This window comes from Pseudomonas spartinae (assembly GCF_965197125.1).
GTDB lineage: Bacteria > Pseudomonadota > Gammaproteobacteria > Pseudomonadales > Pseudomonadaceae > Aquipseudomonas > Aquipseudomonas composti_A.
Genome location: NZ_CBDAMB010000004.1, coordinates 1 through 226129, shown reverse-complemented (window position 1 = coordinate 226129; position 226129 = coordinate 1). Strand labels below are relative to the sequence as shown.

Here is a 226129-nt window from a genome sequence, read left to right as displayed (position 1 = left end):
TTCGTCATCGTCGGCGGCATGACCGGCACCGGCAAGACCGAAGTGGTGGCGCGCCTGGCCAACAGCATCGACCTGGAAGGGCACGCCAATCATCGGGGGTCGAGCTTCGGCAAGCGCGCCACCAGTCAGCCCTCGCAGATCGATTTCGAGAACCGCCTGGCGGTGGACTTACTCAAGCGCCGCGCCCGCGGCCAGCAGCAGTTCGTACTGGAGGATGAGAGCCGCCTGATTGGCACCTGCTCGTTGCCCTTGCCGCTGCACCTGGGGATGCAGCAGTACCCGATGGTCTGGCTCGAAGACAGCTTCGAGGGGCGCGTGGAGCGTATCCTCGGTGATTACGTGATCGACCTGGCGGCCGAGTTTCTTGCCGTGCATGGTCAGGAGCAGGGCTTCGAGCGCTTCGCCGGACGCCTGCTGCAGAGTCTGGACAACATCCAGCGGCGCCTGGGCGGCGAGCGTCATGCACGCCTGCGCGGCCTGATGCAGGAAGCGCTGGACGTGCAGCGCAGCACCGGCTTGGTGGAACTGCATCGGGGCTGGATCGAAGGTCTGCTGCGCGAGTATTACGACCCGATGTACGCCTACCAGCGCGACAGCAAGGCTTCGCGAGTGGAGTTCAGTGGCGATGCCGAGGCGCTCGTCGCCTATCTGACCGAGCGCTCATCGAGCCGCTGAAGCGGTACGCCGATTACCTTCAACCGCGTTTTGACAACGGAGTTTGAGATGAGCACTTCACTGCCCGCCCTGGCCTTCGCTGGCATCGGCCTGATGGGGCTGCCGATGACCCGCCGCCTGCTCGCTGCCGGTTACCCGCTGACCCTCTGGAACCGCACGCCGGATAAATGCGCACCGTTGCTGGAGCAGGGCGCGCACCGGGTGGAGAACCCCGCCGAGCTGTGTCGCGATGCCAATGTGGTGATGCTCTGCCTGGCCAATACCGAAGTGGTGCGTGAGGTAGTGTTCGGCCCGGGCGGGATCGTCGAAGGCGCACGGCCGGGGCAACTGTTGGTGGACTTCTCCAGCCTGGAGCCGGCTGCCACGCGTGAGATGGCCGCTGAGCTGGAAGCGCGCAGCGGCATGCGCTGGGTGGATGCGCCGGTATCCGGAGGTACGCCGGGGGCCGAGGCCGGTACGCTGGCGATCATGGCCGGTGGTCGTGAAGAAGATGTGGAGCGCGTGCGCCCGATTCTCGCGCACCTGGGCCAGCGCCTGACGCGCATGGGCGAGGTGGGTGCGGGGCAGGTGACCAAGGTGTGCAACCAGATGATCGTTGCCTGCAACGCCCTGGTGATCGCCGAAGTGGTGGCGCTGGCCGAGCTCGCCGGGGTCGATGCCAGCCTGATCGCCCCGGCACTGGCCGGTGGTTTCGCCGATTCCAAGCCGCTGCAGATTCTGGCGCCACAGATGGCGGCCAGTCAGTTCGAGCCGATCAAATGGCATGTGCGCACACTGCTCAAGGACCTCGATACGGCGGTGAAGCTGTCGCATCAGCAGGGCAGCGCCACGCCCATGAGCGGGCTGGCTGCGCAGTTGATGCGTCTGCACGGCAGCCAGGGCAACCTGCAGCGCGACCCGGCCACGCTGGTGGAAATGCTGCGGGAGCAATGCCCATGAAGATTGCCGCCAATCTGTCCATGTTGTTCACCGAGTTGCCCCTGCGCGAGCGCGTGCTGGCGGCGATGAGCGCGGGTTTCGATGGCGTGGAAATTCAGTTCCCTTACGAGTTGCCGGCGCTCGCCCTGAAGGAAGTGCTGGAGTTGACCGCGCTGCCGCTGGTGTTGATCAACGTACCGGCGGGCGATCTGATGACCGGCGGCCCCGGCCTGGCCAGCGTGCCGGCACGACAGGCTGCGTTCGACGCTGCATTGCAGGAGGCGCTGACCTACGCCGCCATGGTCCGCCCGGCGTGCGTCAACGTGCTGCCCGGCCGCCTGGCCGAAGGCGTGAGCCGCGAGCAGGCGCTGGATTGTCTGGCCGCCAACCTGCGCAAGAGTGCCGAAGCCTTCGCCACGTTGGGCATTGGTGTGCTGGTGGAGGCGATCAACCCCATCGACATGCCGGGTTTCCTGATCAATACGCCACAGGATCTGGATGCGCTGCTGCGCGCCGTGGATCACCCGAATCTGGCCGCGCAGTACGACCTCTACCATATGGCGCGCCAGGGGCTGGATGTGGCGGCCGGCATGCGCCTGCTGGCCGGGCGCATCGGCCATGTGCAGTTCGCCGATGTGCCGGGGCGTGGTGCGCCGGGTACGGGGGAACTGGCGTTCCCGGCGCTGCTCGGCGCGTTGCGTGACAGCGGTTACAGCGGCTGGCTGGGCGCCGAGTACAAGCCAGGTGAGATGGGCACGCAGGCGAGTCTGGGCTGGTTGCAGGCGTTCAGGGCTTGAGTGCGAGGTGCCTGGGTCGCGGCTGAAGCCGCTCCTACAGAGCAGCATGGCTGCTGTGGGAGGCGCTTCAGCGGCGAGGCGAAGGCTCAGAACCTGGCCGCCACCCGTTCCAGCGGCCGGTAATGCGGAGGGAAGCGGGCCAGGATTTCTTCCAGCGGTACCGGCTTGCTGAACAGATAGCCCTGGACTTGATCACAGTCGCGCTGCTGCAGAAAGGCCAGCTGCTCGACCGTTTCCACGCCTTCGGCGACGACCTTCAGATGCAGGGCATGGGCCATGGCGATGATGGCGTGGACGATCTCGCGGTCCTGGCTGGAGTGGGCCACGTCCTGGATAAAGGAGCGGTCGACCTTCAGCGTGTCCAGCGGTAAGCGGCGCAGGTAGGCGAGCGAGGAATAGCCGGTGCCAAAGTCATCGATGGACAGGCTGACGCCCAGCGCGCGGATATTCTCCAGCAGGCCGATGGCGCGGTTGATATTGCTCAGCAGCGCGCTTTCGGTCACCTCCAGCTCCAGGCAATGAGCGGGGCAACGGGTCGAGTTCAACAGCTGTTCGATACGCCCGGGCAACTGGTCGTTGGCCAGGTTCAGCGCCGAGCAGTTGACCGCGATCTTCAACCCCGGGTAGCCCATGTGATCCAGTCTGTTGAGGTCGAGGCAGGCACGGCGCAGCACCCAGTTGTCGAGCAGGTCGATGAAACCGTTGGCTTCGGCGATGGCGATGAAGCGTTCGGGGGTGAGCAGGCCATGCTGCGGATGAGACCAGCGCACCAGAGCCTCGAGCTTGCTCAGGGCACCGCTGCGCAGATCGATGATCGGCTGGTAGTAGAGGATCAGGCCATTGTCCTGCTGCAGGGCCTGGCGCAAGTCTTCTTCCAGCTGCAGCTCGAGCGAGGCTTTCTGCTTCAGGTGCGGGTTGAAGAAATGCACCACGTTGCGCCCGCTGCCCTTGGACTGGTACAGCGCCAGATCGGCGTGCTTGAGCAGTTCGTCGGCGCTGTTGCCGTCCTGCGGAAACAGGCTGATGCCGACGCTGGTGGTCATCACGATCTTGCGGCCGGCCAGGCCAATCGGCTCCTTCATGTGCTCCAGCATGCGTGCGGCCAGGGCGCGCGGGTCGGCATTGACGTCGAGGCTGGCGACCACGCAGAACTCGTCGCCCCCGAAGCGCGCGATGATGTCGCGTTCGCGCAGTGCGCTGCGGATGCGCTGCGCCACCACGCGCAGCAACTCGTCGCCGGCATCGTGGCCGAGGCTGTCGTTGATGCGCTTGAAGTGATCGATATCGAGAAACATCACCGCCAGGCTGCGGCCGGTGATCGCGTGTTCCTCCAGGGCGGCGGCGAATACCCGGTTGAAGCCGCGGCGGTTGAGCAGCTCGGTCAGTGGGTCGAAATGCGCCACTTGTTCCAGCGACGCCTTGGCTTGATCGAGCTGCACCAGCAACGTGTTGACCCGCTGCAGGTCGCGCTCCTGGTCGTCCAGTTTGCGTCCGATCCAGGCCGCCGCCAGGCTCAGGCTGAGAATCAGCAAGGTGATGGAAGCGACGATCAGCACCAGTTGCACGCTGTTGTCGGCGCTACGCAGCTGCAGCGGCGTCCCTGGCGCCACCATCAGGTGGAGCGCAGCCATGCCGGTGTAGTGCATCGAGGCGATGGCAGCGCCCATCACCAGCGCCGCGGAATATTTCATCCAGCGCTGGCGCTGCAGTGATCCGTGGCGCACGTAGCGATTGAGCAGCAGGGCGGCGAAGCTGGCGCTGATGGCGATGACGATGGACAGGGTGAACAGGCCGCCGTGGTAGTAGGCCTGGGCATCGGAGCGGATCGCCGCCATGCCGCTGTAATGCATGGCGCTGATGCCCAGGCCGATGATGATCGCCGCCAGTAGCTGGCGGCTCAGGCCGGGACGCGGCATGGCCATGTAGTAAAGGGCGAGCAGGGCGGCTGCCAGGGCCACCAGTAACGACAGCACTGTGGTGGCGAGGTCGTAACGGATGGCGACCGGCGCCTGGAATGCCAGCATGCCGATGAAGTGCATGGACCAGATGGCGCCGGCCAGACACAAGCCCCCGAGCAGGCCCCAGACCAGGCGCATGCCGCGTCTTTGCACCTGATCGAGGTGTCTGGCGATGGTCAGGGTACTGAGGCTGCCGACGCTGGCGAGGGCGTATGACAGCGCCACGAGCCAGGGGTCGTGTTCGCAATTGAGCAGCATCTGGCCGTGCTCGGGCAGGTCTGCGAGAAAGCGGATCGATAGTCCGTCCATAGTCACCCCGCTTGGTGGCAGCTGGCGTGCTCTGTTCAGTCAAGCACAGGCACTTTTGTTCCACCTATTTTCCGTAGTCGTTGAGTGAGATCACCCGAGTCTTGCCGATGCGATGGCGGTAGATCTCGCGCAGGTACTTGATCGCCTGCTTGACGCTTTCGCGCGACAGGCGGATGTCGTTGATCGAGACGAACTTCTCGGCGTCGTGAATCAGCTCGCGGTACTTCTTCTCATACATGGGTTTGATCGCGTACCAATTGGTATCGAGGATCTTCGCCGGGTCTTCGTACTCGTTGAGCATGGCGTCGAGTTGCGCCTCGTTGAACCGCTCGGAGACGATGAAGTCGAGCATGGCGTCGTCCAGGCTGTCGTCGAAACGGTACTGGTCACGCGCGAAGCAACGCTTGATGTAGGCGACGATCAGGGTCAGGAAGTCGTCCGACAGGCACGGGCTCTTGACGATCAGCGTAGTCAGCGACAGGTTCGCCGAGGCGCCGATCACCAGTGCATAGCGCTTGAGCGTGGTGTTGGGGAAGAGGTTGTTGAGGTGGGTCTTGAGGCGGTTCAGGTCCATGTAGGACAGCTTGTAGTCCTTGGGCAGCGAGACGATCGACACCACCGAGGAGCAGTTCTTGAAGAAGTGCAGGTCGCTCAGCTGGGAGGCGTCGTAGCCGCTGGCCTTGTACTGCTCCAGCGCCTGGCGATAGCGCTTGGATTCGATCGGCAGCAGGCTGATGCCTTCGATGGCCTGGGTCACCTTGTTGAAATGCGGCAGGTCGATGGAGCGGAAGAACAGATCGTCGATGTTCAGTCGTGGCGGGTGCTGCTCCTTGTCCAGCACGCGGAATTTTTCCGACAGTTGGGCCGCCTGCTCGGGCACCACGGATTCGGCGTAGGCCACGGCCACCGGGCCGGCCAGGCTCATGAACAGGTCGTTGGCATCCAGGCGGATGGTCTCGCCGATGTCGATGCCGGCGCGGCGGAAGTAGTTCTGGTCGTAGTCGCTGGTTACCGCCTGGGCGGTGAGGATGTTGAAGATCTGCTGCGAGATGTACTGGTTGGCGTGGCGCTCCATGGCGGTCACGTCGATGTTGTGGATGCTGCCGTCACCGCTTTCCTCGGCGTAGCGCATGATGTCGTTGGAAATCAGCATCATGGCGTTCCACGGGCGGATACGGCGCATCACGCTTTCGGCGCTGCTTTGCTCGTTGTCGAAGTTGTAGGAGAAGTCCCATTCCTCGGCCAGGTACTTGCACAGCAGGCGCCCGGCGTTGATGTGCAGGGCCTCGGACATCTCGCTGCGCTGGTCGGAGATGTTCGGCAGGATGCAGATGCCGCTGGTGAAGATCGGCTCGAAGACGAAGCCACGATCACGTTCGGCGTCGTCTTCCTCCGGCGCCTTGCTGTCGAAGGTCTTGCTCATGTAGGCGAACTGCTGCGCCAGGCCGAACTCCGAGGCCATGCCCGAGCCTGTGCCACCGCCAGCGCTGAAGATATAGAAGTACAGCCGCGACTGGTTGGCCTTGATGCCACATGAGTCGATCAGGTAGCTGTGGATGAATTTCCAGTCTTCGTTGGAGAACCGCTGGGTGTCCTTGTTGAGGATGATCTTGGCCAGGTACTGGCCGAGGATCGGCGCGTTGCCGGCGCCACCGGCGTGCACCTCGGACAGGTCCATGATCTTCATCTTGCTGTAGTCGTCGAGAAAGCCGCTGATCTCGCCCTTGCGCGAAAAACGGATACGCCCGGCGATGTCCTTGTCCAGGTCGCCCAGCATCACCAGCGGCTCAATCAGAAACACTGGCTTGCTGCTCTTGCTCGGCGCGCGCAGCAGGTTGCTGCGAATCCAGCGGCTGGGACGCGAGGCCTGCTCGATGGTGGCGCTGGCTTCGCTGTGAAACTCTTCCAGATAGAACTGCCGAGCGTTGTAGACCAAGGAAGCGACATCCAGGGCGATGTTCGAGCCGCAGCGGCCAAGGCCGATCAGGCATACCGAGGGAAATTGCTGGATACGGCTCGACTCGCCCTCGTCGAGCGGTTCGCCCAGCGGGAAGACCATGTTGCGCAGGCCATCGAGGTTATCGAGGATGCGCTCGATATCGCGCTCGGTGAAATACAGATACTGCTCACCGGTTTCGCTCAACGCCGGCAGCGCGGGCGGCGCCAGTAGGTTGTCGGCGATATCCGCCAGGGTGGCTTCCTTGGTGGGGGGTACGGCGTCTTTTTTTGTTTTCATCAGTGACAATCCGGCGAGTCCGTGGGGTATTGGCCATTGGCCATGAATTGACCAGTCCCATTGGTTCTAGCACGGAAAAAAGCACTTTGCGTTCTTCGGTCTAATATTGACGCCGGTTTGCCGTCACCTCATCGGTCTGCATCAATCAAACCAATGGTCGCAGCGCGTCATTCCGCGCTCGGTAGGCGCCACCGCAGTAAGCCGCACGCGGACAAAAAAAGGAGGGCTTGTCGTGCAGCCTACCCAGCAAGCCGCGAATGCCTGGGCATTCTCTTCCTGCTTGTTCTGGCCAAGCTGTTCAACTTCTTCGACCGCAGCATTGCGGCGAGCATCACCGAGGCGATTAGCCGGAGGTGGAGCCTGAGCGACCTGTAGCCCGGTCTGATCGGTGCGGCCGTCACCATCGGCCATGGCCTGGCCGGCGCACCCTGGGCAGTGTGAAGCCGTAGGGTGCGTCGCTTTTTACATCCACCAGAGCGGTGGATCGGTAAAGCGTGACCGCCCCTACGGCGCTCGGTTGGTGCGCTCAGGGCACCAGCAGGATCTTGCCGTCACGTTCGCCGCTGGCGGCGGCTGCTACGGCGTCCTTGATGTGTTCCAGGTCATAGGTAGCAGCGACGCGGGTCTTCAGCTTGCCACTGGCGATCAGTTGCACCAGCTCGCCGAACACCTTCATCTGCTGCGCCGGGCTGGCTTGCTGGAACCACTTGGCCAGCCAGAAACCGCGCAGGGTCACGTCACGGAACACGAACGAGGAGGGCGAAACCTGGCAGGACTGGCCGCTCATCATGCCGTAGTTGACCAGCACGCCGCCGTTGGCCAGGGCTGCTGCCAGGTTGTCGGTGCTGACGCCGCCGACCGCATCGATGCCCAGACGAACTTCGGCGCCGCCAGTGGCTGCGCGCACACGCTTGGCCAGGTCCGGGCCGTCGACCAGCACCAGGTCACCGCCTTCGGCCTCGACGCCCGCGATGGCCGAATCACGGCGTACCACGTTGATGGTCTTGAAACCGCGCAGCTTGGCGAGCTGGATCAGGTAGCTGCCGACCCCAGAGTTGGCGGCGTTCTGGATCACCCAGTCGCCCGGCTTGAGGTCGACGAACTCGCTGAGCAGCAGCGAGGCGGTGGGTGGGTTGACGGTGAGCATGGCCAGCTGCAGCGGGTCGGCGTCCGGCAGCGGGATGAGTTTCTCCGCCGGGGCATTCAGAGCCGTGACCCAGGTACCGCAGCCGACCGGCAGTAGCACGGTCTGGCCGACCTTGAAGTTGCTCACGCCTTCACCGAGCGCCTCGACCTTGCCCACACCTTCGTTGCCGCCCACGGCGGGCAGCGGCGGCAGCATGCCGTAGGCGCCGGTCAGGGTCAGCACGTCGGACGGGTTGATCGGCGCAGCCAGTACCTTGACCCGCACTTGCCCGGCAGCGGGCTCCGGCAGTTGCAGTGGCACCGCGCTGATCACGTCCTGCGGCACCGGGCCGCGTTGCTGGTATTCGGCTTTGAGCATGGTCTTGGTCTCCTGAAGGCAGGCGCAAAATGCGTGCAGCCAGTCTAGCCTCGATAAGGCAAAGCGGAATGAATCGGCCGGCATCCACTGTGGTTATGAAGGTGGCCTGGCGTCTATGCTCTGGCGGGACCGACAGTGGGGGAGATGATGTTCAGAGCGTGGCTGGTGTTGATGTTGTCGTGCCTGAGTGCGACGGCTGCGGCGCAGGTGCTGCACGTCGGCTTCGGTACGCACAAGCCGCCTTATGTGTTCGAGGGGGAGCCGCGTGGCCTGGAATATGAGCTGGTGGAGCGCGCCGCGCATAATGCCGGCTTCGAGCTGACCGCCTATTACGCGCCCATGGAACGTCTGCACCTGATGCTGCGTCGCGGCGAGATAGATGCCATCACCACCACTAACGAAAGTAGTGGCGTGCCGGCGTTCTACTCGGACGTCTACATCCATTATCAGAACATGGCGGTGGCGCTGGCCAAGCGCGGTTATCACATCGAACGAATCGCCGATCTCGGCAATTACTCCATCAGCACCTTTCAGCGTGCAAGGTGGTTGATGGGGCCGGAGTTCGAGCGCATGGCCAAGAACAATCCGCGCTACCGCGAGGAGGCATCGCAGATCAATCGCAACCGCCTGCTCTACAGCGGGCGCATCGATATCGTGGTGGGCGACAAGCGCATCATCCGCTACCTGGATCGTGATGTTGCCGACCAGGTTGACGTGACCCAGCCCTTGGCCTGGTTCGATATTTTTCCGCCCACGCTTTACCGCGTCGGCTTTCGTCTTGACGAACAACGCCGGCGTTTCAACGAAGGGCTGCGCCTGTTGCGTGAGTCCGGCGAATACCAGCGCATCGAGCAGCGTTACCAGATGGACTGAAACCTGAGGAAACTTTTGCAAGGCTGCCACGGCTGAGGGGCTGTTGCACTATGGCCGCTTGTCTGACGCCTGGAGACGCCACGATGCCGCGCCTGAAACCCCTCGCTGCCCTCGGTCTGGTCGCTTTGTTCGGTTACCAGCAAAGCCTCGCCGAAGACCGGCAGCTGAGCTCCGAGCTGGGGCCGCTGAACGTTCACACCGTCGCCGAAGGTCTGGCCAACCCCTGGGCGGTCGCCTTCCTGCCGGACGGGCAGGGCTATCTGGTCAGCGAGCGGCCGGGAGCGTTGCGCCGGGTCAGTGCAGAGGGTGAGGTGTCCGCGCCGCTGCGTGGCGTGCCCGAGGTCTTCGCCGTCGGTCAGGGCGGTTTGCTTGACGTGGTGCTGTCGCCTGATTTCGCCGAGGACCGTCTGGTCTATCTGTCCTACGCCGAGCAGGGCGACGGCGCGGCAGGTACGGCTGTCGGGCGCGGCAAGCTGTCGGCCGATGCCACGGCGCTGGAGGGTTTCGAGGTGATCTTCCGCCAGCAACCGAAACTGTCCAGTGGCACGCACTTCGGTTCGCGCCTGGTGTTCGACCGCGATGGCCACCTGTTCATCGCCCTGGGCGACAACAACAATCGTCCCACCGCGCAGGACCTCGACAAGCTGCAGGGCAAGCTGGTGCGCATCTTCCCGGACGGGCGCATCCCCGAGGACAACCCCTTCGTCAGCCGTGACGGCGCGCGTGCGGAAATCTGGTCCTATGGCCATCGCAACCAGCAGGGCGCGGCGCTCAACCCCTGGAGTGGCCGCCTGTGGACCCATGAGCATGGTCCGCGCGGTGGCGACGAAATCAACATTCCCGAGGCCGGCAAGAACTACGGTTGGCCACTGGCGACCCACGGCATCAACTATTCGATGCTGGCGATTCCCGAGGCCAAGGGCAAAACCGTGGAAGGCACCGAGGCGCCTCATCATGTCTGGGAAAAATCACCGGCCATCAGCGGCATGGCTTTTTACGATGCCGAGCGTTTCCCGGCCTGGCAGCACAACCTGTTCATCGGTGCGCTCTCCGGTCAGGCACTGATTCGCCTGCAGCTCGACGGCGACAGGATCACCCATGAGGAACGCTTGCTGGAATCGCTGAAGGTGCGGGTACGCGACGTGCGGCAGGGACCGGATGGCTATGTCTACGTGCTGACGGATGCGCCGAAAGGGCAGTTGCTGCGCCTGGGGCTGGCGAGCGAGTAAAGGGTGCCTCTAAAAACGTAGGCGAGGCAGTCAGCGCAAGGCGAAAACGGGCGAAAAAGCGCAGTTTACGAGTTGTAAATGAGCATTTTGATCGGACTCGCGCACGAGCCTGTTTTTAACGCAGCGATGACAACGCAGGTAGTTTTAAGAGGTGCCCTGAGCGGGGAGGGGCTGGGTGCGCGATGCACACCCGAAGCGATCACTTCTTGCTGATGGTGATCTGGCGAGTACCGCCGTAAGTCTGGCCGCTGACGCCTTTGGCGATCTGCTGGATTTCGCCGCCACCCTGCAGGAAGGCAGCAATCTGCGCCTCGATGGACTCGCGGGTTTCCACGGCAGGGGCGGGTTTGCTGACTTTGCTGGAGGAAGACTTCACGCGCAGGGTGGCCATGACCTTGATCTCTTTCAGAAGGGCGGCCGGCCATTATGCCTCAATTCGCCTATTTCTGCTCGCTTAATCGCCCGGATACATACCATAACGCTGCGCATGGAGGGCTTTTCGCTGCAATTTATGGCTTGTTTCCCAGGTACTTATGCCGCCATTCGACCGGCCGTCGCTTCGCCACGCTGCCAGCCCGGTCGCGGATTAACTCGGGTAGAATGGCCGGCTGTTTTGGTGAGGTGAAACGCGATGGCCTTGATTGGGCGGATGAATTCTTTGCAGGTGGTCAAGCACACCGATTTCGGTCTGTATCTGGACGGTGGTGCGGATGGCGAAATCCTCCTGCCCAAGCGCTACATCCCCAAGGACACGCCGAGCGAAGTCGAAGACTGGCTCAACGTGTTTCTCTACCTCGACAGCGAAGACAAGCTGATCGCCACCACGCTGAAACCGAAGATCCAGCTGGGTGAGTTCGCCAGCCTCAAGGTGGTGGACATCAACCGTGTCGGCCTGTTCTTCGACTGGGGCCTGCCCAAGGACCTGCTGCTGCCGCATTCCGAAGAGAAGCGCCCGCTGCAGATCGGCGACTATTGCGTGATCTACCTCTATCTGGACAAGCGCACCCGTCGCCTCACCGCCACTGCGCGCCTGGACCGCTACCTGGACAAGGTGCCGGCCAACTATCAGGTCGGCCAGGAAGTCGATCTGCTGGTGGTCGAGCGTACCGATCTCGGCTTCAAGGCCATCATCGACGGCAAGCACTGGGGCCTGATCCACAAGAACGAGCTGTTCAAGTTCATCCGCAGTGGCATGCGCGAGAAGGGCTACATCAAGGAGCTGCGCGCCGATGGCAAGATCAGCCTGAGCCTGCAGCCCATCGGCCAAGAAGCTGCCAGTGGCCTGGCCGAGCAGATCATCGAGCGCTTGCGGGCGCAGGGCGGCATGCTGGCGCTGGGCGACAAGAGCTCGCCAGAGCTGATCGCCGAGCAGTTCCGGGTCAGCAAGGGCAACTTCAAGAAGGCCATCGGTGGTCTCTACAAGCAGGGCCTGATTCGCATCCACGACGACCGCATCGAACTGCTCGACAACTGATGTTGCCGTGACTTGAGCGCGAGCGCGGCAACTCGCATAATGCCGTCGTTTCCCGCCGGTGTAGCTCAGTCGGTAGAGCAGCGCACTCGTAACGCGAAGGTCGTAGGTTCGATTCCTATCTCCGGCACCATTTCCAGCAAAGGGTCAGCTTCGGCTGACCCTTTGTCGTTTCAGCGCTGAAAATTCCCTCGCGCTGTTGTCAAAGCCGGGGTGATGATGGTTTCGGGTTTCAGGCGTTCGACGTCTGCCCGGGCTCAGATGGGAGGTGCTCATGTTCATTCGTTCGCTGGTGTTGATCCTGGCTGCGACGTTGGCCGGTGCTGCGTTCGCCGACCAGCCGCAGACCATTCGCGTCATTCCCAAGAGCTACGTCAGCCCAGGGGCCAGCGGTAGCGTCTCGGGTTCGTCGAGCTATGAGCAGCACAACCTCTATGGCGGGCAGCGTCTGCCGCAGGGCAGCGTGCGCCAGGAAAGCAATTATGGCAGCTACTCCAGCGAAAGCCGTGGTGGCATCCGGCAGAGCACCGAATATCCAGGTGGGCTGATCATCGAGCGCCAGCCTGGCAGCGGCAGTTATCAACAACAGCGCAGCCGCTGACGCCTCAATGGCTGGCGGTGGTCTTGCTCTGGCCGCTCGGGGCTTCGGCGATCACCGCGCGGTTGCGTCCCTCGCTCTTGGCTCGATACAGGCATTCATCGGCGCGCTGCAGCCAGCTTTCCCAGTGCTCGCCACCGTGCAGGATGGCGCCGCCGATGGAGACGGTCACCGCGCCGCCCGGGCTCTGCAGTTCGTTGGCGACGCGGCTCAGCAGGTTCTGCGCAGCGGCGCGCAGCCCCTCGACCTCGGTATTGGGCAGTAGCAGCAGGAACTCCTCGCCGCCGAAGCGAAACAGCTGGTCTTCCTTGCGTGAGCAGCGCTTGATCAGCTCGACGAACGCCACCAGCACCTGGTCGCCGACATGGTGGCCGAAACGGTCGTTGATCTGCTTGAAATGGTCCAGGTCCATCACCAGCAGGCCGTAGCTGTCGCTGTGGCGGCGATGGCTGGCCATGGCGATTTTCAGCTCTTCGTTCATCGCCCGGCGATTGTGCGCGCCGGTCAGCGGGTCATGAATGGCCAGCAGTTGCAGCTGGTCGCGCTGGGTACGGGTGCGGAAGGCGAAGATGAAGCTGAGCACGCTGGCCATCATGCAGGTGACCAGGAACGACACCATCTGGTAGTGGCTTTCGAACACGCTGCCGGGCACCAGCAGGGCATGGCTGACCAGACTGACCAACACCAGTGAGGTGGCCAGCAGGGCCTTGCCGGGTGTGACCATGAAGAAATTGAAGAGGATCAGTGGGTAGATCCAGAACAGGCCATTGACCCCCAGGTTGATGGCGATCAGCGTGGCACTGACGGAGAACACGGCGGCCAGGTAGATGCCGGGTTTGACCGTGTCACGGGTTATCCAGGCGTAGAGCACGGCGGCCAGCGTGGAGAAGACGATGACGGTGTCGGCGATGCCGACCAGGTAGTTGCCAGTGAGCAAACGGTAGACGGCGTAAGGAGAGATGCCAAGGACGCCGAACAGCCCCATCAGGGTGATGATCGATAGCTGGAAATCCTTGCGCAAGCGCTTCAGCAAACGAGCGGTCTGGGTGGCCATAGCGTTTCTTTTCGTCGTTATGGACCTAGCATGCAGAGCTTTGACCGCTAATGGCAAGGGGCATTCCTGAGCAAAGTGCCAGTGTTTTGGCCCAGGCCGAGAGGCTGCTCAGTGGGCGCGCAGCGAGAGTAACGACTTGCTGCGTTGGTAGCGGGCCAGCCGTTCGGCCAGTTCTGCCGGCAGGGGGTGGCCAACCTCGAAGCCTTGGCGCTGGTAAAAGCTTTGCAGATCAGGATGGCAGAACAGCCAGATCGCCTCGGGATGCTGCGCCAGAGCGTGATCGAGCAGGGTCGCGGCCAGCCCCTGGCGGCGCAGCGCGGTAGCGACGAACAGGCCGGTGAGCCACTGCCCACCGGCGACTGCCCGCAGGCTGAGTGCTGCGACGATTTCCCCCACCTGTTCGGCGACCCAGATCTCGTCGCCCGCTTGGCTGCGCATCGGTGAGCGTTGGCTACGGTAGAACTTGTCGACCAGTGGGCGCAGCAGCGGCGGAAGGGGGCGGTAATACAGTGGGGTCATCGGTACGGAAGCAGCGGGGCGGTGGATCATTTAAGCAGAAGCCGGCCGCCAGGGTGCGCGTGCGCACCCTGGCGGCGATTCAGGCTGGGGCCAGGCGGCGTCGCTCGGCGCGTATTTCCGGCAGATCACTGCGGCGCAGATAGACGCGCAACGGCTCGCTGAGATTGACCCGGTCATCGATGCGCTGTTCCTGCAGCCAGGCCAGGCGCTGGCGATCCAGGCGCATCAGCTCGCCTTCGTCGGCGTGCCAGACGTATTCGCAGGTGGGGGTGATGGTGTCGGCCGGCACATCGAGGCCGAAGCTGTCTTCGGAGAAGCGCAGCAGGTACTGCTCGGTCTTGGCGTTGTAGCCGACGAAGCCTTGCAACTGGTCGGCTGCCTGGCAGATCTGGGCGGACGTGATACTCATGGCAAACCTCGTTTCCTATGGGGTTTGCAGGCAAGGCGAATGGTTCTGGTTATCGGCGCAGCCTAATCGCTGGGGCTGTCACCTGCGTTGCCGTGGATCAAGAAACCGTTGGAGGTCGTGTTGACGTCGCTCGCGACGGCCCTAAAGGGTGGCCGCCAGAGCCGGCAGCACCTGATCGCGCAGCAGGGGCGCCAGGTCATCGGGCAGCGGCTCGGTGGTGTCGAGCCAGCGCAGTTCTTCCAGCTCGGCGGCGGGCTGAACGGCGTGGGGCAGGGTGGCGCGGAAGATGTCAGCGTGCACCCAGGTGTCGGCCTCGTTGGCGGCGGGCGCCTGGAACTGGCCGACAGGTTGCAGCGCGGCGGCAGGCAGTTGCAGCTCCAGCTCTTCCAGCAGTTCACGTTCGAGCGCCGACAGTGCGTCTTCGCCTGCTTCGCGCTTGCCGCCAGGCAGCATGAAGAAACGGGTGTGGCGCTTGCGCACCAGCAGCAGGCGGCCACGTTCGTCGAACAGGCAGGCTGCGGCTATGTGGAGAGTGGTTTTCATGAGGTCAGCGTCGGGCGCCCGAGCCGGGCGCCCGACGAATATCAGCCGGCGAGGCCGACGTAGACGTTCTGTACGTCGTCGTGACCGTCGATGGCTTCGAGGAAGGCCTCGACTTCTTCCATCTGCTCCGGTGTCAGGCTGCTTACCGGGTTCTTCGGGCGGTAACCGAGCTTGGCCGAGTTGACGGTGAAGCCCTGCTCCGGCAGCGCCTTGCACACGGCGTCGAGGTCGGTCGGGTCGGTGATGAACAGGGTCGAACCTTCGTCATCGGGCACGAAGTCCTGGGCACCGGCTTCGATGGCCGCCAGTTCCGGGTCGGAGTCATCTTCGGTGGTGGCTTCGATCAGGCCGACGTGGTCGAAGTCCCAGCTCACCGAACCGGAGGCACCGAGCTGGCCCTTGCGGAACAGCACGCGAATTTCGGCGACGGTGCGGTTGACGTTGTCGGTCAGGCACTCGACGATCACCGGCACCTGGTGCGGGGCGAATCCTTCGTACTGGGTGCGCTCGTAGTTGATCACCTCACCGGACAGACCGGCGCCTTTCTTGATGGCGCGCTCCAGGGTGTCCTTGGGCATCGAGGCTTTCTTGGCCTGATGCACGGCCAGGCGCAGCTTGGGGTTCATGTCCGGGTCGGCGCCGTTACGCGCGGCGAGCATGATTTCCTTCACCAGCTTGCCGAAGATCTTGCCTCGGGCATTGGCGGCGGCTTCTTTGGGTTTGGCTTTCCACTGGGCGCCCATCTGGGGTCTCCTGGCCGATAGGTGATACGGCGTCAGCGCAGGTTGCGGCGTGACGATCGGATAGGCTGCGGATTCTAGTGCCTTGCGCGCTCAACGGCACCTGCAATTTCCGTCGACGGGAGGTAGAACCCGGCACAGGAGGGCTGTGCCGGGGCAAAGCGCAGGTCAGGCGAGGGGAGAATGACTGCCCAACAGGGTGGTATGGCCCTGTTTCTTCGATCGCTTGGCTTCGCGTTTTTCATGCGCGGTCTTCTGCGGCTTCTTCTTGCTTTCCTTGTGTGAATCTTGGCTCTTGCTCATGGTGGTTACTCCGGAAAATGGATCATGGACTGGACGTATACGTACTGGTCACTACCACCTCCTCGGCCACCGGGCCGTCTGCAAAGCGCATGCGCTGTATGAAGCATAGTCGCTGGAGAGTAACAGGTTGTGGCCAAGCGCCGGTCGATATTTGGGTGGCTTGTTCAGCGGTCGAGGCGGCTGTCGAGGTGGGCGCCGTGCTGGCCTCGCGACAGTTGCTTCCAGGCCTTCGATGCCATCACTGCCTACAACCTGTGCGCTCGGAGCCACGGCAGCGGCGCGCGAGCTGCTTGATCTCTGACGACGCTTGCCTGACTTGGCCGGGCGCAGGAACATGGCGGCCCTGCGCATTCGTCAGAAGGAGTTGCTCATGTCGCGTTGGGCGCTGATCACCGGGTTGATGCTGGTCACGGGGATTGCCCAGGCAGCCGCCGAACAGGTGCCGTTGTACCGGGAAATCAAGGATTGGGTGGTGGCCTGCGACAACCAGCGCGGTTGCCAGGCGCTGAGCGCCCGTGACGGTTTCGAATACACCCCTTTGGCTTTGCACCTGCAGCGTGACGCTGGTGCGCAGGCGCCGGTGAAGCTGTATGTGCGTGATGTCGAGCAGCGGGGTTTCGCGCCGCTGTTGCTCGACGGCAAAGCGCTGGCGAACGCCAAGGCCTTGCACCGGTTGCAACAGAACGACGAGACGCTGCTGCTGGCCGAGGGCGCCGATGCGCAGGCGCTGTTGGCCGAGTTGCGCAATGGCGAGCAGTTAAGCATGCCGGCGGAGCGCGAATCCGACGCTGTGGTGTCGCTCAGTGGGCTTTCCGCCGCCTTGCTGCTGATGGATGCCGTCCAGGGCCGGGTCGCTACCCGCAGTGCGTTGTACCGCCCGGGGCCGCGGCCGGACAGCGAGGTGCCGTCTGCAGCGCCGGCAGCGCATCTGCCTGCCTATCCGGGTACCACGCCGCTGTCGGAGGCCGAGAGTCGGAGCATTGCTGAGGCCGTGATGGCGCAGACGCGTGACGCCTGGATCGAGGAAGAAATGGACGACGAGCCGGAGGCCGAGGCCTTCGCCCTCAACGAGCGCGAGGCGCTGGTGATCATTCGTACCTGGTGCGCGGCCTACAACTGCGATTTCGCGGTGTATCGCGTGGATCGTCAGCGGCCACATGCGCAGCGGGATCTGCAGCTCGATCCGCTACCGTTGGGGCATGGCGGATTGTCCGGATGGGTGAGTTACAGCCCCGATACCGGTGAGCTGGCCTATCTGTACAAGGGGCGCGGAATTGCCGACTGCGGCGAGACCGGCAGTTGGCGCTTCGACGGTGAGCGTTTTCGACTGGCCTCGTTCAGCTTCATGGGGCGCTGTGCCGGCGGCAACCCCGGCGAGTGGCCGCAGCTGTGGCGCGTAGCCGAGCCTTGAGCGAGAGCACGGGTCAGAGGTAGCGCCAGATCAGCTGGATGCCTGCCAGCAGAATGCCCAGCCGGGCGATGCGGTAGAACCACAGGTGGTTGACCCGTGACTGCAGCCACAGGCCGCTCCATACACCCAGCGGCACGATGGGCGCGAGCATCAGGCTGAGCAGCAGGTTTTCCTGGGTGAACTGGCCCAGAGCCGCGTAGGGAAACAGCTTCGCGGCATTGGTCAGCAGGAAGAACAGGTTGATCGTGGCGACGAAGCGGACCTTGTCCAGTTGCTGTGGCATCAGGTGCATCATCACCGGCGGGCCGCCGGCGTGGGCGACGAAACTGGTGAATCCGGCCAGGCTCGACAGCAGCGTGCCACGGCCCTTGTGCAGCGGTCGCGGCGCCTGGTTGCCAATCACCAGCCCAAGCCCGATGAAGACGATGGCGATCCCCCCGATCAGCAGGCCGATGGCGCGTTCGTCGAACAAACCGAAAGTCAGCGAGCCGATGGCAATGCCGATCACCGCGCCGGGCAGCATGACCTTGAGGTTGGCGCTATCCCATTTGCCCCAGTAGGCCTTCAGGCCCACCACATCGGCCAGGCAGAGAATCGGCAGCATCACCGCCACTGCCTGTTTCGGTGAGGTGGCCAGTGCCAGCAGCGGCACAGCGATGCCACCCAGGGCGCCACCGAAGCCGCCCTTGGACAGTCCGGTGAGAAACACCGCCGGCAGGGCGAACAGGAGAAAGTCGTGCAGGGTCATGAATGTGCAGTAACGATGCAGAGGCGCGCAGGTTAGCAGTCGCTTACTGCTGTGTGGCTTTTTTCCTCGGCGTCTGTGTCTGTCTGCTGCCGCGCGAGGCTGCTCTAATGCCCGCTCACTCAATGCGAGGCTCGTGCTCATGTCACCCAAGGATCTGCTGCTGGCACTGCTGGTGATCGTCGTCTGGGGGCTGAACTTCGTGGTCATCAAGATCGGCCTGCACGGCATGCCGCCGCTGCTGATGGGCGCGCTGCGCTTCATGCTCGCGGCGTTCCCGGCGATCCTCTTCGTGCGTCGGCCACAAGTGCCGCTGCGCTGGATGCTGGCCTATGGCATGACCATTTCCCTGGGGCAGTTCGCCTTTCTCTTCTATGCCATGTACGTCGGCATGCCGGCCGGCCTGGCTTCGCTGGTGCTGCAGTCGCAGGCCTTCTTCACCCTGTTCTTCGCCGCGCTGTTTCTCGGCGAACGGCTGCGAGGCAGCAACCTGTTCGGCCTGCTGGTGGCGGCCAGCGGTCTTGTACTGATCGGTTTGCAGGGCGGGCAGGCGATGACCCTGGCCGGTTTCGCCCTGACCATCGCCGCCGCGTCGATGTGGGCGCTGGGCAATGTGGTCACGCGCAAGCTGGGCAAGGTCAACCTGGTTGGCCTGGTGGTCTGGGGCAGCCTGATCCCGCCGCTACCGTTCCTGGCATTGTCGCTATGGCTGGAGGGGCCGGAGTTGATCAGCCACTCGCTGCGCACGCTCAGCCTGGACTCGCTGCTGGTGCTGGCCTACCTGGCATTCGGCGCGACCATTCTCGGTTACGGGCTATGGAGCCGCCTGTTGTCGCGCTACCCGGCCAGCCAGGTGGCACCGTTCTCGCTGCTGGTGCCGGTGGTGGGCATCAGTTCTTCGGCGCTTCTGTTGGGCGAGCGCCTTGGTGCATTGCAGATGGTCGGCGCCGCGCTGGTCATGGCCGGGTTGTTGATCAACGTCTGGGGCGGGCGTTTGCTCGATAGTTGGCGGCAGCGCGCGGCGACGCTGCCGTAAGGGCTGTTCAGTCCTGCGTTTTTTTTCCGGTAGGCGTTCGAGGATCTGATCCAGGCGTTGCTGGATGCGTTGGTCGATCTTCTCGTGCAGGCGCATGATTTCCAGTTCGGCGCGCAGGTTCACCTCGAAGTCCAGACTCGCGGCCAGGCGATCCTTCGCCGCCTGGCGGTTCTGGCTCATCATGATGATCGGCGCCTGGATCGCGGCCAGGGTCGACAGCATCAGGTTGAGAAAGATGTACGGGTAGGGGTCGAAGGCCATGCCGAAGTGCGACAGCACGTCGGTGTTGATCAGCATCCAGCCGAGCATGATCAGCCCGAAGCTGATGATGAAGGTCCAGGAGCCGCCGACTGCGGCGACCTTGTCCGAGAGCCGCTCACCGAAGCTCGACTGTTGGTCCGAAACATCGGCCACGTCGCGACTGATAGGGCGGCGCTGGCGGATCTGTTCGAGCACATGGCTTTCTTCCGGCTCGAGTTCGTGAATGGCTTTGCCAAGCAGGTGCTGGGCGAGTTGTTGCAGTGGGTGTGCGGTGTTGTTGCTCATCGTGGCCATTTATCCGAGGCAGAGACGTTGAGGCGATGCTGAACCGCTTCAGACCGCTTGTCATCTCCGATGTTCGCTATCAGCCTCGGTGCTTTCCATGCGGTTGCGGCCCTTACTCTTGGCCCGATACAGCGCCTGATCGGCTGCTTCGATCAATGCCAGCGCCAGTACCGAGCTGTCTTGCTGGTCAGGCGTGAGATTGGCCACGCCGGCGCTGACGGTGACGCGTGCGAAAGGGCTCGCTTCATGAGCCAGGTGGCGCTGCTCCAACGCCTGCATGAAGCCCAGTGCCACGGCCTCGGCACCTTCGCCCGTGGTGTTCGGCAGGATCACCGCCAGTTCCTCGCCGCCATAGCGCGCGGCCAGATCGCCTGGTCGGCGCACGCACTGCTTGAGCAGCGCCGCCACCGTGCGCAGGCAGTCATCGCCGGCGACATGGCCGTAGCGGTCGTTGTAGCGCTTGAACAGATCGATATCGAACAGCAGCAGTGACAGTGACGAGCCCCGGCGCTGCGCTCGGCGGATCTCCACTTCCAGGGTCTGGTCGAAACTGCGGCGGTTGGCCAGGCCGGTCAGGCTGTCCTGCGAGGCGAGCACTTCCAGTCGCGAGTTGGCGTCGAGCAGCTCTTCCTGAGCAAGCAACAACTGGCGCTCGGTGCGCGAGCGGCGGCGGATATCGACGATAAGGCTCTGGCCGATGCCCCCGACGGCGATCAGCAACAGCAGAATCAGGCCAGTGAACAGCTGGGCATCGTGGCGCCAGGGAGCGAGGGCATCCTCGCGGCTGAGCGCGACGATGGTGATCAGCGGCAGGCGATCGTTGCGACGAAAGGCGTAGACACGCTTGACCCCGTCGATGCGTGAGGTCTGTTCGGAGGTCGCTTCGTGATGGTCGCGCAGCAGTTGCAGGACGGGCGAGTCGGACCAGTCCATGCCGACATCCTGCTCACGGAAGGGTTGGCGAAACAGCAGCTTGGCGTCGCCGGTGGACAGGCTCATGGAGCCGTGCTCGCCGAGGTCCAGACTGCCGAAGAAACTCAGAAAATGCTCGACATCCAATGTCACCGCAACCACGCCAGCGAAATGCCCGTCACTGTCGTTCAGCCGCCGGCTTACCGTGAAGACCCAGTCTCCGGTGATACGGCTTTTGATGGTGGGGCCAATGTACGTGTCGGTAGAGGGATCGGCGCGGTGATGAAGGAAAAAGGCGCGATCAGCGGCGTTGGGGCTTTGCTCGGGAGGCCGGGGCGATGACAGCAGGCGATTGCCCTGTGGGTCATAGATGATGATTGCATTGGCCAGGCCGAGCACTGCTCTCTGCTTCTGCAGCAAGGCCCGCAGGCGCTCTGGTTGCTGCATCGCCAGGCCGTTCTGCAGACGATCGCTCAGCTCGATCAGTACCAGTTCGGATTGCCGGATGACCCCTTCCGTGTAGTTGTCCAGTGCCTGGACCAGGTTGAGGTTGGCGACGTTCAGTTCATGCAACGCGCGCTCACGAGAGAACCAGACCTGCCAGGCGGTGAGCAACGCCAGCGACAGGCAAATGAATACCAGCAGAATGGAGGTGAGCCGAATACCGCGTTTCATGGCTGAAACCCAGAGCCCTACTGCAGGAGTATCGAAAAAAGGCTTGGGACAAGAAGGGCCGCGCTGGCGGCCCTTCCATCATCGGCCATCAGTCCTGACGGCTGGTGACTTCCAGCAGGTGGTAGCCGAACTGGGTCTTGACCGGACCTTGCACCACGCCGACCGGCGCACTGAAGACCACGGTGTCGAATTCCTTGACCATCTGGCCCGGGCCGAACGAACCGAGGTCGCCGCCGCTGCGGCCGGACGGGCAGGAGGAATTGTCTTTGGCCAACTGGGCGAAGTCGGCACCGCCTTCGATGGCGGCTTTCAGTTCGTTGCACTTGTCTTCGCTGGCAACCAGGATGTGGCGGGCGGTGGCGCGGGCCATGGGAGTACCTCCTTTAAGTGAAGGTGCAGAGCCTAGCGCAATCGCTTCGACAAGCAAACGGTAGGCCGTTCGTCCATCTGTCAGGAGTCGTTTCTGTACCTGGCTTGTCCCAACTTCTGTAGGCGGGCATTTGCCCTGAACTCAGGCCTGACTGAGGAGACTTGCAGATGAACACTCTGAGCATCGACGGTTGGCGCAAAGCCGATGACGACAGCAAATCCATTCCCATCGGTACCCTGCGCTTCCATGTCAGCGAGGCCGAGCACCTGCGCCTTGAGCAGGCCGAGGAGGAGCTTCAGCGCAGTGGAATCCGCGACATGATGATCGACGCCGACACGCAGGCGCTGGAGTTGGTCATGCCGGACGGCTTCGGGGCGCTCAGCGAATGCAAGTGGCGCGTGTACATCGGCGGTGAACAAGCACGTGGCCAGTTTCATCTGCTCGGTTACAGCGCCGAAGATGGCTGCCTGATCTACAGCAACGCGGTCATGGTCGATCAACTGGGTTGAGCGTGGCAGGCAACACCTTGCCTCGGGGTGGCAAGTCCATGCCGCAGCGGTGTGAGCAAAGCCCGTCATCACTGGTCTGCAGCGGCTGGCCCGGAATCTGCTTTGCATGAGGCAAACGGACTTCACGGAGGCTCCATGACCAGCATCAACAACAGCATGCCTGCCATGCTCAGCTACTACGGCAGTCAGCTCAACAATCGGTCGGCGTCGAACAGTGCGGGAGCAGAAGGGCAGGCCGGTCAGGATCCGATTGCCGATCTGCGTCGTTTTGCCCAGCAGGTGGTGGCGCGCAGCGAAGGCGGGCTGTTGCGCGCCATGAATGGCGGTGCATCGGGCTCCAGTCAAGCCGTGCAGCGCAATGCTGACAGCCAGCCAGCGCAACCTTCGGTGATTCAGTTGCCTGACGTGATGCAGCTCGATCGCGACGATGCCGCCAAACTGCTGGCGCAGGTGCAGAAGATGGTGGATGCCGGCATGGATGGCAGCGTCGTGATCGCCGGCCATAACGGTGATAAGCAGACCGACTCGCTGGAAACCTACCGCCAGTGGCTGCAGGAGAAGGGCGGGCTCAGCGTTTACGCCTGACTCATGCCCGTTCAGCCCAGGGCCGGTTGCATGTTCTCACGGCTGATCACCCGGTTGCGCCCGGCGCGTTTCGCCGCATAGGTGCGTCTGTCCGCTGCCAGCATCAGCTCGTCCAGTGATTGCCCGTCCACCCCGAAACAGGCGACGCCAGCGCTCAAGGTCATCTGCAGTGGGCTGTCATCCACGCTCAGCGGCTGCGCAGCCAGGCGCTCGCGCAGGCTCTCGGCAATGTCGCGAGCCTGCCACGCCGTGCTGCCCGGCAGCAGCACAGCGAACTCCTCGCCGCCCAGGCGACAGAACAGATCATTGATGCGCAGGCGCTGTGCCAGCACCTTGGCGAAGTGAGCCAGGGCACGATCGCCGACGTCGTGACCGAAACGGTCGTTGATCTGCTTGAAGTGATCGATGTCGATGAACACCAGCGCCAGAGGCTTGCCACTGCGCAGCGTGTGGGCGCGTTCGCGCTCGAACACCTCGGCCAGCTTCAGCCGGTTCGGCAGCCCGGTCAGGGCATCGGTGGTGGCCTGCTCGGTCAGGTGCTTCTCGTTGAGCAGACGGCTGCGTTCATAGATATGGGCGAAGATCATCACCGCCAGACTGGACAGGCCGAGATTGGCGACGATCTCCACGTTTGCCAGGAGTTCGTCGGAGGAAAACCGTCGGCTGAACACGAACAGGCCGATGCCGACGAACAGAATCGAGCCGTACATTCCCAGGCGCAGCCCCAGCAGCAGATAGCAGATGATCGGAATTGTCTGTATCCAGGCGAACACCGCGAAGGTTGTGGTGGTCTGAGCCAGCGCCACAATCATGATGCTGAAGAACGGCAGCAGGTAAATCGCGGTCAATAGCTGCAGGTTGCGCGTTCTATCGATGATGTTCAGTAGATACAGCGACACACCGGCGTAGGCGATTTCCAGACCGGCCAACAGCCAGTTGTCGTGCAGCAGATTGACCACCGAGAAGAACAAACCGCCGCTCAAGGTGATCCATAGCAATGCCTTGAGGACCTGGCGGCGATGTTGTTCGGTCTTTGCGAGGTAACCGGGCATCAATGTTCTCGAGCTGGAAGAGCGAGTGCGCAAGTTGTGTGATGACGATAGATGGCGTCATGCAGGAACCCTGCCGTTCGTCCGCGATGCCAGTGTGCGCGGACGTTCGACGGGACTAGGAAGCCGGCGGTGATCTTGCGCCGGGTAATGCGTCAGAATCACGACGTTAGTTGGGAGAGGGCTGTATGACAACAACAATGAGCAACTGGGGATGGCCGCGCTGCCTGATGGCGCTGCTGTTGCTGGGCGTCTGGGGGGCGGCGCAGGCTGCCGAGGATCAGGCACTGATCGAAACGATCAACGCCTATCGCGCGGAGGTGCAGCGCTGTGGCGTGCAGGCCTCCGAGCCACTGCCGCCGCTGAGCAACGACCCGCGCCTGATACTGCCCGCCAATGGCACCGGTGATCTGCAGGACTCGCTGAGCGCCGCCGGTTATCCGCTGGTCAACGTACAGGCCATCACGCTCTCCGGGCCGCGCAATGCCCAGGCTGCGATGCAGGCACTGAGCGAGAGCTTCTGCCGCGTGCTGCTCGATCCGCAGTTCATCGACATAGGCGTCAGTCAGCATGATCGCGACTGGCGCATCGTACTGGCTCGTCCGCTGCTCAGTGGGCGTCTGCAAACCTGGCAGACCGAGGGGGAAAGTCTGCTGCTGCTGATCAACTCGGCCCGCGCCGAGGCGCGCCAATGTGGGGATCAGCGCTTTGCTGCCACTGCGCCACTGGTATGGAACGACGAGCTGGGCAGCGCCGCCGAGAGCCACAGCCGGGCCATGGCCAACGGCAACTTCTTCGCTCACCAGGGGCCTGATGGCCTGACGCCGGGTGACCGGGCCGAACTGGCGGGCTACAGCGGCACCAAGGTGGGGGAGAACATCGCCGCCGCGCTGGATACCACTGCCAAGGTGGTCGAGGGCTGGCTGGCCAGCTCCGGGCACTGCGCCAACATCATGAACCCGGAGTTCAGCGAGCTAGGCGCCGCCTATGCCAACGATCCGCAGAGCGATGCGGGGATCTACTGGACGGCGCTGTTTGGCGGGCAGTGAGCACTCGCCTCAGGCGACGCCGAACACCTTCGCCAGGTGCTGCTCGTAGCGCGCCACGTCGTGCTCGATGTTCGGCACTTTCATCACGTCATTGCAGATGAAGGTGGGCAGGCCGGTCATGCCGAGAAATTCGTTGGCCTTGTGGAACGGGAAGTACACCGCGTCCACGCCCTTGCCTTCGAAGAAGTCGCTCGGATCTTCGAAGGCCTGCAGCGGGGCGTTCCAGGTCAGTGACAGCATGTACTGCTTGCCCTGAATCAGCCCGCCACTGCCGTACTTCTGCGATGCATCGGAGCGGGTGCGGCCGTCGTTGGCGTAAAGGCTGCCGTGGCCGACGGTGAATACCTCGTCGAGGTACTTCTTTACCGTCCAGGGGGCGCCCATCCACCAGCCGGGCATCTGATAGATCACCACGTCTGCCCAGAGGACCTTCTGCACTTCTTCTTCAGCGTCGTAGCCACCGTCGATGAAGGTGGTCTTGACGTCGCAGCCGGCTCGGTCGAGGAAGGCCAGTGCCGCGTCATGCAAGGTGGTGTTGTATTGGCCGTGAGAGTGGGCGAAGGCTTTGCCGCCGTTGATCAGGAGGATCTTTTTCATCGGGGTTCTCCAGAAAATGTGGCGGCAGGTTATCGGGCCCTGCGCGGGCGAAACACCCCGGAACGGTCAAATCATTATTGACTTAAAGTCATGAAAGTCGCGCTGAATGCTGCGTTAAGGTGAGGCCTCTTCCCCCGCTGAGGAACCTGCCCATGCACGGCTTCATCCTTCATGCCCACACCAAGCCCGAGCGGGCCGAGGCCTTCGAGCAACTGTTTCGCGCCTATGTCGAACCCAGCCGCGCCGAGCCTGGCTGCATCGAATACCACATGCTGCGCGACGCGCAGGACCCGACGCTGTTCATCTTCTACGAGGTGTGGGCATCACCGGCGGCGCTGGCCGAGCACACGGCGCTGCCGCATATGCGCGACTTCCATGACAAGCGCATGGATTACCTGCGCCGTGATTTCGAGATTCGCCAGATCGAGATGCTCAGCCCGGCCCCATGAATGGGCGCCGCTAACAACGTAGGCGACGACTGCAAGGATGCAGGAGGTAGAGCGAAGCAGGAAGCCCGAGCCGAGGCAGCCAACGCAATACCGGTGGCGGCCCCGCAATAACAGGCGAAAAACGCTCGGAGTCGCGTTCGACTTTACGTGTTGTAAATGAGCATTTTGATCGGGCTCGCGCATGAGCCTGTTTTTGCCGCCGCGTTGGCAACGCAGGTAGTTTTTGGTGCCCTGAATGCTGCGGCCGCTCAACCCTGCTCGGGAACGGCCGGCGCCGGTCTGTGTCGGCTGACCTGCTTGCTGGCCATGCCCATCAGGCGTTGAAAGGTCGGGCAGTCCAGGTGGTTGTCGGCTGGGCACAGCGCCGCATGGCGCAGCCCGTCGCGAATGGCGGACAGACGACGGATGGTCTGATCCAGCTGCTCGGCCTTGTGCTGAAGGCGCTCACGGTCGATGGCGGGGTCACCTTCGGCGGTCAGCATCTCGGCGATGTCATCCAGTGAGAAGCCCGCCGTGCGTCCGAGTGCGATCAGCGACAGGCGCTGCAACACCGACTCGGCGAAGACCCGCTTCAAACCATTGCGGCCAATGGAGCGGATCAGCCCTTTCTCTTCGTAGTAACGCAGGGTCGAGGCCGGTAGACCCGACCAGCGCGCGACCTTGCTGATATCCAGCTCTTTCATCCTTGACCTCAAGTCGACTTTAGCTGGCAGCCTTGTGTTGCAGGCATTTCAGCAATATTGGATGGAGGTGGTCATGGTAGTCGAAATCATTGTGCTGGGTATCGGCGCGACACTGCTCATGGATCTGTGGGCGCTGCTGAGGCGACGCTGGTTCGCTATCGCCGCGCTGGACTATGGCTGGGTCGGGCGCTGGCTGGGGCATATGCGCCATGGCCAGTTCCGCCATGCGGCGATTGCCAAGGCGCCGCCGCTGCGCGGCGAGCGTCTGCTGGGGTGGGGCTTTCACTACCTGACCGGGCTGCTGTTCGCCGCTGCCTTCTTGGCCTGGGTCGGTCAGGCCTGGCTGCAGCGTCCGGCGTTGCTGCCTGCGCTGGCCTTCGGAGTGCTCACGATGGCCGCGCCGCTGCTGCTGATGCAGCCGGCGTTCGGCATGGGCATCGCCGCCAGGCTTGCGCCCAAGCCCTGGCTGGTGCGCCAGCGCGCGCTGTTGACGCACCTGGTGTTCGGCCTGGGCCTGTACCTGAGTGGAGCGGTACTGGCCTGGCTGGATTGACGCCGTACTCAGCCCTCGACCGGAATGCTGAACACCACCGCCGCCAGGCCGATCAGGCCGAGCAGGCTGAAGCCGGTGATCTGCAGGTTGCGTCGGGCGCTGGCCGGCGCCTGGGCGGCTCGCGCGGCGGCCAGCAGCGCTTGCATGCCGTAGTACAGGGCGAAGGCGCGCGAGGCTTGGCTGATGATTTCGAAGACATCGAACAGCCAGGTCAGCAGCAGGCCGATGAGGGTCAGCAGCACATAGCCGTGGCGGGCGCGCAGGCGTTGGCCACTGAGTTCGTTGATCAGCCCACCCGAGGCGCTGGTGTCGGCGACGGCAGCGCTGAACTGGGCACTGAGAGCGGCGGCGATCAGCAGCGGCGGCAGTACCACGGCGACCACGCCCATCAGGTCGATGATCGCGGTCTCGTCGAGGGTCATCTTCTGCTGGTGGAAGCTCAGCGTCAGCAGGGCAGCGTAGAGCAGGTAGATGGCGCTGGCGAGCCACTGCGCGTGGCGCATCGAACGCACGCGCATGGCGGCGTCGTAGTGCTGGCCGAGGTAACGCGAGGTCTCGAAACCCTGCACGGTGACGATCAGGCCCAGCAGCAGCTGCAACGCCAGCGTGCCCTGTGCACTGGCCGGGCTGTAGGTCAGTGAGCTGGCCAGATCCTGATACGCGGTATGCACGGCGAGGCCGGCGAGCAGGCTGGCGATGATTGCCAGTTTCAGGCTCACCGAGAATTTTTCCAGGCGCTCCATCACGCTGAACCCACGCAGGTAACCGGCGGCCAGGATCAGCAGGTAGATCACCGTGGTGATGACCTTGGGCAGCGTGCCGCCACGCACATCGACGATGCGCGCGGCAAAGGCACCGAAGAGGTTGAGGTAATAAGCCACCGAGATGAAATAGGCGAACGCCAGTACCCAGGATGACAGGCGCTCGCCCGCATTCTGCAGCGCCGTGCCGCGCCCTTGTGGCTGGTCGCCCAGGTAGCGGATGTTGAAGCGCATGGCGCTGCCGAAGGCGTAGCCCAGGGCGCACAGGGCGAGCATGGCCAGTGGCGCCCAACTGCCGAAGTTGACCAGCATCACCGGGCCGAGGATGAGAAAGCCGCTGCCGATGATCGAAGCCAGCGGGGTCACGGTGGCGCGCCACATCGGTGCCTTGGCGACGCGTGGCCAGAACAGCAGGGCCGCTACCAGCAGCAGCGTCAGCACGATCATCGCGGTCACTCGCGGACCTCCGGTGGTCAAGGGTTCGAGGGCGCCCATTCAGGCGCCATGCACCCGCCGCCAAAAGCATGCGGGCGCGGGCGGTGAATCAGTGCGAATAGCCGCTGGGCTTGCGAATGGTCTTGAGCAGGTCGTCCGGGCTGATCTGGCCGACCACCTGGGTCACCGCGCTGCCCGGCTGCGGCAGGTCGAGGATGTGGCCCTTCATCTTGCCGATCACGTGCATCTCGCACGGCTTGCAGTCGAACTTCAGGGTCAGCACTTCATCACCGTGCACCAGCTGCATCGGCGCAACCTTGGTCTTCACGCCGGTCACGCCCTTGGCCTGTTTCGGGCACAGGTTGAAGGAGAAGCGCAGGCAGTGCTTGGTGATCATCACCGGCACTTCGCCTTCTTCTTCGTGCGCCTCGTAGGCCGCGTCGATCAACTGCACGCCATGGCGATGGTAGAAGTCGCGGGCCTTCTGGTTGTAGACGTTGTAGAGGAAGCTCAGGTGCGATTCCGGGTATACCGGCGCCGGGGCGCTCTCGGCCTTGCGGCTGCCGCGCGGGTGGGCGGCGACACGGGCTGCGGTCAGCGCTTCGATGGCGTCGCGGCGCAGCGCCTTGAGCTGCGAGTTGGGCACGAACAGCGCTTGCGGCGCGTCGAGGCTGACGCTTTGAGCGTGGTAGATGGTGGTGCCGAGCTGGGTCAGCAGGTCGCGCAGGCCATCGAGTGCCTGCTCCGGCTTGTTGGCCACGCCGAACGGGCCGGGCAGGGCGACTTCGACGCTGATGCCTTCCTCGCTGGTGGCGGTGAGCTTGAGGGCTTCTTCACGCAGCTCGGCCAGCCAGCTGACGCCGATGCGGCGTTCGGCGCTGGTGCGTTGCAGCGCCTGCTGCCAGTTGTGGTCGAGGTTGCGCGACAGCGGATGGTTCGGGCGCAGGCGGAAGAGCCCTTCGGGCATCTCGTTGGGCTCGACGCGGTAGCGGTAGCGCTTCTCGCCATCTTCGTCGAACTCGCCTTTGAGTTCGGCGATGTTGGCGCGAAAACCCGCCACCTCGCGCTTGACCAGCACGTTGAGGCCGTCGCCGTTGGACAGCGGCTCATGGGTGACGGCGATCAGGTCGCGCTTGTTCACTTTCTCGACAACGCCAACAGCGAGCCCGGTGAACGTTGGCGAGTCGAAGGCGCCGATGTCCACCTTGCGCTCGGTGACGAAGTAGTCGGTGCTGCCGCGGTGGAAGGTCTTGTCCGGGTCGGGCACGAAGAAGTGCGCGGTGCGGCCGCTGGAGGCGCGAGCCAGGTCCGGGCGATCTTCGAGGATGGCGTCGAGCTCGCGGCGGTAGTGGGCGGTGATGTTCTTTACGTAGGCCACATCCTTGTAGCGGCCCTCGATCTTGAACGAGCGCACGCCGGCCTCGACCAGGGCGCGCAGGTTGGCGCTCTGGTTGTTGTCCTTCATCGACAGCAGATGTTTCTCGTAGGCGATCACGCCGCCTTTCTCATCCTTGAGGGTGTAGGGCAGGCGGCAGGCCTGCGAGCAGTCGCCACGGTTGGCGCTGCGCCCGGTCTGCGCGTGGGAAATGTTGCACTGGCCGGAGAAGGCCACGCACAGCGCACCGTGGATGAAGAACTCGATGGCCGCATCGGTTTCATCGGCGATGGCGCGGATTTCCTGCAGGTTCAGCTCGCGCGCCAGCACCAGCTGGGAGAAGCCGGCCTGGTCGAGAAACTTGGCGCGGGCCAGGGTGCGAATGTCGGTCTGGGTGCTGGCATGCAGCTCGATGGGCGGAATATCCAGCTCCATCACCCCCATGTCTTGCACGATCAGCGCATCCACGCCTGCGTCGTAGAGCTGATGGATCAGCGCGCGCGCCGGCTCCAGCTCGTCGTCATGCAAGATGGTGTTGATGGTGGTGAACACCCGCGCGTGGTAGCGCCGGGCGAATTCCACCAGCCTGGCGATCTCGCTCACCTCGTTGCAGGCATTGTGCCGCGCGCCGAAGCTCGGGCCGCCGATGTAGATGGCGTCGGCGCCATGCAGGATGGCCTCGCGGGCGATCTCGACATCGCGGGCAGGGCTGAGCAGTTCCAGATGGTGTTTGGGCAGGGACATGGTGGTTTCTTTTATCAGGCTGGGCACGGGCAAGCTGCGCATTGTAGCGGGCCTGGGGGCACGGGGCATCCGTGATATGCCGGACGGCGGCTCGGGCTGTTTGCAGCGCCTCATCTGTGGGACAGTAGCGCCCTTTTTCAGGGGAGGTGTGGCGATGGATAACAGAGGGTTGGAGAAGCTTGATCAGTGGCTGCTCAAGTACGGCAACGATGACTCGATCCTGTCCGCCAGCGAGCTGGATGGCTACTTCGCCGCCATCGTCTCCGCCCCGCGCCAGGTCGCCCCGGCCGTCTGGTACTCGGCGATCTGGGCCGACCAGCCGCCGCAGTGGCCGAGCGACAAGGATGGCGAGCGCTTCATGAAGCTGGCTATCGAGCTGATGAGCGAAGCCACCTACATGCTCAGCGAGGAGCCGGACGACTACGAGGCAATCTTCCTCGCCGACGGCAACGGCAAGGGTGAGAAGCTGATCGTCTCCGAGTGGTGCGCGGGTTACCTGCGCGGTGCCGCGGTGGCCGGCTGGCTGGAGGCAGCGTTGCCCGAGTCAGTGGCAGCAGCCCGGGCGCTGATCACCCTGCACGGTGATGAGAGCGGCAGCGCGACGCTCAAGGCCATGTCCGACGCCGAGTACGATGCCAGCACGGCACTGCTCGAACCGGCGGCTGTCGAGCTTTACCAATACTGGCAACAGAACCTGGAGCCGGTGCTGCCGGTACGTCGTGACGATGCCAAGGTGGGGCGTAACGACCCGTGCAGTTGCGGCAGTGGCAAGAAGTACAAGCAGTGCTGCATGCGCTGACAGCATCTTCGCCGGTACCGGCCGGCTGAGGGTCGCTACCTCAGTCGGCCGGCTGCGTCAGTTCAAGCCATTGGGGCCGCTGCTCAGCCAAGCAACTCGGCAAACGCCTTGTCCGCCTCCAGCACGGCTGGCAAGGCTTCGAACAGCGTGGCCAGGTCGACCTCCTCGAACAATGGGCCTTCCAGGCTCTGCTGCGCCTGTTCGCTGACACCATCGAGTTCGATGGTTTCCGCAATGATCACCGACTGCGCCATCAGCCTTGCGTAATGACCGTCGCTGGGCGCCTGGCTTGGGCGCGCCTGGTAGGCGATGGCATGCTGGATCAGCGCTGGCAGTTGCCAGCGGCGTGCCAGTTCGGCGCCCACTTCCGGGTAGCCGAAACCCAGTTGCAGGGTTTCCTCGGCGGCCTGTGCCGCGGCCTCGCGCTTCGGATGGCGGTTCATGCGCCGGGCAAAATCCGGTGCGCCAGTCTGGATCAGCAGCTCGCCGATGTTATGCATCATGCCGCAGGTGAAGGCGGCGTCCGTGTCCAGCTTCAGTTGCTTGGCCAGGCTGCGGGCGATGCTGGCCACCCGGAAGCTGTGAATCCAGAAGCCCTTGAGGTCGAAGCCGGTATCGACCTTGAATGCGCCCGTCATCGCCGAAGCCAGCACCAGCGTGCGCAGGGTGTTGAATCCCAGGCGCATGGCTGCGTCCTCGACGCTTACGGCTTCACGCGCGCCGCGAAAACGGGGCGAGTTGGCCAGGCGCAGTACCTTGGCGGCGATAACCGGGTCGCGCTCGATGTTGCGTGCCACGCTTTCCAGGCTGGAGGAGGGGTTGTCGAACTGCTGGATCAGCTCCTGCGCGACCTTCGGAATGCTCGGCAGTGTGTGAATCTGGGCAAAGAGACTGTCAATATCCATGTTGGCTCCGATAGCTACGGGCGCGGCGCTCGCGCCCGGTGAGAAAGTGCTCTTTGAGCATAGTCGCGCCTGCGGTCGCAGCCAGTCTCGCAGCCGCTTGTTAGAGCCTTTTTCGTCGTGCTACCGGCTTAGAACAGGCACACCAGAGCACCAGCCGGGAAGGGGGCTGGTGCTTGTAGCTATAGCCTTACTGGCGTGGCGCCGCGCTGGTCTCTGCAGCGGCGGACCACACCCGGTAGCGCACCTCGATATCCTTCGGTGCGTAGATCACCAGCGGCAACTTGCTGTTGTAGCGCACCAGTTGCGGCTCACCGCCGACGCGCACGAACGCCGGTTTGCGGCTGCCATCCGGGCAGGCCATCAGGGTACTCATGGCCGGGCCGACCTGGCTCAGTTCGTAGTAGTTATAGCCCCAGCCTTCCACGGTTTTTTCCTGCCACTGGCCGCCCAGGCGTTGCTGATTGCAGTCCACTTCCAGAGTCTTGCCGGCGATGATCTCCACCTTGTGCTCGGCTTCGTTGGCCTGTGCCGGCAGCTCGATCACGTGGCGGCTGTAGCCGTCGGCAGCGGCAGGGTAGGGCTTGAGCGCCTCGGGCGTGGCAGCGCAGGCGGCCAGCGGCAGGGCGCAGACGAGGGAGAGCAGCGGCAGTTTGAGTCGGTTCATGAGGGTTCCTTGCTGAAAGACCTTGTGGGTCGTCCGTTGTTGGGAAGCCGCCGGATCGGCAGCGCAGCACAGACCTTTGTGGATAGGCCAAGTTCCTGTGCCTTTCAAGCCGTCTCAACGCGCCTCGGCCGAGGGGGCCAACTCGGCGGGAAGGGCGTGCTGAAGATAGTCTGCGAACAGACGTACCTTGGGGGTCAGCTCGTAGCGATTGCGCACGCAGAGGTAGTAATCCAGCGGTGCGCTGGTCGCACGACTGCTTGCGGGGGTGGCTGATGAGAACAACTCGACCAGTTCGCCGCGGGCCAGGTACGGGTCGGCGACGAAGGACGCCAGGCGGGTGATGCCGCCGCCTGACGCAGCGCACTGTGCCAAGGCATCGATATCGTTGCTGCTCATGGCCACTCTGACCTGGGCATCGAAATGCTCGTCATCGCGAACGAAGCCCCAGCGCAGAAAGCGGCCATCGGTTGCGAAACGGAACAGCAGGCAATCATGATCGCGCAATTGCTCGGGCTCGCTCGGGCGACCGGCGCGCTGCAGGTAGGCCGGGGCAGCACAGAAGCGAGTTTGCGCGGTGGCGATACGCCGGGCAACCAGGCCGCTGCGCAACTGCTGCTCGATGTAGATGCTGACGTCGACACCTTCCTGAATGTGGTCGACGGAGCTGTCGGTGGTCAGCAGCTCGCAGCGTATACGCGGGTAGCGCGCCATGAAACCGGGGATCAGTGGTGCCAGCACGTGGCGGCCGAAGGCCGCGCTGGCGGCGATGCGCAACTGGCCGCGCGGTTCATCCTGCAGGTCGGCGACGTCGGCGCGGGCCAGTTCCAGTTCCTGAAGCACCGCTTGCACGCGCTCGAAGTACAGCGCGCCAGCGTCGGTAAGCGCTAGGCTGCGGGTGGTGCGGGTGAGCAGGCGGGTACCCAGATTTTGTTCCAGGCGGGCGATGTTCTGGCTCGCCGCAGCGGCGCTGATACCCAGCAGGCGCGCTCCGGCGGCGATGCTGCCGCTTTCCACCGCTTTGACGAAGCTCTCAAGGCCGCGAAGGGTGTCCGTGCTTTTGCTTTGCAATGCTGGCCTCGGTCGTAAGTTGAGCTTGATACTCAACTTACCTTCCGGCCTCTACCGGAGCAATCGTCCTGGTCGCTAAAGTGCTGGCACATTCAATGATCAGGAAATCAGAACATGTCCGATCTCGACTCAACGCCGCTGCCTGCGCGTAGCTGGAAGCTGCCTGCCCGAGCCATGCCGGTGGCTTTCGCTTTCTTCATGTCGGGCATCATGGCGATGCTCATGTCGCTGGTGATCACCGCTGCAAACCGAGGGTTCAGTGACGGTTACCTGCAAGCGGTACTGAGTGCCTACAGCCTGGCCATGCCGGTGGCTTTCTGCTGCGTGATGCTGGTGCGGCCGGTCGTGATCAAGCTGGTGAGTCTGACCGTGCACGCTCCGTGAAAAACTGCGCAGTCTTTCACGGGCGAGGGAGGGCGGCCTGCTTTTGCGCTAATCAAGCACGCTCAGGCCAGTCGGCGGGGGCCGTGCGTGACACCCACCGATGCAAGGGAATCAGGCGAAGACGAAGTACTTGCGCACGGTCTCGACCACTTCCCAGGTACCTTTCATGCCAGGTTCGACCACGAAGATGTCACCGGCTTTCAGGTGAATTGGCTCCATGCCGTCCGGAGTGATGATGCAATAGCCTTCCTGGAAGTGGCAGTACTCCCACTTCACGTACTCCACGCGCCATTTGCCGGGCGTGCAGATCCAGGTACCCATGATCTTGCTGCCATCATCGGAGGTGTAGGCGTTGAGGTTGACGGTATGCGGGTCACCTTCGATGCGTTCCCATTTGCAGGCATCGACGACGGGCATCGGCTGGGTGTCGCGCAGAACGGTGATCGGTTTGTTGGCCATGTCTGGCTCCCGGTGCAAAAAAAGGGCCTTCACCATAGGCGCCGGACGCATGGAGAGATTGTCTGGAGTCGACCTCTGGCTAGTCGTTTGCGCTGTCGCCTGCGACATTTTTACGCCCAAAGGACGAGAGAAGCGGAGCGACTTTGCCTCTACTCTTGAGACGGAGAACCGTTCGAGAAGAGAGGCGCTTATGGGTTTTTTCCGTCGTGAACGCTTCACTCAATCGCTGCAGGGGGCAACCGCGCAGATCAGTTGTCGCGGCGGCGAACTTGCCGCTGAGCTGGCGGCAGTGCGCATGCGGCCGAGCTTCATCACTGGCTACGTTTCACCGCACCTGGATCTCGAACGCATCGCCCGGCAGATTCACGAGCGCTTTCCCGGTGTCACGCTGAGCTTGAGCAGCAGCGCTGGCGAACTGTGTGGCAGCGAAGGGCGGCTCTACTGTGACGCCACTGGGCAGTGGGATCGCCTGGTGCTGGCGCTGTTCGACAGCCGTGTTTTGCTCAGTGCGGAGCTGGTCAGCGTGCCGCTGGAGAGCCAGGACATTCGGGCTGGTGGCGCGCGCATGTCGCTGCGTGAGCGCATCGCCAAGCTGACTCGATCGCTGCAGGCGTTGCAGGTGAAGACGCCTATCGATGCCCGCGACACCCTGGCTTATGTGTTGTTCGACGGTTTGTCGGCCTCCGAGTCGTTCTTCATGGAAGCGCTCTATGAGTCAGGGCGTTTTCCCTGCCTGTTCGTCGGTGGCTCGGCCGGTGGCAAGGGCGACTTTCGCCAGACCTTCCTGCATGACGGCCAGCGTCGCTACGAGAACCATGCCCTGGTGGTGTTTCTCAAGAGCGCACCCGGCGTTCGCTTTGGCGTGTTCAAAAGCCAGAACTTCGAGCCGACTTCGATCAGCCTCAGTGTGCTCACCGCCTCGCTCGAGGAGCGCAGCATCCGTCAGGTGATCGACGCGCGCGGCAATATTCTGAGTATGGTCGCCGCCTTGTGCGCCGAATTGCAGTGCCAGCCGCAGGAGCTGGAGGGCAAGCTAGCCAGTTACTCGTTCGCCATTCGCGTCGGCAGCGAGCTGTTCGTGCGTTCCATCGCGCGCATCGACCTGCAGCAGGAGATCGTTCACCTGTTCTGTGACGTGGCGCCGGGCGAGGAACTGGTATTGGTCAGGCGCACGCCATTGGTCGAGGGCACTCGGCGTGATTTCGAACGCTTTCTGCAGGGCAAGGGGGGAACGCCCCTGCTCGGCCTACTCAACGACTGCATCCTGCGCCGGCTCAACAACGCGGCGGAGCTGGGGAAGATGGGGTCGGTGTTCGGCCGGGTGCCGGTCATCGGCTTTTCCACCTTCGGCGAGATTCTCGGCCTCAACCTCAACCAGACACTGACCGCGATCTTCTTCTTCCAGGTCCCGCCGGGCGCGGCGTTCAGTGACGATTACATCGACCGCTTTCCCATCCACTACGGCGAGTTCAAGGCCTTCTTCCTGCGTCGGCAAATCAAGAAGCTCGCCGGGCTCAGCCAGGTGGTGGTCAGTCAGATCAACGCCTTCAAACGGCATGACTACGACAGCTGCATCGACAGCCACGGCCTCGACGAGCACATTCGTCCGGTTTTCGAGGGGCTGGCCGATCTTGGTCAGGTGTTGCGTGCGGCCGAGGCGCGGCAGCGCGAGATTGGCGAGCAGTTACACTTGCATGCCCATGAATTGCACCAGAGCATGGATGCGCTGGGCGATAACATCACTCGCCAGGGCGATGTCACCGAGCAGGCCGAGGCGGTGGTACGCAGCCTGGGCGAGCAGGGCACATCGGTGGTACGCAGTGCCGACGAGCTGGCGCGATCCAGTCTACGCATCCAGTCCATCGTTCAGGTGATCCAGCAGATTGCCGGGCAGACCAACCTGCTGGCGCTCAATGCCGCCATCGAGGCGGCGCGTGCCGGGGAAATGGGTCGTGGCTTCGCGGTGGTGGCCGACGAGGTGCGCAACCTGGCGCAGATCACTCACAAGAACGCCGCCGAGATCGGTACCGACGTCGATCAACTGTCCCAGGCCATCAGCGTGGTGTCCGGACATATCCAGCAGCAGGTCAGCGAGGTCTCCACGCTGGGGGGGATGATCGATTCGTTGCGTGATTCCGCCGAACTGACCGAGCAGACCTCGCTGCGCACCCGCGAGCTGGCCGACACTCTGACCGGGCTGACGGGTAACGTCGGCTGACTGCGTGCGGCGGCGCATGTGCCGCCGCAGCGCTGCTCACAGTTTGGTGGCGAAGCTCTCCACCGCTGCGACCACACGCCGCGCGCCGTCCTGGATCTCGTCGATTACCTGGCCGGCCTGGCCCGACAGCTCGAGGCCCAGCTCGGCCTGGGTCTTGCCGCGGTCGATGATCTGCACGGCGCGTTCGGCCAGTTGCTGGTTCTGACCAACGACCGAGGTGATTTCCTCGGTGGCCGCGCTGGTACGCGAAGCCAGTTGACGGACCTCGTCGGCCACCACCGCGAAGCCACGGCCCTGATCGCCCGCTCGCGCCGCCTCGATGGCGGCATTGAGTGCCAGCAGATTGGTCTGGTCGGCGATGCTGCTGATGTTCTTGACGATCGAGCCGATCAGCTGCGACTGCTTGTCCAGCGCTTCGATGCCTTGCGCGGCCTCCTGCATGCGTGAGGCCAGCTCGGTCATGGCGTCGAGCATCTGCTGCACCACCGAGGCGCCATTGCGCGCGCTTTCGTCGGTGCCCTTGGAGGTCTCGAAGGCGATGCCGGCGGCCTGGGCCACGGCCTCTTCGCGCTGCACCTGGTCGGTGATCACCGTGGCGAACTTGACCACTTTGTACAGCCTGTCATGGGCGTCGGTAATCGGGTTGTAGGACGCCTCCAGCCACACGTCGCGGCCGTGGCTATCGATACGACGAAAGCGGTTGACGACGAACTCGCCACGGCGCAGCTGCTCCCAGAACCGCTGGTATTCGGGGGCGTTGTACTCGCTCGGGTCGCAGAAGATGCGGTGATGCTTGCCCAGGATCTGCGCCAGGCTGTAGCCCATGGCATCGAGAAAGCGCTGATTGGCGGTCAGCACCTCGCCATTCAGATTGAACTCGATAACCGCAGTGGAACGCTGCAGGGCCTTGATCAGGTTTTCATGCTCGCGCGACGTTTCGATGGTGCGGGTCAGGTCGCTGGCATGGATCGAGAAGAAGCGAATGCGCCCGCTGCTGTCGTGCACCGGCTGCAGGATCGAGCGCAGCCAGGCCTCTTCGCCATTGCCGCGCAGCAGGCGGATCACCCCGGAGAGGTGCTCGCCACGTTCCAGGGCCTGGCGCACGCGGTGATGGAAGTCGAGATTGTGCACATGTTCGGGTATCAGCTGCAGCACGTGCTGGCCTTGCAGGCGATCTGCCGTATAGCCCATCTCCTTGAGGAAATTGTCGTTGGCGCGCTCGATGCGACCTTGCGGGTCGAGCATCAGCACCAGCATTTCCTCTTCCAGGCTGGTGCAAACCTGCGTCACGGAAGAGAAATCATCACGCAATGCCTGCAACTCTTGCTTCAGTCGTCCATTGAACATGAGGGCCATCTCGCTGAAAGTTGACGCCATTGTTTCGGCTGCAAGTGCCAGGAGTTTAGCCGGGACATGGCATGCGTACAGGCCCGTGCAGAAACCAGCAGGGCTGCGCTGCTTTCTCTATCGGCGCGCAGCTGCGCTTGGGCTATGATGCGCGCCCCTCGACACCCTGGCGGGTCATCATGTCCGGCAACGCCCTCTATACCGACCTGTCGGGCTACTACGATCTGATGTGTGCAGACATCGACTACGCCGCGCAGAGTCACTGCGTGCATCGCCTGCAGCAATTGTTCGGTAACGGCGGCAAACGCCACCTCGATCTGGCCTGTGGCACCGGCCCGCATGTGCGCCATTTCCTCGATGCTGGCTATGCCAGCCGTGGCCTGGACATCAACCAGCCAATGCTCGACCGCGCCGCCCTGCGCTGCCCCGAGGCACGCTTCTCGCGGCAGGACATGTGTGGCTTTGAGGTCGACGAGCCGCTGGACTTGATCACCTGCTTTCTCTACTCAATTCACTACAGCGCCAGCATCGAACGTCTGAAAGCGTGCATCGCCAGCGTGCATGACGCTCTGGCGCCGGGCGGGGTGTTCTGCTTCAACGCCGTGGACAAGCAGCGCATCGACAACGCCTCGTTCGTTTCCCACAGCGCGCGGCATGCCGAGGGGCAGTTGCGCTTCAGCTCCGGCTGGTACTACTGCGGTGAGGGTGAGCAACAGGCGCTGCGTTTGCGCATCGAGCGTACTCAGGGCGAGCAGACCGAGGTCTGGCACGACGAGCACCCGATGGTGGCGGTGAGCTTCGCCGAACTGCAGGCGCTGCTGGCGCCGTACTTCGAGGTGCAGGTGCTGGAGCACGACTATCAGCGCCTGAGTCAGTGGGATAGCACGTCCGGCAATGCGCTGTTCGCCTGCAGCAAGCGCTGAGCCGCAGGCTGGATAACTATTCTCATTTGTTAAAGCGTCAATCCTGCTTATCATTGCGCCACTTTTGCCGGGGGAGGCTGGAGTGATGCAAGAGCTGTCGCTGGCAGCCAATCCATTGACCGAGTTGCTGGACGCTCTGGTCAGGCAGTTTCAGGGGCTTTTCGACCTCAACGGGCGCATCGGCCTGCTCTTCATCCTGCTTTCCTACAGCGTGGCCTACCTGCTTTATCGCCAGCGCCGCGTGGGCAGTGGTTGCACATCGTTCTGGCAGTTCATCGGTGGACGACAGGTGCTGTTGCATCCGTCGGCGCTGCTCGACTACCGCTACTACTTCGTGCGCGCACTGCTGCGTGTGGTGCTGATCGTTCCGGTGATCGGCCTGGTCGACCCCCATGTGCTGCATTCGGCCGACTACATGGCCTTCTTCACCCGGCTCTGGGGCGCCCGGCCGCAGCTGGGAGAGAACCTCGGCCTGAGTCTGCTCTATGGCCTCGGCGTGTTCCTGATCAACGACTTCGCCAGCTACTGGACACATCGCGCCTTTCACTCGCGCTGGTTGTGGGAGTTTCACAAGGTTCACCACGTCGCGCCCGTGCTGGTGCCGCTGACGGCCAGCCGCGTGCATGTCGTGGAAAAGCTCGCAGACAGTCTGCTCACCCTGGTACTGCTTGGCGCCTACTCCGGGGCTTTCTGGTATCTGTGCGGGGGGGAGGTCAGCCGCTATACCTTGTTCGGCGTCACCTATCTGGTATTCATCTTCAACTGCCTGGCGGCCAACCTGCGCCATACGCACATCTGGCTTTCCTTCGGGCCCAGGTTGGAGCACCTGCTCAACAGCCCGGCGCAGCATCAGATTCATCACAGCGATGCCCCGCACCATTTCCACAGGAACTTCGGCACCAACCTGTCGATCTGGGACTGGATGTTCGGCACGCTCTACACCACCACGCACACACCGGAGCGCCTCAGCTTCGGCACGGCCGAGCGCGATGCGCATCGCTACCAGAGCCTTTACAGCCTGATCGTGCAGCCCTTCATCGACACCGCCCGCAAGCTGCTGGAAAGCACCGACAACCGAGGCCTGCGCCGCAGGGTGTAGCGCGTGGCGGTGCGCCCCTCCACGGCGCGGGTGGCCGTCACGCCGGCTCCTCGACGCGCTCGGTTTGCAATAAACGCTGCAGCTCGGCCACCAGTGCATCGACCTTGTTCAAACCCCGTGCGACCGATTCGGCGAGCAGCTCGCCGCCGACTTCCTGCCCCTCGATGGCGATCTGGTGCACGCGGGTGAGGCCGATGAAGCCGAGCGCGGTGATCAGGTTCGGCTCCAGATGGTTCATGTGCGCCATCTCGCCGCCCGCATCGAAACCAATGCCACCGCGTGCGGTGAGAATCACCACATCACGCGGCCGGTCGGCCAGCATGGGGACATAGGGATCGAGCGGGTTGCTCTCGTCCAACTCCACCGTACGGCCAGGGCGCACTACCTGGTCGATCCACGCCTTGAGCGCTGCCGGCATGCCGAAGTTGTACAGCGGTGTGCCGATCACCAGCACGTCGGCGGCAATCAACTCATCGACCAGGCGATCGCTTTCGGCCAGTGTGTCGCGCATCCAGGCCTCGCGCTTCGGCTCGGCAGTGAAGGACGAGGCGATCCAGTCATGGCTGATGATCGACGGCGGGTTCTGGCCGATGTCGCGGTAGGTGATGAGGTCCTGCGGGCGGCGCGCCTGCCACTGGCTGACGAAGCGATGGCTGAGGTTACGGCTGTGCGAGCCGTGCTGAACCTTGCCGGCGAGGCCGGGGCGGGCGCTGGCATCGAGGTGCAGAATATGGGTCATGGCGAGTCTCCTGATTGAATTTGAATTCATCTGTGATTGGCAGCAGAATCAGGCTAAGTTCGCCAATGGCTGGCGACAAACGAGCAATTTTTTTCGTAACGGATGAGGAAAGTTCAGCTATGAGCCGGCGCAGGCTACCTCCGCTTTCCGCTTTGCGTGCCTTCGAGGCGGCGGCTCGCCACGAAAGCGCCAAGCAGGCCGCGGAAGAACTCTCGGTCACCGCCACAGCGATCAGCCACCAGATTCGCGCGCTGGAAGATGCCCTCGGCGTCCCGCTGTTCGTGCGCAAGCCGCGCCAGCTGGAGCTGACCATGGCCGGGCGCGAGTTGCAGCAGGTGCTGGAAAGCGCCTTCGACAGCATCGGCGCTGCGGTCGAACGGCTCAGCGCCGCACCGCGCCGGCGAGCCGTCACCCTCAGCACCACGCCCGCGGTGGCGGTACGCTGGTTGCTGTCCTGGGTCTGCCTGCTGCGCGACTCCCACCCGGATATCGACCTGCGCATTCATGCCTCGCACGAGCCGGTGGCGCTCGATGGTGTCACCGCCGATATCGCCATTCGCTATGGCGACGGCCGCTGGCCCGGGCTGGTGGCGGAAAAACTCTTCGACAACACCTTCATCCCCGCCTGCAGCCCTCTGCTGAACCTGCACGACGCCGCAGAGCTGCCCGGGCATTCGCTGATCCACTTTCGTAACCAGGCGGCGATTTCCTCGCCTATCGATTGGGCCATCTGGCAGAAGAAGGCCCAGGTGCCGGGGCTGGACGTCGCTGCCGGACTGGTGTTCTCCGACGAGACCCACGCCGTTTCGGCTGCCGTCGGCGCCCAGGGGGTGGCGCTGATGAGCCGGCAGCTGATCGAGGACGAGCTACGCGAGGGCAGGCTGGTGCAGCCCTTCGGCCCGGAGCTGGAGGGCAAGCCGTTCTTTCTGGTGTACCCGGAAAGCCGCCGCAATGACCCGAGCATTCAGGCGGTGAGGGAATGGATCCTGACGGTGCCGGGTGGCTTGTGTTCGATCTGACGACCAGTCATCCAGGGCCTGGCGGGTTGAGCCTGAGCCCTGCATCGGCCCGCCTGAGCGCTCAATAATAAATATCCTCTGCGGCATGCTTTCTCTGTCGCATCAAGGCAAAGAACGACAAGCCCAGGAGCAGGAGAATCGCTGTCGAGCAGCCCAGGAAGACCTTGGCGTCCGCGCCGCTGGCTTGGTAAGTGGCTTGGGTCATCTTTATCGACGGTGACCAGGTGGAGTGGATCAAGGGAATCTTGTCGTCGATGGCGTACGTAGCAGGGTTGTACTGGGTGTTCTGCGTGTAGGTATCGGTGAAGGATATGCCGTCCGCCTCATAGCGGTAGGTGATGATGTTCAGGGCGGGGTTGGGCGTGTTCTGTATCTCGGTGATGCGGGCTTGGGTCTGCTGATTGCCGAGCTGCATGAACAGGGCGGTGGCGCCGTGGTTGCTCATGAGGGCGAGAATGGCGAGGGGGATGATCGCTATCAACGACAGTGTGGATAGCGTGGTGAGGAAGTCTCTTTTTTCTTCCCGTGGGTAATACATACGCGGCATCCGTTGGTTCAGGGTGAAGTGCGCCAGGTGTGGCGGCGCGATTATCAATCAGTGGCCTGATGCGGCAGGTGTCCCGGCGTCGGGCCGCCGGTAATAGGCATCCCACAGCTTGTTGCGGAATTTGTTGGTCGGGTCGACGCGCCGTTTCAGCGCGAAGAAGGCCTCGGCACCGGGGTAGGCGGCGAGAAACTGCTCACGGCTTGCGTGGATTTGATACGGCAGGTAGTAGCTGCCCTGGTGAGCGATGGCCAGGTCGATCAGCTGCCGTGTCCAGTCGGCTACGGCGGCGCGTTCGCTGGGTGAGACGCCCTGTCGGTAGTAGAGCACCAGCGCGAAGGTGTCTTCGCGAGCCCAGGCCAGCAGCGTGCCCGGGTCGGCCTTGGCATGGCGAATGGAGATATTGGCGACCTTGACCTTGTGCGCCTTGAGCACATCCTTCATGCCCGCGACGAAGTGTTCCAGCTGCGCTTCGGGAACGAAATACTCCTGCAGCACGTAGCTGTAGTCGGGGCCGGAAATGGGCTGCAGCTCACGTACATCGAGGCTGGCCTCATGGTTGCGCCACTGCACCTGCGGTCGCTTGAGCAGCAGCGGGTCGACCAGGTTTTCGCGCACCTTCGCGCCGCCCTTGCTGCTGGCCACCGCCAGCGCTGCGCGCATGGCCTTGTAGTCACGGTCCAGTGGTACCAGGCGCTCGGTGATGGTCAGCGGTGCGTCCGTGCGCAGGTAGGACACGGCGCGAACGCTGTCGTAATCGTCGGTGTAGAGAATGCCGTTGTGCATCACCATGTCCGGGTTGCCGCTGACCTGACTGGCGAAGAACTGCGCATAGTCACTGAGCGGCATGAGTTGCGTCTGGCGCACCAGCTTGCTGTTCTCCACCAGTGGCAGGGAGGCTTCGACGATCACGCCCAGGCCGCCATAGCCGCCGATGGCGCCATGGAACAGCTCGCTGTTGTGCGTCGGGCTGGCGTCCACCACCTGGCCGTCGGCCAACACCAGGCGCAACGAGCGCACGCCGAGCACCAACGGCCCCTGGCCGACGTAACGGCCATGGGCATTGACGCTGAGGGCACCGCCAACGGTGAAATTGGCGTAGGACTGCATGATTTGCGGCGACAGGCCGTGTGGGTCGATGTACTCCAGCACTTCGCGCCAGGTGATGCCGGCCTGCACGCGAATCTCCCGGCGCTGCGCGGAGAACGCCAGCACCTTGTTGAATTGGCGCATGTCCAGTTGCAGGGCCTGCTCGGTAGCGGTCTGCCCACCCATGCTGTAGCGCCCGCCGCCAATGGCGATGGGCCCGGCGTGCTCGCGCACCGCTGCGACGATCTGCTCGAGCTCGGTAGGCGCCAGCACCTGCGACACCGCAATGGGGTTCATGCCGCTGACGTCGTTGACGATTTCCACGGCGTGCGCGGCCTGGCACAGCAGCAGGATCAGAAGGGGGAGGATACGCATCGGACTTCCTTGTTCGCAGTAGTGAAACGGCGATTCCTTGCCTTGCCGGTACGGCCAGGCCGGCGCCATCGGGCGAGCGCCGCCGTGCATTGTTCCTCAGTTGCTGATGCGAGTGCCAATTGAAATATCGATGCTGCCGCAAACGCCAGTTTGTGGCTTATGGGTGAGCCATCGCCGCCACGCGTCCGCCCCGGGCATGTAGGCAGATCTTGCAGCTACCCGGTGGCTCGTGCTCGCAGCAGCCGCCAGCCGCGACTCAGGCCGGCAACGGCTGGCGCACGCGCAAGGTGACGCCGGCATGCACTGCCAGTGTGGCGATCACCAGGGCGCCACCGTAGAGCGTGGCGTTGGCCGGCGTTTCCTGCAGGAAGTACCAGACCCAGAGCGTGCCCAGCACGCTTTCCAGCAGGTAGAACAGCGCAACCTCGGCGGAAGGCAGATAGCGGGTCGCGTTGTTGATCAGCAAGGTGGCCAGCGGCATCTGCACCAGACCCATGATGGCCAGCGCCCAGTAGCTCGAGGCGCCCAGGGTGAAGGGCTGCGCGTTGGGCCAGGCAATCAGCGCCGCCGCCAGCCCACCCAGTGCGATCAGCGGCATGCGCTCCAGGGACGGGTGACGGCGCAACAGCGTCAGGTTGGCGCCGACCGCCGCCGAGGACAGCAGGGCATAGCCGTTACCGGCCAGGTCGGTCGTGTTAAACGCGCCGGCGAACACCAGCATGATGCCCAGCGCCGCCACGCCAATCGCCAGCCAGGTGCGCAGCGCCACCTGCTCGCCGAGAAAGAAGCGGGTGAACAGCGCCGCGAACAGCGGCGCCGTGCAAAGAATGACCACCACGTTGGCGACCTGGGTATGGATCACCGCCAGCACGAAGAAGATCGAGATCAGCGCCAGCAGCAGGGCCGAGCAGGCACTGAGCAACGGTTGCGCGCGGACGCTGGCACGGCTCCTGGCCGACAGCGAGAACACGCCCAGGGCCAGGAACATCAGCAAGCCACGCCAGAACACGATATTCCAGCCATCGGCCTGCGCCAGGCGTACCAGCAGACCATCGAAGCTGAGAATCACGATGCCGCTGGTGACGAGTAGCAAACCGCGTGCTGAATCTTTCATCCGTGTGTCCTCGACGTGCCGCTGGCGGGCATCCTGTTGCTGCTGGAGGGAGGCTGCCTCGAAATGGTGCACAGCCAGACGCTGTGTCGATGATGGACGTGGTTTTTGCTGCAGACCTGCCCAGAAGCGCCCCGAGTGCTGCGGTTCGCGACCTGCTACTTGCCGGGCTGGACGACGATGCCGCGTTTCTTGTTGTACGCGTGCCACTGCGCCAACAGCCAGCCTCCCTGACCGGTGAAGCGCTCGGCCGAACGCGTGCAGGCGCTGATCCGCTCCAGCCGAAAGTGGCGAAAGTCGTTACGCAGGTCGCACCAGGCGGCCAATACCTGAAAGCCGTCGAAATACCCCAGTGCTATGGGGCGCAGTGTGCGCTGGGTCAGCGATCCCGCTTCATCCGTGTAATCGATCAGCACCTTGCATTCATCGCTGATGGCTTCACGCAGGGCGCGTGCCGTGGCGCCGTCATCGCTCGTGGAAGGGGCGGGCCCGGCGAACAGCGGCGTTTTCTCCAATTGTGCTTGGGCCTCGGCGCCAAGCACCGCGCGCAGCTTGCCCTGCACGTTCTGCGCTGCCAGGCGCAGCGCCGGGTCCGTCCTGCGCTCGACCCAGCGCAGGCCGAGCAGCAACGCCGCCAGCTCTTCCTGGGTGAACATCAGCGTTGGCAGCAGATAACCCGGCTTCAGCAGGTAGCCGATGCCCGGCTCGCCCTGAATATCCGCGCCCTGGCCCTGCAAGGTGGCAATGTCCCGGTACAGCGTGCGCAGGCTCACGCCCAGCTCACCGGCGAGCGTCTGGCCGCTGACGGGCAGGCGGTGGTTGCGCAGGATCTGCAGCAGCTTCAGCAATCGTTCGGTGCGTGTCATTGCACCATGCTGACAGGAACTGTCAGTAGGGTCGACTAACGTGAGCCTTCCAATCTCAGGAGGTCCACGATGAACCGTCCCAATCTGTTAATCCTCTACGTTGCCGACCCACTGCGCAGCAGCGCCTTCTATCGGCAACTGCTGCAACAGGCGCCCACCAGCGAGTTTCCCAGCTTCGTGTCCTTTGCGCTGAGCGACCAGCTGCACCTGGGGCTGTGGTCGGAGCAGGCGGACAATTTCCAGTCATCCGGCAATGGCCACCGCAGCGAGTTCGGTTACCAGGTCGAGCGTGAGGCCGATGTCGAAATGCTCTACGAGCGTTGGCAGGCGTTGGGCGTCGAGATTGAGCAACCCCTGGCCCGTGCGGTGTTCGGGCCGACCTTCGTCGCGCTCGACCCGGACGGCCACCGGCTGCGCGTGTGCATGCGCGATGCCAGCTGATCGCCGCTGCTGATGGCGCTTGGCGCCTGATGGAGCCCCACGCCCGGCGTGGGGCATCGCCTCAATGCAGCGCGCGTGAAGGCAGGCGCTCGTCGACCAGTTGTTGCGCCTGCAGGGCAAGCGCATCGAGATGTGCATCGCGCTGTTTTTCCGCCTGCTGCATGGCGCGCTGGCCGTGCTGCTTGAGCAGGTAGGCGTGGATCTGCCTGACCTCGGTGGAGGCGAACACCGGCGCCAGGTCCGCCACGGCCACCATGCCGCTGGAGCGATAGTCGCGGCTATTCATCAGCACCTGCGCGCCTTGAGCGGCCAGCACCTGCAGGCCCAGCGCCTCGAACAGCAGCACCTTGTCTGCCGCACAGGCCAGTTCCAGATGCGGCCGATGTGCCAGCACGCGCTGCAGCAGCGCGCGACCGATGCCCTGACGGCGGTGTGCGGCATCTACCGCCAGATAGGCAAGGGTGCAGGCGGCAGCATCATCGGGGCTGGGCAGGTACAGGGCAAAACCCATTACGCGGGCCGGGTCTTCATCGTCCAGTGCCAGCAGCAACTGCACCGGGCCTTCGGCCTCGCCGTTCATGCTCTGCAGGTGCAGATGCACCTCGTAGCCGATCACGTACTGGTACAGCTGAAACAATGGGTTGCTCGGCTGCAGTGGCACCACGCTGACGTCACCGAAGTAGTCCACCACCATCTGCAGTACCTGACTCTTCAGGGACTCGGGCGGCGGGCTGCTGAGGTGGGAGAGGGTAAACATCGGCAGGTGGGCTCCGCTGGGCAAGTGGGCCTGGATTGTAACCCGTGTGCCGCCTTGCTCGGGCGTCGCGATTGCCAGCGTTCGCCTCGGGTAATATGGCGGCGCACCGAACGCCACCCCGGAAGAGCCCTATGCCATCGCCGAAACGAAAATACTCAGGCATCGAGCGCGAGCTGATTCGCAGCCTGACCACTGCCTGCGAAACCGCAAAAAGCGAAATCGTCGGTTTCCAGTGGCTGACCCATGAGGTGGACTACGAACAGTTTCCGCAGAGCCTGGTGGTGACCTGGATGTTCGATAGCGAGGCGCACAAGGCCGGTTCGGACAAGGCGAGGATGCTGGCGCTGACCCAGGCGGCCTTCGATGACGTGGGCATCAGCGTTACCCGTATCGCCGAACACGTGGCGTTCGCCGTCGAGCAACCGGCAAGGGGCAAGCGTGGCCAAGGACATTGAGAACCCCTGCGTGTCGCTGTGTCAGCTCAACAGCGAGCTGTGCGTCAGCTGTGGGCGCACGCGCGAGGAAATCCGCAAATGGCGGGGCATGAAACGGCCGGAGAAAATGGCGACCGTGCAGCGGGCGGCAGCGCGAATGAAGGCGATAGCCAAGAAGAAGAGCAAGGGCTAGCGAGCGCGTGACCGTTCCCGCGCAGTGCGGAGGAACGATCACGCGTCGGTCAGTTGTTCAGGTAGCGGGCGGCCACCTGATTGATGAAGCCTTCCTTGCGCATCTGATCCAGAGCGCTTTGCAGTTTCTGCACGACTTCATCCGGGGTTTCCTTGTTCATCGCCAGGTAGAGCTGCGTGCTGCTGATGGCAAAGGCCACTTCCAGCTTGCCGATACCGGCCTTGCCGGCCTCGTAGTTGCCTGCCGGGTTGGTGGTCGCCCACAGGTCAAATTCACCGGCTTGCAGCTTGGCTGGCGCGTTGCTCAAGACGTTCTTCACGGTAAAGTTTCGCTGGGTCAGATACTGGCTGACACTGGTGCCGGCGACCGAACCAACACGGTACGTGCGGGCGTCGTCGAGGCTGTTCAGCGTGATCGGGTTGCCGGGTATCTTCAGCAGCACCAGCTGGATTTCACTCAACGGCCCGACCCACTTGAAGCGCGACTCGCGATCTGCCGAGCGGCTGAGCGAGTACACGGCAAAGTCGGGCTGCTTTTCGGCCATCTCCTGCAGGCGGCTCCAGGGGAACCGCAGCGTCATTTGGTACGGCACCTCGGCCCGCTTGAACATCTCGACCACCACCTCCTTGTCGATCCCTTCGATACCGTCTTCGCGTTCGAAGTTCTTGGCATTGGTCGACATGCTGAATGGCGGATAATTCTGCGTCAGGATCTGAACCACATTGGCCGCCTGGGCGGTGCCCGCGAACAGGGGCAGTAGTGCGATTGCTACGCGGCGGATCGTCTTGTTAAGCATGGGCAGTTCCTTGTGACCTTGGTTGTCGTGACGCGAACGTTCTGCGGTTCGCTGTCCAATTTGATGCGTGAGGTTGAAGTCGGCCGAACGGATTGCGCGCCATGCCTTCTTCACGCGCAGTCGGGTTCGATGGGCGGCAGGCATGCAGCGGTCACGCAACAGAACTCATCAGAGCAACCTTCACTCGACCGAGGCGGGCGCCGGCTGGGCGGGCATTGTTAGGTAAACGCGAGCGGGTAGCAGCTGTTGGATGAATGCCATGAGGTTTGCATCACACCTTCCAGCTCGGTAATCGTCAATGGAGTGACTAATTGGTCATCGATGGCGGCCATGGGCGTGATTGTGAGCCAGAGTCTGAAGCGGTTGTCCGGGCTACTCGCCAGGATGAACTGTTGCTACGTGACGGGGTTCACCTGCAAGTTCGGGTGCTGGAGTAGATTTGTGGGGGACTCCTCAGGGGCTGTCCCCGATTGCGCTACGATTGCGCTATCAAAAGGTGCCTAGCAACCCTGTTAGGCTTGGCGACCATTAAACGACAAGGGACTTGACGATGAGTACATTGAAACTGGCTAGCGTATCGCTTCTCGCTGTGGCGAGCTTCGGCTGCGCCTCCACTGGCCAGCAGATCGATACCAGAGGGCTGACGCTGGTGGAGGAAAACCACGCCACGGTCGAGCATGGGGCTCAGCGATACATACTCGATAGTTTTATCGTGCCGTTTCAGCAGCCGTACTACATCCGCGTTCAGCGTGAGGCACCTGGCCCGTTATCAAGCGCGGAAGCAGTCAGCATAGCCGAGGCCTACATCGAACCGAGGGGCTGTACACAGCCACTGGTTCGCCGTCCGGACCTAGATCGCGTCAATGGTGATAAAACCCAGTGGCTGATCGGTATCGAGTGCTAATCCTATATCCATATTTGGTTTCGTAGCTCGTAGGGGGGATGGCACTTTTTTCATCTCCCGTCAGCGGTTATCCGGGCTACTTGCTACGTGACGAGTTTAACTGTCGGGCGCTGGGGTAAATGTGTGGGAGTTCTTCAGAACCCTTATCACCAGTCGGATCGCGACAAAATACTGGGAAGTTTTAAACAAGGGAATTGGAGAAAGTTGAGTGGGAGCAAAAAAAGCCGCTGCAAAACCAACGATTTTGGCTAGCGTCAATCGCCGGTTGGCAGCACGCCTGATTGATTGCGCAATCGCTGTGCTGATCTTTTTGACCGTCAAATTCGGCGCCGGAGCATTGTCTGCCGTCGTGCCTGCAATCACCCCTAAAACGGTTCTTCTCTTGGCATGTTTTTCTGGCTTTACTTATTTCTTGCTGGCGGATGCGTTGCCCAACGGCCAAAGCCTGGGCAAGCGCCTGTTAAGCATCGCCACGGTCGACCAAAAGACGCTCAAGGGCTGCAGCGTTTCGCAGTCTTTTACCCGAAATTCAGGCGTACTGATGATTGTCGATTGGGTGTGGATTTTCATGGAGTCACGTACACGTTTGGGCGACATGTTCGCCAAGACGATCGTGATCCAGACTGGAAATCTGACGAGCGTTCGCGGCATTACTGATATTTATAGCAATGGCAAATCCAGGGGCTGACACTGGCTAGACTCTGTAGGAGCAGTCGTCGAGCGAAGACCAGGCAAGGCGAAATTGCTCGAAGAAGCGCAGTTTAAGTGCTGCAAAATCGCGGGCACCTGAGTGAAGGTACCATATGGAACCTGGCTTTCTGGAATGGTGAGACGGTGATCTGGCCTGAGGCCGAGATGCTCAAAGGCACCAGTCAACTTGCCCGCCTCGGCGTGCCGCAGCGTACTGAGCTGATCACGCTGGAGCGGGTGAAGGCGCTTTCCGGTGCCGCCGTGATGAATTCATGGACACCGGGGCGGGGATTCCGGTCACTGCCATTGCCGCTCATACGCTCGCTGAGGCAAGGCCGTTCATCGAGTTGCTGCACAAGGCCCATGAGGCTGAGCCGGCCGAGTTTCCGTGAGAATGGTTCGAGAAGGCCAGTAGGGTGGATGACGCTGTGTTCATCCACCACCGGGCGCCTTGCCGGGTAACTCACTCACCATAATCAGCGTCGGCCCGCTCCGGCGCTCCACACCAATCTGCTGCATAAATGCCGGTCGCCACCGCCCGGTGGAAGCTTGAATAGGGCCAATCCATCAACTTTTCCACATGGCCGTGTTTGCGCGGGTTGTAGTGGATGTAGTCAAAGTGGCGCTGGTAATCATACTCGTCCCGAATCAGATGCTCCCAGTAGCGCCTTTGCCAGATACCGAGCTCGCGCCTGTTCTGTTGGTTGGCGTTCAGCACTTCGGTGGCGGGCAGGCGTTTGCTGAAGGCGAACTTGATGACCTTCCAGCGCAGGGTGAAATCGGCGTCGCCAGGCGGGAGTGTCCACAGGCAATGCATGTGCTCGGGCAGCGCCACCCAGGCATCGATATGGAAGGGATGGCGAGCTTTGGTGGCGCGTACCGTATCGCGCAGCAAGTCGATTTCACGGATCAGCAGATCGCTGGTGCGATCGCGCAGGTTTACGGTGAAAAAGTAAGTGGCGCCAAGAACGCGGGCGCGCCGATAGTTGGGCATGGCGGCTCATCCCTGAGCGGTGGTGATGCCATGAACCAGGGTGGACAAGCTTCGCGTTGTCCACCCTACGGGCGCGAAACCTGCGTTCTGACCGTAGGGTGGATGACGCTTTTTCATCCACCGTCAGCGGTTGTCCGGGCAACTCGCTCGCTTGTCGTAAAGGCGAAATCAGTGGTATTGAGCAACGAGGATAATAAATCTGTCCCCTTTTCGCATGGGGGGTGAGAAATTAGTAACCAGATGCCGGGCTTTTCAACGTGGTTGAGTGTCTTTAGATTTCAGTGCTAGCCGTTTTTATTTTTGAGTGAATTATGATTAATCAACTGCAGCAAAAATATCAGCTTTCGATGTTGGCGTTACTCGGTGCAGTTGCTGTGTTGGGTGTTTTGCCCTTTGTGGTTATCCGGTATCAGGAAGGTGACTTCATTGCAATGCTCATTGATGTGCTGCTGATTGTTGGGCTCATAAGTATTGTTGCTTGCGCGTACTATTTCAAAAAAATTCGAATTGTTAGTGCAATAGCTGCCGTATTTATTAACGCTGGCGCAGTGATCGTTGCTATTAATAATGGGGTGGATGGTGTTTTGTGGGTTTACCCCGTATGCGCCAGTACGTTTATTCTCGTAAGGCCTGTTGAAGCCCTGTTTATAAATGCAGCCGCCGGTGCAGTGGTGGTGGCTTTGGCTGATGTATTTAATATTGTCTCGCTGAATTCTTTTATTATCACAGGCGTGATGTTGTCAATGAGTGCCTACGTGTATGCCCGTCATAGTTTGAAGCAGTTTGATTTGCTGGAAACCCTGAATACTGTTGACCCTTTGACGGGTGCCTTTAATCGACGGTCGTTGCGCTCAGGTATGGCGGCGGCATTATCCAGTGCGGAACGTAATGGCACTCAACAGTTATTGGCTATTGTGGATATCGATCACTTTAAGGTGGTGAATGATAATTATGGTCATGCTGTTGGTGATCAAGTCTTGAGGGATTTTTCCGCCATTACTATGGCCAATATCCGCAAATATGATCAATTTTACCGGTTCGGCGGGGAGGAGTTTGTCCTGCTCATTCCTGAGGTCAGCCTTCAGCAGCAACAGGCCTGTATCAACAACCTTAGAGAGGCCATCAAAAACAACCTGAAAACACCCGATGGTAAGGAAGTAACGGTGTCATTTGGCGTGGCACCTTGGCTGCCGGGAATGACTGCTGATATCTGGCTGAAGCGTGCGGATGAAGCGCTTTATTCAGCCAAGGCGCGTGGACGTGACTGCGCGGTGTTCAGTGCCGATTCTGCTGCAATCGGTTAACGCGGTTTTGGCTGTCAGATGATTGAATGAGTAGGGTGGATGACGCTCTTTTCATCCACCGTCAGCGGTTGTCCGGGCTACTTACCAAGTCGTGCAATCACATCCTCTGATGACATGACCTCAGCATATTCAGCGCCCAGTATGGCCAGGGTTAGCTCGTATACGGTCGAGGCTTCCCAGCGGGTTCCACCTGGCCCTGCTACAGGCACGGCGGTCGTGGCATCAGAAGGGAGGATGATGCTGTATCCGAGCGCTTTGCCTGCGCGGATGGTGGCATCCATGCTGTTGTGAATCACAACGCCCGTCAGCACGATGCGGTTTGCATTCATTCCCTTCAGCGTGGCATCCAGTTGGGTACCTATGAACGCGCAGTTTTCATGCTTGATGATGACGGCCTCGCCCTCTATCGGCGCGACTTCCTTTTTGATGCCATTCCAGGGGCCGTGAAGGTAGTAGCTGGAGGTGGGTGTCTTTTCATCGTGTTTTACGTGAAGGACCGGCCAGCCGTTTGATCGCCAGAATTGCAGGAGGCGTTGGATGACGGCCAGGTAACCGGGGTGACTTTTGTCATTCCAGACGGGCTGATCGATGGCGTCCTGGACGTCGAGAATGATCAAGGGGATTGGGCTGGGCATGTCCGGCATTTGGTGTCGTCTCCTTACGATGAAAGCGCAGTGTGCTGCAGTGTTTTTCTATCAACAACCATGGCAGCTCGATAGCTCCAACGTTTCGGCAGGCGTAGGGTGGATGATGCTTTTTTCATCCACCATTGCGATGGTAGTCGGCTCACTTCCCTTTGGCGTGAACTCGCCTCTTCTACGTTGTTGCCGATACCGGTTCCGCTCTTACAGCGGCTCACTTTTGGCAAACGCCCCAAAAGTAAGCAAAAGGTCTTGCCCCTACCATCCGGCCCGACTTCGTCGGGTTCCCTCGTTCCATCGTTGCTCCAGGGGCCCGCCGCGAAGGGCCGTCCCTGGCCCATCGCGGCTCTCGCGGCATCCATGCCGCTCAACCCCTTACACAACAATTCCACTCGGCCTCCTGACGGGGCGTTTGGCGTCGCTTGTGAGATTGGTGCCCCAAAACTAAGGAGCTAGAGCATCGCGGCATTGCCGCGATGCTCTAGCTCTGCTTTTTCTTTTGATTTACCCACATCGTCAGACCAGGCGACTCGGTCTCTGAATCCCGTCAGGAGGCCGAGTGGAGGTGCTGTGGAGAGGGGCGTTTGGCATGGATGACAAACGAGGAGTGATGGGCCAGGGATGGCCCTTCGCGACGCCCCTCGGAACAGCGCCGGAGCGAGGGGCGTTGAGCGCAGCGAAACCCGGATGCCGGGCGCGCTTTCTCTTTGGTTACTTTCTGCGCGAGTAAAGAGAAACGGAGCGAAGCGGAGTAACAGCCGCAGGATGGCCCGAAGGGCGAGCGAAGCGAGTCAAGTGACTCGCCGTAAGGGCGAAAAGGGGTATGGGTGGCGCCGGTAAATCGTGGTCTGTCCCCGATTGTTCGATTGTTCCCGCACGATGAGGCAGAGCCTGATCAATATCTCAAATTTCGAGAATCCCAGTTTTTCGAATCGGAGCGTCTGGGGATAAAACTTGCGATAACATCATTTTTGCCGGGAATGGTATTTCCTTTTTACCAAACCATCCACGTCGCTTGGGTTCAAGGAGGGAAAGGTAAGAGAACCATATACCAATCCTTTTGCAGACCAGCCCCCATTCTTCGGCATATTGATCCTGCACCCGTCCGCCTGCTGGCAGCGAATCCTCATAAATAAAAACAACTTTTTGAAGATCCTCAATAAATTGCTCTGTTTGTTCGGGGCTTTGCAGAGTGAGGATAGAGTTTATTTGATCTTGCCCAATTTTAATGCCTGTTGCTTTTTGGATGCGGTTCAAATCATTCGCACTGTATAACATGGCGCTCTCAAAATGCTAGATTAAAAAGGTCTATTAATATACAGATTGGGATAGCAGTGGCAGAAAGTTTATTTAGTATGTATGCGACATACCAGATGGGGCTAATAGCTTTAATGTGGTGGCTGATACCTGCAAGCGTAAAGCTAAGAATTAGCAGCCCAAAGAATATTCCGATGGCATAGAGTGTATACATAAATCTCCCTGTTGTGCGGCATCCTGCCATTATTGATTATGTCGGCCCTGCCCTGAATTTCCCACCATTTTTGCCTTCCAGAGCTTGGCAACCAAGGGTACGGATGCAGAGCCTCCGTACCCTTGCCCGCCCCGATCAAAATCTGATGGGGTCTAATGCTTGACTAAAATGGCCATCCCTGCACCATCGCGGCTCTCGCGGCATCCATGCCGCTCAACCCCTTACACAACGATTCCACTCGGCCTCCTGATGGGGCGTTTGGCATCGTCTGGCAGATTGATGTTCTAGCACCAAACAAAACGAGAGCATCGCGGCGTTAGCCGCGATGCTCTCGTTGTGCCTTTGCTTTTGCTCCGTCTTCCACAAAATGTTCAAACACCGCGGTCCCCGAATCCCGTCAGGAGGCCGAGTGGAGGTGCTGTGGAGAGGGGCGTTTGGCATGGATGCCAAACGAGGAGCGATGGGCCAAGGATGGCCCACCGTGACGACCCTCGGAACAGTGCCGGAGCGAGGGGAGTTTCGCGCAGCGAAACCCGGATGCCGGGCGCGCTTTCTCTTTGGTTACTTTCTCTTTCGCGCGAGCAAAGAGAAAGTGACTCGCCGTAAGGGCGAAACCAGTAGAAGAGGGTGACGAAGAAAATAAATGTGTCAGCTCTTTTGCTTTAAAGAGTTACGTTCCCACGCGGAGCGTGGGAACGATCAATCATATATCAGCTGATATGGGTTATCACGTCATCAATAGCTGATAAACACTCATCCACTCTTTCAGCATTGACCTTTACCTGTGTCCCATGTACTGCGTGATAGCCTTGAGTAAGCTTCGATAGGGGAATGCCTAAGTGGGCTGCGACTACCCCAGCTGTGTTGAAGTCTCGTAAGGCTACAGAGTATTGGTTTCTAAAGTCATGAATGTTTGATGCGGGAGTTTTTCTACTTGTGAAATAGCTCGGGTGCGTGAGGTATGCTGAGAATAATGTGTCGGCAGTGGCATCTGATAAAGCCATAAATGCCGTTGCGGCACCATCGTATTGAGTTAGTCTGTTTCCAACTATCGTGTGGATTTGCGGGATAGTCATTCCGTGGCGTTGTGCTTGGGCTGCATATGTCCATGATCCATATATTGGATGCGGAGGGGTTTGTCCATGCAGGAGAATAAACATTGCATTTGTTGCAACCCTTGAAGAGTCATCCGCGTTTACAGGAGTAATCAGTCGGTCGGCAGCAGAAATAGCTAGCTCTGTGTAAATTGAAAAGCTTGGGTTTGTATCAATGAAGACTATTAAATCTTTTTTGCTTGTTGAGGCTAGGTTGTTGATTAGCTCGCGGAATATTGTGTGTACCCACTTCCACGGTTGAACTGCTGGTGTAAGCGCTGGTGCTGCTGCCGCGCCAGTTATTGCTGGAGCCATTGGCTCGAGGTTTCCGTCGCCGCATAGGAGGAATATATTGTTTGGGGTGGATTTGTTGAATGTATTTACATTTACAATAAAGTTACTTGGCTGGGGTAGAGGGGCGCCGGAGCCTCGGGAAATGACCTCGCTGAGATATCCCACCACTGTCTGTGGAGTTGTCTGGCTACAAAGGTTTAGTACATTGTTCTCGCCAGTTATTCCCCCGCCAAGGAGAATCATGCTGGAGTTTGATTGAGGGCAAAGGTCAATCACTAATACATCTTTTTCTGGGTTTTGTTCGGCGTATCTTGTCGCTAAGTGGAATGTGATAGTGCTTTTGCCAACGCCGCCTTTGTTGTTCCAGATTGCATAGCTAGAGATGAGTGGCATTATCTAACTCTCTAAAATGAAAAGCCCCGCACAATGCGGGGCTTCAAGTTTCTACTCGCTGCCCCAAACATCCATTTCAGGTAAAGCGCTCTTAGTCTCTTTGATGAGTCACCGGAATCAATCCCAGCTCAACGCCCCACCAGTCTGATACTCGATCACGCGGGTCTCGAAGAAGTTCTTCTCCTTCTTCAGGTCCATGATCTCGCTCATCCACGGGAAGGGGTTGGTGGTGCCTGGGTACTCTTCCTTCAGGCCGATCTGAGTCAGACGACGGTTGGCGATGAATTTGAGGTAGTCCTCCATCATCGCGGCGTTCATGCCCAGTACGCCGCGTGGCATGGTGTCACGCGCGTATTCGATCTCCAGCTGGGTGCCCTGCAGGATCATCTGGGTCGCTTCGTCCTTCATCTGGGCATCCCACAGGTGCGGGTTCTCGATCTTGATCTGGTTGATCACGTCGATGCCGAAGTTCAGGTGCATGGATTCGTCACGCAGGATGTACTGGAACTGCTCGGCAGTGCCGGTCATCTTGTTGCGGCGGCCCATGGAGAGAATCTGGGTGAAGCCGCAGTAGAAGAAGATGCCTTCCAGTACGCAGTAGTAGGCGATCAGGTTGCGCAGGAACTGGCGGTCGGTTTCCGGGGTGCCGGTTTCGAACTTGGGATCGGAGATCGAGCGGGTGTACTTCAGGCCCCAGGAGGCCTTCTTCGCGACGCTCGGGATCTCGTGGTACATGTTGAAGATCTCGCCTTCATCCATGCCCAGCGACTCGATGCAGTACTGGTAGGCGTGGGTGTGGATCGCTTCCTCGAAGGCCTGGCGCAGAATGTACTGGCGGCACTCGGGGTTGGTGATCAGGCGGTACACGGCCAGTACCAGGTTGTTGGCAACCAGGCTGTCGGCAGTGGAGAAGAAGCCGAGGTTGCGCATGACGATGCGGCGCTCGTCTTCGGAGAGACCATCGGTGCTCTTCCACAGCGCGATGTCGGCGTTCATGTTCACTTCCTGCGGCATCCAGTGGTTGGCGCAACCATCCAGATACTTCTGCCAGGCCCAGTCGTACTTGAAGGGTACGAGCTGGTTGAGGTCGGCTCGGGCGTTGATCATCTGCTTGTCGCCGACCTGTACGCGCGCGGAGGCGCCTTCGAGGTCGTCCAGGCCTTCCTGGATGTCGAGGTCGTTCAGGGCTTTCTTGGCGCGGGCGACGGCGTCGGAGTCGTTGGCGTCGACAGCGCGGGCCTGCTCGACCGAGCCGGCAGCTTCGCTGTCGAGCTTGTCGAAGTTGGTGCCGGCGCTCTGTGCGTTGGCATTGCTTGCGGCGGCTGCTTCTGCGCCGTCTTCCTTGTCGAATTCATCCCAGCTCAGCATGGCTTGGCTCCTGCGTGAGGGCCGGCGGAGAATGCCGGCCTGTATGGATATACAGATAATTTGAATTATGTTCCGTTGCGTGATGCGCGCAAGGGTAAACGGGTACCACTGGTCAGCAGGCGGTGGATTGCTGGCTGACTCTTTGCCGCTCGACCCGGAGGAGGAGGGGCGGGAATTGGTGGGCAGTGGCAAGGCTCGGTAGGAGCGGATTTGTCCGCGAGCTTCGCGGCTGAAGCCGCTCCTACGAAAAGCCTTGCCCTCTCCCTAGTTTGATCAGTGTGTTGCTCTAGCTTTTCTTCCAACCTTCGAGCGTGTAGCTGAGCGAGTGAGCGCTAGGCGCCTGGTAGGTCGGAGCCCCTGAGCGTACTTCAGTACGTGATGGGGGCCGGCCTACCAGGCAACGACGCGGGCGCCGCTCAGATCCACGCGCCAGCCTTACTGACAAGCTTCGCAGTCGGGTTCGTCGATGGCGCAGGCTTTTGGCACGGGCGCCGGGGCCGGGGCGGCCTGCTGGGCAGGGGCCTGAGCCTTGGCCGAGAAGCCGTCGTCACCACCCGCGGAAACTGCGTTGAGCTTGCCGGTGTTGATGGTGGATTTCTCGGTGCTGGTGGCGGCCAGGGCACGGAGGTAGTAGGTGGTTTTCAGGCCACGGTACCAGGCCATGCGGTAGGTCACGTCCAGCTTCTTGCCCGAGGCGCCGGCGATGTACAGGTTCAGCGACTGAGCCTGGTCGATCCACTTCTGGCGACGGCTGGCAGCGTCGACGATCCACTTGGTTTCCACTTCGAACGCGGTGGCGTACAGGTCTTTCAGGTCCTGCGGGATGCGCTCGATCTGCTGCACGGAGCCGTCGTAGTACTTCAGGTCGTTGACCATGACCGGGTCCCACAGACCGCGGTTTTTCAGGTCGCGTACCAGGTAGGGGTTGATCACGGTGAATTCGCCGGAGAGGTTCGATTTCACGTACAGGTTCTGGTAGGTCGGCTCGATGGACTGCGACACGCCAATGATGTTGGAGATGGTCGCGGTCGGCGCGATGGCCATGATGTTCGAGTTACGAATACCTTTCTTCACGCGCTCGCGGATCGGTGCCCAGTCCAGCGACTCGGACAGGTCGACGTCGATGTACTTCTGGCCACGGGATTCGATCAGGATCTGCTGCGAGTCCAGCGGCAGGATGCCCTTGCTCCACAGCGAGCCTTCGAAGGTGCTGTAGCTGCCACGCTCTTCGGCCAGGTCACAGGAAGCCTGGATGGCGTAGTAGCTGATGGCTTCCATCGACTTGTCGGCGAAGTCGATGGCGGCATCGGAACCGTAGGCGATGTGCTGCAGGTACAGGGCGTCCTGGAAGCCCATCAGGCCGAGGCCGACCGGACGGTGCTTGAAGTTGGAGTTACGTGCCTGGTCGACGCTGTAGTAGTTGATGTCGATAACGTTATCGAGCATGCGTACAGCGGTCTTCACGGTACGGCCGAGTTTCTCGATGTCCAGCTTGCCGTCGGTGATGTGGTTGACCAGGTTGACCGAGCCCAGGTTGCAGACGGCGATCTCGTCCTTGTTGGTGTTCAGGGTGATCTCGGTGCACAGGTTGGAGCTGTGCACGACGCCGACGTGCTGCTGCGGGCTGCGCAGGTTGCACGGGTCCTTGAAGGTCAGCCACGGGTGGCCGGTCTCGAACAGCATCGAGAGCATCTTGCGCCACAGGTCTTTGGCCTGAATGGTCTTGTACAGCTTGATCTTGCCGTACTCGATCAGGGCTTCGTAGTACTCGTAGCGCTCTTCGAAGGCCTTGCCGGTCAGGTCGTGCAGGTCCGGCACTTCGCTCGGGGAGAACAGGGTCCACTTGCCGTCTTCGAAGACGCGCTTCATGAACAGGTCGGGGATCCAGTTGGCGGTGTTCATGTCGTGGGTACGACGACGGTCGTCACCGGTGTTCTTGCGCAGCTCGAGGAATTCCTCGATGTCCATGTGCCAGGTTTCCAGGTAGGCGCACACGGCGCCCTTGCGCTTGCCGCCCTGGTTGACCGCCACGGCGGTGTCGTTGACCACTTTCAGGAAGGGCACGACGCCCTGGGATTTGCCGTTGGTGCCCTTGATGTAGGAGCCCAGCGCGCGCACCGGGGTCCAGTCGTTGCCCAGACCGCCAGCGAATTTGCTCAGCATGGCGTTGTCGTGGATGGCGCCGTAGATGCCCGACAGGTCGTCCGGTACGGTGGTCAGGTAGCACGAGGACAGCTGCGGACGCAGGGTGCCGGCGTTGAACAGGGTCGGGGTCGACGCCATGTAGTCGAACGAAGACAGCAGGTTGTAGAACTCGATGGCGCGGTCTTCGCGGTTGTTCGGCTCTTCGATGGCCAGGCCCATGGCCACGCGCATGAAGAACACCTGCGGCAGTTCGAAGCGGATGCCGTCCTTGTGGATGAAGTAGCGGTCGTACAGGGTCTGCAGGCCGAGGTAGGTGAACTGCTGGTCACGCTCGTGGTTCAGCGCCTTGCCCAGCTTCTCCAGGTCGTACTCTTTGAGTTTCGGATCGAGCAGCTCGAACTGCGAGCCGGCTTCGACGTAGGCCGGCAGGGCCTTGGCGTACAGCTCGGCCATCTCGTGGTGAGTGGCGCTGGTGGTGATGTTGAGGAAGCTCAGGGCCTCGGCGCGGATGTTGTCCATCAGCAGGCGGGCGGTGACGTAGCTGTAGTTCGGCTCACGCTCGACCAGGGTACGGGCGGTCATCACCAGGGCGGTGTTGACGTCCTTCTCGGCTACGCCGTCGTACAGGTTCTTCAGGGTTTCGCGCTCGATCAGCGAACCGTCGACTTCGGCCAGGCCTTCGCAGGCTTCGCGGATGATGGTCTGCAGGCGGCCCATGTCCAGCGGCTGCATTTCACCGCCAGCGGTGGTGATGCGGATGCTCGGGTGCGGCTGGGCGATGTCGTTGCCGGCATTGGCGCTCTTGCGCTTGTTGGCCTGGGCTTCGCGGTAGATCACGTAGTCACGGGCGACCTTCTGCTCGCCGGCACGCATCAGGGCCAGTTCGACCTGATCCTGGATTTCTTCGATGTGGATAGTGCCGCCGGAGGGCATGCGACGCTTGAAGGTGGCAGTGACCTGCTCGGTCAGGCGCGCGACGGTGTCATGGATACGCGACGAAGCGGCAGCGGTGCCACCTTCTACTGCGAGGAAGGCCTTGGTGATGGCGACGGTGATCTTGTCATCGGTGTAGGGGACGACAGTGCCGTTGCGCTTGATCACGCGCAGCTGGCCAGGCGCGGTGGCAGCCAGATCCTGGGAGGATTCAGCGGCCTGCGGCGCCACGGCCTGCGGGTTCTCGCGAGTAGTGTCGGTATGCATGGAGATCTCCGTGTTCTGTAATTTTCTGGTTGGACGTCACGATTGGAAACCGTGCCTTGTCCGCCGTTCATTCCATTAACAACTAAACCGCACGCAGCAGCGGGGCCGGGTACGGGTGTCGCAAGAGCGGGCAGGGTAAGCACGACTTCAAGTGCCGTCCTGGCGCATAAGTCACAGCGGGGCATTACCACACCCCGCCTACTACATATAGTGGTCGACTGGCGGATAAGACCGCTGTCTGACCGGCTCACGCGCAGCGTCGAGCGCTGCTGCGTGGCTGTAACCCAGGCCAGGCCTGGGTTAGGGCGAAACACTGGGCCGGAACATCTGGAAAACCCACTGAAAAGGGCTTGCGCGATTCGTTATTTTTGTGTCCGGTTTCCTACGGCAACCCAATATCTGGTGGGTGGCGCGCGATGGGGATACAAGATAGTGCGCTGTTTGAGGCATTGCAAGGCGCGAGGAAAGGAACTGCCTGTGGATAAGCTGTGAGTGCCTTGTGGGTGTGAACGGCGTAGCCCGCGTGTTCTCTGGCTCTGTCTGTTGATGACCGTTCGTCGTCCTTGGCGAGAGGATTTCCACGAGTTGGCGAAGCTGTTCGGCGTCGCACAGACTACCACTATATATAGTGGCCTTGGCATGTGCTGTGCTTGACGAAGCGACCAGGCTTTGGCATGGGTTTGCCGCTCGCGCCGAGACGCGCTCAGCCCCTAGAATGGCCTCTGTGTTGGCGGCGCTTGCCGGTATGCCAAGGGGAGAGGGTGTGGAACAAGAAGCGTGGCAGATTCTGATCGTCGAGGATGACCAGCGCCTGGCGCAGTTGACCCGCGAGTATCTGGAAGGCAACGGCTTGCGCGTGGCCATCGAGGCCGATGGCGGCAGTGCGGCGGCGCGGATTCTGGCCGAGCAGCCGGACCTGGTGATTCTCGACCTGATGCTGCCGGGTGAAGACGGCCTGAGCATCTGTCGCAAGGTGCGCAGTGGCTACAAGGGGCCGATCCTCATGCTCACCGCGCGCACCGACGACATGGACCAGGTGCTCGGCCTGGAGATGGGCGCCGATGACTATGTGTGCAAGCCGGTTCGCCCGCGCGTGCTGCTGGCGCGCATTCGTGCGCTGCTGCGCCGTCATGAGGGCGGCGAAGGCGAGCGCGACGAAGGTCAGCCGCGGCGCCTGCAGTTCGGCGTGCTGGCCATCGACAGCGCCATGCGCGAGGCCTGGCTGGGCGAGCAGGGCATCGAGCTGACCAGCGCCGAGTTCGACCTGTTGTGGCTGCTGGCGGTCAACGCCGGGCGCATCCTCTCGCGCGAGGAGATCTTCAACTCGTTGCGTGGCATCGAATACGACGGCCAGGACCGCTCCATCGATGTGCGCATTTCACGCATCCGTCCGAAGATCGGCGACGACCCGATGCATCCACGGTTGATCAAGACGGTGCGCAGCAAGGGCTATCTGTTCGTCGCCGAGGCCGCCGAAGCGCTGCCGTTCGGCGATACGCCTCCACTGCTGCGCGACTGATCGGGCGATCATGAACTCGATCTTCCTGCGCATCTATGGCGGCATGCTCGCCGCGCTGGTGCTGGTGGCGCTGCTGGGCGTCGGCACCCTGCATCTGGTCAACGAGGTACGTGGCGACCAGTACCGCGAAGGCCTGGCGCGCGGCACCTTTCGCCTGATGGCGGACAACCTGCTGCCGATGAACGCAGTGGAGCGCAAGCGCGCCCTGGTGGTGTGGTCGCGCCTGCTCGGTATTCCGCTGGAGTTGCAGGCGCTGAGCGAGGTGGCGCTGGAGAGCAGCGAGCGCAACCACCTGCAGCGCGGTCATGTGCTGGTGCAGCAGACCGGCCCGCACTCGGCCAAGGTCTACGGCCTGCTCGACGGCAAGCAGCCGCTGCTGCTGACCGGCGAGATCCAGCAGATCAGCGAGCAGCTGGCGCGGGCCACCAACTACCTGCTGATCGACGAGCTGATGCGTTATCCGGTGGCCGAGCAGCCGCAGCGCCTGGCCGAGCTGAAGGCGGCCAAGCAGTTCGGCTTCGACCTGCAGCTGGTGCGTCTGCAGGACGCCACCATCGACCTCGACCAGCGCCGGCGCATCGACGAGGGCGATACGGTGATGGCGCTGGGCAAGGGGGGCGATTCCATCTATGTGTTCTCCGGCATCGTCGATACGCCCTGGGTCCTGGAGATCGGCCCGCTGTACCAGATGAACCCCTATCCGCCGCAGCTGCTGGTGTTGATCGGTGCGTTGGGGCTGAGCCTGATCGGCCTGATCGTCTACCTGCTGGTGCGCTCGCTGGAGCAGCGCCTGCGCGGGCTGGAGAGCGCCGCCACGCATATCGCCAGTGGCCGTCTGGATGCTCGCGTGCCGACCCGTGGCGCCGATTCGGTGGGGCGCCTGGCCAGTGCCTTCAACGCCATGGCCGAGCACCTGCAGACATCCCTGAGCACGCAGCGCGAGCTGGTGCGCGCGGTGTCCCACGAGCTACGCACGCCAGTGGCGCGGCTGCGCTTTGGCCTGGAGATGATCGCCGACGCGCCGAGTGAAGCGGCCCGGCGCAAGTACATGGATGGCATGGACAGCGATATCCAGGACCTCGACAAGCTGGTCGACGAGATGCTCACCTACGCGCGCCTGGAACAGGGCTCGCCGGCGCTGAATTTCCAGCAGGTGGAGCTCAAGGCATTGATCGATCAGGTGATCGACGAGTTGGCGCCGCTGAGCAACAAGGTACGCGTGGAAGCCGGTGCGGTGCTCAGCGTGCAGGCCGAGGGCGCCTGCTGGGTCGAGGCCGAGCCGCGCTATCTGCACCGGGCGCTGCAGAATCTGGTGAGCAATGCCATGCGCTATGCCGAAGGCAAGGTGCTGATCAGCTGCCAGGTCGGCTACAGGCGTTGTCGCATCGATGTCGAGGACGACGGACCAGGCGTGCCGGAAGAAGCCTGGGAGCGCCTGTTCAGCCCCTTCCTGCGTCTCGACGACAGCCGCACTCGGGCCTCGGGTGGGCACGGTCTCGGTTTGTCCATCGTGCGGCGCATCATCTATTGGCACGGCGGCCGGGCGCAGATCGGTCGCAGTGACAGCCTCGGTGGGGCGCGCTTCAGCCTGGTGTGGCCGCGGCAGCAGGGGGAGTAAGGCGTCTGCGGCTTTGTGCACCGCTGCGGAGCTTGTCCACCCGGCACCGTGGGAGGCGCTTTAGCGGCGAAAGGCTCGCGGCGGGAGTGTCCAATGGAGTATGGCGGGGCGGCCAGACGTGCAGGGTGGAGCGCGCTTCGCCTGCGCGGCCCGACCGATCCATCGTGGTTGCCTGGGTGGTGGATGAGAAAAGCGTCATCCTCCCTACGTAGCGCACTGTGCAGACCGGGTTATTCACCTATGGCCGTCCCATGCTCACGCCGCCACGGCCACCAGGCTCAGCACCTTGTTATCGAACAGGGCGAACTGGCCATCCAGCTCGGCGCCCGCGCGCCACTCCGGGCGCAGGTCGATCAGCAGGCGCAAACGCGCGTTGTGGTGGTCGATCTCCAGCAGCTCGGCATCATGGAAATAGAAGCGCGTCAGGGTCAGCGGGTAGAGCGCCTTGAACAGGCTTTCCTTGAGCGAAAAGGTCAGGCTGATGCGCGTGGCGCGAGTCTCGTCGTCCAGGCCCTGCAAGCGCTGCAGTTCGGCTGGAGTGAGGATTTCGCCCTGCAGGCGCTGGGCGCGCTCGGCCGGCAGCAGGCGCTCGACGTCCAGGCCAAGGGCACGCCATTGCTCGCGTTTGGCAACCAGGGCAGCGGCCCAGTTGTCGCCGTGGGTGATGGAGCCGACCACGCCGAGCGGCCACTGCGGCGCGCGGTCTGCGCCGACGGCCGGCACGCCGGGTTGGCCAGTCACGCGGCGCAGCGCTTCGCGGGCGCACAGGCGTCCAGCCAGGTATTCGGCCTGACGCTTGGCCACGCCGCGCACCGGTGCGATGGCGCAACGGGCGAAGTCGTCCTCGGCGAGCAGGCCGGGGTCGAAGCGGGTGCTGATCAGCTGCGCGCCGGCAAGCGCGTTGGGCAACGGGTTGTGCGTGTCGAGAGGGCTGCAGCAGGCGGGGTGGTGAGCGTTCATGGGCGCGATTGTGCCGCGCGACGGACTATGCAGTCATCCGCCGTTTACATTTCTTTGCAGGCAGTTAACAAAGCTAAACGGACGCCGTGCCTGGCCTTTGTCAGACTGTGTCGGCATTCCCCAAGGAATGCAGGTGAGGTTGTAGTCGGTGCGAGGGCACTGACGTTTTCTCCGAGTTCGAGAACGGTAGCCCGATTGGGCTGCCGTTTTTTTTGCGCTGCGTTCAGCGACGCGCGCGTTGTAGGACGCGCTGCAGTGGCGAGGGCTGTGCCGGTGCCGTCGCGGCTAAAGCCCCTCCCACAGGTGGCGTATCGCATTTGTCCTGTGGCTTGGGTGGGGGATTTGCGGTTTCGCAGTGCCGGATTCTGAAGGTGCACGCGGTTGTGGGAGGCGCTTTAGCGGCGAGCTTTGTGCAGTTGTCGTCGCGGCTAAAGACTCTCCCACGAAGGGGCGAACCGCCAAGGCGTTCGCATTTGTCCTGTGGCTTTCGTGGGGGTATTTGCAGTCAAATGCCTGTGCGGGCAAAAACCGACTCCCGCGAGGACCATGGACGATGACCCAACAATCGCAATTCGCCCTGCTCGGCAAGAAGCGCTTCCTGCCGTTTTTCGTGACGCAATTGCTCGGCGCCTTCAACGACAACATCTTCAAGCAGTCGCTGATTCTCGCCATCTTGTTCAAGCTCAACACGGGCGTCGACCGCGACTTGCTGGTCAATCTCTGCGCCTTGCTGTTCATCCTGCCGTTCTTTCTGTTCTCCGCCCTCGGCGGGCAGTTTGGCGAGAAGTTCGCCAAGGATTCGCTGATCCGCAAGATCAAGCTCGCCGAGATCGGCATCATGTTCGCTGGCGCTACCGGGGTTTTGCTGGACAACCTGCCGCTGATGCTCGCCGTGCTGTTCGCCATGGGTACGCAGTCGGCGCTGTTCGGCCCGGTGAAGTATTCGATCCTGCCGCAGCACCTGAAGGAAGAAGAGCTGGTGGGCGGCAACGCGCTGGTGGAAATGGGCACCTTCCTGGCGATTCTGGCCGGCACCATCGGCGCCGGTGTGATGATGGCCAGCAGCGGTTATGCGTCCCTCGTCGCTGGCTCGGTGGTCGGTGTGGCGCTGCTCGGCTACCTGGCCAGTCAGGGCATTCCCAAGGCGGCAGCGGCGATGCCGGAGCTGCCGCTGGACTGGAACATCTTCCGTCAGTCCTGGGTGATCATGAAGCTCGGCCTAGGCCAGCGCCCGGCGGTGTCGCGCTCGCTGGTGGGTAATTCCTGGTTCTGGTTTCTCGGCGCGATCTACCTGACGCAGATTCCGGCGTACGCCAAGGAATGGCTGTACGGCGATGAAAGCGTGGTGACGTTGATTCTTACCGTGTTCTCGCTGGGTATCGGCCTGGGTTCGATGCTCTGCGAGCGCATGAGCGGGCACAAGGTGGAGATCGGCCTGGTGCCGTTCGGCTCCATCGGCCTGACCCTGTTCGGCATCCTGCTCTGGTGGTTCTCTGGTGGGTTTCCCGAGGGCACCACGCCGCATGACTGGCTGGCGCTGCTGGGCCATGGCCAGGCCTGGTGGATTCTTGGCTGTATTCTCGGTATCGGCCTGTTCGGCGGCTTCTACATCGTGCCGCTGTATGCGCTGATCCAGTCGCGCACCGCCGAGCATGAGCGGGCGCGGGTGATCGCGGCCAACAACATCCTCAATGCGCTGTTCATGGTGGTGTCGGCCATCGTCGCGATCCTGTTCCTCAGCGTCGCCGGGCTATCGATTCCGCAGCTGTTTCTGGTGGTGTCGCTGATGAACATCGCGGTCAACAGCTACATCTTCAAGATCGTCCCCGAGTTCAGCATGCGTTTTCTCATCTGGCTGCTGGGGCATTCGATGTACCGCGTCGAGCACAAGGGCCTGGATGCCATTCCCGAGGAAGGGCCGGCCGTGCTGGTGTGCAACCATGTGTCGTTCGTCGATGCGTTGCTGATCGGCGGCGCCATTCGCCGGCCGGTGCGCTTCGTCATGTACTACAAGATCTACGATCTGCCGGTGCTCAACTTCGTCTTTCGTACCGCCGGCACCGTGCCGATCGCGGGGCGCAGCGAAGACCTGCTGATCTACGACGCTGCCTTCAAGAAGATCGCCGAGTACCTGCGTAACGGCGAGCTGGTGTGCATCTTCCCCGAGGGCAAGTTGACCGTCGATGGCGAGATCGACGAGTTCAGGTCTGGGGTCGAGCGTATCCTCGAAGAGAACCCGGTACCGGTGATTCCCATGGCGTTGCAGGGTTTGTGGGGCAGCTTCTTCAGCCGCGATCCGCACAAGGGCCTGTTCAGGCGCTTGTGGTCGCGGGTGTGCCTGGTGGCGGGAGCGCCAGTCGCACCGGAGCAGGCCAAGCGCGAAGCGCTGCAGGCGCGGGTGGCGGCCTTGCGTGGGGATTGGCGATAGCGAACGGTCGTGTGGGAGGGGCTTTCGGCTCGGGCATCCTGCTTCGCTCTACCTCCTGCATCCCTGCAATCGCAGCCGCGATTCGCCGCTAAAGCGCCTCCCACGAGGGTGGAATCCGGCTTTCTCAATGGCTCAGCTTGAGCCCGATCAAGCCGCAGACGATCAGCGCCACGCTGGCCAGGCGCAGTAGCGCCATCGACTCGCCGAACAGGATGATGCCGGCGATCACCGTGCCCACCGCGCCGACGCCGGTCCAGATAGCGTAGGCGGTGCCCAGTGGCAGTTCCTTCATGGCCAGGCCGAGCAGGCCAAGGCTGACCAGCATGGCGCAGACGGTCAGCGCCGTTGGCAGTGGTCGGCTGAAGCCGTCGGTGTATTTCAGGCCAATGGCCCAGCCGACCTCGAACAGGCCGGCGAGAAACAGAATGATCCAGGACATATCCACTTCCAGCAGTTGAAGGGGCCGTCCCCGGATGAGCCACCCTGGAGTCAGGGTGTGGAGGTCGTCCTCGCGCGCACCGTTATTGTGCATATTGGCGCGTCCAGGGCAAGGCGCCCTGGATTGGTGCGAGGTGTCGGGTCAGTCTGCGCTTTGCTTCGCGTTCTGCCCCATGCGGCGGTAAAGGGTCGCCAGCAGCGGGCCGGACAGGTTGTGCCAGACGCTGAACAGTGCGCTGGGGACCGCCGCCAGCGGGCTGAAGTGGGCACTGGCCAGCGCGGCGCCGAGGCCGGAGTTCTGCATGCCGACTTCGATCGACAGCGTCTTGCGTTGCGCCAGCGACATGCCGAACAGGCGCCCGGCCAGATAGCCCAGACCCAGGCCGATGCCGTTGTGCAGGATCACCACGGCCATGATCAGCAGGCCGGATTCGGCGATCTTGCCCTGGCTGGCGGCGACCACGGCGGCGACGATGGCGACGATGCTGACCACGGAAATCAGCGGCAGCACCTCGACCGCGGTCTTCACGCGTTCACCCAGCAGGCGCTGGGCGATCAGGCCCAGGGCGATGGGCAGCAGTACCATCTTGAGGATGGAGACGAACATGGCGCTGAACGACACCGGCAGCCATTCCGAAGCCAGCATCCAGATCAGTGCCGGGGTCACCAGCGGGGCGAGCAGGGTGCTGACGGCGGTGATCGAGACCGACAGTGCCAGGTCGCCACGGGCGAACCAGGTGATCACGTTCGACGCGGTGCCGCCCGGGCAGCAGCCCACCAGAATCACGCCCACGGCGATTTGCGGCGGCAGGGCGAAAGCCTGGCACAGCAGCCAGGCGGTGCAGGGCATGATGATGAACTGGGCCAGTACGCCGATCAGCACCGCTATCGGGCGACGCGCCACTTCCTGGAAGTCCGCACCCTTGAGGGTCAGGCCCATGCCGAACATGATCAGCCCGAGCAGCGGGACGATCCAGGCGGTCAGCGGCAGGAACCAGCTGGGTTGGAAGAAGGCCATGACGGCGAACAGCAACACCCAGATGGCAAAGGTGTTGCCGATGAAACGGCTGAGGGCGATCAGTGCTTGCATGAAGTCTGTTCCGGCAGGTTCGCAAAACCGCCAAGCCTAGCAGAAGCGACCGCAGCCCGGCCCTCCATGTGGCGCTCTTGCGCAAGGTGTGCATGAGGCCTTGTGCCCCAGACACTCGCCGCCGAAGCGCCTCCTGTGGCCTATTCGGTTGACGCTGTTCGGCTGCGTCAGCGCCATGAAATCAGCCAGCAGGCTGAGCCTTACAGTGGCTCTTCGTCCGCCGGGTAGCGGCTGGCGCTGAGGCTTTCCTTGATCTTGCGCAGGTGCGGCTGGAAATCCACGCCGCGGCGCAGGGTGACGCCGGTGGCGAGTACGTCGAGCACGGTGAGCTGAATGATGCGCGAGGTCATCGGCATGTAGATGTCGGTGTCTTCCGGCAGGGGAATGTCCAGGCTCAGGGTGCTGGCCTTGGCCAGTGGCGAGCCGGCAGCGGTGAGGCCGAGTACCGAGGCGCCGTTCTCACGGGCCAGGCGCGCCACTTCCACCAGTTCGCGGGTGCGCCCGGTGTAGGAAATGATCACGAACAGGTCGCCGGTGTGCGCCACCGAGGCGATCATGCGCTGCATCAGCACGTCGGAATGGGCCGAGACGGCGAGGTTGAAGCGAAAGAACTTGTGCTGCGCGTCCAGCGCCACCGATGCCGAGGCGCCGAGGCCGAAGAAGTGGATCTGCCTGGCCTGGATCAGCAGGTCGACGGCACGGCTGACGTGTTGCGGATCGAGGCTCTGGCAGGCGCTGTCCAGCGAGGCGATGGTGCTGCCGAAGATCTTGCGCGTGTAGGCCTCGGGGCCGTCGTCGGCCGATACCGCGCGGCTGACATAGGCGGCGCCGCTGGCCAGGCTCTGCGCCAGTTGCATTTTCAGTTCCGGGTAGCCGTTGGCGCCGAACGAGCGGCAGAAGCGGTTGACCGTCGGCTCGCTGACGGCGGCGGCCTGGGCCAACGCAGCGATGCTGAAACGAGTGGCCTGCTGCGGATCGTGCAGGATCACTTCGGCGACCTTGCGTTCGGCCTTGTTCAGGTCGTCCAGGCGGCTCTGGATCTGTTCCAGCAGGTTGCGCACGCGGTCCATAGGGGCTCCTAACAGGCGTTTGAACGGGCCCGGCGACAGGCGATGGGCGGTAAAACAACCGGCCTATCCTACTGATGCCGCCTCCGGCCCACCACTGACTTATCAAGCAAGGCAAAAAATGTTGTTGCTATCACAACATTTTTTCTTGATAAAAGCAGTATCACCCGGTATTTCTAGTGCATCTTGATAAAAGAACAATCTCATGCCCGTGATGAAGCTTGAATCCTGCACCTTTGCCTTGTTCGGCGCGCTGGGCGATCTGGCGTTGCGCAAGTTGTTTCCCGCGCTTTACCAGCTCGATCGTGCCGGTTTATTGCACGATGGCACGCGCGTCCTGGCCCTGGCGCGTGACGGCGGCGAGCCAAGCGCCCACTTGGCTGCCATCGAACAGGCGTTGCGCCTGTACGTGCCGGCCAAGGAGCTGACGGAAACCGACATGGCGCGGTTTCTGGCACGCCTGAGCTACCTGGCCATGGACTTCCTCAAGGCCGATGACTATTCGGTGTTGCTCGAGCAGGTCAGCCCGCAGGATCAGTTGATCGCCTACTTCGCCACGCCCGCTTCGGTATATGGCGGCATCTGCGCCAACCTGGCCGCGGTGGGGCTGGCCGAGGGCACGCGGGTGGTGCTGGAGAAGCCGATCGGCCATGACCTGAGCTCCTCGCGTGCGGTCAACGACGCCGTGGCTCAGGTGTTTCCGGAGAACCGCGTTTATCGCATCGACCATTACCTGGGCAAGGAGACGGTGCAGAATCTCATTGCCCTGCGCTTTGCCAACAGCCTGTTCGAAACCCAGTGGAACCAGAACCACATCTCCCACGTGGAAATCACCGTGGCCGAGAAGGTCGGTATCGAGGGCCGTTGGGGCTACTTCGATCAGGCCGGGCAGCTGCGCGACATGATCCAGAACCACTTGTTGCAGTTGCTCTGCCTGATCGCCATGGATCCGCCCAGCGACCTGTCCGCCGACAGCATCCGTGACGAGAAGGTCAAGGTGCTCAAGGCGCTGGAACCGATCAGCGTCGAGCAGCTCGGCCAGCGCGTGGTACGCGGCCAGTACGTCGCCGGCAGCAGCGATGGGCGGCCGGTGCCCGGGTATCTGGAGGAGGAGAACTCCAACACCCAGAGCGATACCGAAACCTTCGTCGCCCTGCGCGCCGACATCCGCAACTGGCGCTGGGCGGGCGTGCCGTTCTACCTGCGGACCGGCAAGCGCATGCCGCAGAAGCTGTCGCAGATCGTCATTCACTTCAAGGCGCCGCCGCACTACATCTTCGCCCCGGAGCAGCGCCAGTTGATTGGCAACAAGCTGATCATCCGCCTGCAGCCGGACGAAGGCATCGCCCTGCAGGTGTTGACCAAGGATCAGGGCCTGGACAAGGGCATGCAGTTGCGCAGCGGCCCGCTGCAGCTGAGTTTCTCCGACACTTACCGCAGTGCGCGGATCCCCGACGCCTACGAACGTCTGCTGCTGGAAGTGATGCGCGGCAACCAGAACCTGTTCGTGCGCAAGGACGAGATCGAATACGCCTGGCAGTGGTGCGATCAGTTGATCGACGGCTGGCAGCGCCTCGGCGAAGCGCCGAAACCTTATACCGCCGGCAGCTGGGGTCCCATGGCCTCGGTCGCGTTGATCACCCGGGACGGCAGGAGCTGGTATGGCGATCTCTGAACTGAAACTGCCGCAAGGCGTGCAGGCCTGTTCGCACGACGATGCCGGGCAGCTGGCCCAGGCATTGGCGGTACGCGTGGCCGATGCGCTGCGTCAGGCCATCGCCAGTCGCGGTCGGGCCACCTTGGTGGTCTCTGGCGGACGTAGCCCGGTGCCGTTCTTCGACGCGTTGGCGCAGCAGGAGCTGCCCTGGGCGCAGGTGTGCGTCAGCCTGGCCGACGAGCGCTGGGTGCCGGTCAATCATGCCGGTAGCAACGAGGCGCTGGTGCGTCGTCATCTGCTCCGGGGGCCGGCTGCCGAAGCCCGCTTTCTAGGTCTCTACCAGGTCGCTGGCAACCTCGAGCAAGCGGCCGAGCTGGCCGACGCTGCGGTTGCCGAGCTGGCGCCTGTCGACGTGCTGGTGCTGGGCATGGGCGACGATGGCCACACGGCCTCGCTGTTCCCGCACAGCCCCAATCTGCTCGAGGCACTGCAGCCGGACTGCGCGCGCCGGGTGTTGCCGATGCTCGCCCCGAGCGAGCCAGCACAACGCCTGACCCTGACCCTGCCGGTGTTGGCCAGCGCACGTCTGCCGCTGCTGGCGATCCAGGGCCAGGCGAAACTGAACACCCTGAGCGCAGCACTGCAGCCGGGCGAGGTCGCCCAGATGCCGATCCGTGCGTTCCTCAATTCTCCTCTTGAAATCCACTGGTGCCCCTGACATGACCAGCCTCGACCAAGACCAGCGTGCGCGCATGGCCGACAAAATCGCCGAGATCGACCGCATCTGCGCTCAGGCGCGGATCATGCCGGTGATCACCATCGCCCGTGAGGCGGATATCCTGCCGCTGGCCGACGCCCTGGCCGCCGGTGGCCTGCGGGTGCTGGAAGTGACCCTGCGCTCGGAGCATGGCCTGGAGGCGATTCGCCGCCTGCGCGCCGAGCGTCCCGAGCTCTGCGTTGGCGCCGGTACCGTGCTGGATCAGGACATGCTTGCCGCGGCAACCGCTGCCGGTGCGCAGTTCATCGTCACGCCAGGCAGCACGCGTGAGCTGCTGCTGGCGGCGCTGGACAACCCTCTGCCCATGCTGCCAGGCGTGAGCAGTGCGTCGGATCTGATGATCGGCTACGCCCTCGGCTATCGCCGCTTCAAGCTGTTTCCGGCGGAGGTCTGCGGTGGTGTCGCGGCGCTCAAGGCGCTGTCCGGGCCTTTCGGGGGCGTGCGTTTTTGCCCAACCGGCGGCATCACTCCGGACAACCTGCAACGCTACATGGCACAGCCCAACGTGATGTGCGTGGGCGGCACCTGGATGTTCCAGCGCGAGTGGGTGGCCAACAGCGATTGGGCGCGGATCCAGCAATGCAGCGCCGAGGCTCTGCAGCTGTTGGCCTGAATAGTTTGAACGGCGTCGCAGAATGGCCGCTGCGACGCCACAGCACTGCGTATGGGTTTAAATTCTGTGTCGTAGCGGCCGCCCTGTTCGTCAGCTACTCCCTGTGCTGGCTTCAACAAAAACAATTCTCCAGCGAAACCTGAAACACCCGCAGTTGGAGAATTGTTATGAATACCTGGTTCGCTAACATCCGCGTGACCCATAAGCTGGCGCTAGGCTTCGGTATGGTGCTGGCCCTGACCTTGATCCTCGCAAGCGTTGCCTGGACCAGCATGGGCAGCCTTATCCAGCGCAGCAATTGGACTGCCGACATCAATCACCTTAGCAATCTGCTGACTGAGCTGCGTGTCGACCGTCTGCGTTACATGCTGGATAACGGTGACGAGAAGATGGCCGAGGTGGTGCAGAAATCGCTGAACAGCTACAGCGACGCGCATGCCGACGTACGCAGTCGCTTTCGCAGTGCCGAGAACGTTCGCCTGCTGAAGCAGCAGGCCGAGCAGATCGAGCTGTACCGGCAGTCCTTCAAGCGCATGGACGAGGGCTATCGCACCGCACGTGCTGCCCGCGAGCAAATGGGCAGCCTGGCGAAGCAGGCATTTGCCGAGCTTGAAAACCTGTACAAGGTCGTGCAGCAGATTCCGCAGGACGACGAGCGTCGTTTCCAGCGTTACCAGGCCGTGCGCGATGTGCGTGAACACATGCAGTTGACCCGTTATGAAGTGCGCGGCTTTACGGCCAATCCCAACGCCACTACCGAACAGGCGATGCGCACCCAGGTCGAGCGTGGCGTGCAGAGCATCGACGCGCTGGCGGCGGCCTTCGCCGGCGAGCAGGCCGGCGCCATCAGCGCTGTGCGCGCTGGTCTCGATGCCTATCAGGTGCAAGTGCAGCGCTTCAGTCAGGCCAACGACAATATCGTCGCCGCTCGTGCTGAAATGACCCAGGAAGGCTACCAGATCGTCAAGGATAACAAGGCGCTGGTACAGCTCCAGATCGACCGTCGTGACGAAGAAACCGCCACTGCGCGCAGTCTGCAGATCATCACCACGTTGCTGGCGCTGTTGTTCGGTGTGCTGGCTGCCTGGATCATCACTCGACAGATCACGCGTCCGCTGCAGGAAACCCTGGGCGCAGTCCAGCGCATCGCTGAGGGCGATCTGACCGCTACCGTGCAGGTCGAGCGTCGCGATGAGATGGGCCAGCTGCAGCAGGGTATCCAGTACATGGCCAGTACCCTGCGCGAGCTGATCTCAGGCATTCGTGACAGCGTGACGCAGATCGCCAGTGCTGCCGAGGAGTTGTCGGCGGTTACCGAGCAGACCAGCGCCGGTGCCAACAGCCAGAAGAGCGAGACCGATCAGGTTGCCACTGCCATGCACGAGATGTCGGCCACGGTGCAGGAAGTCGCGCGCAATGCGGAGCAGGCTTCGCAGGCCGCCAACCAGGCCGATGGTCAGGCACGCATGGGAGATCAGGTGGTTGCCGAGGTGATTGCGCAGATCGAGCGCCTGGCCGCCGAGGTCAGCCGTTCCAGCGAGGCGATGAATGGCCTGCAGCAGGAAAGCGACAAGATCGGCAGCGTCATGGACGTGATCAAGTCGGTGGCCGAGCAGACCAATCTGCTGGCGCTCAACGCTGCCATCGAAGCGGCGCGTGCCGGTGAGGCTGGGCGCGGTTTTGCCGTGGTCGCCGATGAAGTCCGCGGTCTGGCCCAGCGCACGCAGAAGTCCACGGAAGAGATCGAAGCCTTGATCGCCGGGCTGCAGAGCGGCACCCAGCAGGTCGCTGCGGTGATGCGCAACAGTCGCGATCTGACCGACAGCAGCGTCGAGCTGACGCGCAAGGCTGGTGACTCGCTGGGCAGCATCACCCAGGCGGTGTCCAGCATTCAGTCGATGAACCAGCAGATCGCCGCCGCAGCGGAAGAGCAGAGCGCCGTGGCCGAGGAAATCAGCCGTAGCATTCTCAGTGTGCGTGACGTTTCCGAACAGACCGCCACCGCCAGCGACGAAACGGCCAAATCCTCGGCCGAGCTGGCGCGCCTGGGCGGTCAGCTGCAAGCAATGGTCAGCCGCTTCCGCGTTTGATTGGGGGGCGGCACAGGTGCGCATGGTGCACCCTGCGGGAATTGCGCCGTTCAACCCCTAGGGTGCGCTGCGCGCACCGCCGACTATCCTGAATCTGCCGGCATGGATTCAGGAGACAGGGAATGTCCAATTACCGCCGCGCCCGTGAAGCGGGCGCCTGCCATTTCTTTACGTTGGTAAGCCACCAGCGCCTCTGCGTATTGACCGATGCGCCATTGCGCGCAGCCTTGCGCCGCGCCATCGAACGAGTCCGTTTACACCGTCCCTTCATCATCGAGGGGTGGGTACTGCTGCCCGATCATCTGCATTGTGTCTGGCGTCTGCCTGAGGGGGATGCAGATTTTGGCTCACGCTGGTCGATGATCAAGCGCCTGACTTCTCAGGCCTTGCCGGGGTTCGGTTCGATCAGTTTGAGCCGCAGTTTGCGTCGTGAGTCAGATCTGTGGCAGCGGCGCTTGTGGGAACAGCGTATTCGCGACGAAGAGGATTACCGTCGGCATATGGATTACCTGCATTTCAATCCGGTGAAGCATGGCTTGGTCGATTGCGTGGCAGATTGGCCGTGGTCCAGCTTTCATCGCTTGGTGAAGGAGGGCATGTATCCCGCAGATTGGGGCAGCGATACCAAGGTGAATGACGGTGAGTACGGCGAATGACGCGGTGCGCGCAGCACGCGCCAACTTTTTTCAGCCGGTCTGTCGATTCTTTCTTCGCCCATTCGACTACTGCACAGAACCCCGCCCTGGGTTCACTGTCAGCCGTAGGGAGACACCCTGCGCGCGACTTCGACTCGAACAAGGAGAAAGGCGATGCGTTTCATGGTGATTGTCAAGGCGACCGCGTATTCCGAAGCCGGTGCGATGCCCAGCGAAGAGTTGCTGACGGCCATGGGCCGTTACAACGAGGAGCTGGCTGCAGCGGGCGTGATCCAGGCGGCAGAAGGCTTGCACCCCAGCTCCAGGGGTGCGCGGGTGAGATTTTCCGGTGCGCAGCGCACGGTGATCGATGGCCCCTTCATGGAGACCAAGGAGCTGGTAGCCGGCTTCTGGATCTTTCAGTGCGAGTCGCTGCAGGCCTGCATCGAGTGGGTCAAGCGTTGCCCCAACCCCATGCCTGGCGAGTCCGATATCGAGATTCGGCAGATTTTCGAGGCCGAGGATTTCGGCGCCGAGTTCACCCCCGAGTTGCGCGAGCAGGAAGAACGTATTCGCGCGCGCATGAGCAGTGAAAATCAAGGAGAGTAATGATGAAGATACATGCCTACCTGATGTTCGACGGCCAGTGCGAGGAGGCCTTCAACCACTACGCCGAGGTCTTCGGCGGGAAGCTGGAGATGATGCGCTACGCTGACAGCCCCGAGGATATGGAGGTTCCGGCCGAGTACCAGCAGCGTGTCATGCACGTTTGCCTGACCGTCGGCGAACAGGTGCTGATGGCCTCCGATAATTTGCCGCAGTACCCCTATGAGGGCATCAAGGGCTGTTCCGTTTCCCTGCAGGTGGACAACGTGCCTGAGGCCGAGCGCCTGTATGAGGCATTGTCGGTTGGCGGTTCGGTGCAGATGGAGCTGCAGGCAACCTTCTGGGCGACCCGCTTCGCCATGCTCACCGACCGTTTCGGTGTGTCCTGGATGATCAACTGCGTGGTCGATAGCCAGGAGGGTTGACGGCGGCAGGGTGCAATCCGGGAAAGTGGGATTGCACCCTGCGCGGCATTGCGCGTTAGCCGCGATCAAGCGAGAAGCTCGCCGCTAAAGCGCCTCCCACAAGGCGCAGCCTCCGCGTGTGAGCGCTGCTAGGCTCCGTACGAAAAGTCGTCGAGCGAAGGTCAGGCAAGGCGAAATCGCTCGAAGAAGCGCAGTTTACGTGCTGTAAATGAGCATTCTGAGAGTGATTTCAACGCAGCATCACCGAGCGCAGGCACTTTTCGTACAAAGCCTAGCTCGCCAGCGTCAGCGGCGTGGGTTCGTGCTGCACCTGCACGCCTGCGAGAAACTCCTCGCCCCAGCGGCGGATGTCGTTGTAGCAGACGATATCGAACAGCTCGCGCAGGCGCGCCTGCGCCTCGCTCTTGGGCAGGTTCAGGGCCAGGTAGCAGGTCTGCGCCAGGTCAGCCGGGTCATGCGGGTTGGTTAGCAGCGCACCCTTGAGCTCGGCGGCGGCGCCGGCGAATTCCGATAGCACCAGCACACCACGTCCACCGAGCAGGCCTTGCGCTGCGACGAACTCCTTGGCCACCAGGTTGAGGCCGTCGCGCAGTGGGGTGATCCACATGACGTCGGCCATGGCGTACCAGGCGCTGACCTCCTCGAACGGCAAACTGCGGAAGAAGAACTGCAGCGGCGTCCAGCCGATGCGGGCGAAGCGGCCGTTGATGCGGCCGACCGCCTGTTCGATCTGGGTCTGCAGCTCGTCGTAGATGGTCATTTCCTTGGCCGCCGGCACGCACACGGTGACCAGGGTGACCTTGCCGATCAGCTCGGGGTTGTCCGCGAGCAGGCGCTCGTAGGCATTGAGCTTTTCCAGGATGCCCTTGGTGTAGTCGAGGCGCTCCACCGAGAGAATCAGCTTCACGCCCTTCATTTCCTCGCGCAGTTGCGCCATCAGTTCCTTGATCTTCGGCGCTTCCAGGGCGTTGCGTACGCGCTCGATGTCCAGGCCGACCGGATGGGCGCCGAGTTTGACCTGGCGGGTGCCGGTATCCAGCGCGGTGGTCATGCGCTCCAGACCCACGGCGCAGCCATAGGTGATGAAGCGCGGTGCGCAGTTCTGCCGTTCCAGGGTTTTCAGCGGGAACACGCCACGGGCGACGTCGACGAAGTTCTCCACCTGGCGTGGGATATGGAAGCCGATGTAGTCGCACTGCAGCAGGCTGCCGACGATCTGTCGGCGCCACGGCAGCACGTTGAACACGTCCGCCGAGGGGAAGTAGGTATGGTGGAAGAAGGCGATGCGCAGGTCCGGGCGCAGCTCGCGCAGGTAGGCCGGCACCATCCACAGGTTGTAGTCGTGCAGCCAGACGATGGCGCCTTCGGCGGCTTCCAGTGCGGTGCGTTCGGCGAAGGCGCGGTTGACCTTGCAGAACACCTGCCAGTCGTCCTCGTTGAAGGTGGCGCGTTCCCAGAAGGTGTGCAGCGTCGGCCAGAAGGCTTCCTTGGAAAAGCGCTTGTAGAAGATGTCGACTTCTTCCTTGCTCAGCTTGACCCGCGCGGCGGTGAGCTTGGGATAGCGTTCGGCGTCCACCGTGGTGTGGCTGTCGAACGGCTCGTCGTCATTCTCATGCACCGCCCAGGCAACCCAGGACCCGGGGCGGCCATCGCCGAAGAAGCTGAGCAGGGTGGGAATGATGCCGTTGGGCGAGGTCGGGCGACGACGCTGCAGCTTGCCGGCGGCATTGCGGTATTCCTCATAGGGCAGGCGGTGATAGACCATCACCAGCTCGGCCTTGCCCGGTTGTGCGGCCTGGCGGCGTTCGGCGGCGATACCGTGTTCACCGAGAAAACCGAAATGGGCGAAGGCCTCGAGAATGCCGCCGCAACCCGGGCGCTCGGCGTGCAGGGTGCGCGAGTGGCTGCGCGTGGCTTCCAGCAGGGCGGTTTCCGACTGGCCGACGCACACGCCGTGGAAGCTGGAACTGAGCATGGACAGGTCATTGAGCGTATCGCCAGCGGCCAGCACCTGGTCGTGGCTCAGCTCCAGCCAGTCGGCCAGGGCCTGCAGGCTGCTGCCTTTGTTCACGCCCTTGGGCAAAAAATCCAGGTACAGCTCGGCGGAGTAGAGCAGGTCGCAACCCAGCTCGTCAGCGATCTGGCGCAGTTGTGGATTGCCCGCCTGTTCGGGCGTGCAGAAGTAGGAGCAGCGGCGCGCCTGCGGCACGTCCTGGCGCTCCAGGCCGAATGGCTCGACGGCCCCGGCGACCTGGGTCTCACCGGGCCAGCGGGTATCGACCAGGCTCTGCAATTGCTGGATCGGTTGCAGGCTATCGCCATGCACCAGGGTCGCGCCGACGTCGGCGATGATGTAGTCCGGCTGCGGCAGCGTCGGGTCCGCCAGTAGTGGCAGCACGGCCTCCAGGCTGCGCCCGGTGACATAGGCGAGCTTGATCTCCGGGTGCGCGGCGATGGTCTGATAGAGGCTCAGACGATCTTCGGGATTGCCAGCGAGAAAGGTTCCATCCAGGTCGGTAGCTAATAGCATCGTTGTTTCTCCAGAAGTGGCCGGTACGGTTCTGCTCGATTGTGAGCGGCCGACGGGCCGGGTTTCTGGCTGCTTGGGGTAGGCTCAAGGCCTTGCCGAAACAGCCTTTAAGAACCTGTCCCGAGACTGCTGCGCGTATGCCGTGCTGCGTTGTAGCCGAGCTCAGAATGCTCATTTACAACTCGTAAAGTCGAACGCGACTCCGATCGCTTCTTCGCTCGACTTCGCTTTGCCTGGCTCTAGCTCGCGAGTCTTTGAACAGGTTCTATGACTTCAGGACTGAGTTGTCTCCTCCGTCGAATCATGGGGTGGTGCATCGGGCATCAGCTCAAGCACGGTAGGGCTGGTGCGCAGCATCGGTACGAAGTGCGCAGCGTCGCCAGTCACCAGGTCGCTGACGTGGCGCAGCCGGTAAAGGGTATAGGCAGCCAGCAGACCGAGGGTGCAGGCGAAATACAGCGGCAATGCACCGGCGCCCAGCTGTTCCATCAGTACGCCGGCCAGCAGCGGCCCGCATACCGAACCGATACCGTTGACCATCAGCAGGCTGGCGGAGCCGGAAAGAATCTCGTCGCTGCGTAGCTGGTCGATCAGTTGTGCCACGGCGATGGGGTAGATGGCGAAGGCCAGGCCGCCCCAGATGAAGATCGCGCCGAGTAGCAGCGGCCCGGCTGGCAACAGGCTCATGACCAGTGCCAGGACCACGGCCAGGACCACGACCCAGAACAGCACCTGGCGGCGGTCGTGGCGGTCGGAGTAGATGCCGATGGGCCACTGCAGCAGGGCGCCGCCGAGAATGGTCGCGGTCATCAGCAGACCGACGCCGGGCGTATCGAAGCCGGCCAGGCTGGCGTAGACCGGCGCCATGCCCCAGAAGGCGCCGAGCGCCAGGCCGGACAGGCCTGCAGCGACGATGGCCAGCGGCGCGATACCCCACAGCTGGCGCAGGTTGCTCGGCAGCGTTTCCGGCAGGCTCGGCTGTGTCTGCCGGGTGAGAGTGATGGGCATCAGTGCGGCGCTGATCAGGATGGCAGCGATGGCGAACAGGGTGAACTGCACCGGATCAGCCAGGTGCAGCAGTTGTTGGGCCAGTGCCAATGCACCGAGGTTGACTGCCATGTACACGGCAAAAATCTGGCCGCGTTTCTCATTGGGCGCCTGGGCGTTGAGCCAGCTCTCGATGACCATGTACAGCGTCACCAGGGCCAGGCCGTAGAGCACGCGCAAACCCAGCCAGACCCACGGGTCGATCAGCAGCAGGTGGAGCAGGGCGGCGATTGCGGCCAGCGCTGCGCAACAGGCGAACGCGCGAATGTGCCCGATGCGTCTGACCAGCGGAGTCGCCAGCCAGGTGCCGAGAAGGAACCCGACGAAGTACCCGGACATGATCAGTCCGAGCATCGTGGTGGAGTAGCCTTCGGCGACGCCACGCAGGGTCAGTAGGGTGTTGAGCAGGCCATTGCCGAGCAGGAGTAACGCGACCCCGCTCAGCAATGAGCTGATGGGGGCAATCAGGGACCACATGCGAACTACCCTAGGGAACTGTGCCCCTGATAGCAAGCATGAAGCACGCCATGGATTTCGTTATGCATTAGTAAGTTATTGATTTTTAATGATTATTTTTGCTGATAAACGGTCGTGCAATTTTTTCGAGGCAAAACTCGCCCCATCATGGGGCTTGGCTTGCGACCTGCAGGGGCATCAGCGGCTGGTCTGCGCCTTGCAACGTACGATTGATGCGCGCGATGAAGTCGTTGATTTCTTCACGTTCGCGACGCTCGCTCAGATGTCGTTCGGCGGTATCTCGCACGCTGCGCGCATGGCGCAGCAGGTCGGCGCGTTGCTGGGGGCTGGCGGGGCGGTGCAGCAGGTTCTTGAAGGCTTGCAGCAGGCTGACCAGGACGCTGAGGTCTGCTGCACCGTAGGCGCGTATCGGCCCCAATAGTTGCAGCAGCAACTGGTCCAACGACAGTTCCCGATAGCACAGCCTTGGCGGCTCGTCGGGCAGGCTGGCGAAGTCGCGTTCGGGCAGCGCCAGGCGTCTGCTCAGCAGCACGCTGAGTAGATCCACCGTCTTGATTGCCGTGCCCGGATCGTTGATACCGGGGCTCAGCGCCTTCACCGCGATCTCCGACATCTGCCGGCAGCCGAAGAAGTAATGGCTGCTGGCGTACTCTTCGATGAAGAAGTCGAAGCAGTCGAGCAGTTGCTGGCAGGTGGCCTCGTCCAGCGGGCGTTCCAGGCGAAACAGCGGGTGCCCCTCGCTGACGAAGAAACCGCGGTGGGCGAGTACGGTCATCCGTACCTGGTGGCGCTGCAGCAGCACGTTGACCTCGTTGACGTTGAGTTCCTTGAAGTAGCCGTTGCGCTGCGCGTTGACCGTGACCCAGTCGCTGTCGTCCGGCCACTGTGGCTCGGCGTCGTACGAGGCCGCGCCAAGGCTGCAGGCGTCGAGCTTCTCCAGGCTGGCGCCGTAGAGGTTGCTGAGGATGTGTTCGACCTGAATCGACTGCGAGATCGAGCGGATGAAGTGCACGAACAAGCCCAGGCAGGTGATGCCCAGCACCAGGGTGATCAGCACGCCCAGGCTCGGTACGCGGTCGCTGTCGCCCTGTTCGATGGTGGTGATCAGCAGTAGCGCGTAGAGGATGCTGCCGAGGTAGATGCCCAGGGTCTTCTGGTGGCCCTTGCTGCTGATCAGCCCCGGAATCACCCGCGGCGAAAGCGAGGCCGCGGCGTTGTTGAGCACCACCATGACCATCGAGAAGCTGAACACCATCAGCGACAGAATGCCGGCCACCAGGGTGCCGAGAATCAGCCTGGCATTGTCGGCGTTGCGCACCAGGCCAAGGTCGAACTGCTTTTTGAGCGACATTATCCAGGGCTGGTATTCCGCGGCCATGGTCAGCAGGCAGAGCACGAAGAAGCCGATGGCGATCAGCGTCGGGTAGAACGCCAGGCTGTGAATGATGCGCTGGTAGGCGCGAAACAGGATGTTGCTGGGTACGGCCATTGGCGAGTCCGTCGTGAATGGCGATGACCGCACTATAGCGCTGAAGATGGCAGGCGGCAGGTCTTAAAGACCTTCGCCTGCTGCCTCAGTTCACGTACACCCGAGCGATGGCGCTGGCCAGTTGATCCAGCCTGCCGGCATCCAGCCCGGCGACGTTGGCGCGACCACTGCCGACCATGTACACGCTGAATTCCTCGCGCAGGCGTTGCACCTGCAGCGGCGACAGACCGGTGTAAGAGAACATGCCGCGCTGCTCGGCGATGTGCGCGAAGCGCTCGCCCAAGCCGTGTGGGGCCAGTGCGTCGACCAGGCCGCGACGCAGGCTGGCAACCCGCAGGCGCATGCTTTCCAGTTCCTCCTGCCACAGGCGGTTGAGGTCGTCGTCGGCGAGGATCTGCGCGACTACCGCAGCGCCGTGGGCAGGTGGCGTCGACCACAGGTTGCGGGCGATGGATGCCAGTTGGCTGCGGATGTCGACGAGCTTCCCGGCTTCGCCAGCGCAGACGATCAGGGCACCGGTGCGCTCGCGATACAGGCCGAAGTTCTTCGAGCAGGAACTGGTGATCAGCAGTTCGGGCAGCTCGGCGGCGAACAGACGTACCGCCCAGGCATCCTCTTCCAGACCGTCACCGAAGCCCTGGTAGGCAAAGTCGATCAGCGGCAGCAGTTCGCGTGCCTTGACCACTTCCAGCACGCGTTTCCAGTCATGCGGGGCGAGGTCGAAGCCGGTCGGGTTGTGGCAGCAGGCATGCAGCAAGACCACGTCGCCCTTGGGCAGGTGGGCCAGGGTGGCGATCATGGCCTCCACGTCGAGACGGTTGTCGCTGCCGACATAGGGGTAGTGACCGACCTTGAGCCCGGCCTCGGCGAACAGGGTTTCATGGATCGGCCAGGTCGGATCGCTCAGCCAGATGCCACGCCCTGGCAGACAGTGGTGGATGAAATCGCCAGCCAGGCGCAGAGCGCCGGTGCCGCCCGGCGTTTGCGTCGCGCCGGCGCGCTGCTCGGCGAGCAATGCCGAGTCCGCACCCAGCACCAGCTGGCTCAAGAGCGTGCCGAACGCGGCGTCGCCATGGCCGCCGATGTAGGTCTTGCTCTGTTCGATGTCGATCAGGCGCTGCTCGGCCAGTTTCACTGCACGGGGAATCGGTGTCAGGCCCTGGGCGTCCTTGTAGACGCCAACGCCGAGGTCGAGGCGTGCCGGGTTGCTGTCGAGGCGATAGGCCTCCATCAGGCTGAGGATGGGGTCGCCCGGCACGCGGGCGACCTTGGCGAAATGGCTCACTTGCGGCCCTCGGCGCGGGCGGCCAGTACATCGGTACGCGCAGCCATGATGAAGTCATTACGGTGCAGGCCGCGCATTTCGTGGCTCCACCAGGTGACGGTGACCTTACCCCATTCGGTGAGCAGGGCCGGGTGGTGGCCGACTTCCTCGGCGATGGCGCCAACGGCGTTGGTGAAAGCCAGGGCATGGCGGAAGTTCTTGAACAGGTACACGCGCTCCAGCTCCATGTGGTCGCCGCGTACCTCGATATTCCAGTCGGGGATCTCGCGGATCAGCTCGGCCAGTTCCTCATCGGACACTTTCGGCGCATCGGCGCGGCAGGCTTCGCATTGGGCTTGGGCAAGGCTCATGGGGTTCTCCTGTTTTTTGGCCCGGATGAAAACCGGGTCGATGTCTGCGAGCCGCTCCGGACTTGATCCGGGCTACTCGCTCGTGTGTGGCAGCCGCGCCCAGGCAGCGAAGCGAGAGGGCAGCGGCAGCCGTGGGCAAGAGCGCGTCACGGTCTACGCGGCTTTCGGTGGAAACTTCGGCGCGTGCAGGCCTAACTGCATGGCCTGCTGCACCAGCGCCATGATGTCTTGCTGAGCCAACTCGAACAGGCGCTTGAGCTGCGGCAGAACGAAGTACACCGGCTGCAGGATATCGATGCGATAGGGCGTGCGCATCGCCTCCAGTGGATCGAAGGTTTGATGCTCGGGCATATCGGACAGCGCGTAGAGCGTTTCCTTCGGCGAAGAGAGGATACCGCCACCATAGATGCGCCGGCCTGCTGGAGTGTCAAGCAGGCCGAACTCGATGGTCAGCCAGTACAGGCGCGCCAGATAGACGCGCTGCTCTTTGGTGGCCTTGAGGCCGAGCTTGCCGTAGGTGTGGGTGAATTCGGCAAACCAGGGATTGGTCAGCATGGGGCAATGGCCGAATATCTCATGGAAGATATCCGGCTCCTGCAGGTAGTCCAGTTCTTCGGGCGTGCGAATGAAGGTGGCGACGGGAAACTGCTTGCTGGCCAGCAGCTCGAAGAAGGTCTGGAAGGGAATCAGCGCCGGTACCCGCGCCACCCGCCACCCGGTAGCGGTTTCGAGCACGCGATTGATTTCACTTAGCTGCGGGATACGCTCGAGTGGCAGGCCGAGCTGCTCGATGCCATCCAGATATTCCTGGCAGGCGCGGTTCTGGATCACCTCCAGTTGGCGAGTGATCAGGGTGTTCCACACCCGATGCTCGCGTTCCGGGTAATGGATAAAGCCACTCTCGTCCGGTTCCCGGGCTAGGTACTGCGTGCTCTTCATCGTTGCCTCCTGCTGGGGCTGTTGTTCTTGTTGAGTTCCAGCATGGTGCCGGCGACGCCTGTGGGCCAGAGGTCGGCAGTGCAGGAGGACGGTGTGATGCGAGTAGTTCGTAACTATTTCTTTACTCTTTTGCCCAGTGTCCGGCTGATGTGGGTTCGTTTTCGATTGCCTGTAAACTTTTCATTACGATATTTTCTGGCGACAGTGATTTCGGCTTTACTTGCGCTGCCTGATTCCTGCCTGTGCTCCATGTGCGTATCGAGGGTCGTGGTGCCAGCTGATTGACTGGATTGTCATATGTCATTTCTGGACTGGTTTGATGTTGGGTTCGCTACGCGAAAAGCCCCAACCCCTAATTACAACTTCAAACTTTTCGTGACGTTTTGCCGAGGCTTCAGCCACTTAACTGGGTTGTTGATTTGCATGGCGAACGCATGTCAGTGAAAAAAGCCAGTTCAGTACGTCGATATATCTCATGTAGTACGGCGCCGCCGCTGAGGGAATAACGGATGTGACTCGCGCTATGAGTGATTGCCTGATTGCGGGGGATGATAACGGTTGGATAAATGAAGTGAGCTTTCGATTGCAGTTCAAGTTGCCTGGTAATTGCCTGGGCCGATCTTAATATATTGAGTTTTCTTGGAATTAGCAGCGGGGGAAATAAAGTAACCACCTGGCGCCGTACGAGTAGCCTTACAGGTGCTCTCGAAATTTCAGCGAAACGATGCCCTGTTCTGTAAGTATATTTTTACGTCATGAAAAGTTTACAGGCTGACCGTGTGGATAATTACGGGTAGATCAGTTTTTAATTGCGCCGCACATGTGTAACAAAATGTTTCTCGATAGTGGTCAATTAATCCGTAAGCAAATTGCTACACCCTGACATGACGTCCCGTGAGGCCTGCCCGTGGGGCGATGGTGACCCTACAGGATCGAGGTGGGGCGCTGCGTTTTGGGTGCATTATTTCAATCAAGAACGCCTGAAACATGGCGTCATTGACTTGTCGGTCACGGATGCCCTGGGCTATAAAAATTCCAATTCCTGCAGGAGGGGGCAGGGATTCGAACCTTTCGCGAATCTTTCATTCTGTATTGTGACGTTTTATTGACGTATTCGCCGCTTTCACGGATGAGAATGATCGTGTTTATGTTTATATTTCTGGAGTACAGGGCATGGAAACGAAGGTACTGACGGCGGCGGGTTTCAATGTTTATACGGAGATGTATTGGTGCGGAGAGCAGGCCAAGACGGTATTGCTCATCAATGGCGCTCTGTCCACGACGGGATCTTTCGGGCAAACAGTAAAGTACTTGCAGCCTCATTTTAATCTTGTGTTGTTCGATCTTCCCTTTGCCGGGAAGTCACGTGAGCACAATGCGCTCGGGCGTGTGGTCAGCAAGGAAGATGAAGTTCGTATTATTCTGGATCTTATCGAACGTTTTCAGGTCAATTTTTTATTGTCGGTATCCTGGGGTGGGGTATCGGCCATGTTGGCGCTTGCTGAATCTCCACCAAGCGTCGAGCGGGCGATCATCAGTTCGTTTTCCCCGGTCATCAATGAAGCGATGCGGGACTATCTCGACAAGGGGCAGGCTTACCTGGCGACCCGGGACAAGAGAAAGATCGGCAGCCTGCTCAATGATACGGTGGGCAAATACTTGCCGCGCCTGTTCAAACTCTACAACTTCAAGCACTTGATCAGTCTGGCCGAGCACGAATACCGGCAGATCGAGTTCCATATTGCCCAGGTCCGTGAACTCAGTGCCAAAAATTATGTGGAGCGCTTTGCCCAGATAAAAATCCCGGTATTGTTCGTCAATGGTGAGCGGGACGAATACACCACGGCAGCGGATGCGCGGCAGTTCGCCCACTATGTCGCGGACAGCCATTTCACGGTGGTCCAGGGGGCAGGGCATTTTCTCGATCTGGAGAGCAAATCGGCCTGGCTTGCATCGCGTGAGTCGGCGCTGTCTTTCTTCGGTGCCGAGGTCGCTACGCGGGTGTTTCCGGAGCTGTCACCGTCGTTGGTGTGATTTGCAGAGGGCGTGACAGGGGATGGGGGTTGGATTGGATGCCGTTGCGCGCTGGACGCTGTTGCGCTTCGCTGCGACCTGCTGGTTGGTGGTTCTGGTGTTGGGGTGTTCCGTGGAGTCGGCGCCTGACAAGAGCGCGGTGCGCGTCGTGGCGCAGCGGGTCGAGCGGATGCCTGGTCTGGCGCAAACCGTCCTGACCGGCGATCTTCAGGCCCGCTTCGTCAGTGAGCTCGCCTTTCCCAGTGCGGGGAAGGTGACGCAGTTGTCGGTCGACGTCGGCGACAGGGTCGTTGCCGGGCAACGCCTTGGGCGCCTGGATCCACTGGAGTTACGTACGACTCTGGAACTCAGCGAAGCGCAAGTGCAGGCCCAGCAGGCGCGGCTGGAACTGGCGCGTGCGGATCATGCGCGCCAGGCCCGGTTGCTGCCGCAGGGGTACACCAATCGCAACGAATACGAGCGAGCACAGGCAGCGCTCAAAGGCGCCGAGGCCGAGTTGATGTCGGCAATGGCGCGCCGCCAGATAGCCGTGGACGCCGTAGCGGATGCCGATCTGCTGGCTCTGGCCGATGGCGTGGTAGTTGCGCGCCGGGTGACCGCAGGCGAGGTGGTCCAGGCCGGGCAGGTGGTGCTGTCGATGGCGCATGACGAAGCGCCTGAAGCGGTTTTCGACTGGTATGAAGCACTGCCTGCAGGGCTGCAGGTCGGAAGCATCGTCCATCTGCATGCGCTGAGCGAGCCTGAGCACGAGATCAGTGGACGGGTAAGAGAGATCGCGCCCCGCGTGGCGGCCGGCTCGGGCACCGTGCGCCTGCGTGTCAGCCTGCCGGCCGAGGCTGAGCAATGGCCGTTGGGAAGCGTGGTGGTGGCGCGTTTGGCCGAGCCGCAGGGCGAGGTCACAGTGCTGCCCTGGTCGGCCCTGAGTCGTGATCAGGGGAGGCCGGCCGTTTGGCGCATCGACGCCCGGCAGCATGTCAGCCTGGTTCCGGTCGAGGTCTCGCGCTACGAAACGGGAAGGGTGCTGGTGGCGGCGGGTTTGCAGGACGGCGACCTGATCGTGGCCCAGGGTGGCCAGTTGCTCTATCCCGGTCAGCGGGTCGAGGTGGCTGCCGTCCAGGCCGCGGCAGATGCAGGGCTGCAGCCATGAGGTGGATGCAGGGGGCTCTGGTGCTGCTTTGTGTCCTGCTGATGGCCTGTGGTGAACAGGCCCCGTCTGCGCAGATCGAGCGTCCCGTCCTGTTCGATGAAATCGCTCCGTCATCAGGTTCGGCCGGGACACGCTTCACCGGTACCGTTCAGCCGCGTTATCAGCTGGTTGCCGCGTTCCGCCAGAGCGGTCGTTTGCTCAGCAGGCAGGTCGAGGTCGGGCAGCGAGTCAGCAAGGGGCAACTGCTGGCGAGCCTGGAAAGCAGCGATCAGCAGAGCGAGGTACGTAACCGCCAGGGCGAGTTGGCTCGTGCCGAGGTGCTATGGCGTAACGCTCGCGACGAGCTGGTGCGCTACCAGGGCTTGCATGACCAGGGGGTTGGTAGCCTGGCCAGGCTCGAGCAGTTGTCCAGCGAGGTGCGGGTGCGTGCGGCGACCTTGCGCCAGGCGCGCACCGCCTTGAACCGTGCGCAGGAGCACTTGCGGCAGACGCAGGTGCTGGCCGATACCGATGGCGTGGTCACGGCATGGCATGCCGAGGTCGGGCAGGTCCTGGCCAGTGGTGCAGCCGTGCTCAGTCTGGCCCGGCTGGACAGTCTGGAAGTGTGGGTCGATCTGCCCGCACTGGGTGTGAGCGAGCTGGCGGCGCAGAACGGGCCGCCCCGTATCTGGGTCGCGTCGATGAGCGAGCCGGACGTCGGCAGTTGGGCGCATGTGCGGCAGATCGACCCGGAGCTGGATGCCGTTACCCGCGTGCAGCGGGTCAGGCTGGCGGTGGAGCGGCTGCCGGCAGAGGTGCACCTGGGTTCGTTGGTCAGCGTGGAGCTTGCCAGGCAGTCCGCGATAGCCGAGCCGGTTCTGTCTGCTTCGGCGTTGTGGACCTTGGCTGGGCAGCACTACGTCTGGCGGATCGACAGGCAGAGTTCGCAGGTGCAGGCCGTCGAGGTCGAGGTAGTCGATCGCAGTGGATCGCGGGTGCGCGTGCGGGGAGGCTTGCAGCCCGGTGATCGGGTGGTCAGCGCGGGTGTGGCGCGCTTGAGCGAAGGACAGCGGGTCAGGCTCGAGGAGCGTAGTGGTTCATGAGGGAAGGATTCAATCTGTCTGGCTGGGCACTGCGTCATCGCACACTGGTCTGGTACGCCATGCTGGTCACCTTGCTGATGGGCACTTTCGCCTACCTGCAACTGGGGCGCGAAGAGGATCCCGCGTTCGCCATCAAGACCATGGTGATCCAGGCGCGCTGGCCCGGTGCGACGCTGGATGAAACCCTGCAGCAGGTCACCGACCGCCTGGAGAAGAAACTCGAGGAAATCGACGCCCTGGACTACGTGCGCAGCTACACCCTGGCTGGCGAGACCACGCTGTTCGTCTTTCTCAAGAGTGAGACGCCAGCGCGGGCGATCCCGGATGCCTGGTACGCGGTGCGCAAGAAGATGCAGGACATCCGCGGCGAATTGCCCAGCGGCGTGCAGGGGCCGGCCTTCAACGACGAGTTCGGCGATGTCTTCGGCAACATCTATGCCCTGACCGGCGAAGGTTTCTCGCCGCGGCAGTTGCGCGACTACGCCGAGCGCCTGCGCCTGGGGCTCAAGGGCGTGCCCGGCCTGGGCAAGGTAGAGCTGCTCGGCAGTCAGCCCGAGGTCATCTATCTGGACTTTTCCATTCGCCGTCTGGCGGCCCTGGGCATCGACCTGCGCCAGGTGATCCAGAGCCTGCAGGCGCAGAATGCGGTCACTCCGGCGGGCCTCATCGACGGCGAGCAGGAGCGTATCGCGGTGCAGGCCAGTGGCGCCTTCGCCAGCGAGGAGGATCTCGCGGCCGTCAGCCTGCGCTTCGGTGATCGCCTGCTGCGCTTGAGTGATCTGGCGCGCATCGAGCGCGGTTATGCGCAACCGCCGAGTTCTCTGTTTCGCTATGACGGTGAAGCGGCGCTCGGTCTGGCCGTGGCCATGCAGGCCGGAGGTAACATCCAGGATTTCGGCGCGGCCTTGCAGCACCGCATCGACGCGCTGACCGCCGACCTGCCGCTGGGCCTGGATGTGCATCTGGTATCCAGCCAGGCCCAGGTGGTGGACAAGGCCATCGGCACCTTCACCAAGGCGCTGTTCGAGGCCGTGCTGATCGTGCTGGTGGTCAGTTTCATCAGCCTCGGCCTGCGTGCCGGTCTGGTGGTGGCCTGTTCCATCCCGCTGGTGCTGGCCATGGTCTTTCTGTTCATGTCCTACAGCGGCATCACCTTGCAGCGCATTTCCCTCGGCGCCTTGATCATCGCCCTGGGGCTGCTGGTGGATGACGCCATGATCACCGTGGAGATGATGATCAAGCGCATCGAGCTGGGCGATTCCCTGCCCAAGGCCGCGACGCATGCCTACACCTCGACGGCCTTTCCCATGCTCACTGGCACCCTGGTGACGGTGGCCGGTTTCGTGCCCATCGGCCTCAACTCCAGTTCCGCCGGGGAGTATGTGTTCACCATGTTCGCGGTGATTGCCGTGGCGTTGTTGCTGTCCTGGCTGGTGGCGGTGGTGTTCGCGCCCTTGCTGGGTGTCTACCTGCTGCGGCGCCCGACTCAGACACACGGCAGCAGCCGCTGGCAGCGACTGTTTTCCGCCTGGTTGGCACTGGCGCTGCGTCATCGCAACTGGACGGTGGGCCTGACTCTGCTGGCCTTCGCCCTGTCGTTGGCGGCGACCCCGCTGCTGCAGCGGCAATTCTTCCCCGACTCGGATCGACCGGAGATCCTGGTGGACTTCCACCTGCCGCAGCAGGGTTCGATCAACGCCACGCGCGCGGTGATGGATCGCTTCGAGCAGGCGCTGCGCGACGACCCGGACGTGCTGCGCTGGAGCTCCTACGTTGGCAAGGGTGCCGTGCGCTTCTACCTGCCGCTGGATCAACAGCTGAGCAACCCCTTCTATGGTCAGGTGGTCATCGTCAGCCAGGGTGGCGCGGCGCGTGATCGCCTGCTCGCGCGCTTGCGCGAACGCCTGCACCAGGACTTCGTCGGCATCGGTTTCAACGTGCAGCCGCTGAACATGGGGCCGCCGGTGGGCTGGCCGATCCAGTACCGGGTCAGTGGCCCGGATATCCAGCAGGTACGGGCTCAGGCCATGCGCCTGGCGGCGATCGTCGATGCCCATCCGCACATCGGCCAGGTGGTGTACGACTGGAACGAACCCGCCAAGGTGTTGCGCATCGACATCGAGCAGGACAAGGCGCGCCAGTTCGGTCTTTCCTCCCAGGACACTGCACAGATCCTGCACAGCGTGGTGTCCGGCTCGAGCATCACGCAGATCCGCGATGGCATTCATCTGGTCGACGTGGTGGCGCGGGCGCAGGCTGCCGAACGGCAGTCACCGGAGCTGATCGGTAGCTTGCAGATACCTTCTGCTCGTACAGGTGAATCGATTCCGCTGCTGGCATTCGCTAGTATCGGTTATGAGCAGGAACAGCCCCTGGTATGGCGCCGTGACCGCTTGCCGACCATCACCCTGAAAGCGAACATCGTCGGCACCCTGCAGCCCGATGCGCTGGTCGCCGGGTTGCAGCCGGCGCTCGATGATTTCGCCGCGCAGTTGCCGGTGGGCTACAAGGTGGCGGTGGGCGGCGCGGTGGAGGCCAGTGCGCGTTCGCAGCAACCCATCCTGCGTGTGGTGCCCTGGATGCTGTTTCTTATGGTGACCCTGTTGATGATTCAGTTGCAGAGCGTGAAACAGGTCTTGCTGGTGCTGAGCGTGGCGCCCCTGGGACTGATCGGCGTGGTGGGAGCCCTGTTGGTGACCGACTCGCCGCTGGGGTTCGTCGCCATTCTCGGAGTGCTGGCGTTGATCGGTATCATCGTGCGTAACTCGGTGATCCTGGTCAGCCAGGTGGAGTCTTTCCGTCAGCAGGGGTTCGCGTTGCAGGCTGCTGTGGTGCATGCCACCGAACATCGCTGCCGGCCGATCCTGCTGACCGCTGCGGCATCCGGTCTGGCGATGATCCCGATTGCCCGCGAGGCGTTCTGGGGGCCGATGGCTTACGCGATGATCGGTGGCATTGCCGTGGCCACGGTGTTGACGCTGATATTCCTGCCTGCCCTTTATCTGCTCTGTCATGCAGATGACGCGGGGCAGGGTGGAACGGTCGATGAGGTGCCTGCAACCAATGACGCATGAGCGTGCACAAAATGGTCATGGGTGTTGCGCCTGCGGGCGTGACACTCTCTCACACAAGGATAAAAGACCATTGAGAGTTGTTGATTTACGAGTGACTTCCCGTGCCGTGCTTGCGAGATATCAGCAGGAGGCCTGCCATGCGTATTAAGGTGCATTGTCAGAACCGTGTCGGCATCTTGCGTGACATGCTCAACCTGCTGGTCGACTACGGCATCAATGTCGCCCGCGGTGAAGTGGGGGGCGAACAGGGCAATGCCATCTACCTGCACTGCCCGAACCTGATCAATCTGCAGTTCCAGTCGCTGCGGCCGAAGTTCGAGGACATTCCCGGCGTTTTCGGCATCAAGCGCGTCGGCCTGATGCCCAGCGAGCGGCGCCACCTGGAACTCAATGCCCTGCTCGGCGCGCTGGACTTTCCGGTGCTGTCGATCGATATGGGCGGCTCCATCGTCGCCGCCAACCGCAGCGCTGCGCAGTTGCTCGGCGTGCGCGTGGACGAAGTGCCGGGCATTGCGCTGTCGCGTTACGCCGAGGACTTCGACCTGCCCGAGCTGGTGCGCGCCAACAAGGCCCGCATCAATGGCCTGCGCGTGCAGATCAAGGGCGATGTGTTCCTCGCCGATATCGCACCCTTGCAAAGTGAGCACGACGAGAGTGAAGCGCTGGCCGGTGCGGTGCTGACCCTGCACCGTGCCGACCGTGTTGGCGAGCGCATCTATCACGTGCGCAAGCAGGAACTGCGAGGCTTCGACTCGATCTTCCAGAGCTCGAAAGTGATGGCGGCCGTGGTGCGTGAGGCGCGGCGTATGGCGCCACTGGACGCGCCGCTGTTGATCGAAGGCGAGACCGGCACCGGCAAGGAGTTGCTGGCGCGTGCCTGCCACCTGGCCAGCCCGCGCGGGCAGTCGCCGTTCATGGCGCTCAACTGTGCCGGTTTGCCCGAGTCGATGGCCGAGACCGAGCTGTTCGGTTACGGCGCCGGTGCCTTCGAAGGCGCACGCCCGGAAGGCAAGCTCGGTCTGCTGGAGCTGACGGCTGGCGGCACCTTGTTCCTCGATGGCGTCGGCGAGATGAGCCCGCGTCTGCAAGCCAAGTTGCTGCGCTTTCTGCAGGACGGCTGTTTCCGCCGAGTGGGCAGCGATGAGGAGGTGTACCTGGATGTGCGGGTGATCTGTGCGACCCAGGTCGACCTGTCAGAACTCTGCGCCCGTGGCGAGTTTCGCCAGGATCTCTACCACCGCCTCAACGTGCTCAGTCTGCATATTCCGCCGCTTCGCGAATGTCTCGATGGCCTGGCGCCTCTGGTCGAGCACTTTCTCGATTCCGCCAGTCGGCAGATCGGCTGCAGCCTGCCCAGGCTGGCGCCGCAGGCCTTCGAGCGCATGGCCCACTACCACTGGCCGGGCAACGTGCGGCAGCTGGAGAACGTGCTGTTCCAGGCCGTATCGCTGTGCGATGGCGGGATGGTGAAGGCCGAGCATATCCGCCTGCCGGACTACGGTGCGCCGCAGCCTTTGGGCGAGTTTTCGGTGGAGGGCAACCTCGACGATATTCTCGGCCGTTTCGAGAAGGCGGTGCTGGAGCGCCTGTATCACGAGCACCCCAGTAGCCGTCAGCTGGGCAAGCGGCTCGGGGTTTCGCACACCACCATCGCCAACAAGTTGCGCCAGCATGGCCTGGGCAAGGAATAGCCGCGGCCTACGACCTTGGTGCAATAGGCAGGGCAGGCACCTGCGGCGACACTGAAGCCGTCCCGATCATCCTGCGTGATTTGGGTGCAAGCGTTTCCGCATTCCTCTTGGGGAATGCCTTGAATGGGCGGGCGACCAAATTGGTCGCCCTTTTTTTTGCCCGCGAATTCGTCTGGCGCTACACACCCTGGTTCAGTCGCTCGATCAGCGCGCGCACGCTGCCCGGTAGCGCATCCAGCTCACGCACCAGCATGCTGCGTTCGCGCAGCGCCCAGGTTTCGTCCAGTTGCAGGATCGCCAACTGCATGGTGCGGCTGTGCCGGCGTGCGGCCGATTCGGGGATGATGCCGATGCCGACGCCGCCTTCGATCATCCGGCAGATCGCCTCGAAGCTCGATACCTGAATGCGCAGCGCCAGGTTGCCGCCGAGCTGTTCCACCTGCTCGCGCAAGAAGCTCAGCAGGGTACTGCCCTCGTGCAGACCGATGTGCTGGTAGGCGAGGGTGTCGGCGAGGCTCACCGAGTGTCGCTGCGCCAGGGCGTGGCCCAGCGGAACGGCCAGTACCAGGCGGTCGGTGCTGAAGTGCAGCACCTGCAGGCCGGGCGCCTGCACCGGGCCGGCGATGATGCCCAGATCCGCCGCGCCATCGAGCACGCCGCGGACGATGTCGCGGCTCAGCCGTTCCTGCAGGTCGACGGTAACGCCAGGGCGTTCGGCGAGAAAACCGGCCAGTACTTCAGGGAGGAATTCGGTCACCGCCGTGGTGTTGGCGAAGATGCGGATGTGTCCGGCGGCGTCGGTGCCGTATTCGGTGAACTCGCTCTTCAGGTAATCCACCTGGCGCATGATCAGCCGCGCGTGCTGCAGCAGGCGCTGGCCGGCAGGGGTAAGCTCGACGCCACGGCTGTCGCGGTACAGCAGGCGGCTGCCAAGCTGGCTTTCCAGTGCCTTGATTCGCGCGCTGGCGGCAGCCGGGGAAAGAAACGCCTTGCGCGCGCCCTGGGTCAGGCTGGGCGACTCGGCGATATGGATGAACAGGCGCAGGTCGGCAAGATCGAAATGCATGGGTTCCTCTGCTTCTGTGGGAGGGGCTTTAGCCGCGACGCCCTGGCTTCCCCGGAAAACATCGCGGCTAAAGCCCCTCCCACATAGAAATATGGCGTTCAGCTTAACCGAACGCTGGTTTAAATAAATGCGGATTCTCTGAACGCGGTCGGCGTCGCATGCTCCAGCTCACACAAGAACCGAGCTGGAACCTGCCCATGAGTGATTCTGCTTTTTCCGCCTGGATCGGTCGTCGCGAAGACGTGCACGACCAACTCAGCCGCAATCTGGTCAAGCGCATCGCCGCCACCCTTGGCGAAGCCACGCCAGCCCATGGCGAGGCACTGCCGCCGCTGTGGCACTGGGCGTTCTTTCAGGAGCCGGTCGCCGAGATCGGTCTGGGCGAGGACGGCCATCCGGCGCGCGGTGGCTTCCTGCCGCCGGCGGATAACCGCAACCGCATGTGGGCCGGTGGCCGTATCGAATTCATCCAGCCCTTGCGCGTGGGTGGCGAAGCCAGCCGGGTATCGACCATCAAGCACATCGAGGAAAAGCACGGGCGCAGCGGTGCACTGCTGTTCGTCACGGTGCAGCACGACTACCTGCAGGACGGTGAGCTGGCCATCCGCGAGGAGCAGGACATCGTTTACCGCGAGCCGAGCCCGCCCAAGGCCAGCAGTGGCGAGCCGCTGGTCGCCGGCGATTGGCGTGAGGCGGTCACGCCGTCCAGCACCCTGCTGTTTCGCTACAGCGCGGTGACCTTCAACGGCCACCGCATCCACTACGACTGGCCCTACGTCACCGAAACCGAGGGCTACAGCGGCCTGGTGGTACATGGCCCGCTGATCGCCACCCTGAGCTTGCGTGCCTTCTGCCGCGCCAACCCGCAGGCGCGTTTGCGCCACTTCGCCTATCGCGGCCTGCGTCCGCTGATTGCGCCAAGGCCCTTCGAGGTGGGCGGGCGCATCAGCGGCGAGGGCCAGGCCGAACTCTGGGCGGGCAACGAGGCCGGCCTGGCGCAGCGCGCCGAAGTGCAATTCGACTGATTGTCCGTAGCCCGGATGCAATCCGGGAAATCGCCCCGGATTGCATCCGGGCTACGCGTTATCGAGGAACTGTGATGAACCCCAACAGCAACGAAGAACTCAATGCGATCCGCGAAGGCGTGCGCGCCCTGTGTGCGGAATTTCCCGCCGAATACTGGCGCAAGATCGATGAAGAGAAGGGCTTCCCCGAAGCCTTCGTCAGCGCCATGACCGAAGCCGGCTGGCTGTCGGCGATGATCCCGGAAGAATACGGCGGTTCGGGCCTGGGCCTGGCCGAGGCGTCACTGATCCTCGAAGAGGTCAATCATTGCGGCGGCAACTCCGGCACCATCCACGGGCAGATGTACAACATGTTTACCCTGCTGCGTAACGGCAGCGAGGAGCAGAAGCGCTACTACCTGCCCAAACTCGCCAGCGGCGAACTGCGCCTGCAGTCGATGGGCGTCACCGAACCCACCACCGGCACCGACACCACCAAGATCAAGACCACCGCCGTGCGCCAGGGCGACAAGTACGTGATCAATGGGCAGAAGGTGTGGATCTCGCGTGTGCAGCACTCGGATCTGATGATCCTGCTGGCGCGTACCACGCCGCTGGCCGAGGTGCAGCGCAAGTCCGAGGGCATGTCGATCTTCCTGGTCGACCTGCGCGAGGCCATCGGCAACGGCCTGACCGTGCAGCCGATCGCCAACATGGTCAACCACGAGACCAACGAGCTGTTCTTCGACAACCTGGAAATTCCCGCCAGCAGCCTGATCGGCGAGGAGGGCAAGGGCTTTCGCTACATCCTCGACGGTCTCAACGCCGAGCGCACGCTGATCGCCGCCGAGTGCATCGGTGATGGGCGCTGGTTCATCGAAAAATCCGCGCAATACGCCCGTGACCGCGTGGTGTTCGGCCGGCCCATCGGGCAGAACCAGGGCGTGCAGTTTCCCATTGCCGAGGCGCATATCGAGATCGAGGCCGCCGACCTGATGCGCTGGCGCGCCTGCGAAGAATACGACGCCGGGCGCAACGCCGGAGCAGCGGCCAACATGGCCAAGTACCTGGCGGCCAAGGCCAGCTGGGAGGCGGCCAACGCCTGCCTGCAGACCCACGGCGGCTTCGGTTTCGCCAACGAATACGACGTCGAGCGCAAGTTCCGCGAAACCCGCCTGTACCAGGTGGCGCCGATCTCCACCAACCTGATCCTGAGCTACGTGGCCGAGCATCTGCTCGAACTGCCACGCAGTTTCTGAGGAACCGACCATGAGCACGGACACCCAGAAGCTCGCGGCCTTCCTCGCCGAGCTGCGTTACGACGACCTGCCCGAGCACGTGCTCGATCGCACCGAAGACCTGCTGCTCGACTGGCTGGGCTCGGCGCTGGCCAGCGAGGGCGCGCGGCCGATCCCGCTGTTCGAAGCCTATGCACAGAAGATGGGCCCAGCCGATGGCCCGGCGCGCATCCTGGTCAACGGCCGGGGCACCTCGGCCTACTTCGCCGCACTGGTCAATGCCGCCTCCTCACACCTGGTGGAGCAGGACGACCTGCACAACAGCTCGGTGCTGCATCCGGCCACTGTGGTCTTCCCCGCAGCCCTGGCTGCGGCGCAGGATCTCGGCAAGTCCGGTCGCGAGCTGCTGCTGGCCTCGGTGGCCGGCTACGAGGCGGGCATTCGCATCGGCGAATTCCTGGGGCGCTCGCATTACCGCATCTTCCACACCACGGCCACCGTCGGCACCCTGGCCGCTGCGGTTGCGGTGGGCAAGCTGCTGGACTTCGACCAGCGACAGTTCATCCATCTGCTCGGCAATGCCGGCACCCAGGCGGCGGGGTTGTGGGAATTTCTGCGTGATGCGGCCGACTCCAAGCAACTGCACACCGCCAAGGCCGCCGCCGATGGCCTGCTGGCCGCTTACCTCACAGAGCAGGGCCTGACCGGCGCGCAGAACATTCTCGAAGGCGAGCAGGGTATGGCCGCCGGCATGTCGCGCGATGCCGAGCCGAGCAAGCTGTCCGATCGCCTCGGACGGCGCTGGGCGCTGGCGGAAACCTCGTTCAAGTTCCACGCCTCCTGCCGTCACACCCATCCGGCGGCTGACGCGCTGCTCGATCTGATGTGGCGCGAGGGGCTGCGCCACGGCGATATCGCCCAGGTCATCGCCCGTGTGCATCAGGGCGCCATTGATGTGCTCGGTCGCGTGAAGGTGCCGCAGACCGTGCACCAGGCTAAGTTCTCCATGGGCACCGTGCTCGGTCTGATCGCCGTGCATGGCAAGGCTGGGCTCAGCGAATTCACCAACCAGGCACTGCAGGACCCGGCCGTGGCTGCCTTTCGCGACAAGGTGCAGATGCGCCTGGACCCGGAGGTGGATGTGGCCTACCCGCAGCGCTGGCTGGGCCGTGTCGAGGTGATCACCGGCGATGGCCGCACCTTGCGTGGCGCCATCGACGAGCCCAAGGGCGACCCCGGCAACAGCCTCTGCCGCGCCGAACTCGAGGACAAGTTCCGCCGCCTGCTGGCCTTCGCCGGCAAGCGCAGCAGTGATGAGGCCGGCATCTTGATCGAGCGAGTCTGGCGCCTGCGCCAGACCGATGATCTGAGCAACCTGGCCTGACGGCTCGCTTCGACTTTGCGGTGGATCGATGAAGCGCGGACTACGCGTCCCGATCCACCCTACGGATCAGGGATCTGCATATGAACAACGTACAACAACCCCGGCCATTGGACGGTATCACCGTGGTCAGCCTGGAACACGCCATCGCCGCGCCGTTCTGCACCCGCCAGCTCGCCGACCTCGGTGCGCGGGTGATCAAGGTGGAGCGCCCCGGCAGCGGTGATTTTGCCCGTGGCTACGACGAGCGCGTCAGCGGACTGGCTTCGCATTTCGTATGGACCAACCGCTCCAAGGAAAGCCTGACCCTCGACCTCAAGCAGGACGATGCGATGCAGGTGCTTGGCAGTCTGCTGGCCAAGGCCGACGTACTGGTGCAGAACCTGGCACCGGGTGCCTCCGCGCGCATGGGCCTGTCCTTCGAGGCGCTGCACGAGCGTTTTCCCCAGTTGATCGTCTGCGACATCTCCGGCTATGGCGAAGGTGGCCCCTACGAGCAGAAGAAGGCCTACGACCTGTTGATCCAGAGCGAGGGCGGCTTTCTCTCCGTTACCGGCGGTGAGGGCGAGGAGCAGATGGCCAAGGCCGGTTGCTCCATCGCCGATATCGCAGCCGGTATGTACGCCTACACCGGCGTGCTGTCGGCGCTGATGCTGCGCGGCAGGACTGGCGTCGGCAGCCGCGTCGACGTGTCGATGCTGGAGAGCCTGGTGGAGTGGATGGGCTACCCGCTGTACTACGCCTACGACGGTGCCACGCCGCCGTCGCGCGCCGGTGCCGCGCACTCGACCATCTATCCCTACGGCCCGTTCCCGGCCGGCGACGGCGGCACGGTGATGCTCGGCCTGCAAAACGAGCGCGAATGGCAGGCGTTCTGCGCCAAGGTGCTGGGGCAGCCGGAGCTGGCCAGCGACGAGCGCTTTGCCGCCAACTTCAAGCGCTCGGCCAACCGCGCTGAGCTGCGCGCGCTGATCGTCGAGGCGTTCTCGCGCATGAGCACGGCGCAGGTCATCGAGCGCCTGGAGCTGGCGCAGATCGCCAATGCCCAGGTCAACGACATGGCCGGTGTCTGGGCCCACCCGCAACTGCAAGCGCGCCAGCGCTGGCGCCAGGTCGACAGCCCCAGCGGCAGCTTGCCGGCGCTGCTGCCGCCGGGGCGCAACAGCGCCTTCGAGCCGCGCATGGACGCCATCCCCGCATTGGGCCAGCACACCGACACGCTGCTCGCCGAACTGGGTTATGCCGCCGGCGACATCCTGCGCCTGCATCAACAGGGGGCGGTATGAGTTCGACCGTAGCCCGGCAGTCGCCGCGTAGGGTGGACGACGCTCTTTTCGTCCACCGCATGCCTGCCAACCGCGCAGAGGTTCGAGCATGAACAAACCCATCATTCGTAGTGCGCTATTCGTGCCGGCCAGTCGCCCGGAGCGTATCCCCAAGGCGCTTGCCGTCGGCGCCGACGCGGTCATCGTCGACCTCGAAGATGCCGTGCAGGAGAGCCTCAAGCTGGAGGCCCGGGCCAATCTCGATGCCTTTTTAACGGCCAACCCGCAGGCGCGTCTGCTGGTGCGGATCAATGCCCCCGAGCATGCCGGGCATGGCGCCGATATCGAACTCTGCGCCCGCCATGCCGGTGTCGTCGGCGTGCTGCTGCCCAAGGTGGAGAGCGCCGCCCAGGTGGCACGCGTCGCCGCTTGCGGCAAGCCGGTGTGGCCGATCATCGAGAGTGCGGCGGGGTTGCTGGCACTGGCGGAAATCGCCCGCGCTGATGGCGTCGAGCGACTGTCGTTCGGCGCCCTCGACCTGGGCCTGGACCTCGGTTTGAGCAGCGGCAGCGCGGCGGCCGAACGCATCCTCGACCAGGCCCGTTACGCCTTGTTGCTGCATTCGCGCACGGTCGGCCTGGCGGCGCCGCTGGATAGCGTGTTTCCAGCCATCGAAGACCGCGACGGTCTGGCTCGTACCACGCGCGATGCGCGTGACATGGGCTTCGACGGTTTGCTCTGCATCCATCCCAGTCAGGTCGAGATCGTTCACCGCGCACTGTGCCCGGCGGACGAGGAACTGGCCTGGGCACGACGGGTGATGGCCGCTGCCAGCAGTGGTGCCGGCGTATTCGTGGTGGACGGCCAGATGGTCGACGCCCCGGTGCTGGGCCGTGCCCGTCGCTTGCTGCAACGGGCCGGCGAGAGCCCAGCCTGAACACCGGCCGGCGGCACGGCGTCGCCGGTCATTTCGTCCCACGTACCGACCAACAACAACAATGAGGTAACGTCATGTTCAAACTCACCGCCAAGGCGCTCGCTTGCGCCGCCATGCTTTCCTGTGCCGGCCTGGTGCAGGCTGCCGATGAGCCGATCATCATCAAGTTCGCCCATGTGGTGGCAGACAACACGCCCAAGGGGCAGGGCGCTCTGCTGTTCAAGAAGCTGGCCGAGGAGCGCCTGCCTGGGCGGGTCAAGGTCGATGTTTACCCCAACTCTTCGCTGTTCGGCGATGGCAAGGAAATGGAGGCGCTGCTGCTCGGTGAGGTGCAGATGCTGGCGCCGTCGCTGGCCAAGTTCGAGCAGTACGCCAAGCCCGTGCAGCTGTTCGACCTGCCGTTTCTGTTCGATGACATGGCCGCGGTCGATCGCTTCCAGGCCAGCCCCGAGGGGCGTGCGCTGCTGACGTCCATGGAGGACAAGAACATCACCGGCCTGGCCTACTGGCACAACGGCCTGAAGGTGATGTCGGCCAACAAGCCGCTGCGTGATCCGGCTGATGCCCGTGGCCTGAAGTTCCGCGTGCAAGCCTCGGCGGTGCTGGAGGAGCAGTTCAAGGCGGTGCGTGCCAACCCGCGCAAGATGAGCTTCGCCGAGGTCTATCAGGGCCTGCAGACCGGCGTGGTCAACGGCACCGAGAACACCTGGTCGAACTACTACAGCCAGAAGGTGCATGAGGTGCAGAAGTACATGACCGAGTCCGATCATGGCCTGATCGACTACATGGTGATCACCAACACCCAGTTCTGGAACGGCCTGCCGGATGACGTGCGCAGCGAGCTGGAACAGGTCATGGCCGAGGTCTCCGTCGAGGTGAACAAGCAGGCTGACGCGCTCAACCGTACGGCCAAGCAGGACATCGCCAAGGCTGGCACCACCGAGATCATCGAGCTGACCCCGCAGCAACGCGCTGAGTGGCGTGAAGCGATGCGCCCGGTGTGGAAGAAGTTCGAGAAGGAGATCGGTGCCGAGCTGATTCAGGCAGCGGAGAAATCCAACCAGGGTTGAGTTTCGCCCTGAAATGAAAACGCCCGGCTCATGCCGGGCGTTTGCGTTTGGCAGCTTCGCTGCAGGCGCCGGTTCCCTGGAGTCTGCCCAGCGCAGGCCGGAAGCCCTTCGCAGGCTGGGGGCATTGAACTCGTTCAGCGCCTGAGAGTCAGTCTTCTGTGCGCTGAATATTTCAAATTATGTCGGATGTCGATAACAAGTATTACCAAATGTAATTGGGCTGATCGCTGCCTAGGCAGTAACCTACATGGCAATCACTGCCTGGGCAGGTAATTTTTCATGCCACATTTCGACCGCGAACACTTCTCCCTGCAACATTCACCGGGCCATCTCATTGCCCTGATCAACCAGCTCAAGGACCGCATCCTGGAGCGCCATCTGGTGAACCATGACATCACGGCCGCGCAGTTCAAGGTGGTGCTGCTTGTCAGCCAGAACCGTGCTGATACGCCAGCCGATCTGGTGCGTCTGCTCAACCTCGACAGTGGTGCGATGACGCGCATGCTCGATCGCCTGGAGCAGAAGGGCCTGCTGACCCGCGAGCGCAGCCATGCGGACCGCCGTCAGGTGCACCTGCGGCTGACCGAGGCCGGCGATGCCCTGGGCGTTCTGGTGCCGCGGATCGCGGCGGACGCCATCAATGAGCTGACTGGCTGCCTGACGCGCGCCGAGCTCGACGAATTCCAGCGCTTGACGAAAAAAATGCTGATGGCGGCCGACGCCTTGCCGCAGTTGCCCGGAGAATGATGAGCACCATGCCGTTGCGTACCCCCTTATCCCTGATGTTCAGCGCGCTGCTGCTGGCCGCCTGTGCTTCACCGCAAGGCCTGCACACGCAAGGCCAGGCCCTGGACAGTGCCAGTCTGCAAGGGCCGACCTTCAGCGACAAGCTGTCGCCGGCGACTTGGCCAGCGCATGACTGGTGGAACAGTCTGGGTGATCCACAACTGGACGGGCTGATCGCCGCAGCCCTGCGCAGCAACCCGGATCTGCAGGTCGCCGATGCCCGCGCTCGCCAGGCCAACGCTGCGGTGCTGGCGGCCGATGCCCAGCGTCAGCCGACCCTGGACATCGAGGCCGGGGTGACCCGTTCACGCGCCGCGCGGGTCGATGACCCCAGCGGCCAGGGCCGCCGCTATGGCACCCTGCGCAGCCTGTCGTTGCAAGGCGGTTATCACTTCGATCTGTGGGGCGGCGACCGGGCTGCCTGGGAAGCGGCCCTGGGTCGGGCTCGCGCCAGTGAGGTGGATCGCCAGGGCGCGCGCCTGACCCTGGCCGCCGAGGTGACCCGTGCCTACAACGATCTGGGCCTGGCCTACGCCACCCAGGACCTGGCCGAGCAGGACCTCAAGCGCACGCGTGACATGCTCGTGCTGGCCCGCAGTCGGGTCGAGGCCGGACTCGACAGCGACTACCAGTTGCAGCAGACCCAGAGTCTTGAGGCCGCTGCCGAAGCCAGCCTGACCGCCGCGACCCGGCAGGTCGACAGCGCCCGCATTCGCCTGGCCGTGATACTCGGTCAGGGGCCTGATGGCGGGGCCAGGCTGCCGCGTCCGCAGCTGATCGCGCCGAGCGCGGTGAGCCTGCCGAGCCATGTGCCGGCCGAGCTGATCGGCCGTCGTCCCGACCTGGTCGCGGCGCGCTGGCGCGTCGAAGCAGCCAGCCGCGACATCGAGGCCAGCAAGGCGGATTTCTATCCCAACCTCAACCTGAGTCTGGCCGTTGGCAGCAAGTCGCTGCTCGGTGATGCCATGTTCGGCGGCGCCAGTCGCTTCTTCAGCATCGGCCCGGCGCTGAGCCTGCCGATCTTCGATGGTGGCGCCCGCCGCGCCGCCCTGGCCGGGCGTAACGCCGACTACGACGTGGCCGTGGCGCAATACAACCAGACCCTGCTCGGTGCCTTGGGCGATATCGGCGATGGCATCAGCCGTATCCACTCCCTGGAGCAGCAGATCGACCAGCAACAACGGGCGCGTGACATCGCCCGCAGTTCCTACGACATCGCCATGCAGCGCTATGCCGATGGCATCGGCAACCACCTCGATGCCCTCAGCGTCGAGCAGCAGTTGCTGCAGAGCGAACGACAACTGGCCAGCTTGCAGGCCGAGCGTATCGACGCTTCGGTGCTGCTGATGCAGGCCCTGGGTGGTGGCTTCGAGGCCGCCGCTCCGTTATCCACTTCCGCACGCTGAGCACTCGCCATGACTGACTCTCAAGCCTCTCCCGCTGCCGCCAATTCCAGCAAGCGCAAACGCCTGCTGCTTGGCCTCGGCGCCATCGTCGTGCTCTGCAGTGCGGCGATCTTCGCCTACCACGAGCTGTACGGCCGTTTCTACGAGGAAACCGACGACGCCTACGTCGGCGGCAATCTGGTGCAGATCACGCCACGTATCACCGGCACCGTCATCCGCATCGCCGTGGATGACGGTGATTACGTCGAAGCCGGTCAGCCTCTGGTCTGGCTGGATCCGGCCGACACCCAGGTGGCCTTGCAGAGCGCTGAGGCCAACCTGGCGCGCACGGTGCGCCAGGTGCGTGGGTTGTACAGCAACGTCGACAGCTACAAGGCACAAGTGGCTTCGCGCAAGATCGACGTGCAGCGCGCCCAGGCCGATTACCAGCGGCGGGTCGCCCTGGCCAGCAAGGGAGCGATTTCCCGTGAGGAGCTGGCCCACGCCCGCGACACCCTCAACAGCGCGCAGAGCGCACTGATCTCCGCCCAGCAGCAACTGGACACCAATCAGGCCTTGGTCGACGACACGGTGATCGCCTCCCACCCGGAGGTGAAAAGCGCGGCTGCGCAACTGCGTCAGGCCTTTCTCAATAACGCGCGCAGCACCTTGGTGGCGCCCGTCAGTGGTTACGTGGCGCAGCGTTCGGTGCAGGTGGGCAGCCGCATCCAGCCGGGCGCCGCGCTGATGGCCGTGGTGCCGTTGCATGACCTCTGGATCGACGCCAACTTCAAGGAAACCCAGTTGCGCGACATGCGCATTGGCCAGCCGGTGACCGTCGAGGCCGATCTGTACGGCGACGATGTGATCTACCAGGGCCATGTCGAGAGCCTGGGCGTGGGCACCGGCAGCGCCTTCTCGCTGCTGCCGGCGCAGAACGCCAGCGGCAACTGGATCAAGATCGTGCAGCGCCTGCCGGTGCGTATCCAGCTGGATGAAGAGGCCTTGGACAAGCATCCGCTGCGTATCGGCCTGTCGACCTCGGTAACCGTCGACCTGCATGACCAGAGCGGCCCGCAGCTGTCGACGCAGATGCCCAAGCAGGCGCGCTTCAGCACGGCGGTCTATGACGAGCCGATGGCCGAAGCCGACGCCTTGATCGAGCGCATCATCCACGCCAATGGGCCGCAGGCGTCGGCGGCCGAGCCGGCGCGGCAGAACTGAGATGAGCGACGCCAATTTCCGCCCGGCCAGCATGTTGCTGGCCACCATCGGCATTTCCCTGGCGACCTTCATGCAGGTGCTCGACACCACCATCGCCAACGTCGCGCTGCCGACCATTTCCGGCAACCTGGGGGTCAGTTCGGAGCAGGGCACCTGGGTGATCACCTCGTTCGCCGTGTGCAATGCCATCGCCTTGCCGCTCACCGGCTGGCTGGCCCGGCGCTTCGGTGAGGTGAAGCTGTTTCTCGCCGCGGTGGTGCTGTTCGTGATCAGCTCGTTCCTCTGCGGCATCGCCCGCTCGATGCCCGAGCTGGTGGTGTTTCGTGCGCTGCAGGGGCTGGTGGCCGGACCGCTGTATCCCATGGCGCAGACCCTGCTGCTGGCGATCTTTCCCAGTGCCAAGCGCGGCATGGCCCTGGCCTTGCTGGCGATGGTGACGGTGGTGGCGCCGATCATCGGGCCGATTGCCGGTGGCTGGATCACCGACAGCTACAGCTGGCCGTGGATTTTCTTCATCAACGTGCCCATCGGCATTCTCGCCACCCTGGTGGTCTGGACGCAGATGCGCAACCGCCCGGAAAGCACCGAGCACCAGCCCATCGATTACATCGGGCTGATGCTGCTGGTGTTGGGTGTCGGCGTGCTGCAGGTGGTGCTCGACAAGGGCAACGACCTGGACTGGTTCGAGTCCACCTTCATCCAGATCGGCACCACCATCTCGGTGGTTTCGCTGGTGGCTCTGGTGATCTGGGAACTGACCGACAAACACCCGATCATCAACCTGCGCCTGTTCATGTACCGCAACTTCACCTTCGGCACCTTGGCGCTGGTGCTGGGCTATTCCGGCTTCTTCGGCATCAACCTGCTGCTGCCGCAGTGGCTGCAGACCCAGCTTGGCTACACGCCGATCTGGGCCGGGCTGGCAGCGGCGCCCATCGGCATCCTGCCGCTGTTCCTGTCGCCGCTGGTGGGCAAGTACGCGCACAAGTTCGACCTGCGCCTGCTGGCCGGCGGCTCGTTCCTGGTGATTGGCGCTTCGTGTTTCATGCGCGCCTCGTTCAATACCGAGGTGGATTACCGGCATATCGCCGAGGTGCAGGTGTTCATGGGCCTGGGGGTCGCGCTGTTCTTCATGCCGACCACCAGCATCCTGCTCTCCAGCCTGCCGCCCAAGGACATCGCCGACGGCTCCGGCCTCGCCACCTTCCTGCGCGTGCTGGGCGGCAGCTTCGCCTCGTCGTTGACCACCTGGATCTGGCATCGCCGGGAGATCTACCACCACGCGCAGTTGACCGAGCACATCACGCCTTACGACCCGGCCACGCACCAGTATCTGGAGCAGCTCGGCGGCGCCTCGCAGTCGGCCTATGCGCAGATCGACCGACTGGTGCAAAGCCAGGCCTACATGCTCTCGACCGTGGATTACTTCACCCTGCTGGGCTGGCTGTTCTTTGGCCTGATCCTGATCATCTGGCTGGCCAAGCCGCCGTTCTCGGCCAAGGGCGCGGAGGCGGGCGGCGGGCATTGAGCCGCCGCGCGCAGAGCTCGTGATGACCCTGGCCTGGCCGGGGTCATGCGCTGGCAAGCTGGGTTAGGATCACGCGCTGGCTTCGCTCATCCATTTGGGCTTCGGGTAACGGCGATCCGCTTTGCCCGCCTTGAGGATGGCGCCCGGCACGTCGTGGCCGATCAGGCCGGGCAGGGTGGCGGCGGCTTCGAGCAGGGCATCGAGGTTGACCCCGGTATCCAGGCCCATGCGCTGGAACATGTGCACCAGATCCTCGGTGCAGATATTGCCGCTGGCGCCCGGTGCGTAGGGGCAGCCACCGAGGCCGCCGAGTGAGGCGTCGAAGCGGTCGATGCCCGCGTTCAGCGCCGCCAGGGCATTGGCCAGGCCCATGCCACGGGTATTGTGGAAATGCGCGGTGAACACCGCCTCGGGCCAGCGCTGCAGGGCTTCGTGGCAGATACGCTCGACCTGCGCCGGGTCGGCCATGCCGGTGGTGTCGCACAGGGTCACGCCCTGCACGCCGATCTCCAGCAGGCGCTCGGTCAGTTCATATACGCGGGCTTCGCGCACTTCGCCTTCGAACGGGCAGCCGAAGGTGGTCGACAGCGAGGCGTTGATGAACACACCGCTGCCACGCGTCACTTCGATGATCTCGGCGAACTGCGCCAGCGACTGCTCCGGGGTCATGCGCAGGTTGGCCAGGCCGTGGGTGTCGCTGGCGGACATCACCAGGTTGATCTCGTCCACCTCGCACGACAGCGCGCGTTCGCAGCCTTTCACGTTGGGCACCAGCACGGTGTATTCCACGCCTGCCACGCGGGTGATACCGCGCATCACTTCTTCGGCATCGCGCAGGTTGGGAATGGCTTTGGGCGAGGTGAAGGAGGTGACTTCGATCTTGGCCAGGCCGGTGTGGGACAGGCGGTCGATCAGGGCGATCTTGTCTTCGGTGGGCACGAAGCTGGCTTCGATCTGGAAGCCGTCGCGGGTGGCGACGTCCTGGATATAGAGACGTTTGCTCATGAGGGGAGTCCTGTTGTTCTTGCGAGCCGTAACAGCGGTGGACAAGCTTCGCGTTGGCTACGCGCCCCGGTCCACCCTACACGGATCTACGTATTTCAGTTGCGTAGGGCGGATGACGCTTTATCCATCCACCGCTGGCCACGGTTCAGATGATTCCGCGCTCGCGCAGACCGGCGACCTGTTCGGCGCTCAGGCCAAGCCCGGCGAGGATGTCGTCGTTGTGCTCGCCCAGCTGCGGGCCGCCGGTGCCGATGCGGCCCGGTGTGCGGCTGAGTTTGGGCAGCACGCCCGGCACCTTGAGCGGGCCGACGCTGGTCTGCACCTGCTCGATCATCTGCCGCGCCAGGTAGTGCGGGTCCTGCACGATATCGGCGGCGGTGTAGGGGTAGCCGGCCGGTACGCGCGCGCCCTTGAGCGCTTCGATCACCTCATCGCGGCCGCGCTGGGCAGTCCATTCGGCGATGGCGCCGTCGATCAGCTCGGCGTGCTGGCTGCGTCCGTCGTTCTGCGCCAGGCGAGGGTCGTTGCCCAGATCGTCACGGCCGATCAGGTTCATCAGACGCTTGTAGATGCTGTCGCCATTGCCGGCGATCAGCACGTAGCTGCCGTCGTTGCAGGGGTAGGAATTGGATGGGGTGATGCCGGGCAGGGCGCTGCCGGCCGGTTCGCGGACGTAGCCAAAGGCATCGTATTCGGGGATCAGGCTCTCCATCATGGCGAACACCGACTCGTACAGCGCCACGTCGATTTCCTGGCCTTCGCCGCTGCGCGCACGCTCCTGCAGGGCCAGCAGCACGCCGATCACGCCGTACAGCGACGACAGCGAATCACCGATACTGATACCGACGCGCACCGGCGCCTGGCCGGGGTAGCCGGAGAGATGGCGCAGGCCGCCCATGGCTTCGCCGATCACGCCGAAACCGGGCAGGTCGCGGTAGGGGCCGGTCTGCCCGTAGCCGGAGATGCGCAACATGATCAGCCGCGGGTTGATCGCCTTCAGTGCGTCATAACCCAGACCCCAACCTTCCAGCGTACCGGGGCGGAAGTTCTCCACCAGCACGTCGGCTTCACTCACCAGCTTGCGCACGATGTCCTGCGCTTCGGCCTGCTTCAGGTCGAGGGTCAGCGAGCGTTTGTTGCGCGATTGCACGTGCCACCAGAGCGAGGTGCCGTCCTTGATCTTGCGCCATTTGCGCAGCGGGTCGCCGACGCCCGGCGGCTCGATCTTGATCACGTCGGCGCCGAATTCGCCGAGCAGTTTGCTGGCGAAGGGACCGGCGATGAGCTGGCCCATCTCGATCACCTTGAGCCCCTGCAGGGCCATGTTGCTGTTGTTGCTCTGATTCATGGCTGCACCTGATTTGCCTGTGCGTTTCTCGTGGTGCGCAGAATGGCGCAGCGCAGCGGTGGCGACAATTGCCCAATGGCCAAGCTAGGCTTCGCGTATCGCGAAGTGGCATGCTGTAAATCGGCTTTCTGGCAGCTTCGCTTCGCCAGGCACGAAATGGAGACCCTCATGCGCCGTATCGATTTCGTCACCCTCAAGCTGTTCGTCGCCATCGCCGACGAGCGCAGCCTGACCCGCGCTGCCGAGCGCGAGCACCTGGCCCTGGCGGCGGTGAGCAAGCGCGTCAGCGACCTGGAAAGCCAGCTGGGTATTGCGCTGCTCTATCGTCAGCCCAAGGGTGTCGAGCTGACGCCGGCCGGCCACGCGCTGCTGCACCATGCGCGCAACATGATGGACAACCTCGAGCAGCTCAACGCCGACCTCAGCGAGTTCAGTGAGGGGGTGAAAGGCCATGTGCGCATCCATGCCAACACCTCGGCGGTGATCGAGTTTCTGCCCGAGGACCTGGCCAGCTTCAGTCGCCTGCACCCGCAGGTGAAGATCGATCTGGAGGAGCGGGTCAGCAGCGAAACCATTCGCGCGGTGCGCGAGGGCCTGACTGATATCGGCATCTTCGCTGGCCACGTGCCGGCCGAGGATCTGCAGGTGTTCACCTACCACCACGACCAGTTGGTGCTGGTCACCCCGCGTGAGCATCCGCTGGCCGAGCGCGACGGCCTGTTCCTGCGCGAGGCAGTGGGTTTCGATTTCATCGGCCTGCAGCAGGACGCCTCGTTACATGGCCTGTTGCAGCACTCGGCGCAGAGCCAGGGCGTGAGTTTGCGCCTGCGTATTCAGGTGCGCAGCTTCGAAGCCATCTGCCGGATGATCCACACCGGCATGGGCGTCGGTGTGCTGCCGGACCTGGCGGTGCGCACCTACCTGCCGGCGCTGGATGTGCGGGTGATTCCGCTGCACGACCCCTGGGCCCGGCGCGAGCTCAAGGTGGCGGTGCGCAATCAGGACAACCTTTCGCTGACCGCGAAGCAGATGCTCGATCACCTGCGCAGTAGCCCATCGATAGAGGATATTTCAGCGCTGCCTTCGTGAATGCCGAAGGCTCGCTTGTCCAAATGTGAATTTCAGCTCGGGGGATGGGCGCAGTACAGTCCGGGCCAATCGAAGGGGTTTCTCCCTCGACGCTCAGACAAAAACAACAGGAGCTATCCATGAAGTTCTCATTCGTCCGCCGTGGCCTGGCCGGCGTGCTCGCGGGTTGTGCGCTGCTTGGCGCACTCTCGGCACACGCAGCCGATCCGATCTTGATCAAGTTCTCCCACATCACCGCCGACAGCACGCCGAAAGGGCAGGGCGCGCTACTGTTCCAGAAACTGGTGGACGAGCGCCTGGCCGGCAAGGTCAAGGTGGAGGTCTATGCCAACTCCTCGCTCTATGGCGATGGCAAGGAAATGGAAGCGCTGCTGCTCAACGAAGTGCAGATGCTGGCGCCGGCACCGTCGAAGCTGGAGCAGTACACCAAGCAGCTGCAGCTGTTCGACATGATGTTCCTGTTCGATGACGTGGCCGCTGCGCAGCGATTCCAGTCTTCGGACAAGGGCAAGGCGCTGCTCAAGTCGATGGAAAGCAAGGGCATCACCGGGCTGGCCTACTGGCTCAACGGCATGCGCCAGTTCACCGCCAACAAACCCCTGATCGAACCGGCCGACGCCCGTGGCCTGAAGTTCCGCGTGCAGCCATCCGACCTGCAGGCTGCGCAATACAGCGCCCTGCGTGCAGTGCCGCGCAAGATGAGTTTCGCCGAGATCTACCAGGGCCTGCAGACCGGCGTGGTCAATGCTCAGGACAACCCCTGGTCGAACATCTACTCGCAGAAGTACTTCGAGGTGCAGAAGTACATGACCGAGTCCAACCATGCCATCGGCAACTACCTGCTGATCACCAACACCCAGTTCTGGAACGGCCTGCCGGCGGACATTCGCAGCGAGCTGGAAAAGATCGTCGACGAGGTCACCGTCGAGGTGAACAAGCAGGCCGAAGCGCTCAATGCCCAGGCCCGGCAGGGCATCGTCGACACCGGCAAGAGCGAGATCATCACCCTGACGTCCGAGCAGCGTGCCGCCTGGCGTGACGCCGTGCGTCCGGCCTGGAAGAAGTTCGAGGCCGAGATCGGTGCCGATGTGATCGAAGCCGCGCAAGCCGCCAACCAGCAATGAGCCCATGACCGCCCCGGGCCCACGCACCTGGGGCGGTCTTTCATTCGCCGTCGCCTAAGACAGCGTTTGCCAATCACGAATATCGCGCCGTTCCAGGCTCGGTTAGATTCGCCCGACGCCTGACAATCACAAGAACATACGCGGAGATGCCATGAACGCCTTGCGGCGCGTCTGGGAGCACTTCGAGGAAGGCTTCATCGCCTTTCTCCTGGCAGCCATGACGCTGATCACGTTCGTCTACGTGATCCTCAACAACTTCTACACCCTGTTCTACTGGCTGGGTGACCATCTCGGCGGTAACGAGTTTCTGCTCGGTATCGGCGACTTCATTCTCGACCTTGCCCAGGCCATGACCTGGAGCAACGCGCTGACCAAGGCCCTGTTCGGCTGGCTGATCTTCTTCGGCCTGGCCTATGGCGTGCGCACCGCCGGCCACATCGGCGTCGACGCCCTGGTCAAGCTCGCCCCACGCGGCATTCAACGCATCATCGGCGTCATCGCCTGCCTGTGCTGCCTGGGCTACGCCGGCCTGATCGCCGTCGGCAGCTTCGACTGGGTACATACCCTGTTCGTCGCCGGTATCGGTGCCGAGGACCTCGGCCACTACGGCATCCAGCAATGGCATATCGGCATGATCGTGCCGTTCGGCTACGCCATGGTGTTCATCCGCTTCACGGAAATCCTCGTGCGTATCCTGCGCAACGAGCAGACCGGCCTGGGCCTGGCGGACGAAGCCGCCGATGCGCTGAAGATCAATGAGCACGAGGAGCCCAAGCAATGACCGTTCTGTTCCTCTTCCTGCTGTTGTTCCTGCTGATGTTCATCGGCGTGCCGATCGCCGCGTCGCTCGGCCTGGCCGGTTCGATCACCATCATGCTGTTCAGCCCCGACTCGGTGCGCTCACTGGCGATCAAGCTGTTCGAGACCTCCGAGCACTACACCCTGCTGGCGATTCCGTTCTTCCTGCTGTCGGGCGCCTTCATGACCACCGGCGGCGTGGCGCGTCGCCTGATCGACTTCGCCAACGCCTGCGTCGGCCACATCCGTGGCGGCCTGGCCATCGGTGCAGTACTGGCGTGCATGCTGTTCGCCGCGCTGTCCGGCTCCTCGCCGGCCACCGTGGCGGCAGTGGGCTCCATCGCCATCGCCGGCATGGTGCGTTCCGGTTATCCGCAGGCGTTCGGCGCCGGCATCGTGTGTAACGCCGGTACCCTGGGCATCCTGATTCCGCCGTCGATCGTGATGGTGGTGTACGCCGCTGCCACCGAGCAGTCGGTGGGCAAGCTGTTCATGGCCGGCGTGGTACCGGGCCTGCTGCTCGGCCTGGTGCTGATGGTGGCGATCTACATCGTCGCGCGCATCAAGAAGCTGCCGGCGCTGCCGCGCGCCAGCTTCCGCGAGTGGCTGCGTTCCGCCCGTGAAGCGTTCTGGGGCCTGCTGCTGATGGTGATCATCCTCGGCGGCATCTACACCGGCATGTTCACCCCGACCGAGGCTGCGGCCGTGGCCGCCGTGTATGCCGGCTTCGTCGCCCTGTTCGTGTACAAGGACCTGAAGATCCGCGAGTGCCCGAAGGTGCTGCTGGAGTCCGGCAAGCTGACCATCATGCTGATGTTCATCATCGCCAACGCCATGCTCTTCGCCCACGTGCTGACCACCGAGCAGATCCCGCAGCAGATCACCGCCTGGGTGGTGGAGCTGGGCCTGCAGCCGTGGCAGTTCCTGCTGGTGGTGAACATCGTGCTGCTGATCGCCGGTGCCTTCATGGAGCCGTCGGCGATCATCCTGATCCTGGCGCCGATCCTGTTCCCGATCGCCATGCAGCTGGGCATCGACCCGATCCACCTGGGCATCATCATGGTGGTGAACATGGAGATCGGCCTGATCACGCCACCGGTGGGGCTGAACCTGTTCGTCACCTCGGCGGTGACCGGCATGCCGCTGACGGCGGTGATCCGCGCGGCGCTGCCGTGGCTGATGATGCTGATCAGCTTCCTCATGGTGATCACCTACATCCCGGCCGTGTCCATGGCCCTGCCGAACTGGCTGGGGATGAACTAGGGCAGCTGTCGATACCGCGTCTACCTCTGCGCCCGGCCTTGTGCCGGGCTTTTTTTCGTCATGTCGACGTATCCATGACGCTGTCGAATTGGCTCGGCATGCGCCAGGCAGGGCCTCAAGACCATGGTCTTAGAGCGGTAAGACCATGGTCGAATGGCCTCACGAAGGGTCGGGGGATACAAAAGACACCATACAAAAACAACTCCCCGTCGAGGTGATTTCATGAGTGCTGCGTCTCTTTACCCTGTGCGTCCCGAAGTGGCCGCGCGGACCCTCACTGACGAGGCCACCTACAAGGCCATGTACCAACAGTCCGTGGTCAACCCCGAGGGTTTCTGGCGCGAGCAGGGCAAGCGGATCGACTGGATCAAGCCCTACAACAAGGTCAAGCAGACCACATTCGACGATCACCACGTCGACATCAAGTGGTTCGCCGACGGCACCCTGAACGTCTCCTACAACTGTCTCGACCGTCACCTGGCAGAGCGCGGCGACCAGATCGCGATCATCTGGGAAGGCGACGACCCGTCCGAGCACAGGGAAATCACCTACCGCGAGCTGCACGAGCAAGTGTGCAAGTTCGCCAACGCCCTGCGCGGCCAGGACGTGCACCGCGGCGACGTGGTAACCATCTACATGCCGATGATCCCGGAAGCCGTGGTGGCCATGCTGGCCTGTGCGCGCATTGGCGCGATCCACTCGGTGGTGTTCGGCGGTTTCTCGCCCGAGGCCCTGGCCGGGCGCATCATCGACTGCCAGTCCAAGGTGGTGATCACCGCTGACGAAGGGCTGCGTGGCGGCAAGAAAGTACCGCTCAAGGCCAACGTCGACGACGCCCTGACCAACCCCGAGACTCGCAGCATCCAGAAGGTCATCGTGGTGCAGCGCACCGGTTCCGAAATCAAGTGGAACCAGCATCGTGACATCTGGTACGAAGACCTGATGAAGGTCGCCGGCAGCGTCTGCGCACCCAAGGAAATGGGCGCCGAAGAAGCGCTGTTCATCCTCTACACCTCCGGCTCGACCGGCAAGCCCAAGGGTGTGCTGCACACCACCGGCGGCTACCTGGTATACGCCTCGCTGACCCATGAGCGCGTGTTCGACTACCGTCCGGGCGAAGTCTTCTGGTGCACTGCCGACATTGGCTGGGTCACCGGTCACACCTATCTGGTCTACGGGCCGCTGGCCAACGGCGCCACTACCGTGATGTTCGAAGGCGTGCCGAACTATCCGGACGTTTCGCGCGTCGCCAAGATCGTCGACAAGCACAAGGTCAACATCCTCTACACCGCGCCGACTGCCATTCGCGCCATGATGGCCGAGGGCAAGGCCGCGGTCGAAGGCGCCGATGGTTCCAGCCTGCGTCTGCTCGGTTCGGTCGGTGAACCGATCAATCCGGAAGCCTGGCAGTGGTACTACGAGAACGTCGGTCAGAGCCGTTGCCCGATCGTCGACACCTGGTGGCAGACCGAAACCGGTGCCTGCCTGATGACCCCGCTGCCGGGTGCTCATGGCCTCAAGCCGGGCTCCGCCGCGCGTCCCTTCTTCGGCGTACAGCCGGCGCTGGTGGACAACCTGGGCAACATCATCGAAGGCGCTGCCGAAGGCAATCTGGTGATCATCGACTCCTGGCCGGGTCAGGCGCGTACCTTGTACGGCGACCACGACCGCTTCGTCGACACCTACTTCAAGACCTTCCGTGGCATGTACTTCACCGGTGACGGTGCGCGCCGTGACGAAGACGGTTACTGGTGGATCACCGGCCGCGTCGACGACGTGCTCAACGTCTCCGGCCACCGTATGGGTACCGCCGAGATCGAGAGCGCCATGGTCGCCCACTCGAAAGTGGCCGAGGCTGCAGTGGTCGGTGTACCGCACGACATCAAAGGGCAGGGCATCTACGTCTACGTCACCCTGAATGCTGGCGAGGAAGCTTCCGAGCAACTGCGCCAGGAGCTGCGCAACTGGGTGCGCAAGGAGATCGGCCCGATCGCCACACCGGACGTTATTCAGTGGGCTCCGGGCCTGCCGAAGACCCGCTCGGGCAAGATCATGCGCCGTATCCTGCGCAAGATCGCTACCGCCGAATACGATTCTCTCGGCGACATATCCACGCTGGCCGATCCTGGCGTGGTGCAGCACCTCATCGACACGCATCGGCAGATGCAAGCCGCCTGCGCCTGACCTGGCAACGGCACCAAGAAACCCCGCCCGGCTACTCGCTGGGCGGGGTTTTCTTTTTCCTGGATGTCGGGCTTGCGCGTGAGCGTGGTAAACCTGAGGCGCTGTGCGTGGCGCGCGGTCATCGGTGGGCGGTCTTTCCGCGCATCAGCTTGCGCTATCGAGTCGGTGAGCTGGGTCCGCGCGTGAAAAACATGACGCTCTCTTGCTTTTGACTAGTCTGGAAACTGTGGCTTCCCGCACGTGGCGATGGAGAAGGATATGCAGCTCGACCCACATGGACTCAGCAACTTTCCCCAACCCTTTCGCGCGCTGGGGTGCGCCGAGTGCCGCGATCTCAAGGCGTTGGGGTTCGACTTCACCATGGCCTTCCAGTTGATTCTCGATGTCCAGCAACAGCACCCGTTCGCGTACGAGGCACTGGTGCGTGGCACCAATGGCGAGTCGGCGCAGCAGGTGCTGGAACGGGTCGACGACAGCAATCGCTATCGCTTCGACCAGGCCTGTCGGGTCAAGGCCATCGAGCAGGCGGCCGGCCTGGGGCTGCTCGAGATCCCCGACTGCCTGCTCAGCATCAACTTCCTGCCCAATGCGGTGTATCGCGCGGAAACCTGCATCCGTGCCACGCTGGAGGCGGCCAGGCGTTTCGAGTTTCCGCGCGAGCGCTTGATGTTCGAGGTCACCGAAGGTGAGCAGATTCACGATGCCGAGCACCTCAAAAGCATCTTCGCCGAGTATGGGCGGCAGGGATTTACCACCGCCATCGACGACTTCGGCGCCGGCTATTCGGGCCTCAATCTGCTGGCCACCTTCCAGCCGCACATCCTCAAGCTGGACATGGCCCTGACCCGTGGCATCGATCAGGACGTGGTGCGCCAGGCCATCGTTGTCGGCATCGTGCTGGTGGCACAGCGCCTGGGCATTCGCATCATTGCCGAAGGCATCGAAACCGCGGGTGAGCGTGACGCCCTGCTCGAGATGGGCATCCGTTACATGCAGGGCTACTTCTTCGCCAGGCCGCAGATCGACCGGCTGTGCTTACCCTGATGCACAAACGAAAACGCCCCGATGCTGCATCAGGGCGTTTGGCTGGCGATTGGACGCTCAGAGTGCGCCAAACACCTTCTTCGCCAGGCTGGTAGCGGCAGCGGCCGGATTCTGGCGGATGCTGGCTTCCTGCTTGGCAATCATCTCGAACAGGCCATCGAGCGCCTGCTCGGTGACATAGCCTTCCACCGTACTGCTCTTGGCATCGACCACGCCGAAGCTGGCGGCCTGGCCGGCGAAGGCGTTGTACTGCTGGGCCAGGCCGACCTGGTCGGTGGCCTGCTTGACGATGGGCAGGAACTTGGCGCGAATCTGTTCGCGGCTGGTCTTGTTCAGGTACTGGGTGGCCGAGTCCTGTGGGCCGCTGAGGATCGACTTGGCATCGGCCACGGTCATCTTCTTCACCGCATCGACCAGCAGCGCCTGGGCTTGTGGCACGGCGGCTTCGGCAGCCTTGTTCATGCTCGCTTCGAGCTGGTCGACCTGGGCGCCCATGCCCATCATCTTCATGGTCTTGGCGGCCTTGCCGAGCTTGCCCGGCAGTTCGATGCGTACCTCCGGGTTATTGCTGAAGCCGCCGGGGGCACTCAGTTGCTTGACGGCTACCTGGGCGCCCTGGACCAGCGCATCTTTCAGGCCGCCGCTGGCGTCCTGCTGGCTCAGATCGGCGAGGGAGAGGGCGAAGACGTTGGCCGAAAGCAGCAGGCCAGCAGCGAACGTGGTGAGGCGCAACATAGTGTTCTTCCTTGCATCGGGGTTGTAGGGCAATAGGGTCAGCTTAACGGAGTCTGCGGCACTGGCAAGCCAGCCGATGGGCGTGGATGGGCAGCACGCGCGGCTATGGCTATGATCAGTGCCATGAATTCACCGCTTCCCCTCCGAAATCCCTGCCCTCCGGGTGCCTGCGACTGTCAGCGCGATGAGCTGCTGGAGGTGCCGGGCGCCGACACGCGTGTGCTGCTGCTGACGCGCAACGAGGAACAGCGCCTGCTTGAGCGCCTGGAAAGTTTGCAAAGCCTGGAGGACCTGCAGCGCATGCAGCAGCGCCTGCTCGAGCAACTGGGCATTCGCCTGCACATCGAACCGAGTCACGGCGAGGTGCGCAGCATGCGTGGTATCCACATGCACTTCGATGCGCATCCGGGGCTGTGTCGCAAGACCCGGCAAAGCATACCGGCAGCGATCCGCCGGGCCATGGAGAGGCGGCCGGAAATCGCCTGGCGCCTGCTCGACTCCAACGATCTGTTCAGCGGTTTGTAGCGGACCCTCACCAGGGCAGCGGCTGGCCGTCATAGGCATGGAAGCTGCCGCTGTGCGCGGGGCCGAGGCTGTCGATCACCTGCAGCATCTGCGCGGCGGCGAGCTCTGCCGGGCGCGCGGCGGCAGCGCCACGAAAGGGCTGTGACAGCTTTGATATGACCGTGCCGGGATGCAGGGCGAGCAGGCGCGCCTTGGGCTTGCTGCGCGCCAGCTCGATGGCGGCGGTCTTGATCAGCATGTTCAGCGCCGCTTTGGAGGCGCGGTAGGCATACCAGCCACCCAGGCGGTTGTCGCCGATGCTGCCGACCTTGGCCGAGAGCATGGCCATGGCGCCCTGTTTGTCGAGCAGCGGCAGGAAGTGGCGCAGCACCAGGGCGGGGCCCAGTGCGTTGACCTGGAACACCGCCTGCAGCGCCTCGGCATCGATGGCCGCCAGGCTTTTCTCCGGTGCGATGCCGTTGCGATGCAATAACCCGGCAGCATGCAGGATGAGCTGATACGGACTGTCCCCGGCCAGCGCGGCAGCCGCAGTGGCGATGCTGGTGGGATCTTCGAGATCGAGCGCCGGCGAGCTGCTGCGGCTCAGCTCGCGCACACCGGCGCAGTTCGGGTCGGCCCGCAACTGTTGGCAGAAAGCCTGGCCGATGCTGCCGCTGGCACCGATGACCAGCGCCTTGTAGCCGCTGCCCAGGCTGGTCAGGCTGGTCAGGCTCATGGTTGAGCGGCGCCCCGGCGGAAGAACAGCGTCACCTGGCCCAGTTCGATGCCGAACTTGCTCATGCTCGAACGGTTGATCAGGGTGTCGTCGTCCATCAGGTACATCCAGTCATCGAAGTAGACGACATAGGTGCTGTCATCGACCGGCAGGTTGAGGTGATAACGCCAGCGCAGGGCGTTGCCGGCCAGTTCGCCGATGGCCTCGCCGACCACGTCGTCGGCGGTGCCGATCCAGCGTCCGGAGCCATCCGGCGTCAGCGTCCAGACCCGGCGTTGGCGCGTGCCGTCGCTGTACAGGAAGCGCTCGTCGAGGATCAGTTTCTCGCCGTCACGGCGGCTCTGGATGTCGACGTGAAAACGTTTGATCACTTCACCGGAGCGATCCTGGAACATGCCCCAGGCCTGCACCGGCCCGGCGAAGAAGGTGGGCAGGTCGAGTGCCGGTTTTTCGCTGGCGTAGCGCTCGACCGGTACCTGGCCGCAGCTGATCAGCAGCAGGCTGGTCAGCACAATCAACAGGGTTTTCATGGAATACCTCATGGGTTGAGGCCCAACAGCGCTGCGCGCAGTTTCGGGCTGCGGGTCTGCGGGGCGAGCCAGATGGAGAAGAACGCGCGGGCGAACTGCGGATCGTCGATGACATGTTGCAGCTTGCCGTCGACGTAGAAGCGGCAGCCTTGGTCCGGCAGGAAGACCCCGGTGATGCGCGTGCCATCCTTGACGTCGACGAAGGCCTGGCGCATCTGCTGTGTCCATTCGTCCTGCTGCTCGTTGTCGAGGGGCCCGCCATTGATACGGCGGATTTCATCCAGACTGGTGTCGACCAGGGTCTCCCGGCTGATGCTGCGCCGGTAGGTCAGCTCAAGGGCGAAGGGCTGGGTAAAGTCCACGCGCGCGACCGGGCTCCACAGCTTGGCGTTGTAGACCGAGAAACCGAACCAGCTGAAATCACCGCTGCCGATCAGGCTGGCCTGGGGCAACTGCTCACGCCATTGGCCCTGGCTGTTGGCGTGCGCGAGGCTGCAGGCCAGTGCAAGCGTGAGCAGCAGCGTCGAGCAGAGACGCGAGGTCATGCTGATCATGATCCCTCCTTGTGCAGTTGCGAGCCGCTGCAGCCAGACGCTGGCCACAGATCATGAATAAAAAAATCCGACAACCCAAAGAAGGGGAGAAGTGGGTTGTCGGATTGCGCAGCTTTTCAGTGCCGCCGCAATCAGGCGGCGAACTTCTCGCCAGCGAAGGCCGTCACCCGTACCAAGCCCTGGCCGTTCTTCGAGGGCCGCGCTGCCGAGGCTGGCAGCACTACGCAGGCCTCGGGTAATCGTTCGAACACGACGCGCATATCACGTAGCGCAGCAGGCTAGGACGGCATGTGGGCTTACCTTAAATTGTACAAAATTTATTTGTGTATAGTTTTTGTATAGCTGTTTGGGCCGTTTTGCAAGCCCTTTCATGCGCACTGGTGCAAGGGTGCCGAGGCACACCGCCGGTTGTGCAGGTGGTATGGGGTTTCGCGGCTGGTCGCTGCCGACGAGGCAGGTGTCAGCTGGCCCTGCCAGGCGTCAGGCGCCGGCACCAATGCGCTGCAGCCAGTGCTCGGCTTGGCTGTGGCCGGATTAAACCTGCTGGGAAACTTGCATTCGGCCAGCCAGCTTCAAGAATGAAGGGATCGGATAAGGATTCCACCATGCCATCACTTTCGACCTTCGGCAGGCGTGTGCGCAAACTCTGGCATGGCTCGGACCTGGCCCTGGTCGGCCAGCGTCGCGAGCGCCGGATGCGTATGCTGTCGAGCGGGGTGATGGTGGTAATTGGCTTGTCGTGGGGGCTGTTCTTTTCTTCACGGGACTATTGGGCCATCGTCGTCATGGATGTGGCGATCGTGCTCAGTGGCATCGCGGTTTTTGCGCTGACCCTGCGCGATCAGGCGCGCAGCGCCAATCTGATTCTGTTCAGCACGCTGATGCTGGTCGTCGTCGCCTCGACCCTGCTGCTCGACCCGCCAACCGTCGCAGCGCCGCGCGCCACTCATCTGTATCTGCTGCCGATAGCCGTGGGGGCCTTGATGGCCTTTCGTGACGAGCCCTTGTGGCTGCGTTACGGTATTTCGATATTCGCCTTGCTGCTCTTCGTCGCCCTGGCCGCCTCCAACTGGCGACCAACCGACCTCTATGCGTTGCCCGACGACGTGCGCATCGCCGGATCCTGGGTTCAGGGCCTGGTCGCCATGGCGCTGTTCTTCTTCTTGCTACACATCCTGCAGAGCGACACCGCCGAGCGCTCCGAGCTGGATCGCGACTTGCGGGCCGCCGTGCGTGAGCGGCAGTTCGTGCTGTATTACCAGCCACAGCTCGACGGCGATAACCGGGTGATCGGTGCCGAACTGCTGATCCGCTGGCAGCATCCGCAGCGTGGGCTGCTGGCGCCGGGCGAGTTCATCGAGCATGCCGAGAGCACCGGGCTGATCATCCCCATCGGTCAGTGGGTGCTGGAGCAGGCAGCCGTGCAGTTGCGGCGGTGGCAGGATGAGCCGTCGTTTCGCGATCTGGACCTGGCGGTGAACATCAGCCAGAAGCAGTTCTCGCAGAGCAGCTTCGTCGCTGAAGTGCTCGGTTTGATCGAGCGTTACGGCGTCGAGGCGCCGCACCTGGAACTGGAGCTGACCGAGACACTGATCGTCCACGACATGGAGGACCTCACGCGCAAGATGGCGGCGCTGGTCGAGCGCGGCGTGCGTTTTTCACTCGATGACTTCGGTACCGGTTTTTCCTCGTTCAGCCATCTCAAGCGCTTGCCATTGAGCAAGCTGAAGATCGACCGCTCGTTCATCTGCGATGTGCTCACTGATGCCAATAGCGAAACCATCGTGCGTACGATGATCGCCCTCGGCCAGAGCATGGGTATGACGGTGGTCGCCGAGGGCGTGGAAACCGAGGCGCAGCGCTGCTTTCTGGCGGCCAATGGCTGCCGTCAGTTCCAGGGCTATCTGCTTGGTCGACCGATGCCGGTGACGGATTTCTGCACCTTCGTGCAGCGTCAGAACGCCTGATTCGGTGTTCCGTCCATCTCCCATCGCCCGCTCCGAGTGAACTTGAGGCAATGGCCCAATGTCTGTCTGCTGTCGGCTCGTACCGGCAGGAATGGATGGCTAATTGCCGCTAGGGTGGCGTCTTCGTCGCGGATCCTGCCTGGATCATGATTCAGTACGCGTTCCTGCGTGCGGCCGGCATCGCTCATCCCGTTCTCCGGGTTCGTCTGACTGCCACGTGAAGATCGCCCCATGTTTTTATCTCGTCATGCTCCATTCCAACCCCGCATTCTCGGCGCCTGCCTGCTGCTTGGCGGACTGCTCGGCGGTGCTCAGCCGCTGCTGGCTGAAGAGGCCGCCAGTAACCAGCGTTGGGTCAGCGATAGCCTCAATACCTACGTGCGCAGCGGCCCCACCGATGGTTACCGCATCGTCGGCACCCTGGTATCCGGGGAGAAGGTAGAGCTGTTGCGCACCCAGGGTGACTACAGCCAGGTTCGCAGTGAAAGCGGCTCCACGGTGTGGATTCCCAGCCGTGATCTGCAATCGGTGCCCGGCCAGGCCGAGCGGCTGCCGCAACTGGAACAGAAAGTCGCTGATCTTACCGCTGAGCTCAAGGGCATCGATGATGCCTGGAAGGCGCGCGTGCAGGGCATGCAGGAAACCCTCGACACGCGCAAGAAGCTCATCGACGAGCTGCAGGCAGCGCGCAGCGCGCTGGACGCCGAACTGACCAGCACCCGCTCGCAACTGCGCGACGCTCAGGCGCAATTGGGTAACGAACAGCAGCAGGCGCTGATGCGCTACATGGCGTATGGCGGCAGCATCGCCGGTGCTGGTCTGCTGCTTGGTCTGATCCTGCCGACCATGCTGCGGGTACGTCGCAAGCGCAACGACCAGTGGGTCTGAGCCTTCAGAATTCGCGCTGGCCCAGGTAGGCGCAGCGCCCGTCGCAGCGAGCGGGGCAGGCGCAGCCGCGGATGCTGCGCCCGGTGTCGCGTTCGACCCGGCGCGCCACTTCGGGGTCGTCGGCGAACGGCAGCATGGTCGCCTCGTCGAGATCGCGCTGGCTGCCACGGCCAAGGCTCAGTTGCACACCGAGAAAGAACACCGCCACGGCCATCATCCACCAGGCTTCAGCCGGCATGGGTGAGCTCTCCGTTGGCCTGCGTCACTGCGGCCTTGCTGCGCAGGGTCAGCCAGGTGTTGAACGCCATCAGCAACATGCCGGCGAGGAAACACAGGCCGCCGACCAGGCGCACCACGTAGCCGGGGTGACTGGCCTCCAGCGCTTCGACGAAGGAGTAGGTGAGCGTGCCGTCCTCGTTCACCGCGCGCCACATCAGGCCCTGGGTGATGCCGTTGACCCACATCGAGGCGATGTACAGCACGGTGCCGATGGTCGCCAGCCAGAAGTGCGCGTTGATCAGGCCGATGCTGTGCATCTGCTCGCGGTCGAACACCTTGGGGATCAGATGGTAGAGCGAGCCGAAGGTGATCATCGCCACCCAGCCCAGCGCGCCGGCATGCACGTGGCCGATGGTCCAGTCGGTGTAATGCGACAGGGCGTTGACCGTCTTGATCGCCATCATCGGCCCCTCGAAGGTGCTCATGCCGTAGAACGCTAGCGACACCACCAGAAAGCGCAGGATCGGATCGGTGCGCAGCAGGTGCCAGGCGCCGGAGAGGGTCATCATGCCGTTGACCATGCCGCCCCAGCTCGGCGCCAGAAGGATGATCGACATCACCATACCCAGGCTCTGCGCCCAATCGGGCAGGGCGGTGTAATGCAGGTGGTGCGGGCCGGCCCAGATGTACAGGGTGATCAGCGCCCAGAAGTGGACGATGGACAGACGGTAGGAATAGACCGGGCGGTTCACCTGCTTGGGCACGAAGTAATACATCATCCCCAGGAAACCGGTGGTGAGGAAGAAGCCCACCGCGTTGTGCCCGTACCACCATTGCACCATGGCATCGGTGGCGCCGGAGTAGATCGAGTAGGACTTGAACCAGCTCACCGGCACCGACAGGTGGTTGACGATGTGCAGCATGGCGATGACCACGATGAAGGCGCCGAAGAACCAGTTGCCGACGTATATGTGACGGGTTTTGCGCTGTGTCAGCGTGGTGAAGAAGACGATGCCGTAGGCGACCCAGACGATGGCCATCCACAGTGCGCCGGTGAATTCGATCTCGGCGTATTCCTTGGTGGTGGTCAGGCCCATGGGCAGGGTCACCAGCATGATCAGGATGGTCGCCTGCCAGCCCCAGAAGGTGAAGGCGGCCAGGGTGTCGGAGAACAGTCGGGTCTGGCAGGTGCGCTGCAACGCGTAGTAGCTGGCGGCGAACTGCGCGCTGCCGGCGAAACCGAAGATCACCAGGCTGGTGTGCAGGGGGCGCAGGCGGCCGAAGCTGAGCCAGGGGGTGTCGAAGTTGAGTGCCGGCCAGACCAGCTGAGCGGCGATCAGCACGCCGGTGCACATGCCCACCACGCCCCAGAAAATGGTCATCAGGGTGAACTGGCGGACGACCTTGTAGTTGTAGGCCGGATGGGAAGCAGCAGATTGCATCGCGGTAACCTTCCATACAGTGATTGCGGGCGCAGCCGCGTGAATGGCGAAACTTTAGGGAGGCTGGGCAAAACAAAACAGACTCAGAAACTGTTGTCTGATGCATATCAGATGGATCGGGTCGGTGCGCGCGCCAGGTCCGGCGCGCGCGTTCAGGGCTCAGGCCTGGGCGGTCAGGTGGCGGGCGATACCCTTTTTCAGTGGCAGCAGGCCCTGCGCTACGCGCAGGCCGGCGCCGCGTAGCAGGCGCGCGGGTAGCTGGTCGTTGGTGTACAGCTCCACCAGCAGGTTGGTGGCCTGGTACAGCGGCCAGGTGGCCACACGTAGCTGGCGTTCGTAGCGGGCCAGCACTGCCGGCGCACCGATGTCCTGGTGTTTGCCATGGGCCGCGAGCAGGGCGTCGCTCAATAGCTGTACGCCGATCAGACCGAAGTTGAAACCGTGCGCCGTGACCGGATGCATGCCCACGGCGGCGTCGCCGAGCAGGGCGCAGCGGCTGCCGACCATGCGCCGCGCATAGGCGCCCACCAGCGGGTAGGCGTGGCGGCTGCTGACCAGCTGCATGGCGCCCAGACGGCGGTCGAAACGTTGCTCCATTTCGCGGGCGAAGCTGGCTTCGTCGAGGTTCTGCAAACGCTCGATCTCGCGCGGTGGCAGGGTCAGCACGGTGGACGACTGGCGCCCATTGAGCGGCAGCAGGGCGAGGGTCTGACCGTAGCCGAACCACTCCCAGGCCACCTGCTGGTGCTCCAGTTCATGCTGCATGCGGCACACCAGCATGCTCTTGCCGAAGTCCTTGAGCTGCGCGCCGATGCCGAGCTGGCGACGGGTTTCCGAGAAGCGGCTGTCGGCGGCGACCAAGAGGCGCGGTTGCAGCACCTGGCCGTCCTTGAGCAGCAGCTTCACCTCGTTGTCACTGCTCTGGATGGCGCTCACGCTGGTTGCGCACAGCAGTTGCACGTCGGCGCAGTCGCTGACGGCCTGGTAGGCGGCGCGGCGAATGGTCTGGTTGGCCACCAGGTGGCCGAGGCGTTCGGCGCCGGCCTGCTCGGCGCGGATCTTCAGGGCGAACAGCGACGGGCCGTTGAATACCTGAGCATCGCGCAGTACGGCGATGTCCTCGGCAGGCAGGCGTGCCCAGAGTCCCAGGCGTTCGAGCAGCGCCTGCGAGCCGTGAGTGAGGGCGATTTCGCGGCCGTCGAAGGCCGGTTCGGCCAACGCCTGTTCGGCCTGGCGTTCCAACACGAGGATGGACAGGTCGTGCCCGGACAGGGCGCGCGCCAGGCACAGGCCCGCGGGGCCGGCGCCGACGATGACGACATCGGGTGACATGCTGCTCTCCTTGCGAACTCGGAAAGGCCCAAGTCTAGGCGGCAGCATGGTCACGGATATTGTCCGGGGTCATGCTCAGGTGCAGATGCGGTCTGCGGGCGATCCTGTGTCCGCCATGTCGCGGCTGTGGCAGTGGCCACGATGACTCGCCGGATATTGTTGTTATTACTACTTTGAGCGGGTTGATAGCGGGATTTTTCGGGTTTACTGTGGTGCGCGTTGTCTGAACTACAAAAATAATTCGGGTTTGGAGTCGATAGCCATGCACCCTCATTCTTCTGCGGCCGCCATCGCGCGAAGCGCCCCGCGTGTGGAGGCTCTCGCGTGAAACTGGCACTGGTCGGCGATATCGGTGGTACCAATGCACGCTTCGCCCTGTGGCGTGACGAGCAGCTGGAGGCGGTGCAGGTTATGGCGACCGCTGATTTTCCTGGGCCCGAGCAGGCCATCGCCGCCTATCTGCGTGCCCAGGGCCTGTCTGCGGATGCCATTGGTTCGGTGTGCCTGGCCTGCGCCGGACCGGTCAGCGGCAATCTGTTTCGCTTCACCAACAACCACTGGCGTATCGATCGTGCGGCGTTCTGCCAAGCGTTGCAGATCGACCGCTTGCTGATGATCAACGACTTCTCCGCCATGGCCCTGGGCATGACCCGTGTCGCCGAGCATGAGCGCCTGCAGGTGTGCCCCGGCGAGCCGCAGGCCGAGCGTCCGGCTCTGGTGATCGGCGCTGGCACCGGTCTCGGTGTCGGTACGCTGCTGGCGCAAGCAGATGGCAGCTGGCTGGTGCTGCCGGGCGAGGGTGGCCACGTCGACCTGCCCATCGGCAGCCCACGCGAGGCCGAACTCTGGCAGGTGCTGTACCGACAGCTGGGCCACGTGCGCGCCGAGGACGTACTCAGCGGCAATGGTTTGCTGGTGCTCTATCGGGCCATCTGCGAACTGGACGGTCAGCCGCCGCAGCATACGACGCCAGCGGCCATCAGCGCCGCCGGCCTGGCGGGCGAGCCTGTCGCCGGCGAAGTGCTGGAGCAGTTCAGTCGCTGGCTCGGCCGTGTGGCCGGCAACAACGTGCTGACCCTGGGCGCGCGCGGTGGCGTGTATATCGTTGGCGGCGTGGTACCGCGTTTTGCCGAGCGCTTTCTCGCCAGCGGTTTTGCCAAGAGTTTCAGCGACAAGGGTTGCATGAGCGATTACCTTCACGGCATCCCGGTGTGGCTGGTGACCGCCGAGTACCCCGGCCTGACCGGTGCCGGTGTGGCCTTGCAACAGGCGTCGGAGCGCAGCCAGGATGCAATCCGGCAAAGCTGTTGATAGAACCCCGGATGGCACCCGGACTGTAGAGCCATAACAAGAAAGGTGGCGGACCATGAGCCAGCCCGGCAAATCGATTCTGCTGGTCGATGACGACCAGGAAATTCGCGAACTGCTCGATACCTACCTGAGCCGCGTCGGCTTTCAGGTGCGTGCCGTGGCCGACGGCGCCGCGTTTCGCCAGAGCCTGTGTGCGGCCTCGGCCGACCTGGTGATTCTCGATGTGATGCTGCCCGACGAGGATGGCTTCAGCCTGTGCCGCTGGGTGCGCGAACACCAGCGTTTCGCCCAGGTGCCGATCATCATGCTTACCGCCAGTTCCGACGAGGCCGACCGCGTGATTGGCCTGGAGCTGGGCGCGGACGATTACCTCGGCAAGCCGTTCAGCCCGCGCGAGCTGCTGGCGCGGATCAAGGCCTTGCTGCGCCGGGCGCAGTTCACCCAGGAACGAGGTGGAGAGGTGCTGGCCTTCGAGGACTGGCGCCTGGACATGGTCAGCCACCGCCTGTTCCACCGCGACGGCGAGGAGGTGATTCTGTCCGGCGCCGACTTCGCTCTGCTCAAGCTGTTTCTCGATCACCCGCAGCAGATTCTCGACCGCGACACCATCGGCAACGCTACCCGTGGCCGCGAGGTCATGCCGCTGGAGCGCATCGTCGACATGGCCGTCAGCCGCTTGCGTCAGCGCCTGCGCGATACCGACAAACCGCCGCGCCTGATTCGTACCGTACGTGGCAGCGGCTATCAGCTGGCGGCCACGGTCAGTTTGCAGGCAAGCGATGGGCGCTGAGCTGCGGCGCTGGCTGCCGCGCTCGCTGCTCGGGCGCATGCTGCTGCTGACCCTGCTGGCGATCCTCGCTGCGCAGACCCTGTCCAGCGTGATCTGGCTGTCGCAGTTGCGCGCCACCCAGCTCGAAGGGTTGGTCACCACTGCGCGCAGCCTGGCGCATTCGATGTCGGCCAGCGTGCGTTACTTCCGTTCGCTGCCGGTGGCGTATCGGCCGCTGGTGCTCGACCAACTGCGCAGCATGGGCGGCACGCGTTTCGTGGTCAGCCTCAATGATCGCCCGTTGCAGATGAAGGTGTTGCCGGACACGCCGCGCAAACAGGCGGTGACCGAGGCGGTGGCCGAAGTGCTGCATCAGTCGCTGGGCAATGCCGCCGACATCTCGGTGACCTTCGTCAGCCCGAGTGATCTGCGCATCTTCAATGGCGGCCTGAAGCTCGACGAGCTGCCGCGCTCCTGGGCGCATTACGCACTGACCCTGGAGCCGGTCAATCCACCGGTGCTGGTGACGCAGATCCAGCTGGCGCCGGGGGAGTGGCTGTACATCGCCTCGTTGCTGCCCGAGCCCTATACCAGTCTGGAAGAGCCCGTCCTGCCGACCCAGCAGCTGTGGTTCATCCTCCTGACCACGGCCTTCCTGCTGCTGTTCATCGGTTTGCTGGTGCACCTGCAGAGCCGCCCGCTCAAGCGTCTGGCGCGCACCGCGCGGCATATGTCGCTGGGCGCCGAGGTGGAGCCGGTGGCCGAAGCCGGTGGCCGCGAGGTGGTCGAGGTGGCTCGCGCCTTCAATGCCATGCGTGAGCGCATCAGCCGCTACCTGACCGAACGCAGCCAGCTGTTCAGCGCCATTTCCCATGACCTGCGCACGCCCATCACGCGCCTGCGCCTGCGCGTCGAACTGCTCGACGACGAGAGCCTGCAGACCAAGTTCGGCCGCGACCTGGACGACCTTGAGCTGCTGGTCAAAGGCGCGCTGCAATGCGTGAAGGACACCGACATCCACGAGAACATCGAACCGGTGGATCTCAATCACCTGCTGCATTGCCTGGTCGAGCCCTACCTAGCGCCGTCGGGCAACGGCAGCGTGACCCTCGATGGGCAGGCCTGCGCGCCGTATCCGGGCAAGCCGCTGGCGCTGCGGCGCTGCATCGGCAACCTGATCGACAACGCCCTGAAGTACGGCTGCAATGCCCACTTGCACATCGAGGACGATGGCGCGGCTTTCGTCCTGCATGTCGACGACGAAGGCCCCGGCGTACCGGAGCAGCGTCTGGAGCAGGTGTTCGAGCCGCATTTTCGCCTGGCCGGTCAGCAGCAGGGCTACGGCCTGGGCCTGGGTATCGCGCGCAACATCGCTCACAGCCATGGTGGCGAAGTTAGCCTGCGCAACCTGCGCGAGGGCGGTTTGCGCGTCACCCTGCGCCTGCCGCGCACGCCGGACTGAATGTCACCGAGCGGTGACAAAGGCAAACTCGTTCGTTACCTGGCGGTAATGAGGCGCTCGTTAGAATCCGGGTGGCATCCCGACTGTCTCGAAGCGCGCTTTTCTGCAGGATGGCTGAAGCGACATACCCCCGGCGTTATCGGGCGCGGATGCAGGGTGGATGGCGCTCTTTTCATCCACCACGGGGTATTCGCGCAAGGAATGAATGTCAGCGTCGTCCCCCCCTCTCAGCGCTACCTGCGTGCCGCTGTTCGAAGCCGGCCCACCCGTCTACAGGGAACAAGAACAATGAGTAGACCCGCATTGAATCCAGACAGCTGGCTGCGCCGGCCCGCCCACCTTTCCTGGCTGGCTGACGAAGGCCTGCGCCTGTTGCCCTTTGCACGCGGCGCCAAGGTCGCGCAGGGTTTCGCCGCGCTCGATGCACAGGGGCGCTTGCCCGACGGCGCGATTGCCGAGCTGATCCACACCACGCGCATGACCCACTGTTTCGCCCTGGCGCATATCCAGGGTATTGCCGGCCATGGCGGGCTGGTCGACCATGGCCTGGCCGCACTGCGCGGGGCATTGTGGGACGAAGAGCACGGCGGTTGGTTCGCCGATGCGACGCGCAGTGGCGGCAAGTCCGCTTACCTGCATGCCTTCGTCGCCCTGGCGGCCAGCTCCGCCCGGGTCGCCGGTCGGCCCGATGCGCAAGCGCTGCTCGACGATGCTATCGGGGTCATCGAGAGGCACTTCTGGAGCGAGGAGGAGGGCGCCCTGCGCGAGAGCTTCAATCGCGACTGGCGTGACGAGGAGGCCTATCGTGGCGCCAACAGCAACATGCATGGCGTGGAAGCCTTTCTCGCCCTGGCCGATGTCACTGGCAATGTGCTCTGGCTGCAGCGCGCGCTGCGTATCGCCGAACGCCTGATCCATCGGCACGCCGCCGCGTGCGGCCACGTCGTGATCGAGCACTTCGATGCGCACTGGCAGGCACAGCCTGAGTACAACGCCGACCGCCGCGCCGATCCCTTCCGCCCCTATGGCAGTACGCCCGGCCACGCCTTCGAATGGGCGCGCCTGCTGCTGCATCTGGAAGCGGCGCTGACCCAGGCCGGGCTCGCCGCGCCCGACTGGCTGCTGGTCGATGCCAAGGGCCTGTTCGCCAGCGCCTGCCGGCATGCCTGGCAGGCCGATTGCGCGCCGGGGCTGGTCTACAGCCTCGACTGGAACCAGCAACCGGTGGTGCGCGCCCGCCTGCACTGGGTGCATGCCGAGGCCGTCGCCGCCGCTGCGGCGCTGCTGCAACGAAGCGGCGAGGCGATCTACGAGCAGTGGTATCGGCAGTTCTGGGACTTCACCGCCACGCATTTCATCGACCTGAATGGCGGCAGCTGGCACCACGAACTCGATGAAAACAACCGGCCGGCCGCCCGGATCTGGGCCGGCAAACCCGACCTCTATCACGCCTATCAGGCACTGCTGCTGCCGCCTCTGGCGCTGGCGCCGAGCCTGGCCACGGCGCTCGCCGCGGATGTAACGAGGCGGTGACATTCATGCATCCTTTCGTTACCCGAGCCGGCAACGACCCTGATTACACTCCTTGTCAACGCAAGCGCCACGACTTGCCTGATAACAACAAGAAAGGTACTCCGATGAACGCTATTACTCGCCTCGCCACCGCCGTTTCCCTCGCCTCGCTGTTCCCCTTCACCGCGCTGGCCGCCGACTCCAAAGGTACGGTGGAAGTGGTGCACTGGTGGACGTCAGGCGGTGAGGCCGCCGCGGTGAAGGTCCTGCGTGACCTGGTCGAGAAGGATGGTTTCACCTGGAAGGATGGCGCGGTGGCCGGTGGCGCCGGTTCTGCCGCCATGACCGTACTGAAGACCCGTGTGGTATCCGGCAACCCGCCAGGTGCGGCGCAGATCAAGGGCCCCGATCTGCAGGAGTGGGGCGCACTGGATTTGCTCGCGCCATTGGACGAGGTGGCCCAGGCCAACGACTGGGATGGCCTGCTGTCGAAAACCGTTGCCAAGACCATGCAGTACGACGGGCACTACGTCGCCGTGCCGGTGAACATCCACCGGGTCAACTGGCTGTGGATCAACCCGCAGGTGTTCGCCAAGGCCGGCATCGACAAGGCGCCGACCACCCTCGACGAACTCTACGCAGCCGGTGACAAGCTCAAGGCCGCCGGCTTCATCGCCCTGGCCCACGGCGGCCAGCCCTGGCAGGACAGCACCGTGTTCGAAGGCCTGGTGCTGAGCATCATGGGCGCCGATGGCTTCCACAAGGCGTTCGTCGAGAACGACGAGGCGACCCTGACCAGCCCGCAGATGACTGAAGTGTTCACGGCGCTGAAGAAGCTCTCCACCTACATGGACGACAACCGCGCCGGACGTGACTGGAACCTGGCCACCGCGCAGGTCATCGACGGCAAGGCCGGCATGCAGATCATGGGCGACTGGGCCAAGAGCGAATGGACGGCCGCCGGCAAGGTCGCGGGCAAGGACTACCAGTGCGTGCCGATGCCGGGTACCGCCGGCAGCTACACCTACAACATCGACTCGATGGCCATGTTCAAACTCAAGGACCCAGGCGACATCGCCGCCCAGCACGCCCTGGCGCGGATCGCCCTGGAGCCCGAGTTCCAGTACGTGTTCAACCAGAACAAGGGCTCTATCCCGGTGCGCGCCGACCTGGATATGAGCCAGTTCGACAGCTGCGCCCAGGCCTCGATGAAGGATTTCCAGGAGGCCGACAAGAACGGCAAGCTGGAACCGAGCATGGCCCATAGCATGGCCACCAACCTCGCCGTGCAGGGCGCCATCTTCGATGTGGTGACCAACTTCATGAGCGAGAAGAACGCCGACCCGAGCAAGGCCGGCGCGCAGATCTACGCGGCGATCAAAGCCGCCCAGTAGCGCCACGGGCCGGCGCTGCCGGCCCCATTCCCACGCACCGCCTCGCACGACAGGGCTCTGGCCCCGTCAGGGCGGCGCTCGGCCCGGATTTCCCTTCGCCAACTGGTAATGCCCGATGAGTGTCACCACGGTAATGACCAAGACCTCACCCCTCGACGTGCTGCAACGCTGGCTGCCCAAGTTGGTGCTGGCGCCGAGCATGTTGGTGGTGCTGGTCGGTTTCTACGGCTACATCCTCTGGACGCTGGTGCTGTCGTTCAGCAACTCCAGCTTCATGCCCAGCTACAAGTGGGTCGGCCTGCAGCAGTACATGCGCCTGATGGACAACGACCGTTGGTGGGTGGCGAGCCAGAACCTGCTGGTGTTCGGTGGCCTGTTCATCGGCATCAGCCTGCTGATCGGCGTGTTCCTCGCCGTGCTGCTGGACCAGCGCATCCGCCGCGAGGGTTTCATCCGCACCATCTACCTGTACCCCATGGCGCTGTCGATGATCGTCACCGGCACCGCCTGGAAGTGGCTGCTCAATCCCGGCCTGGGCCTGGACAAGATGCTGCGCGACTGGGGCTGGGAAGGCTTTCGTCTCGACTGGCTGGTGGACCAGGACCGGGTCATCTACTGCCTGGTGATCGCAGCGGTGTGGCAGGCCTCGGGCTTCGTCATGGCGCTGTTTTTGGCCGGCCTGCGCAGCGTCGACCAGTCGATCATCCGCGCTGCCCAGGTGGATGGGGCAGGGCTGCCGACCATCTACCTGCGCATCGTCCTGCCGAGCCTGCGCCCGGTGTTCTTCAGCGCGGTGATGATCCTCGCGCATATCGCCATCAAGAGCTTCGACCTGGTGGCGGCGATGACCGCCGGTGGCCCCGGCTACGCCTCCGACCTGCCGGCGATGTTCATGTACTCCTTCACCTTCAGCCGCGGCCAGATGGGTGTCGGTTCGGCCAGCGCGATGCTGATGCTGGCCGCGATCCTCACCCTGCTGGTGCCTTACCTCTATTCGGAACTGCGAGGCAAACGTCATGACTAGAGCGTTCAGTCCGAGCCGCCTGGCCATCCACGCCACCTTGCTGTTCGCCGCCGCGCTGTACCTGGTGCCGCTGGTGGTGATGCTGCTGACCAGCGTCAAGACGCCCGATGACATCCGCACCGGCAACCTGTTGTCCTGGCCCGACACCTTCACCCTGGTGGGTTGGGTCAAGGCCTGGAGCGTGGTCGACGGCTATTTCTGGAACTCGGTGAAGATCGCCGTTCCCGGCGTGCTGATCTCGACCGCGATCGGCGCGCTGAACGGCTATGTGCTGTCGATGTGGCGCTTCCGTGGTTCGCAGCTGTTCTTTGGCCTGTTGTTGTTCGGCTGCTTCCTGCCGTTCCAGACCGTGCTGCTGCCGGCATCGTTCACCCTCGGCAAGCTGGGCCTGGCCAACACCACCGCCGGCCTGGTGCTGGTCCATGTGGTCTATGGCATCGCCTTCACCACGCTGTTCTTTCGCAACTACTACGTCACCGTGCCCGACGCCCTGGTGCGTGCGGCGCGGCTCGATGGCGCCGGCTTCTTCACCATCTTCGGGCGCATTCTGCTGCCCATGTCGGTGCCGATCATCATGGTCTGCCTGATCTGGCAGTTCACCCAGATCTGGAACGACTTCCTCTTCGGCGTGGTGTTCGCCAGTGGCGACGCACAGCCGATTACCGTGGCTCTGAACAACCTGGTCAACACCAGCACCGGCGCCAAGGAATACAACGTCGACATGGCCGCCGCGATGATCGCCGGGCTACCGACCCTGCTGGTCTACATCGTGGCTGGAAAGTACTTCCTGCGTGGCCTCACGGCCGGCGCGGTGAAAGGCTGAACGCTACTGCGCTTGCATCGTGGAGAAATGAAATGGCAACGCTCGAACTGCGCAACGTCAACAAGTCCTATGGCAGCGGCCTGGCGGACACGCTGAAGAACATCGAGCTGTCGATCGATTCCGGCGAGTTCCTGATCCTGGTCGGCCCGTCCGGCTGCGGCAAATCCACCCTGATGAACTGCATCGCCGGGCTGGAGAACATCAGCGGTGGCGCGATCCTGGTGGATGGCGCCGACATCAGCGGCATGAGCCCGAAGGATCGCGACATCGCCATGGTGTTCCAGTCCTACGCGCTGTACCCGACCATGAATGTGCGCGACAACATCGCCTTCGGCCTGAAGATGCGCAAGATGGCCCCGGCTGCCATCGATGAGGAAGTGGCGCGGGTGGCCAAGTTGCTGCAGATCGAGCACCTGCTGCAGCGCAAACCCGGCCAGTTGTCCGGCGGCCAGCAGCAACGCGTGGCCATGGGCCGGGCGCTGGCACGGCGGCCGAAGATCTACCTGTTCGACGAGCCGCTGTCGAACCTCGACGCCAAGCTGCGCGTGGAGATGCGCACCGAAATCAAGCTGATGCACCAGCGCCTGAAGACCACCACGGTGTACGTCACCCACGACCAGATCGAAGCCATGACCCTGGGCGACAAGGTGGCGGTGATGAAGGACGGCATCATTCAGCAGTTCGGCACGCCGCAGCAGATCTACAACGACCCGGCCAACCTGTTCGTGGCCAGTTTCATCGGTTCGCCACCGATGAACTTCATCCCCGTGCGCCTGCAACGTCGCGACGGCCAGTGCTGGGCCGCGCTCAACTCCTCGCTTGGCGTCGCCGGCACGGCGCGCTGCGAACTGCCGCTGGGCGAGCTGGAGGCGGGCATGGAGAACCGCGAGGTGATCCTCGGCATTCGTCCCGAACAGATCCAGCTGGCTGCCGACGACGCTGCCGAGGTGCCGAGCATCTGCGCCGAAGTGGAGGTCACCGAGCCCACCGGGCCGGACACCCTGGTGTTCGTCAATCTCAACCAGACCAAGGTCTGCTGCCGCCTGGCGCCGGACCTGGTGCCGCAGGTCGGCGCCAGCCTGGCACTGCGCTTCGAACCGAGCCGTGCGCTGCTGTTCGATGCCCAGAGCGGCGAGCGCCTGCTGGCAAAAAAGCGCCCGGCCACTGACAGCAAGGTGGCCCAGTTCAAGCTCGGTTAGCCGCGTAGCCCAGGTGCAATCGGGGAACTGCCCAACCAACCTCCCCAGATTGCATCCGGGCTACGCGGAGCACCCAGTCACCTAGGGTGCGCCGTGTGCACCAAGGACACGAAAAACCGTCGCTGCGGCGGTGATCCGCAGCATCGCTCAATAACAACAATCAGGAGCAACGATGAAGACCACACAGCAAACCCTCACCTGTTCGCTCGGCGTCCCCTGCTTGCTGGCGCTGGCCTTGGCCACGCCGCAGGTGCAGGCCGTCGAGTTCAGCGGTTATGTGCGCAGCGGCATTGGTGGTGCGGACACCGGCGGCACCCAGCAATGCTTCCAGTTGCCGGGGGCGCAATCGAAGTATCGCCTGGGTAACGAGTGCGAGCAGTACATCGAGCTGGACCTGCGCCAGGATCTGTTGCGTCTGGACGACGGCTCGGTGGTCAGCGTCGAGGGCATGGCGCAGCTATACAACCAGTACGGCCACACGCCCAAGTTCACCGGCGACTACGGCTTCGCGCGGATGAACCAGATGTACGCGGAGTGGAGCAACATGCCCGCCCTCAATGGCGGATCGCTGTGGGCCGGTCGGCGCTTCTACAAGCGTAACGACATCCACATCTCCGACTTCTATTACTGGAACCAGAGCGCCACCGGTTTTGGCATCGACGAGATGAAGATCGGCGACCTCAAGTACAGCTACGTGTTCTCGCGCAAGGACAACTACGACCAGGAACCCTATATCAACCGCCACGATTTCAACGTCGGCGGCTTCCAGGTCAATCCCGGTGGCGAGCTGGAAGTCGGCGTCAGCTATATCGACAAGCCAGACAGCACTGACAGCCACAGTGGCTGGGCGGTGACCGCGCAGCACAAGCAGCAGGACTTCCTCGGCGGGGTCAATACCGTCGCCCTGCAATACGGCCGCGGCCCCGGTACCGCGTTGGGTTATACCGGCGACCCGACCCTCGACAGCAGCAACAGCAGCTGGCGCCTTGTAGAGTTCTTCGACTTCCAGATGACCCCGCGTCTCGGTGGCCAGGTGCAGCTGGTCTACCAGAAGGACAAGCGCCCCGATGGTGCGGATCAGAACTGGCTGTCCGTCGGTGGCCGCACCAGCTATGCCTTCACCGAGCAGTTCAAGCTGGTCGGTGAGCTTGGCCGCGATCAGGTCGAAGCGCCCGGTGGTACGCGCAAGCTGACCAAGTTCACCATTGCACCGACCTGGTCGCCCGCTGGCCCAGGCTTCTGGGAACGCCCGGAAATCCGCCTGTACTACACCTACGCCAGCTGGAACAAGGCGGCGCAGCGGGCCGCCAACCTGTTGGCCGACGGCTCGGCATTGTCCGAGAACGGCGCCTTCGGTAGCGCACGCAACGGCTCCAACTTCGGCGTGCAGGTGGAGTACTGGTGGAAGTAGGGCGCTCGTAGACTGTGCCCGCTACAAATCAGTCGGTGCGCACGGCGCACCCTACGTTAGGTGGCGCAGGTCATCCGTAGGGTGCGCGGTGCGCACCAGGACCGTAGCCCGGATGCAATCCGGGGATTCATGCAGCGGCCCCGGATTTCATCCGGGCTACAACAGCCTGTAGGGTGCACCGTCGCACCAGGCGTCAGAGCAGCCCAGCCACCAGACGTCCGAGCACTTCCATGGCCTGTTCGCTGCGCGGGCTCCAGGGGTAGCCGTAGTTCAGCCGCGCGCAGTGACGAAAGCCCTGGCTGGCGGAGAAGATCGGCCCTGGCGCCAGGCTGATGCCCTGGGCCAGTGCTAGGCGCAGCAGTTGTAGTGAGTCCAGGCGCTCGGGGAATTCGAACCAGAGGAAGTAGCCGCCCGCTGGCCGCGTGACCCGCGTGCTGGCGGGAAAGTGCCGGGCTGCCGAGGCGAGCATGGCGCTCTGCTGCATTTCCAGGGCGTGGCGCAGCTTGCGCAGGTGGCGGTCGTAGCCGCCGTGCTGCAGGTAGTCGGCCAGCGCCGCCTGGGCTGGCACCGAGGGCGAGATGGTGGTCATCAGCTTGAGCCGGGCGATCTGCTCGGCATAACGCCCGCCGGCCACCCAGCCGATGCGATAACCCGGTGCCAGGCTCTTGGAGAAGGAGCTGCAATGCATCACCAGCCCTTCGCGGTCGAAGCTTTTCACCGGCTTGGGCGGGTGGCTGCCGAAGTACAGCTCGGCGTACACGTCGTCCTCGATCAGCGGCACCTGATGCTCCACCAGTAGTTCGTACAGCGCCTGCTTCTTGGCTTCGCTCATGCTCGCGCCCAGCGGGTTCTGCAGGCTGCTCATAAACCAGCAGGCCTTGATCGGCAGTTGCTCGAGGCTCTGTGACAGGGCGTTCAGGTCGATGCCTTCGCGCGGGTGCACGGGGATTTCCACCGCCTTGAGCTGCAGCCGTTCCAGTACCTGCAGGCAGGCGTAGAAGGTCGGTGACTCGATGGCCACCAGGTCGCCCGGCTGGGTCACACACTGCAGGCAGAGGTTGAGCGCCTCCATGGCGCCGTTGCTGATCACCAGCTCTTCCATCGGCAGCATCACGCCGCTGACCATGTAGCGCAGGGCGATCTGCCGACGCAGGTCGGCGTTGCCGGCGGTCATGTCGGCGATGATCTCGTGCGGCGAGAGCATGCGCAGGGCGTGCGCCATGCTCTTGGCCAGGCGCGGCAGAGGGAACAGGTCGGGGCTGGGGAAGGCCGAGCCGAAGGCGACGGTGTGCGGATCCTTCAGCGAGGCGAGTACCGAGAACACCAGCTCGCTGACACCGACATCGGTGGTCTGCGCGGCGTGGGCGGTCAGCTCCGGTTCGTGCAGCGGACGTTTGGCATGCTCGCGAACGAAGTAGCCGGAACGTGCGCGTGCCTGGATCAGGCCGCGATCTTCCAGCAGGTAGTAGGCCTGGAACACCGTGGACGGGCTGACCCCGTAGGTGCGACTGGCATGACGCACCGACGGCACCTTCTCACCGGGGCCGAGCACGCCGGTGCGAATCAGCTCGGCGATCTCGTCGGCAAATTTCTCGTAGCGTTTCATCCTGTCCTGGTTCACCGAGGCAAAGGGTACGGGCGAACACTTTACGGGGTGAGCGGCAGACATGGCAGTGCCTCATGAGTGGAAGGGCAGACATCGGATGTAGGAGCGGATTCATCCGCGATGAATGCGGCGCAGCGGTTTCGCGGCTGAAGCGGAATGACGCCCAGCCGCTCCTTGGGTGTTGGCAACCGTAGCCCGGATGCAATCCGGGGACGTATCTCGAGCCGCCCCGGATTGCATCCGGGCTACGACGCAGATGCCCATTCGCCGTGGGGTGGGGCTCCTACACGGATATCTGTAGGAGCCCCGCCTCGGGGCGAAGCGCTAGCGCAGCGGCGCCAGGAAAGTGCTCCTGGTGCTGACGCGGCTGTCCGCATCGGCCTGGTCACGCACCTCGAAACGCAGGGTCTGCGGGCCGGCGGCGTTATGCGAGGCGGTCAGGGCGACGCTTACCGGCAGGTCGCGAATTTCCCCCGGAGCCAGGTTCAGCGTGCGCGGGCCGTGCAGTTCGAAGTCTCCGGGCTCGACCAGCGCGATGGCGTAGCTGCGCGGCTGCTGGGTCTTGTTGATGATCTTCAGGCTGTAGATGTTCTCGATCTGGCCCACGGCGTTCTCGCGGAACAGGCCACGGTCACGGGTCACGTCCAGGGAAATCAGCGGGCGCTCGGCCAGGGCCCAGACGAAGGCGCCGATCATCACCGCCAGCATCGCCGCATAGCCGATCAGGCGCGGGCGCAGCCAGTGGGTCTTGCCGCCAGCCAGCTCGTGTTCGGAGCTGTAGCGCACCAGGCCACGGTCATAGCCGAGCTTGTCCATGATGCTGTCACAGGCATCGACGCAGGCGCCGCAGCCGATGCATTCCAGTTGCAGGCCGTCGCGGATGTCGATGCCGGTGGGGCAGACCTGCACGCAGACCGTGCAGTCGATGCAGTCGCCCAGTCCCTCAGCCTTGTAGTCGGCATCCTTGCGCCGCGGGCCACGGGTCTCGCCACGTGCGGCGTCGTAGGAGATGACCAGCGTATCGCTGTCGAACATCACGCTCTGGAAGCGCGAGTAGGGGCACATGTCGCGGCACACTTTCTCGCGCAGCCAGCCGGCGTTGATGTAGGTGGCGGCGGTGAACGACAGCACCCAGAACGCGGTGGTCGCGCCCATCTCCAGGGTCAGCAGGTCGCTGGCCAGCTGGCGCACCGGGGTGAAGTAGCCGATGAAGGCCATCGCCGTGATCAGACTCACCGCCAGCCACAGGCCGTGCTTGGCGCTGCGCCGCAGCAGCTTGTTCAGCGACCAGGGCGCGGCGTCGAGCTTGATGCGCTGGCCACGGTCACCTTCGGTGATCTGCTCCACGCGCATGAACACCCAGGTCCACACGCTCTGTGGGCAGGCGTAGCCGCACCAGACGCGGCCAGCCAGCACGGTGATGAAGAACAGGCCGAAGGCGGCGATGATCAGAATCGCCGAGAGCAGGATGAAATCCTGCGGCCAGAAGGTCGCGCCAAAGATGTGGAACTGGCGGTTGTCCAGGTCCCAGAGCACGGCCTGGCGACCATTCCAGTCGATCCAGGCGGTGCCGAAGAACAGCAGGAACAGCAGGCCGGCACCGAGCAGACGCAGGTTGCGAAAACGTCCGGTGAAACTGCGCGTGTGAATCGGGCCGCCGGCCTGGGCCGGTGTCAGGCGAATGGGTTTGGCGGGGTCGATGGTCTCGACGCTGCGCACGGGGATCAGATCAGTCATGGCGTTGCCCTCATCAGGCGTTTATTCAGGCTGGCGCCATGATCCGAGGGCAACTGATCGCAAAACAGACTCAGGTTTTCGATAAAAAAGCGGATCAGATTAGCCGGAAGGGCGTCAGGAAAAGCTGCGGGCAGCGCTGCAGGTCTCGCAGTGCCTGGCGTCGAGAGTTATCCATCCGAGCAGCACAGTGATCGCCCTGCGACATCGCGCCGCGCCAATCAGCGCCGGATGGCGAGCACTGCCTGATTGCTCTGATCCGGTTTTTTAGAGCTTTTCTGGCGCTGTTTTCGGTGCACGCCTGGCAGGCATAGTCGACGCCCCGTGATCAGGAGGCCTGCCGGCATGTACCAATACGACGAATATGACCGCGCGCTGGTGCGCGAGCGCGTCGCCCAGTTCCGCGACCAGGTACAGCGGCGCCTGGCCGATGAACTGAGCGAAGAAGAGTTTCTGCCGCTGCGCCTGCAGAACGGCCTGTACCTGCAAAAACATGCCTACATGCTGCGTGTGGCCATCCCCTACGGCACGCTGTCGGCCGGGCAGATGCGTGCGCTGGCGCATATTGCCCGCGAGTACGACCGCGGTTACGGGCACTTCACCACGCGGCAGAACATCCAGTTCAACTGGGTCGAACTGGAGCGCGTGCCGGACATCCTCGACTGGCTGGCCGAGCACGACATGCATGCCATCCAGACCTCGGGCAACTGCGTGCGCAACATCACCACCGAAGCCTTTGCCGGCGTCGCCGCCGACGAATACCTCGACCCACGGCCGCTGGCCGAGATCCTGCGCCAGTGGTCGACGGTCAACCCGGAATTCCTCTTCCTGCCGCGCAAGTTCAAGATCGCCCTGTGCGCTGCCGAGCAGGACCGCGCGGCGGTGCAGGTACACGATATTGGCCTGCAACTGTACCGCGACGAGTCTGGCGAGCTGCGCCTGCGCGTACTGGTCGGCGGCGGCCTGGGGCGCACGCCGATCATCGCCCAGACCCTGCGCGAGGGATTGCACTGGCAGGACTGCCTGTCCTACGTCGAGGCCATCCTGCGCGTGTACAACCGCCATGGCCGGCGCGACAACAAGTACAAGGCGCGCATCAAGATCCTGGTCAAGGCGTTGGGTATCGAGGCCTTTGCCGCCGAGGTGGAACGCGAGTGGCAGCCGATCAAGGACGGCCCGGCGCAACTGACCGAGGACGAATACCAGCGCGTCGCCGCGTCCTTCAGGCGGCCGGCCTACGCCGAGCTGGCGCAGACCGATCTGGAATTCGGCAGCCAGCTTTCACGTGACGATGGCTTCGCCCGCTGGGTCGCGCGCAACGTCATGGCGCATCAGGTGCCGGGCTACGTCAGCGTGGTGCTGTCGACCAAACCCGGCATCAGCGCAGCGCCCGGCGACGTCACCGCCGAGCAGATGGAGGCGCTGGCCGACTGGAGCGAGCGCTATGGGTTCGGCGAGATTCGCGTCGCCCACGAACAGAACCTGGTGCTACCCGATGTGCGCAAGAGCGATCTCCATGCGCTGTGGCGGGAGGCCCAGGCGGCCGGGCTGGGTACGGCCAATGCCGGCCTGCTCACCGATATCATCGCCTGCCCGGGGGGCGACTTCTGCGCCCTGGCCAACGCCAAGTCGATCCCCATCGCCCAGGCCATCCAGCAGCGTTTCGACGACCTCGACTACCTGCACGACCTGGGCGAGCTGAGCCTGAACATCTCCGGCTGCATGAACGCCTGCGGTCATCACCATATCGGCAACATCGGCATTCTCGGCGTCGACAAGAACGGTAGCGAGTGGTACCAGCTCACCCTCGGCGGCAGCCAGGGCCAGCAGGCGGCGCTGGGCAAGGTGATCGGCCCGTCCTTCGCCGCCGAGCAGGTGCCCGAGGTGATCGAGCGCATCGTGCACACCTATGTCGGCTATCGCGAGCTGGGCGAAGGTTTTCTCGACACCTTCCAGCGTATTGGCCTGGAGCCGTTCAAAGAGCGCGTCTACAGCCGCGAGGAGGTGGCATGAACAACCTGATTCGCCTGATCGAAGGCCAGGCCTGCATCGTCGACGACGACCCCTGGCAGCTGCACCCTGCTGACGGCGATGCGCCGCTGATCCTGCCGCTGGCCGCCTGGCAAGAACGGCAGCCCGCCGAGGTGCTGCAGGGCAGGGCGGTGAGCGCCGACGGCCTGCTGCTGCAGGTCGATGACGAACCCGAAGCGCTGCAGCCGTTGCTCGCCGTTCTGCCGCTGATCGCCATCTATTTCCCCAGCTTTCGCGATGGCCGTGGCTACAGCCAGGCCTACCTGCTGCGCACCCGCCTGGGTTGGCGCGGCGAGTTGCGCGCCGTCGGCGATGTGCTGCGCGACCAGCTGGCGCACATGCGTCAGTGCGGCTTCGATGCCTTCGCCGTGCGTGCCGACAAATCGCTGGAGGATGCGATCAAGGGCCTGCAAGGGCTCAGTGTGTTGTATGGTCGCTCGGTTATCGAGCCGCGTCCGTTGTTTCGTCGAGGGCGCCACAAGGAGGAATCGAGATCATGATGGTGCGTGGCCTGTTCTGGCTGGTATTGCTGCAGTTGTTCGGCGTGGCCCTCAACCATTGGCTGTTGCCGATGCTGCCGGCTTCGATCATTGGCCTGCTGCTGCTTTCGGTCTGGCTGATGTGGCGTGGCGCCGTGCCTGAGCCGCTGCAACAGGCTGCCGGTGGCTTGCTGCCGTATTTGCCGTTGCTGCTCGCGGTGCCTGCGTCGGGGATCATGACCAGCAGCGACCTGTTGCTTGGCGAACTGCCGGTGATCGTCACGGCGCTGGTGCTGTCGTTGCTGGTGACCGTGCCGTTCTGCGGCTGGCTGCTGCAAACGCTGATCCGCCGTCAGGAGCGCAAGCAATGACGCTGCTGACGCACCACCCGCTGTTCGCCATCGCCCTGACGCTGGCCGCCTTTCTGATCGCCTCCTGGCTCTACCGCCGTAGTGGCTGGCTGGTGCTGCAGCCCGTGCTGGTCTCGGTGACGCTGATCGTCGCTACCTTGCTGCTGTGCGGGGTCGATTACGCCAGCTACCGCGCTGGCGCCGAGCCGGTCGCCTGGCTGCTCGGGCCTGCCACCGTGGCCCTGGCGGTGCCGTTGCAGCACAACATCAAGCGCATCCGCCAACTGTTCTGGCCGGTGATGATCACCCTCAGCGCTGGCGGTGTGCTGTCGGTGACGCTGACCCTGAGCATCGGCTGGCTGATGGGCGCCGACTGGAGCGTGGTGATGAGCCTGGCGCCGAAATTCGTGACCATGCCGATTGCCATGCCGGTGGCCGAGCAGATTGGCGGTGTGGCCTCGCTGGCGGCAGTGATGGTCATGCTCACCGGGGTGATTGGCACGGCCATGGGGCCGCTGCTGCTGCGCTGGGCGGGCGTCGATCACCCGGCTGCCCGTGGCTTGAGCTACGGCATCAACGCCCATGCCATCGGCACCGCACATGCTTTGCAGGAAGGTGAGGAGTGCGGCGCCTTCGCCGCCCTGGCGATGAGCCTGCTGGGGATCGGCACGGCCCTGTTGTTGCCACTGCTGCTGGCCTGAATCGGGCGGAATCCCGCCACCTGAAAGTCCTCAGCTGCCGGGTGGTGGCGACATCTCGCCACCACCTGAGCAGTTCGACGCCGTTGGGCGCCAGTAAACACTACTGAATCCTTTCAGCGGCACGCATATTGCTCCTGCCGGCAACGCGATTGGAATACGCCCGCCAAGAGGCCTGGAACCCCCTTCCTGTCGCCACGCTGCAGATCTGCGGCTATCGCCCATGTGCGGCCCAAACGGCCGCTACCCGAAACCTTGCCTGCACGGCCGTTGTCGTCGTGCGACGAACTGGACTGTCCCATGAAAAGAATCCTGCTGACGCTGCTTTGTCTCAGCGTGATCGGTTGCTCCAAGACCCGCGAGCCCGAGAAAACCGTCGACGTGCTGCTGATCGGCGCTGGCGTGATGAGCGCCACCCTCGGCACCTACCTCCACGAGCTGCAGCCGGACTGGAGCATCGAAATCTACGAGCGCCTCGACCGCGTTGCCGGCGAGAGCTCCAACGGCTGGAACAATGCCGGCACCGGCCACTCGGCCTTCTGCGAGCTGAACTACACGCCGGAAACCGCCGACGGTGGCATCGATATCAGCAAGGCCATCGCGATCAACGAGTCGTTCGAGATCTCCAAGCAGTTCTGGGCCACCCAGGTCGAGCGCCAAGTGCTGAGCAAGCCCAAGAGCTTCATCAACATCACCCCGCACATGAGCTTCGTCTGGGGCGACGACAACGTCGAATACCTGCGCAAGCGCCACGCTGCGATGCAGCACAGCAACCTGTTCCGCGGTATGGAGTTCACCGAGGATCACGCGCAGATCGCCCAGTGGGTGCCACTGGTCATGCAAGGTCGTGACCCGCAGCAGAAGGTCGCGGCGACGCGCATGGCCATCGGTACCGACGTCAACTTCGGCGAGATCACCCGTCAGCTGGTCGACTCGCTGATCGGCAAGGAGCAGGCCAGCCTGCATCTGGAGCACGAAGTCCGCGACCTGCAGCGCAACGCTGACGGCACCTGGCGGGTGACCGTGGCCGACCTGGCCAAGGACGGCGCCGAGCAGAGCATCAACGCGCGCTTCGTCTTCATCGGCGCCGGTGGTGGCGCGCTCAAGCTGCTGCAGAAGTCCGGCATCGAAGAAGCCGAGGGCTATGCCGGCTTCCCGGTCGGTGGCCAGTTCCTGATGACCAGCAACCCGGATATCGTTGCCCAGCACCTGGCCAAGGTCTATGGCAAGGCCTCGGTCGGTTCGCCGCCCATGTCCGTACCGCATTTGGACACCCGCGTGATCGACGGTGAGAACGTGCTGCTGTTCGGCCCGTTCGCCACCTTCTCCACCAAGTTCCTCAAGAACGGCTCGCTGCTCGACATGTTCAGCAGCATGACCACCGACAACTTCATGCCGATGGTCAACGCCGGCTTGGACAACTGGTCGCTGAGCACTTACCTGATGGGCCAGCTGATGCTGAGCCAGGAAGACCGCATGGCCTCGCTGCGCGAATACTTCCCGGACGCGCAGGACGCCGACTGGTCGCTAATTACCGCCGGTCAGCGCGTGCAGATCATCAAGAAGGATGCCGAGAAGGGCGGTGTGCTGCAGTTCGGTACCGAGGTGGTGACCTCTGCCGACGGTAGCCTCAGCGCGCTGTTGGGCGCCTCGCCGGGTGCTTCCACTGCCGCGCCGATCATGCTGCACCTGATCGAGAAGGTGTTCGCCGACAAGGTCGCCACCCCCGAGTGGCAAGCGCGCCTGAAGGACATCATCCCGTCCTACGGGCAGAAGCTCAACGACGACCTGGCGCTGACCAACCGCATTCGCCAATGGAGCAGCGAGCGCCTCGAGCTGCAGCACATCGAGGTAGCGCCGGACGTGGAAATGGCCGCCGAGCCCGAGCCGGCTGCCGTGACGCTGTAAGGCGTTTCGCGCTGTAAAAGAAACCCGCCCTGCGTGATGCGCAGGGCGGGTTTTTTATTGGGCGGCCGTTCGTATTTCGTGGCGAACAGTCCCCGGATGAAATCCGGGGACTGTTCGCATCGATGGCCAGACTGATCGCGGCTGAAGCCGCTCCTACGAGATGCGCGCAGCCGTTGTAGGAGCGGCTTCAGCCGCGATGTTTTTTGTCCGCCACGGATGCATCCAAGTGCCGTAGCCCGGATGCAATCCGGGGCGATGGTTGCACACATGCCAAAGCTGTCGCGGCTAAAGCCCCTCCCACAGTTCCACGCGTACTTGTGGGAGGGGGCTTTAGCCGCGACTGGGTAGGGCGCACTTTCCCGGATTACATCCGGGCTACTCACTGAGGCTGCTCCTACGGGCAGGGAGTCATTCGGTCAGCGTCATCAGAATGTCTGCATACCAGGTGCAGTTCAGGCCCAGCGCTTCGTCCTGATCCTCGTCGCGATCACCGAGCAGGCGCGTGGAATGGATGCCCAGCAGATGCCAGGGCAGTTCGCCATCGACGTTCGCGCGCTTGACCACGGGCGCGCCGCTGATGCCGCGATGAGTGCGGCCGTCGGTGAGGAAGTAGCCCAGCCCCTGGAAACGCAGGCCGAAAGACGACGCCAGCCCGGCATGACGCGCCACCGGCATGCGGTGCAGGGTGTCCTGAAAACCCAGCGGGAAACCCACTACCAGCAGCGTCGAGCCGATTTCTACATCTTCGTCAGGCTGCAGCAGGTGTTGCGGGGTGAAGGCGTGATAGGCGCCGTTGCGGGGCAAGGCCGGTTGATCCAGTTCGATCACTGCCACATCGATCTCGCCGGCGCCATCCATGCCTTGTCGCCACAGTTGCTGCTCGCCGTCGTACAGCGGGATGGAGAAGCTGACGGTGCTGGCCAGGTTGTAGGCGTCGGTGTGCAGCTCGATCTGCAGGCTGTCCGGTTGATGGCCGCTGGGTTCGTCGAGTACGACATGGCGGCTGGTGACGAGAAACAGCCGCTGATCGCGGCGGAAGAAGAAACCACTGGCATTGGTCAGTATCTGCCCAGCGGCCAGGGTGGTGATGCGTGCAGCGCTCAACATCAGGGAATCTATCATGGCCTGGGCCTCCTGCCGGTGTGGGGGTTATCGACTGACTACTAGACGCGTGACGGGTTCGTTTTCATTCGCGCCTGGCACATTGAACCCGCACGGTGGATGTAAAAAGCGACATCCACCCTACGGTCAGGCGCTGGTCGGCTCGTCCTCGTTGCGATCGAGCGCCACCTGGCGGATCGACAGGCGAATCTCGGCGGGCAACACGCGCTTGGCGGCGCCTTCGGCCAGTTCGCTGAGTAATGGGTGGTGGCTGAGTTTGCCGGCTTCGTCCTGGCGCAGCACGCCCTGATCCAGCAGGCTCTGGATGAAGTGGCGGAACAGGCTCTTGTCGAAGAACTCCGGGGCATTGAGGCCATGCAGGATCGACAGGCGCTGGGCCATGACCGTGCACAGGTCTTCCAGCTCCTCGGCGCTGATCGCGTTCTGCCCGGCGTTGAGCAACAGGGCGATGGCCATGTAGAAGCGCTGCAGGGTCTGCGCCACCGAACGCGACAGCAGGGTCAGCAGCACGAACTGGCGCGAGCTCGGCGCCGGGCGCACGTACACGTCGCCTTCGACCTTGAGCAGGCCCTGCTCGACGAACGCCGCCAGCCACTGGTCGATCACGCCTTCCAGCTCGCTCGACTCCCAGCGGATGAACAGCTCCGATTGCAGATAGGGATACAGCGCGCTGGTAAAGCGCAGGATCTGTTCGCGGCTGATCCGCGCGCTGCTCTGGAAGAAGCTGGCCAGCAGTGCCGGCAGGGCGAAGATGTGCAGTACGTTGTTGCGGTAGTAGGTCATCAGGACGGCGTTCTGCTCGTCCAGATAGAGAATCTTGCCCAGCGCGTCCTTCTGCTCGGCCAGCAGATCCATGCCCTTGACGTGTTCGATCAGCGCCGCGCCGTCGCCATCGGGCAGGGTGGTGTGCGGCGAGTAGGGCACCGCGCGCAGCAGCGCCAGGTACAGATCGAGCACACGGGCCAGGGCGCGGTCGTCCAGGGCCAGCTTGCTGGTGGACAGCAGCGCCAGGGCCACCAGGTTGACCGGGTTGATCGACGCCGCTTCGTTGAGGTGGCGTGCCACACGCTCGCCGAGGCGGTTGGTGGTTTCGTTGAGCCAGGCCGGGCGGTACTGCGGGCCCAGATCCTGCTGGCGCCAGCCCGGTTGCTGCTGGTCGAGGAATTCGCCGAGCTTGATCGGCTCGCCGAAATTCACCGAGACCTGGCCGAAGCGCTGCTTGAGCGCGCCGAGCACCTTGAACAGGTCGAAGATCGACTCCTTCTTCTTGCTCGCGCCGCGCAACTCGCCCAAATAGGTGCGGCCTTCCAGTACGCGCTCGTAGCCGACGTATACGGGCACGAAGACGATGGGCAGGCGGTGCGAGCGCAGGAAGCTGCGCAGGGTGATGGCCAGCATGCCGGTCTTCGGCCGCAGCATGCGCCCGGTGCGCGAGCGGCCGCCCTCGACGAAGTACTCGACCGGGAAGCCCTTGCGGAACAGGGTGTGCAGGTATTCGTTGAACACCGCGGTGTACAGCGGGTTGCCCTTGAAGGTGCGGCGCATGAAGAAGGCACCGCCACGGCGTAGCAGGCCGCCGATCACCGGCATATTGAGGTTGATGCCGGCGGCGATGTGCGGTGGCGTCAGGCCGTTGCGAAACAGCAGATAGGACAGCAGCAGGTAGTCGATGTGGCTACGGTGGCAGGGCACGTAGATCACCTCGTGGCCCTGGGCTATGTCGCGCACGCCCTCGATGTTGTGCACCTTGATGCCGTCGTAGATCTTGTTCCAGAACCAGCTCAATACCAGTTCAAGGAAGCGGATCACCGTGTAGGTGTAGTCCGAGGCGATCTCATTGCCGTAGCGCAGCGCCTGGGCTTCGGCCTTTTGCAGGCTGATCTTCTCGCGCTCGGCTTCATCGGCAATCGCCTGGCGCACCATCGGGTCATGCACCAGGCCTTTGACCAGGTTGCGCCGGTGCGACACGTCCGGGCCGATCACCGCCGCCTTCTGGTTGCGGAAGTGCACACGCAGGATGCGGTGCACCATGCGCAGGGTGCGCTCCTGGCCCTTGTCCTGCTCGACCAGCTCGCGCAGGTGGATCGGCGTGGAGAACTGCACGCGGGTCTTGCGCCCGAGAATCAGGATGCTGATCAGCCGGCGCAGACGCCCGGTGACGGCCCAGCTGTCGGCGAACAGCAGCTTCCAGGGGCTGGTCTCGCGGTCCGGCGACTGCCCCCAGAACACGCTCACCGGCACGATCTGCGCGTCGTCCACGGCATGCTGGCTTAGGGCGCCGACCACACGGTCGAGCGTCGGCGAGATGCCGCGCTTGTCCTGGCGGCCGAACCAGTCCGGCTCCGGCATCAGGTAGAAGAAGGCGGCGGGCTCGATATGCTCCCCGACCGCCACCGGCAGCACCGGGCGCGGCAGGCCGGCCTTGGTGCACTCGCGGTCGACCACGGCCAGGTCGCTCACCGAGGGCTGCTGCAGCACGTAGAACACCGGCTTGCTGCGGTCGAGCCTGAGGGTGAAGGCGGACTGGTTGATGGTTTCCGAGCGTACCCAGAGGTACAGCAGGCGGCGCAGCGCGCTGAAGGCCATGCGGCGCAAGGGGGAACGGGTCATACGGACTCTTGAGCAGGTAGACGAGCAGGTGCTCGGGAAGGGCGCTAGTGTGCCGCAAGCCGCGTCTGGCGGGCAAAAAACTCTCGCGTCCAGGCGGTCAGCCCGACCAGCATGGCTGCGGCGTGTGACGAAAAAACGGTCGGTGACTCAGTGCCCGTTGATCAACAGAACTGTAAAACGAGCCTGGGTTCCCGATCAGAATGCCAAGTCAGGCCGCCGCGCGGGTGCGGATGGTCTCCTGACCTGCTGGTTGCGCCTGGGTACCGGGTAGAGGCGAGCTCTGCTTGCGACGCTTTTGCACGTGGCGATTCGCGAGCAAAGCTAGCTCCTGCTGCTGTCCTGCCTATCCGTAGCCCGGATGAAATCCGGGGGCAAGGTGGCGCCCTCACGCCAGCTTCATCACCACCACACCGGTTGCGATGACCATGCAGGCCAGCAGGCGAATCGGTCGCAACCTCTCCTTGAGCAGCACCACTCCCAGCAGCACGGCGAACACCACGCTGGTCTCGCGCAGGGCTGAAACCAATGCCACGGGCGCCTGGGTCATGGCCCAGATGACGATGGTGTAGGCAGCCATCGACATCGCCCCGCCGGCCACTCCGCCCCGCCAGTGCGGGCCCAGTTGCAGAAAGGCGCGCGGCCCACGGCTGATGGCCAACACCGCTGCCATCACTACACCGTTGACCGTGAACAGCCACAGCGAATAGCTCAGCGCATCGCCGTTGCTGCGCGCGCCCACGGCGTCGCTGAGGGTGTAGCCGGCGATGAACAGGGCCGTCATCAACGCACAGAACAGCATCGCCCCCTGCGGCGCCTTGTGCTGGCCGCCGCGCAGGGCCATCAGCCAGATGCCCAGCACCAGCACCAGCAGGCCCAGCAGCTGCAGGGCGCCGAGCCCGTCGTGCAACAGCAACAGCGAGAGCAGGGCCACCATCAGCGGCGAGCTGCCGCGCGCAATCGGGTAGACCTGACCGAGGTCGCCATACTGGTAAGCGCGGGCGAGGAAGAAGTTGTAGCCGATGTGCAGCAGCGCCGACAGCGCGATCCACGGCCAGGCCGCTGCTTGCGGTACGGCAACCAGCGGCAGTGCACAGAGCGCCACCAGACCGGCGCCGATCTGGATCAGGGTGGCGGTGAGGAAGCGGTCCAGTCCGATCTTGAGCAGGGCGTTCCAGCCGGCATGCAGGGCGGCGGCAGCGATGACGGCGAGAAAAACCGTGGTTTCCAAGGCAGGCCTCGAAGGCAGGTGATTGTCGAACATACCAAGCAGCAGCCGTGCGCATGCCGCTCGGTTCGAGTTGATGTGGCTGGGGGGCAGTGGCGGTCGTCAGTCTGCCGCAAGCGCGATTTTCGGGCAAAACCCTTTACTGCCTGAAGTCAGCACAGTGTCGCAACACTGCCTAAGATTCAATGCAAGGCAATGGATCACGCCCCGCGACGCTGAACGAAAGGGCTGTTGGCCCTGAACCACTGGAAGACAGCCCGCCAATGGCCTGGAGAACAAGGCGATGACCCCTGACGTGCATGATGCCGTCGCTCGACGCCCAAGAATCGCGACACCCTTGAACCTGCTGATCGTTCTGGCGAGCGTATTCATCGCCATCGTCTGGCTGATCACCCTGCAGCGCATCGCCTTCGAGCGCGAGCAGGCGCTTGCCGCAGAAATGCAAGCCAACTCTAGCCTGGTCATCGCCTTCGAGCAGCAGGTGTTTCGCGCACTGAAGGCGGCCGAGCAGGTGGCGGCTTTCGTGCGCGAGCAGTACCGCCGGCAGGGCAAGGCCATCGATCTGCGCCGTTGGGTCGAGGAGGGGGTGATCCGTGAGGAGATGTTCACCATCGTCAGCGTGGTGGACGAGCAGGGCGATATTGTCAGCAGCAGCCAGGCCACCGGCTCGGTGAACTACGCTGATCGCGAGTTCTTCAAGGCTCAGCGCGATGCAGGCATCGACCGCCTGTTCATCAATCGTCCGGTGCTCGGAAGGGTGTCCGCACGCTGGCTGATCCCCATGTCGCTGCGTATCGAGCGCGATGACGGCAGCTTCGCCGGCGTCGTGGTGATGGCTGTCAGCCCCCAGGACGTCACGCATATCTTTCAGCAGCTCGATCTGGGCCCGCAAGGGTTGTTGGAACTCACCGGCCTCGATGCTGTGGTGCGTGCGCGCAAGGTCGGTAGCCGCAGCGAGTTTGGCCTGGAAGCCGAGGCGCTGGCCTGGTTTCAGCGCCAGAAACTGCAAGACACCGATGATTTCTACGACAGTGGTGAGGCCCTGGACGGCGTTGCCCGCATCGTCAGCTACCGCACCATGGCTGACTATCCGCTGATGGTGACCGTCGCGACGGCCTATGACGAGCAAATGGCAACCACCTTGCAGCGGCGCAGCAGCTATCTGATGGCCGCCGTCGGGGTCACCCTGGTGGTCATGCTGCTGGTGGGGCTGCTGGCGCTGATGCTGGTTCGCCAGCGTTCGGCCACCGAGGCCTTGCAAGGCAGCGAAGCGCTGTTTCGCGCCACCTTCCACCAGGCGGCCATGGGCATCGTCCACATCAGCCCCGAGGGCCGGATACTGCGGGCCAACGAGAAGTTCGCACGGATGCTGGGTCGCCCGGCCGACGAACTGCAGGGCGGCAACATTTTCGACCTGAGCGATGCCGAAGTGGCCAGCGCCGCCCGCGAGGTGCTGAGCGAGCAGTTGGCTAGCGAGGTGCAGGCACTCCCTCCGGAAATCGAGAAGACCTACCGCCGCGAGGACGGCTCGCTGCTTTGGGTATGCGAGGCCCTCAGTGTCGTGCGCAATCGCCTTGGCCACCCGGAGTTCGTGGTGTTGGTCGCCCAGGACATTACCGAGCGCAAGCACCTGGAAGCGCGCCTATGCTATGACGCCGAGCACGACGCCCTGACCGGGCTGGCCAACCGCGTCAGGTTCCAGCAACGGCTCGACCAGGCGCTGGAGTCGGTGCGCGACCAGCAGCAGTTGGGGGCCGTGCTCTACATCGATCTCGATGGCTTCAAGGCGATCAACGACCGCCACGGTCACGCGGTGGGAGATAGCCTGCTGCAGATGGCCGCCAGGCGTCTCGAAGGCTGTGTGCGCAGCACTGACACGGTCGCTCGTTTCGGCGGCGACGAGTTCGGCATCGTCCTTGCCAATCTGTACAGCCGCGAGGATTGCGAGAGCGTGGCGCTCAAGGTCCTGCAGGTGCTGGGCAACCCCTTTGACCTGGACGGCAGCGAGGTGCGGATATCGGCAAGCGTAGGCGCCGCGCTGTTTCCTCTGCACGGTGAAAACGGTCAGCAGCTGCTGAAATATGCGGACCAGGCCATGTACGCGGCCAAGCACGCGGGCAAGAACCGCTTTCACTGCTTTGCCGGATAGGGCTGGTGACGGCAGAAAGCGCGTTCTTCAGGCCTCGCTGAAGTCGAAGTAGAGAATGTTCGACCAGTTTCCCAGCCCCAGTCCGTGGATGACGGGCATCACATCCTGTGCCGGAGGTGGAGGCTCAGGCCTGCGGCCGAACAGCCTGGCAAACAGGCCTGCGGGTTCAGGTGCCACTGCAGGCGGCGGTAGCAAGGACTGCAATGCCTGCTCCATTTCAGGTTGCAGATCCTTCACCTCTCCCAGCAGCGCCCGGTTCTGCTCAAGAAGCGGCGTATCACCCATATCGAAAATCTCACCACACTCCAGAACGAAGTACTGGTTCTGGTTCTCTGGCTTGTTCAAGAACTCGATGGCTTCGCCAATCAAAGCCTGCGCGGCGGGAAGGTCTATTTGCGAGAAGAAGCCTTCCAGGTTTTTTACACCGTCGGCGTAATCGCCTATCAAGGCGATGTCCTCCGAATTGTCCCAAATCGAAGAGGGGCACGTTCGGGGGTTGCCAGAGAGCAGAATCTTGAAAACCAGCGGTATGTCGTAGTTCCACTCCGAAATACCCACCAGCTTCCGGCCATTGGCCTTGGCGCCTAGCCCGGGAATGACATTGGTTGAGTAGAGATAGCTACGGTTAGCCATGGATATCGCTCCGCTGCTCGAGCGCTAAGGGTCGGACTTGAGGCCACGCCGGTGACTGCGGTGAGCCATTACCTTGGTCAAACAACGTGGCCGGGGCCGGGGCATTCAGTGGACGGTGCTCATGCTCTGATGCAGCTTGGCAAGGTCGCTCCACTGCGGGTCTTCATAGAAGTTGATTTCGATGGGGTAGGCCGGGTGATCGCTTAGCGCCTGGTTCAAATTGGCCATGAACGCTTCGCGGTCCGCAATGTAGTAGACAAACTCCTTCAGGCCGTTGCCGGTTGCCGTATAGGCGTCCAGATAGACCGAACCATTGCCACCTATCGTCTCCAGTCCGTCCTCGAGCCTGATCATTTCCTTGTTGATCCGGGCCGGCGGCAACCCGTTGTTCTGTGCCGCTTCGTATTTCCAGGAAATCACGGTAAGCCAGGGCATCTTGTGCTGGATGTCCACGGGGGGCGCGTCGGCGATGAACTTATAGATGATCGGCTTGCCTTCGATCGTTGCTTTGGCGACTGACCAGATGCGTTCTGTAGATGCCATGGAAGAGACTCCAGCTAAAAAAGAGGGCGACTGTGATACGGGTGTTTGATCATGCCATTGATGTGACGTGGTGCGTATCTCCCGAGGTGGTCTGCTCGAGAGGGTGAGTGGGACATTCAGCTTTACCTGGCAACCCGGTGTTTGTGAATCATTTTCGCCCGGCTGTTTGGCGAAGGTGTCACAGGCGGTCGCCAGATGCTCGCAAGCGGCATGAGTATTACCTCTAACGATTAAACGACGGGTGGACTTTAGCCTGCCCGCAGTGAGCGGAGCGAAGGGTTTGTTGTTACGCCTTTACTTCTCACGTATAGCAACGGCTGCAAAGAAGTGTACATCGTCCTCGGGGCCGTTTATTAAGAACTTTTCAACCTTTGCAAGAGGAAATGTAAAGCCTTTCTCTTTGCTGTAAAGAACTGCCGCGCTGGATAGAGACATTCCTAGCGACTCGAAGAACTCTGGCTCTAATGCCTTTGCACTTTCATAGTCAAGCCACTGCCAATTTGCCTTTGCGTCGTTTTTGCGAATTACCTCACCAACGTAAGCGCCTGCTCTGAGTACAACGCGGTTCCAAGATGATTCAATTTCTTTATCTGAGCGAACGTTTTCCAAATACACGTTGACTTCCTTAAGGCTTTCTAAAGAGAAATCAAGCTTGCTTTGGTTTAATGTGTCTTGACCTAATGTTTCTTGGTCTTCGTAAAATAATTGCGACAATTCAATCAGCGCTTGGTTTGTATCGACTGGTTTCTCTGCCATTGCCATACTTGCGTTCAGGATTAGTAGGAAGCTCAGGGTAATGCGTATATCCATGTTTTGGCCTGGCGTTTGGTTAATGTGCGGGTTTTAGCCCGTCCTAGTGAGCGCAGCGAACGGTTTGAACTATTTACAGGTGTTAATCATAGCCGCCTCGCTGCACTGACCTTGTTTTTTTTGACTTCCGTTTGCCTAAATAAAAGTCTATTGCGGAATATATTAAGACTGCTACGCAAAGTAACGCCAATGCATAGGCAAAGAAATTATCAGTCCCAAAGAACTTGGTTATTTTGCCAGCGATAATTGCCGAAATGACAAGTGTTAAAATAAATCTTATTCCGGCTCCTATTGCTGATATATATTCACTTACGGCTTTTTGTGGATCCATTTTGATTTCGCTTTAATGCCTAACGTTTGGTTAAGGAGCGGCTTTAGCCGGTCCCGAGTGAGCGAATCGAGCGACTTGAATGCTGTAATGGACTCTCCCCACCCCACAGCTCTATACCAAGGTGTCGAGGATTTTTGAGCGGGAGATTCGTGATGAAACGAATCGCTGTTGATCTGGCCAAGTCCGTTTACCAAGTTGCCGAGAGTGTCCGTTCCGGCCAGGTGGTGCAGCGCAAGCGGCTGAACCGAGAGGCGTTCCGTCGATATATACAGGAGCAGGCCGAGCCGGTCGAGTGGGTGATGGAAGCCTGTGGCACAGCGCACTATTGGGGGTAGCTGGCGCAATCGCTCGGTCATCAAGTGAAGCTGTTGCATCCTCGCTATGTACGGCCTTACCGCCGTAGCAACAAGACCGACCGCAATGACTGCGATGCGATGCTGGAAGCGGCGCGCTGCGCCGACATGCATCCCGTGCCGGTAAAGAGTCGTAATCAACAACAGCTCCAGCAATTGCACGGGCTGCGGGAAACCTGGAAGAAAAGCCGTACCCAGCGGATCAACCTGCTGCGCGGCATGCTGCGTGAGGCAGGTATCGAAGCGCCGACCTCAACCGTCGCCTTCATCCGGGCAGCCAATGAGCTGGTTGACCACGTCCTGGCCGAGATCAACCTGTACGAACAATGCATGGCCGAGTGCGAACAGCAACTCAAGCGCTGGCATGCTGAGGATGAAATCGTGCGCAAACTGGATGAAGTCAGCGGTATTGGCCTGCTGACTGCAAGTGCCCTGACCACCGCTGTCGGCAAGCCTGAGCGCTTTGCTAACGGTCGCCAGCTCAGCGCCTGGCTGGGCATGACGCCGCGGGAGTTCAGCAGTGGCGACCGCCGCAAACTGGGTCATATCAGCCGTCAGGGCAATGTTTATGTACGCACCCTGTTGATCCACGGCTCATGTGCAGCCTTGCTGGCGGCTCAGCGTTGCCAGGCACGAACGCCAGAGAAATTGACCCAGTTACAGCGCTGGGCCGTCGAGACGGCAGCCCGTATTGGCCACAACAAAGCGGCTGTGGCGCTGGCGAACAAATTGGTCAGGATCTGCTGGGCGGTGTGGTGCCATGAGCGGCGTTTCAATGGCAATTGGCAGAGCACAAAGCCCGCCTAATGGCGGGGGTAATCAGTAAGGAAGATGGTTTTCTTGTGGTTGTGGTGAACTGCAGCTCTGTCGGAACAGGCGAGTCCGGCAGCGGAACAAGGCCGATAACAATGATGATCCCCGTGATCGATTGAACGCTTGACCCCGCTGCGCGAACTACAGAATGGCCAGGGCGGCAAAGCCCAACACAGGCCGGATATACGAATGCAACCGCGCTGACGACAAGTGCAAAAGAAAAGCTTTGCTCACTACTTGTGGGGAGAGTCCATATACAGTTGTTAGGTGCTCGCAGCAGGGCTTAGTGGAATTGTTGGTTATATGACGCAACGTGTTCAGGAAATAGCTCATTGTAAATTTGGTAGGGAATACCAAGGATGTTGAGCTCGATGAGTTCTGTGCCAGCTTCGGCAGAATAATCCAGAATGCTCACCCCTGCACACGGAATGACTAGGCCCGCATTAGTGTGTACAGAGAGCTTTAGTGCATCTTGATTAAGATGGTTATTGAGGCACTCATGACGAATCATGCTGTACTCGTCTGTGGGTTTAAAAGCGCCAAATGCAACGCCCATGGGTGCATCGCCGCTCTCAAGCTCGGAGTAGCCGATTACAGTGGCATTTGAGTAAACAGTGAACTGGGCCATGTTGGCACCTAACGTAGAGCTAACCGGCGCTGCGCAGCTTTATCGCGCAGCGTCCAGCGACCGGAGGGAGCGAGGTTGAGCGCCATGTTAGGCCGTTGTTTCCCAAGCGAAGTGAATGAATTCGCTCTCATACTCTGCAATGACTGAAACAAAGAACTCTGTCTTCATAGAGTACATGAGCAGAGCGCCTAGGAATACTTGATCACTTGCCAGCGGAAGAATCGGAGGAGTAACTAGGCCGCTGCAATATGTTGCTACCAAATCGTTGAATGCTAGTTCATTGATTGGCTCAAAGTAGGCGCCAGACAAATAATCATGCAGATATGGCTCTCGCCCTCGCCAATCATCAGCAAGTTCTGCAGCGAGCCAGAAGCGCAAGCCGTTGTCGCCTTGCGCCTTCGGAGAGCGAGTAATGCGAATTGACTCTTCACCATCAGGAACCTGAAAGGCGTACTGCGGATAACAAATGTAGAAGAGCCCCCGATATGCCCCAAGGTGTTGGAGTCGACAGCATTCAATCTGCAACAATTTTTCGTAGTCAATGCGACAGAACATAGAAGGCCTAACGTTTGGTTAAGGGGCGGGCTTTAGCCCGTCCCAGTGAGCGCAGCGAACGGTTTGAACCACTAGTTAGATAGCGTTTTAGGAGTCCCATGGAATTTGCTTTAGCTCCCATGCACTTTCGTATCTTGCCCGCTCTCTAATTGCATTAGGTTCGCTTGGGGGAACCTCGTTGGAGTAGTTGGAGCACCAAGTGTAGCGTTCTCTTGACCAAGTCACGATTATCTCTGCTTCGTTCCAATATAAATTGGACAGCAGTGTTTCGAACTCCTCCAGCCACTCGTTATCTACGCAGTAAAACTCCTTGTATCCCGCAGAGAAATGAATATGACTTCCGTAATAAGAGTGCGATCTGCTCTGTGGCACATAGGAGAAAAGGCTTTTAATTAGATAAGCACCGGTCGCTGGCAAAGCTTGAAGCTGCCAAATATTATGAGCATCCTGAGATTCTGTCGTGACCCCCGAAATGAAACCGTAGACGCTGACTGACATGATGTTCTCTAACGCTTGGTTAAGGGGCGGGCTTTAGCCCGTCCCAGCGAACGAAGTGAGCGATTTGAACCACTAGTTAGAGGCACGACACGCCGGCCTCTACAGTCTTGGTGTGAAATTCAAAGCCGTTTTCGTCAAGCGCATTGAAAATTTCCAAGCTACCACCGCCTGTGAAATGAATTAGCAAGCGCGTCCAAATTTCTATTTCGCTGCTGCCTACTGTCATCTCTCCTTGTGCTAAAGAAACTGACTCAACGGTACGTCCAATAGCAGCGTCAAGATGGATATTTCCGCTATCTATCCAGCGCACTTTGCTCCCGCAAAGTGAAAAAGGCAGAATGCGACCGACCTCTATAGCGAGCTCATCAAATTTTTGCCATGAGATAGAGAGCTCACCTGAACCAACTGCTAAAAATACTGGAAGGTCATTCCACTCGCTCCAAGCGGCGGCTTCCTCACACCAGATTTGCGCTAACTCATAGCCTACAATTGCTTTGCCAATCAGCTCGGAAAATTGGTGGTGAACCAAGTCTGTTTTTTCTCTAAGGCTGGAGAAATATTTCATGTGCTTCTAACGATCGAAGTGAGCGACACGAAGTGTTCGCTCTAGTGAGTTGTTATCCGATGATTTGCACGCTCCCGCGCAGCGGGCATGTAAATGCAGGTAAAACTCAAGGGGGCAAAAATCAGAAAACAGCGACTTCCAGCGAAACCAAACAGCGCTGTTTGCCTTAACAGCAGTTAGGCGACAGCGCTGTTTGGTTTCGCTTAATAGCAGATTTTTTGCTTTTTGGTCACCTTGATTCCATGTCATTTACGTTTCCTTGCGCCGATCTAACTATCATTGGGTAACTATTAATTAGACGACATAGCTGCCGCGTTTACCCACGGCACCTGTCGCATTACATTCCTTGTCGCCCAGCAAGTCCTTGTCTAGCTTGAAGGTTGTCGCGGCAAACGCGACAGCATCCAGGGAGAAACGCGACATGGATGACGGCAAGCCCAAACTGCTGGATCAACTGCGTCAGCAGATTCGAGTCAGAAACTATTCCATCCGTACCGAAGCTGTCTATGCCGAATGGGTAAAGCGCTACATCCGCTTTCACCACTATCGGCATCCGGTGGAGATGGGCGCGGCGGAGATCGAGGCTTTTCTGACCCATCTTGCGGTTGAGCGCGACGTGTCCGCCTCGACACAGAACCAGGCTCTGGCCGCTCTGCTATTACAAGGAAGTGCTCAAGCTGGATTTACCTTGGTTGCAGGGTGTCGTACGGGCGAAGAAGCCCAAGCATCTGCCGGTGGTGCTTACCCGTATTGAGGTCGATGCCCTGTTGGCTCAACTGCAGGGCGATAGCTGGATCGTTGCGAATCTGCTCTATGGTGCTGGATTGCGATTGCTTGAGGCGCTGCGGCTAAGAGTCAAGGATGTTGACTTTACCCGGCGAGAAATCATCGTGCGTGATGGTAAGGGCCAGAAAGATCGGGTAACCATGCTGCCAATGCGAGTCGTCGAGCCGTTACGGCAGCATTTGAACAAGGTGCAGCACGTGCATCAGGGCGATCTGGCCGAAGGCTTTGGCGAGGCCAATTTGCCGTTCGCATTGGCGCGCAAGTACCCGAATGCGGCGAAGGAGTGGGGGGGCAGTTCGTTTTCCCGTCGGGCAATCGCTCCCAGAATCCGCGCGGGCACGGTATTTACCGCCATCACCTGCATGAGAAGACCATCCAGAGGTCGGTGCGTGAGGCGGCGCGGCGTGCTGGCCTGATCAAGCATGCGACGCCACATTCATTACGTCATTCCTTTGCCACGCATCTTCTGGAAGCAGGCCAGGACATTCGTACGGAGCAGGAGTTACTCGGTCATGCGGATATCAGAACCACACAAATCTACACCCATGTGCTCAATCGCGGTGGCCTTGCGGTAATGAGTCCTCTGGATCGCTGAGCCGATATTCCATTTACAGCTTGTAGCACTCTTGCGAATGAACTTTTGTTTTTTGTCATGGTCTTGCCCTCGTCCGGGCATGCACTTTTGGTCCGGTGTTCTTGCGGCCTGCGTTTTCGCGGTGGTTTCGCGGGGCTCAGGCGTTTTCGCGACGGTGAGAGGCCATGATCGAGATAAGAAACCTGACCAAGCGTTTCGCGCAGCACACGGCAGTCGATGATCTGTCGTTCAGTGTCCAGCCAGGGGAAGTGCTGGGCTTTCTCGGCCCCAACGGGGCCGGCAAATCCACCACCATGAAGATGCTCACGGGGTTTCTTGCGCCGACTTCCGGCACGGCGAGCATCCTCGGCTGCGATATCCAGAGCCAGACCCTCAAGGCCCAGCGACAGATCGGTTATCTGCCCGAAGGCGCGCCGTGCTATGGCGACATGACGGTGCGCGGTTTCCTTGAGTTCATCGCCGAGGTGCGCGGTTTCCGTGGCGCCGAGAAGACGGTGCGTGTGCAGAATGCGGTGGAGCAGGTTGAGCTGGAGACGGTGCTGGCGCAGAGCATCGACACGCTGTCCAAGGGCTTCAAGCGCCGCGTCGGTCTGGCCCAGGCAATCCTGCATGATCCGCGCGTGCTGATTCTCGACGAGCCCACCGATGGCCTCGACCCCAACCAGAAGCATCAGGTGCGCCAGCTCATTCAGGGCCTGGCCCGCGACAAGATCGTGATCATTTCCACCCATATTCTCGAAGAGGTCACGGCGCTCTGTACCCGTGCCGTGGTGATCGCCCATGGCCGCTTGCTGGCCGATGGCACGCCGCTGGAGCTGGAGAGCCGGTCGCGCTACCACCAGGCGGTGACGCTGGTAGCCGACGAGGCGCTCGACCGAGCCGCGCTGGCGGCGCTGCCCGGCGTCGTCGGGGTCGAGGAGAACGCGCGCGAGCACAGCCTGAGCGTGCTGGCGCAGCCGGGCGCGGTGATCTTCCCGCAGGTCAATGCGTTGATCGCCGAACGCGGCTGGCAGGTGCGCGAGCTCAATGTGGAACGCGGCCGGCTCGATGAAGTGTTCCGCACGCTGACCCGGGGAGAGCAGTGATGACCCAGTTGCCCGTGATCTTCAAGCGCGAGCTGGCAAGCTACTTCGCCACGCCGCTGGCCTATGTGTTCATCGTGATCTTCCTGGTGCTGTCCGGGGTGTTCACCTTTTATCTGGGCGGCTTCTTCGAGAGTGGCCAGGCCAATCTCTCGGCCTTCTTCAATTTCCACCCCTGGCTTTATCTGTTCCTGGTGCCGGCGATCGCCATGCGCCTGTGGGCGGAGGAGCGCAAGTCCGGCTCCATCGAGCTGCTGATGACGTTGCCGATCACCCGCTTCGAAGCGGTCACCGGCAAGTTCCTGGCGGCCTGGGTGTTCGCCGGCATTGCGCTGCTGCTGACCTTCCCGATGATCATCACCGTCAACTACCTGGGCGAGCCGGACAACGGCGCTATCGTCACTGGCTATATCGGCAGTTGGCTGCTGGCCGGCGCTTACCTGGCCATCGGCTCATGCATGTCGGCGTTGAGCAAGAACCAGGTGATCGCTTTCATTCTCGCGGTCAGTGCCTGTTTCCTGTTCATCGTCAGCGGCTTTCCCATGGTGCTCGACGCCTTCGCCTGGGCACCGCAGTGGCTGGTGGACGCTATCGCCTCGCTGAGCTTTCTGGTGCGCTTCGACGCCATCAGCAAGGGCGTGATCGATGCGCGCGACCTGCTGTATTTCCTCTCGCTGATCACTGCCTGGCTGACCGCCACGGCGGTGGTCATCGACCTGAAGAAAGCTGACTGAGGAACGCCCATGAAAAAGCTGATCTATTCCGGCGCCGGGCTGTTGCTGATTGCGGTCGCCTTTATCGCCTTCAACCTGCTGGCTGGTATTGGTCTGGGCGGTGCACGCCTGGATCTGACCGAGCAGAAGCTCTACACCATCTCCGATGGCACCAAGCAGATCCTTGGTGAGTTGGACGAGCCGATCAACCTGTACTTCTTCTACTCGGACAAGGTGGCCAAGGACCTGCCGGCGCTGCGCACCTATGCCCAGCGCGTGGAGGAGATGCTCAAGGCTTACCAGGCGCAGGCGAACGGCAAGATCCGCCTGCACATCATCGACCCCGAGCCGTTCTCCGAAGACGAGGACAAGGCCGCGCAGTACGGCCTGCAGGGCATCCCGCTGCAGCAGGGCGGTGACTCGGTCTACTTCGGCCTGGCCGGCACCAACGCACTGGACGATACCCAGGTGATTCCGTTCTTCGCTCTGGATCAGGAGGAACACCTCGAATACGAGCTGAGCCGCCTGGTGCAGACCCTGGCCAAGCCGGAGCTGCCGGTGGTTGGTGTGCTGTCCGGGCTGCCGATGACCGGCGGCTTCGACATGATGGCGCGCCAGCCGACGTCGCCGTGGATGGTGCTGGAGCAGGTGCGCCAGTTGTTCCAGATCGAGCAGCTCAAGGCCGATGTCGACCAGATTCCCGACAAGGTCTCGGTGCTCTGGCTGGTACACCCGAAGAACCTGCCGCAGCAGACGCTCTATGCCATCGACCAGTTCGTCCTGCGCGGCGGCAAGCTGATGGTGTTCGTCGACCCTTACGCCGAGGCCGATACGGGTGATATGCCGGGTGAAGTGGCAGTGGACAAGTCGTCCAACCTCGAGCCGCTGTTCAAGGCCTGGGGCCTGCGCATGGTGCCGGACAAGGTGCTGGGCGACGGCTCCTACGCGATGTCGGTCAACCGTGGTCAGGGCCAGCGCCCGGTGCGCCACGCCGCCTGGCTCAGCCTGCCGCGCAAGGCGCTGAACCAGACCGATATCGCCACCGCCGGGCTGGAGAGCATCACCGTGGCCACGGCTGGCGTCCTCGAGCCGCTGGAGGGGGCGAAGACGCACTTCACCCCGTTGATGCAGAGTTCCGAGTACGCCATGCCTTTCGATGCCCAGCGCTTCGCCATGCTCAGCAACCCTGAAGAGTTGATCCGCGAACTGGAGCCGACCGGCGAGCGCTACGCCATCGCTGCGCGTATCGACGGCCCGGCACAGAGCGCCTTCCCGGACGGTATCGAGGGGCGCAAGGACGGGCTCAAGCAGGCCGACAATATCAATGTGATCGCCGTGGCCGACACCGACATCCTCAGCGACCGCATGTGGGTGCAGGTGCAGGATTTCTTTGGCCAGCGCATGCCGCAGCCCTGGGCCGACAACGGCAGCTTCACCATCAACGCGCTGGACAACCTGACCGGCTCCGAGGCGCTGATCAGCGTGCGCTCGCGTGGCCGTTTCAGTCGTCCGTTCACGGTGGTGGAGGAGCTGCAGCGTGCCGCCGAACAGCGCTTGCGTGACAAGGAACAGGCCCTGCAGGCGCGTCTGGCCGAGACCGAGCAGCAGCTGGCAGCGCTGCAACAGAGCGACGACCCGAACAAGGCCCTGGAGCTGACGCCGGAGCAGCAAGGCGCGTTGCAGAACTTCATCCAGCAGAAGCTGGAGCTGCGCAAGGAACTGCGTGACGTGCGCTACCAGCTCAATGCCGATATCGAGGCACTTGGGCGCACGCTCAAGGTAATCAACATCGCCCTGGTGCCGGCCTTGCTCACCCTCGGTGTGCTGGCGTTGTGGCTGTGGCGGCGCCGTCGTCGCGCGTGAGGCCAGTCGCTATGGGAGGGGCTGAAGGCTCCACCTGTGGGAGGAGCTTTAGCCGCGACCGTCGCCGCTGAAGCGCCTCCCACGAATAACCTCGTGCGTAGGGTGGATGTCGCTCTTTACATCCACCGCGACGGTGAAACGTGATCCACCCTGCGCCGCTTCCGAGTCATCAACAGTGAGATGGGTATGGGACGCAAAGGTCTGATCGCATTGATCGTTATCGTACTGTTCTGTGCGCTGGGGTATCTGGCGTTGCAGCGCAGCCAGCAAGAGGACACGGCGGCGCTCGAACCGGCGCCGTGGCTGGCCGCCGAGCAGGGCTATCTGAACACGCTGCAAGCACTTGAGATCGAGTCGCCAGGACAGCCGTCGGTGCGGATCGAGCGCCGTGGCGAGGCGTGGGTGGTGCCGGCCAAGGCCGACTATCCGGCGGCGCCGCAATTACTGGCCGACCTGCTGCGCTCGCTACGCGACGCGCGTAGCGTCGAGGCCAAGACCGCCAACGCGCAGTGGCATGCTCGTCTGGGCCTGGCCGAGGAGGGCGAGGCCGATGCACAGGCGCTACGCCTCAAGCTGTCGTTCGCTGGGCATCCGGATTTGGCCCTGCGCCTGGGTAATCCCTCTCGGCAGGGCAATGGGCAACTGGTCCGGCGTGCCGGGGAGGATCAGGTCTGGCTGATCGATCAGCAGTTGCAGGTGCCGACTCGTGAGCTGGACTGGCTGGATCGCCGTGTCGCCGACATCCCCTTTACCCGCATCGCGCGGCTCGAGCTGCGCTACGCCGATGGCGAGAAACTCTCGCTGACGCGTAGCGATGCCGAGCAGCACAATTTCGCTATCAAAGAGCTGCGCAAGGACCAGACGCTCAGTTTCGAGGGCGCGGCCAATGGCGTTGCACTGGTGTTCTCCAACCTGCAGTTCGCCGATGCCGCGCCGCTGGCGCAGATAGGTTTCAAGCAGGCGCCGCTGCTGCAATTCAGCCTCGCGGGATTCGCTGGCGAGAAACTCGATGGCGCACTGTACAAGCAGGGCGATCAGCATTGGCTGGTGCTGGGTGAGCCGGGTGGTTTCAAGCCCGGCGAGGTCAGTGCGCGCAGTGGCTGGGCTTACCGGCTGGAGCCTGAACTGGTCCAGCGCTTGACGAAAAAGTTGCGCGATCTGTTGCTCAAAAGCCCATAAAACCCGCTGTAACCCGCGTATCTTCTGGGTTCGTGTCGGCTCTAAAAAAGTGCTTTTCAGTCACAATTGATGCTTTATACTCGGCCTTCGGCTGCAGCAAGAACGCGAATCGCTTGACCTGCTCCATGCTCGATTGCCAGGGGTGGCGAACGCTGAGAAGACCGTTTTTACCGAGCCGTCAAAGCACCTTCGGGACAATAAAAACATAGCGAGTTTGGAGAAGTTGGTAATGGCAGATCGTGAGACCGGAACCGTCAAATGGTTCAATGATTCCAAGGGTTACGGGTTCATTCAGCGCGAAAGCGGCCCGGACGTATTCGTTCACTACCGCGCCATCCGCGGCGAAGGCCACCGCACTCTGGTCGAAGGCCAGAAGGTCGAGTTCGGCGTGACCCAGGGCCAGAAAGGCCTGCAGGCGGAAGACGTGTCCGCGCTCTGACTGCCAAGCTCGTTACTCAACAAGGCCCGTCGATGACGGGCCTTGTCGTTTCTGGGCGCTGTACTTCGTAGGGGCTGGCGAAAGGTGTGGCGGGTTGCACGGATAGCGCCCCTCTCCCCTTTATGGGAGAGGGGTTGGGGGAGAGGGGCATCAGATGGCCGCGAAGCGGCCGCTTTCATTCGGTGCGCCAGACGATCTCGGTTTCGCCATCGGCATCGACCTTGATCCAGCGGTCGGCTTCTTCATCGCTCTCGTCTTCGACCCAGGTGCCGGGTGCGCAGCGCACCTGCACGCCGAGCGCGGCATGGGCGGCGCGGGCACAGGCCAGGTCATCGTCCCAGGGCGTGGCGTCGCTTTCCAGGTACAGGCTGTGCCATTTACCCACGGCCTTGGGCAGCCAGGTCACCGGCACGTCGCCGGCCTGGCATTTGAAGGTCTGGCCCTTCTGTTGCCAGTCGCTGCAGGGGCCGAGGGCTTCGCCCAGCCACTGCGCCACGGCGTCTCGTTCGGCGTCTTTCAGGTAGATCTCGATGTCGGGTTGGCGCATGGCATTCAGTCCTGAGAGCCTGGGCTCTGGGTTTTGACGATCCAATCGTAGCGGATGGCGATGGTAACTTCGAAGGGCTCGGCGATCACCGCTTCACGGCGTTCTGCGCTGGCGCGCCAGCCGTGCGGGGTCATGGCCAGCAGGTCGGCGCGGGCCTGGGCATCGGCCAGGTGCAGCGGAAATTCGAGGGTTTCGCTATGTGCCAGGTGCATGCCCGGCGGTATCAGCGCCAGGTGCTTCTCGTCGTCGTAGTCGCGGACTTCGTCGTACAGCTTCTGGCGCAGTTCCATCAGGTGCCCGCGGGTCGGGCCCATGCGCAGCAGGCCGCCGCCGGGGGCGAGCAGGCGTTTGGCCTCGCTCCAGTCGAGCGGGCTGAACACGCTGGCCAGCAGGTTGCAGCTGGCATTGGCCAAGGGCACGCGGGCCATGCTCGCCACCAGCCAGTTCAGTTGCGGGGCGCGTTTGCAGGCGCGTTTGACTGCCTCGCGGGAGATGTCCAGGGCATGGCCGTCGGCTGCTGGCAGGGCGTGGCCGATCTGCTCGGTGTAATAGCCTTCGCCGCAGCCGATATCCAGCCAGCGCGCGGGCTTGTACTCGGCCGCCAGTGCGGCCAGGCGTTTGGCCAGCGGCGCGTAGTGGCCGCCGTCGAGAAAGCGCCGGCGCGCCTCGACCATGGCGGCGTTGTCGCCGGGGTCACGGCTGTTCTTGTGCTGCACCGGCAACAGGTTGTAGTAGCCCTGCCGCGCGCGGTCGAAGCTGTGGCGGTTTTCGCAAGCCAGGCCGCTGCCGTTGGGCTCGAGCGGCGACTGGCAGATGGGGCAGATCAACATGCGTCAAATCCGTGAATAGGCCGTCGCGAGCGCGCCGAGAGCAAGGCGGACGGAACGCAGCGACGAGACATATCGAATAGATAGGCGAGGAGCGAGTACCGCCTCACAGCCGCTTGCGGCTGAACCGCCGCAGGCGGGCCCGAAGGGCGAGCATCGCGAGTCACGCAGCTATCGGTGTGCGCAGCAGGCATATTCATGGATTTTCATGCGAGCAGTTTTACCATCGTTTGATAGTAAACCTCGGTCAGCAGGTCGAGGTCGCTTGCCAGCACACGCTCGTTGATCTGGTGGATGGTGGCGTTGACCGGGCCGAGTTCGACCACCTGGGTGCCGAGGGTGGCGATGAAGCGCCCGTCCGAGGTGCCGCCGCTGGTCGACGGGGTGGTGTCGCGCCCGGTGACGTTCTTGATGCTGGCGGCCACCGCGTCGAGCAAATCGCCCGGCTGGGTGAGGAAGGGCAGGCCGGACAGCGCCCATTCCAGGTGATAGTCCAGGCCGTGCTTGTCGAGGATGGTGGTGACGCGCTGCTGCAGGTCTTCGACGGTCGACTCGGTGGAGAAACGGAAGTTGAACACCGCCTTCAGCTCACCGGGGATTACGTTGGTCGCTCCGGTGCCGGAATTGAGGTTGGACACCTGGAAACTGGTCGGCGGGAAGTAGTCGTTACCATGATCCCAGTGCTCGGCGGCCAGTTCGGCCAGGGCCGGCGCGGCCAGGTGGATGGGGTTCTTCGCCAGGTGCGGGTAGGCCACGTGACCCTGCTTGCCGTACACGGTGAGGGTGCAGCCGAGCGAACCGCGGCGGCCGTTCTTGACCACGTCACCGAGCAGGGTGGTGCTCGACGGTTCGCCGACGATGCACCAGTCCAGGCGTTCCTCGCGCTCGCGCAGGCGCTCGACCACCGCCTTGGTGCCGTGCTGGGCCGGGCCTTCTTCGTCGCTGGTGATGAGGAAGCTGATCGCGCCCTTGTGGTTCGGGTAATCGGCGATAAAACGCTCCACGGCGATGATCATGCTCGCCAGGCTGCCTTTCATGTCAGCGGCGCCACGGCCGCAGAGCATGCCGTCTTCATCGATGCGCACGTCGAACGGCTGATACTGCCAGGCGTCCAGCGGCCCGGTGGGCACCACGTCGGTGTGGCCGGCGAAGCACAGCACCGGGCCATCGCCACCGCGCCTGGCCCAGAAATTCTCCACCTCTTCGATGCGCATGCGCTCGACATCGAAGCCGCAGGCGGCCAGGCGCCGCATCATCAGTTCCTGGCAACCTTCGTCGACCGGGGTCACGGACGGACGGCGGATCAGGTCGAAGGCGAGCTCCAGGGTCGGGGTGAGGGGGGCGGTCATGATGGCTCCGGTACGGCGGCTGGCGTGAAGGCTGGCCATCTTAAAGCAAAAGTCGTTACCGATCAGGTGATAAGGCGCGCCGTACGGCGTATTCGCTGTAAATGCAGGCAACCACGACTGGCCGACGGCTGACCTGCCTTTCGGGGTTGGGTGGGCAAGGTGCTATCTCTATAATGCGCGCGGTTCGGCAGGGGGATGGATGAATACAGACGATCAGCGATTCGGCGGCATAGCCCGGCTCTACGGCCAGGAAGGCTATCAACGCCTGGCTGCAGCCCACGTGGCGGTAGTCGGCATCGGTGGGGTTGGCTCCTGGGCGGCCGAGGCCCTGGCGCGTTCGGGGGTCGGCGAGATTTCCCTGTTCGATCTGGACGATGTCTGCATCACCAACACCAATCGCCAGGTGCATGCCGTCGAAGGCGCGGTGGGCAAGGCCAAGGTCGATGAGATGGCTGCGCGCATCCGCGCCATCAATCCAGCCTGCGTGGTGCACGCCGTGGCGGATTTCGTTACCCGCGAAACCATGGCCGAGTACATCACCGAGCAGCTCGACGGGGTGATCGACTGCATCGACAGCGTGCCGGCCAAGGCGGCGCTGATCGCCTGGTGCAAGCGGCGCAAGATCCAGATCGTCACCACCGGTGGCGCGGGCGGGCAGGTCGACCCGACGCAGATTCAGGTCACCGATCTGAACAAGACGTTCAACGATCCACTGGCGGCCAAGGTACGCAGCATGCTGCGCCGCGACTACGGCTTTTCGCGGACGCCGGGGCGTACCTACAGCGTGCCCTGCGTGTTCTCCACCGAGCAGCTGCGCTATCCCAAGCCCGATGGCACGGTGTGCCAGGCCAAGGGTTTCGTCGGTGAAGGCGTGCGCCTCGACTGCGCCGGTGGTTTCGGGGCGGTGATGATGGTCACCGCCAGTTTCGGCATGGCCGCCGCGGCCAGGCTGGTGGACAAGTTGGTGGCCGGTGCTCGGCGCCCGGCGGAGCGCCAGGCGAAGAGTTGAGCAGCGCCGCAGAACGGTGCGTTTGACCCTGTTGGGGCAAAGGGAGAGAGTGCAGTAACGGACAGGGAAGCGTCGAAGATGATCCGTATCCGAGGTGATTTGTGTCGTACCTGTTTGTTTGCGTCTCGCCAGGAAGACGCTGGGCACGGATGCTCGCCTCCCTGACGCTGCCCCTGTGGCTGCTAGCCCTGGGCGCCGTTCAGGCCGAGCCGAAAAAGCTGCGTATCGGCACCGGTGACTGGGCACCTTACGTCGACCAGATGCGCCGCGACGGTGGCGCTTTGGCGCGATTGATCAGCGCGGTGTTTGCCGAGGCTGGCTATCAGGTCGAGTACGTCTTCCATCCCTGGGACCGCAACGTGCTGATGCTGCAACAGGGTCAGTTGCACGCGATCATGCCCTATAGCTGCGCGCCCAGTCGGCTCAACTACGGTATCTGTAGCGATGCGCTGGTACGCGGCGAGATTGTCCTGTTCCATCGTCGCGACCAGGCGTTCGACTGGGCCAGGGTCGAGGACCTGCCGAAATATCGCATCGGCACCACGCTGGGTTATTCCTACGGCCCGGCATTCGACGAAGCGCTGCAGGCGGGCCGCTTGAGCGTGCAGCAGAACGGCAAGGAAGACACCAGCTTTCGCCTGCTTGAACTGAGGCGTGTCGACCTGCATCCTCAGGACCGGGCGGTAGGCTACGCCATGCTGCGTCGCCTGTTTCCCAAAGATGGCGGCAACATCACCCACCATCCGCGTCAGCTCAACACCGAGCCGCTGCGTCTGCTATTTCGCAAGGACGATGCCAAGGCCGCCAATCTGCTGCGCCTGTTCAATGCCGGCCTTCGCACGTTCGCCGAGCGGGGTGACCTGCAGCGTCTGCAGCAGGCCCTGAATACGGGCAATGCCGATGACTGGATGCCGAGCATTTCTGCGCACGTCGCGCCGGATTGAGCGACACTTGCCGACCTACTTCTACCTAGAGTTATCTGCATGCTTAATAACGATGTGCTGCGCAGCCTGCGCTATCTGCTGGATGTCAGTGATAGCACGCTTGAGGCGTTCTGCCAGCTTGCGGATTACTCCGTCGAGCCAGGCTTGATTTCCGCCTGCCTGCTGCGCGAGGACGAGGCCGGTTATCGTCCGTGCAACGATGTATTGCTGGCTCATGTGCTCGAAGGGCTGGTGTTTCACAAGCGCGGCAAGGACGACAGCCGACCGCGCGTGCCGGTGGAAAAGCGCCTGAGCAACAACCTCATCCTGAAGAAGCTGCGGGTGGCTTTTCAGCTGCGCGACGAGGATATCCAGGGGATTCTGCAATCGGCCGATCTGCCGATGACCAAGACCGAGCTGAGCGCCCTGTTCCGTGCACCTGGCCACAAGCACTATCGGGAGTGTGGTGACCAGATTCTGCGCAATTTCCTGCGTGGCCTGACGCTGCGCGAGCGGGGCTGAGCCCGATCGATTCATCGGTTCACTGGGCGAGACGTTCCGCCTGCGAGCGTCGACGCGGTACCAGCAGTGTGCCCGCGAACATCGCGGCCAGCCTGAGGAGGAAATCCCACGTCATGGTGAACAGGTTGTCACTGCGCTCCTCCGGCAGGATGCAGGCGTAGCTCAAGTTGGAAATCGAGTCGATGGGGATTGGCTCGGCATCTGCGGGGCGTCCCAGGTTGTACATGGGCATGGCCTCCATTTCGGCGTGAATTCGCTGCACTTCTTCCACGCTGCAAAGATTGCTGTAGAAGCCGACAGCGTAGATTCCCAGCAAACCAAGCGCGACCAACCCGGCGGTGGCCAGACGGCGATTGCTCGCAAGTAGTGCCAGGCAGACGCCGCTCAGCAGGCTCGATAGCAGCAGGTTGAGAATAAAAGGCTCTATCGGCAGCGCTGCGGCGACGCTCTCTGGAAGCAGGACCAGGAGGTGGGGAAACAGCTGTGGGCTGAAGTACAGCACGATCAGAGATACCAGGGCACTTAGCCCGATGCGCATAGCTGCAGGCATGACTCGCTCCATGAGTTTTTGGGGGCGGGAATATAACCCAGTGCTGTTGATCGAGCAGGGCGCGCGTCTAGTTTTCCCGTGTTTGCGTTCTCATTCGCTGCAACACCGCATTCAGGCCGTTGCTGCGAGAGGGGGAAAGCTGACGTTGCAGGCCAAGCTGAGCGAACCAGTCGGCCAGGTCGAGCGAGGCCAGCTGTTCATCGCTCAGGCCCTCCACCCGAGCCAACAGTACGGCCAGCAAACCGCGTAGCAGGCGGGCATCGCTGCTGGCGCGAAAGTGCAGGTGCTCGCCACGGCGTTCGGCGACCAGCCAGACCAGGCTCTCGCAGCCATATACGCGGTGTTCATCAGTCCGCTCGGCATCGCTCAGTGGCTGCAGGCGTTCACCCCATTGCATCAGCAGGCGCGCGCGCTGCTCCCAGCCGGGGCAGGCGGTGAATGCTTCCAGTGTCTCTTGAGCGGCGACTGGCAGGCTCATGGCAAGAGGCTCGCGTAGCGCGTAGGAGCGGCTTCAGCCGCGAAGGGTTGTACGCGTCCTTTCGCGGCTGAAGCGGAATGCCGCCCAGCCGCTCCTACGGAAAGACGATGGCCGTGGTTCATCGCAGCAGCTCCAAGGCGTTGTCCAGGGCGCTGAAGAATCGCTGCAAGTCCTCGCCGTTGTTGTACAGGCCCAGCGAGGCACGAATTGCACCGCTGAGGCCGAGCCCTTTCATCAGGGGCATGGCGCAGTGGTGCCCGGCGCGCACGGCGATACCCTGCTCGCTGAGCAGGTGGGCCAGATCGGCGTTATGCACGCCATCGACACAAAAACTGGCCAGCGCCAGGCGAGGCTGACCCAGCAGGCGAATACCGTCACGTGCCTGCAAACCGGCCAACAGCTCGGCGTGCAGGGCCGCTTCGTGGCGGGCCGCAGCTGCGTGATCCAGGCCGCTCAGCCAATCCAGCGCAGCGCCCAGGGCGATGACCGAGGACACCGCCGGTGTGCCGGCCTCGAAACCCAGTGGAGCAGAACGGAAACGGGCGACCTGATAGTCGGCATCGAGCACCATCTCGCCGCCGAACTGCCAGTGCTGCAGCTTGTTCAGCTGCTCGCGACGACCGTAGAGCAGGCCGACGCCGTCCGGGCCATAGAGCTTGTGCGAGGAACACACATAGAAGTCACAGCCCAGTGCCTGCATGTCAGGGCGGCCATGCACCGCGCCCTGTGCCCCGTCGACAAGGCTGATGGCGCCGTGGCTGCGAGCCAGCGCCAGCAGTTGGTCCAGCGGCTGCCAGCGGCCAAGCACATTGGACAACTGTGAGACTGCCAGCAGGCGGGTGCGCGGGCCGATCAGCCGAGCGGCCTGCTGCAGGTCCACGCTGCCGGTGTCATCCAGCGGCAGTACCAGCAGCTCCAGGTCGCGACGTTTGGCCAGTTGCTGCCAGGGCAGGAGGTTGGCGTGGTGTTCCAGCGCGCTGATGACGATCTGCTCGCCGGGCTGCAGCAGGTGCTCCAGGCCGTAGGCCAGCAGGTTCAGTGATTCGGTGGTGCCGCGGGTGAAGATGATCTCCTCGGCGCTGGCTGCATTCAGCCACTGCGCGGCCTTGCCGCGTGTCGCCTCGAAGGCGCGGGTGGCACGCTCACCCGGCAGGTGCTGGGCACGGTGCACGTTGGCCACGCCGCTGGCCAGGTAGGCGAGCAGGGCGTCCAGCACCGCTTGCGGTTTCTGCGCGGTGGCGGCGCTGTCCAGGTAGGTCTGGCCTTCGGCTTCGAAGGCGAGAATGCCGGGGAAGTCGGCGCGCCAGGGGGAAATCAGTGACATGGATGCTTCCAGAGATCATCTGGCAGTTAAAAGTTGGGGTTAACGTGTCGCGAGCGACGGCCAGACAAGGCGCGATAAGGCTCGGAACGGTCGGAGTCGCGGGCGACTTTACTGATCTGAATGACCGATCCGAGCCTTATTGCAACGCAGTATGGGCTAGCGCAGCAGCGTTAAACCAACTTTTCAGTTGTGGGCGTGCAGGGCTTCGTTCAGCTCGATGGCCGACTTGTGGGTCTTGCACTCCACGGCGCCGGTCAGCGAGTTGCGACGGAACAGCAGGTCCGACTGGCCAGCCAGCTCACGCGCCTTGACCACCTTGACCAGGGCGTTGCCCTCGTCGAGCAGGTTCACCTTGGTGCCGGCGGTGATGTACAGGCCGGCTTCGACGGTGTTGCGGTCACCCAGCGGGATGCCGATGCCGGCGTTAGCGCCGATCAGGCAGCCTTCGCCGACGCTGATGACCATGTTGCCGCCGCCGGACAGAGTACCCATGGTCGAGCAGCCGCCGCCCAGGTCCGAACCCTTGCCGACGAATACGCCAGCCGAAACGCGGCCTTCGATCATGCCCGGGCCTTCGGTGCCGGCGTTGAAGTTGACGAAGCCTTCATGCATCACGGTGGTGCCTTCACCGATGTAGGCGCCCAGGCGCACGCGCGCGCTGTCGGCGATACGCACGCCAGTCGGTACCACGTAGTCGGTCATTTTCGGGAACTTGTCCACCGAGAACACTTCCAGCAGCTCGCCCTTGAGGCGCGCTTCGAGCTGGCGCTCGGCCAGCTCGGCGAGGTCGACGGCGCCCTGGCTGGTCCAGGCCACGTTCGGCAGCAGCGGGAAGATGCCGGCCAGGCTCAGGCCGTGCGGCTTGACCAGGCGATGCGACAGCAGGTGCAGCTTGAGGTAGGCCTCCGGGGTGCTGGTCAGCGCGGCATCTTCGGCCAGGAAGGTGGCGACCAGCGGATTGTGGCTTTCGGCCAGGCGGGTCAGCAGCGCTGCTTGCGCGGCATCCACGCCCTTCAGGGCTTCGGCCAGGTCAGCGGCCTGTGCGCTGGTGAAGGCGATGGCCTGGTTGCCGCCCTGGTAACCGAGCTTCTCGGCGGCCTTGGCGACCAGCTCGCTGGCCGGATTGAGCAGCGGCTGAGCGTAGAAGACTTCCAGCCAGTTGCCCTGGCGGTTCTGGGTGCCAACACCAAAGGCGATGCTGTAAAGGGAGGTGCTCATTAGATGGGTTCCTTGCAACGAAATCGGGTGAGATTGATCAGGCCAGCGCGGCTTGGTAGTTATCCGGCTTGAAGCCGACCAGGGTCTTGTCGCCCAGGTTGAGTACCGGGCGCTTGATCATCGACGGCTGGGCCAGCATCAGTTCGATGGCCTTGGCCTGGTCGAGGTCGGCTTTCTGCGCGTCATCGAGTTTGCGGAAGGTGGTGCCAGCACGGTTCAGGACAGTCTGCCAGCCATGCTCGTTGCACCACTTTTCCAGATTTGCCCGGTCGATTCCGACGCTTTTGTAGTCGTGAAAGGCATAGTCGACCTGGTGTTCATCGAGCCAGGTTCTGGCCTTTTTCATGGTGTCGCAGGCCTTGATGCCATACAGGACGTAACTCATTGATCTTCCTCTGATGAGTGGCGTGCCGGAAGGTCCGGGAAATACGGCGGGCCATTATGCCACGTCATGTCGCGGCTGGGCGGTGGCTGTCGCTGCGATGTGTTACGGCGCTAGAATCGCAGCCTCCCGCTCGTTCCCGCCGGTTTCGCACCATGCAATTGCTCTACACCATTCTGACCATGTTGCTGGTGGTCAGTGGCACCCGTATTACTGCCCAGTTCATTCCCCTGCCATTGCCGCTGCTGCAGATTCTGATCGGCGCGCTGCTGGCGATTCCCGCACTGGGTCTGCATGTTCGGCTCGATCCCGAGTTGTTTCTGCTGCTGTTCATTCCGCCGCTGCTGTTCGTCGACGGCTGGCGCATGCCCAAGGGGCAGTTTCGTCAGTTGCGTACACCGATCCTGTTGCTCGCCTTCGCCCTGGTGTTCTTCACCATTCTCGGGGCGGGGCATTTCATCCACTGGCTGCTGCCGCAGGTGCCGTTGGCGGCCTGTTTCGCTCTGGCTGCGGTGTTGTCGCCGACCGATGCCGTGGCGGTTTCGGCGATCACCCACGGCCGTTTGCCGAGCACCTTGAACAACCTGCTGCAGGGCGAGGCGTTGATGAACGATGCCTCCGGCCTGGTGGCGTTCAAGTTCGCCGTGGCGGCGACCCTGACCGGCGTATTCTCGATCACCGATGCCAGTCTGCAGTTCGTCCTGGTGGCCTTCGGCGGTCTGGCCATCGGTGTCGCCCTCAGCTTCATGCTGGGACGTTTGCGCGCCTGGATGATCGCCCGCAGTTGGGAGGACCCGGCGCCGCACGTACTGCTGCTTCTGCTGCTGCCGTTCGCCGCCTATGTGGTCGCCGAGCACCTGGGGTTGTCCGGCATTCTGTCGGCGGTCGCGGCGGGGATGATGCAGAGCCGCCTCGATCTGCTGCCCAGGCAGACCTCCACGCGCTTGCTCAACCGCAGTGTCTGGACCTTGCTGGAGTTCACCTTCAACGGTCTGATCTTCCTGCTGCTGGGCCTGCAATTGCCCGACATCCTCGCCGCTGCTGTGGGCGAACACGCGGCGCCCTGGTCGTTTGCGCTGGAAGCGGCGGGCATGGTGCTGGCTGTCTATGCGGTGCTCATGTTGCTGCGTTTCGTCTGGGTCTACAGCTACTGGCGGGTCTCAGGTGCGCTGCGGCGCCTGCGTGGGGAGCCGACGCGTTTTTCCGGGCAGTCGCGTATCGCCCTGAGTGCGGTGCTGACCCTGGGCGGTGTGCGTGGCGCGGTGACGTTGGCCGGCGTGATGTCGCTGCCGTTGCTGCTCAACAGTGGCCAGGCGTTTCCGCAGCGCGACCTGCTGATTTTGCTCGCTGCCGGGGTGATCCTGCTGTCATTGCTGGTGGCCAGCGTGGCCCTGCCGCGGATCTTGCCGCGACTGCCGCAGGACAACGCCGCCCTGCGCGAGCGCGAACTCAATCGCCATCGCGCGTTGATGCTGGAGTCGGCGATTCGCTACCTGGAGTCCGAGGATGAGCGCGCGGCCGATGCCGAGGGTGCGATCACCTCGGTGGAGGTGAAGGCGCGGTTGATGAGCGAATACCGCGATCTGCTGGAGCGTGCCCGTGGGGGTGACGAAGCGCGCGAGCAGCAGCGTGAGGTCGACCGCCTGGAGTATCGCTTGCGTCTGCAGGCACTGCGCACTCAGCGCCTGGAGCTGTATCGCATGCGCAAGGACAACGAGCTGGACGACGATATGCTGAGCGAAATCCTGCGTGATCTGGATATCGCCGAAGCGCGCCTGAACAGGAGTTGATTCGCTAGAAACGCGTAGCCCATAGGCACGCGTTCGCGGCTAGAACCCCTGTGCAGGGGCTTTAGCCGCGACGGTTGAGGCCCTCAGGCGCCGCGAATGAAGCGGGCGATGCGCTCGGCGGCCTCGATGCACTCGACCAGCGGCGCAACCAGCGCCATGCGTACGCGCCCGGCACCCGGATTGACGCCGTTCACGTCGCGCGACAGGTACGAGCCGGGCACCACGGTGACGTGCTCGGCAGCGAACAGTGCGCGCGTGAACTGCGCGTCGTCGCCCGGTGTGCGGGCCCACAGGTAGAAGCCGCCATCGGGGCGCTGCACGTCCATCACCGGGGCGAGGATCTCAAGCACGGCATCGAACTTCTCACGATAGAGGTCACGGTTGGCGCGCACGTGCGCTTCGTCGTTCCAGGCGGCCACGCTGGCCAGCTGGGTTTGCACCGGCATGGCGCAGCCGTGGTAGGTGCGGTAGAGCAAGAAGTGCTTGAGGATTTCGGCGTCGCCAGCGACGAAGCCGGAGCGCAGGCCAGGCAGGTTGGAACGCTTGGACAGGCTGTGGAACACCACGCAACGGGCGAAATCGCTGCGGCCCAGCTCGGCACAGGCGCTGAGCAGGCCGGGTGGCGGGGCGTCTTCGTCAAAGTACAGCTCGCTGTAGCACTCATCGGCGGCGATGACGAAGTCATGCTCGTCGGCCAGGGCGATCAGTTTCTTCAGTGTTTCGAGTGGGATCAGTGCGCCGGTGGGGTTGCCCGGCGAGCAGAGGAACAGAATCTGGCAGCGCTGCCAGACCTCTGTCGGCACCGCATCGAAGTCCGGGTTGAAACCATGGTCTTCCAGGCACGCCAGGTAGTGCGGCTGCGCGCCGGCGAGAAAGGCTGCGCCTTCGTAGATCTGATAGAACGGGTTAGGGCTGACCACCAGGCCCTTGGCATCGCGGTCGACCACGGCCTGGGTGAAGGCGAACAGCGCTTCGCGCGTGCCATTGACCGGCAGAGCGTGGCGTGCGGCATCCAGCCAGCCAGCTGGCACGCCGAAGCGGCGCTCGCACCAGCTGGCAATGCTCTGGCGCAGTTCTGGCAGGCCCAGGGTGGTCGGATACACCGCCAGTTTGTCCAGGTTGGCGGTCAGTGCCTGGCCGACGAAGTCCGGCGAACGGTGCTTGGGTTCACCGATCGACAGGGCGATCGGCGAACGGTCGGCGGCAGGTTGCACGCCGGCGAGCAGGGCGCGGAGCTTTTCGAACGGGTAGGGCTGCAGCTGGGCGAGGGCGTGGTTCATGATGATCCGACGGGTCCTTTGTGAGGCGGCGACAAAGCTGGCGACACTAGCACGGCAGGCCTTTCTGGGAAATTCCCTTCGTCCGTCCGTTTTCCATCCGTTTAGGTCGCCAAACCGATGCCGTTGCGGCTCAAGGCGGCGGATGCCCAGCCGATAATTTTCGCGCTATCCGCTTAACCCTCTCTGGCGAGCTCTCTCCATGCGTACTCTCAAGTTCAGTCACAAGATCATGCTGGCTGCTTCCCTGGTGGTCGTCGCAGCCTTCGCGGCGTTTGCGTTGTACAACGATTACCTGCAGCGCAACGCGATCCGCGACAACCTGTCGAACTACCTCAATGACGTCGGCCTGTCGTCGACCGGCAACATCCAGCACTGGCTCGATGGGCGCATGCAATTGCTGGACAACCTCGCCGAATCGATACAGGACGACAGCTCCTCCGATTCGCTGCGCCGCAACCTGCAGCACCGCAGCATTGCCTCGGCCTTCCTCTATGCCTATTTCGGTCAGGCTGACGGCACTTACACCCAGTTCCCGGCCAGTGAGCTGCCGGCCGGTTACGATCCGCGTCAGCGCCCCTGGTACAAGAGTGCGCTGGGCAGCAGTGGCCCGGGGCTGACCGCGCCTTATCTGGCGGCCGATCCGCGTGACGGTCTGCTGATCACCATCACCCGGCCGGTCAGCGCTGGTGGCGCCTTGCAGGGCGTGGTCGGCGGCGACCTGAAGCTGCAGACGATCGACGACATCCTCAATTCCTTCGATCTTGGCGGGATGGGCTATGCCTTTCTGGTCGACGAGCAGGGCACGGTGCTGGTGCATCCGGACAAGAGCCTGGTGCTCAAGACCCTGGCGCAGGCGTTCCCTAGCGGTGCGCCGCGACTGCAGCCGGGCTTGCAGGGGGCGTCGGCCAGCGATGGCAGTGCCCGGCTGGTCACCTTCCTGCCGGTACAGGGGCTGGCAGGCGTGCGCTGGTACGTCGGCCTGTCCGTCGACGAGGGCAAGGCCTTCGCCGCGCTCAGCGAGTTTCGCGTTTCTGCGCTGATGGTCACGGTCATCGGCGTGGTCGCCATCCTGATCCTGCTGGGTGCGCTGATCCGCATCCTGCTGCGTCCGTTGCACGTGATGAGCCACGCCATGGGCGGTATCGCCGACGGCGAAGGGGATCTGACCCAGCGCCTGACGATCGCTTCCGGTGACGAGTTCGGTGAGCTGGCCGGAGCCTTCAACCGCTTCGTCGAGCGTATTCACGAATCCATCCGCGAAGTGGCCTCGGCGACCCGTGAGGTGCATGCGCGGGTGAGCACCGTGGTGCAGGCCTCCAACGCGTCCATGGGCAACTCCAGCGAGCAGGCCGCACGCACCGACAGCGTCGCGGCGGCGATCAACGAGCTGGGCGCGGCTGCCCAGGAAATCGCGCGCAATGCTGCCGATGCATCGGTGCAGGCCAGCGATGCGCGCCATGATGCCGAGGAAGGCCAGGGCATGGTGGAGCGCACGCTGAGCTCGATGGGCGAGCTGTCGGAGAAGATCCAGGCTTCCGGTCGGCACATCGAACTGCTCAGCGAGAAGAGCAACGACATCGGTCAGATTCTCGATGTGATCAAGGGCATTTCCGAGCAAACCAACCTGCTGGCACTCAATGCCGCCATCGAAGCGGCGCGTGCCGGTGAGGCCGGGCGCGGTTTCGCCGTGGTGGCCGATGAGGTGCGTAACCTGGCGCAGCGGACGCAGAGTTCGGCGCTGGAGATTCAGCAGATGATCGAGCAGTTGCAGACTGGCGCCCGCGACGCCGTGGCGACCATGGCCGAGAGCCGCCGCTTCAGCGATGACAGCGTGCGCATCGGCGGTCAGGCTGGGGAAAACCTGCGCGGCGTGACCCATCGTATCGGCGAGATCGACGGCATGAACCAGTCAGTGGCGACGGCCACCGAGGAGCAGACCTCGGTGATCGAGAGCCTGAACATGGACATCACCGAGATCAACACGCTGAACCAGGATGGCGTGCGCAACCTGCAGGCCAGTCTCAGCGCCTGTACCGAGCTGGATCAGCAGGTCGGGCGCCTCAAGCAACTGGTGGACAGCTTCAGGATCTGAAACTGGCCGTGGATGCGCCGCCGGCGCATCCACGGCTCAGAAGGTGATCTGCGCCGGGCTGGGTGTGCTGGGCTCCGAGAGCTTGGTGATGATCGCTTCCTGCAGGCGCGCGCAGAACTCGGGGTCGGACAGCGGCTGGTTGTTGGCATCGGTGACGAAGAACACGTCCTCGACGCGTTCGCCCAGCGTGGCGATCTTGGCGTTCTGCAGTGACAGGTCGTATTCGAGGAAGATGCGCCCGATACGTGCCAGCAGGCCGGGGCGGTCCGGTGCGGTCAGCTCGAGTATGGTCACCGGGCGTTGCGCGTCGTTGTGAATGGTCACCTGCGGGGCGAAGGCGAAGTGCTTGAGCTGGCGCGGTACCCGGCGCTGGATGATGGTCGGGTAGTCGTCCGGGTTCTTCAGGGCTTCGATCAGGCCTTCGCGAATCTGCTGGATGCGCGCCGGGTTGTTGCCAATCGAACCGCCGTCGGCATCCAGCACCACATAGGTATCGAGGGTGAACTGGCTGGTGGAGGTGATGATCCGCGCATCGTGAATGTTGAGGTTGAGCTGGCTCATCGCGGCTACGGTCACGGCGAAGAAGTCATGCTGGTCCGGCGCGTAGATGAAGATCTGCGTGCCGCCCTCGAACTCGCGTTGGGTGGTTTCCTTCATCAATACCAGCGGGCCGCCATCGCCTGGGTGCTGGAGAATGGCATCGGTGTGCCAGGCCACGTCACTGGCGGTGTGGCGCAGGAAGTAGTCGTCGCCGAGCTGGCTCCACAGTTGCTCGGCGTCGTCCGGGTCGGTGCCGCCGCGTACCAGGGTGTCCAGGGCCGCGCTTTGCGTCTGGCGAATCTGCTCTTCACGGTCCAGCGGGTTTTCCAGGCCGCGGCGCAGGGCGCGCTTGGTCTCGGTGTAGAGCTGGCGCAGCAGGCTGGCGCGCCAGGAGTTCCACAGGCTGGGGTTGGTGGCATTGATGTCGGCCACGGTCAGCACGTAGAGGTAGTCCAGGTGGGTCTGGTCGCCGACGAACTGGGCGAAGTCGTGGATTACCTGCGGGTCGGACAGGTCCTTGCGCTGCGCGGTGGTGGACATCACCAGGTGGTGCTGCACCAGCCAGACGATTAGGGCGCTGTCCCACGCTGGCAGATGATGACGGCGCGCGAAGGCTTCGGCGTCCACTGCGCCCAGTTCCGAATGGTCGCCGCCACGGCCCTTGCCAATGTCATGGTAAAGACCGGCGAGGTAGATCAGCTCTGGCTTGGGCAGCCTTTCGATCAGCTTGCTGGCCAGCGGGAATTTCTCCGCCAGCTCCGGCCAGCGGAACTTGCGCAGGTGCTTGATCAGGTTGAGCGTGTGCGCGTCGACCGTGTAGATGTGGAACAGGTCGTGCTGCATCTGCCCGACGATATGGCCGAACTCCGGCAGATAGCGGCCGAGGATGCCGTAGCGGTTCATCCGGCGCAGATTGCGGTGAATGCCTTCCTTGCACTTGAACAGCTCGATGAACAGGCTGGTGTTGCGAATGTCCTTGCGGAAATCGTCGTCGATCAGGTGGCGGCTGTCGCGCAGCAGGCGAATGCTGTCGGCACGCACGCCCTTGATTTCCGGATGCTGCGCCATCAGCACGAAAATCTCGATGATGGCGAAGGGGGTGCGTTTGAAGACGTTGGGGTGAGTGACTTCGATGTAGCGGTCGCGCACCTGGAAGCGACTGTTCAGTGGCGTGGCCGGGCCGCGTTCGCCGGCGCGCAGGATGACTTCCTCGAAGTGCTGGTTGATCAGGTCCGACAGCTCGGAAATGCCCATCACCACCCGGTAGTACTTCTGCATGAAGTGTTCGATGCTGCGCTTGCCGTCACCGTCCTGATAGCCGAACAGCGCGGCGATTCTGGCCTGGTGGTCGAACAGCAGGCGGTCCTCGGCGCGCCCGGCGAGCATGTGCAGGGCGTAGCGCACCTTCCACAGAAATTCCTGGCTGGAGGAGAGCAGGGCGTATTCGCTTTCCAGCAAGAAGCCGTGGCTGACCAGCGCCTGCAGATTAAGCGTGCCGAACTGACGGCGCGCGACCCAGAGCACGGTCTGGATGTCGCGCAGGCCACCGGGCGAGCCTTTGACGTTGGGTTCGAGGTTGTACTCGGTGTCGTTGTACTTGCCGTGGCGTGCCTTGCGCTCTTCGCGCTTGGCCTGATAGAAGTGCTTGCTCGGCCACATGGCATCGGTGCTGGTTACCTGCTGCATGCGCTGGCGCAGATGCTCGGGGCCGGCGATGGTGCGGCTTTCCATCAGGTTGGTGATCACCGTCAGGTCGGCACGCGCTTCCTCGGCGCATTCCTCGACCGAGCGCACGCTCTGACCGACTTCCAGGCCGATGTCCCACAGCAGGGTGAGGAAGCCTTCGATTGGCTCGCGGAAAATCTCGTGATCGTCGCTGCCCAGCAGGATCAGCAGATCGATATCCGAGTAGGGGTGCAGCTCGCCGCGACCGTAACCGCCGACCGCGAGCAGGGCGATTTCGGCGTCCTCGCTCCAGGTGAAGCGCTTCCAGGCTTCCTGCAGGATCTGATCGACGAGCCAGGCGCGATCTTCGACCAGGCGGCGAATGTCGCGGCCGTCGCGAAAGCGCGCGTCCAGTACCTCATGCGCCCTGCGGATGGCTTTCTTGAATGCGGCGATGGGGCTGGATTTCAACGCCAGCTCGGCCTGGAACTGACCGCGGTCAAACAGTTCGGGGTCCATCTGCGGCATGCAGTCGCCTTCCTTATATAGGTCGTAAGGTGCGCGGCGCGCACCATGGGCTGAAACGGCGAATTACTGGCCGGACGAGGTGCGCGGCAGGGTATCGTCGCTGCGCAGGGTCAGGATCTCGTAGCCGTCAGCGGTGACCAGCACGGTGTGCTCCCATTGTGCGGAGAGCTTGCGGTCCTTGGTGATGGCGGTCCAGCCGTCGCCGAGCAGGCGGGTTTCCGGGCGGCCCTGGTTGATCATCGGCTCGATGGTGAAGGTCATGCCTTCCTTGAGCTCCATGCCGGTGCCGGCCTTGCCGTAGTGCAGCACCTGCGGCTCCTCATGGAATACCGCGCCAATGCCATGACCGCAGTATTCGCGGACCACGGAAAAACCGTTCTTTTCCGCATGCTTCTGGATCACTTCGCCGATGTCGCCCAGGCGCGTGCCGGGTTTGACCAGTTCGATGCCTTTATACATGCATTCCTGGGTGATCTTGGCCAGGCGCTCGGCCCACTCGGCGACCTTGCCCACCATGAACATCTTGCTGGTGTCGCCGTGGTAGCCGTCCTTGATCACGGTGACGTCGATGTTCAGCACGTCGCCGTCTTTCAGGGGCTTGTCGTTGGGGATGCCGTGGCAGACCACGTGATTGATCGAGGTGCAAATCGACTTGGGAAAGCCCTTGTAGTTGAGCGGGGCTGGAATGGCCTGCTGCACGTTGACGATGTAGTCGTGGCAGATGCGGTCGATTTCCTCAGTGGTGACGCCTGGCTTGACGTGCTCACCGATCATCTCCAGCACTTCGGCAGCCAGGCGGCCGGCGACGCGCATTTTCTCGATTTCTTCGGCGGATTTGATGGTGACGGTCATATGAAGCTCTCGGGCACGAACGGAAAGGGCGCTATATTAGCAGCTTCGCCGCGCCAGCCCCAAAGGGCGTGGGGCGCTACAGCGTTCTTTGCCCGCGCTTGTAGCCTGCGCCGGCTTTGTGTGGTATAAAACGCGCCGCTTTACGGGCATCCGTGCCCGAAAGCCTAAACCCACACACGTATCGACACGGTTTCCTGGGTGCCTTTCGACAAGTTCGAGGGTTGGAAGCTGGGATACGTGGAGGCCTAACCCGACTTATCAAGGAACTATCATGTCCCAAGTCAACATGCGCGATATGCTGAAGGCCGGTGTGCACTTCGGCCACCAGACCCGTTACTGGAACCCGAAAATGGGCAAGTACATTTTCGGCGCGCGCAACAAGATTCACATCATCAACCTCGAAAAAACCCTGCCGATGTTCAACGAAGCTCAGGCTTTCGTTGAGAAGCTGGCTGCTGGCAAGAACAAGATCCTGTTCGTCGGCACCAAGCGTTCCGCTGGCAAGATCGTTCGCGAAGAAGCTGCTCGTTGCGGCTCGCCGTTCGTCGATCACCGCTGGTTGGGCGGCATGCTGACCAACTACAAAACTATCCGTGCTTCGATCAAGCGCCTGCGTGAGCTGGAAACCCAGTCCCAGGACGGCACCTTTGCCAAGCTGACCAAGAAAGAAGCCCTGATGCGCACCCGTGATCTGGAAAAACTGGATCGCAGTCTGGGTGGTATCAAGGACATGGGCGGTCTGCCGGACGCTCTGTTCGTGATCGACGTTGACCACGAGCGCATCGCTATCACCGAAGCCAACAAGCTGGGCATCCCGGTCATCGGCATCGTCGATACCAACAGCAGCCCGGAAGGCGTTGACTACATCATCCCGGGTAACGACGACGCCATCCGCGCCATCCAGCTGTACATGGGTGCCATGGCCGACGCCGTGATTCGTGGTCGCAGCAACGCTGGCGGCGCCACCGAAGAGTTCATCGAAGAAGCTCCGGCCGCTGAAGCTGCCGAAGGCTAAGCAGTAACGTCGCTCATATAGCGTTACGTGCTGAGCAAAAAGGGGGCTAGGCCCCCTTTTTGCCACTCACAGATTTTGATTTGGTTGAAGACCTACCGAGAGGATTTTCAAGATGGCAGAGATTACTGCAGCCCTGGTTAAAGAACTGCGCGAGCGTACCGGCCAAGGCATGATGGAATGCAAGAAGGCCCTGGTTGCCGCTGGTGGCGACATCGAGAAAGCCATTGATGACATGCGTGCTTCGGGCGCTATCAAGGCTGCCAAGAAGGCTGGCAACATCGCTGCCGAAGGCTCCATCGCCGTTCGCGTCGAAGGCGGCCGTGGCCTGATCATCGAAGTCAACTCGCAGACCGACTTCCTGGCTCTGCAGGATGACTTCAAGGGCTTCGTCAAAGAAAGCCTCGATGAAGCTTTCGAGAAGAACCTGACTGACGCCGCTCCGCTGATCGCCTCGCGCGAATCCGCTCGTGAAGCGCTGGTTGCCAAGTGCGGCGAGAACGTCAACATCCGTCGTCTGACCGCTGTCTCCGGTGACACCGTTGGTGCCTACCTGCACGGCCACCGTATCGGCGTTCTGGTTGTCCTGAAAGGCGGCAACGACGAACTGGCCAAGCACGTTGCCATGCACGTTGCAGCTTCCAACCCGGCCGTTGTTTCGCCGGACCAGGTTTCCGAAGAGCTGGTTGCCAAGGAAAAGGAAATCTTCCTGCAGCTGAACGCCGAGAAGATCGCCGGCAAGCCGGAAAACATCGTCGAGAACATGGTCAAAGGCCGTATCGCCAAGTTCCTGGCCGAAGCCAGCCTGGTCGAGCAAGCCTTCATCATGGATCCGGAAGTCAAGGTCGGTGACCTGGTCAAGAAAGCCGGTGCTGAAGTCGTTTCCTTCGTTCGTTACGAAGTGGGCGAGGGCATCGAGAAGGCCGAGACCGACTTCGCTGCCGAAGTTGCCGCTCAGGTTGCTGCCAGCAAGCAGTAATCGGCGGTACGGCTAGTTGTCCCAGAGAGGCTGCCCGCTTGCGCGTGCAGCCTCTTTGCCGAATAAGGGATGACAAATATCTACAGCGGCCTTGCAACCTAAGGTCGTCGGCACGTTCGAAGTGCCGGATAATTGCAACGCTCGAGGGTGTTGCTCAAGCATTTCATATCGCCGCAGGAGAGACTTGCAATGGCTCAGCAGACGACTGGTCGCCAACCTCGCTATAAACGCATTCTGCTCAAACTCAGCGGCGAGGCCCTGATGGGCTCGGAAGATTTTGGCATCGATCCCAAGGTGCTCGATCGCATGGCGCTGGAAGTCGGCCAGTTGGTCGGTATCGGCGTACAGGTCGGTCTGGTGATCGGTGGCGGCAACCTGTTCCGTGGTGCGGCACTGTCCGCTGCGGGCATGGATCGCGTCACCGGCGACCACATGGGCATGCTGGCGACCGTGATGAACGCGCTGGCCATGCGCGATGCGCTGGAGCGCTCGAACATCCCGGCCATCGTCATGTCGGCCATCTCCATGGTCGGCGTCACCGATCACTATGACCGCCGCAAGGCCATGCGCCATCTGAAGACCGGTGAGGTGGTGATCTTCGCTGCCGGCACTGGCAATCCCTTCTTTACCACCGATTCTGCCGCCTGCCTGCGCGCCATCGAGATCGATGCCGACGTGGTACTGAAGGCGACGAAGGTCGATGGCGTGTACACTGCCGACCCGTTCAAGGATCCGCATGCCGAAAAATTCGAGCGCCTGACCTATGACGAGGTGCTCGATCGCAAGCTGGGTGTGATGGACCTGACCGCTATCTGCCTGTGCCGTGATCACGCCATGCCGCTGCGGGTCTTCAACATGAACAAGCCCGGCGCCCTGCTGAACGTTGTAGTGGGTGGCGCTGAAGGAACTCTGATCGAGGAGGATGCACAATGATCAACGACATCAAGAAAGACGCTCAGGAGCGCATGAGCAAGTCCCTGGAGGCGCTGGGTCGTAACCTGGCTTCCATCCGTACGGGCCGTGCCCACCCGAGCATTCTCGATAGCGTCAAGGTGCCGGCCTGGGGCAGCGACATGCCGCTCAATCAGGTGGCTGCGATCACTGTCGAGGATGCGCGCACCCTGAAGATCGTCGCGCACGACAAGAACCTCGGTGCGGCCATCGAGAAGGCCATCATGACCTCCGACCTGGGTCTGAACCCGAGCAGTGCCGGTACCACCATTCGCGTGCCGATGCCGGCGCTGACCGAAGAAACCCGCAAGGGTTACACCAAGCAGGCGCGTGGCGTTGCCGAAGATGCCAAGGTTGCCGTGCGCAACGTGCGTCGTGATGCCCTGGCTGAGCTGAAGAAGCTGTCCAAGGCCAAGGAAATCAGTGAAGACGAAGAGCGTCGCGCTGCTGATGAGCTGCAGAAGATCACCGACAAGTTCATCGGTGAAGTCGACAAGGCGCTCGAGGTGAAAGAAGCGGACCTGATGGCCGTTTGACGGCTGGGCGCCCATACATGGACAAGAACAAGCAGGGGGCGGTGCCGCGGCATGTCGCCATCATCATGGATGGCAACAACCGATGGGCGAAGAAGCGCCTGTTGCCAGGTGTGGCTGGGCACAAGGCGGGGGTCGACGCGGTACGCGCGGTGATCGAGGTCTGTGCCGAGTCGGGCGTCGAGGTGCTGACGCTGTTCGCCTTCTCCAGCGAGAACTGGCAGCGACCGGCCGATGAGGTCGGTGCACTGATGGAGCTGTTCCTGGGGGCGCTGCGCCGAGAGGCCAGACGGCTGCAGGATAACGACATCAGCCTGCGCATCATCGGTGATCGCTCGCGCTTTCATCCCGAGCTGCAGGCGGCGATGCGCGAAGCGGAGTTGCTGACCGCCGGCAATCGCCGTTTCACCCTGCAGATCGCCGCCAACTACGGCGGTCAGTGGGACATCGCCCAGGCCGCTCAGCGCCTGGCGCGTGAGGTGCAGGCAGGCCATCTGCAGCCCGAAGACATCACTGCGCAATTGCTGCAGGGCTGTCTGGCTACCGGCGATCTGCCTATGCCCGACCTGTGCATTCGTACCGGGGGCGAGCGCCGCATCAGCAATTTCCTTCTCTGGCAGCTCGCCTACAGCGAACTGTACTTCTCCGACCTCTATTGGCCGGACTTCAAGCACGAGGCCATGCGCAAGGCGCTGGCCGATTTCGCTACCCGCCAGCGTCGCTTCGGCAAGACCAGCGAGCAGGTGGAAGCTGAGGCGCGCTCTTAATGTTGATACAACGAATCATCACGGCGCTGGTGCTGCTGCCTATCGCCCTGGCTGGATTTTTCCTGCTCGACGGCGCTGCCTTTGCTCTGTTCATCGGGGCAGTGGTTACGCTGGGCGCTTGGGAATGGGCCCGCCTGGCGGGGCTTCAGGCGCAGTCCAGGCGCGTGGCCTATGCCGCAGTGGTGGCTGTGTTGCTCGCTGCGCTTTACATGATTCCGGTCTTCGCGCCAGTGCTGTTGGTGGTGGCGGTGCTGTGGTGGTTGGCTGCGACTTTCCTGGTGCTGACCTACCCCGATAGCAGTCGCTACTGGGGCGGTGTGCCGGGACGTTTGTTGATTGGTCTGTTGATTTTGCTGCCGGCCTGGCAGGGCTTGGTCCTGCTCAAGCAATGGCCGCAGGCCAATGCGCTGATCATTGCGGTGATGGTGCTGGTCTGGGGTGCGGACATTGGCGCCTATTTTTCCGGCAAGGCTTTCGGCAAGCGCAAGCTGGCGCCCAAGGTCAGCCCCGGCAAGAGCTGGGAAGGGCTTTATGGTGGCCTTGCTGCCAGCCTGCTGATCACGCTGGTGGTCGGTCTTCAGCAGGGCTGGTCTGCTGTTGGGCTGCTGCTGGCGCTGGCGGGCGCTGCTGTGGTGGTGCTGATTTCCGTGGTCGGTGATCTGACCGAGAGCATGTTCAAGCGTCAGTCAGGGATCAAGGACAGCAGTAATCTGCTGCCGGGTCATGGTGGTGTGCTGGACCGCATCGACAGCCTTACTGCGGCCGTTCCGCTGTTTGCTGCATTGCTCTGGCTGGCCGGCTGGGGCTCGCTGTGAGCGCAGTGCAGCAGGTCACGGTGCTGGGAGCGACCGGCTCCATTGGCCTCAGCACGCTGGATGTGATTGCCCGTCACCCCGAGCGCTACAGCGTATTCGCGCTGACCGGCTTCTCGCGTCTGGCCGAGCTACAGGTTCTGTGCATCCAGCATCGCCCGCGCTACGCCGTGGTGCCTGACGCCGATTCGGCGCTCGAGTTGCAGGGCAATCTGCGTGCTGCTGGGCTGGTGACCGAGGTGCTGGTTGGCGAGCAGGGATTGTGCGCCGTGTCGGCCGATGCGGCTGTCGATTGCGTGATGGCGGCCATTGTCGGTGCGGCAGGCCTCAGGCCGACCCTGGCGGCTGTTCAGGCCGGCAAGAAGGTATTGCTGGCCAACAAGGAAGCGCTGGTGATGTCCGGCGCCCTGTTCATGCAGGCGGTCAAGCAGAGCGGGGCGGTTCTGTTGCCCATCGACAGCGAACACAACGCCATTTTCCAGTGCCTGCCGGGCGACTACTCGCGAGGCCTGCAGGCGGTCGGCGTTCGCCGTGTCCTGCTCACTGCCTCCGGTGGTCCCTTTCGCGAAACGCCGCTGGACGAGCTGGAGCGTGTATCGCCGGAGCAGGCCTGCGCGCATCCGAACTGGTCGATGGGGCGCAAGATATCCGTCGACTCGGCCAGCATGATGAACAAGGGGCTCGAGATGATCGAGGCCTGTTGGCTGTTCGATGCCCGCCCCGGGCAGATCGAGGTGGTCATCCATCGGCAAAGCGTGATTCATTCGCTGGTCGACTATGTCGACGGTTCGGTGCTGGCCCAGTTGGGCAACCCGGACATGCGCACGCCCATCGCCCATGCCCTGGCCTGGCCGGAGCGCATCGACTCGGGGGTGTCGCCGTTGGATCTGTTTACCGTTGCGCGCCTGGATTTCGAGCGTCCCGACGAGCAGCGTTTTCCTTGTCTGCGTCTGGCGCGTGAAGCTGCGCAGGCCGGCGGCAGTGCGCCGGCGATGCTCAATGCGGCCAACGAAGTGGCGGTCGAGGCGTTTCTGCAGCGGCGCATCCGTTTCACCGATATCGCGCGTATGATTGATTCGGTATTGAACGCGCAGCCGGCGCAGGCTGTCGAAGCGCTCGATGCGGTGTTCGAAGCCGATGCGCGTGCGCGTGAACTGGCTGGGCAGTGGCTGGCGGGTCGTTGACACGGCCGGCATGGGTCTGGCCTGCATCAGAATTTGAACGGCCCCAGGGGCTGGAGAAGTGAAATGAGTGGGTTGTACATGCTGGTTGGCACCCTGATCGCCTTGGGTGTCCTGGTCACCTTTCACGAGTACGGACACTTCTGGGTGGCGCGCCGTTGCGGCGTCAAGGTGCTGCGTTTTTCCGTTGGCTTCGGTACGCCTTTGCTGCGCTGGCATGATCGCCATGGCACCGAATTCGTCATTGCCGCCATTCCGCTGGGCGGCTACGTCAAGATGCTCGACGAGCGTGAGGGCGATGTTCCGCCCGAGCTCGTCGAGCAGTCCTTCAATCGCAAGAGCGTACGCCAGCGCATCGCCATCGTTGCAGCCGGCCCCCTGGCCAATTTCCTGCTGGCGCTGTTGTTCTTCTGGTTTGTCGCCATGCTCGGCAGTCAGCAGGTGCGACCTGTCATTGGCGCCGTACAGCCAGACAGCCTGGCGGAAGCGGCCGGGCTGCGTGCGGGGCAAGAGATCGCGGCAATCAACGGCGAGGCGACCAGCGGTTGGGCGGCGGTCAATCTGCAGCTGGTAAGGCGCCTGGGTGAGAGCGGCACGCTCGATCTGCGGGTGATCGAGCCAGGCTCTACGGTGGAAACGCCCAAGCAGGTGCGGCTGGATAACTGGTTGCGTGGCGTCGATGAGCCGGATCCGATCGGTTCGCTGGGCATTCGCCCCTGGCGTCCGGTGCTGGAGCCGGTGCTGGCCGAGGTCGACTCGAAGGGGCCGGCCCATGCCGCCGGGCTGCAGGCCGGGGATCGCCTGCTGGCTCTGAATGGTGAGCCGCTGGCCGATTGGCAGGATCTGGTCGATCGCGTACGGGCCTTGCCTGGGAAGCTGGTCACGCTGCGCTTCGAGCGCGCTGGACGGGAGCAGGATGTGCAGCTGACGCTGGCGTCGCGCGGCGAAGGGCAGGCCCGCAGTGGCTACCTGGGCGCGGGCGTGCAGGGCGTCGAATGGCCGCCCGAGATGCTGCGCGAGGTGCGCTACGGGCCGCTCGATGGTGTGGTCGAAGGCGTACGCCAGACCTGGGCGATGAGCGTGCTGACCCTCGATTCGCTGAAGAAAATGCTGTTCGGAGAGCTCTCGGTAAAAAACTTGAGTGGGCCGATAACCATTGCTAAAGTGGCGGGCGCTTCAGCTGAGTCAGGGCTGGGGGATTTCCTGAAATTCCTTGCATATCTGAGTATTAGCCTGGGGGTTCTCAATCTGCTGCCCATTCCTGTACTGGATGGTGGGCATCTGCTGTTTTATCTGGTCGAGTGGGTGCGTGGTCGCCCCTTGTCTGAGCGGGTTCAGGGTTGGGGGATGCAGATCGGTATCAGTCTGGTCATCGGGGTCATGTTGCTTGCCCTGGTCAACGACCTCAGCCGCCTGTGAGCATTGCTGAATCACGTTCTTGAGATTCAAAAGAAGTGTCGCTCAAGCGGCAGTTTTTATCGTCAGTTGGAATAAGAAAGGACTTCATGAAACGTCTGCTGCTACCTGCGGTACTGTCCGCATTGATGATCGCCGAAGTTCACGCCGAGTCCTTCACCATCTCCGATATACGCGTCAACGGCCTGCAGCGGGTTTCCGCGGGCAGCGTATTCGGCGCGCTGCCCCTCAATGTGGGCGAGCAGGTGGATGATCGCCAACTGGTCGACGCCACCCGTTCCCTGTTCCGTACCGGCTTCTTCCAGGACATCCAGCTCGGTCGCGATGGCGATGTGCTGGTCGTCACCGTGGTCGAGCGTCCTTCCATCTCCGGTATCGAGATCGAAGGCAACAAGGCCATTTCCACCGAAGACCTGCTCAAGGGCCTGAACCAGTCCGGTCTGGCCGAGGGCGAGATCTTCCAGCGTGCGACGCTCGAAGGTGTGCGTAACGAACTGCAGCGCCAGTACGTGGCTCAGGGCCGTTACTCGGCCGAGATCGAAGCCGAAGTGATTCCGCAGCCGCGTAACCGCGTGGCGCTGAAGATCACCATCAACGAAGGTACGGTGGCGGCGATCTCGCACATCAACGTGGTCGGCAACACCGTGTTCAGCGATGAAGACCTGACTGACCTGTTCGAACTCAAGACCACCAACTGGTTGTCGTTCTTCAAGAACGACGACAAGTACGCTCGCGAAAAGCTGTCCGGCGACCTGGAGCGTCTGCGCTCCTACTACCTGGATCGCGGCTATATCAACATGGATATCAGCTCCACCCAGGTATCCATTACCCCGGACAAGAAGCACGTCTACATCACCGTCAACATCGAAGAGGGCGAGAAGTACAGCGTCCGCGACGTGAAGCTGTCCGGTGACCTCAAGGTGCCGGAAGAGGACGTGCGTGCGCTGCTGCTGGTCAAGGAAGGGCAGGTCTTCTCGCGCAAGATCATGACCACTACCAGCGAGCTGATCACCCGTCGCCTGGGTAACGAGGGCTACACCTTCGCCAACGTCAACGGCGTGCCGCAAGCGCACGATGAGGACAACACCGTTTCGATCACCTTCTTCGTCGATCCGGGCAAGCGCGCCTACGTCAACCGCATCAACTTCCGTGGCAACACCAAGTCCGAAGACGAGGTGCTGCGCCGCGAAATGCGTCAGATGGAAGGTGGCTGGGCTTCGACCTATCTGATCGATCAGTCCAAGACACGTCTGGAACGCCTGGGCTTTTTCAAGGAAGTCAACGTCGAGACCCCGCAGGTGCCGGGTACTGACGATCAGATCGACGTCAACTACAGCGTCGAAGAGCAGCCTTCCGGCTCGATCACGGCCAGCGTCGGTTTTGCCCAGAACGCCGGTCTGATCCTCGGTGGTTCGATCAGTCAGAACAACTTCCTCGGTACGGGTAACAAGGTCAGCATTGGCCTGACCCGTAGCGAATACCAGACCCGCTATAGCTTCGGCTTCGTCGATCCCTACTGGACCGTCGATGGCGTCAGCCTGGGTTACAACGCCTTCTACCGCACCACTGACTACGATGAGCTCGATGTTGATGTATCCAGCTACTCGGTGGACAGCCTGGGTGCGGGCGTCAACATCGGTTACCCGATCAGCGAGACCGCGCGCCTGACCTACGGCCTGACCGTGCAGCAGGACAGCATCAGTACGGGCCGCTACACCGTCGACGAGATCTTCGACTTCATCGACGCCGAGGGTGACAACTACCTGAACTTCAAGGGCTCCATCGGCTGGAGCGAGTCGACCCTGAACCGTGGCGTGCTGGCCAACCGTGGCCATTCGCAGAGCCTGGTGCTGGAAACCACTCTGCCGGGCAGCGACCTGTCGTTCTACAAGCTCGACTACCGTGGCCAGGTGTTCACCCCGATCAGCGAGAATTACACCCTGCGCTTCCACACCCAGCTTGGCTATGGCGACAGCTACGGTAGCACTGCGGAACTGCCGTTCTACGAGCACTACTATGCCGGTGGCTTCAACTCGGTACGTGGCTTCGAGGACAGCAGCCTGGGCCCGCGTAGCACCCCGAGCACCGGTGCCAAGCCCGGTACACTGGCCGATCCGGACCAGGATCCGCTGCCGTTCGGTGGTAACGTTCTGGTCCAGGGTGGTGTCGAGATGCTCTTCCCGCTGCCGTTCGTCAAGGATCAGCGGTCGCTGCGCACGGCGCTGTTCTGGGATGTGGGTAACGTCTTCGATACCAACTGTTCGTCCACCCAGAAGAAGCTCAGCGACAGCTGCAATATCGATTTCAGCAGTATGGCCAGCTCCGTGGGTGTCGGCCTGACCTGGATCACCGCGCTGGGGCCGTTGAGCTTCAGCCTGGCGATGCCGATCAAGAAGCCGGATGATGCCGATACTCAGGTGTTCCAGTTCTCCCTGGGCCAGACGTTCTAAAAACTCATTCACCGAAAGCCAACAGTTTTGTTGCAGGAGTGCATTGTGCGTAAGTTGACTCAACTGGTTCTGTTCACCGCCGCTCTGATCGCCACTCCGGCGTTCGCCGAGATGAAAGTGGCCGTGCTGAACTATCAGATGGCGCTGCTCGAGTCCGATGCGGCCAAGCGCTACGCCGTCGATGCCGAGAAAAAATTCGGCCCGCAACTGAGCAAGCTCAAGACCCTAGAGAGCGACGCCAAGCGCATTCAGGATCGCATGGTCAAAGATGGCGACAAGATGCAGCAGGCCGAGCGCGAGCGCCTGGAGCTTGAATTCAAGCAGAAGGCCCGTGACTTCCAGTTCCAGTCCAAGGAGCTGAACGAATCCAAAGCCATCGCTGACCGCGAGATGCTGGCCAAGCTGAAGCCGAACCTGGACAAGGCCGTCGAAGAAGTGATCAAGAACGGTAACTTTGATCTGGTGCTCGAGCGCGGCGCGGTGATCGATGTCAAACCTCAGTACGACATCACTCGCCAAGTCATCGAGCGCATGAACAAGATGCGTTGAGCATGACCGCTACATACACCCTCGGCCAGTTGGCCGAGCGCCTGGGCGCCACCCTGCGTGGCGCCGAAGGGAAGGTCATCACGGGCCTGGCCACCTTACAGGAGGCCAGGCCCGAACAGTTGAGCTTCCTGGCCAATGCCCAGTATCGCAAGTTCCTGGCTCAGACTCAGGCCGGTGCCGTGTTGCTCACCGCTGTCGACGCTGAGGGTTATGCAGGGGATGCCCTGGTTGTTGCCAACCCTTATCTGGCCTACGCGCAGCTTTCACACCTGTTCGATCGCAAGCCCCAGGCTGCTGCCGGGGTTCATGCGACTGCGCAGGTTGCCGATGACGCGCAGGTCGATCCGAGTGCCAGCATCGGTGCTTACGCTGTCATCGAAAGTGGTGCACGTATTGCTGCCAATGTCAGCATCGGCGCGCATTGCGTGGTCGGTGCGCGCAGCGTGATCGGTGAGGGCGGCTGGCTGGCACCGCGCGTGACGCTGTACCACGATGTGCAGATAGGCAAGCGTGTGGTGATCCAGTCCGGAGCGGTGATCGGTGGTGAAGGCTTCGGTTTCGCCAACGAGAAGGGCGTCTGGCAGAAGATCGCGCAGATCGGTGGGGTGACCATCGGCGATGACGTCGAAATCGGCGCCAACACCACGGTGGATCGTGGTGCGCTGTCCGATACCTTGATCGGCAATGGCGTCAAGCTGGACAACCAGATCATGATCGCGCACAACGTGCAGATCGGCGACAACACTGCCATGGCCGGCTGCTGTGGGATTTCCGGCAGCACCAAGATCGGCAAGAACTGCATGATCGCTGGCGGTGTCGGCATGGTGGGTCATATCGAGGTGTGCGACAACGTGTTCGTCACCGGTATGACCATGGTGACCCGTTCGATCACCGAACCTGGGGCCTATTCTTCGGGTACCGCCATGCAGCCAGCTGGCGAGTGGAAGAAGAGTGCGGCGCGTATTCGTCAGTTGGACGAGATGGCCAAGCGTCTGCGTGAGCTGGAAAAACAGCTGGCAGCCGTGACCCAGACGGCGAACGTCTCATCTGATGTCTGAGCACGGCGTTGCCGTGCTCTTTTCTTTTCTTAAGGCTTAACCGGACATGATGGACATCAACGAAATTCGTGAATATTTGCCGCACCGCTATCCCTTCCTGCTGGTGGATCGTGTGGTGGACCTGGACGTCGAAGGCAAGACCGTTCGCGCCTACAAGAATGTCAGCATCAATGAGCCGTTCTTCAATGGCCACTTTCCCGAGCACCCGATCATGCCGGGCGTGCTGATCATCGAAGCCATGGCGCAGGCAGCCGGGATTCTCGGTTTCAAGATGATGGGCGTGAAGCCGGCCGATGGCACCCTGTATTACTTCGTCGGCTCCGACAAGCTGCGCTTCCGTTCTCCCGTTACTCCGGGTGACCAGCTCATACTGGAGGCGAAGTACCTGAGCGACCGCCGCAGCATCTGGAAATTCGAGTGCCGCGCCACCGTCGACGGCAAGGAAGTCTGCTCCGCTGAAATCATCTGTGCGGAACGCAAACTATGAGTTCGATTGACCCTCGCGCGATCATCGACCCCAGTGCCAGATTGGCCGACGACGTCGTCGTCGGCCCGTGGAGCATTGTCGGGCCCGATGTGGAAATTGGCGAGGGTACGGTGATCGGTCCGCACGTGGTGCTCAAAGGACCGACCGTGATTGGCAAGCACAACCACATCTACCAGTTTTCTTCGGTTGGCGAAGATACCCCTGACCTCAAGTACAAGGGTGAGCCAACACGCCTGGTCATTGGTGATCACAACACGATCCGTGAAGGCGTCACCATTCACCGGGGCACCGTGCAGGATCGCAGTGAGACCACCATTGGCGATCACAACCTGATCATGGCCTATGCCCACATCGGCCACGACAGCGTGATCGGCAACCATTGCATCCTAGTCAATAACACAGCGCTGGCTGGCCATGTCTGGGTCGATGACTGGGCGATTCTGTCCGGCTACACCCTGGTGCACCAGTTCTGCCGTATCGGTGCGCACAGCTTTTCCGGCATGGGCACTGCGATCGGCAAGGATGTACCGGCTTTCGTCACCGTATTCGGCAACCCTGCCGAAGCGCGCAGCATGAACTTCGAGGGCATGCGTCGTCGTGGCTTCTCCAACGAGGCCATCGTGGCGCTGCGCAAGGGCTACAAGCTGGTTTATCGCCAGGGATTGACCGTTGAGCAGGCGCTGGCCGAGTTGGCCGAGTCCGCTGCTCAGTTCCCTGAGGTGGCGATCTTCCGCGATTCGATCCAGGCTTCTACGCGCGGCATTACCCGCTAAGAGCCTGTGCAAATCTGCTGCGTATCGGCCTTGCTGCGCTGAGAGCAGGCTCGGGCACGAGCCCGAATACAGTGTTCACCCACTAAAACTCCGTTTTTCGCCTGCTCTTGCCTTGCATGGCTCCAGCTTGCGACACATCGGACAGGTTCTAAATATCTATGACCAGACCCCTTCGCGTCGCACTGGTCGCCGGTGAGGCGTCCGGTGACATCCTCGGCTCCGGTCTGATGCAGGCCATCAGGCAACGCCATCCAGATGCCGAGTTCATCGGTGTTGGCGGTTCGCGCATGGAGGCCGAGGGTCTGAAATCCTATTTTCCGATGGAGCGCCTGGCCGTCATGGGCCTGGTCGAGGTGCTCGGCCGCCTGTTCGAACTGCTGGGTCGCCGGCGCCAGCTTGCGCGTGATCTGATCGCTGCACAGCCCGACGTATTCATCGGCATCGATGCGCCCGACTTCAACCTGGGGCTTGAGCTCAAGTTGCGCCGTGCCGGAATCAAGACCGTACATTATGTCAGCCCTTCGGTTTGGGCCTGGCGGCAGAAGCGCGTGCTGAAGATTCGCGAAGCCTGCGACCTGATGCTTACGCTGTTCCCCTTCGAGGCGCAGTTCTACGACGAGCACCAGGTGCCCGTGCGCTTCGTGGGCCATCCACTGGCCGATGCCATTCCCCAGCAGGCTGACCGTGCCGCCGCGCGTGAAGCACTGGATTTGCCGCAGGACGATCCGGTCGTGGCCTTGATGCCGGGCAGTCGCGGCGGCGAGGTGGCGCGTCTCGGTGAGCTGTTTCTCGATGCAGCGATTCGTCTGCGTGCGCTTCGCCCGGGTGTTCGATTCCTGCTGCCGTGCGCCACGCCCGAGCGTCGCGAGCAACTCGAACAGATGCTGGCCGGACGTGATCTGCCGCTGACTCTGCTCAATGGCCGCTCGCATGATGCCCTGGCCGCCTGTGATGCCGTGCTGATCGCGTCGGGCACCGCTACCCTGGAGGCACTGCTGTACAAGCGCCCCATGGTGGTGGCCTACCGCGTCGCGCCGCTGACCTATCGCATTCTCAAGCGCCTGGTCAAAAGCCCCTATATCTCGCTGCCCAATCTTCTGGCCGAGCGCCTGCTGGTGCCCGAGCTGATCCAGGATGCGGCGACTCCAGAGGCTCTGGCTCAGGCTGTGGCGCCACTGATCGATGGTGGTCAGGTGCAGACCGAGGGTTTCGACGTGATCCATCGTGCGCTGCGCCGTGATGCTTCGGTGTCGGCAGCCGATGCGGTGATCAAGCTTGCGGGGCGTACCTGATGCAACTGGGGCTCGACTTCACGCTGGTTGAAGAGCTGGTCGCCGGCGTCGACGAAGTCGGCCGTGGTCCGCTCTGCGGTGCGGTGGTAACGGCAGCGGTGATCCTCGACCCGGCGCGGCCGATCCTCGGGCTGAACGACTCGAAGAAACTGACCGAGCTGCGCCGTGAAGCACTGTTCGACGAGATCCGCGAAAAAGCGCTGGCCTGGTGCATCGCCCGCGCCGAGGTTGAGGAAATCGACCGCCTGAATATCCTGCATGCCACCATGCTGGCCATGCAGCGCGCCGTAGAAGGACTCTCGGTGACGCCGAGGCTGGCGCTGATCGATGGCAACCGCTGCCCGAAACTGGCGGTGCCGAGTGCGCCGGTGGTCAAGGGCGATAGCCGGGTGCCGGCCATTGCTGCGGCCTCGATCCTGGCCAAGGTCAGCCGTGACCGCGAGATGCTCGAGATCGATCGTCTCTACCCCGGCTATGGTATTGCCGGGCACAAGGGCTATCCCACGCCGGTGCACCTCGAGGCGCTCAAGCGTCTGGGGCCGACACCGATTCATCGGCGTTCCTTCGGGCCGGTCCGCGCGCTTCTCGAAGTCTGAACCTCTGGCCCTCAGCCAGACCTGCTTAGGCTACAATCCGCGCTTTGTCGTTTCCACCTGCAAGGCCGCCCATGACTCAAGCGTTCGTCCACCTGCGTCTGCACACCGAATACTCCCTGGTCGATGGCCTGGTGCGGGTCAAACCGCTGATCAAGGCCGTCTCCGGGGCCGGCATGCCTGCGGTGGCCGTCACCGACATGAGCAACATGTGCTCGCTGGTGAAGTTCTACAAGGCGGCCATGGGCGCCGGGGTCAAGCCGATCTGTGGTGCTGACATCTGGCTGGCAAGCGCCGAGGAAGATGGCCCGCTGACGCGCCTGACCCTGCTGGCGATGAACGCCAAGGGCTACCGCAACCTCACCGAGTTGATCTCCCGTGGCTGGTTCGAAGGGCAGAGCAACGACCTGGTGATCATCCAGCGTGACTGGGTCAAGGACGCCGCCGAAGGCCTGATCGCGTTGTCCGGCGCTCGCGAGGGCGAGGTCGGCATGGCGTTGCTGGCCGGTGACCAGGCATTGGCCGAAACGCGCCTGCGCGAGTGGATGGCGGTATTTCCAGATCGTTTCTACCTGGAGGTGCAGCGCACCAGCCGAGTCGGTGACGAGGAATACCTGCACGCCGCCGTAGCCCTGGCTGATCGTGTCGAGGCGCCGCTGGTGGCCACCAACGATGTGCGCTTCATCAAGCAGGACGACTTCGAGGCGCACGAAACTCGCGTCTGCATCGGCGAAGGGCGCACCCTGGACGACCCGCGTCGGCCGCACCATTACTCCGACCAGCAGTACCTGAAAAGCGCCGCAGAGATGTGGGAGCTGTTCTCCGACCTGCCCGAGGCGCTGGAAAACACCGTCGAGATCGCCAAGCGCTGCAACATCGAGGTGCAGCTCGGCAAATACTTCCTGCCGGACTTCCCCACGCCGGGCGGCATGGGCATCGACGATTACCTGCGGCATGCCTCCTTCGAGGGCCTGGACGAGCGTCTCGAAGTGCTGCTGCCCAAGGACACGCCGGACTACGAGGCGAAGAAGCAGGTCTATATCGACCGCCTCAATTTCGAACTCGACATCATTATCCAGATGGGCTTCCCCGGTTACTTCCTGATCGTGATGGACTTCATCCAGTGGGCCAAGAGCAATGGCGTGCCGGTCGGCCCGGGCCGTGGTTCGGGTGCCGGTTCTCTGGTGGCCTACGTGCTGAAGATCACCGACCTCGACCCGCTGGCCTACGACCTGCTGTTCGAGCGCTTCCTCAACCCCGAGCGGATCTCCATGCCCGACTTCGACGTCGACTTCTGCATGGATGGTCGCGACCGGGTGATCGACTACGTGGCCGAGAAATACGGGCGCAACGCGGTGAGCCAGATCATCACCTTCGGTTCCATGGCGGCCAAGGCGGTGGTGCGCGACGTGGCGCGGGCGCAGGGCAAGTCCTACGGCCTGGCCGACCGCCTGTCGAAGATGATCCCCTTCGAAGTGGGCATGACCCTGGAAAAGGCCTTCGAGATGGAGGAGCCGCTGCGCGACTTCCTCAAGAACGACGAAGAGGCCCAGGAAATCTGGGACATGTCGCTCAAGCTCGAAGGCGTGGTGCGCGGTACCGGCAAGCACGCCGGGGGTGTGGTGATCGCGCCGACCAAGCTCACCGACTTCTCGCCGATCGCCTGTGACGAGGAGGGCGGCGGCCTGGTGACCCAGTTCGATAAGGACGACGTCGAGCAAGCCGGCCTGGTCAAGTTCGACTTCCTTGGCCTGCGTACCCTGACCATCATCAAGTGGGCGCTGGAAACCGTCCACCGCATCCAGAAGCGCGACGGTGCGCCGGATGAGGACCTGGTCAACATCGACTTCATCCCGCTGGATGACAAGAAAACCTACGACATGCTGCAGAAGGCGGAGACCACCGCGGTTTTCCAGCTTGAATCGCGCGGCATGAAGGAGCTGATCAAGAAGCTCAAGCCCGACTGTCTGGAAGACATGATCGCACTGGTGGCGCTGTTCCGCCCCGGTCCGCTGCAGTCCGGCATGGTGGACGACTTCATCAACCGTAAGCACGGCCGCGCCGAGCTGTCCTACCCGCACCCGGACTACCAGTACGCGGGTCTGGAGCCGGTGCTCAAGCCCACCTACGGCATCATCCTGTATCAGGAGCAGGTGATGCAGATCGCTCAGGTCATGGGTGGCTACACCCTGGGCCAGGCGGACATGCTGCGCCGTGCCATGGGCAAGAAGAAGCCCGAGGAGATGGCCAAGCAGCGCGGTGGTTTCATCGAAGGTTGTGCCAGCAACGGCATCGACGCCAACCTGGCGGGCAACATCTTCGACCTGGTGGAAAAGTTCGCCGGTTATGGCTTCAACAAGTCGCACTCGGCCGCTTACGGCCTGGTGTCCTACCAGACGGCCTGGTTGAAGGCGCATTACCCAGCGCCGTTCATGGCCGCGGTACTCTCTGCGGATATGCACAACACCGACAAGGTGGTGATCCTGGTCGAAGAGTGCCGCAACATGAAGTTGCGCATCGAGCCGCCAGACGTGAACGTCTCCGAGTTCAAGTTCACCGTCAATGACGACGGTCGTATCGTCTACGGCCTCGGCGCGGTCAAGGGCGTGGGTGAAGGGCCGGTGGAGGCTATCGTCGAATGCCGCGCCGAAGGCGGGCCGTTCAAGGATCTGTTCGACTTCTGTAACCGCGTCGACCTCAAGCGCATCAACAAGCGCACCCTCGAGGCGCTGATTCGCAGCGGCGCGCTGGATCGCCTCGGCCCCTACTATCAGGATGAACTCAAGGCCTACCAGGCCAGCGTGGACAAGAACCGCGCCGTGCTACTGGCGTCGATGGAAGAGGCCGTGCAGTCCGCCGAGCAGACCGCGCGTAGCGCCGAGAGCGGCCATATGGATCTGTTCGGCGGCCTGTTCGCCGAGCCCGAGGCGGATGTCTACGCCAACCACCGCAAGGCCCGCGAGCTGCCGATCAAGGAGCGCCTGAAAGGCGAGAAGGACACCCTGGGCATCTATCTGTCCGGTCACCCCATCGATGAGTACGAAGGCGAGATTCGCCGTTTTGCCCGTCAGCGCATCGTCGAACTCAAGCCGGCGCGTGATACCCAGACCATCGCCGGGATGATCGTCAACCTGCGGGTGATGAAGAACAAGAAGGGCGACAAGATGGGCTTCATCACCCTCGACGACCGTTCCGGGCGTATCGAGGCCTCACTGTTCGCCGACGCTTTTGCCAGCAACCAGGCGCTGCTGCAGAACGATGCGCTGGTGGTGGTCGAGGGCGAGGTCAGTAACGACGACTTCTCCGGTGGCCTGCGTCTGCGTGCCAAGCGCGTGATGAGCCTGGAGGAGGCGCGCACCGGTTTGGCCGACAGCCTGCGGGTCAAGGTCGCCAGCGAGGCACTCAAGGGCGATCGCCTGCGTTGGCTGGCCGAGCTGTGCAGCAAGCACAAGGGCGCTTGCCCCGTGACGCTGGACTATAGTGGCGAGCAGGCACGCGCCTTGCTTCAGTTTGGCGAGGCCTGGAGAATCGACCCGGCCGACACTTTGATTCAGGCATTGCGTGACCAGTTCGGGCGCGACAACGTCTTTTTGCACTACCGCTGATGCGAGAGGGGGCTAAACCCCTTGCTCATTGGCAAAGGCACCCGAGGGTGTCGACCCGCTGCGCCCTATCCCTTAAGGTAGGGCGCCTAATGGATACAGCTCCCCGGCCACTTGGCCGTCGACGCAAGACGGATGACTATGAACCCGAATTTCCTCGACTTCGAACAGCCGATCGCCGACCTGCAAGCCAAGATCGAAGAGCTACGCCTGGTTGGTAACGACAATTCGCTGAACATCGGCGACGAGATTGCCCGCCTGCAGGACAAGAGCAGCGCTCTGACCGAAAGCATTTTCGGCAACCTGACCAGCTGGCAGATCGCGCAGTTGGCTCGCCATCCGCGCCGCCCCTACACCCTGGACTACATCCAGCACATCTTCACCGAGTTCGATGAGCTGCATGGTGATCGTCACTTCTCCGACGACGCTGCCATCGTCGGTGGTATCGCGCGCCTGGGCGAGCAGCCGGTCATGATCATCGGTCACCAGAAGGGCCGTGAAGTGCGTGAGAAGGTGCGCCGCAACTTCGGCATGCCACGCCCGGAAGGCTATCGCAAGGCCTGTCGCCTGATGGAAATGGCCGAGCGCTTCAAGATGCCGATCCTCACCTTCATCGACACCCCCGGCGCCTATCCGGGCATCGATGCCGAAGAGCGTGGGCAGAGCGAGGCCATCGCCTGGAACCTGCGTGTGATGGCTCGCCTGAAAACCCCGATCATCGCCACCGTCATCGGTGAAGGTGGTTCCGGTGGCGCGCTGGCCATCGGCGTCTGCGACCAACTGAACATGCTGCAATACTCCACCTACTCGGTGATCTCGCCGGAAGGCTGCGCCTCGATTCTCTGGCGCACTGCCGAGAAGGCGCCGGATGCCGCTGAAGCCATGGGCATCACCGCCGAGCGTCTGAAGGATCTGGGCATCGTCGATCAGGTCATCGCCGAGCCTCTGGGTGGCGCTCATCGTGATCCGGCTGCGGCTGCCGAGTCGATCCGTCAGGAGCTCAGCAAGCAACTGGCCAGCCTGCAGACGCACGACACCGACGCGCTGCTCAAGCGTCGTTACGATCGCCTGATGAGCTACGGCATCGCCTGAGTTCTTCCTGCGTACATCTCAACGGGCCTTCGGGCCCGTTGTTGTTTAAGCTTGGCCCATGACTGCTCTCGAACTTCGCCTGCGCCAGGCCCTGCAGCCCTGGCGTGCGGCCCGCGCCTGGCGTATCGCCTTTTCCGGTGGCCTGGATTCCAGCGTGCTGCTGCACTTGCTGGCGGATCTCGCCCGGCGCGAGGACCTGCCACCGCTTCGCGCCATCCATGTTCACCATGGCCTGCAGGCAGCGGCCGACACTTGGCCTGATCATTGTGCGCGGGTCTGCCAGCGGTTGGGCATCGCGCTCGACACTGTCAGGGTTCGCGTCGCGCCAGGCGCCAGCCTCGAACAGGCGGCGCGTCGTGCGCGTTACCAGGCGTTTGCTGAGCGGCTCGAGCCTGGCGAGGTGCTGCTCAGTGCCCAGCATCGCGATGATCAGGCCGAAACCCTGCTGTTTCGTCTGTTGCGCGGCGCCGGTGTGCGTGGTCTGGCGGCGATGCCGGCCAGTCGAGCCTTGGGGCAGGGCAGCCTGGTCCGGCCGCTGCTCAGCTGTTCCAGAGCCGAGTTGCAGGCCTATGCGCAGGATCACGGGGTGGTCTGGATCGAGGATCCGAGCAACGCCGATGAGCGTTTCAGTCGTAATTTCCTGCGCCACCAGGTGATCCCGCTGCTGGCCGAGCGCTGGCCGCAGGTGGTCACCAGCCTGGCGCGCAGCGCAGCCCATCAGGCGGAGTCTCGGCAGTTGCTGGATGAGCTGGCCGAGATGGATTTGTGTGCTGCCCGTGGCGTTTCGGCATTTTCCTGGCTGCCGTTGCCGTCTCTGCAGCTGTCGGCGCTAGCCGCTCTGAGTGATGCGCGTCAGCGCAATCTGCTGCGGCACTGGCTGGCGCCGCTGACCCGCATGCCCGATCAGGATCACTGGGCTGGTTGGCGCGATCTGCGCGACGCCGATATCGATGCGACGCCGATCTGGAAGCTGGCCGATGGCGAGTTGCACCGTGCCGATGGACGGCTGTGGTGGCTCGGCGGTGAGTGGCTCGGTACGCCTGAGTCGATCGATCTGCCTGCTGATCTGTGTTCGCAGCCTCTGGCGCTTCCCGGTAACGGTCATGTGCAGCTGCTCGGTGAGTTGCCGCCAGGTCGCTGGCGTCTGCGCTATCGCCAGGGTGGTGAGTCGCTGCAAGTGCCAGGGCGAGGTCGGCGCGATCTCAAACGTCTGCTCAATGAGCTGCGTGTACCGGCATTCGTGCGTCCGCGCCTGCCGCTATTGTTCGACGGCGATGAGCTGGTGGCGGTGGCAAATCTGACGCAGTCGTCAGTAATCGAGGCGAGCGGGGTGCATGTGCGCTGGTCGCCGCCTATCGGCGTGCAAGGTTTGAGCTGGTAAGGCCTTTCGGGTAGACTACGCTCCCGTCTTACTACAGCTTTTGCCGACTCCCTCAGGGAGCTTGGCGAGCTTGCCATTTTTGCTATTGATGGCGCTCCTTCGCTTTCCCCGGCGGCATTGACCGCTTAAACGCAGACTTCTAGGGTTTTTCATGACGCGCTACATCTTCGTCACGGGTGGTGTTGTTTCTTCATTGGGGAAAGGCATCGCCTCGGCTTCACTGGCGGCCATCCTGGAGGCGCGGGGCCTGAAGGTCACCATGCTCAAGCTGGACCCTTATATCAACGTCGATCCGGGCACCATGAGCCCGTTCCAGCACGGTGAGGTGTTCGTCACCCACGACGGCGCCGAGACCGACCTCGACCTGGGTCACTACGAGCGGTTCATCCGCACCACGATGACCAAGAGCAACAACTTCACCACCGGTCGCGTGTACGAAGACGTGCTGCGCAAGGAGCGCCGTGGTGATTACCTGGGCGCGACCATCCAGGTCATTCCGCACATCACCGACGAGATCAAACGCCGCATCATCAAGGGTGCCGGCGATGCCGACGTGGCCCTGGTGGAGATCGGCGGCACCGTGGGCGATATCGAGTCGCAGCCGTTCCTCGAGGCCATCCGCCAACTGCGTGTGGAAGTGGGCGCCAAGCGCGCCATGCTGATGCACCTGACCCTGGTGCCTTACATCGCCACCGCTGGCGAGACCAAGACCAAGCCGACCCAGCACTCGGTCAAGGAACTGCGCTCCATCGGCCTGCAGCCGGACGTACTGGTGTGCCGCTCCGATCACCCGATCGACGTTTCCTCGCGGCGCAAGATCGCCCTGTTCACCAACGTCGAAGAGCGTGCGGTGATCAGCCTGGAAGACGTCGACACCATCTACAAGATCCCGGGCGTGCTGCATGCTCAGGGCCTGGATGACTTCGTCGTCGAGCGTTTCGGTCTGGAGTGCGGCGGTGCCGACCTGTCCGAGTGGGATCGCGTGGTCGATGCCAAGCTCAACCCGGAAAAAGAAGTCACCATCGCCATGGTCGGCAAGTACATGGAGCTGCTCGATGCGTACAAGTCGCTGATCGAAGCGATGAGTCACGCCGGCATCCAGAACCGTACCAAGGTCAATCTGCGTTACATCGACTCCGAAGACATCGAGAATCAGGGCACTGCTCTGCTCGAAGGTGTCGACGCCATCCTGGTTCCGGGCGGCTTCGGCCTGCGTGGCGTGGAAGGCAAGATCAAGACCGTGCAGTACGCTCGCGAGAACAAGATTCCTTACCTGGGTATCTGCCTCGGCATGCAGGTGGCGGTGATCGAGTACGCCCGCAACGTGGTGGGCTGGGTCGATGCCAACTCCACCGAGTTCGACATGGCCAGCCAGCATCCGGTGGTCGGTCTGATCACCGAATGGCAGGACGCCGCTGGCGGCGTCGAGCAGCGCAGCGAGAGCTCCGACCTGGGCGGCACCATGCGCCTCGGCGCTCAGGACTGCCAGCTGCAGAGCGGTTCGCTGGTGCATGATTGCTACGGCAAGGACGTGATCGTCGAGCGTCACCGTCACCGTTACGAGGTGAACAACAACCTGCTGCCGAGCCTGACCGATGCGGGCCTGAAGGTCACCGGTCGTTCTGGCGATGGCGCGCTGGTCGAAGTGGTCGAGGCGCCGGAGCATCCGTGGTTCGTCGCCTGCCAGTTCCACCCGGAGTTCACCTCCACGCCGCGTGATGGCCATCCGCTGTTCAGCGGTTTCGTCAACGCCGCTCTGGCGCAGAAAGCGAAGAAGGTCTGATCCATGGCACAGAAGATCATCAAGGTTCGCGACATCGAGATCGCCAACGACAAGCCTTTCGTGCTGTTCGGCGGGATCAATGTGCTCGAGTCGCGTGACCTGGCCATGCAGGCCTGCGAGGAATACGTGCGGGTCACCGAGAAGCTCGGCATTCCTTACGTGTTCAAGGCCAGCTTCGACAAGGCTAACCGCTCCTCCGTCACTTCCTTCCGTGGCCCCGGCCTGGAAGAGGGCATGAAGATCTTCGAGGAAGTGAAGAAGACCTTCGGCGTGCCGGTGATCACCGATGTGCACGAGCCGCATCAGGCGGCTGCGGTTGCCGAGGTGTGCGACATCATCCAGTTGCCGGCCTTCCTTTCGCGGCAGACCGACCTGGTGGTGGCCATGGCCAAGACCGGCGCGGTGATCAACATCAAGAAGGCGCAGTTCCTCGCCCCGCAGGAAATGAAGCACATCCTGACCAAGTGCGAAGAGGCCGGTAATGATCAACTGATCCTCTGCGAGCGTGGTTCCTCCTTCGGTTACAACAACCTGGTGGTGGACATGCTTGGCTTCGGCATCATGAAGCAGTTCGAGTACCCGGTGTTCTTCGATGTGACCCACGCCCTGCAGATGCCGGGTGGTCGCGCCGACTCTGCTGGCGGTCGCCGTGCCCAGGTTACCGACCTGGCCAAGGCCGGCATGAGCCAGGGCCTAGCCGGGCTGTTCCTCGAAGCGCACCCGGATCCGGAAAACGCCAAGTGCGATGGCCCTTGCGCGCTGCGCCTGAACAAGCTGGAGCCGTTCCTCGCCCAACTCAAGCAGCTGGACGATCTGGTGAAGAGTTTTCCACCAATCGAGACTGCCTGAGCCGGCCGTAATCCGGTAAAGTGCCGCCCGAGAAAAATCCCCCTGACCCGTGAGTCAGAGTGAGCCGTCGCTTTGCCCTCGGGCAGCGACGGCCCAGTGCAGCCTGCTGCTGCCGTCTTATCGTCAACCTTTGGAGCGTTATCAAGAATGGCAAAGATCGTCGACATCAAGGGTCGTGAGGTTCTCGACTCCCGCGGCAACCCGACCGTGGAAGCGGATGTAATTCTGGAAGGCGGGATCGTCGGCAGCGCGTGCGCTCCGTCCGGCGCCTCCACCGGCTCGCGCGAAGCGCTGGAGCTGCGTGACGGCGACAAGAGCCGTTACCTGGGCAAAGGCGTGTTGAAAGCCGTGGCCAACATCAACGGCCCCATCCGTGACCTGCTGCTGGGCAAGGACGCGGCCGATCAGAAGGCTCTGGATCACGCGATGATCGAGCTCGACGGTACCGAGAACAAGGCCAAGCTGGGCGCCAACGCCATCCTCGCCGTGTCCCTGGCTGCCGCCAAGGCTGCTGCCCAGGCCAAGGGCGTGCCGCTCTACGCGCACATCGCTGACCTGAACGGCACGCCGGGCGTGTACTCCATGCCGGTGCCGATGATGAACATCATCAACGGCGGCGAGCATGCCGATAACAACGTCGACATCCAGGAATTCATGGTGCAGCCGGTCGGCGCCAAGAACTTCGCCGAAGCACTGCGCATGGGCGCGGAAATCTTCCACCACCTCAAGGCCGTACTGAAGGCCCGTGGCCTGAACACTGCCGTCGGTGACGAAGGTGGTTTTGCGCCGAACCTGGCTTCCAACGAAGACGCCCTGGCGGCCATCGCCGAAGCCGTTGCCAATGCCGGCTACACGCTGGGTGACGACGTGACCCTGGCTCTGGACTGCGCCTCCAGCGAGTTCTTCAAGGATGGCAAGTACGACCTGGAAGGTGAAGGCAAGGTATTCAGCGCCGAAGGCTTCGCCGATTACCTGGCCGGTCTGACCGAGCGCTACCCGATCATCTCCATCGAAGATGGCATGGACGAGTCCGACTGGGCTGGCTGGAAAGTCCTGACCGACAAGATCGGCGAGAAGGTACAGCTGGTTGGCGACGATCTGTTCGTGACCAACACCAAGATCCTCAAGCGCGGTATCGACGAGAAGATCGGCAACTCGATCCTGATCAAATTCAACCAGATCGGCTCGCTGACCGAGACCCTGGAAGCCATCCAGATGGCCAAGGCTGCCGGTTTCACCGCGGTGATTTCGCACCGCAGCGGCGAAACCGAAGACAGCACCATCGCCGACCTGGCAGTGGGTACTGCCGCTGGTCAGATCAAGACCGGTTCGCTGTGCCGCTCCGACCGCGTGTCCAAGTACAACCAGCTGCTGCGTATCGAAGAGCAACTGGCCGGTAAGGCACCCTACAAGGGCCGTGCCGAGTTCCGCGGCTAAGCACTGCGTATGAGAAAAGGGCGACGCAAGTCGCCCTTTTTTATGGTTGTCCCGGCGTTGGTGCTGCAGTCTGTAGGAGCGGATTGATCCGCGATCTTTCGCGGCTCAAGCCGCTCCTGCAAACCTTGCGCCGTTGCCGATATGGCCTTTTTCGTGGACGCTTCGTCGATCTCTGGGAACCATTGCACGGATGCAGGTACTGAAACCCCATGTCACTCATCAGCCGGCTTCTTTTCAAGCATGAACGCAGCCCCTACCATGCCGATTACTCAATCTGCGAGTCGCTCCATGCGTAGTCCGTACTGGCTGTTTATCGTGCTGATCCTGTTGCTGGCCGGGCTGCAGTATCGCCTGTGGGTCGGCGAGGGCAGCCTTGCCCAGGTGAGTCGCCTGCAGCAGCAGATTGCCGAGCAGCAAGGCGAGAACGAGCGCCTGCTGGAGCGTAACCGGATCCTCGAGGCCGAGGTGATGGAGCTCAAGCGCGGTATGGAAACCGTGGAAGAGCGTGCGCGTCAGGAGCTGGGCATGCTCAAAGAGGGTGAAACCCTCTATCTGCTGACCGAATGAGCACCAGGTTCTGGCTGGTGATTCCAGCTGCTGGCGTCGGTGCGCGAATGGCTGCCGACCGCCCCAAGCAGTACCTGCAGATCGCAGGTCGCTGCATTCTTGAACACAGCCTGCATTGCTTCCTCGATCACCCCGGCCTGCTGGGCGCCACGGTGTGCGTGGCGGTGGACGATCCGTTCTGGCCGCAACTCCCGGTTGCCAGCGACCCGCGTGTACGTCGCGCGCCTGGTGGGCGCGAGCGAGCCGATTCGGTATTGGCAGGGTTGCAGGCGCTGCTGGCCGAGGGCGCAGGCGCCGAGGACTGGGTGCTGGTGCATGACGCCGCACGTCCCAATCTGGCCAGGGATGACCTGAATCGTCTGTTGGACAATCTGGCCGATGACCCTGTCGGCGGTCTGCTGGCGGTGCCGGCGCGCGATACGCTCAAGCGTGCCGGAGCGGATGGCCGCGTGGCGCAGACAGTGGATCGCAGCGTGATCTGGCAGGCCTACACGCCGCAGATGTTCCGCCTCGGGGCTCTGCATCGCGCGTTGACTCAGGCCCTGCAGGCGCAGGTGGCGATCACCGATGAGGCCTCTGCCATGGAGTGGGTGGGGCTGGCGCCACGTCTGATCGAGGGCCGGGCGGACAACCTCAAGGTCACCCGCCCGGAAGATCTGCACTATCTGCAGTCGCTATGGCCGAACGGCCATTGAGTCCGTTCCGACCTCAGTGCGTCCAGCGTTTTGCGTCCTTGCCAAGGTTGCGATCCAGCGCGTTGGTCAGCTTGTTCATGGCGCCTTCTATGGCTTGATGAAGTTCTTCGGCATCGTGTGACACCGTCAGCGGGTCACGGCCTTTCATCCGTGCCTCGACCTTGCAGCGTTTGTCCTGGGGGCCGCTCTTGAGCGCGTTCTCGTCGGAAAGGTGGACTTCGATGCGGGTGAGGCGATCCTCGTAGCGTTGGAGCTTTTCGCGGACGCGGGTGCTGATGTCCTCCTTGAAGGTCATCGACGAGGCGACGTGCTTACCGCTGTTGACCAGAACCTGCATAACCATTTCCTCATGCTGCTGAGTTCGTGAGGCCCCGTTCGGCGGGGCATTGGTTGTGACGCGGCGGCCTGGCTCAAGTTTCGCCCCGGCTTGTGACATTCCGTGACCGTTCAGTTGAGTGACAAGGTTGTTGCAGGGCGTCAGCTCGGATCGAGGTATTCGGCGCGTTGGCTCAGACCCAGGCGCAGCGAGTCGATCAACTGACGCACCTTTGGCGAGAGATGGCGTTGTTGTGGGTAGATCGCCCAGACCGCTGTATTGGGTGGGCGGTGCTGTTCCAGCAGGGAGGTCAGCCGGCCGCTGCGCAGGTGTTCCAGTACGTAATAGTCCGGCAACTGGCACAGGCCGAATCCACGCAGGGCTGCGTCGAGTACCGCCTGGCCGCTGTTGCAGCGCCAGTTGCCTTGGACCCGTACCTGGGTTTCGCGGCCGTTCTCGGCAAAGCTCCAATGCTCGCTGCTGCCGATCAGGCAGTTATGGCGGGCCAGCTCCGACAGCGAGTGCGGACGGCCATAGCGCTGCAGGTACTCGGGGGCGGCGCACAGGTACATCTCGCGCGGTGCCAGGCGCGCCGCCATCAGTCGCGAGTCCTGCAGGCGGCCGAGGCGGATGGCCAGGTCGAGGCCTTCGTGCAGCAGATCCAGTTGACGGTTGGACAGTTCGATCTCGACGCGCAACTGCGGGTGGCGGGCCATGAAGTCATTCACCAGCGGTACGATGAAGCGCTCGCCGTAGGCCACCGCGCAGGTCATGCGCAGCAGGCCCTTGGGTTCAGCTCCGAGGTCGCCGACCGCTCGCAATGCCTCTTCACGCGCATCCTGCAGGCGCTGGCAGTGCTGCAGGAACAGTTCACCGGCCTCGGTCAGGGCCACACGGCGTGTGCTGCGATAGAACAGGCGACTTTGCAGCCGGTCTTCCAGTCGCGCCACCTGACGACTCACCTGTGAGGTAGACAGGCCCAGGCGCTCGGCGGCGGCACTGAACTGGCCGCATTCGGCGACCGCGACGAACTCGTCGAGTCCTTCCCAGCGACTCATGGCGTTCTCCTCTGGCATTCGTGGCAGTGCATATTATCCCTGTGCTGCAATAATGTTTTGATATTTGGCTGATTATCTCCGCGTTGCCTTGACCTAGACTACTTGGCACTTTCGTAACGCTCAGGAGAGCTTTCATGATCAAGTCCCGTGCTGCCGTCGCTTTCGCTCCTAACGAGCCGCTGAAGATCGTCGAGATCGATGTCGAGCCGCCGAAGGCTGGCGAGGTGCTGGTGCGCATCGTCGCTACCGGTGTCTGCCATACAGACGCTTACACCCTGTCCGGTCAGGACTCCGAAGGTGTGTTCCCCTGCGTGCTGGGTCACGAGGGTGGCGGTATCGTCGAGGCTGTCGGCGAGGGCGTGACCTCGGTAAAGGTCGGTGACCACGTGATCCCGCTGTACACCGCCGAGTGCGGCGAGTGCAAATTCTGCAAATCCGGCAAGACCAACCTGTGCAGCTCGGTGCGTGCCACCCAGGGCAAGGGCCTGATGCCGGACGGCACCAGCCGCTTCAGCTACAACGGTGAGCCGGTCTACCACTACATGGGGTGCTCGACCTTCTCCGAGTACACCGTGTTGCCGGAAGTCTCGGTTGCCGTGATCCCCAAAGAAGCTCCGCTGGACAAGGTCTGCCTGCTCGGTTGCGGTGTGACCACCGGTATCGGCGCCGTGCTCAACACTGCCAAGGTGGAAGAGGGCGCGACCGTGGCCATCTTCGGTCTGGGCGGCATCGGCCTGGCGGCGATCATCGGTGCGAAGATGGCCAAGGCCTCGCGCATCATCGGCATCGACATCAATCCGGCCAAGGAAGCGGTTGCCCGCGAGCTGGGCGTGACCGACTTCGTCAACCCGAAAGAGCACAGCAAGCCGATTCAGGACGTCATCGTCGAGATGACCGATGGCGGCGTCGACTACAGCTTCGAGTGCATCGGCAACGTGCAACTGATGCGTGCGGCTCTGGAGTGCTGCCACAAGGGCTGGGGCGAGTCGACCATCATTGGCGTGGCGCCGGCCGGTGCCGAGATCAGCACCCGTCCGTTCCAGCTGGTCACTGGGCGCGTCTGGCGCGGCAGCGCCTTCGGTGGCGTGAAAGGCCGCAGCGAGCTGCCGAGCTATGTCGAGAAGTCGCAGAAGGGCGAGATTCCGCTGGACACCTTCATCACCCACAACATGGGCCTGGACGAGATCAACGAAGCGTTCGAGCTGATGCACGAAGGCAAGAGCATCCGTACCGTCATTCACTTCTGAGTCACTGACGCGCCCGGGGCCTGATGCCCCGGGCCGCAGTTTCCTCTTTCGCGGGAGGTTTCATGGAAAACATTTCCTGCCAGAAGAGCTTCGGCGGCTGGCACAAGCGTTATCGTCATCGTTCCACCACCCTCAATTGCGATATGGTCTTCGCCGTCTATCTGCCACCGCAGGCCGAGCAGGGCGGCAAGCTGCCGGTGCTGTACTGGCTCAGTGGCCTGACCTGCACCGATGAGAACTTCATGCAGAAGGCCGGTGCCCAGCGCATGGCTGCTGAACTGGGGCTGATCATCGTTGCGCCGGACACCAGTCCGCGTGGCGAAGGCGTGGCCGACGACGCCAACGGCGCCTATGACTTCGGTCTGGGTGCCGGCTTCTATGTCAACGCGACTCAGGAGCCTTTCGCGCGTCACTACCGCATGTATGACTATGTGGTGCAGGAGTTGCCGGCGTTGATCGAGGCCAACTTCCCGGTTTCGGACAAGCGCGGTATCTGCGGTCACTCCATGGGTGGTCACGGGGCGCTGATCTGCGCGCTGAAGAATCCGGGGCGCTATCAGTCGGTATCGGCCTTCGCGCCGATCAGCAATCCGATGAACTGTCCGTGGGGCGAGAAAGCGCTTTCACTGTATCTGGGTGAAGAGCGTTCGCGCTGGCGTGAGTGGGATGCCAGCGTGCTGATGGCCGAGGCCAGCGAAAAGTTGCCGATTCTGGTGGATCAGGGGGATCGCGACGATTTCCTCGAGGGGCAGCTCAAGCCACAGGCGTTGCAGGCTGCTGCCAAGGCTGCCGGTCACCCGCTGACGCTGCGTATGCAGCCAGGCTATGACCACAGCTACTACTTCATCGCCAGCTTCATCGATGATCACCTGCGCCACCACGCGGATGCTCTGGCGTAAGGTGCGCAACGCGCACCCCAGGTGGTGCCGGTGCATGTAGAATCACGCCCTGACTTTTTCAGGGCGTTGTTCTTTATGCGTATCGGTCATGGTTATGACGTACACCGCTTCGGCGAAGGTGATTTCATCACCCTCGGCGGCGTGCGGATTCCCCATAAATTCGGTCTTGTCGCCCATTCCGATGGCGACGTACTGCTGCATGCCCTGAGCGATGCCCTGCTCGGTGCGGTGGCGCTGGGCGATATCGGCAAGCACTTCCCCGATACCGATCCGACCTTCAAGGGCGCCGACAGCCGTGTGCTGCTGCGCCATGTAATGGGGCTGGTGCGCGCCAAGGGGTACGCGGTGGGTAATGTCGACGCAACCATCATTGCCCAGGCACCGAAGATGGCGCCGCATATCCAGAGCATGCGCGAGCGCATCGCCGAGGATCTGGGTGTCGAGTTGGATCAGGTCAACGTCAAGGCCACCACCACCGAGAAGCTCGGTTTCACCGGGCGCGAGGAGGGTATCGCGGTGCATGCCGTGACCCTGCTGGCCAAGGCATGAACGAGCTGCAACTGCTGGGGCCGCGCGCCCATGGCGAGGCCTGTGGGCGTGCGGTGCTCAAGGCCACGGCCGAGGATTTCCAGGTTGACGAAGTGTTGGACATTCCGCTTACCGGCCAGGGCGAGCACCTCTGGTTGTGGGTGGAAAAACGTGGCCTGAATACCGAGGAGGCTGCCCGACGTATCGCCCGCGCTGCCGGTCTGCCGCTCAAGGCTGTCAGCTACGCCGGGCTCAAGGATCGTCAGGCGCTGACTCGGCAGTGGTTCAGCCTGCATCTGCCGGGCAAGGCCGATCCCGATCTGGCTGCAGCGCAGGGCGATGACCTGGCTGTTCTCAGCAGTCAGCGGCACAACCGCAAGCTGCAGCGTGGCGCTCATGCTGCCAATGGCTTCACCTTGCGCCTGACTGCCCTGGACGCGGATCGCGATGCACTGGAGCAACGCCTGCAGCGTATCGCCGAACAAGGCGTGCCCAATTATTTCGGCTTGCAGCGCTTCGGCTTCGATGGCGGCAATGTCGAGCAGGCACGTGACTTCGCCTCACGGCTAGAGCTGCCGGTGCAACGCAACCTGCGCTCGCGCCTGCTTTCCTCGGCACGCAGCTACCTGTTCAACCAGGTACTGGCCAGGCGCGTGGCTGCCGGCACCTGGAACCAGGCGCAGATCGGTGACCTGCTGGCTTTCGCCGGCAGTCGCAGCTTCTTCATGGCCGGCGAGGCCGAGTGCATTGACCCACGCCTGGCTATTCTCGATCTGCATCCGACCGGTCCGCTGTGGGGCGACGGGCCTTTGCCGACTGCAGGTCAGACCCAGCAGCTTGAGCAAAGCGTGGCCGATGAGGCTGCGCAACTGGTGCAATGGTTGATCAAGGCGGACATGGAGCACGAACGGCGAATTCTGCGCCTCCCCATTGGCGGCCTGTCATGGCATTATCCCGAGCCCGATATTCTGCAACTTGCATTCGTCCTGCCGGCCGGGTGTTTCGCCACCGTGGTGGTGCGCGAACTGCTCGATCTGGTGCCAGCAGGGCAGACGGATACTCCATGCGAATTCTGATTTCCAACGACGATGGGGTGAACGCCCCCGGTATCGCTGCGTTGCACCAGGCTCTGGCTGACTACGCCGAGTGTGTGGTGATCGCGCCTGCCGAAGACAAGAGCGGTGCCAGCAGTGCGCTGACGCTCGATCGTCCGCTTCACCCGATGGCCTTGGCCAACGGTTACATCAGCCTCAATGGTACGCCGACCGACTGTGTGCACCTGGGCCTTAATGGCTTGCTCGAGCAGACGCCGGATATGGTCGTCTCAGGCATCAACCTGGGCGCCAATCTGGGCGATGACGTGCTCTATTCCGGTACCGTTGCCGCAGCGCTGGAAGGTCGCTTTCTGAGCAAGCCGGCGTTCGCCTTTTCGTTACTTTCGCGCCTGCCCGACAACCTGCCCACCGCTGCCTATTTTGCGCGCAAGCTAGTCGAGGCGCATGCGACCCTGGAGTTGCCACCGCGTACGGTGCTCAACGTCAATGTGCCGAACCTGCCGCTGGAGCATATTCGTGGCGTGCAACTGACCCGCCTGGGCCATCGTGCCCGCGCTGCGGCGCCGGTCAAGGTGGTCAACCCGCGCGGCAAGGAAGGTTACTGGATCGCGGCGGCCGGGGATGTCGAGGACGGCAGCCAGGGCACCGATTTTCATGCTGTGATGCAGGGTTATGTATCGATCACGCCGCTACGGCTCGATCGCACGTTCAATGAGGCCCTTGAAACTATGGATGGCTGGTTGGAGGGTATCTTCTGATGCGTGGACAGGACGACATGCAGCGCAGCGGGATCGGCATGACCTCGCAGCGTACCCGTGAACGATTGATTCAGCGCCTCTACGAGGAAGGGCTGTCCAACGCGCGGGTGCTGGAAGTGATCCGCCGTACACCGCGTCATCTGTTCGTCGATGAGGCGCTGGCCCATCGCGCTTACGAAGACACCGCGCTGCCCATCGGCCATAACCAGACCATTTCCCAGCCGTACATGGTCGGTCGCATGACCGAGCTGCTGCTGGCCGCCGGCCCGCTGGACAAGGTGCTGGAGATTGGCACCGGTTCCGGTTACCAGACTGCCGTGCTAGCGCAGCTGGTCGAGCGGGTGTTCTCGGTGGAGCGCATACAGGTGCTGCAGGATCGCGCCAAGGAGCGCCTGGTCGAACTCAAGCTGCGCAACGTGGTCTTTCGCTGGGGTGATGGCTGGGAAGGCTGGAACGCACTCGGCCCTTACAACGGCATCATCGTCACGGCTGCCGCAGCGCAGGTGCCGCAGGCCTTGCTCGACCAACTGGCCCCCGGTGGGCGCCTGGTCATTCCGGTCGGTAGCGGCGATGTCCAGCAACTGCTGCTGATCATTCGTGAAGAGGATGGTTTTTCCCGCCACATCCTCGATGCCGTGCGCTTCGTACCGCTACTCAACGGGCCTTTGGCCTGATCGCTCTATCGATCTGGAAGGATCCATGAAGAAACATTTTCTGCTCTATGCCAAGGGCCTGGCCATGGGCGCTGCGGATGTCGTGCCCGGCGTTTCCGGAGGCACCATCGCTTTCATCAGCGGCATCTACGACGAATTGCTGCGCTCCATCGCTCATGTTCCCGAAGCGTTCCTGCTGCTGCTGCGCGGTCGCATCAAGGACGCCTGGCAGATGGCCAACGCGACCTTTCTGCTGGTGCTGCTGTGCGGCATCCTCACCAGCGTTCTCACGCTCGCGCGTCTGATCACATATCTGCTGCACCACCACCCGATTCCGGTGTGGTCGTTCTTCTTTGGCCTGATTCTGGTGTCCGCCTACCTGGTTGGGCGGGAAATCAACCGCTGGAACTGGAGCCGGGCGCTGAGCTTCGTGCTCGGCCTGGCTTTCGCTTACTGGATCACCGTCGCAGCGCCCATGCAGTGGGGCAGCGATCTGCCGACCCTGTTCCTGGCGGGAGCCATCGCCATCTGCGCGATGATCCTGCCGGGTATTTCGGGTAGCTTCATTCTGCTGCTGCTGGGCCTGTATTCGGTGGTGCTGGGGGCCGTGAAGGACTTCAATCTGCTGGTCCTGGCGGTGTTCGCCAGTGGCTGTCTGGTGGGTATTCTCAGCTTCGCTCGCCTACTCAGCTGGCTGCTTTCACGCTGGCGCGATCTGAGCCTGGCGTTTCTGACCGGCCTGATGCTGGGTTCGCTGAACAAGGTATGGCCCTGGAAAGAAACCCTGAGCTGGCGTATCGACAGCAAAGGCGAGCAGGTGCCATTGCTGGAAAGCAATCTTCTGCCGGGGCATTTTGCCGAAGTCAGTGGCCAGGATCCGCAGGTGATGTTTGCCGTGGCGCTGGCAATCGGCGGTGTCGTTCTGGTATTGGGTCTGGAGTGGTTGGCAAGTCGTCGGCCGGTCGATACTGGCCGCAGTGAATAAATACGGCACAATAGACGTCTTACTCGGAATCATTCAGGGAGCAGTTGGGTGAGTTGGAGCGTCCTTCACGTGCTAGTCCGCGCAGTAGCAGCCGTTCGCCTGCCTCTGGCGATGCTTGCTGCCTGCGCCCTGGTCGGCTGCGCAAGCTCGCCTCCAGGTGGTGTGCAGGTGGTCGAGCGCGGGCAGAACCAGGGGCGTGCTCCGGTGATACAGCGTCAGCCCGTGCGCAGCGGCCACTATGTGGTACAGCGTGGCGATACGCTCTATTCCATTGCATTTCGTTTCGGCTGGGACTGGAAGGCGCTGGCTGCTCATAACGGCCTGCGCGATCCTTACGTGATCCGAGTTGGTCAGGCGATTCGTTTCGACAACCGGCCGGTAGCCAGCAGCCGCCCAGTTGCCTCGACCCCTGCCACTTCACCTGTAGTCACCCGGCCGGTGCCCAATCGTCCGCCCGTTGCTGTGACAGCGCCGCCTGCTACGCAGCCGGCCCGCCCGCCCGTAACCAACACGCCGGCGACCACACCGGTGACGCCGGTGAGCCGCTCTGCCAGTGGCTGGTCATGGCCCACTCAGGGCGCGGTGATCAGTCGATTCTCCTCAAACGGTAGTTTGAATAAAGGCATTGATATCGCGGGGGAATTAGGACAGCCTGTTTTAGCTGCGTCTGATGGTTCAGTGGTGTACGCCGGGAGTGGTTTGCGGGGCTACGGCGAGTTGATCATCATCAAGCACAGCGATACCTACGTAAGTGCCTACGGTCATAACCGCAGGTTGTTGGTACGGGAGGGGCAGCAGGTCAAAGCCGGGCAAAGCATTGCCGAGATGGGGTCCACAGGGGCCGACCGGGTGAAACTGCACTTCGAGATTCGCCGCCAAGGTAAACCTGTCGATCCGCTGCAATATCTGCCACGTCGTTGATCCGCCGCTGACTCATTCCATCACGTAGGTGGGACGGGCTCAGGTATGGCCAGGACGGTTCAGCCAGAGTCTGTTGTCGAACTCAGCTAGGGACAACAACAATGGCTCTCATCAAAAAAGAAGCGCCGGAGTTTGACGTCGACGATGAACTGCTCCTCATGGAGCCTGGCATCGTATTCGGCGAGGTTCCGGGCGATAAGGTGGAAGCACCGGTCGCACGTACCAAGGCCAAGAACGCCACCCCCTCCAAGCAGCACAAATACATCGACTACACCCGGGCGCTAGACGCCACTCAGCTCTACCTCAACGAAATCGGTTTCTCTCCTTTGCTCACTCCCGAAGAGGAAGTGCACTTCGCGCGTCTGGCGCAGAAGGGCGATCCTGCCGGGCGCAAGCGCATGATCGAGAGCAACCTGCGTCTGGTCGTGAAGATCGCCAGGCGTTACGTCAATCGTGGTCTTTCTCTGCTCGATCTGATCGAGGAGGGCAACCTCGGCTTGATTCGCGCCGTGGAAAAATTCGATCCGGAGCGGGGGTTCCGTTTCTCGACTTACGCAACCTGGTGGATTCGCCAGACCATCGAACGCGCCATCATGAACCAGACGCGAACCATCCGTTTGCCGATTCATGTGGTCAAAGAACTCAATGTTTACCTGCGCGCGGCGCGTGAACTGACCCAGAAGCTCGACCATGAGCCTTCAGCGGAAGAGATAGCCAACCTGCTGGAGAAACCGGTGGGTGAGGTCAAACGCATGCTCGGTCTCAACGAGCGGGTGTCTTCGGTGGACGTTTCGCTCGGTCCGGACTCGGACAAGACGCTGCTCGATACCCTGACCGATGATCGCCCGACCGATCCTTGCGAGCTGTTGCAGGACGATGACCTGTCGCAGAGCATCGATCAGTGGCTCTCCGACCTGACCGACAAGCAGCGTGAAGTCGTCGTGCGTCGCTTCGGCTTACGCGGTCATGAGAGCTGTACCCTGGAAGAGGTTGGCCAGGAGATCGGCCTGACTCGCGAACGAGTACGGCAGATTCAGGTTGAGGCGCTCAAGCGTTTGCGGGAGATCCTCGAGAAGAACGGCTTGTCCAGCGACGCCTTGTTCCAGTGAGGTGATCGCCTCGATCACGAACCCGGCTCCGGCCGGGTTTTTTATGCGCCTTGATGTAAGTCATCGCTTACAGGAGCTGTCAGTGTTTGTTGTGAAAACCCAGAGTTTTCACTGGTTTTTTTATTAAGTTGTTGTTTTGTAAAGATTTTAAAAAATTAATGCTCGCCTGCTGGGCGAGAATTGGCGGGTTGTGCCGCTGTTTGGAACGGCTAATATCACAACCGTGCTCAGGGACAAGCACAGGTCATCAGGATGATGATCAGGAACATCGCAAGAAGCGATTCATCAGGACGATGAGTTGGGAAACAAAGGGACTAGGGAATAAAAGTGGGCGGCGTGAGCCGCCCCTTTTTTTTGCCCGCCATCCAAGATTGCAAGCTTGCCGAGCAGTGTGAGCGCCTGAAAGTAAAAGACCCGCACTTGGCGGGTCTTTGTGTTTCTGGGCGAACTCAGCGCTCCAGATGCTGCAGCTTGTCCTTCACGCCATCCCACTCTTCGGCGTCCGGCAGTGCTTCTTTCTTCTCGGTGATGTTCGGCCACACTTCCGCCAGGTCGGCGTTCAACTCGATGAACTCCTGTTGATCTTCCGGTACTTCATCTTCCGAGAAGATCGCCTGGGCAGGGCATTCCGGCTCGCACAGGGCGCAATCAATGCACTCGTCCGGGTGAATGACCAGGAAGTTCGGGCCTTCGTAGAAGCAGTCCACCGGGCAGACTTCCACACAGTCGGTATATTTACACTTGATGCAGTTGTCGGTGACGACGAAGGTCATGTCTGATTCTCTCCTCGGGCGGCGTTCTGGGCCCTTTCTCTGAAGGGCTGCCAGGCGCTCTGTCTGTGGCCGCGGCTCAGGCTGTAAACCGGGCGGTCGTAAAATTGCGCGCGATTCTAGCAGTTTGTTGTATTGAGCGTTAGATCTGCGTCTTCCATGTATATAACAGCTCCAGCGCTTTGCGCGGAGTCAGATCATCCGGATTGATCTTGCCCAATTGCTCCAGCAGCGGGTGCGGCACGCTGGCGAACAGGTCGCTCTGCATCGGCGCCTGCGGTTTACCGGGCTCCTGGCGGGGCAGCTCGTGCGGCAGGCTGGTAGCCTCCAGGCGCGCCAGGTGCTCGCGCGCACGGCTGATCACCGTGCCAGGCACGCCGGCCAGTTGCGCCACGGCCAGGCCATAGCTCTGGCTCGCCGGGCCGGGTTGCACGTGGTGGAGAAAGACGATGCGCTCGTTGTGCTCGGTCGCCGAGAGGTGCACGTTGGCCACTACAGGTTCGCTTTCGGGGAGCACGGTCAGCTCGAAATAGTGGGTGGCGAACAGCGTGAAGGCGCGCAGGTGGGCCAGGTGTTCGGCTGCCGACCAGGCCAGTGACAGGCCGTCGAAGGTGCTGGTGCCACGGCCGACCTCGTCCATCAGTACCAGGCTGCGTTCGCTGGCGTTGTGCAGGATATTGGCGGTTTCGCTCATTTCCACCATGAAGGTGGAGCGACCGCCAGCGAGGTCATCGCTCGAACCGATACGGGTGAAGATGCGGTCGACCAGCGACAGCTCGCAGGCTGCGGCCGGGACGAAGCTGCCGATATGGGCCAGCAGCACGATCAGTGCAGTCTGACGCATGTAGGTGGATTTACCGCCCATGTTCGGGCCGGTGATGACCAGCATGCGGCGGTTATCGTCGAGGTCCAGGTCGTTGGCCACGAAGGGCGTGGTCAGCACCTGTTCGACCACCGGGTGGCGGCCCTGGTCGATGCGCATGCAGGGCTCGTCGACGAAGCGCGGGCGATTCAGGTCGAGGTTCAGCGCGCGCTCGGCCAGGTTGCTCAGCACGTCCAGTTCGGCCAGCGCCGAGGCACTGTCCTGCAGCGGCGCCAGATGTCCGATCAGGCGCTCGAGCAGCTCGTCGTAAAGCATCTTCTCGCGTGCCAGGGCACGGCTCTTGGCTGACAGCGCCTTGTCTTCGAATTCTTTCAACTCGGGGGTGATGAAGCGCTCGGCACCCTTGAGGGTCTGCCGGCGGATGTAGTCGGCTGGCGCCGATTCGGCCTGCTTGGTCGGCAGCTCGATGAAGTAGCCGTGTACGCGGTTGTAGCCCACCTTGAGGTTGGCCAGACCGGTACGGGCTTTTTCGCGGGCTTCCAGGTCCATGAGGAACTGCCCGGCGTTCTCGCTCATCGCCTGCAGTTCGTCCAGCTCGGCGTCGTAGCCGGTCTTGAGCACGCCGCCGTCACGAATCACTGCCGGCGGATTGTCGATGATGGCGCGGGCCAGCAGGTCGGCCAGTTCCGGATAAGTGGCGATGGTACTGGCCAGCTGTTGCAGGTGCGGTATGTCCAGCGCTGCCATCGCCTGCTGCAGCTCGGGCAGCGCGGCGAGAGCGTCACGCAGGCGAGCCAGGTCACGTGGGCGGGCATTGCGCAGGCCGATGCGAGCGAGGATGCGCTCCAGGTCGCCGATTTCCTTGAGCTGCGGTTGCAGCGTTTCGAAGCGGTAGCCATCGAGCAGGCAGGCGATGGCGTCCTGACGTGCTTCCAAGACTGCGCGATCACGCAGCGGGCGGTTCAGCCAGCGACCCAGCAGGCGGCTGGCCATGGCGGTCTGGCAGCGATCCACCACCGACTGCAGGGTATTGTCGCGACCACCGGCAAGGTTGATGTCCAACTCCAGGTTGCGACGGCTGGCGCCGTCCAGAATCACCGTGTCGTCCAGGCGCTCGTGGCGCAGGCTGCGCAGGTGGGGCAGGGCAGTACGCTGGGTTTCCTTGGCGTAACCGAGCAGGCAGCCGGCGGCGCCAATGGCCAAGGTCAGGTTCTCGCAACCGAAGCCTTTCAGATCCTGGGTGCCGAACTGCTGGCACAGGCTCTTGAAGGCGCTGTCGCGCTCGAAGTCCCAAGGGGCGCGGCGGCGCGAACCCTTGCGCTTCTCGGCGGGCAGGCCCTGTGGCCAATCATCCGGGATCAGCAGTTCGGCGGGGTTCAGGCGTTCCAGTTCGGCCAGCAGATTTTCCCAGCCCTTGATTTCCTGCACGCTGAAGCGGCCGCTGGTGATGTCCAGCACGGCCAGGCCGAACAGACGTTCATCGCCCAGCACGGCGGCCAGCAGGTTGTCGCGGTGCTCGTCGAGCAGCGCCTCGTCGCTGATGGTGCCAGGGGTGATGATGCGCACCACCTGGCGCTCCACCGGACCCTTGCTGGTGGCCGGGTCGCCGATCTGTTCGCAGATCACCACCGACTCGCCAAGCTTGACCAGCTTGGCCAGGTAACCCTCGACCGAATGGAAAGGGATGCCGCACATGGGAATCGATTGGCCAGCCGACTGGCCGCGTGCGGTCAGGGTGATGTCCAGCAGCTTGGCTGCCTTCTTCGCGTCTTCGTAGAAAATCTCGTAGAAGTCACCCATGCGATAGAACATCAACTGATCCGGGTGCTGGTTCTTCAGCTTCCAGTATTGCTGCATCATCGGGGTGTGTGCGGAGAGATCGGTCATGCCAGGCCTTACGTGCAGTGGGTGTGACGAAGCCGGGAATTTTCCCATACTTCGCCCTTCGGGTGGGCTGCGAATCTGACGCAATTACCCGTCAGTCGCTGAAGGTCACCGAGAACTGGACCACGGCTTCGACCACGCGTTGCGGCTCACTGCGAATTTCGCGAATCACATCGCCAGGCGGCATTGAGCGCCAGTAGCATGGTCTGCTCGGCAATGCCGCGAATGATTGGAATGATGCTGGCTTTCTGCAGTGCCTATTTTCGTTTCGTCGTCCTGAATGGCAGTAGACGAAATTTGCCGTTTCCACTGACAGGTCAAGCTGTGTAGGGTTTGTCGTTCCGATGAGTGAGGAGCGGGCATGGATAGAATCAGCCAACTGGCCGAGCAACTGGGCGCAGCCTTGAACGCGAAGGCTGCGCAGGTCACCACTGCCGAGTCCTGTACCGGTGGCGGCATCGCCGAAGCGATCACCCGTATACCGGGGAGCTCTGCCTGGTTCGAGGCGGGCTACGTGACCTACTCCAACGCTCAGAAAACCAAGCAGCTGGGCGTCTGCGCGGAGCTTTTCGCCAGTGTCGGCGCGGTTAGCCGGGAGGTGGTCGAAGCCATGGTGCGCGGCGCTCAGGCGCACAGCGGTGCGCGTTACGCGGTTGCCGTCAGTGGTGTGGCTGGGCCTGCTGGTGGTTCGCAGGAAAAGCCGGTAGGCACCGTGTGGCTGGCCTGGGGGGATGGCGAGCGTCTCTTCAGTGTGCGTGAGCAGTTCACCGGCAATCGGGACGAGGTGCGCCGACAAACGGTCGAGGCCGCGCTGGCCGGGCTTCTGCGTCTGTTGGCAGAGGAAAATCCGGCAATGGGGTAGGCGGACGACTTGCCCTGTGGAATAATACTGGCTACTTATACAGTTGTTGGCGGCCGCTGAGGCCCTTCTGAACACGTGAGGATGGTAATGGACGAGAACAAGAAGCGCGCTTTGGCGGCTGCCCTGGGGCAGATCGAGAAGCAGTTCGGCAAGGGCGCAGTCATGCGCATGGGCGATCATGAGCGTCAGGCAATTCCGGCCATTTCCACCGGTTCGCTGGGCCTGGATATCGCGCTGGGTATTGGCGGTTTGCCGAAAGGCCGTATCGTTGAAATCTACGGTCCGGAGTCGTCTGGTAAGACCACGCTGACCCTGTCGGTCATCGCTGAAGCTCAGAAGCTTGGCGCGACCTGCGCCTTCGTCGATGCGGAGCACGCGCTGGATCCGGATTATGCCGGCAAGCTCGGTGTCAACGTCGATGATCTGCTGGTCTCGCAGCCGGACACCGGTGAGCAGGCTCTGGAAATCACCGATATGCTGGTGCGCTCCAACGCCATCGACGTGATCATCGTCGACTCCGTGGCGGCTCTGGTACCCAAGGCCGAGATCGAAGGCGAGATGGGCGACATGCATGTCGGCCTCCAGGATGCAGTATTCGGAATCGCAGCGTAGTTTTGGTTCACTTAGGAGGTCTCCCTTCTTCACAAGGGGTACGCCCTAAGCTAATCAGCAATATTCGATTAATCCTAATCTGAGTGGTCGGTGAGAATGGATCAGGCAAAAAACAAAGCGTTGGAAATGGCTCTTTCTCAGATCGAGAAACAGTTTGGTAAGGGTGCCATTATGCGGCTCGGCTCCGACCGCACAATGGACATCGATGTTGTTTCGACCGGTTCTCTTGGCCTGGACATCGCTCTGGGCGTGGGTGGTTTGCCACGTGGTCGTATCGTTGAGATCTACGGCCCTGAGTCTTCTGGTAAAACCACACTGACCCTTTCCGTAATTGCTGAAGCTCAGCGGCAAGGTTTGACTTGTGCATTCGTCGATGCTGAGCACGCCCTTGATCCAATCTATGCCGCCAAACTTGGCGTGAATATCGATGATCTTCTTTGCTCGCAGCCAGATACTGGTGAACAGGCTCTTGAGATCGTAGATATTCTGACTCGTTCGGGGGCGGTCAACGTTATAGTTGTCGACTCCGTAGCTGCTCTTGTTCCGAAGGCTGAAATCGAAGGCGAGATCGGGGACTCCCATGTTGGCCTTGCCGCTCGAATGATGTCGCAGGCGATGAGGAAAATCACTGGTAACCTGAAGAACTCCAACACTATGTGTATCTTCATTAACCAGATCCGTATGAAAATCGGCGTAATGTTCGGCAGTCCGGAAACCACCACCGGTGGTAATGCCCTGAAGTTCTACGCCTCGGTGCGCCTGGACATCCGCCGTACCGGTGCGGTCAAGGAAGGCGAAGAGGTGGTCGGCAGCGAAACCCGCGTGAAAGTTGTCAAGAACAAAGTTGCTGCTCCATTCAGACAGGCCGAGTTCCAGATCCTCTACGGACAAGGTATTAGCAAAGCCGGCGAGATTGTTGACCTAGCAGTTTCTAATAGCTTCGTTGAGAAATCCGGCGCCTGGTACTCCTTCGAAGGCAACAAGATTGGTCAAGGTAAGGCCAATACCATCAAGTGGCTGTTGGAAAACAAACCCACTATGGACAAGCTGGAAGGTATGATTCGCGACAAGTTGATGTCTAAGCCACAGGCTGAAACCTCTGCACGTCTCGCAGCCCAGGAAGAGCTGGCTGACGACTATTGATATCTCGTAGCGGTATAAGGTCGCTGCTGACAATCTATAGTTAAGTTTCTACTCCATATAAAGCCTAGCTTCCCCAGCTAGGCTTTTTCTTGATGCCACATCAAGTTTCTTTCCCATCAAGGTGACTTACAGGATCGCCTCTCGTCCAGCTACTCTCTGAGATTCAATTACGTTTGATGCCCAAACAAAAGGAGTAAACGGGTGAAAGGTTTTTTCAATGGGGCATTGCTTGTTGGCACTGTTCTGGTCAGTTCTCTGAGCTTGGCAGCGGATCTGACTCTCGATGGTTCTCGCCATGCTGTGCAGCGAGGACTCTCTCGCCTGATCGAAGGTGGAAAGCTGTTTCGCGTTGCTCGGGGCATTTATGTTGCCGCAGTCGAAACTCGGTTCGGCGTGCGCCCGCCGGCACCCGAGAAGGTTGTCCACTCGCTGGCTAATGCGCTGGGTGAGGTGCTGGTCGACCACGGGGCTCGTGCCGCGAATAAATTAGGGCTGAGTACACAGGTTCCAGTTGGCTATGTCTTTCTAACCGACGGACGTTCTAGGGAGCTTCAGGTTGGCAAGACCACCGTATCGATTCGGTATGCGCCTCGATGGTTGATGGCTCTAGGCGCTACTGGAGCGGGAGACGCCATTCGAGCATTGGATTGGGTTGGCGAAGCAAGCGTGGGGGATGCCGTTTCCAAACTTCATAAACTACTACCCGAGAGCGAATGGGGTGCTCTGGTGTCATCTCACCGCTCGTTGCCTATCTGGATGGCGAGTGCAATCTGCGCTCAGTCGAGTTGCACCCACCCTTTTAAGTTGGGCTAGCGGTTAGCTGTAGCCTACTTACCGCCAGACCGGCATCATCTGGAATGGGGCAATTCGATGTGAAAGCCCGTGAGGCCAGCGGCTGAGGTGCACCAGATGCGGCCTTTGTGAGCCTCAATGATGGACCGGGTGATGGCAAGTCCGAGCCCGGCGTTGCTCGGGCTTCCCTCCCGCCGAGCGGGGTCAACCCGGTAAAAACGGTCGAAGAGCTTCTCTAGATGCTCTGAGCTGATTGTGTCCCCTGGGTTCTCGATACTGAAGGTAGTGGAGTCCTCTGTCTCGCGGATCAGAA

The 226129-nt window shown here is 62.6% G+C and carries 202 protein-coding genes, 1 tRNA gene and 9 pseudogenes (1 of these 212 cut by a window edge); 127 read left to right on the top strand and 85 right to left on the bottom strand.

The features are described 5' to 3' along the window. The 3 genes in view from mnmH to ACN8M7_RS11760 are tightly spaced (at most 48 nt apart) and all read left to right on the top strand, a layout consistent with a single transcriptional unit that may run on beyond the window. Nucleotides 1–675 carry the 3' portion of a tRNA 2-selenouridine(34) synthase MnmH gene (gene mnmH, locus ACN8M7_RS11770; RefSeq protein WP_490260878.1) on the top strand. It extends 426 nt beyond the left edge of the window, so the window shows 675 of its 1101 coding nt (coding positions 427–1101); its start codon lies off the left edge, out of view; its stop codon occupies nucleotides 673–675. 48 nt (nucleotides 676–723) lie between these two features. Next, a complete protein-coding gene (locus tag ACN8M7_RS11765) occupies nucleotides 724–1614 on the top strand; it encodes an NAD(P)-dependent oxidoreductase (protein ID WP_490260877.1) in 891 nt (296 codons plus the stop codon). Then, nucleotides 1611–2390, top strand: a complete 780-nt coding sequence (locus ACN8M7_RS11760) for a hydroxypyruvate isomerase family protein (RefSeq protein ID WP_490260876.1) — start codon at nucleotides 1611–1613, stop codon at nucleotides 2388–2390. Before ACN8M7_RS11765 ends, ACN8M7_RS11760 begins: the two co-directional genes overlap by 4 nt. Nucleotides 2391–2476: 86 nt before the next feature. On the opposite strand, the gene ACN8M7_RS11755 is transcribed toward ACN8M7_RS11760, so the two are convergent. After that, nucleotides 2477–4657, bottom strand: a complete 2181-nt coding sequence (locus ACN8M7_RS11755; protein ID WP_490260875.1) for a putative bifunctional diguanylate cyclase/phosphodiesterase — start codon at nucleotides 4655–4657, stop codon at nucleotides 2477–2479. Nucleotides 4658–4721: 64 nt separating this feature from the next. Then, complete coding sequence (locus ACN8M7_RS11750; protein ID WP_490260874.1) at nucleotides 4722–6893, bottom strand: hypothetical protein; 2172 nt, start codon at nucleotides 6891–6893, stop codon at nucleotides 4722–4724. Between the two features lie 232 nt (nucleotides 6894–7125). On the opposite strand from ACN8M7_RS11750, the pseudogene ACN8M7_RS11745 reads away from it, so the two are divergent. After that, a pseudogene (locus tag ACN8M7_RS11745) lies at nucleotides 7126–7265 on the top strand (MFS transporter); the annotation flags it as partial. A 154-nt stretch (nucleotides 7266–7419) separates the two neighbouring features. Here the strand turns inward: ACN8M7_RS11745 and ACN8M7_RS11740 are convergent. Next, a complete protein-coding gene (locus ACN8M7_RS11740; protein ID WP_061237792.1) occupies nucleotides 7420–8397 on the bottom strand; it encodes a zinc-dependent alcohol dehydrogenase family protein in 978 nt (325 codons plus the stop codon). A gap of 171 nt (nucleotides 8398–8568) precedes the next feature. Between ACN8M7_RS11740 and ACN8M7_RS11735 the strand changes: the two genes are divergently transcribed. Both ACN8M7_RS11735 and ACN8M7_RS11730 read left to right on the top strand, forming a co-directional pair. Further along, nucleotides 8569–9270 (top strand): substrate-binding periplasmic protein, encoded by a 702-nt coding sequence (locus ACN8M7_RS11735; RefSeq protein WP_490261017.1) that lies wholly within the window; start codon nucleotides 8569–8571, stop codon nucleotides 9268–9270. Between the two features lie 83 nt (nucleotides 9271–9353). Further along, nucleotides 9354–10499 (top strand): PQQ-dependent sugar dehydrogenase, encoded by a 1146-nt coding sequence (locus tag ACN8M7_RS11730; protein ID WP_490260873.1) that lies wholly within the window; start codon nucleotides 9354–9356, stop codon nucleotides 10497–10499. Nucleotides 10500–10698: 199 nt separating this feature from the next. Here ACN8M7_RS11730 and ACN8M7_RS11725 read toward each other — a convergent pair whose 3' ends face one another. After that, nucleotides 10699–10890 (bottom strand): PFL_1563 family small protein, encoded by a 192-nt coding sequence (locus tag ACN8M7_RS11725; protein WP_003462311.1) that lies wholly within the window; start codon nucleotides 10888–10890, stop codon nucleotides 10699–10701. 240 nt (nucleotides 10891–11130) lie between these two features. On the opposite strand from ACN8M7_RS11725, the gene ACN8M7_RS11720 reads away from it, so the two are divergent. The 3 genes from ACN8M7_RS11720 (at nucleotide 11131) to ACN8M7_RS11710 (ending at nucleotide 12571) form a co-directional block, all read left to right on the top strand. Beyond that, nucleotides 11131–11973 carry a CvfB family protein gene (locus tag ACN8M7_RS11720; protein ID WP_061237794.1) on the top strand — a complete coding sequence of 281 codons (843 nt, stop codon included), beginning with the start codon at nucleotides 11131–11133 and terminating at the stop codon, nucleotides 11971–11973. Between the two features lie 54 nt (nucleotides 11974–12027). Further along, nucleotides 12028–12103: transfer RNA gene (locus ACN8M7_RS11715), tRNA-Thr, on the top strand. Between the two features lie 141 nt (nucleotides 12104–12244). After that, nucleotides 12245–12571: a hypothetical protein gene (locus tag ACN8M7_RS11710; protein ID WP_061237795.1), complete on the top strand. Its 327-nt coding sequence runs from the start codon at nucleotides 12245–12247 to the stop codon at nucleotides 12569–12571. A gap of 4 nt (nucleotides 12572–12575) precedes the next feature. On the opposite strand, the gene ACN8M7_RS11705 is transcribed toward ACN8M7_RS11710, so the two are convergent. From ACN8M7_RS11705 to ACN8M7_RS11680, 6 genes are all read right to left on the bottom strand, one after another. Beyond that, entirely contained in the window at nucleotides 12576–13622 is a 1047-nt protein-coding gene (locus tag ACN8M7_RS11705; RefSeq protein ID WP_061237796.1) for a GGDEF domain-containing protein, read from the bottom strand. Between the two features lie 108 nt (nucleotides 13623–13730). Next, nucleotides 13731–14141: a GNAT family N-acetyltransferase gene (locus ACN8M7_RS11700; protein WP_490261016.1), complete on the bottom strand. Its 411-nt coding sequence runs from the start codon at nucleotides 14139–14141 to the stop codon at nucleotides 13731–13733. Nucleotides 14142–14220: 79 nt separating this feature from the next. After that, entirely contained in the window at nucleotides 14221–14550 is a 330-nt protein-coding gene (locus ACN8M7_RS11695; RefSeq protein WP_490260872.1) for a DUF2025 family protein, read from the bottom strand. A 141-nt stretch (nucleotides 14551–14691) separates the two neighbouring features. Next, the gene (locus ACN8M7_RS11690; RefSeq protein ID WP_061237798.1) at nucleotides 14692–15093 is read right to left on the bottom strand and encodes an NUDIX hydrolase; all 402 of its coding nucleotides are present in this window, start codon (nucleotides 15091–15093) and stop codon (nucleotides 14692–14694) included. 41 nt (nucleotides 15094–15134) lie between these two features. After that, nucleotides 15135–15836 carry a YebC/PmpR family DNA-binding transcriptional regulator gene (locus ACN8M7_RS11685; RefSeq protein WP_061237799.1) on the bottom strand — a complete coding sequence of 234 codons (702 nt, stop codon included), beginning with the start codon at nucleotides 15834–15836 and terminating at the stop codon, nucleotides 15135–15137. Nucleotides 15837–16001: 165 nt separating this feature from the next. Next, nucleotides 16002–16136, bottom strand: a complete 135-nt coding sequence (locus ACN8M7_RS11680; RefSeq protein WP_269451513.1) for a hypothetical protein — start codon at nucleotides 16134–16136, stop codon at nucleotides 16002–16004. A gap of 370 nt (nucleotides 16137–16506) precedes the next feature. Between ACN8M7_RS11680 and ACN8M7_RS11675 the strand changes: the two genes are divergently transcribed. Beyond that, nucleotides 16507–17547, top strand: a complete 1041-nt coding sequence (locus ACN8M7_RS11675; RefSeq protein ID WP_490260871.1) for a DUF1176 domain-containing protein — start codon at nucleotides 16507–16509, stop codon at nucleotides 17545–17547. Between the two features lie 13 nt (nucleotides 17548–17560). On the opposite strand, the gene ACN8M7_RS11670 is transcribed toward ACN8M7_RS11675, so the two are convergent. Beyond that, complete coding sequence (locus ACN8M7_RS11670; protein ID WP_490260870.1) at nucleotides 17561–18295, bottom strand: sulfite exporter TauE/SafE family protein; 735 nt, start codon at nucleotides 18293–18295, stop codon at nucleotides 17561–17563. 139 nt (nucleotides 18296–18434) lie between these two features. Here ACN8M7_RS11670 and ACN8M7_RS11665 point away from each other — a divergent pair, with 139 nt between their 5' ends. After that, on the top strand, nucleotides 18435–19328 hold the full coding sequence (locus ACN8M7_RS11665; protein ID WP_061237801.1) for an EamA family transporter: 894 nt from the start codon (nucleotides 18435–18437) through the stop codon (nucleotides 19326–19328). A 111-nt stretch (nucleotides 19329–19439) separates the two neighbouring features. Here ACN8M7_RS11665 and ACN8M7_RS11660 read toward each other — a convergent pair. From ACN8M7_RS11660 to ACN8M7_RS11650, 3 genes and pseudogenes are all read right to left on the bottom strand, one after another. Next, a pseudogene (locus ACN8M7_RS11660) lies at nucleotides 19440–19625 on the bottom strand (DUF1003 domain-containing protein); the annotation flags it as partial. Between the two features lie 309 nt (nucleotides 19626–19934). Continuing rightward, entirely contained in the window at nucleotides 19935–21461 is a 1527-nt protein-coding gene (locus ACN8M7_RS11655; protein WP_490260869.1) for a GGDEF domain-containing protein, read from the bottom strand. 88 nt (nucleotides 21462–21549) lie between these two features. Further along, on the bottom strand, nucleotides 21550–21831 hold the full coding sequence (locus tag ACN8M7_RS11650) for a peptidylprolyl isomerase (protein ID WP_003462270.1): 282 nt from the start codon (nucleotides 21829–21831) through the stop codon (nucleotides 21550–21552). 167 nt (nucleotides 21832–21998) lie between these two features. Here ACN8M7_RS11650 and ACN8M7_RS11645 point away from each other — a divergent pair, with 167 nt between their 5' ends. Then, on the top strand, nucleotides 21999–22340 hold the full coding sequence (locus tag ACN8M7_RS11645) for a hypothetical protein (protein ID WP_061237804.1): 342 nt from the start codon (nucleotides 21999–22001) through the stop codon (nucleotides 22338–22340). Nucleotides 22341–22475: 135 nt separating this feature from the next. Next, a complete protein-coding gene (locus ACN8M7_RS11640; protein ID WP_490260868.1) occupies nucleotides 22476–22925 on the top strand; it encodes a hypothetical protein in 450 nt (149 codons plus the stop codon). A gap of 11 nt (nucleotides 22926–22936) precedes the next feature. Here ACN8M7_RS11640 and ACN8M7_RS11635 read toward each other — a convergent pair whose 3' ends face one another. Continuing rightward, complete coding sequence (locus tag ACN8M7_RS11635; protein WP_490260867.1) at nucleotides 22937–23977, bottom strand: GGDEF domain-containing protein; 1041 nt, start codon at nucleotides 23975–23977, stop codon at nucleotides 22937–22939. 185 nt (nucleotides 23978–24162) lie between these two features. On the opposite strand from ACN8M7_RS11635, the gene ACN8M7_RS11630 reads away from it, so the two are divergent. Next, entirely contained in the window at nucleotides 24163–25023 is an 861-nt protein-coding gene (locus ACN8M7_RS11630; RefSeq protein ID WP_490260866.1) for a CAP domain-containing protein, read from the top strand. 9 nt (nucleotides 25024–25032) lie between these two features. Here the strand turns inward: ACN8M7_RS11630 and mdaB are convergent, their stop codons facing one another. Continuing rightward, nucleotides 25033–25620: an NADPH:quinone oxidoreductase MdaB gene (gene mdaB, locus ACN8M7_RS11625; RefSeq protein WP_490260865.1), complete on the bottom strand. Its 588-nt coding sequence runs from the start codon at nucleotides 25618–25620 to the stop codon at nucleotides 25033–25035. A gap of 152 nt (nucleotides 25621–25772) precedes the next feature. Here mdaB and ACN8M7_RS11620 point away from each other — a divergent pair, with 152 nt between their 5' ends. Continuing rightward, nucleotides 25773–26069, top strand: a complete 297-nt coding sequence (locus tag ACN8M7_RS11620; RefSeq protein WP_061237809.1) for a putative quinol monooxygenase — start codon at nucleotides 25773–25775, stop codon at nucleotides 26067–26069. A 248-nt stretch (nucleotides 26070–26317) separates the two neighbouring features. On the opposite strand, the gene ACN8M7_RS11615 is transcribed toward ACN8M7_RS11620, so the two are convergent. Further along, nucleotides 26318–26752: a helix-turn-helix domain-containing protein gene (locus ACN8M7_RS11615; RefSeq protein WP_490260864.1), complete on the bottom strand. Its 435-nt coding sequence runs from the start codon at nucleotides 26750–26752 to the stop codon at nucleotides 26318–26320. A gap of 73 nt (nucleotides 26753–26825) precedes the next feature. Between ACN8M7_RS11615 and ACN8M7_RS11610 the strand changes: the two genes are divergently transcribed. After that, nucleotides 26826–27305 carry a DUF2938 domain-containing protein gene (locus tag ACN8M7_RS11610; protein ID WP_490260863.1) on the top strand — a complete coding sequence of 160 codons (480 nt, stop codon included), beginning with the start codon at nucleotides 26826–26828 and terminating at the stop codon, nucleotides 27303–27305. Nucleotides 27306–27313: 8 nt separating this feature from the next. Here the strand turns inward: ACN8M7_RS11610 and ACN8M7_RS11605 are convergent, their stop codons facing one another. Together ACN8M7_RS11605 and ACN8M7_RS11600 are read right to left on the bottom strand one after the other, a co-directional pair. Continuing rightward, complete coding sequence (locus tag ACN8M7_RS11605) at nucleotides 27314–28513, bottom strand: hypothetical protein (RefSeq protein ID WP_490261015.1); 1200 nt, start codon at nucleotides 28511–28513, stop codon at nucleotides 27314–27316. A 97-nt stretch (nucleotides 28514–28610) separates the two neighbouring features. After that, on the bottom strand, nucleotides 28611–30620 hold the full coding sequence (locus tag ACN8M7_RS11600; RefSeq protein ID WP_490260862.1) for a peptidase U32 family protein: 2010 nt from the start codon (nucleotides 30618–30620) through the stop codon (nucleotides 28611–28613). Nucleotides 30621–30774: 154 nt separating this feature from the next. Between ACN8M7_RS11600 and ACN8M7_RS11595 the strand changes: the two genes are divergently transcribed. Further along, nucleotides 30775–31419 carry a YecA/YgfB family protein gene (locus ACN8M7_RS11595; protein WP_490260861.1) on the top strand — a complete coding sequence of 215 codons (645 nt, stop codon included), beginning with the start codon at nucleotides 30775–30777 and terminating at the stop codon, nucleotides 31417–31419. An 83-nt stretch (nucleotides 31420–31502) separates the two neighbouring features. On the opposite strand, the gene ACN8M7_RS11590 is transcribed toward ACN8M7_RS11595, so the two are convergent. The 3 genes from ACN8M7_RS11590 to ACN8M7_RS11580 form a co-directional block, all read right to left on the bottom strand. Further along, on the bottom strand, nucleotides 31503–32324 hold the full coding sequence (locus ACN8M7_RS11590) for an HDOD domain-containing protein (protein ID WP_061237814.1): 822 nt from the start codon (nucleotides 32322–32324) through the stop codon (nucleotides 31503–31505). 187 nt (nucleotides 32325–32511) lie between these two features. Beyond that, nucleotides 32512–32988 (bottom strand): serine protease inhibitor ecotin, encoded by a 477-nt coding sequence (gene eco, locus ACN8M7_RS11585; RefSeq protein ID WP_490260860.1) that lies wholly within the window; start codon nucleotides 32986–32988, stop codon nucleotides 32512–32514. A gap of 114 nt (nucleotides 32989–33102) precedes the next feature. Continuing rightward, entirely contained in the window at nucleotides 33103–34056 is a 954-nt protein-coding gene (locus tag ACN8M7_RS11580) for a LysR family transcriptional regulator (RefSeq protein WP_061237816.1), read from the bottom strand. 114 nt (nucleotides 34057–34170) lie between these two features. Between ACN8M7_RS11580 and ACN8M7_RS11575 the strand changes: the two genes are divergently transcribed. Next, nucleotides 34171–34440 carry a DUF2798 domain-containing protein gene (locus tag ACN8M7_RS11575; protein ID WP_061237817.1) on the top strand — a complete coding sequence of 90 codons (270 nt, stop codon included), beginning with the start codon at nucleotides 34171–34173 and terminating at the stop codon, nucleotides 34438–34440. A gap of 111 nt (nucleotides 34441–34551) precedes the next feature. Here the strand turns inward: ACN8M7_RS11575 and ACN8M7_RS11570 are convergent, their stop codons facing one another. Beyond that, nucleotides 34552–34899 carry a cupin domain-containing protein gene (locus tag ACN8M7_RS11570; protein ID WP_013716543.1) on the bottom strand — a complete coding sequence of 116 codons (348 nt, stop codon included), beginning with the start codon at nucleotides 34897–34899 and terminating at the stop codon, nucleotides 34552–34554. Here ACN8M7_RS11570 and ACN8M7_RS11565 point away from each other — a divergent pair. Next, nucleotides 34823–36244, top strand: a pseudogene (locus tag ACN8M7_RS11565) (FIST signal transduction protein); the annotation flags it as partial. The gene ACN8M7_RS11570 and the pseudogene ACN8M7_RS11565 sit on opposite strands and share 77 nt — an antisense overlap. Before the next feature lie 372 nt (nucleotides 36245–36616). Next, on the top strand, nucleotides 36617–37117 hold the full coding sequence (locus tag ACN8M7_RS11560) for a methyl-accepting chemotaxis protein (RefSeq protein ID WP_490261014.1): 501 nt from the start codon (nucleotides 36617–36619) through the stop codon (nucleotides 37115–37117). A gap of 36 nt (nucleotides 37118–37153) precedes the next feature. Here ACN8M7_RS11560 and ACN8M7_RS11555 read toward each other — a convergent pair. After that, a pseudogene (locus tag ACN8M7_RS11555) lies at nucleotides 37154–37582 on the bottom strand (methyl-accepting chemotaxis protein); the annotation flags it as partial. Between the two features lie 105 nt (nucleotides 37583–37687). Next, nucleotides 37688–38362: pseudogene (locus ACN8M7_RS11550) on the bottom strand (PAS domain-containing protein); the annotation flags it as partial. 281 nt (nucleotides 38363–38643) lie between these two features. Here ACN8M7_RS11550 and ACN8M7_RS11545 point away from each other — a divergent pair. Then, nucleotides 38644–39387: a methyltransferase domain-containing protein gene (locus ACN8M7_RS11545; protein ID WP_490260859.1), complete on the top strand. Its 744-nt coding sequence runs from the start codon at nucleotides 38644–38646 to the stop codon at nucleotides 39385–39387. 85 nt (nucleotides 39388–39472) lie between these two features. Beyond that, nucleotides 39473–40486 carry a sterol desaturase family protein gene (locus ACN8M7_RS11540; protein ID WP_490260858.1) on the top strand — a complete coding sequence of 338 codons (1014 nt, stop codon included), beginning with the start codon at nucleotides 39473–39475 and terminating at the stop codon, nucleotides 40484–40486. 37 nt (nucleotides 40487–40523) lie between these two features. Here ACN8M7_RS11540 and ACN8M7_RS11535 read toward each other — a convergent pair whose 3' ends face one another. Further along, nucleotides 40524–41225, bottom strand: a complete 702-nt coding sequence (locus ACN8M7_RS11535) for an FMN-dependent NADH-azoreductase (protein ID WP_490260857.1) — start codon at nucleotides 41223–41225, stop codon at nucleotides 40524–40526. 119 nt (nucleotides 41226–41344) lie between these two features. Here ACN8M7_RS11535 and gcvA point away from each other — a divergent pair, with 119 nt between their 5' ends. Next, complete coding sequence (gene gcvA / locus ACN8M7_RS11530; RefSeq protein WP_490260856.1) at nucleotides 41345–42244, top strand: transcriptional regulator GcvA; 900 nt, start codon at nucleotides 41345–41347, stop codon at nucleotides 42242–42244. Nucleotides 42245–42305: 61 nt separating this feature from the next. On the opposite strand, the gene ACN8M7_RS11525 is transcribed toward gcvA, so the two are convergent. The 4 genes from ACN8M7_RS11525 to ACN8M7_RS11510 all read right to left on the bottom strand — a co-directional run bounded on the left by ACN8M7_RS11525 (nucleotide 42306) and on the right by ACN8M7_RS11510 (nucleotide 46229). Further along, nucleotides 42306–42782, bottom strand: a complete 477-nt coding sequence (locus tag ACN8M7_RS11525; RefSeq protein WP_490260855.1) for a hypothetical protein — start codon at nucleotides 42780–42782, stop codon at nucleotides 42306–42308. 57 nt (nucleotides 42783–42839) lie between these two features. Next, nucleotides 42840–44252: an FAD-binding oxidoreductase gene (locus tag ACN8M7_RS11520; protein ID WP_490260854.1), complete on the bottom strand. Its 1413-nt coding sequence runs from the start codon at nucleotides 44250–44252 to the stop codon at nucleotides 42840–42842. 256 nt (nucleotides 44253–44508) lie between these two features. Further along, complete coding sequence (locus ACN8M7_RS11515; protein WP_061237826.1) at nucleotides 44509–45366, bottom strand: DMT family transporter; 858 nt, start codon at nucleotides 45364–45366, stop codon at nucleotides 44509–44511. Between the two features lie 155 nt (nucleotides 45367–45521). Beyond that, nucleotides 45522–46229 carry a helix-turn-helix transcriptional regulator gene (locus ACN8M7_RS11510; RefSeq protein ID WP_490260853.1) on the bottom strand — a complete coding sequence of 236 codons (708 nt, stop codon included), beginning with the start codon at nucleotides 46227–46229 and terminating at the stop codon, nucleotides 45522–45524. 69 nt (nucleotides 46230–46298) lie between these two features. Between ACN8M7_RS11510 and ACN8M7_RS11505 the strand changes: the two genes are divergently transcribed. After that, complete coding sequence (locus ACN8M7_RS11505) at nucleotides 46299–46670, top strand: VOC family protein (RefSeq protein ID WP_061237828.1); 372 nt, start codon at nucleotides 46299–46301, stop codon at nucleotides 46668–46670. Between the two features lie 61 nt (nucleotides 46671–46731). Here the strand turns inward: ACN8M7_RS11505 and ACN8M7_RS11500 are convergent, their stop codons facing one another. Beyond that, nucleotides 46732–47427 (bottom strand): GNAT family N-acetyltransferase, encoded by a 696-nt coding sequence (locus ACN8M7_RS11500; protein ID WP_490260852.1) that lies wholly within the window; start codon nucleotides 47425–47427, stop codon nucleotides 46732–46734. Between the two features lie 131 nt (nucleotides 47428–47558). Between ACN8M7_RS11500 and ACN8M7_RS11495 the strand changes: the two genes are divergently transcribed. Together ACN8M7_RS11495 and ACN8M7_RS11490 are read left to right on the top strand one after the other, a co-directional pair. Next, nucleotides 47559–47882 (top strand): hypothetical protein, encoded by a 324-nt coding sequence (locus ACN8M7_RS11495; RefSeq protein WP_490260851.1) that lies wholly within the window; start codon nucleotides 47559–47561, stop codon nucleotides 47880–47882. After that, on the top strand, nucleotides 47866–48054 hold the full coding sequence (locus ACN8M7_RS11490) for a DUF1289 domain-containing protein (protein ID WP_490260850.1): 189 nt from the start codon (nucleotides 47866–47868) through the stop codon (nucleotides 48052–48054). Before ACN8M7_RS11495 ends, ACN8M7_RS11490 begins: the two co-directional genes overlap by 17 nt. Before the next feature lie 49 nt (nucleotides 48055–48103). Here ACN8M7_RS11490 and ACN8M7_RS11485 read toward each other — a convergent pair whose 3' ends face one another. Further along, nucleotides 48104–48994: a substrate-binding periplasmic protein gene (locus tag ACN8M7_RS11485; protein ID WP_490260849.1), complete on the bottom strand. Its 891-nt coding sequence runs from the start codon at nucleotides 48992–48994 to the stop codon at nucleotides 48104–48106. 406 nt (nucleotides 48995–49400) lie between these two features. On the opposite strand from ACN8M7_RS11485, the gene ACN8M7_RS11480 reads away from it, so the two are divergent. Together ACN8M7_RS11480 and ACN8M7_RS11475 are read left to right on the top strand one after the other, a co-directional pair. Continuing rightward, nucleotides 49401–49754, top strand: coding sequence for a hypothetical protein (locus ACN8M7_RS11480; protein ID WP_490260848.1), 354 nt, complete (start codon nucleotides 49401–49403; stop codon nucleotides 49752–49754). A gap of 208 nt (nucleotides 49755–49962) precedes the next feature. Beyond that, nucleotides 49963–50442, top strand: coding sequence for an RDD family protein (locus ACN8M7_RS11475; protein ID WP_490260847.1), 480 nt, complete (start codon nucleotides 49963–49965; stop codon nucleotides 50440–50442). A gap of 465 nt (nucleotides 50443–50907) precedes the next feature. On the opposite strand, the gene ACN8M7_RS11470 is transcribed toward ACN8M7_RS11475, so the two are convergent. Further along, nucleotides 50908–51438: an REP-associated tyrosine transposase gene (locus tag ACN8M7_RS11470; protein WP_490260846.1), complete on the bottom strand. Its 531-nt coding sequence runs from the start codon at nucleotides 51436–51438 to the stop codon at nucleotides 50908–50910. A 311-nt stretch (nucleotides 51439–51749) separates the two neighbouring features. Here ACN8M7_RS11470 and ACN8M7_RS11465 point away from each other — a divergent pair, with 311 nt between their 5' ends. After that, on the top strand, nucleotides 51750–52742 hold the full coding sequence (locus ACN8M7_RS11465) for a GGDEF domain-containing protein (RefSeq protein ID WP_490260845.1): 993 nt from the start codon (nucleotides 51750–51752) through the stop codon (nucleotides 52740–52742). 77 nt (nucleotides 52743–52819) lie between these two features. On the opposite strand, the gene ACN8M7_RS11460 is transcribed toward ACN8M7_RS11465, so the two are convergent. The 5 genes from ACN8M7_RS11460 to ACN8M7_RS11440 all read right to left on the bottom strand — a co-directional run bounded on the left by ACN8M7_RS11460 (nucleotide 52820) and on the right by ACN8M7_RS11440 (nucleotide 61348). Further along, nucleotides 52820–53386, bottom strand: coding sequence for an isochorismatase family protein (locus tag ACN8M7_RS11460; RefSeq protein WP_490260844.1), 567 nt, complete (start codon nucleotides 53384–53386; stop codon nucleotides 52820–52822). A gap of 900 nt (nucleotides 53387–54286) precedes the next feature. After that, the gene (locus tag ACN8M7_RS11455) at nucleotides 54287–54661 is read right to left on the bottom strand and encodes a hypothetical protein (protein WP_490260843.1); all 375 of its coding nucleotides are present in this window, start codon (nucleotides 54659–54661) and stop codon (nucleotides 54287–54289) included. 903 nt (nucleotides 54662–55564) lie between these two features. Then, on the bottom strand, nucleotides 55565–56635 hold the full coding sequence (locus tag ACN8M7_RS11450) for a ParA family protein (RefSeq protein ID WP_174447367.1): 1071 nt from the start codon (nucleotides 56633–56635) through the stop codon (nucleotides 55565–55567). Nucleotides 56636–56752: 117 nt separating this feature from the next. After that, complete coding sequence (locus ACN8M7_RS11445; protein ID WP_037000242.1) at nucleotides 56753–58003, bottom strand: ribonucleotide-diphosphate reductase subunit beta; 1251 nt, start codon at nucleotides 58001–58003, stop codon at nucleotides 56753–56755. A gap of 435 nt (nucleotides 58004–58438) precedes the next feature. Then, a complete protein-coding gene (locus ACN8M7_RS11440; RefSeq protein ID WP_490260842.1) occupies nucleotides 58439–61348 on the bottom strand; it encodes a ribonucleoside-diphosphate reductase subunit alpha in 2910 nt (969 codons plus the stop codon). Nucleotides 61349–62111: 763 nt separating this feature from the next. Here ACN8M7_RS11440 and ACN8M7_RS11435 point away from each other — a divergent pair. Then, on the top strand, nucleotides 62112–62867 hold the full coding sequence (locus ACN8M7_RS11435) for a response regulator (RefSeq protein WP_061237837.1): 756 nt from the start codon (nucleotides 62112–62114) through the stop codon (nucleotides 62865–62867). 10 nt (nucleotides 62868–62877) lie between these two features. Beyond that, nucleotides 62878–64485: an ATP-binding protein gene (locus ACN8M7_RS11430; RefSeq protein WP_490260841.1), complete on the top strand. Its 1608-nt coding sequence runs from the start codon at nucleotides 62878–62880 to the stop codon at nucleotides 64483–64485. 255 nt (nucleotides 64486–64740) lie between these two features. Here ACN8M7_RS11430 and ACN8M7_RS11425 read toward each other — a convergent pair whose 3' ends face one another. Continuing rightward, the gene (locus ACN8M7_RS11425; protein ID WP_490260840.1) at nucleotides 64741–65445 is read right to left on the bottom strand and encodes a 4'-phosphopantetheinyl transferase family protein; all 705 of its coding nucleotides are present in this window, start codon (nucleotides 65443–65445) and stop codon (nucleotides 64741–64743) included. Between the two features lie 553 nt (nucleotides 65446–65998). Here ACN8M7_RS11425 and ACN8M7_RS11420 point away from each other — a divergent pair. Continuing rightward, complete coding sequence (locus tag ACN8M7_RS11420) at nucleotides 65999–67873, top strand: MFS transporter (protein WP_490260839.1); 1875 nt, start codon at nucleotides 65999–66001, stop codon at nucleotides 67871–67873. Between the two features lie 124 nt (nucleotides 67874–67997). Here ACN8M7_RS11420 and sugE read toward each other — a convergent pair whose 3' ends face one another. From sugE to ACN8M7_RS11405, 3 genes are all read right to left on the bottom strand, one after another. Continuing rightward, nucleotides 67998–68312 carry a quaternary ammonium compound efflux SMR transporter SugE gene (sugE, locus tag ACN8M7_RS11415; protein ID WP_061237841.1) on the bottom strand — a complete coding sequence of 105 codons (315 nt, stop codon included), beginning with the start codon at nucleotides 68310–68312 and terminating at the stop codon, nucleotides 67998–68000. 141 nt (nucleotides 68313–68453) lie between these two features. After that, a complete protein-coding gene (locus tag ACN8M7_RS11410) occupies nucleotides 68454–69401 on the bottom strand; it encodes a bile acid:sodium symporter family protein (protein ID WP_490260838.1) in 948 nt (315 codons plus the stop codon). Nucleotides 69402–69601: 200 nt separating this feature from the next. Beyond that, entirely contained in the window at nucleotides 69602–70462 is an 861-nt protein-coding gene (locus tag ACN8M7_RS11405; protein ID WP_177429707.1) for a MurR/RpiR family transcriptional regulator, read from the bottom strand. A gap of 211 nt (nucleotides 70463–70673) precedes the next feature. Here ACN8M7_RS11405 and zwf point away from each other — a divergent pair, with 211 nt between their 5' ends. The 7 genes from zwf (at nucleotide 70674) to ACN8M7_RS11370 (ending at nucleotide 77272) form a co-directional block, all read left to right on the top strand. Next, entirely contained in the window at nucleotides 70674–72143 is a 1470-nt protein-coding gene (gene zwf / locus ACN8M7_RS11400; RefSeq protein WP_490260837.1) for a glucose-6-phosphate dehydrogenase, read from the top strand. Continuing rightward, nucleotides 72130–72843, top strand: coding sequence for a 6-phosphogluconolactonase (pgl, locus tag ACN8M7_RS11395; RefSeq protein ID WP_490260836.1), 714 nt, complete (start codon nucleotides 72130–72132; stop codon nucleotides 72841–72843). Before zwf ends, pgl begins: the two co-directional genes overlap by 14 nt. Before the next feature lies 1 nt (nucleotide 72844). After that, on the top strand, nucleotides 72845–73516 hold the full coding sequence (locus tag ACN8M7_RS11390) for a bifunctional 4-hydroxy-2-oxoglutarate aldolase/2-dehydro-3-deoxy-phosphogluconate aldolase (RefSeq protein WP_490260835.1): 672 nt from the start codon (nucleotides 72845–72847) through the stop codon (nucleotides 73514–73516). 167 nt (nucleotides 73517–73683) lie between these two features. Beyond that, complete coding sequence (locus tag ACN8M7_RS11385; RefSeq protein ID WP_490260834.1) at nucleotides 73684–75606, top strand: methyl-accepting chemotaxis protein; 1923 nt, start codon at nucleotides 73684–73686, stop codon at nucleotides 75604–75606. Nucleotides 75607–75728: 122 nt separating this feature from the next. Further along, nucleotides 75729–76262 (top strand): REP-associated tyrosine transposase, encoded by a 534-nt coding sequence (locus ACN8M7_RS11380; protein ID WP_490260833.1) that lies wholly within the window; start codon nucleotides 75729–75731, stop codon nucleotides 76260–76262. Between the two features lie 153 nt (nucleotides 76263–76415). Beyond that, nucleotides 76416–76850 (top strand): YciI family protein, encoded by a 435-nt coding sequence (locus ACN8M7_RS11375; protein ID WP_061237848.1) that lies wholly within the window; start codon nucleotides 76416–76418, stop codon nucleotides 76848–76850. Nucleotides 76851–76852: 2 nt separating this feature from the next. Further along, the gene (locus ACN8M7_RS11370) at nucleotides 76853–77272 is read left to right on the top strand and encodes a VOC family protein (RefSeq protein ID WP_061237849.1); all 420 of its coding nucleotides are present in this window, start codon (nucleotides 76853–76855) and stop codon (nucleotides 77270–77272) included. Nucleotides 77273–77543: 271 nt separating this feature from the next. On the opposite strand, the gene ggpS is transcribed toward ACN8M7_RS11370, so the two are convergent. The 6 genes from ggpS to phhA form a co-directional block, all read right to left on the bottom strand. Beyond that, a complete protein-coding gene (ggpS, locus tag ACN8M7_RS11365) occupies nucleotides 77544–79802 on the bottom strand; it encodes a glucosylglycerol-phosphate synthase (protein WP_490260832.1) in 2259 nt (752 codons plus the stop codon). A 273-nt stretch (nucleotides 79803–80075) separates the two neighbouring features. After that, nucleotides 80076–81326: an MFS transporter gene (locus ACN8M7_RS11360; protein WP_490260831.1), complete on the bottom strand. Its 1251-nt coding sequence runs from the start codon at nucleotides 81324–81326 to the stop codon at nucleotides 80076–80078. Nucleotides 81327–81471: 145 nt separating this feature from the next. Continuing rightward, complete coding sequence (locus ACN8M7_RS11355; protein WP_490260830.1) at nucleotides 81472–82815, bottom strand: DUF2254 domain-containing protein; 1344 nt, start codon at nucleotides 82813–82815, stop codon at nucleotides 81472–81474. A gap of 85 nt (nucleotides 82816–82900) precedes the next feature. Continuing rightward, nucleotides 82901–84100, bottom strand: a complete 1200-nt coding sequence (locus ACN8M7_RS11350) for an amino acid aminotransferase (protein WP_490260829.1) — start codon at nucleotides 84098–84100, stop codon at nucleotides 82901–82903. Beyond that, nucleotides 84097–84450, bottom strand: a complete 354-nt coding sequence (locus tag ACN8M7_RS11345; RefSeq protein ID WP_490260828.1) for a 4a-hydroxytetrahydrobiopterin dehydratase — start codon at nucleotides 84448–84450, stop codon at nucleotides 84097–84099. Before ACN8M7_RS11345 ends, ACN8M7_RS11350 begins: the two co-directional genes overlap by 4 nt. Nucleotides 84451–84603: 153 nt before the next feature. Beyond that, nucleotides 84604–85458, bottom strand: coding sequence for a phenylalanine 4-monooxygenase (gene phhA / locus ACN8M7_RS11340; RefSeq protein ID WP_490261013.1), 855 nt, complete (start codon nucleotides 85456–85458; stop codon nucleotides 84604–84606). 1104 nt (nucleotides 85459–86562) lie between these two features. Here phhA and ACN8M7_RS11335 point away from each other — a divergent pair. The 5 genes from ACN8M7_RS11335 to ACN8M7_RS11315 all read left to right on the top strand — a co-directional run bounded on the left by ACN8M7_RS11335 (nucleotide 86563) and on the right by ACN8M7_RS11315 (nucleotide 94417). Continuing rightward, nucleotides 86563–87423: an alpha/beta fold hydrolase gene (locus ACN8M7_RS11335; protein ID WP_490260827.1), complete on the top strand. Its 861-nt coding sequence runs from the start codon at nucleotides 86563–86565 to the stop codon at nucleotides 87421–87423. Nucleotides 87424–87445: 22 nt separating this feature from the next. Next, nucleotides 87446–88570, top strand: a complete 1125-nt coding sequence (locus ACN8M7_RS11330) for an efflux RND transporter periplasmic adaptor subunit (protein ID WP_490260826.1) — start codon at nucleotides 87446–87448, stop codon at nucleotides 88568–88570. Continuing rightward, nucleotides 88567–89652: an efflux RND transporter periplasmic adaptor subunit gene (locus tag ACN8M7_RS11325; protein WP_490260825.1), complete on the top strand. Its 1086-nt coding sequence runs from the start codon at nucleotides 88567–88569 to the stop codon at nucleotides 89650–89652. The genes ACN8M7_RS11330 and ACN8M7_RS11325 overlap by 4 nt, the downstream gene beginning before the upstream one ends. Further along, a complete protein-coding gene (locus tag ACN8M7_RS11320; protein ID WP_490260824.1) occupies nucleotides 89649–92726 on the top strand; it encodes an efflux RND transporter permease subunit in 3078 nt (1025 codons plus the stop codon). Before ACN8M7_RS11325 ends, ACN8M7_RS11320 begins: the two co-directional genes overlap by 4 nt. Nucleotides 92727–92863: 137 nt before the next feature. Next, nucleotides 92864–94417, top strand: a complete 1554-nt coding sequence (locus ACN8M7_RS11315; protein WP_061237861.1) for a sigma-54-dependent transcriptional regulator — start codon at nucleotides 92864–92866, stop codon at nucleotides 94415–94417. Nucleotides 94418–94595: 178 nt separating this feature from the next. Here ACN8M7_RS11315 and ACN8M7_RS11310 read toward each other — a convergent pair whose 3' ends face one another. After that, nucleotides 94596–95483 (bottom strand): LysR family transcriptional regulator, encoded by an 888-nt coding sequence (locus ACN8M7_RS11310; RefSeq protein ID WP_490260823.1) that lies wholly within the window; start codon nucleotides 95481–95483, stop codon nucleotides 94596–94598. 197 nt (nucleotides 95484–95680) lie between these two features. Here ACN8M7_RS11310 and ACN8M7_RS11305 point away from each other — a divergent pair, with 197 nt between their 5' ends. The 10 genes from ACN8M7_RS11305 (at nucleotide 95681) to ACN8M7_RS11260 (ending at nucleotide 107301) form a co-directional block, all read left to right on the top strand. Next, complete coding sequence (locus tag ACN8M7_RS11305; RefSeq protein ID WP_490260822.1) at nucleotides 95681–96508, top strand: HTD2 family dehydratase; 828 nt, start codon at nucleotides 95681–95683, stop codon at nucleotides 96506–96508. A gap of 74 nt (nucleotides 96509–96582) precedes the next feature. Further along, entirely contained in the window at nucleotides 96583–97746 is a 1164-nt protein-coding gene (locus ACN8M7_RS11300; RefSeq protein WP_061237557.1) for an acyl-CoA dehydrogenase family protein, read from the top strand. A gap of 10 nt (nucleotides 97747–97756) precedes the next feature. Next, a complete protein-coding gene (locus ACN8M7_RS11295) occupies nucleotides 97757–99109 on the top strand; it encodes an MmgE/PrpD family protein (protein ID WP_490260821.1) in 1353 nt (450 codons plus the stop codon). Nucleotides 99110–99189: 80 nt separating this feature from the next. Beyond that, entirely contained in the window at nucleotides 99190–100392 is a 1203-nt protein-coding gene (locus ACN8M7_RS11290) for a CaiB/BaiF CoA transferase family protein (protein ID WP_490260820.1), read from the top strand. 88 nt (nucleotides 100393–100480) lie between these two features. After that, nucleotides 100481–101308, top strand: coding sequence for an HpcH/HpaI aldolase/citrate lyase family protein (locus tag ACN8M7_RS11285; RefSeq protein WP_061237554.1), 828 nt, complete (start codon nucleotides 100481–100483; stop codon nucleotides 101306–101308). Between the two features lie 74 nt (nucleotides 101309–101382). Beyond that, on the top strand, nucleotides 101383–102378 hold the full coding sequence (locus ACN8M7_RS11280) for a TRAP transporter substrate-binding protein (protein ID WP_061237553.1): 996 nt from the start codon (nucleotides 101383–101385) through the stop codon (nucleotides 102376–102378). Nucleotides 102379–102657: 279 nt separating this feature from the next. Further along, complete coding sequence (locus ACN8M7_RS11275; RefSeq protein ID WP_061237552.1) at nucleotides 102658–103125, top strand: MarR family winged helix-turn-helix transcriptional regulator; 468 nt, start codon at nucleotides 102658–102660, stop codon at nucleotides 103123–103125. Continuing rightward, the gene (locus ACN8M7_RS11270) at nucleotides 103125–104570 is read left to right on the top strand and encodes an efflux transporter outer membrane subunit (RefSeq protein ID WP_197432124.1); all 1446 of its coding nucleotides are present in this window, start codon (nucleotides 103125–103127) and stop codon (nucleotides 104568–104570) included. The genes ACN8M7_RS11275 and ACN8M7_RS11270 overlap by 1 nt, the downstream gene beginning before the upstream one ends. Nucleotides 104571–104579: 9 nt before the next feature. After that, nucleotides 104580–105773, top strand: coding sequence for an EmrA/EmrK family multidrug efflux transporter periplasmic adaptor subunit (locus ACN8M7_RS11265; protein WP_490260819.1), 1194 nt, complete (start codon nucleotides 104580–104582; stop codon nucleotides 105771–105773). 1 nt (nucleotide 105774) lies between these two features. Continuing rightward, a complete protein-coding gene (locus ACN8M7_RS11260; RefSeq protein ID WP_061237550.1) occupies nucleotides 105775–107301 on the top strand; it encodes a DHA2 family efflux MFS transporter permease subunit in 1527 nt (508 codons plus the stop codon). A gap of 69 nt (nucleotides 107302–107370) precedes the next feature. On the opposite strand, the gene ACN8M7_RS11255 is transcribed toward ACN8M7_RS11260, so the two are convergent. Continuing rightward, on the bottom strand, nucleotides 107371–108306 hold the full coding sequence (locus ACN8M7_RS11255) for a hydroxymethylglutaryl-CoA lyase (RefSeq protein ID WP_490260818.1): 936 nt from the start codon (nucleotides 108304–108306) through the stop codon (nucleotides 107371–107373). Between the two features lie 145 nt (nucleotides 108307–108451). Beyond that, entirely contained in the window at nucleotides 108452–109654 is a 1203-nt protein-coding gene (locus ACN8M7_RS11250) for a CaiB/BaiF CoA transferase family protein (protein WP_490260817.1), read from the bottom strand. Nucleotides 109655–109822: 168 nt separating this feature from the next. On the opposite strand from ACN8M7_RS11250, the gene ACN8M7_RS11245 reads away from it, so the two are divergent. The 6 genes from ACN8M7_RS11245 to ACN8M7_RS11220 all read left to right on the top strand — a co-directional run bounded on the left by ACN8M7_RS11245 (nucleotide 109823) and on the right by ACN8M7_RS11220 (nucleotide 117156). Then, nucleotides 109823–110743: a LysR family transcriptional regulator gene (locus tag ACN8M7_RS11245; protein WP_490260816.1), complete on the top strand. Its 921-nt coding sequence runs from the start codon at nucleotides 109823–109825 to the stop codon at nucleotides 110741–110743. 119 nt (nucleotides 110744–110862) lie between these two features. Further along, nucleotides 110863–111867 (top strand): TRAP transporter substrate-binding protein, encoded by a 1005-nt coding sequence (locus ACN8M7_RS11240; protein WP_490260815.1) that lies wholly within the window; start codon nucleotides 110863–110865, stop codon nucleotides 111865–111867. 151 nt (nucleotides 111868–112018) lie between these two features. Then, on the top strand, nucleotides 112019–112648 hold the full coding sequence (locus ACN8M7_RS11235; protein WP_490260814.1) for a TRAP transporter small permease: 630 nt from the start codon (nucleotides 112019–112021) through the stop codon (nucleotides 112646–112648). Continuing rightward, nucleotides 112645–113928, top strand: a complete 1284-nt coding sequence (gene dctM, locus ACN8M7_RS11230) for a C4-dicarboxylate TRAP transporter large permease protein DctM (RefSeq protein ID WP_490260813.1) — start codon at nucleotides 112645–112647, stop codon at nucleotides 113926–113928. Before ACN8M7_RS11235 ends, dctM begins: the two co-directional genes overlap by 4 nt. Before the next feature lie 222 nt (nucleotides 113929–114150). Continuing rightward, entirely contained in the window at nucleotides 114151–116112 is a 1962-nt protein-coding gene (acs, locus tag ACN8M7_RS11225) for an acetate--CoA ligase (RefSeq protein WP_061237517.1), read from the top strand. Nucleotides 116113–116370: 258 nt separating this feature from the next. Next, the gene (locus ACN8M7_RS11220) at nucleotides 116371–117156 is read left to right on the top strand and encodes an EAL domain-containing protein (RefSeq protein WP_490260812.1); all 786 of its coding nucleotides are present in this window, start codon (nucleotides 116371–116373) and stop codon (nucleotides 117154–117156) included. 57 nt (nucleotides 117157–117213) lie between these two features. Here the strand turns inward: ACN8M7_RS11220 and ACN8M7_RS11215 are convergent, their stop codons facing one another. Beyond that, complete coding sequence (locus tag ACN8M7_RS11215; RefSeq protein ID WP_061237519.1) at nucleotides 117214–117891, bottom strand: DUF4197 domain-containing protein; 678 nt, start codon at nucleotides 117889–117891, stop codon at nucleotides 117214–117216. 123 nt (nucleotides 117892–118014) lie between these two features. On the opposite strand from ACN8M7_RS11215, the gene ACN8M7_RS11210 reads away from it, so the two are divergent. Then, nucleotides 118015–118416 (top strand): hypothetical protein, encoded by a 402-nt coding sequence (locus ACN8M7_RS11210; protein ID WP_490260811.1) that lies wholly within the window; start codon nucleotides 118015–118017, stop codon nucleotides 118414–118416. A 7-nt stretch (nucleotides 118417–118423) separates the two neighbouring features. Here ACN8M7_RS11210 and ACN8M7_RS11205 read toward each other — a convergent pair whose 3' ends face one another. The 3 genes from ACN8M7_RS11205 to ACN8M7_RS11195 are packed head-to-tail and all read right to left on the bottom strand — an operon-like array spanning nucleotide 118424 to nucleotide 120215. After that, complete coding sequence (locus tag ACN8M7_RS11205) at nucleotides 118424–119131, bottom strand: SDR family NAD(P)-dependent oxidoreductase (RefSeq protein ID WP_490260810.1); 708 nt, start codon at nucleotides 119129–119131, stop codon at nucleotides 118424–118426. Then, on the bottom strand, nucleotides 119128–119661 hold the full coding sequence (locus tag ACN8M7_RS11200) for a DUF3833 domain-containing protein (protein ID WP_490260809.1): 534 nt from the start codon (nucleotides 119659–119661) through the stop codon (nucleotides 119128–119130). The genes ACN8M7_RS11205 and ACN8M7_RS11200 overlap by 4 nt, the downstream gene beginning before the upstream one ends. Before the next feature lie 8 nt (nucleotides 119662–119669). After that, complete coding sequence (locus tag ACN8M7_RS11195; protein ID WP_490260808.1) at nucleotides 119670–120215, bottom strand: chalcone isomerase family protein; 546 nt, start codon at nucleotides 120213–120215, stop codon at nucleotides 119670–119672. Between the two features lie 605 nt (nucleotides 120216–120820). On the opposite strand from ACN8M7_RS11195, the gene ACN8M7_RS11190 reads away from it, so the two are divergent. Both ACN8M7_RS11190 and ACN8M7_RS11185 read left to right on the top strand, forming a co-directional pair. Then, a complete protein-coding gene (locus tag ACN8M7_RS11190) occupies nucleotides 120821–122182 on the top strand; it encodes a putative bifunctional diguanylate cyclase/phosphodiesterase (RefSeq protein WP_490260807.1) in 1362 nt (453 codons plus the stop codon). A gap of 231 nt (nucleotides 122183–122413) precedes the next feature. Beyond that, complete coding sequence (locus ACN8M7_RS11185; RefSeq protein ID WP_061237524.1) at nucleotides 122414–123070, top strand: TIGR04211 family SH3 domain-containing protein; 657 nt, start codon at nucleotides 122414–122416, stop codon at nucleotides 123068–123070. 4 nt (nucleotides 123071–123074) lie between these two features. Here the strand turns inward: ACN8M7_RS11185 and ACN8M7_RS11180 are convergent, their stop codons facing one another. The 3 genes from ACN8M7_RS11180 to ubiM all read right to left on the bottom strand — a co-directional run bounded on the left by ACN8M7_RS11180 (nucleotide 123075) and on the right by ubiM (nucleotide 126063). Next, a complete protein-coding gene (locus ACN8M7_RS11180) occupies nucleotides 123075–123308 on the bottom strand; it encodes a cbb3-type cytochrome oxidase subunit 3 (RefSeq protein WP_490260806.1) in 234 nt (77 codons plus the stop codon). Beyond that, nucleotides 123298–124731 carry a cytochrome-c oxidase, cbb3-type subunit I gene (gene ccoN, locus ACN8M7_RS11175; protein WP_490260805.1) on the bottom strand — a complete coding sequence of 478 codons (1434 nt, stop codon included), beginning with the start codon at nucleotides 124729–124731 and terminating at the stop codon, nucleotides 123298–123300. The genes ACN8M7_RS11180 and ccoN overlap by 11 nt, the downstream gene beginning before the upstream one ends. Before the next feature lie 159 nt (nucleotides 124732–124890). Next, nucleotides 124891–126063: a 5-demethoxyubiquinol-8 5-hydroxylase UbiM gene (gene ubiM / locus ACN8M7_RS11170; RefSeq protein WP_490260804.1), complete on the bottom strand. Its 1173-nt coding sequence runs from the start codon at nucleotides 126061–126063 to the stop codon at nucleotides 124891–124893. Between the two features lie 324 nt (nucleotides 126064–126387). Between ubiM and ACN8M7_RS11165 the strand changes: the two genes are divergently transcribed. The 9 genes from ACN8M7_RS11165 (at nucleotide 126388) to ACN8M7_RS11125 (ending at nucleotide 136968) form a co-directional block, all read left to right on the top strand. Beyond that, nucleotides 126388–127374, top strand: coding sequence for a glucokinase (locus ACN8M7_RS11165; protein WP_490260803.1), 987 nt, complete (start codon nucleotides 126388–126390; stop codon nucleotides 127372–127374). Between the two features lie 55 nt (nucleotides 127375–127429). Next, nucleotides 127430–128164, top strand: a complete 735-nt coding sequence (locus ACN8M7_RS11160; protein WP_490260802.1) for a response regulator — start codon at nucleotides 127430–127432, stop codon at nucleotides 128162–128164. Further along, nucleotides 128154–129605, top strand: coding sequence for an ATP-binding protein (locus tag ACN8M7_RS11155; protein ID WP_490260801.1), 1452 nt, complete (start codon nucleotides 128154–128156; stop codon nucleotides 129603–129605). The genes ACN8M7_RS11160 and ACN8M7_RS11155 overlap by 11 nt, the downstream gene beginning before the upstream one ends. A gap of 288 nt (nucleotides 129606–129893) precedes the next feature. After that, entirely contained in the window at nucleotides 129894–131138 is a 1245-nt protein-coding gene (locus ACN8M7_RS11150; RefSeq protein ID WP_490260800.1) for a D-mannose isomerase, read from the top strand. A gap of 104 nt (nucleotides 131139–131242) precedes the next feature. Continuing rightward, complete coding sequence (locus ACN8M7_RS11145; protein ID WP_490260799.1) at nucleotides 131243–132511, top strand: ABC transporter substrate-binding protein; 1269 nt, start codon at nucleotides 131243–131245, stop codon at nucleotides 132509–132511. A 115-nt stretch (nucleotides 132512–132626) separates the two neighbouring features. After that, complete coding sequence (locus tag ACN8M7_RS11140; RefSeq protein WP_061237533.1) at nucleotides 132627–133535, top strand: carbohydrate ABC transporter permease; 909 nt, start codon at nucleotides 132627–132629, stop codon at nucleotides 133533–133535. Further along, entirely contained in the window at nucleotides 133528–134358 is an 831-nt protein-coding gene (locus ACN8M7_RS11135; RefSeq protein WP_061237534.1) for a carbohydrate ABC transporter permease, read from the top strand. Before ACN8M7_RS11140 ends, ACN8M7_RS11135 begins: the two co-directional genes overlap by 8 nt. A 32-nt stretch (nucleotides 134359–134390) precedes the next feature. Then, on the top strand, nucleotides 134391–135557 hold the full coding sequence (locus tag ACN8M7_RS11130) for an ABC transporter ATP-binding protein (protein WP_490260798.1): 1167 nt from the start codon (nucleotides 134391–134393) through the stop codon (nucleotides 135555–135557). A 172-nt stretch (nucleotides 135558–135729) separates the two neighbouring features. Beyond that, nucleotides 135730–136968 carry a maltoporin gene (locus ACN8M7_RS11125; RefSeq protein WP_490260797.1) on the top strand — a complete coding sequence of 413 codons (1239 nt, stop codon included), beginning with the start codon at nucleotides 135730–135732 and terminating at the stop codon, nucleotides 136966–136968. Nucleotides 136969–137161: 193 nt separating this feature from the next. On the opposite strand, the gene mapR is transcribed toward ACN8M7_RS11125, so the two are convergent. Together mapR and ccoG are read right to left on the bottom strand one after the other, a co-directional pair. Continuing rightward, nucleotides 137162–138574: a GntR family transcriptional regulator MpaR gene (gene mapR / locus ACN8M7_RS11120; RefSeq protein ID WP_061237537.1), complete on the bottom strand. Its 1413-nt coding sequence runs from the start codon at nucleotides 138572–138574 to the stop codon at nucleotides 137162–137164. A 324-nt stretch (nucleotides 138575–138898) separates the two neighbouring features. Continuing rightward, a complete protein-coding gene (gene ccoG / locus ACN8M7_RS11115; RefSeq protein WP_490260796.1) occupies nucleotides 138899–140311 on the bottom strand; it encodes a cytochrome c oxidase accessory protein CcoG in 1413 nt (470 codons plus the stop codon). Nucleotides 140312–140653: 342 nt separating this feature from the next. Here ccoG and ACN8M7_RS11110 point away from each other — a divergent pair, with 342 nt between their 5' ends. The 5 genes from ACN8M7_RS11110 (at nucleotide 140654) to ACN8M7_RS11090 (ending at nucleotide 145774) form a co-directional block, all read left to right on the top strand. Beyond that, nucleotides 140654–142321, top strand: coding sequence for a nitrite/sulfite reductase (locus tag ACN8M7_RS11110; RefSeq protein WP_490260795.1), 1668 nt, complete (start codon nucleotides 140654–140656; stop codon nucleotides 142319–142321). Next, a complete protein-coding gene (locus tag ACN8M7_RS11105; protein WP_490260794.1) occupies nucleotides 142318–142839 on the top strand; it encodes a DUF934 domain-containing protein in 522 nt (173 codons plus the stop codon). The genes ACN8M7_RS11110 and ACN8M7_RS11105 overlap by 4 nt, the downstream gene beginning before the upstream one ends. Beyond that, nucleotides 142836–143189 carry a CidA/LrgA family protein gene (locus ACN8M7_RS11100; RefSeq protein WP_061237541.1) on the top strand — a complete coding sequence of 118 codons (354 nt, stop codon included), beginning with the start codon at nucleotides 142836–142838 and terminating at the stop codon, nucleotides 143187–143189. The genes ACN8M7_RS11105 and ACN8M7_RS11100 overlap by 4 nt, the downstream gene beginning before the upstream one ends. Next, entirely contained in the window at nucleotides 143186–143869 is a 684-nt protein-coding gene (locus tag ACN8M7_RS11095) for an LrgB family protein (RefSeq protein ID WP_490260793.1), read from the top strand. The genes ACN8M7_RS11100 and ACN8M7_RS11095 overlap by 4 nt, the downstream gene beginning before the upstream one ends. A 297-nt stretch (nucleotides 143870–144166) precedes the next feature. After that, nucleotides 144167–145774, top strand: a complete 1608-nt coding sequence (locus tag ACN8M7_RS11090; protein WP_061237543.1) for a malate:quinone oxidoreductase — start codon at nucleotides 144167–144169, stop codon at nucleotides 145772–145774. 408 nt (nucleotides 145775–146182) lie between these two features. Here ACN8M7_RS11090 and ACN8M7_RS11085 read toward each other — a convergent pair whose 3' ends face one another. The 3 genes from ACN8M7_RS11085 to ACN8M7_RS11075 form a co-directional block, all read right to left on the bottom strand. After that, entirely contained in the window at nucleotides 146183–146896 is a 714-nt protein-coding gene (locus tag ACN8M7_RS11085; protein WP_061237887.1) for a S1 family peptidase, read from the bottom strand. A gap of 126 nt (nucleotides 146897–147022) precedes the next feature. Further along, on the bottom strand, nucleotides 147023–149506 hold the full coding sequence (gene plsB, locus ACN8M7_RS11080) for a glycerol-3-phosphate 1-O-acyltransferase PlsB (RefSeq protein ID WP_490260792.1): 2484 nt from the start codon (nucleotides 149504–149506) through the stop codon (nucleotides 147023–147025). A gap of 385 nt (nucleotides 149507–149891) precedes the next feature. Further along, complete coding sequence (locus ACN8M7_RS11075; RefSeq protein WP_490260791.1) at nucleotides 149892–150734, bottom strand: EamA family transporter; 843 nt, start codon at nucleotides 150732–150734, stop codon at nucleotides 149892–149894. 334 nt (nucleotides 150735–151068) lie between these two features. On the opposite strand from ACN8M7_RS11075, the gene ACN8M7_RS11070 reads away from it, so the two are divergent. Continuing rightward, nucleotides 151069–152880 carry a bifunctional diguanylate cyclase/phosphodiesterase gene (locus ACN8M7_RS11070; protein ID WP_490260790.1) on the top strand — a complete coding sequence of 604 codons (1812 nt, stop codon included), beginning with the start codon at nucleotides 151069–151071 and terminating at the stop codon, nucleotides 152878–152880. 27 nt (nucleotides 152881–152907) lie between these two features. Here the strand turns inward: ACN8M7_RS11070 and ACN8M7_RS11065 are convergent, their stop codons facing one another. The 3 genes from ACN8M7_RS11065 to ACN8M7_RS11055 form a co-directional block, all read right to left on the bottom strand. Then, on the bottom strand, nucleotides 152908–153513 hold the full coding sequence (locus ACN8M7_RS11065; RefSeq protein WP_490260789.1) for a DUF7822 domain-containing protein: 606 nt from the start codon (nucleotides 153511–153513) through the stop codon (nucleotides 152908–152910). A 105-nt stretch (nucleotides 153514–153618) separates the two neighbouring features. After that, nucleotides 153619–154056, bottom strand: a complete 438-nt coding sequence (locus ACN8M7_RS11060) for a DUF695 domain-containing protein (protein WP_061237895.1) — start codon at nucleotides 154054–154056, stop codon at nucleotides 153619–153621. 294 nt (nucleotides 154057–154350) lie between these two features. Then, nucleotides 154351–154866: a hypothetical protein gene (locus ACN8M7_RS11055; RefSeq protein WP_490260788.1), complete on the bottom strand. Its 516-nt coding sequence runs from the start codon at nucleotides 154864–154866 to the stop codon at nucleotides 154351–154353. Nucleotides 154867–155349: 483 nt separating this feature from the next. Between ACN8M7_RS11055 and ACN8M7_RS11050 the strand changes: the two are divergent. Then, nucleotides 155350–156357: pseudogene (locus ACN8M7_RS11050) on the top strand (IS110 family RNA-guided transposase). Nucleotides 156358–156646: 289 nt separating this feature from the next. Here ACN8M7_RS11050 and ACN8M7_RS11045 read toward each other — a convergent pair. From ACN8M7_RS11045 to ACN8M7_RS11035, 3 genes are all read right to left on the bottom strand, one after another. Continuing rightward, nucleotides 156647–156991 carry a hypothetical protein gene (locus ACN8M7_RS11045; protein ID WP_231740103.1) on the bottom strand — a complete coding sequence of 115 codons (345 nt, stop codon included), beginning with the start codon at nucleotides 156989–156991 and terminating at the stop codon, nucleotides 156647–156649. A gap of 87 nt (nucleotides 156992–157078) precedes the next feature. Then, complete coding sequence (locus ACN8M7_RS11040; protein ID WP_061237900.1) at nucleotides 157079–157546, bottom strand: hypothetical protein; 468 nt, start codon at nucleotides 157544–157546, stop codon at nucleotides 157079–157081. Between the two features lie 574 nt (nucleotides 157547–158120). Then, a complete protein-coding gene (locus tag ACN8M7_RS11035) occupies nucleotides 158121–158609 on the bottom strand; it encodes a hypothetical protein (protein ID WP_490260787.1) in 489 nt (162 codons plus the stop codon). 421 nt (nucleotides 158610–159030) lie between these two features. On the opposite strand from ACN8M7_RS11035, the pseudogene ACN8M7_RS11030 reads away from it, so the two are divergent. From ACN8M7_RS11030 to ACN8M7_RS11005, 6 genes and pseudogenes are all read left to right on the top strand, one after another. Further along, nucleotides 159031–159990: pseudogene (locus ACN8M7_RS11030) on the top strand (integron integrase). Between the two features lie 164 nt (nucleotides 159991–160154). Beyond that, a complete protein-coding gene (locus tag ACN8M7_RS11025) occupies nucleotides 160155–161075 on the top strand; it encodes an ABC transporter ATP-binding protein (RefSeq protein ID WP_061238245.1) in 921 nt (306 codons plus the stop codon). Beyond that, a complete protein-coding gene (locus tag ACN8M7_RS11020) occupies nucleotides 161075–161806 on the top strand; it encodes an ABC transporter permease subunit (protein ID WP_061238244.1) in 732 nt (243 codons plus the stop codon). Before ACN8M7_RS11025 ends, ACN8M7_RS11020 begins: the two co-directional genes overlap by 1 nt. A 9-nt stretch (nucleotides 161807–161815) precedes the next feature. Further along, nucleotides 161816–163648 (top strand): GldG family protein, encoded by a 1833-nt coding sequence (locus ACN8M7_RS11015; protein ID WP_490260786.1) that lies wholly within the window; start codon nucleotides 161816–161818, stop codon nucleotides 163646–163648. Nucleotides 163649–163834: 186 nt separating this feature from the next. Next, complete coding sequence (locus ACN8M7_RS11010) at nucleotides 163835–164827, top strand: DUF4340 domain-containing protein (RefSeq protein WP_490260785.1); 993 nt, start codon at nucleotides 163835–163837, stop codon at nucleotides 164825–164827. A gap of 229 nt (nucleotides 164828–165056) precedes the next feature. Further along, complete coding sequence (locus tag ACN8M7_RS11005; RefSeq protein WP_013716441.1) at nucleotides 165057–165266, top strand: cold-shock protein; 210 nt, start codon at nucleotides 165057–165059, stop codon at nucleotides 165264–165266. 175 nt (nucleotides 165267–165441) lie between these two features. Here ACN8M7_RS11005 and ACN8M7_RS11000 read toward each other — a convergent pair whose 3' ends face one another. The 3 genes from ACN8M7_RS11000 to dapE form a co-directional block, all read right to left on the bottom strand. Then, nucleotides 165442–165813 (bottom strand): hypothetical protein, encoded by a 372-nt coding sequence (locus ACN8M7_RS11000; RefSeq protein WP_061238241.1) that lies wholly within the window; start codon nucleotides 165811–165813, stop codon nucleotides 165442–165444. A 5-nt stretch (nucleotides 165814–165818) separates the two neighbouring features. Then, entirely contained in the window at nucleotides 165819–166643 is an 825-nt protein-coding gene (locus ACN8M7_RS10995; protein ID WP_490260784.1) for a putative RNA methyltransferase, read from the bottom strand. 203 nt (nucleotides 166644–166846) lie between these two features. Further along, complete coding sequence (gene dapE, locus ACN8M7_RS10990) at nucleotides 166847–167989, bottom strand: succinyl-diaminopimelate desuccinylase (protein ID WP_490260783.1); 1143 nt, start codon at nucleotides 167987–167989, stop codon at nucleotides 166847–166849. Between the two features lie 199 nt (nucleotides 167990–168188). Between dapE and tcdA the strand changes: the two genes are divergently transcribed. From tcdA to ACN8M7_RS10975, 3 genes are all read left to right on the top strand, one after another. Further along, the gene (gene tcdA / locus ACN8M7_RS10985) at nucleotides 168189–168998 is read left to right on the top strand and encodes a tRNA cyclic N6-threonylcarbamoyladenosine(37) synthase TcdA (RefSeq protein ID WP_490260782.1); all 810 of its coding nucleotides are present in this window, start codon (nucleotides 168189–168191) and stop codon (nucleotides 168996–168998) included. 149 nt (nucleotides 168999–169147) lie between these two features. Further along, nucleotides 169148–169942, top strand: coding sequence for a substrate-binding periplasmic protein (locus ACN8M7_RS10980; protein ID WP_490260781.1), 795 nt, complete (start codon nucleotides 169148–169150; stop codon nucleotides 169940–169942). Between the two features lie 39 nt (nucleotides 169943–169981). Further along, nucleotides 169982–170443 (top strand): YehS family protein, encoded by a 462-nt coding sequence (locus tag ACN8M7_RS10975; protein ID WP_490260780.1) that lies wholly within the window; start codon nucleotides 169982–169984, stop codon nucleotides 170441–170443. A gap of 19 nt (nucleotides 170444–170462) precedes the next feature. On the opposite strand, the gene ACN8M7_RS10970 is transcribed toward ACN8M7_RS10975, so the two are convergent. From ACN8M7_RS10970 to ACN8M7_RS10950, 5 genes are all read right to left on the bottom strand, one after another. After that, on the bottom strand, nucleotides 170463–170993 hold the full coding sequence (locus ACN8M7_RS10970; protein ID WP_490260779.1) for a hypothetical protein: 531 nt from the start codon (nucleotides 170991–170993) through the stop codon (nucleotides 170463–170465). Nucleotides 170994–171060: 67 nt separating this feature from the next. Beyond that, a complete protein-coding gene (locus ACN8M7_RS10965) occupies nucleotides 171061–171471 on the bottom strand; it encodes a SufE family protein (RefSeq protein ID WP_490260778.1) in 411 nt (136 codons plus the stop codon). 118 nt (nucleotides 171472–171589) lie between these two features. Next, nucleotides 171590–172795 (bottom strand): aminotransferase class V-fold PLP-dependent enzyme, encoded by a 1206-nt coding sequence (locus tag ACN8M7_RS10960; RefSeq protein WP_490260777.1) that lies wholly within the window; start codon nucleotides 172793–172795, stop codon nucleotides 171590–171592. A 183-nt stretch (nucleotides 172796–172978) separates the two neighbouring features. After that, nucleotides 172979–174013, bottom strand: coding sequence for a 2,3,4,5-tetrahydropyridine-2,6-dicarboxylate N-succinyltransferase (gene dapD / locus ACN8M7_RS10955; RefSeq protein ID WP_490260776.1), 1035 nt, complete (start codon nucleotides 174011–174013; stop codon nucleotides 172979–172981). Nucleotides 174014–174050: 37 nt separating this feature from the next. After that, on the bottom strand, nucleotides 174051–174398 hold the full coding sequence (locus ACN8M7_RS10950) for an ArsC family reductase (RefSeq protein WP_490260775.1): 348 nt from the start codon (nucleotides 174396–174398) through the stop codon (nucleotides 174051–174053). 152 nt (nucleotides 174399–174550) lie between these two features. Here ACN8M7_RS10950 and ACN8M7_RS10945 point away from each other — a divergent pair, with 152 nt between their 5' ends. After that, nucleotides 174551–176185, top strand: a complete 1635-nt coding sequence (locus ACN8M7_RS10945) for a Na+/H+ antiporter (RefSeq protein WP_490260774.1) — start codon at nucleotides 174551–174553, stop codon at nucleotides 176183–176185. Between the two features lie 83 nt (nucleotides 176186–176268). Here the strand turns inward: ACN8M7_RS10945 and dapC are convergent, their stop codons facing one another. Next, nucleotides 176269–177465: a succinyldiaminopimelate transaminase gene (dapC, locus tag ACN8M7_RS10940; RefSeq protein WP_490260773.1), complete on the bottom strand. Its 1197-nt coding sequence runs from the start codon at nucleotides 177463–177465 to the stop codon at nucleotides 176269–176271. A gap of 199 nt (nucleotides 177466–177664) precedes the next feature. On the opposite strand from dapC, the pseudogene ACN8M7_RS10935 reads away from it, so the two are divergent. Continuing rightward, nucleotides 177665–178702 (top strand): annotated as a pseudogene (locus ACN8M7_RS10935) (HAMP domain-containing protein); the annotation flags it as partial. 90 nt (nucleotides 178703–178792) lie between these two features. After that, entirely contained in the window at nucleotides 178793–179557 is a 765-nt protein-coding gene (locus tag ACN8M7_RS10930) for a methyl-accepting chemotaxis protein (protein ID WP_490261012.1), read from the top strand. A 36-nt stretch (nucleotides 179558–179593) separates the two neighbouring features. On the opposite strand, the gene ACN8M7_RS10925 is transcribed toward ACN8M7_RS10930, so the two are convergent. After that, nucleotides 179594–182290, bottom strand: coding sequence for a [protein-PII] uridylyltransferase (locus ACN8M7_RS10925; protein ID WP_490260772.1), 2697 nt, complete (start codon nucleotides 182288–182290; stop codon nucleotides 179594–179596). Between the two features lie 63 nt (nucleotides 182291–182353). After that, complete coding sequence (gene map, locus ACN8M7_RS10920; RefSeq protein ID WP_061238155.1) at nucleotides 182354–183142, bottom strand: type I methionyl aminopeptidase; 789 nt, start codon at nucleotides 183140–183142, stop codon at nucleotides 182354–182356. 271 nt (nucleotides 183143–183413) lie between these two features. Between map and rpsB the strand changes: the two genes are divergently transcribed. The 23 genes from rpsB to ispD all read left to right on the top strand — a co-directional run bounded on the left by rpsB (nucleotide 183414) and on the right by ispD (nucleotide 209401). Continuing rightward, the gene (gene rpsB / locus ACN8M7_RS10915) at nucleotides 183414–184157 is read left to right on the top strand and encodes a 30S ribosomal protein S2 (RefSeq protein WP_061238154.1); all 744 of its coding nucleotides are present in this window, start codon (nucleotides 183414–183416) and stop codon (nucleotides 184155–184157) included. Between the two features lie 112 nt (nucleotides 184158–184269). Then, nucleotides 184270–185133, top strand: a complete 864-nt coding sequence (tsf, locus tag ACN8M7_RS10910) for a translation elongation factor Ts (RefSeq protein WP_061238153.1) — start codon at nucleotides 184270–184272, stop codon at nucleotides 185131–185133. 189 nt (nucleotides 185134–185322) lie between these two features. Next, nucleotides 185323–186066 (top strand): UMP kinase, encoded by a 744-nt coding sequence (pyrH, locus tag ACN8M7_RS10905; protein WP_061238152.1) that lies wholly within the window; start codon nucleotides 185323–185325, stop codon nucleotides 186064–186066. Then, nucleotides 186063–186620, top strand: coding sequence for a ribosome recycling factor (gene frr, locus ACN8M7_RS10900; protein ID WP_061238151.1), 558 nt, complete (start codon nucleotides 186063–186065; stop codon nucleotides 186618–186620). The genes pyrH and frr overlap by 4 nt, the downstream gene beginning before the upstream one ends. Nucleotides 186621–186637: 17 nt before the next feature. After that, nucleotides 186638–187384 (top strand): polyprenyl diphosphate synthase, encoded by a 747-nt coding sequence (uppS, locus tag ACN8M7_RS10895; protein ID WP_061238150.1) that lies wholly within the window; start codon nucleotides 186638–186640, stop codon nucleotides 187382–187384. Further along, nucleotides 187384–188199: a phosphatidate cytidylyltransferase gene (locus tag ACN8M7_RS10890; protein WP_490260771.1), complete on the top strand. Its 816-nt coding sequence runs from the start codon at nucleotides 187384–187386 to the stop codon at nucleotides 188197–188199. Before uppS ends, ACN8M7_RS10890 begins: the two co-directional genes overlap by 1 nt. Then, complete coding sequence (gene ispC, locus ACN8M7_RS10885; RefSeq protein WP_490260770.1) at nucleotides 188196–189380, top strand: 1-deoxy-D-xylulose-5-phosphate reductoisomerase; 1185 nt, start codon at nucleotides 188196–188198, stop codon at nucleotides 189378–189380. Before ACN8M7_RS10890 ends, ispC begins: the two co-directional genes overlap by 4 nt. A 63-nt stretch (nucleotides 189381–189443) precedes the next feature. Continuing rightward, a complete protein-coding gene (gene rseP / locus ACN8M7_RS10880; RefSeq protein ID WP_490260769.1) occupies nucleotides 189444–190796 on the top strand; it encodes a sigma E protease regulator RseP in 1353 nt (450 codons plus the stop codon). Nucleotides 190797–190882: 86 nt separating this feature from the next. Further along, on the top strand, nucleotides 190883–193243 hold the full coding sequence (gene bamA / locus ACN8M7_RS10875) for an outer membrane protein assembly factor BamA (RefSeq protein WP_490260768.1): 2361 nt from the start codon (nucleotides 190883–190885) through the stop codon (nucleotides 193241–193243). A gap of 45 nt (nucleotides 193244–193288) precedes the next feature. Next, a complete protein-coding gene (locus ACN8M7_RS10870; RefSeq protein ID WP_061238145.1) occupies nucleotides 193289–193792 on the top strand; it encodes an OmpH/Skp family outer membrane protein in 504 nt (167 codons plus the stop codon). After that, nucleotides 193789–194850 (top strand): UDP-3-O-(3-hydroxymyristoyl)glucosamine N-acyltransferase, encoded by a 1062-nt coding sequence (lpxD, locus tag ACN8M7_RS10865; protein WP_490260767.1) that lies wholly within the window; start codon nucleotides 193789–193791, stop codon nucleotides 194848–194850. Before ACN8M7_RS10870 ends, lpxD begins: the two co-directional genes overlap by 4 nt. 46 nt (nucleotides 194851–194896) lie before the next feature. Beyond that, the gene (gene fabZ, locus ACN8M7_RS10860; protein WP_061238143.1) at nucleotides 194897–195337 is read left to right on the top strand and encodes a 3-hydroxyacyl-ACP dehydratase FabZ; all 441 of its coding nucleotides are present in this window, start codon (nucleotides 194897–194899) and stop codon (nucleotides 195335–195337) included. Next, complete coding sequence (lpxA, locus tag ACN8M7_RS10855; RefSeq protein ID WP_490260766.1) at nucleotides 195334–196110, top strand: acyl-ACP--UDP-N-acetylglucosamine O-acyltransferase; 777 nt, start codon at nucleotides 195334–195336, stop codon at nucleotides 196108–196110. Before fabZ ends, lpxA begins: the two co-directional genes overlap by 4 nt. Nucleotides 196111–196268: 158 nt before the next feature. Beyond that, nucleotides 196269–197402: a lipid-A-disaccharide synthase gene (gene lpxB / locus ACN8M7_RS10850; RefSeq protein WP_061238141.1), complete on the top strand. Its 1134-nt coding sequence runs from the start codon at nucleotides 196269–196271 to the stop codon at nucleotides 197400–197402. Next, on the top strand, nucleotides 197402–197998 hold the full coding sequence (rnhB, locus tag ACN8M7_RS10845; protein WP_490260765.1) for a ribonuclease HII: 597 nt from the start codon (nucleotides 197402–197404) through the stop codon (nucleotides 197996–197998). The genes lpxB and rnhB overlap by 1 nt, the downstream gene beginning before the upstream one ends. A gap of 71 nt (nucleotides 197999–198069) precedes the next feature. Continuing rightward, on the top strand, nucleotides 198070–201600 hold the full coding sequence (dnaE, locus tag ACN8M7_RS10840; protein ID WP_490260764.1) for a DNA polymerase III subunit alpha: 3531 nt from the start codon (nucleotides 198070–198072) through the stop codon (nucleotides 201598–201600). 138 nt (nucleotides 201601–201738) lie between these two features. Beyond that, nucleotides 201739–202689: an acetyl-CoA carboxylase carboxyltransferase subunit alpha gene (locus tag ACN8M7_RS10835; RefSeq protein WP_061238138.1), complete on the top strand. Its 951-nt coding sequence runs from the start codon at nucleotides 201739–201741 to the stop codon at nucleotides 202687–202689. A 58-nt stretch (nucleotides 202690–202747) separates the two neighbouring features. Further along, nucleotides 202748–204070 carry a tRNA lysidine(34) synthetase TilS gene (gene tilS, locus ACN8M7_RS10830; RefSeq protein WP_490260763.1) on the top strand — a complete coding sequence of 441 codons (1323 nt, stop codon included), beginning with the start codon at nucleotides 202748–202750 and terminating at the stop codon, nucleotides 204068–204070. A 151-nt stretch (nucleotides 204071–204221) separates the two neighbouring features. After that, nucleotides 204222–205853, top strand: coding sequence for a CTP synthase (gene pyrG, locus ACN8M7_RS10825; RefSeq protein WP_490260762.1), 1632 nt, complete (start codon nucleotides 204222–204224; stop codon nucleotides 205851–205853). A 3-nt stretch (nucleotides 205854–205856) separates the two neighbouring features. Further along, complete coding sequence (kdsA, locus tag ACN8M7_RS10820) at nucleotides 205857–206702, top strand: 3-deoxy-8-phosphooctulonate synthase (RefSeq protein ID WP_061238135.1); 846 nt, start codon at nucleotides 205857–205859, stop codon at nucleotides 206700–206702. A gap of 147 nt (nucleotides 206703–206849) precedes the next feature. Then, nucleotides 206850–208139 carry a phosphopyruvate hydratase gene (eno, locus tag ACN8M7_RS10815; RefSeq protein WP_490260761.1) on the top strand — a complete coding sequence of 430 codons (1290 nt, stop codon included), beginning with the start codon at nucleotides 206850–206852 and terminating at the stop codon, nucleotides 208137–208139. A gap of 288 nt (nucleotides 208140–208427) precedes the next feature. After that, a complete protein-coding gene (gene ftsB, locus ACN8M7_RS10810; protein WP_017363771.1) occupies nucleotides 208428–208706 on the top strand; it encodes a cell division protein FtsB in 279 nt (92 codons plus the stop codon). Then, nucleotides 208703–209401: a 2-C-methyl-D-erythritol 4-phosphate cytidylyltransferase gene (gene ispD / locus ACN8M7_RS10805; RefSeq protein WP_490260760.1), complete on the top strand. Its 699-nt coding sequence runs from the start codon at nucleotides 208703–208705 to the stop codon at nucleotides 209399–209401. The genes ftsB and ispD overlap by 4 nt, the downstream gene beginning before the upstream one ends. Nucleotides 209402–209414: 13 nt before the next feature. Here the strand turns inward: ispD and ACN8M7_RS10800 are convergent, their stop codons facing one another. Together ACN8M7_RS10800 and ACN8M7_RS10795 are read right to left on the bottom strand one after the other, a co-directional pair. Beyond that, nucleotides 209415–209738: an HPF/RaiA family ribosome-associated protein gene (locus ACN8M7_RS10800; protein WP_490260759.1), complete on the bottom strand. Its 324-nt coding sequence runs from the start codon at nucleotides 209736–209738 to the stop codon at nucleotides 209415–209417. A 140-nt stretch (nucleotides 209739–209878) separates the two neighbouring features. Then, complete coding sequence (locus ACN8M7_RS10795) at nucleotides 209879–210775, bottom strand: LysR substrate-binding domain-containing protein (RefSeq protein ID WP_061238131.1); 897 nt, start codon at nucleotides 210773–210775, stop codon at nucleotides 209879–209881. 134 nt (nucleotides 210776–210909) lie between these two features. Between ACN8M7_RS10795 and ACN8M7_RS10790 the strand changes: the two genes are divergently transcribed. From ACN8M7_RS10790 to rpoS, 9 genes are all read left to right on the top strand, one after another. Beyond that, on the top strand, nucleotides 210910–212022 hold the full coding sequence (locus ACN8M7_RS10790) for an S-(hydroxymethyl)glutathione dehydrogenase/class III alcohol dehydrogenase (RefSeq protein ID WP_061238130.1): 1113 nt from the start codon (nucleotides 210910–210912) through the stop codon (nucleotides 212020–212022). Nucleotides 212023–212084: 62 nt separating this feature from the next. Then, the gene (gene fghA / locus ACN8M7_RS10785) at nucleotides 212085–212921 is read left to right on the top strand and encodes an S-formylglutathione hydrolase (protein WP_490260758.1); all 837 of its coding nucleotides are present in this window, start codon (nucleotides 212085–212087) and stop codon (nucleotides 212919–212921) included. Between the two features lie 75 nt (nucleotides 212922–212996). Next, entirely contained in the window at nucleotides 212997–213470 is a 474-nt protein-coding gene (ispF, locus tag ACN8M7_RS10780; RefSeq protein WP_490260757.1) for a 2-C-methyl-D-erythritol 2,4-cyclodiphosphate synthase, read from the top strand. Further along, nucleotides 213467–214525, top strand: coding sequence for a tRNA pseudouridine(13) synthase TruD (gene truD, locus ACN8M7_RS10775; protein WP_490260756.1), 1059 nt, complete (start codon nucleotides 213467–213469; stop codon nucleotides 214523–214525). The genes ispF and truD overlap by 4 nt, the downstream gene beginning before the upstream one ends. Continuing rightward, nucleotides 214513–215262, top strand: a complete 750-nt coding sequence (surE, locus tag ACN8M7_RS10770; protein ID WP_061238126.1) for a 5'/3'-nucleotidase SurE — start codon at nucleotides 214513–214515, stop codon at nucleotides 215260–215262. The genes truD and surE overlap by 13 nt, the downstream gene beginning before the upstream one ends. A gap of 38 nt (nucleotides 215263–215300) precedes the next feature. Then, nucleotides 215301–215936, top strand: coding sequence for a protein-L-isoaspartate(D-aspartate) O-methyltransferase (locus tag ACN8M7_RS10765; protein WP_197432145.1), 636 nt, complete (start codon nucleotides 215301–215303; stop codon nucleotides 215934–215936). 25 nt (nucleotides 215937–215961) lie between these two features. After that, entirely contained in the window at nucleotides 215962–216900 is a 939-nt protein-coding gene (locus ACN8M7_RS10760) for a polyprenyl-phosphate transporter (RefSeq protein ID WP_490260755.1), read from the top strand. 48 nt (nucleotides 216901–216948) lie between these two features. Beyond that, entirely contained in the window at nucleotides 216949–217821 is an 873-nt protein-coding gene (locus ACN8M7_RS10755; protein WP_490260754.1) for a peptidoglycan DD-metalloendopeptidase family protein, read from the top strand. Nucleotides 217822–217922: 101 nt separating this feature from the next. After that, nucleotides 217923–218930, top strand: coding sequence for an RNA polymerase sigma factor RpoS (gene rpoS / locus ACN8M7_RS10750; protein ID WP_061238123.1), 1008 nt, complete (start codon nucleotides 217923–217925; stop codon nucleotides 218928–218930). 449 nt (nucleotides 218931–219379) lie between these two features. Here the strand turns inward: rpoS and fdxA are convergent, their stop codons facing one another. Both fdxA and mutS read right to left on the bottom strand, forming a co-directional pair. Then, nucleotides 219380–219703, bottom strand: coding sequence for a ferredoxin FdxA (gene fdxA / locus ACN8M7_RS10745; protein WP_017678218.1), 324 nt, complete (start codon nucleotides 219701–219703; stop codon nucleotides 219380–219382). Nucleotides 219704–219842: 139 nt separating this feature from the next. Next, entirely contained in the window at nucleotides 219843–222410 is a 2568-nt protein-coding gene (mutS, locus tag ACN8M7_RS10740; RefSeq protein ID WP_490260753.1) for a DNA mismatch repair protein MutS, read from the bottom strand. Nucleotides 222411–222768: 358 nt separating this feature from the next. Here mutS and ACN8M7_RS10735 point away from each other — a divergent pair, with 358 nt between their 5' ends. The 4 genes and pseudogenes from ACN8M7_RS10735 (at nucleotide 222769) to ACN8M7_RS10720 (ending at nucleotide 225837) form a co-directional block, all read left to right on the top strand. Beyond that, nucleotides 222769–223269, top strand: a complete 501-nt coding sequence (locus ACN8M7_RS10735; RefSeq protein ID WP_061238121.1) for a CinA family protein — start codon at nucleotides 222769–222771, stop codon at nucleotides 223267–223269. A gap of 87 nt (nucleotides 223270–223356) precedes the next feature. Continuing rightward, nucleotides 223357–223854: pseudogene (locus tag ACN8M7_RS10730) on the top strand (ATPase domain-containing protein); the annotation flags it as partial. 123 nt (nucleotides 223855–223977) lie between these two features. After that, entirely contained in the window at nucleotides 223978–225024 is a 1047-nt protein-coding gene (gene recA / locus ACN8M7_RS10725; protein ID WP_033990946.1) for a recombinase RecA, read from the top strand. A gap of 201 nt (nucleotides 225025–225225) precedes the next feature. Then, nucleotides 225226–225837 (top strand): DUF6088 family protein, encoded by a 612-nt coding sequence (locus tag ACN8M7_RS10720; protein WP_224490739.1) that lies wholly within the window; start codon nucleotides 225226–225228, stop codon nucleotides 225835–225837. Nucleotides 225838–225872: 35 nt separating this feature from the next. Here the strand turns inward: ACN8M7_RS10720 and ACN8M7_RS10715 are convergent. Continuing rightward, nucleotides 225873–226129, bottom strand: a 257-nt coding sequence (locus ACN8M7_RS10715; protein ID WP_490260752.1) for an ATP-binding protein, incomplete at its 5' end; no start/stop codon positions are given.

Coding starts and splice junctions, on each gene's coding strand:
- ACN8M7_RS11765 (WP_490260877.1), top strand. CDS start 724: ATGAGCACTTCACTGCCCGCCCTGGCCTTCGCTGGCATCGGCCTGATG.
- ACN8M7_RS11760 (WP_490260876.1), top strand. CDS start 1,611: ATGAAGATTGCCGCCAATCTGTCCATGTTGTTCACCGAGTTGCCCCTG.
- ACN8M7_RS11755 (WP_490260875.1), bottom strand. CDS start 4,657: ATGGACGGACTATCGATCCGCTTTCTCGCAGACCTGCCCGAGCACGGC.
- ACN8M7_RS11750 (WP_490260874.1), bottom strand. CDS start 6,893: ATGAAAACAAAAAAAGACGCCGTACCCCCCACCAAGGAAGCCACCCTG.
- ACN8M7_RS11740 (WP_061237792.1), bottom strand. CDS start 8,397: ATGCTCAAAGCCGAATACCAGCAACGCGGCCCGGTGCCGCAGGACGTG.
- ACN8M7_RS11735 (WP_490261017.1), top strand. CDS start 8,569: ATGTTGTCGTGCCTGAGTGCGACGGCTGCGGCGCAGGTGCTGCACGTC.
- ACN8M7_RS11730 (WP_490260873.1), top strand. CDS start 9,354: ATGCCGCGCCTGAAACCCCTCGCTGCCCTCGGTCTGGTCGCTTTGTTC.
- ACN8M7_RS11725 (WP_003462311.1), bottom strand. CDS start 10,890: ATGGCCACCCTGCGCGTGAAGTCTTCCTCCAGCAAAGTCAGCAAACCC.
- ACN8M7_RS11720 (WP_061237794.1), top strand. CDS start 11,131: ATGGCCTTGATTGGGCGGATGAATTCTTTGCAGGTGGTCAAGCACACC.
- ACN8M7_RS11710 (WP_061237795.1), top strand. CDS start 12,245: ATGTTCATTCGTTCGCTGGTGTTGATCCTGGCTGCGACGTTGGCCGGT.
- ACN8M7_RS11705 (WP_061237796.1), bottom strand. CDS start 13,622: ATGGCCACCCAGACCGCTCGTTTGCTGAAGCGCTTGCGCAAGGATTTC.
- ACN8M7_RS11700 (WP_490261016.1), bottom strand. CDS start 14,141: ATGACCCCACTGTATTACCGCCCCCTTCCGCCGCTGCTGCGCCCACTG.
- ACN8M7_RS11695 (WP_490260872.1), bottom strand. CDS start 14,550: ATGAGTATCACGTCCGCCCAGATCTGCCAGGCAGCCGACCAGTTGCAA.
- ACN8M7_RS11690 (WP_061237798.1), bottom strand. CDS start 15,093: ATGAAAACCACTCTCCACATAGCCGCAGCCTGCCTGTTCGACGAACGT.
- ACN8M7_RS11685 (WP_061237799.1), bottom strand. CDS start 15,836: ATGGGCGCCCAGTGGAAAGCCAAACCCAAAGAAGCCGCCGCCAATGCC.
- ACN8M7_RS11680 (WP_269451513.1), bottom strand. CDS start 16,136: ATGAGCAAGAGCCAAGATTCACACAAGGAAAGCAAGAAGAAGCCGCAG.
- ACN8M7_RS11675 (WP_490260871.1), top strand. CDS start 16,507: ATGTCGCGTTGGGCGCTGATCACCGGGTTGATGCTGGTCACGGGGATT.
- ACN8M7_RS11670 (WP_490260870.1), bottom strand. CDS start 18,295: ATGACCCTGCACGACTTTCTCCTGTTCGCCCTGCCGGCGGTGTTTCTC.
- ACN8M7_RS11665 (WP_061237801.1), top strand. CDS start 18,435: ATGTCACCCAAGGATCTGCTGCTGGCACTGCTGGTGATCGTCGTCTGG.
- ACN8M7_RS11655 (WP_490260869.1), bottom strand. CDS start 21,461: ATGAAACGCGGTATTCGGCTCACCTCCATTCTGCTGGTATTCATTTGC.
- ACN8M7_RS11650 (WP_003462270.1), bottom strand. CDS start 21,831: ATGGCCCGCGCCACCGCCCGCCACATCCTGGTTGCCAGCGAAGACAAG.
- ACN8M7_RS11645 (WP_061237804.1), top strand. CDS start 21,999: ATGAACACTCTGAGCATCGACGGTTGGCGCAAAGCCGATGACGACAGC.
- ACN8M7_RS11640 (WP_490260868.1), top strand. CDS start 22,476: ATGACCAGCATCAACAACAGCATGCCTGCCATGCTCAGCTACTACGGC.
- ACN8M7_RS11635 (WP_490260867.1), bottom strand. CDS start 23,977: ATGCCCGGTTACCTCGCAAAGACCGAACAACATCGCCGCCAGGTCCTC.
- ACN8M7_RS11630 (WP_490260866.1), top strand. CDS start 24,163: ATGACAACAACAATGAGCAACTGGGGATGGCCGCGCTGCCTGATGGCG.
- mdaB (WP_490260865.1), bottom strand. CDS start 25,620: ATGAAAAAGATCCTCCTGATCAACGGCGGCAAAGCCTTCGCCCACTCT.
- ACN8M7_RS11620 (WP_061237809.1), top strand. CDS start 25,773: ATGCACGGCTTCATCCTTCATGCCCACACCAAGCCCGAGCGGGCCGAG.
- ACN8M7_RS11615 (WP_490260864.1), bottom strand. CDS start 26,752: ATGAAAGAGCTGGATATCAGCAAGGTCGCGCGCTGGTCGGGTCTACCG.
- ACN8M7_RS11610 (WP_490260863.1), top strand. CDS start 26,826: ATGGTAGTCGAAATCATTGTGCTGGGTATCGGCGCGACACTGCTCATG.
- ACN8M7_RS11605 (WP_490261015.1), bottom strand. CDS start 28,513: ATGATCGTGCTGACGCTGCTGCTGGTAGCGGCCCTGCTGTTCTGGCCA.
- ACN8M7_RS11600 (WP_490260862.1), bottom strand. CDS start 30,620: ATGTCCCTGCCCAAACACCATCTGGAACTGCTCAGCCCTGCCCGCGAT.
- ACN8M7_RS11595 (WP_490260861.1), top strand. CDS start 30,775: ATGGATAACAGAGGGTTGGAGAAGCTTGATCAGTGGCTGCTCAAGTAC.
- ACN8M7_RS11590 (WP_061237814.1), bottom strand. CDS start 32,324: ATGGATATTGACAGTCTCTTTGCCCAGATTCACACACTGCCGAGCATT.
- eco (WP_490260860.1), bottom strand. CDS start 32,988: ATGAACCGACTCAAACTGCCGCTGCTCTCCCTCGTCTGCGCCCTGCCG.
- ACN8M7_RS11575 (WP_061237817.1), top strand. CDS start 34,171: ATGTCCGATCTCGACTCAACGCCGCTGCCTGCGCGTAGCTGGAAGCTG.
- ACN8M7_RS11570 (WP_013716543.1), bottom strand. CDS start 34,899: ATGGCCAACAAACCGATCACCGTTCTGCGCGACACCCAGCCGATGCCC.
- ACN8M7_RS11560 (WP_490261014.1), top strand. CDS start 36,617: ATGGATGCGCTGGGCGATAACATCACTCGCCAGGGCGATGTCACCGAG.
- ACN8M7_RS11545 (WP_490260859.1), top strand. CDS start 38,644: ATGTCCGGCAACGCCCTCTATACCGACCTGTCGGGCTACTACGATCTG.
- ACN8M7_RS11540 (WP_490260858.1), top strand. CDS start 39,473: ATGCAAGAGCTGTCGCTGGCAGCCAATCCATTGACCGAGTTGCTGGAC.
- ACN8M7_RS11535 (WP_490260857.1), bottom strand. CDS start 41,225: ATGACCCATATTCTGCACCTCGATGCCAGCGCCCGCCCCGGCCTCGCC.
- gcvA (WP_490260856.1), top strand. CDS start 41,345: ATGAGCCGGCGCAGGCTACCTCCGCTTTCCGCTTTGCGTGCCTTCGAG.
- ACN8M7_RS11525 (WP_490260855.1), bottom strand. CDS start 42,782: ATGTATTACCCACGGGAAGAAAAAAGAGACTTCCTCACCACGCTATCC.
- ACN8M7_RS11520 (WP_490260854.1), bottom strand. CDS start 44,252: ATGCGTATCCTCCCCCTTCTGATCCTGCTGCTGTGCCAGGCCGCGCAC.
- ACN8M7_RS11515 (WP_061237826.1), bottom strand. CDS start 45,366: ATGAAAGATTCAGCACGCGGTTTGCTACTCGTCACCAGCGGCATCGTG.
- ACN8M7_RS11510 (WP_490260853.1), bottom strand. CDS start 46,229: ATGACACGCACCGAACGATTGCTGAAGCTGCTGCAGATCCTGCGCAAC.
- ACN8M7_RS11505 (WP_061237828.1), top strand. CDS start 46,299: ATGAACCGTCCCAATCTGTTAATCCTCTACGTTGCCGACCCACTGCGC.
- ACN8M7_RS11500 (WP_490260852.1), bottom strand. CDS start 47,427: ATGTTTACCCTCTCCCACCTCAGCAGCCCGCCGCCCGAGTCCCTGAAG.
- ACN8M7_RS11495 (WP_490260851.1), top strand. CDS start 47,559: ATGCCATCGCCGAAACGAAAATACTCAGGCATCGAGCGCGAGCTGATT.
- ACN8M7_RS11485 (WP_490260849.1), bottom strand. CDS start 48,994: ATGCCTGCCGCCCATCGAACCCGACTGCGCGTGAAGAAGGCATGGCGC.
- ACN8M7_RS11480 (WP_490260848.1), top strand. CDS start 49,401: ATGAGTACATTGAAACTGGCTAGCGTATCGCTTCTCGCTGTGGCGAGC.
- ACN8M7_RS11470 (WP_490260846.1), bottom strand. CDS start 51,438: ATGCCCAACTATCGGCGCGCCCGCGTTCTTGGCGCCACTTACTTTTTC.
- ACN8M7_RS11465 (WP_490260845.1), top strand. CDS start 51,750: ATGATTAATCAACTGCAGCAAAAATATCAGCTTTCGATGTTGGCGTTA.
- ACN8M7_RS11460 (WP_490260844.1), bottom strand. CDS start 53,386: ATGCCGGACATGCCCAGCCCAATCCCCTTGATCATTCTCGACGTCCAG.
- ACN8M7_RS11455 (WP_490260843.1), bottom strand. CDS start 54,661: ATGTTATACAGTGCGAATGATTTGAACCGCATCCAAAAAGCAACAGGC.
- ACN8M7_RS11450 (WP_174447367.1), bottom strand. CDS start 56,635: ATGCCACTCATCTCTAGCTATGCAATCTGGAACAACAAAGGCGGCGTT.
- ACN8M7_RS11445 (WP_037000242.1), bottom strand. CDS start 58,003: ATGCTGAGCTGGGATGAATTCGACAAGGAAGACGGCGCAGAAGCAGCC.
- ACN8M7_RS11440 (WP_490260842.1), bottom strand. CDS start 61,348: ATGCATACCGACACTACTCGCGAGAACCCGCAGGCCGTGGCGCCGCAG.
- ACN8M7_RS11430 (WP_490260841.1), top strand. CDS start 62,878: ATGAACTCGATCTTCCTGCGCATCTATGGCGGCATGCTCGCCGCGCTG.
- ACN8M7_RS11425 (WP_490260840.1), bottom strand. CDS start 65,445: ATGAACGCTCACCACCCCGCCTGCTGCAGCCCTCTCGACACGCACAAC.
- ACN8M7_RS11420 (WP_490260839.1), top strand. CDS start 65,999: ATGACCCAACAATCGCAATTCGCCCTGCTCGGCAAGAAGCGCTTCCTG.
- sugE (WP_061237841.1), bottom strand. CDS start 68,312: ATGTCCTGGATCATTCTGTTTCTCGCCGGCCTGTTCGAGGTCGGCTGG.
- ACN8M7_RS11410 (WP_490260838.1), bottom strand. CDS start 69,401: ATGCAAGCACTGATCGCCCTCAGCCGTTTCATCGGCAACACCTTTGCC.
- zwf (WP_490260837.1), top strand. CDS start 70,674: ATGCCCGTGATGAAGCTTGAATCCTGCACCTTTGCCTTGTTCGGCGCG.
- pgl (WP_490260836.1), top strand. CDS start 72,130: ATGGCGATCTCTGAACTGAAACTGCCGCAAGGCGTGCAGGCCTGTTCG.
- ACN8M7_RS11390 (WP_490260835.1), top strand. CDS start 72,845: ATGACCAGCCTCGACCAAGACCAGCGTGCGCGCATGGCCGACAAAATC.
- ACN8M7_RS11385 (WP_490260834.1), top strand. CDS start 73,684: ATGAATACCTGGTTCGCTAACATCCGCGTGACCCATAAGCTGGCGCTA.
- ACN8M7_RS11380 (WP_490260833.1), top strand. CDS start 75,729: ATGTCCAATTACCGCCGCGCCCGTGAAGCGGGCGCCTGCCATTTCTTT.
- ACN8M7_RS11375 (WP_061237848.1), top strand. CDS start 76,416: ATGCGTTTCATGGTGATTGTCAAGGCGACCGCGTATTCCGAAGCCGGT.
- ACN8M7_RS11370 (WP_061237849.1), top strand. CDS start 76,853: ATGAAGATACATGCCTACCTGATGTTCGACGGCCAGTGCGAGGAGGCC.
- ggpS (WP_490260832.1), bottom strand. CDS start 79,802: ATGCTATTAGCTACCGACCTGGATGGAACCTTTCTCGCTGGCAATCCC.
- ACN8M7_RS11360 (WP_490260831.1), bottom strand. CDS start 81,326: ATGTGGTCCCTGATTGCCCCCATCAGCTCATTGCTGAGCGGGGTCGCG.
- ACN8M7_RS11355 (WP_490260830.1), bottom strand. CDS start 82,815: ATGGCCGTACCCAGCAACATCCTGTTTCGCGCCTACCAGCGCATCATT.
- ACN8M7_RS11345 (WP_490260828.1), bottom strand. CDS start 84,450: ATGAGCCTTGCCCAAGCCCAATGCGAAGCCTGCCGCGCCGATGCGCCG.
- ACN8M7_RS11335 (WP_490260827.1), top strand. CDS start 86,563: ATGGAAACGAAGGTACTGACGGCGGCGGGTTTCAATGTTTATACGGAG.
- ACN8M7_RS11330 (WP_490260826.1), top strand. CDS start 87,446: ATGGGGGTTGGATTGGATGCCGTTGCGCGCTGGACGCTGTTGCGCTTC.
- ACN8M7_RS11325 (WP_490260825.1), top strand. CDS start 88,567: ATGAGGTGGATGCAGGGGGCTCTGGTGCTGCTTTGTGTCCTGCTGATG.
- ACN8M7_RS11320 (WP_490260824.1), top strand. CDS start 89,649: ATGAGGGAAGGATTCAATCTGTCTGGCTGGGCACTGCGTCATCGCACA.
- ACN8M7_RS11315 (WP_061237861.1), top strand. CDS start 92,864: ATGCGTATTAAGGTGCATTGTCAGAACCGTGTCGGCATCTTGCGTGAC.
- ACN8M7_RS11310 (WP_490260823.1), bottom strand. CDS start 95,483: ATGCATTTCGATCTTGCCGACCTGCGCCTGTTCATCCATATCGCCGAG.
- ACN8M7_RS11305 (WP_490260822.1), top strand. CDS start 95,681: ATGAGTGATTCTGCTTTTTCCGCCTGGATCGGTCGTCGCGAAGACGTG.
- ACN8M7_RS11300 (WP_061237557.1), top strand. CDS start 96,583: ATGAACCCCAACAGCAACGAAGAACTCAATGCGATCCGCGAAGGCGTG.
- ACN8M7_RS11295 (WP_490260821.1), top strand. CDS start 97,757: ATGAGCACGGACACCCAGAAGCTCGCGGCCTTCCTCGCCGAGCTGCGT.
- ACN8M7_RS11290 (WP_490260820.1), top strand. CDS start 99,190: ATGAACAACGTACAACAACCCCGGCCATTGGACGGTATCACCGTGGTC.
- ACN8M7_RS11285 (WP_061237554.1), top strand. CDS start 100,481: ATGAACAAACCCATCATTCGTAGTGCGCTATTCGTGCCGGCCAGTCGC.
- ACN8M7_RS11280 (WP_061237553.1), top strand. CDS start 101,383: ATGTTCAAACTCACCGCCAAGGCGCTCGCTTGCGCCGCCATGCTTTCC.
- ACN8M7_RS11275 (WP_061237552.1), top strand. CDS start 102,658: ATGCCACATTTCGACCGCGAACACTTCTCCCTGCAACATTCACCGGGC.
- ACN8M7_RS11270 (WP_197432124.1), top strand. CDS start 103,125: ATGAGCACCATGCCGTTGCGTACCCCCTTATCCCTGATGTTCAGCGCG.
- ACN8M7_RS11265 (WP_490260819.1), top strand. CDS start 104,580: ATGACTGACTCTCAAGCCTCTCCCGCTGCCGCCAATTCCAGCAAGCGC.
- ACN8M7_RS11260 (WP_061237550.1), top strand. CDS start 105,775: ATGAGCGACGCCAATTTCCGCCCGGCCAGCATGTTGCTGGCCACCATC.
- ACN8M7_RS11255 (WP_490260818.1), bottom strand. CDS start 108,306: ATGAGCAAACGTCTCTATATCCAGGACGTCGCCACCCGCGACGGCTTC.
- ACN8M7_RS11250 (WP_490260817.1), bottom strand. CDS start 109,654: ATGAATCAGAGCAACAACAGCAACATGGCCCTGCAGGGGCTCAAGGTG.
- ACN8M7_RS11245 (WP_490260816.1), top strand. CDS start 109,823: ATGCGCCGTATCGATTTCGTCACCCTCAAGCTGTTCGTCGCCATCGCC.
- ACN8M7_RS11240 (WP_490260815.1), top strand. CDS start 110,863: ATGAAGTTCTCATTCGTCCGCCGTGGCCTGGCCGGCGTGCTCGCGGGT.
- ACN8M7_RS11235 (WP_490260814.1), top strand. CDS start 112,019: ATGAACGCCTTGCGGCGCGTCTGGGAGCACTTCGAGGAAGGCTTCATC.
- dctM (WP_490260813.1), top strand. CDS start 112,645: ATGACCGTTCTGTTCCTCTTCCTGCTGTTGTTCCTGCTGATGTTCATC.
- acs (WP_061237517.1), top strand. CDS start 114,151: ATGAGTGCTGCGTCTCTTTACCCTGTGCGTCCCGAAGTGGCCGCGCGG.
- ACN8M7_RS11220 (WP_490260812.1), top strand. CDS start 116,371: ATGCAGCTCGACCCACATGGACTCAGCAACTTTCCCCAACCCTTTCGC.
- ACN8M7_RS11215 (WP_061237519.1), bottom strand. CDS start 117,891: ATGTTGCGCCTCACCACGTTCGCTGCTGGCCTGCTGCTTTCGGCCAAC.
- ACN8M7_RS11210 (WP_490260811.1), top strand. CDS start 118,015: ATGAATTCACCGCTTCCCCTCCGAAATCCCTGCCCTCCGGGTGCCTGC.
- ACN8M7_RS11205 (WP_490260810.1), bottom strand. CDS start 119,131: ATGAGCCTGACCAGCCTGACCAGCCTGGGCAGCGGCTACAAGGCGCTG.
- ACN8M7_RS11200 (WP_490260809.1), bottom strand. CDS start 119,661: ATGAAAACCCTGTTGATTGTGCTGACCAGCCTGCTGCTGATCAGCTGC.
- ACN8M7_RS11195 (WP_490260808.1), bottom strand. CDS start 120,215: ATGATCAGCATGACCTCGCGTCTCTGCTCGACGCTGCTGCTCACGCTT.
- ACN8M7_RS11190 (WP_490260807.1), top strand. CDS start 120,821: ATGCCATCACTTTCGACCTTCGGCAGGCGTGTGCGCAAACTCTGGCAT.
- ACN8M7_RS11185 (WP_061237524.1), top strand. CDS start 122,414: ATGTTTTTATCTCGTCATGCTCCATTCCAACCCCGCATTCTCGGCGCC.
- ACN8M7_RS11180 (WP_490260806.1), bottom strand. CDS start 123,308: ATGCCGGCTGAAGCCTGGTGGATGATGGCCGTGGCGGTGTTCTTTCTC.
- ccoN (WP_490260805.1), bottom strand. CDS start 124,731: ATGCAATCTGCTGCTTCCCATCCGGCCTACAACTACAAGGTCGTCCGC.
- ubiM (WP_490260804.1), bottom strand. CDS start 126,063: ATGTCACCCGATGTCGTCATCGTCGGCGCCGGCCCCGCGGGCCTGTGC.
- ACN8M7_RS11160 (WP_490260802.1), top strand. CDS start 127,430: ATGAGCCAGCCCGGCAAATCGATTCTGCTGGTCGATGACGACCAGGAA.
- ACN8M7_RS11155 (WP_490260801.1), top strand. CDS start 128,154: ATGGGCGCTGAGCTGCGGCGCTGGCTGCCGCGCTCGCTGCTCGGGCGC.
- ACN8M7_RS11150 (WP_490260800.1), top strand. CDS start 129,894: ATGAGTAGACCCGCATTGAATCCAGACAGCTGGCTGCGCCGGCCCGCC.
- ACN8M7_RS11145 (WP_490260799.1), top strand. CDS start 131,243: ATGAACGCTATTACTCGCCTCGCCACCGCCGTTTCCCTCGCCTCGCTG.
- ACN8M7_RS11140 (WP_061237533.1), top strand. CDS start 132,627: ATGAGTGTCACCACGGTAATGACCAAGACCTCACCCCTCGACGTGCTG.
- ACN8M7_RS11135 (WP_061237534.1), top strand. CDS start 133,528: ATGACTAGAGCGTTCAGTCCGAGCCGCCTGGCCATCCACGCCACCTTG.
- ACN8M7_RS11130 (WP_490260798.1), top strand. CDS start 134,391: ATGGCAACGCTCGAACTGCGCAACGTCAACAAGTCCTATGGCAGCGGC.
- ACN8M7_RS11125 (WP_490260797.1), top strand. CDS start 135,730: ATGAAGACCACACAGCAAACCCTCACCTGTTCGCTCGGCGTCCCCTGC.
- mapR (WP_061237537.1), bottom strand. CDS start 138,574: ATGAAACGCTACGAGAAATTTGCCGACGAGATCGCCGAGCTGATTCGC.
- ccoG (WP_490260796.1), bottom strand. CDS start 140,311: ATGACTGATCTGATCCCCGTGCGCAGCGTCGAGACCATCGACCCCGCC.
- ACN8M7_RS11110 (WP_490260795.1), top strand. CDS start 140,654: ATGTACCAATACGACGAATATGACCGCGCGCTGGTGCGCGAGCGCGTC.
- ACN8M7_RS11105 (WP_490260794.1), top strand. CDS start 142,318: ATGAACAACCTGATTCGCCTGATCGAAGGCCAGGCCTGCATCGTCGAC.
- ACN8M7_RS11100 (WP_061237541.1), top strand. CDS start 142,836: ATGATGGTGCGTGGCCTGTTCTGGCTGGTATTGCTGCAGTTGTTCGGC.
- ACN8M7_RS11095 (WP_490260793.1), top strand. CDS start 143,186: ATGACGCTGCTGACGCACCACCCGCTGTTCGCCATCGCCCTGACGCTG.
- ACN8M7_RS11090 (WP_061237543.1), top strand. CDS start 144,167: ATGAAAAGAATCCTGCTGACGCTGCTTTGTCTCAGCGTGATCGGTTGC.
- ACN8M7_RS11085 (WP_061237887.1), bottom strand. CDS start 146,896: ATGATAGATTCCCTGATGTTGAGCGCTGCACGCATCACCACCCTGGCC.
- plsB (WP_490260792.1), bottom strand. CDS start 149,506: ATGACCCGTTCCCCCTTGCGCCGCATGGCCTTCAGCGCGCTGCGCCGC.
- ACN8M7_RS11065 (WP_490260789.1), bottom strand. CDS start 153,513: ATGGCTAACCGTAGCTATCTCTACTCAACCAATGTCATTCCCGGGCTA.
- ACN8M7_RS11060 (WP_061237895.1), bottom strand. CDS start 154,056: ATGGCATCTACAGAACGCATCTGGTCAGTCGCCAAAGCAACGATCGAA.
- ACN8M7_RS11055 (WP_490260788.1), bottom strand. CDS start 154,866: ATGGATATACGCATTACCCTGAGCTTCCTACTAATCCTGAACGCAAGT.
- ACN8M7_RS11045 (WP_231740103.1), bottom strand. CDS start 156,991: ATGGCCCAGTTCACTGTTTACTCAAATGCCACTGTAATCGGCTACTCC.
- ACN8M7_RS11040 (WP_061237900.1), bottom strand. CDS start 157,546: ATGTTCTGTCGCATTGACTACGAAAAATTGTTGCAGATTGAATGCTGT.
- ACN8M7_RS11035 (WP_490260787.1), bottom strand. CDS start 158,609: ATGAAATATTTCTCCAGCCTTAGAGAAAAAACAGACTTGGTTCACCAC.
- ACN8M7_RS11025 (WP_061238245.1), top strand. CDS start 160,155: ATGATCGAGATAAGAAACCTGACCAAGCGTTTCGCGCAGCACACGGCA.
- ACN8M7_RS11020 (WP_061238244.1), top strand. CDS start 161,075: ATGACCCAGTTGCCCGTGATCTTCAAGCGCGAGCTGGCAAGCTACTTC.
- ACN8M7_RS11015 (WP_490260786.1), top strand. CDS start 161,816: ATGAAAAAGCTGATCTATTCCGGCGCCGGGCTGTTGCTGATTGCGGTC.
- ACN8M7_RS11010 (WP_490260785.1), top strand. CDS start 163,835: ATGGGACGCAAAGGTCTGATCGCATTGATCGTTATCGTACTGTTCTGT.
- ACN8M7_RS11005 (WP_013716441.1), top strand. CDS start 165,057: ATGGCAGATCGTGAGACCGGAACCGTCAAATGGTTCAATGATTCCAAG.
- ACN8M7_RS11000 (WP_061238241.1), bottom strand. CDS start 165,813: ATGCGCCAACCCGACATCGAGATCTACCTGAAAGACGCCGAACGAGAC.
- ACN8M7_RS10995 (WP_490260784.1), bottom strand. CDS start 166,643: ATGTTGATCTGCCCCATCTGCCAGTCGCCGCTCGAGCCCAACGGCAGC.
- dapE (WP_490260783.1), bottom strand. CDS start 167,989: ATGACCGCCCCCCTCACCCCGACCCTGGAGCTCGCCTTCGACCTGATC.
- tcdA (WP_490260782.1), top strand. CDS start 168,189: ATGAATACAGACGATCAGCGATTCGGCGGCATAGCCCGGCTCTACGGC.
- ACN8M7_RS10980 (WP_490260781.1), top strand. CDS start 169,148: ATGCTCGCCTCCCTGACGCTGCCCCTGTGGCTGCTAGCCCTGGGCGCC.
- ACN8M7_RS10975 (WP_490260780.1), top strand. CDS start 169,982: ATGCTTAATAACGATGTGCTGCGCAGCCTGCGCTATCTGCTGGATGTC.
- ACN8M7_RS10970 (WP_490260779.1), bottom strand. CDS start 170,993: ATGCCTGCAGCTATGCGCATCGGGCTAAGTGCCCTGGTATCTCTGATC.
- ACN8M7_RS10965 (WP_490260778.1), bottom strand. CDS start 171,471: ATGAGCCTGCCAGTCGCCGCTCAAGAGACACTGGAAGCATTCACCGCC.
- ACN8M7_RS10960 (WP_490260777.1), bottom strand. CDS start 172,795: ATGTCACTGATTTCCCCCTGGCGCGCCGACTTCCCCGGCATTCTCGCC.
- dapD (WP_490260776.1), bottom strand. CDS start 174,013: ATGAGCACCTCCCTTTACAGCATCGCCTTTGGTGTTGGCACCCAGAAC.
- ACN8M7_RS10950 (WP_490260775.1), bottom strand. CDS start 174,398: ATGAGTTACGTCCTGTATGGCATCAAGGCCTGCGACACCATGAAAAAG.
- ACN8M7_RS10945 (WP_490260774.1), top strand. CDS start 174,551: ATGCAATTGCTCTACACCATTCTGACCATGTTGCTGGTGGTCAGTGGC.
- dapC (WP_490260773.1), bottom strand. CDS start 177,465: ATGAACCACGCCCTCGCCCAGCTGCAGCCCTACCCGTTCGAAAAGCTC.
- ACN8M7_RS10930 (WP_490261012.1), top strand. CDS start 178,793: ATGGGCAACTCCAGCGAGCAGGCCGCACGCACCGACAGCGTCGCGGCG.
- ACN8M7_RS10925 (WP_490260772.1), bottom strand. CDS start 182,290: ATGCCGCAGATGGACCCCGAACTGTTTGACCGCGGTCAGTTCCAGGCC.
- map (WP_061238155.1), bottom strand. CDS start 183,142: ATGACCGTCACCATCAAATCCGCCGAAGAAATCGAGAAAATGCGCGTC.
- rpsB (WP_061238154.1), top strand. CDS start 183,414: ATGTCCCAAGTCAACATGCGCGATATGCTGAAGGCCGGTGTGCACTTC.
- tsf (WP_061238153.1), top strand. CDS start 184,270: ATGGCAGAGATTACTGCAGCCCTGGTTAAAGAACTGCGCGAGCGTACC.
- pyrH (WP_061238152.1), top strand. CDS start 185,323: ATGGCTCAGCAGACGACTGGTCGCCAACCTCGCTATAAACGCATTCTG.
- frr (WP_061238151.1), top strand. CDS start 186,063: ATGATCAACGACATCAAGAAAGACGCTCAGGAGCGCATGAGCAAGTCC.
- uppS (WP_061238150.1), top strand. CDS start 186,638: ATGGACAAGAACAAGCAGGGGGCGGTGCCGCGGCATGTCGCCATCATC.
- ACN8M7_RS10890 (WP_490260771.1), top strand. CDS start 187,384: ATGTTGATACAACGAATCATCACGGCGCTGGTGCTGCTGCCTATCGCC.
- rseP (WP_490260769.1), top strand. CDS start 189,444: ATGAGTGGGTTGTACATGCTGGTTGGCACCCTGATCGCCTTGGGTGTC.
- bamA (WP_490260768.1), top strand. CDS start 190,883: ATGAAACGTCTGCTGCTACCTGCGGTACTGTCCGCATTGATGATCGCC.
- fabZ (WP_061238143.1), top strand. CDS start 194,897: ATGATGGACATCAACGAAATTCGTGAATATTTGCCGCACCGCTATCCC.
- lpxA (WP_490260766.1), top strand. CDS start 195,334: ATGAGTTCGATTGACCCTCGCGCGATCATCGACCCCAGTGCCAGATTG.
- lpxB (WP_061238141.1), top strand. CDS start 196,269: ATGACCAGACCCCTTCGCGTCGCACTGGTCGCCGGTGAGGCGTCCGGT.
- rnhB (WP_490260765.1), top strand. CDS start 197,402: ATGCAACTGGGGCTCGACTTCACGCTGGTTGAAGAGCTGGTCGCCGGC.
- dnaE (WP_490260764.1), top strand. CDS start 198,070: ATGACTCAAGCGTTCGTCCACCTGCGTCTGCACACCGAATACTCCCTG.
- ACN8M7_RS10835 (WP_061238138.1), top strand. CDS start 201,739: ATGAACCCGAATTTCCTCGACTTCGAACAGCCGATCGCCGACCTGCAA.
- tilS (WP_490260763.1), top strand. CDS start 202,748: ATGACTGCTCTCGAACTTCGCCTGCGCCAGGCCCTGCAGCCCTGGCGT.
- pyrG (WP_490260762.1), top strand. CDS start 204,222: ATGACGCGCTACATCTTCGTCACGGGTGGTGTTGTTTCTTCATTGGGG.
- kdsA (WP_061238135.1), top strand. CDS start 205,857: ATGGCACAGAAGATCATCAAGGTTCGCGACATCGAGATCGCCAACGAC.
- eno (WP_490260761.1), top strand. CDS start 206,850: ATGGCAAAGATCGTCGACATCAAGGGTCGTGAGGTTCTCGACTCCCGC.
- ftsB (WP_017363771.1), top strand. CDS start 208,428: ATGCGTAGTCCGTACTGGCTGTTTATCGTGCTGATCCTGTTGCTGGCC.
- ispD (WP_490260760.1), top strand. CDS start 208,703: ATGAGCACCAGGTTCTGGCTGGTGATTCCAGCTGCTGGCGTCGGTGCG.
- ACN8M7_RS10800 (WP_490260759.1), bottom strand. CDS start 209,738: ATGCAGGTTCTGGTCAACAGCGGTAAGCACGTCGCCTCGTCGATGACC.
- ACN8M7_RS10795 (WP_061238131.1), bottom strand. CDS start 210,775: ATGAGTCGCTGGGAAGGACTCGACGAGTTCGTCGCGGTCGCCGAATGC.
- ACN8M7_RS10790 (WP_061238130.1), top strand. CDS start 210,910: ATGATCAAGTCCCGTGCTGCCGTCGCTTTCGCTCCTAACGAGCCGCTG.
- fghA (WP_490260758.1), top strand. CDS start 212,085: ATGGAAAACATTTCCTGCCAGAAGAGCTTCGGCGGCTGGCACAAGCGT.
- ispF (WP_490260757.1), top strand. CDS start 212,997: ATGCGTATCGGTCATGGTTATGACGTACACCGCTTCGGCGAAGGTGAT.
- truD (WP_490260756.1), top strand. CDS start 213,467: ATGAACGAGCTGCAACTGCTGGGGCCGCGCGCCCATGGCGAGGCCTGT.
- surE (WP_061238126.1), top strand. CDS start 214,513: ATGCGAATTCTGATTTCCAACGACGATGGGGTGAACGCCCCCGGTATC.
- ACN8M7_RS10765 (WP_197432145.1), top strand. CDS start 215,301: ATGACCTCGCAGCGTACCCGTGAACGATTGATTCAGCGCCTCTACGAG.
- ACN8M7_RS10760 (WP_490260755.1), top strand. CDS start 215,962: ATGAAGAAACATTTTCTGCTCTATGCCAAGGGCCTGGCCATGGGCGCT.
- rpoS (WP_061238123.1), top strand. CDS start 217,923: ATGGCTCTCATCAAAAAAGAAGCGCCGGAGTTTGACGTCGACGATGAA.
- fdxA (WP_017678218.1), bottom strand. CDS start 219,703: ATGACCTTCGTCGTCACCGACAACTGCATCAAGTGTAAATATACCGAC.
- mutS (WP_490260753.1), bottom strand. CDS start 222,410: ATGACCGATCTCTCCGCACACACCCCGATGATGCAGCAATACTGGAAG.
- ACN8M7_RS10735 (WP_061238121.1), top strand. CDS start 222,769: ATGGATAGAATCAGCCAACTGGCCGAGCAACTGGGCGCAGCCTTGAAC.
- recA (WP_033990946.1), top strand. CDS start 223,978: ATGGATCAGGCAAAAAACAAAGCGTTGGAAATGGCTCTTTCTCAGATC.